Origin of the sequence: Fibrobacter sp. UBA2449 (assembly GCF_002342555.1) — a bacterium.
In the GTDB taxonomy this organism is placed as follows: domain Bacteria; phylum Fibrobacterota; class Fibrobacteria; order Fibrobacterales; family Fibrobacteraceae; genus Fibrobacter.
Genome location: NZ_DDQF01000012.1, coordinates 58,875 through 288,991, shown reverse-complemented (window position 1 = coordinate 288,991; position 230,117 = coordinate 58,875). Strand labels below are relative to the sequence as shown.

The following is a 230,117-nucleotide window of genomic DNA, read 5'->3' as shown; positions in this document are numbered from 1 at the left end:
TCACCGACCTCTGCAGCCGTCACTTGTACGAACTCGCTGCCAACTGCGTGATGAGCCAGCTGCTCCTCCGCGATGCCACCAAGGCACCCGAACTGTTTGAAAAGAGCATGAAGGTGTACCTGAACCTCGCCGAAGCCGAAGTCGCGAAGCACTACAACTTCGTGAAGAGCTTGGATGTGGAAGCGATGGAGAACTACAAGCAGGCGTAAGCTGTTAACATGTCATTGCGAGGGACTCCAGTCCTGAAGCAATCCATAAAATTAAAGAACCTCGGTGATGAACCGAGGTTCTTGTTTATAAAAAACGCCAGCAACGAGTTTATTTTTTTGAGTAGATCACATCTTTTGATAAACCGTTTTTAACACCAAAAAACAGGAAGGCTCGGATATACATCTTTACCTTTTTTATATTTCCATTGTAAATGGCATAATATACAGGAACGATAATATGAAAAAAAAGTTACTTTTAATCGTCCTCTCCACATCACTTTTTTGTGGATGTGGATTCGTTGAATCTGGAGATTTCAAGAACCAGATTAGTTGCAAGAGCGATTCCATTGTAAACAATCCAACGGAATTTGAATTAGACTGTGACAGAAAATTTTTTCGGATATATTCACCGGATTCAAAAACAGAAATTATGAAGTACTTTGTATCCGATTGCAATGAAGACGGCAATTTCACATCCGCCCAATTGTACATTAATTCAAGCGACAAAAACATAAACCTGCTAATTGACGATGACAATTTTCTTCTTGTGAATGGCAACGTATTCTGTGATGAGGTGGATGATTGTGAAAAAGCCTGCAAAGCCAATGATGTTCTAAAAAAAGTAAAAAATGTCAATGAAAATCTTGATTTCATTCGTAATTCCATTTAATCCTTTTTTACAGGGTGTGAGAAATGATGTCTAGGGCATTTTTTGTATTTCTAACAGCTAGCGTTCTAGCGTTTGCTCAATACAACCAAGAAAAAGACATTCAGATGTTGAACTATGTTGGCTCTCTATCAGAAAGAATAAAAGATAGCCGCAAAAATCCTTATGAGCTCCACCTGCTTCGAGACGAAATTATGAACGACGTCGATGTTCTTGGTATCAAGCCAATAACAAAACATCTTCTTGAAAAATATCAAAAAAACATTGTAGAATTTACGCTTCTATCTAGACAAGAAGAGCGCATGCAATTTATTATTGACAACAAAAAAGCGGAGGCCATAAATCAATCTATTCCTGATCCCCAGGCATTGATTGGACTCGCTTTATCAAATCCGAACCCGTACCTTCTAGTTGCCAATGTCGGAACAATGATAGCACGCTCCATTTCTAGTTACAAGTCTGCCATGGCAAGTGCAGAAATGGAAGAGTTAAAGATGAAATGGGAGCTTGAAGACAAACGCTACAAAGTCTTTGAAAAGCAAAGTCTAGAAGCCTGGGCCTACAGAGTCGATGTAACCAATGAGTCAGACATTTCAAAATCCCTTAATGAAAAGGTTATTCAAAATTTTTTCAAGATTACAAAAGACGACAAGAAAGGACGCCTTTTGGAAGAGCTTGAGAATTCCGAAACAGCCGCTCTTTACACAGGCGCACACTATCAGCCCTATTATTTAGCCTTAGCAGAGGCTTACTATTCAAATGGCAATTGGGAGAAATGTGTTCAGGCTTATAAAGAATACGAAAAAAATCCTGTACGACTTTTTACAATTGATCACAGCGCGGCAAAAGTACTACTTAAAGTTATAGATGCAGGCACAAAATACCTGCCGGACGAGGAAAAAATCGCTTTTATTAAAGACTACAACAATAAACTAATAAAAGAATCTTCAAAAGACGAATGGGAACTCCGATATTTTGCAGGATTAAATTACATGAACCTAGTAAGTCTTGATGTTACAAATCGAAAAATTCATTTAAAAGAAGCGTTTAAAATTTTTAGAAGTAACATCGCGGAACTTTCTTCTCGCCAAGACAGTTTACTTGCAAAATTTATTTTGCCCATTGACAAAAACATTCCTAATGACCTATCAGACGAAAAGAAAAAAATCCAAAAAAAATTATTTAAAATCGAAGAAAAAGAACGTAAATACAAGACTCTTCCCTTGGACAAGGCTTTGTTAACTAATATGGAAATGGCTTTTGCCATTGCCAAGCTGGACAAATCTTTAATGAACGAATGGAACGAGTATATACTTAAACGTTTATTAGAAACATCATTAACCAATATGCATTTGAGGAAAAAATATGGTCTGAAGATAGCTAATTTTAACGAAGTAACTTTTAACGGGAAAGAACTTGAACTTCCTATTTCATTTGTTTCCGACAGCATAAAAATTGATTTAATAGTAACATATGATAGTGGGAAAAAATATACGTTCTCTAATGTAAAGCGCAAATCAATTACGGTAAATCGCCCTGATGACGACGATCTCTTTTATGATCAAAGCAAAAATGAATTCATTGATCAATTGCGAGATTTTAAAGTCATTTTAAATTTGGACATAAATCCCTATGGTATTGATTTTGACAAAGTTCCATCAGTTGAATTTTCTATGACTGCACATGATGAAGAAATTAGAATTCTCTTGGTTAAGAAAAAAGGAGAATTTAAAATTCCTTTAATAGGAAAAAACATCTATGTCGTCAATACGAAGCAATAAAATCATTCTTGTAATTTTACTTATTGCGCTGAACGCATTTTCATATAGTAGAAAAGAGCACGACCAAAATGTCGCTCGATTTTTATTAGGCAGTAAAGAAGCCGTAAGTAATGATGTTATAAAGAAATTAAATATCGCTTCCTATCTTTGTCTAGATTATTTCATTGACGATGAAGATGAAAATGCCAATGACAAAAGCAAGCGCGCCTCAGCCGAAAAAATGCTACGAGACATAGGGGCATCCGTCAATATTGATGACATAAAAATGCCTTCTGGCCAGCATCAAAAATACACGCACCTTGGATGGGATGACGATATCGGGGAGATGAAGTTTTACAAAGGACAAGAAAAATATGATAGAACCCGTCAACTAAGACGCGAAATATTAACAGAAACTGTTCAAGACGTTTTCTCAATCGACAATAATCACGGAGCTCTAGATTTTTCTAAACTCATTTATTACATCCACATCATCGGCGACCACGAAGGAGACAAGCCCTCCTCATCCTATGATAGAATCCCCCTTGTCCCTTGGGAAGACACTCCAAACGAGACTTTCACAATTTTTTCAGAACTTGAAGAAATTTTGAAACACCTGTATGAACTCCAGGAAAACCCTTCCCAGGAATTAACCCTACATTATAACGCTTTAAACAATTTTTTAGCGAAAAACGGCACAGAAAAACTATGCCGTAAAAATTGCAATAAAACCTATCTAGACCATTCCTGCGATGTCCATTTTTACCCATGGCAAGATGACAACATTCGCGTCAACATTTATTGTTTTTCCGCAGAACTTTCTGATATGCTTGCAGAACATCTTCCCAAATTTTTGAGAAATATTGATTTTTTCAAGAGAATCTTGTACAACAATTAGCTTAAAATTTTCAAAAAACCGGGAGGTATTTTTACCCCAACTGTCATAATATGACACCCAAAGAATATATATTTGAACTACAGAAAAAAGACCCGCAATTTCAAGCATGTTTGCGGGCAGGAGCATAAGATGAGTAAAGATGTGCAGCCTGTTGCAGGCAAAAATGAGATTGTCGTGTACCAGCCGGAGGGCGGAGAATTTCATATCGAAGTCCGTGTTGAAAATGAGACCGTATGGCTCACGCAGGCGCAGATGGCAGAATTGTTCAACAGCACGCGAAACAATATCACCCTCCATATCAAGAATATTTTCCAAGAACACGAATTGGACGCCAATTCAGTATGTAAGGAATCCTTACTAACTGCAAATGACGGGAAAAAGTACAAAACGAAGATTTACAATCTTGATGTTATCATTTCAGTCGGCTATCGCGTAAAGTCTATTCAAGGAACACGTTTCCGTCAATGGGCAAATCAAGTACTTAAAGAGCATTTGCTAAGGGGTTGCAGCATCAACCAACGGCTGATATCTCACGAAAACAAGCTGGAGAACCATGATTCCCGCATAATCAATCTCGAAAAGCAAGTGGATTTTTTCGTGAAGACGAACTTGCCGCCAAGCGAAGGTTTGTTGCCTGCACATGCGCACTGGAGCGGCTACGAATTCGCAGTGCAGTTGGTGCGTTCCGCAAAAAAGGAAATCGTCATCATTGACCCGTATGCCAACGACATGGTTCTTTCGCTTATGGCAAAACGCGCCAAGGGTGTGAATGCGACGATCTATTCCGCTAGAATCACTCACGCTATGAGAGAGGAAGAGGCACGGCTGAATCGGCAATTTCCGACGGTCCACTTGGAGAACATGCGCGAAGTCCACGACCGTTTCGTCATCGTCGATGACGTAGTTTATCATGTAGGGGCGTCGTTCAAGGATTTAGGTAATCAAATGACGGCATTTTCAGTACTGAACTTCGTCACCAAGGAGCAGGTACTTGCGATGGTGAAATAGAAAGCTGCATTTTACCACTTCGGGGTCTTAGGGGTTTGACCCCTAGGAGAGAGGGTAGCGGAAGACCCGGCCCTTCGGCGGTTCGGCAGGCTCACTGACCTTTGGGATTTTGGCCGGGGCTGAAGCGAGGGGGACACTTCCCCCATTCAAGCACTATTTAAAATCAGTCCGGTTTTTCTTGATCCAGAATGCACCAGACTTTCCAGCTTGCATACACGTCCTTTTGCGGGCGGCACAGCCTGACAAAGGACGCAGTGCCCAGATTGCGTTTGATGCACGCTTTCGATTCGTTGTGGTATTTGATATACCCGCTGCAGGATTCACTTGCGCTCAGGTCGGAGGCAGGAGAATATCCCCGTTCCGTGCATGTATCGTTTTCAAAGATCCATGTATTTTCGCCGTCTGTAATTTTCACATTGTACTTCTCGATGTACAGTGTATCGGCGTAGTCGGAATTGGGATCGTCGCCGACAAATGTTACCAGGGCATCGTCCGCAAACATGCTCTTCGGCCAGCCGCTATGGGATTCGACAACCGGCGCAACATAGCTTGGATTCTTGACAGTCCATTCGGACACCGTAGAATCCGTCAGCTGCACAAGCTTTAGCTCATCTTCAAATTCCCTGTAATAATAGACGTCATCGCCGACCTTGATTTTTGCCAGGTAGGCATCCTTGGAGTTACGGCAACCGTCCCAGACATAGTCGGAGCATTCGTACAAATCGGCATATAGCAGCGAATCATCCTGAACAATGACGACCCTTTCCAAATAGGCCGACGTAGACATGAATCCGCCACCGTACTCCCCGTTCGGTTCATCTATGATATAGCAGTATCCTTCATAGTCTCTCGGATATACCCAGCGGATATTTTTCGCGTTTTCACCATACGATGCATAGTACGATTCATCAATCGGTTCATACTTGTACGTTTCTTGCTTTGCGCCCGTATCAACAGGTACAAAGTCGTACACGTCCGGTTTTACGCCCGTGGTATCGAAAGGCAGCTTGTCGTAGCGCGGCACCTTGGAACTTTCGGAAGAGGAACTTTCAGGGGCGGCCGTTGCAGAACTGGTCGCCTGTTCCTGCGATGCGGAACTCGTCTGTGCCTCCTGGGACGAAGAACTTGCAGCGGGATCCGTCGCCGAGGAGCCAGCCACATTTTCCGACGAAGAGCTTTCTGTTCCCGATGACGAAACGATCGAGTCATCCCCCGACGAACTTTCCACCGCAACAACTTCTTCCTGTTCCGGAGCCTGTGACGAAGTTGATTCATCGCAAGCGGCAAACAGGCACGCCGCAATGCCCGCCATCAAAAATTTTTTCACCATTCTATCCTCCTATTTCAGTTTACATACAAAATATACAAAAGGTTGCCCTTTCGCGGGCAACCCATTATAAATTGACGGTTCATTTTTCAGAGCAAGCGGCATGTTCCCATCAGCTTTTGGAGGTCTTGACGCTGTCGTTTTGTAGCTTAAGAATGATGTCGCCGGAATCCGGGTCCATCATCATGTCGAAGCTAGAACGAATGGTAAACTTGTAGCCCGCGACGTCATAGCATATGTCCAGCGAATGCACTCCACTCGCCAAGGGCATGAACTCCGAATACGCCAACCTGAACGCCTACGACAGCATCCAGGTTCACGGCGGTTCCGGCTACATGCTCGAATACGCTTGCCAGCGCCTCTACCGCGATGCACGCATCACCTCCATTTACGAAGGCACGACGCAGTTGCAGACGGTTGCCGCCCTCCCGCACATCAACACCGGCACCTACAGCCAGATGCTCGAGGAACTGGAAGCGGGCGAAGTGGCCGCCGAATACGAGAGCCTCAAGGCCCGCGCTAAGGCTATGGACGCGAAGTTCAACGAAGCCATCGAAACTGTGAAGGCAGCGAACAACAACGAGTTCACCGACCTCTGCAGCCGCCACCTCTACGAACTCGCCGCCAACTGCGTGATGAGCCAGCTCCTCCTCCGCGACGCCACCAAGTCGCCTGAACTGTTCGACAAGAGCGTGAAGGTGTACCTGAACCTCGCCGAAGCCGAAGTCGCGAAGCACTACAACTTCGTGAAGAGCTTGAGCGTGGAAGCGATGGAGAGCTATAAGCAGGCATAAGCTGCTTCTTCGTCATTGCGAGGGGCGCCAGTCCCGAAGCAATCCATAAAGAAATTGCCCCGGCTCTAACGAGTCGGGGTTTTCTTTTTTCAAAAAACAGCCTATGTCATATTATGACATCCCCTCGTTTATATATTTATAGGGAGCGAGGTTCTATGCTGGTAACTTTCCTTATCGTGCTAGGCCTCCAGCTACTTGCAGCTTTGCTGTTTAGTAGCTATGGTCCCCTTTGGGGACATATCGGCTCTTTTCGGGGCTGGTGACGCAGGGGACGCCTGCGCCATTACCTTGCTGCTGAAAGTGCTGCCAATACTCATTTTCGTGGGGATTTTCGCGTCTTTAATGTTCTGTAGCGGGTAAAAACGGATAAAACTTAATACACTGTATTACTCTTTTACTAACTTTTATATAAATTTTAGTAAAAAGGAGCATTTTATGGGAACCACAATGAATACAATCAGCGCAAGAATCGATTCAAAGCTCAAAACGCAAGCCGAAACCCTGTTCGACCAGCTCGGGATGAACATGTCCACGGCAATTACCGTTTTCTTGAAGCAGGTCGTCCGTCTCCGCAAGATCCCTTTCGAGATTGCCCTTGACACTCCCAACGACGAGACTATCGCCGCCATAGCCGAAGCAAACGAAATCGCGTCAGGAAAACGCAAGGCCAAATCCTACAAGAACGCAAACGCAATGATTAAGGACATTCTCGACAAGTAAAGAATTTCGGGCAATGCGCTCATATTGACGCTGACGCGAACAGGTTCGCACAGCGATTTGTTCAAGAAATAGGAAGAAGGCGCAGGAGACGCCTGCGCCATTACCCTGTTGTTGAAGGTTCTTCCGTTCCTGATTTTCGTGGGGATTGCTGAGTCGCTTATGTTTTGCGGAGGGTGAAAAAAAAGACCGCAGCGGTTAGGCTACGGTCTGAATTTTTATGGATCCTATCGCGTCCTCACGGACGCTCCAGGATGACATTCGGGTCTGGATCCTTCGACTTCGCCCTTACGGGCTCCGCTCAGGATGACGCGACCCTTGGTCGCGTCACTTGACCACGATATTCACGAGCTTGCCCGGCACCACGATAGATTTCACGACGGTCTTGCCAGCCATAAACTCCTTCACGCGGTCGTTGTCCATGGCGAGCTTTTCGAGGGCGGCCTTGTCCATGTCCTTCGCGACAGATGCCTTCGCGCGGACCTTGCCGTTCACCTGGAACACGACTTCCACGGTGTTTTCCACAGCCTTGGAGTGGTCGGCGACCGGCCAGGCGACGTTCGTGAGGGATTCGTTGTGGCCGAGGATGCTCCACATTTCTTCGGCGATATGCGGGGCAAACGGGTGCAAGAGCTTGACGAAGGTTTCACACGGTTCGCGGTAGCGCTTGTCCATCTTCATCATTTCGTTGTTGAAGATCATCAGCTGGCTAATCGCGGTGTTGAAGCTCATGTTCTCGATGTCGCTCGTGACCTTGATGACGGCCTGGTGCATCACCTTCTCGATGGCTTCCGGAGCGGTTTCATCCACAAAGACCGGAGCTTCATCGCTGTCACCCACCACGGAGCGCCAGGCGCGGCCGAGGAAGCGGTTCATGCCTTCGATGCCCTTGGTCTGCCACGGCTTCACGGCGTCGAGCGGGCCCATGAACATTTCGTACAAACGAAGGCTGTCGGCACCGTAATCACGGACAACGTCATCCGGGTTCACCACGTTCTTGAGGGACTTACTCATCTTCGCCACGATCTGCTTGAGCTCGATGTCAGTGCCCTTCTTGAAGAACTTGCCGTTCTTTTCTTCGACTTCGTCAGTCGGGACCTTGGAGCCCGCGGCATCTTCGTAAGCGAAGGCGAGAATCATGCCCTGGTTGAAGAGTTTCTGGAACGGTTCGTCGGTAGAGACGAGGCCGAGATCGAACAAAACCTTGTGCCAGAAGCGGCTGTAGAGCAGGTGGAGCACGGCGTGTTCGGCACCGCCCACGTAGAGGTCGACCGGCATCCAGTACTTTTCAAGTTCCTTAGCGACGAAGGCGTCACCGTTGCAGGCGTCGATGTAGCGCAGGTAATACCAGCAGCTGCCTGCCCACTGCGGCATGGTGTTCGTCTCGCGGATACCCTTGCGACCGTTCTTGTCGGTCACCCGGAGCCATTCGGTGGCGTTTGCGAGCGGGGACTGTCCGCCGTCACCCGGCTTGTAGTCCTTGAGTTCCGGCAACAGCACCGGAAGTTCGGCATCGTCCACAGTAGAGATTTCGCCATCTTCCCAGTGGATAATCGGGAACGGTTCGCCCCAGTAGCGCTGGCGGCTGAAGAGCCAGTCGCGGAGCTTGTAGTTCACGGTGGCCTTACCAATCTTGTTCGCTTCGAGCCATTCGATGACCTTCGCGATGCCCTGCTTCTTGTTGAGGCCGTTCAGGCAAAGCGTGTCGTTCTGGCTGTTGATGTAGGTGCCGTCGGCAGCCCAGCAGGCGTCCCCTGCGAGAACCTTCGGGCGTACGTCTTCGGGGCAGCTTGCATCGGGTTCCATGATGCAGATAACCGGCAGGTTAAACTTCTTCGCGAAATCGAAGTCGCGGGTATCGTGAGCGGGCACGGCCATGATAGCGCCGGTGCCGTAGCCAGTCAAAACGTAGTCAGCGACCCACACCGGAATCTTCGTGCCGGTGAGCGGGTTCACGGCGTAGCTACCGGTAAACACGCCGGTCTTTTCCTTGGCGAGTTCCGTACGGTCGAGGTCGCTCTTCAAGGCGGCGGCGTGCACGTATTCTTCCACGGCGGCCTTCTGTTCGGCGGTCGTGAGTTCCGGCACCATCGCATGTTCCGGAGCCACAACCATGTAGGTTGCACCGAACAGCGTATCGCAACGGGTGGTATAGACGCGGAGCTTCTTTTCAGTCGGCTTGCCTTCAGCATCGGCGATGGCAAAGTCCACTTCGGCACCGTAGCTCTTGCCGATCCAGTTCTTCTGCATGTCCTTCACGCCCTGCGGCCAGTCGAGCTTGTCGAGGCCCTTCAGCAGGCGGTCGCCATACAGCGGGATGCGCATGAGCCACTGCTTGAGGTTACGGCGTTCGACTTCCTTGGTGCCGCACTTTTCGTGAGAACCGTCGTTCAAGACTTCTTCGTTCGCGCAAACAATCTTGCAGTGCTTGCACCACCACACCTGAGCGTCGGCGTAGTAAGCGAGGCGCTTGGAATCCTTGTATTTGCGGACTTCAGCAACACCCTTGGCTTCGACATCGGCAGGAATCGGGAGTTCTTCGATGGGGCGGCCCTTCTGCTGGTCTTCATCGAACCAGGTGCCGTAAAGGCGCTTGAAAATCCACTGCGTCCACTTGTAATACTTCGGGTCGGTGGTGTTGACTTCCTTGTTCCAGTCGTAAGAGAGACCGAGGCGCTTGATCTGGCGGCGGAAATTGTCACAGTTCTTCTTGGTGGTAATGGCCGGGTGCGTACCGGTCTGGATGGCGTACTGTTCGGCAGGGAGGCCGAAAGCGTCCCAACCCATCGGGTGCAACACATTGAAACCGCGGCTGCGCTTGTAGCGGCAGATGATGTCTGTTGCGGTGTAGCCTTCGGGGTGGCCCACATGGAGACCTGCGCCACTCGGGTACGGGAACATGTCCAGGCAGTAATACTTGGGCTTGGACTTATCGGTGCCCGTCTTGAAAGTCTGATGTTCTTCCCAGTAGGCTTGCCACTTGGTTTCGATCTCTTGCGGATTATACTTTGCCATGATTTATGTCCTTAATTTTTTCAGCGGGAAATCTAGAAAAAAAACAATCTTTTACAACAGAGAATTTTCAGGAAGCCCTTTCATACCGGCACCTATTTTTTTAAATTTGGGGCCATGAAGTTGTTCAGGGCATCCATCGTCATCGTTTTTCTGGGATTTTTCTGTTCCTTTGCCGCCGCTCAGGAATATGAAGCCGAGGTCGATTCCGCGTGGATTGCCTCGCAGAATGGTGGCAGCACCGAAATGAACGACGGGAACGACGAGCAAGCGCCTTCCTGCATCGGGGACGGATGCGGTGAAGCGGTCAGCGAAGCACCCGTTACGGACGCCAACGCAGAACCCAGCACAGAACCCGAGCCTCAGCAGCCAAAGGCCGTCGCCCAAAACGACGACGAGGAAGAAGACTGCACCCCCGCCGATTCCCTGCTTCCCGAATGCAAGGACAACACCACCACAAGCGACGATGACGACGAGGACGACGACACCTACGACCGCTACATCAACGAGAATTCCGACATCTCCCGCGCAAGCCGCGAAGGCTTCACCAAGGCTATCGAACTGGGATTCCGCCTTGGAGCGGGCATCAACAAGTCCTTCGGTCACAACGCCGAAGACTGGAACCTGGGTATCGAAGTGACCGGCGGCCTGATTGCGCAGATGAACATCGGCAACGGCGGTCTATCCTCCGTCGTAGAACTGGATTTCAGCTACCGCCGCTACAACTACGAAGCCGAATTCGTCTACGACGACTACAGCGAAAGCGACGAAGCCACCATCAGCATCGCACTCTTCGAAATACCCGTCATCCTGCGCTACGCCATCAACGAGGGCAACTTCTTCGTGGGGCTCGGCTTCGACCTCGGGCTCAAGCTCACCGACGTCTCCACGTTCAAGCAAACAATCGATACCAAGAAGGGCATCGAGGAAGAGGATCCCCACGACAACACGCTTCCCGCCGCCCTTCTCGAACTTGGCGGTATCGTGGACCTGGGCTACTTCATCGCAAGAAACGTCACCGTCGACGTGAGGTTCCTGCAGAACTTCACGAACCTCCTGAACGAAGACGTCATCGCCGAAACGAGCATGCTGAAGACCACGCTTTACGGCCTGCACGTGACCGTCGGCGTCTCCTTCCTCCTCTAGCAAAACTTGAAACAAAAAGCCCCAAAAAGGAGCCATTTTCATGGTTTCTACGGGCCTTTCCTAGTAAAAAAAAGTTTGCCAGAGTCTTTTTCGCGAAAACATTTTTATTTTACACGAAAGATTTATCAGGTTAACCTAGGTTCAACTTCGTATTTATTATTATTCTAGCATGCAATCGAAAGTCCTCCCCTTCCTGGTTTCCGCCCTGCTGCTCTCTTCGGCATCTGCATTTGCAGTCGATTTCGACGAATTCGACGACTCCTCCGAATCAACATCCAGCAGCGGTTCCGGAAACGAGACCTACGACGGTTCCACTGCAAGCGAATTCGCGGGCGACGAAGATTACGCCGCCGAATATGCGCAATACCGCAAGGAGAAGACTTCCAAGGCCGAAATCAACCGCCAGCGTACCGAAGGCTTTGCGCGCGCCATCCTGTTGGGTGTCCGCGGAAGCGCCGGCATCAACACGTTCTTCGGCGGCGAGACCGAAGGCTGGACTATCGGCTACCAGGGTGCAGCAGGCCTCATGGTCCAGATGCCGCTCGGGGTCAAGAACCTGAGCATGGTGCCCGAACTGGTCTTCAACTACCGGCATTACAAATACGCCATCGACACCGATTTCGGCGACAACGATGCAAGCCTCGACATCATGCTCTTCGAAATCCCGCTCATCGTGCGCTACACCTTTGTCGACTACAACATTTTCGTCGGCCTCGGCCTGAACCTCGGCCTTGCGCTCACCTCCTCTTCCGAATTCAACCAGAACATGGATTCGGGCGATGACACCAGGCGCGATAACACCATCAAGACCAACAGCTTTGAAATTGGCGGGACCGCAGATTTCGGATACATGCTTACGCGCTGGGTCCACCTCAACCTCCGCGTGACGCAAGGGTTCACGAACCTTCTCAACGCAACCATCAACGCCGAGCGCACCTTCGAAAACTCGAACTTCCTCACGTTCTACGTGACCGCGGGCGCAAGCTTCATGTTCTAGCGGCTGACCTGCCGTTTCAGCGCCGCACGGCGCAGCTTCACGATTTCACGTTCGATCAGGAACTTTTCCACCGGGAAGAAGCTTTCATGTTCCTTGATGGCATCGACGTAGATGGCGTTCGCAAGTTCAGACTCTCCCGCAAGCATCGCGATGAGCAGCGCATTGCGCAGGAAGAACTCGTCCATCGCCTTCATCTCGTACTTCTCGTAGAAGTCCGCAACGAGGCGGGCCGCAGTCTGGTAATCCTTGGTGCGGGCGCATTCCATGATGTTGAACTCGTCGACAAACGATGACGGGAAGGCACCCTCGTTCACGAGCGTGCGGACCTTCACGTAGACCTCGTTCGTATCGCGGGCTTCCAGCGGGACCCCACGGATCCACTCGATATAGTCGACACGGAACTTGACCCACAGAGGTGAAGATTCCGCAGCGGCCGGCAGTGCAGGCATGGCCGAGAGCGTCGAGACGGAATCGGGCTCGCTGTGCGTAAATCCCCTCGCGGAATCGAGTTTCGCCTGCACGTCGTCGAGGTAGGCGTTCAGCGCGAGCTGCTTGTAAGGGTCAACCGCATTCTGCATCATCTGCTTCACGCGGGCGGGGCGGCGTAGCGCGTTCTCCGCGGAATCGAGGTATTCGGGCCAGCACACTTCGCAGCTGTCGAACACCTGCACGATATGCGCCTGCGAATGTACGAAGCGGGCTTCCTCCGCCTTGTTGTCGACCATCGGCGTAAAGATGCTGTTCGGCGCGACGCCGTCCATGAGCGACTGCACCATCTTGGAAGTGAACAGGAAGTTCTGTTCGCCGAAGAATTCCGGGTCGCGGTGGATGCGCTCGAATTCCTTCACGAGCGTGGAGTCGGTGCTGAAGCGCGAAATCGCCTTCTGGTAAACGGGCTCGTCGCTTGCGATAATGATGATGTCGGGTTCTTCCGGCGCCTTGTACAGGCTCACGTACGGGAACGCGACATCGAGCGCCTTCAATATGTTCAGGAACAGCTGGTCGTTGAACTCGTAGGTCTGTATCCACTGCACCCACAGGCCACCCGGCTTGATGTAACGGCGCATCTTGGTGTAGAACTCGTGACTGAAGAGGCTAGCCACGCCGGAGACCCACGGGTTGGAGGGCACGCTGATCATGAGGTCGTACTTGCGGCGGTTCGTGAGGAAGAACGTCTGCGCATCGTCGATGTAGATATGGATGCGCGGGTCATCGTAACCGCGGGAGTTCCACGGGTAGAATCCCTTCGCGAGGTCCATCATCTCCTGCTCGATTTCCACGCAGTCGAAATCCTTCAGGAGCGGGTCGGCAAGCAGGTAGTGTGCGCCCATGCCGCTTCCGAAGCCGACCATCGCGGCATCGTAGGGCTTATCCTTCACGGCCATGGGCATGAACGCGGTCGCGGCCTGGGTCAGTTCGTCACCCTCGATGGGGCGCGAGCGGTCCTTGCCGAGGCTCGCATCCGCCTTGCCGTTCGTCTTGATGTAGTAGTGCACGTTGGATTCGTGAAAACTGATGGTCGCCGTCTTGCCGTCGCGTACGATAATCTTCTCGTCCGGATGGAGGTTCTTGTAGGCACGGAACGCGCCCGAGGTAATCAGGTGCGGGTCGAAATTCACAAAGATGGAGGGCAACACCATGAAGGCGCAAATCACGTAGAACGCGACGCTGTAGCGGAAGCGCTTGCGATAAACGACAAGCAACGCGAAGCCTATCGCGAAGTCGAGAACCGCGGCGAGCACGAGAGCGCCCTTGAGCTGCAGCAGCGGAAGCAGCAGGAGACCGCCACCCGCAGAACCGAGAATCGAGCCGACCGTATTCCAGCCGTAGACCTTCCCGATGGGAGCTTCGCTCTTGAAGGCGCGCGTGAGGATAATCGTAATGAGCGGGAGCGTCATGCCCGCAAAGAAGCTCGTGGGAACCATCCACAGCACGGAGAGCGCATACTTGAAGAGGCTCCAGCAAACGTAACCGTCATTCGTGGGGTTGAATATCTGGTTTGCCTCGTTCATCATCTCCCAGAACGGCTTGTGGAAGTAGAGCGTGCAGAGCGCAAAGAAGGCCATCAGGATTTGCGCCATCGAGAGCACGACGAGGGAATCCTTCTTCAGGAGCTTGCCCGAGACGGCACTGCCTATGGCAAGCCCGAGAATGAACGCCGAAAGCATCTGGTCGAAGCTGTGGCTCGACGACCCCATCAGGAGGCTCAGCAGGCGAATCCACACGATTTCATAGACAAACGAAGTGAGGCCGGTGATGCCCGCAATCCAGAACCACGTGGATTTCGGGGGCATCGCAAGCTTGTGTTCTGCCGCGTAGTCCTCGTTCAGGGGCTCGCGGGCAACACTTACCCCCTCGGCGGCATCGCCTGGAAGTTCATCCTCGTCATCCTCGTGGTTCGGCGACGTGGTAAACCCAATATACCCGAAAATAGCGGCAAGCAGGAAGTTTATGGACGCGGCTACACACAAGGTAACGTGATTCCCGAGAACCGGGATGAGCATGTAGCTCGTGAAAAGGATGCCAATAGCGGAACCGAAACTGTTCGTGAAGTAGAGCATCGGGAGCGAAACCTCCGCGCCGCTCTTGCGCATGAGACCCGCCGCAATGAACGGGAAGGTCATACCCACCGCAATCGCAATCGGGAGGGTCGAACCCGTGGCAAGCACAATCTTTGCTATTTCCGCGCCCGTGAACCCGAGGCCCGCCACCCATTCGCTATCGAAGAAAAACCCCGTGAGCAGGTTGTAGAGCGGGTGGTAGGCCACACCGCCAATCCCGATGGCAAGTTCCACCGCGGCATACCCGAGCAGCGGGCGCCTCACCTTCTCGACCATCTTGCCCGCGACAAAGCTGCCTATGGCAAGCCCGCCCATGTAGATGCAGAGCGTGAGCACCTGGCCGTAACTGGAATGCCCGAGAAAGAGTTTGAGGTACCGCGCCCATGAACCTTCGTATATGAGGCCAGCGAACCCGGAAAGGGCAAACAGGAAATAGATGAGGACGTTCATGGGCTCCCCCTAGAATCAGTTTTTCTCAAACGAAATTGACTTCATCGCACGCACGACGTAAGTTTCGAGGTCGGCGCCAGCAAACGAACTAGCCATGACTACAAACAGGTTGTTGTTCGCCGTGAGCATGGCTCCCACGCTCTCCCTGTAGCCTTTCACTCCAACCATGTTGATAACGCCAAATTGTTTTTCGGTGTCATAGCGAGCGGAAACGACCTTCCCGCCCTTCAGCGGATCGAACGTGTTGAACGAATAGTCGCTGTCCCATTGCAGGAAGTATTTCACGAAGGCTTCCGCATTCGCCATCGGGGGCGGGTTGAACGTGGAATCCTTGTCCAAGAAAGATGCAGGCATGCCGCGGTAGTTCAGCGTGACGCCGTGCTGCTGCAGGGACACCTTGAACACCCTCTGTTCCATGGAAAAGGCCTCGAAGCGATAGCCCCACTCCTGATAATAGCCGAAGTTGAACGGGATGTCGATTTCCACGGCTTCGGGCACCGGCGATTTCACGTAGTAATCTCCCAGCCAGAAATGCTTGCGGATGGAAACCGCATTCGGATTCGCACAGCCGAGCATCATGAGGGACGCAAAGGCAAGCAGGCCCAAGACAAACTTTTTATACAACTTCATAATGTACTCCTCGCCAATCCGGCATAAAAAACTTCTACGGACAAATAATAACTAATCCGCTTTCTTTTCCGCGGCCTTGTCGCCTTCCTTCGGTTCCGTTTTCCACGGCGTAAGACCGACGACATTTTCCACGGGTATCGAAAAAGCAATACCCTGCCCCATCGTGTCGAGGCCCGCCTTCTGGTAGAGGGCGTGGAGCACGGCATCCTTGATTTTTGCATCCACGAGAATCATCACGATTTCCTTTTCGGGCTGGATGGCGATGTGGAAAAACGATTCCGCCTCCTTGTTCGCCGTACCGCGCGCATTCAGGATTGTGCCTCCGCGCGCGCCGGCATCCTTCGCCGCTTCCATCACGGTCTCCGAGAAACCGTTATTCACAATGCACAGGATAACTTCGTGGTTGAATCCGCTCATTTTTCGTTCCTCCGTACCGCATCGCGGTTGTCGCTCAGGAAGTTGAAGATGGACTTGCCGATGATGCTCGACATCGGGATGGTGTAGGCAATCCCCTTGCCCCCCGCAATCGTTTTGAATTTTTCGGCGAGGCTGTCGAGGGCCGCGCGCAGGTGGTTTTCGCCGATAACGCTGAAAATGACAGCGCGTTCGGAATCCGCGAGGCCCATCGCCGTCGCAATTTCGCGCGGGGCGGTACCATGGCCGAACACGACCATCTGCATGTTCACCCCGAAGGACTGGATATGGTCCATGTAGAAGTCCGCCTTCGCACGGTTCACGATGGTAACGAGAATCTTGAGACGATTCATGGATACACGCGAACGTCCATCCGCCTTCCCGTAAAACCTTCTCGCGATTCCTGTTCTCTTGGATTCTGCCATATTCCAACCTACACAAAATCTATAATCTGCTCGTCGTCGGCGTCCTGGATGCGGCGCATCATCATGCGGTTCTTCAGCTTGTTTGTCGCGATAGCCTTGAAACCAAGCACCTGGATTGTGATGAGCGGGGTCATCGCGACCATGGCCACAATGCCAAACGCATAGCTCAACACGGACTGTCCGCCATCGTGAATCACGGAGCACGCTCCGATAGAAAGCGGAAGGATAAAGCTCGACGTAAGCGGACCGCTCGCGACGCCGCCCGAGTCAAAGGCAATGGCCGTATAAAGCTTGGGCACAAAGAACGAAAGCGCAAGCGAGATAAAGTAACCGGGAATGAGGTAGTAGATTATCGGGAAGCCTACAATGATGCGGATCATCGAAAGTCCGATGGAAAGTCCGACACCTACCGAAAGCGCGACGAGCATGGAACGCTTGCTCACGAGGCCACCGGTAATATCCTCGACCTGCTTGTTGAGCACGTGGACAGCGGGTTCCGCAAGCACGACCACCATGCCGATTACAAATCCGGATGCGACCAGCGCACGAGGCAACTTCGCAAGCTCCATTCCGAGTTCAAAACCGATGGGCATGAACCCGACCGTCACCGCCGTAAGGAAGACGACGAGACCGACAAACGTGTAACCGATGCCGAAAGCGATTTGCATGAGTTTCGATTTCGAAAGCCTAAGCGCCACGGACTGCAGAACCATGAAGAATCCGACAATGAGTCCAAGCGCCACGAGAACTTCCTTGGCGACTGCCGCAAGCGCCGGGACAAAGTTTTCGCCGAGGTTCGCATCGATGGAATAGCTTGCCGGAGAGAGCTGGTACGTGAGGTCGCCCTTCGAAAAAAGCACAAGGCCCATGAGTGCGATGATGGGGCCGATGGAGCAGAGGGCGATTAGGCCGAAGCTGTTCTCGTTCGCATTCTTGCCGCCGATGGCGCCGGCGACGCCCACGCCGAGCGCCATGATGAACGGCACCGTGATGGGGCCGGTCGTCACGCCGCCGGAATCGAAGGCGAGCGGCACGAACTGCTCCTTGCCGAAGGTAAGCATCAGCATTCCGAGCATGAACAGCACCATATAGAAAAAGATGATGATAGAAGAAAGGTCCTTGCGCCACACAATCTTCACGATGGCAAGGAGCAGGAAGAGCCCAACACCCACGCCGACCGTCACGATCAGGAGCACAGGTTCCACGGCGTTCTTCACCTGCTCGGCAAGCACGGAGAGGTCAGGTTCCGCAACCGTAATCAGCACTCCCATCACGAAGCAGACCGAAAGGAGCAGCAAAAGCTTGCGCGACTTGGTAAGGCCCGAACCCACATGTTCGCCCATCGGCGTCATGGCGAGGTCGGCGCCCAGGTTGAAAAGGCCGATTCCCACTACCAGGAACACAGCGCTCACACAAAAGACGACAAGCTCCTTGAGCGAAAAATCAACGAGCGGCGTGAACGAAAGCACAAGGACAATCAGCGTCACAGGCAATACGGACGCGAACGCTTCCTTCAGCTTTTCGAACAGGATTTTGAACATTACTCGCCCAGGTACTCCACCGCGAAAATGAGGGTCGCGCCGCCTGGAATCGGACCTGCGCCACGGCTTCCGTAACCGAGTCCGGGCGGAATCATGAGGATTCGCTTTTCACCCGGGAGCATGCCCGCCACGCCAAGGTCCCATCCGCGAATAACGCGTCCACCGCCAAGCGGGAAGGAGAAAGGCTGTTCGCGGTCGCGGGAACTATCGAACTTGTATCCGTTCGTGAGCCAGCCCGTGTAATGCACCTTCACGTTCGCACCGGCCTTGGCAGGTTCGCCTTCGCCCTGCTGGATGACCGCATAGCGGAGACCCTCGGAGCCGTTCTCGAAAGAGAGCGTCGTCGTATCGGGGAAGAAATCCATCTTGGCGGCAATCTCGGGATCGACCATCGATTCAACAAGTTCGACACGGAACACGAGCGTGGAGTTCGGCGGAATCATCGTAAACGCGGTGGCTCCATAGCCCATGGACGGACTCACACGCAGCCAGCGCACGCCGCCTTCGCGCATGCCGTCGAGGCCTATTTCCCAGCCCTTGATCATCTTGCCCGCGCCAAGCACCACCTCGAAAGGCTTGCCGAGATCCTTGGAACTTCCGAACTTGCGGCCACTCAGGAGCCAGCCCGTGTAATGCACCTTCAGGTTCGAGCCGGCCATCGCAGGCTTGCCCGTTCCGGCCTTCTCCTCAAAAATCTTGAGGCCCTTGTCCTTGTCCTGCCACTTCATCTTGTTCACGTCGGCAGGGAACACGTCGGGTTCCATGGGCTTTTCGGCAGCCACCAGTTCCACTTCGAAGTAGAGGTCGGAATAGGGAGGAATTCCTTCGAGGGAATTTTCGCCATACGCCATGGTGTAAGGAACCGTAAGCTTGCGGACTTCGCCCACCTTCATGCCGAGGAGGCCCTTGTCCCACCCAGAAATCACCTGGCCCACGCCAATCGTGAATTCGAGAGGTTCGCCGCTGGCGTATGTATCGGCAAACGGAACAGGGCCCGTCGCGGTCGGCTTTTCCGAAGCGGAATCCGCAACGGACGTGTCCTTCGGCGCCGCCTTTACCGCAGAATCCAGCTTGACCGTATCTGCCGCCACGTCTGCATAGAGAAAACCCTTGTAGTGCACCTTGATCAGTTGGCCCGCACGAATCTCGTCGCCATCGCCGGTTTTGACCACTTCCACATTGTACGGAACCGCCCAAGCCATGCACGCCAAGCCAAGAATCAGAAAAATCTTCAATTTTGACATAAAATCTCCTACCCCACAAGATAGAAAAATGCTAGTTTTTTGAAAAAAGAGAAATTGCAATATAGAACGGGAAGATTATGCTATCAGTCATCATCGTCATCGTTATCATTATCCTGTCCATCATCCTGGCAGGAATCGGCGCCTACGTGGTCATCCACAGCTCCGACGAAAAGGAAGAAGTGAAGCCGGTCATCGACGTTTCCGGCAAGTACGCCGTCGTAGTCCGTCCCGCCCGCGAATCGATTACCGCCGTGAAGCCCTCGGACAATTCCATCCGTGCCTGGCTCGAAACGCAGGAACAGCTCACCCCGGAACAGCGAGAGCAGTATCTGGAACAATGGAAGGCGAGCATCGAGGAAACTATCAAGACTATCGACGAAGGCGACCAGAACGGCACCGTCACCTACCGAATCGAACTTGGCCCCAAGGGCAAGAAATACGTGAAATTCGTCCACGAGGAGAATTTCATCACCCGCGAACAAATCCGCAACCACGCAGAAATCCTACCCCCCTACGTCCTCGGATGCGACTGCAGGCTCCTGCCCAAGCAGCCCTGGGAAAACCCCAGCAAGTCCGGATGGAAGGCGGTGGTCCCCACCCACGGAAGCACCTACGATGTCCCGGACTGGAGGCAACTTGTTTAATTCCCTAAGACCCGCACTATTCGTCTTTTTCGTAGCGCCCGCAATAGCCCTTGCGGCCGGTTCTGCCATCATCACGCTCGAAATGCCCGTCGGCGCACGCCAGCTGGGCATGGGCGAAGTGGGAGCAGCCCTCGCCGACGACGCGTCGGCCATGTACTACAACCCCGCAGGACTTGCGTTCGGCCCCCTTTCCGACGAATGGAAGGTCTCGTATCCGGCAGATGCCAAGACGACCCCGCACTTCACCAACATGGCCAGCCGTTCCAAGAACGGGTTCTTCTCCAAGAGCGAACTCTGGGCCGGCACCGTGAACGGGATTCTCAAGTTCGACGGCGAACAGTGGATCAACTACCACACCGTCACGCTCCAGGGCAACGCGAAGGTGAAAGACGCCGTGCGCGTATTCGCGGGCACCGAACGCGGACTCGACGAATACACCCGCCAGGTCAAGAAATTCAACGACATCAAGAACGCCGACGACGAATCGCACGTCGTGGAAGTGAAGATTCCCTGGGACCTCGTCGTGAAGGATACGATTACTGCCATCCTCTACGAGAGCCGCACCGAAAAGCTCTGGGTGGGCACCCCGAAGGCGCTCTACCGCTTCGACGGCAAGGCCTGGAAGAGCTACGAGAGCGAACTCGGTTCCCACCGCATCACTGCGCTCGAAAACCAGGGAGCCTCGCTCTGGATTGGCACCGACAACGGACTTTTCCTCTACCGTAACGGCCAGTTCGAACAGAAGGGCAAGGTGCTCCCGAGCCAAAAGATCAACGACCTCGTGTGGTCGGAAAGCCGCAAGGAACTTTTCGTCGCAGTCGACGGAGCGGGCATCGCAAGGCTCGTTCCCAAGAAGAGCGTAAACGACAAGGACCGCTGGAGCCTCTTCAACGAAGAGGACGGCATCATGGACTTGCACCCGACCGCACTCGCCGTCGACAGTTCCGCCCATGTATGGGCTGCGCATAACGGGGGGCTAAGCCACTTCAACCTGCGCAAGTGGGAACAGGTGAAATTCGAAGGGAACGTGGTGAACGACATCTCCGTCGACCAGAAGGGACACATCTGGATTGCTACCGACAAGGGCGTGTGGCGCCACCTGCCGGACTACGCGACCGCAAGCGGACGCAAGGCCGAACTTGAACGCGGAGTCGCCGAACAGGAAGGCAGCGTCAAGAAGGACGACGAGTGGCTCCACTTCCATTCCGGCAACGGCCTTTCCACGAACAAGGTCTGGAAGGTCCTGCCGCAGGGCGGAGACGTCTGGTTCAGCACAGCAAACGGCATGGAACTCTACAAGGACGCCGACTACCAGCTTGTCGCCTTCTACGAAAAGCTTTTGCCCGTCCTCAACATTCCCGACCTCTACCACCTCTTCGGGGGCATGACCATTCCCATTGCGGAATGGGGAACGCTCGGGTTCTTCGTGAATTTCGTGAGCTTCGGTTCGACAGTCGTTTCCGGCGATGTCGACATGGACGACCTCGTAGCCTACAACAGTTCCGAAATCGTCGGCGGCGTAAGCTATGGCACGCGATTCCCGAACAACTGGGGCCTGGGCCTCAGCATCAAGTTATTCTATTCCGACCTGAGTTCCGGAGCGGGCGCTGGCGAAGAAGAAGCGACCACCTTCGGCTATGCATTCGACATCGGCGTACTCAAGAAAGACTTATTCATAGACAAACTAAATTTCGCGCTTGTCCTTGCGAATATCGGTCCGAGCGTCTACTATGTGGACAAGACCATCGAAGACCCGATTCCCCTGACTTGGCGCCTCGGCCTTTCGTACGAAATCCTTTCGCTTGCCGACTACAAGCTCACTATCGCGGCGGACTACAACCGCGAAGTCGTCTACGACGACGACAAGGGAAACCCGGAACCGTTCTACATCAGCTGCTGGAAATCCATCGGGCATCCCGAACGCGGAGGCCACGGATTCGAAGCGTTCAAGAACTCGCTCATGCAGGGCGTCTTCAACGTCGGTTCCGAATTCATCTACTCGAACACCATCGCACTCCGCCTCGGCTATCTCTACGACCAGACCGGTAAGCGTAACGAGATGGACTTCGGTTTCGGCCTCATGATTTCGGACATGCTGCAGTTCGACTTCGCGACCATCATGGACGTGGGCGACAACGACGGCGTGCGCGACGGACAGATGCGCTTCGGCATGCTGTTCAAGTTCTAGGCAGATATTTACGCTTTATTCCACGCGCTCGAGAATCACGAGTGCGCGGTCCTGCGTGCTGTTCGGGATAGTGTAGAAGTGCTTCGCAATTAGCTTGTAGCCGAAATCTTCGGGGTGGAAAACCTTCAGCTCGTCGGCGACACCCGGACCCTTCATAAAATACACGCGGCCACCGACCTTGAGCGAATTCGCGAGGCGAGGCAGCGTCTTTTCCATCCATTCGAATGCGCGGCTGATGACTCCGTCGACCGGGATAGTCATGCTCCGGCTCGTCACCTTGTGGCCGAACACGTCGATACCCCTGAGGCCCATCTTCTCGATGACCATGTTGAGGAAGTTGATGCGGTTCGGACGCGGCTCGCAGAGCGTAAGACGGATATGCGGATTCACGAGCTTGAGCGGGATTCCGGGGAATCCGGCTCCGCTGCCGACATCGATCATGCGGGCGGGCCACTCGGGAACATAGGCGTTGATGAGCGTGCAGTCGGCGTAGTGGCGCTCCACCATCGTCTCGAACGCGTTGAGGCGCGTCAAATCCTGGTCGTCGTTGTTTGCACGCAGCAGCTGATGGAACTCCCAAAATTGCGCAAGCGTCCCGGGTTCGAGTTCAACGCCGTAGTAATGCAACAGCTTGTCGAGGCCTTCCAGCGAAGGCTTTACGCGCTTCCCGTTAAACAGCGGAAAGTCGGTGCGCGGGGCCTTGAGGTGCGGGACGAAATCGCGCCCGGCGGAGCTCCCTGCACGGGCGGGAGTGCGGCCGGACCACTTCTTTGGATTCTTATGCCAGGAATCGCTTGCCATGGCCCAAATTTAAAAACATAAACGCAGCCTCTAAAAAAAAACGGGCAAAACGGCACATTTTGGCCGCGAAATCGTTTTTATAGGTAGAGGCAAACATGAAAGCAAAAAAAGAGCGGTGCGGAACCGCAAACAGAACCCTGGCAAAGGCCATCGCGATGCTTTGGGCCATTCTCCCGCCCGCGCCCCATTCCGCAGGGCTGTCCGAAGCGCAAATATTCGAATGGTGGGACGACGGGACCATCGAGGCGGAGGAGGCGAACGAGATGCTTTCTCTGCTCGACGAGGGCAACGCACAGGAGGCATGCGCACTCGCCGAAATCTATGTGAGCGAGCCCTGCGAGATGAAGGCCGCCAGCAGGAAGCGCACCCCGAAGGCGCAAAAAAAATACGGAGGGCACCTTGCGGCAAAAATGAGGTTCGATTCCGCAGGCCACGTCGATACCCACCGCGAGGAATTCCTCTTCAACCTCCACAGGCTAACGCTGCGGCTCGGCACGCAGGAGCTGCTCACTTACAAAAACAAGCATGGAGAGGCGCACTTCGGGCAGATTTCCACACGAGAACTCAAGAGCGCCATACCCACCGACACACTCTGGGGAACCGCACTCGCCTACTCCTTCGGCACGCCGAGCCGCGGCACATTTGACCTCGGCGGGCTCATCGACACTTCCGGAACCTCGCGGGCACATGTCGGATACACACACGGCAAGGCGTTCGCGGCAGGGGCGTCGCTATGGAAAACCGCAGACACGTATTCCGTCATGGCGCAGGCCGGCTTCCCCTTCGGGCAAGTCGCATACTGGCAGCTATTCGGAGCAGGCGCCCCGCTCATAAAATACCAGCTACACAGCAGGGATTCATCGTCCGTCTCCTGGCGCACCACCGGCTACATCCACGGTGACAGCGTTCCCGCGTCCACTCGCCTGAGCGCAAGCATCCTCAAGAACCAATTCTGGACAACGCAGAACCTCACGTTCCGCGCCAAGGAATTTTTCGACACGCGGGTCTCGGCGAGCGTCCGCATCCTATCGCCGCTTCACTCCGACAGCATTTCGGGAAGGCTCGCGCTGGATATCGAAAGCGGGCCGCCAACTATCCGCGGCGGCGCCAAGATTACCTGCCGCGAAGCCTCGGAAGATTGCAGACAAACTATTTATCAAGGAACATTACAGTCCGCATTCGACTTCGGCACGTTCAGGGCTACATTCACAGGCAGCGCACGAACGCAGCACGACCGCGCAGAAGCGACATGGAAACGGCCGCGCCTCGAAATCGGCGCCACCGTTTCCGAAAACCTCCCCGGCAAGCGTGAAAACCTGTTCAGACTCTCGCTCGTGGCCCCCGACTCGCACCCTCTCGACAACACGCAAATCCGGAGCGAGACGCGCCTGTCCGGCGACTTCCTGGAGTTCACCCTCATCGCCACCTTCAAGAAAACCGGCGGAGGGGAAATCCGACCCACGCATGCGCAAATTTCTTCAAAAATCCTGTTCTAACCCGCCCGTAACCAGCCCGTAGCCACCGTGTACACCCCGAAATTCGGCGATTTTCGCCTAAAAAAGCCACTTTTGGGGATTTGCCATGTTCACGGCCGTAAACAAGAAACCTACGTTTTTTATCGACACGGGGCCCGAAAATAGGTATCTTATAAGTACCCAAACACTCCCTGACCCCTTTAGGTTACCTCCTTTACCTGAAGGGGTCGTTTTTTTATCTTTACGGCATGATTATCGCGACCATCATCGGGGCAGTTTTCTTTCTGCCGTCCATCGCACTGAACGTGGCACTCGCGTTCGGCGCACCGCTCGGCATGTACGCCATGAACGGCCGCAACAAGGTGGTGCCCAAGGAAGTGCGCAAGGCGTTCATCGTCCCCATCTGCATGCAGCTTGTCGCGATGTTCGTGCTGCTCAGCGCGGGCCGCATCATTCCCGAAATTATCCCGTTCATGATTACGCGCATCCTTGCGTTCTTCTTCGCGGTCTACCTCACGTTCTATGCCGCCACGGTGCTCTTCAGCACGAGCCACAAGGAAAAGACCGTCATGGGGCTTTTCGCCATCGTCGCGACAGTCTGCTTCTGGATAACCGCGTTCGGGACGCTCAACTGGGACTAGCAAGAGGTTCACGGAATGCCCGAAGCGTATCACAACTACCAGCGCGACCTCGGCTACATCATCCGCTGGAACCAGCGCAAGGGCATTGTCCCTACGCTTTTGATGCACGCCTGCTGCGGGCCCTGCAGCACCTACTGCATCGAGTACCTCTCACAGTTCTTCAAGATAACGATTTTCTACTACAACCCGAATATCGCCCCTTCCGAGGAATACGCCCACCGCGTCGCCGAAATCAGGCGGTTCGTAAGCGAATTCAAGACAAAGTATCCGGTGGAATTTATCGAAGGCGAATACGACCCAAAAAAATTCTACGATATCGCACGCGGGCTCGAAGACGAGAAAGAGGGCGGCAAGCGCTGCCGCAAGTGTTTTGAGCTGCGTCTCGGCGAAACGGCAAAGCTCGCGAAGGAGATGGGATTCGACTATTTTACCACAACACTCACCATCAGCCCCAAGAAGGACGAACAGGTGCTGAACGTGGTCGCGAAGGAACAGGGCGAAATCTACGGCGTCAAGGCGCTCCCCAGCGACTTCAAGCGCAAGGGCGGCAATAAGCGTTCCATCGAGCTCTCCGCCGAATACAACCTCTACCGTCAAAACTACTGCGGCTGCGCCTATTCAAAACGCGAGGCCGAAGAGCGCGAAGCCAAGAAAAGCGAAGGCGCTACACCCTAGAACCAGTAGCCGATACCAATCTGGTATTTCAGCAGCTTGTAGTAGCTACCGCCCATATACTCGTCGGATTCCCAGAGAACCCTAGTTGTCGTCTCTTCCGTCTCGGAGTCAAAGCGCATCTCAACTTCCTCGGAATGCATCGTGAGACATTTCTTGTCCCCCTCGACCAAGTCGGTAAACTGGAACGACACACGCGCATCTATCGAAAGCCCGAAATCGAACATGTGGCCGACTCCCGCGACGACACCCGCACCGAAGCGTTTGTCCTCATAGCACCTGTCGTTCCGATACTTTTCGGGCAAAATGTAGTCATCGTTCATGCGAAGCAGAATGTCGACGACCGGTCCCGCTTCCAAGAACAGCGCTGACGTGCGCCACTGCGCCATTACCGGGATTTCCAGATAAAAAAACGAATTTACGTCGTAGCCTTCCCAGTAGCCGCCACACGATTCCTCGCCTTCGAGAGCAGCACAAGGGATGCCGATTTCGCCATAAGCATAGAAGGTGCGGTAATCCAGCCCAAGTGCCGTATGCAGGTAAAAGTTATCCGTAAACCCATGCGAGAAATCAACCGAAAGCACTCCGCCCGGCCCCGAGATATCGGGATACGGTCCCCAATTCGCATCCGTCATAAGATTCGAAATCTGCGCCCCCAGACGGACACCGACATCAAGCGGTTTGCCATCCGACTTTCCGGCAGCATGCACAAGCAGAGGCAAGCAAAGGGTCAACGCCGCCATGCCTCCTGCAATTTTTCTCCAAACCATCCGTATTCCTCCTAACTTTTTCCTTTGCGCCTAGCGTGCGCAGAGCGTCATTCGTTCTGCTCGCGGCCGAGAATGCCGTCGATGCAGGCCTCGAACTCGCGGGAATTCATCCGCCTGTACGTAAACGCGCCCGAACTCGACTTATATAAGTAATCCGCATTGCCGTCCGAACACATTTCGGGCAAGGTCGTTTCGCGGACCGTCCCCACGCAGCTCACGTCGCCCGACTTGAGCGTTACGTGCAGGCTGTCGCCATAGCGGGCGTAATCCACGGTCAAATCGAACGTCATGTCGGCATAGGCAAACTTCATCGCAGTGTTCGTCTTTTCCAGGATTTCGACACCAGAGCGTTCCTGTCCGTATTTCGTATCCGAATAGTAATAGGGCGTTTCCAGCTGGATGGAGCCGCCGTCCCCGAGGAACTCGAACAGCTGGTCCACAAAGACCGTCTGCATGTAGTCGTAACCTTCGCGGTCCGCGATGCGGTATTCCACCCTGTCGCCATCGAACTTGAAATACTGATCGTAACCATCATTCATGCAGGCCATTTTTTCTTCACGGTAGCGGCACTGCGTATTTTTCCAGATTCCATCAAGCTTACCCGACGTACCGCCCACGAAGATAAACGATTCCTCGTATCTTTCCTGGTTCACTTCATACGGGTCAGGTTCATAGATTCTCGAGAGCAAGAGCGTATCATCCCGGAAACCGTAGGCATACGTCTTCGAATCCGCGAAATAGAAGTCCCAGTCCCAGTCAAAAGCATCGCCTTCCTTGATGCAACCGCCGAGCGTTTCCAGCACTATCGTGACCGAATCCTTCTTCTTATCCACATCCACTTTGCCAGATGCAACAAAGCGAGCCGCATTATAATAAGGGGACAAAGCCTGCTCCACCCCAGGCGAGGCAGATTCACTGGCATCCCCACAGACAAACCAGTCCTCGGTAAAACCGACGCAACCGGAAAGTACCAAGCTCAGAGAAACTAGAATCCCGGACAGGGATTGTTTATTGCAAATAAACTTTATATCAAGCATCTTTTTCTCCAAGTGGTGAACTGAGAGGGAACAACTGTAAATTTAATCTATAAACGCGATCGTAAGATTCGACTTTCGAAAGAATGCCCTTGACTTTCTCGCGAAAGCGGTCCACTTCTTCGGAAAGGTGCCACAGGGTCTTTTCGTCCACGCCGAAGGTAAGGCCCGAGATGTTGCGGTCTTCGCGGGATGTGTAATCGATTGCATCGGCGGCAAGCATCGCGAGCTGTTTCTGCAGCGCAAGGATTGCGCTCGAAATCAACTGAGGGTTGCCCGACAGGCCCTTGTTGGTCTGCACGTAGGATCCATCGGGTTTCAACTGCAGCAGACCCGCCTGCACCATAAGCGTAAGCGCATTGCGGACCTCGCCCGCCGTCACCTCGGGCACGCACATCTTGGCAATTTCGGAAGGCTTGGCACCCGGCATAATCGGAGCCAGTTCGCGCACCACCGGATTCACCCATGACTTGAAATAGTCGAACGCCTCGGCTCCCAGGATACGCACCCCATTCTCCTCCACCAGGGCGCGCATCCGGGAATAGATTTCGAGACGAACTTTCTCGTCGGACTCATCGCAGTATTCCACCAGCAGGCAAAAATACTGCGAACTGAATCCCGCAAGGCCCATGGCACCGGCCACCTTCACCGCCCCAACCCGGCTCAGGCGCGTCTTGCCGTCACAGACAAGCTTCAGGTATCCCGACGACGTGAACCCGGCGAGTTTCGCGAACTCACGCCACGAAAAATACGAGACCCTCTTGCGTTCCCCGTAATAGTCCCGCATGTATTCGCGGTAATCCACATATTCCGTTATCGGTTTCATGGTTCCTCGTCTATAATTTACCTAATCTATGAAACAAAATCAACAAAATTTTAAAATTTTCAATCGTTTTTTATGATTTTTGCGTTTTTTCGCGCTTTTTATGAAACACCCCGTTTCATAAAGGGCAAAGGCAAGAGCCAAACGGCGAATTAAATTGTATATTTCGCCCGACGATTTGTGTATCAAACCGCCACGTTCGAATCGAGGCAAAAAGATGGAAATCAAGATTCTCCCTCAGCCAGACGATGTCACGTGCGGACCGACCAGCCTTCACGCGGTGTATTCGCACCTTGGCTACAAGATACCACTCGAAAAGCTCATCTCCGAAATCGAGTTCCTTGAGGAAGGCGGCACGTTGGGCGTCTTTCTCGGAATCGACGCTCTCAAGCGCGGGTTCAAGGCGACCATTTATTCGTACAACCTCAAGATTTTTGACCCCACCTGGAGCAAGCTGAAGATGCCCGAGCTCCGCGAAAAGCTGGAAAAGCTCCACAAGGCAAAGCACGCGCCCAAGCTACGCAAGGCCATCGAAGCCTATATCCGCTTCCTGGATTTGGGCGGGACCGTCGCGACAGCCGATCTGCGCGCGAGCATGTTCGAGCACTACTTCAAGCGCGACATTCCCGTCCTCTGCGGGCTCAGCGCCACCTACCTCTACCGCAGTCCCCGCGAGTATACCAACGACAAGGACCAGTCCGTTTTCGACGACATCCATGGCGACCCCATGGGGCATTTCGTGGTCCTCTACGGGCTCGACCAAAAGAAGCAATTCCTCGTTGCCGACCCCGACTGTACCAACCCCATGGCAAACGGCCCCTACTACAAGGTCGACAAGTTCAGGCTCATCCATAGCATCCTCCTCGGAGTCATGACCTACGACGGGAACATCCTCGTCGTAGAAAAGAAATAGCGCATGAAACAGAAATTCCCGGCACTCGTCATTACCTGCGAGCACGCAAGCAACGCCGTGCCGAGATTCTTGCACATCCCGAAAGAGGTCCTCGAATCCCACCGAGGATACGACATCGGCGCTTATGGAGTCTATCGCAGGCTCGTCCGCAGGCTGCATCCCGATTTCTACATCGCAGGCAAATTTTCGAGACTCGTCATCGACCTGAACCGCAGCGAAAATCATCCGGACATCCTTTCGGAATATTCTCGCGAGCTAAAAGGGTTTACCCGCGACAGGATTTTCAAAATCTGGAAGCGGCACCACGATGCCGTCGAGTCTTTCGTTGCCAAGGCGGTCGCTAATGCGGAGGCCCAAGGAGAAGGCCTGGGCGCTCCTTGCGTCATCCACCTCGGCATTCATAGTTTCACTCCGGTACTAAACAACGTTGTAAGAAACGCGGATATCGGAATACTCTACGACCCCGCACGCGCATGGGAAACGCAGGTCGCAACCTCCATCATCAAGGAAATCCAGGCGCGCGCCCCCGGACTTAAGATCCGGCGGAACTATCCCTACCTCGGCAAGTCGGACGGACTTACCACCTCGCTTCGCAAGAAGTTCGGCACCGCCTATGTCGGCATCGAAATAGAAATCAACCAAAAGCTTTTCCTCGGCTAGCGATAGCCGCTTCAAAAATTTCTATTTTCATCCTCATGTACGACCCGCGATTCCTCCCCATCTGCAAGGAAGACCTAGACGAACTCGGCTGGGATTACGTGGACGTGATTATCATCAGCGCAGATGCCTACGTGGACCACCCGTGCTTCGGGCATGCCGTGGTGGCAAGGCTCTTCGAGCACGAGGGCTTGCGGGTCGCGATTCTGCCGCAACCCAACTGGCGCGATGACCTGCGCGACTTCAAGAAGCTTGGCAAGCCGCGAATGTTCTTCGCAATCAGTAGCGGCATGGACAGCATGGTGAACCACTACACCGCCGCAAAACGCCTGAGAAGCGACGACGCGTTCACTCCCGGCAACAAGGCGGGTTTCCGTCCGGATTACGCGACGTACACCTACGCAAAGATTTTGAAGAAGCTCTATCCCGACGTGCCGCTGATGATTGGCGGGCTGGAATCGAGCCTGCGCCGCGTGACGCATTACGACTACTGGAGCGACAGGCTCAAACCGAGCATCCTGTTCGATACGCAGGCGGACCTTCTCGTTTACGGCATGGGCGAAAAGCCCCTGAAGGAGATGGTGCGACTCTTGAAAAAAGGCGTGCCGTTCTCGAGCCTGCATTCCATACCGCAAACCGCATACTTGGCGCCCAAGGGGAATGTGCCGAAGAGCAACCAGTGGGAAGACCTGCGGCTCGCCAGCTACGAGGAATGCCTCGAGAGCAAGCGGAACCAGATAGAGAACTGCCGCAAGGTGGATATCGAATGCAACAAGTGGTTCCAGCGCCGCATATTGCAGGATGTCGCGGAACAGACTGTCGTGATTAACCCCGCGTACCCGCCGCTCGAATACGGCGAGTTAGACGAGAGCTTTGAATACCCGTACGCGCGCGAACCGCATCCGCGTTACAAGAAGCGCGGCAACGTGCCCGCGTTCGACATGATAAAGTTCAGTATCAACACGCACCGCGGTTGTTTCGGCGGTTGCAGTTTTTGCGCCATCAACGCACACCAGGGCAAATTTATCGCAAGCCGTAGCCGCGAAAGCATTCTGCGCGAAGTGGATTTGATAACGAAGATGGACGGCTTTGCCGGAACCATCACTGATTTGGGCGGCCCGAGCGCGAACATGTACAACATGCGCGGACGCGACCAGAGCCGATGCCAAAAATGCGCACGACCGAGCTGCCTCACGCCCAAGATTTGCGACAACATGGACACGCACCATGCCGAGATTCTGAGTCTCTACCGCGAAGTGCGCAACCACCCGAAGGTAAAGCACCTGTTTATCGGGAGCGGCGTGCGTTACGACATGCTGTTGCAAGAAACGGATGACGAAGAACTGCGCCGCGACCACGAGGAATACGCCCGCGAGCTCATCGACTACCACGTGAGCGGACGCCTGAAGGTGGCGCCGGAACATACAAGCGACGAAGTGCTCAAGCTCATGCGCAAGCCGAGCTTTACGCTGTTCCACAAGTTCAAGGAATTCTTCGACGACGAATGCAAGCGCATCGGCAAGCGTCAGCAGATTATACCTTACTTTATCAGCAGTCACCCCGGATGTACCGAGGCCGACATGGCGGAACTCGCCCTCGAGACAAAGCAGCTCGGGTTCCAGCTGGAACAGGTGCAGGACTTTACCCCCACGCCGATGACAATCGCGACCGAGATGTTCTATTCCGAAATGACGCCGGACGGCAAGCCGCTTTACGTGGCAAAGACACCCGAGCAGAAGAAGAGCCAGAGACAGTTCTTCTTCTGGTACATTCCAGAGAACCGCCCGCAAATCCGCGCGACGCTTGAACGTTTAAAACTCGGGAAGATCGGGCGACTGCTATTGAGCCGCAGCGCGAAGGCAGAAGGCAAGGAGTTTTTCCCGAGCAAGGAACGCGAAAGCAATGCGGAATACCGCGAGCGCGAACAGCAGAAGCGGGAAGCGCGCTCCACCACAATCGTGCCGAAAAAGTCAGGCGAGAAAGGCCGCTGGGAAAATTCCGCCCGCAAGGAAAGGCGCGCCACGCAGTTTGGCAACAACGGAAATAGCGAATCACGCGACAAACGCGGAAATAATTTCAAGAGCGGAGAACGCAGGAGTTTCCACAGCGACCGCAAACCTGGCGGGAAAAAAGACAATTCCCCGGTACAGTTCAGTTCGTTCAAACGGGGAAGATAATACGCTACCTTTTATTCAGGAGTGTGCAAGCACACTCCACCATTGTAAAATCACTTCGTGATTTTACCAAATGCTAGGCTCGGTCATGCCCGTGCAAGCACGGTCGCGACTCTCGCCTTACGCATTTGTCTCCGCTGCGCGGCTCATTCAGGAGTGTGCAAGCACACTCCACCATTCGCCGCTTTCGCGTTCGACTTTCACCTTGAAGCCGGCTTCGTCAAACCACTTGAAAATGTAATCCTTTTCGGTCAGGAGCTGGCCCGAGATAATCAGCTCGCCACCGGGGGCAAGCAAGTCTTCGATGTCGTCACGAAGCGGCCAGAGTTCGCTACGGATCATGTTGCAGAGGATAACGTCGAACTTCGCGCCATCCTTGAACGCATCCAGGAATCCGAGGATGCAGTCACTTTCGCCAAAGCCGTTGCGTTCAAAGTTTTCGGCAATGCAGGGAATCGTGAGCGGGTCGATTTCGGTACCGACAGCAAGCTTTGCCCCCAGGCGGCGGGCGAACATCGCGAGAATGCCCGTACCCGTACCGATATCGAGAACCGACTTGCCGTTGAAATCGATATTTTCCATGAGCGTAGCGCAGCTGCTCGTGGTATCGTGTTCGCCCGTCCCGAATGCGGTTTTCGCTTCAAGTTCCAGCACCACGGCCTTCGGGTCGTCGGGCGTGAATTCCACCCAGGGAGGTCGCACCCACAAACGCGGAGAAACAGACACCGGCTGCGCGCGGTCGCGCCACCACTTGTCCCAATCCTTTGCAGGCTCTTCGCTCAGCGTCCAGCCATACTGCGGGAACTCCGCCACGATGCGGTCGCGTTCCGCCTTATCCCCGGAATAAAAACAAAAATCCGAGCGGCCTTCCGCCTTCGGGTCCAGTTCCTCGAGAGTCGCCACTCCCGCCTCGAAAAGCAGGTAGCTCGCGAGTTCAAAATCTTCTACAGGGCAAAAGCCCTCAGCCTTGTACCATGTTTCAACTTTCTGCATAATAAACTACAGTTACAACTGTTCCCATGCGTGACTTTGTTCGAACCAGCCGAGGATTTCGCCATCGACCTCGCCGTGCTTTTCCATGTCGTGCAACACGAAGAACGCCTTTTCGATAGGCATCGGTTTCTTGTACGGACGATCTTTTGCGGTAAGCGCCTCGAAAATATCGAGAATCGTCAGCAAGCGGACTTCCCTCGGGATTTTCTCGTTTACGAGATGGTCGGGGTAGCCCCTGCCGTTCAAGAGTTCGTGATGTTCGGAAGCCCAAGCGGCAACATCCATATACTTTTCTGGGAAATCGATTTGTTTCAAGATCCTGCGCGTCACGGTGACGTGGCTCTGGATGATGTTCCTTTCCGCGTCGTTCAGCGTTCCCTTGCGGATGGAAATATCCTGGATTTCTTCGGGGGTAAGCAGCGGATGTTCCGTCCCGTCCGTATCGCGGTATGTCACCATTCTGGCATTCTCCAGGAACGCGAGAGCTTCGTCGGGAACGAAGCCCGCGTTATTGATGCGCCTGATTTCGGCGAGGAAAAAATCCCTGTCCTGCTTGCGCTTTTCCATGTCGCATGCAGGCATCCGGTTCTTGAATACGGCGAGTTCCTCAAGCAGGTCGATCTTTTCGAAGCGACTCTCGATGTCCTTGAGCTTCGGGCCGAGGCGGCTCGCCTTATCCATGATTTCGAGCGGCACGGCGAGCTTGCCCACATCGTGCAGCCATACGCTCATGAGAAAATTCCTGCGGCGGTCCTCGTCGAATTTCCAGGAATGGTCCGTCGTTTCGAGCCATGTCAGGAAAGCCTCGGCGATATGCACCATATTGCGCGTATGGTTCGCCGTATAGGAGGATCGCTCGTCGATGGCCTGCGAAAGTGTCTTGACGATGGAATCGAGCAGGCGCTTCGTCTGTTCTGCCGAGCGAATCTTGAGTTCCGCAAGCTCGGTAACGTCGCCGATGACGGTAACCACGCCCACCTTCTCGCCCATGTTCCGCAACACGGAAGTGATAACGTGCAGCTGGGCCATCTTGTCGCCCTTGAAATAGGGAACCAGTTTCTCGTGGACGGTATCGGAATCGTAGATGGCATCGAGGACGGTCTGGTTGAATTCGTCGTTTTCTTCGTCCCCAAAAAAGAGGCTCGCGAATTTTTTCCCTTCCATCTCCGTGCGGTCGCGGCCCAGGATTTTTTCGGCAGCGTTGTTCACGTAGCTGATGGTGCCGTCAAAACGGATGGCGAGAACGCCTTCCATCATATCCTGCACGATATTCCTGCTTATGAGGTCGCGATAGTCATTTTCCATGCAAAAAAGATAACAAGAAATTACCGGTTTTTGCAAATCGGGAACTTGTAGTAGTCGCAAAGGGCATCCACTTCGCGCTTCAGGATAGGCGAATTCTGCTCTTCCAGATAGTAGCGGCTGACAAGCGCGCTGCTACACGTGGAATCATCGATGGCAATCCGATTTGGCCAGCCGCGGTCGGCGCACCAGTTCCACAGGTATTCCTTGCAGTTGTTCCTTTCGGGGCTTTCCAGGCACTGTTCCTTGAGTTCGCTGCAGTCCGCGATGGAATTGCTCTTGAAGCCGCTTGCAATGCAGTAGCGCTTCAACCCGTCGGCATAGGCATCGGACTTGTCCTCATCGCTAATGGTGTCGGGCAGGTACACGGACCATTTGTCTTCACCATTCATCATCGCCGCTTTCACCAGCGAAGGATAGCAGGTCTTTTCGCTCCGGTATTCGTCGTACTTGTAATACAGATGGGCAGCGTAGTTCGCCTCCACAAGGCCATAACCATGAGATTCCATTTCCGCGGGAGTCATTCCCGAGCAATAGACATCCTGGTAGAGCCTGCACCCGCGCGAATCCCAGCTGTCGGAATTGTCGCCCGAAGTCTCGTCGCAGTTACGGAAGGCGATGTGTTCCATCGAGACTCCGTCGTCGCCTTCGACATAGAACGAGAATGTCGACTTTGCCATCCCGCTGAATACGCCCATGCCGTTTTCGATGTTGGATTCCGGGACGACGCGCGAATCCGAGACGGAGCCCTTTACTTTGCTCTCATAGTCGATGTAGTGTTCGTCCGTCGTGTAGAACACGACCGACACAGGCCCGAGCGGCATCATCATGTTCGGCAGGAACAGCGTATCGAGCGCCTGGATTCCGGCGATGCTCTGCTTTGCCGTGTAGCCGAGATTCGCCATCTTTTCCAGCGGGTCATGCATGGAAATCCCGGTATAGCCTTCCGAATCCGGTTCCACGAGACCGCTCAACATCTTGTTGACGGTCGTGTTCATCGATTCCTCGTTCTCCATGCCGTATTGCAATATGGAAATCACGCCCTTGATGGACTTGTCGTAGTCAAGAGCGCACTTGACAGTTTCCATGTCCAGCGGGAATTCCAGGAACTTGACGCTAATGGTGTCGCCTTCCTTGTAGTCCACCCATTCGTAGCTTCCATCCTGCTTCGGCACGTTCAACCCCTTGACCTTCACGGGCGGCGGAATCGTCGCCTTCGCGCTATATGTCGATTTTACCGTTTGGCCCGCGCTGTCCCACTTGAAAAACGCTTCCATCGTGTATGTTTCACCGACGATACCGCGATATTCGCCCTTGGCCTGCGGCCTGGAAAAGCAGTTCGGATTTTCCAGCATCTCGGCACCGATTTCTACCACGGTGTCAATTTCGTTTCCGTTCCCGTCGCGGAATTTTCCCGTCACCGTCACGTAGGCACTGTCGTAGAACGCGAATCCTTCAGCAGAAGTTTCGTCGAGTTCATAGACCTTCGAGAAGCAGACCCTGGATTCGCCCCCGTCGAGGATATAACCGTAGGTGTAGATACCCGTATACACGTCGCGTTCCTCGGGATAGTACTCCCACGGGCCGTGGAAATCACAGGCGACCAGCAGCGCGACCGCAAATGCGCAGAGGAGTCTAGAAATAGTATTCATAGTTCAGCATAATCGGCAAAAAGGGGAACTGCGTAATTTCTGTCTTCTCGGGCGGATTCTTGCTCGTATCGTAGAAACTATAGAACATATTGTCGTGATCGGTCAGGTTGATGATGGTCCAGCTGAAATTCCACTTGCCTTCGCGACCGACATCGATGGCCTTCACGTCGATGCGGAAGTAATCCGTCTGGCGGCCCGCATTGCGGCTTCCGGGCAGGACCGTTATTCTATCCGTATATGCCTGGTCGCCGAGTTCATGCCTGTGATAGTAGCCCTTGTATTCGCTGATGGGCATGCCGGCGGAATACTTGAGGGCAAGCGAAGAACGGAGGTAGCGGCCCTTCTTTTCGTGTTTCCAGATGGCATCCTCGTCACCCTTCCAGTTGATTCCCAGATCCATCTTCAGCGCGTAAGGCTGGTGCCAGCTCGGGAAATACGGTTTCGTCCCGTCGTTTGTCCTGAGGACGCTTATGCCCTGGCTCCAATTGACACCGCCGAACCACCAGCCCTTATTCTTGCGCAGCGAGAGCTCGTAACCGAAGGAGTACCCTTCCGCCGTCCCGAAACCGTCGGCCACCACAAAATCCTTGGACGCAGTTTCCTCGTTGCTGTCGAGTACCGCCTGGAACGTATTCAGGTTGTTCTGCGTCTTGTAATACACGCCCACGGTCGCGTCGTAGTCCTTGAACAGATCGCGCTGGGTATATTCCGCAGCAATGAGCCATGACGATGCGGGTTCGATATGCTTGCCCTTCGTGGTCGTGGTCGCCGGGTAGTAGAATTCGTTGAGCGTCTCCTGGTCGGTATAGACAATCGAGTTCAGGTATTGCAGGTAGTAGCCGCCATAGACTTCGAGCGTCTTGGTTTCATCGAGATTCACCGTGAGCGACGCACGCGGTTCCACCCCAAAGTGTTCTGCGGCCGTCTGGTAATTGAAACGCAAACCGTATTGCAGCAACCAGTCGGGATTCATCTTCCAGGAATCCTGCACGTAGGCTACATGATGGAAAGGCTTCTGGATGTCGGCAATCTTCATGGAGGACATCTGCTCCTGGTAACGCTCGTAATCGTATTCCAGCTCGTAGCCCGCAGTGAAGGTGTGGTTGTCTATACCGCGGTAATTCACCCATTGCTTGCCCGCGAATGTGTACAGGTACATGTCGATAGACATGAGGTCGCCCACCTTCATGGTCTGGTAGAACTGGCTATAGGCAAGCGTCGCGTTGTAATCCCAGTCGCCGTTGATGCGGTGCGAGATATTCACCGGGATGGCGACGTTGCCCCAGTCCATGTAGAGCGGGTCGAAACTCAGGCGGTCCTTGCCCACGTAGAAGCTGAACTTGAGGCGGGTATCCTCGGTGAAGTTGTACATGAACGTGCCCTGCAGGTCGGTAAACTCGTAATCCAGCGCAAGGTCCAGAAGCCCTATGGTATTCATCAGGTCGAGCATGAACCCGATGTAGGTTGTGCGGCCTGCAATCACCCAGCGGGCGTCACCCTTGTGGCCTTCGGTATGGAGCTGTGCAGCAAACGTACTTATCTTGACGCTCGACTTGCTGAACCATTCCTCCACGGTATCCTGGCCGCCCGCGCGCCCGTCCATCTTCAAGACGGAACTCAGGCGGTTGCCGTACTGCGCCGGGAACCCGCTCTTGTAGAACTGCACATCGTCGATGCCTTCCACGAGGAACGTGCTGAAAAGCCCGAAGAAATGCACCGGGGAATAGACGACTGCGTTGTCGAACAGGAACAGGTTCTGGTCGGCCGCACCGCCGCGCACGTAAATCTTGGAACTGAAATCGGAACTCGCGACTACGCCCGGGAGCGCCTGGATACTCTTGATGACGTCGGCCTCGGCGAGGCCCGGCATGCGCTTGATGGACTTCGTGGAAACCACCGATTCGCCCGGCTTGCGCTTGGGGCGCTTGCGCAACTGCACCACGACCTTCTTGAGTTCGGTCACCTTCTCGTTGCCGCCTGCGGCGAGGAGGGCGTCTACATCGACATCCTTTTCGGGAGCAGCCTGGTTCCCGCTGGAATCGAGAGCCGCTGTGGCAGCAGAATCACCTGCATCGTCACTCCGCAGCCCCGTAGGGGCAAGAGAGTCCACCTGAACACCAGCATCCTCCGCAAACCCGTCGCCGAGTGCCTGCGAGAAGCTGCGCTCCTTACCAGTATAGACAAGTTCGTAGCACTTTTCCTTCTCGGCGCCTGCAGTATCGGAATTGGTGACACAAACGTTCCAGAGCGTATCTTCCGGGAGGATTGCGCGGAAGGGCTCGCCCACGACAGTCTGGATAGCCTCGCCCGATTCGAGAATTTCCACGTTCAGCTTTTCGCCCGCGGCGAAGGAGGAATCCTGCACCACGCCGTTAAAGGTGATCCCCTGGACCTGCGCGGAATCTGCCGTCTCCTGCGCGAAGGCGGCGGTCGTGAGCAACAAGGCGATGATACTAATACAAAATTTCAAAAAAGTTCCCGCGTTTCATGCAAAAATAGCAAATGGAAAAGCCCATTTGCCATTTAAACACCCGAAGGCACGAAAAGTGTCACTTTAAAGTTCTCATTAGGCATAGCGCGGCCTGTGGGCCTAATCACAGGCGTTTCTTATTATATTCCGGGAATAAACACTTCCTATTTTCTGCCGTCCAGATCATTTCTTCAAGAGTTTGGTAAAGGTGGTCCGGATTGATGGGTTTGGAAAGGTGCGCATTCATGCCCACCTGCAGGCTCCGCTGCACGTCTTCGTCAAAGGCGTTTGCCGTGAGCGCGATAATCGGAACCTTCTTGGCGTCATCGCGATCCAGCTTGCGGATGGCGGCTGTCGCTTCCAGACCGTCCATTTCGGGCATGCGCACGTCCATGAGGATGGCATCGTAATAATTTTCGGGATGGTCGCGGAACATTTCCAGGGCCTTGCGACCGTTTACGGCCAGTTCCACCTGCAAGTCCCGCATCTTCAGCACTTCCATCATGATCTGCGCGTTGACATCCATGTCTTCGGCAAGGAGAACCCGCTTTCCGGCAAGTTCCGCCTTGTTCTTCGCAAGCGAGGTGTGTTCCTTCTTGCGCCGGAGGGCGTTCTTGAATTCGTCCAGCAGGATTCCCGAGAACAAGGGCTTAGAAATGAAGCAGTCCACGCCGGCTGCCAGGGCCTCGTCCAGGATGTCGTCCCAGTTGTAGGCCGTCAATATGATAATGGCGGACTCGTCGCCGGTCACCTTGCGGATTTCGCGCGCCGTCTCGATGCCGTTCATCTCGGGCATCTGCCAGTCAATCACAATCAGGTTGTAGGGCTCGCGTCTCGCGTGGCGGAGTTTCGCCATCTCCACCGCTTCCTTGCCCGTAAGCACCGTGTCGGTGAGGATTCCCGCCTTGTCGAGCACGAGTTTCGCGTGCCCCAGGGCAATCTCGTCGTCGTCCACCACCAGCACGCTCATTTCGCTCGGGTGAATTTCGATTTCGTCGTCGGTCGCCTGCTTGCGCATGCTATCGTTGAGGGTGAGCGTCACGCAGAACGTGGTCCCCTTGCCCTTTTCGCTTTCCACATCGATCTTACCGTTCATCATGTCGACGATACCCTTGGTAATCGCCATGCCGAGGCCACTGCTGCCGTACTTGAAAGCCGTGGTGGCGTTTTCCTGGGTGAACGTGTCGAAAATCTTGGGCAGGAATTCCTTGCTGATGCCGATACCGGTATCGCTAATCTTGAAGACGAGCGTGGACTTGTTGTCGAACGCAGCAATCTTTTCCACGTTGAGGTCGATGTTTCCGCCCTTCGGGGTGAACTTGACCGCATTGCCCAGGATGTTGATGAGAATCTGGCGAATCTTGGTGACGTCGCCGACGTAGTAGTCGTCCAGGCTGCCCGCCACATGGCACGAATAGTTCAGGCCCTTGGTGCGGCTCTGGTCGTCGATGATGGTGTTCACCTGCTCCAAAAGCTTGGGGAACGAGAATTCTTCGCTATTGATCTTCGTGCGGCCGCTCTCGATACGGCTCATGTCCAGAATCTCGTTGATGAGGCTCAGCAGGTGTTCTGCGGAGGAGCCGATCTTTTCCAGGTAGCCGCGCGTCTTCGACGAAATCTCGGGTTCGTGCAGTGCAAGGCTGTCGAGGCCGATAATCGCGTTCATGGGCGTGCGGATTTCGTGGCTCATGTTGGAGAGGAATATGGTCTTCGCCTTGCTCGCCTCTTCCGCCGTCTTGAGCGCATCGGAAAGCGCCTGGTTCTTGGCAAGAGAATCGCGCATTTCCTCGTCGATATCGGAAAATCCGAAACCTACAATGCGGAGCGGTGCATCCGGGGCGTCGCCGGCATTGTGCACGCCCGCCATGCGCAGCATTTCGTAACTTTCCTTGCCGCCATGGTTTGCCAGGTAGCGCAAGGTATAGATCTTGTTCTTCGCGACACCCGCGCGCACGTTTTCGGGCTGTATAAAGGCGAGGAACTTTTCGCGAGATTCCGGTGCGACAAACTTTTCGGCATAGGTTTTGAAACTTTCCAGGTAGCCGATTTTGTCCCCTTCCTTGAAAGGTACCGGAACGGAGCCGTCCTTGCGGTAGCATATCGCCATTCCGGTATCCAGGTTCAGGTAGTAGACGCTACGGTAATCTGACGCAAGCGCGGTAATCATGTTACGCTGTTCGTTCCTCTTGCGTTCTTCTTCAACTAACTTCTGCTGGAGCGCAAGCTGTTCTTCCAGTTTTTCCTGCTTGATGCGGCTTTCGGCATCGGCCACCTCTTTTTCCAGCTTGAGTTGTGTTGCACGCCTGATTTGCATGAAGAGGAACAGGAACACGGTCAAGAGCACTAGCGCGATAATTCCGGATAGCAAAAGGCTGCGTTCCAAAATGTCTTCCGAAATGGAACCGATTTGCTCGGAGATGACGCTTTCGCGGATAAGGTAGGTCAGCATCCAGTCCGTAGAATGGATGGGAACATAGTACATGGTTTCACGGATGCCGTTGTACTCGAAGGAAACGACGCCCGCCTCGTGGTTCGCGAAGTCGGAACGCATCTTTTCCATGGAGAACCCCTTTTCGAAGCTGGCTTTTTCCATGGCGGCAAGCAGATTGTCGCCGCTCGCGAGCCCGCCTAGCACCAGATTCGTAAGCGAATTGCCAGCCTTCGAGTAGATGTTGCAAAATGTAATTCCCTGCCGGTCGGATTCCAGCGAAATACCTTCCAGCATGCGGTTCATGTCGATTTCCATGAAGCACACGACCAAAACCCGACCATTAAAGGCAAGACGGTCCACAGGCACGGCAATGACAACAGTCTTCTTTTCTTCACTGTTTTTCTTTAATGAAATTTCGGATTTTGCCAGGGTCCTGTAATCGAAATTATAGAGATCAATGTCGGTACGCGTACCGCGGGATGTGTAGATGAGACCCGTAGTGTCCACGAAGGCGAACTTTTCTAGACCGTACAGTTGCTTCATGCGGAGCTGGTAGCTCTGTAAGCTTGCAGTACTTGCGAGGTCTTCTTTTGAAAGCAGGCCCACCGCCACATCCAGGTCGTTGATGTAGCCGTTCAATTTCGACGCCACCACCTGTTCGCGGCGGTTCGCGAGTTCGTTCATAAAGAGGAGCGTTACGTTGCGCACGGCCTTTTCCGTATCTCCGCTCGCATGGCGCCCCGTGAAGATTGTCCCCAGCACAAGGATGATAACGATGATGGGGGCCACGATAGTGGCGATACTTACAATCCCGATTCTTTTTTTCGTTTCCATAACATTGTCCTGTTAAAACTTTACCGTACCCATTGCGCAAGTGTTTCCGTGAGCATGCCGACATCGATGGGCTTTGCCAGGTGAGCGTTCATGCCGGCTTCTTTCGACTTCTTGAGGTCATCGCCAAAGGCGTTCGCAGTCATGGCGATAATGGGAACTTCCGCCTTCTTCTTGTCGGAGAGCGCTCGAATCTGGCGACTCGCTTCGCAGCCGTCCATCACGGGCATCTGGATATCCATGACAATCCCGTTGTAGTAACCGGCGGGGTTCTTCTCCACCATATCGACCGCCTGCTTGCCGTTTACCGCCATCTCAACCTTGAACCCGAGACTTTCGAGAATGATTTTTGCAAGCTCGCGGTTCACTTCCATGTCTTCTACCAGCAACAGCCGCATGTTCGTGAAATCCGCCTTGGCTGCGATGGAGGTATTGCGTTCGCCGCTTTCGGGAACCTCCGTGCCTGTAGCTTTCTTCAGTTCCACGTTCATGAAGAATTCCGTCCCTTCACCGACCTTCGAATCAAACCTGATGGTCCCGCCCATCAGTGTCACGACGTTCTTTGCAATGGCAAGCCCGAGGCCCGTTCCCTGCACGCCGCTGATGGTAGAGACGCGTTCCCGCTCGAAGGCGTCAAACACGCGGTCTGCAAACTCGGGCGAAATGCCGATACCGTCATCCTTCACGCGGATTTCGAATGCGGCCTTGCCCTCTTCGATGCATTCCTTTTCGGCGAGAGTCACGGAAACGTGCCCGCCTTCCGAAGTAAACTTGAATGCGTTGCTGACCAGGTTCAGAATCACGCGGTTCATGCGGTTCCTGTCGCAGAGCACCACCGGGTTCCTGAGGCCGTCGTATTTCACGGCAAAGGCGATGTTCTTGCCCACCATCTGCGCCTCGAACATGTCGCGGATTTCATCCATCATTTTCCGCAGGTCGGTGGGCCGCTCTTCCAGTTCCATCTTCCCGATTTCGATGCGGCTCATTTCGAGCATGTCGTTGATGAGGGCCATCAGGTACATGTTAGAGGAGTCAATCTTGGTCAGGTATTTCTGGATTTGCTCGGGGGTCGCCTCCGGTTTGCGCGCCAGGTTGGTGTAGCCGATAATGGCATTCATGGGCGTGCGCAGGTCGTGACTCATGTTCGAAAGGAAAATGGTCTTTGCCCTGTTGGATTCCTCGGCGATATGCTTTTCGTGGTCCAACTTCTGTTCGCGCTGCTGCTGCGTGCGGTAAATGTTCACCACGATGAAAATGCACAGGACGATGAAGAGCGTTTCTACCAGATTGTTCTTCAGCTGGGAATCGCGGACAAGGTCCATCTGCTCTTCCATGAAGTCCTTTTCCTGGACTATCTGGCCTTCGGTCATGGGAATATGCATCTTTTTATGCAGATCCGTATGGAACTCGCTGATATGCGCGATGACATCCTCGGTTTCGTCGTTGGTGACCTGGCGTTCCCACATCACCGCCGAGAACAGCAATATGAACAGCATAGTCACCCACATAATGGCCGACTTACCAAATCGATTCTCCTGGTCGCGCATGAACACGGCCCTGTAAACGACGAACCCCACAATGCTCCACGCCATCAGAATCATGAAGGATTCCGTGGCAATTGTGTTCATGTTCCAAAGCGTCGGCGTAAGCGGGAAGAAAAAGAAGAAGGCGGATATTACGACACCCAGGATTCCGGTAAAGTTCAGCACTGTCTTTTGTCGGCCGGTTTCACTGCGGGCAATTTTCACTATCCCCGCAGAAACATACAGATAAATGATAGATGCACTGATGGAGGTGATGTCCACAATCCAGCCGATGGCCGTTCTCCCGAAGAACGGAATAATGCAGGAAAGGAGCATCACGTAGATAATGCCGTAGTTGGTGGCGCCGTGACGGTTGACATGCCCGAACCAGGACGGCATCACGGAATCTTCGGCGAGGCTCAGGAACATGCGCCCGATTGTTCGGTAAAGCCCAAGAAGGCTCGTGGAAATGGCCGCCGTGATGGTTATGGCGAGCACAATAAGGCCGCCGTTGCCGAGGGTCCTGAAAACGGCGTGGAATACCGGGACGGCATCGATTCCCTTGAAGTTTTGCAGGTTGGCAAAATAGGTTTCCCAATTGCCGGATCCTGCAGGGTTTGCCGAAGCCGAAAGAAGAGCTATGAGGGCGTAGACAATCGCTCCGGTTGCAAGAGCCGCCACCATGATGGCGAAACCATATTTCGGCTTGAAGTCATAGGTGGAAGAGGCAAAGCTCACCACGCCAAAGCCTACAAATGCCCAGGGGGCAAGCACCAGCACGTTCACGATCTGCATCAGGGGGGAATGGTCCTTCGCGACTCCCGCCGTCGCAAAGGCCGGGCCCATATCCGAGAAATCAATCCCGCCCTTGCAGGCAATAATTGCAAACAGGCTGACCACACCGCCAAAGAATATGAGGGCAAGCACCGTATTCACCAGGCGCAGCACGTTGGTGTTCCTGCAACTGATGAACCCGAACAGAAGTATAATTGCAAGCGTGGTAAACAGCTCGCCTGCCCAGACCTCGTAGCCCATGATGGTATAACTGAAGCCCCTTTGCAGTACGGGTCCGAACAAGAAACGGATAAACAGCACAAAAGCCGACATATTGGCCCACAATACCGCCAGGTACGCAAGGGCCGTGGCCCAGGTGCAAAGGAAGGAATGGTCGTAGCCGAAAAGCTGCTTGGTAAAGGAGAATACGCTCCCCGTGCCGGGAATGCGGTTCATCATGATGTGGAAATTGTAGGCGATGACACCCATCAGCACGGCGCCAAGCACAAGGGCGATAACTGTTCCCAGGGGGCCCGCAATCGGCAGGAGCGTTGTCGCGGGCATCACGAATGCACCCCAGCCTACGGCACAACCGAAGGAGAGCGCCCACGCACTCAAAACGGACAATTTTTTGCGTTTTTCAGACAACATAACGCTACACCCTTATCCACTTCTGCAAAATTTTCGCAAGTTCCTTGAAATCTATCGGCTTGGAGATATGGTCGTTCATGCCGACTTCCTTCGCCTTGCGGATATCGTCGGCAAAGGCGTTCGCGGTCATCGCCACGATGGGGATTCTCCTTGCATAGGTCGTCATGGCCCTGATGGCCGCAGTCGCCTGGTAGCCATCCATGTTGGGCATCTGGATGTCCATGAACACCAGGTCGAATTCACCCTCGCTACTGTCCGCCATCCGTTCCACGGCCGCTGCGCCATCCATGACCCATTCTATTTCGAGCCCCGTCATCTGCAATACGTTCTTCGCAATTTCCGCATTGACCGGGTGGTCTTCCACCAGCAAGATGCGCTTGCCCTCGAACTTGAGGTCTTCCAGATTCTTGAGCGGGTCTTCCTTGCGGGCTTCCGCATTCTGCACGTCCAAAAACTTGAGGTAGATGGTGACGGCAAACCGCGAGCCCTCTCCGGGCTTGCTTTTCACCTGGATGTCGCCACCCATCATGCGCACAAGGCTCTGCGTGATGGTCATGCCCAGACCCGTTCCCTGGATTGCTGCCGTCTTCTTGTCGTTTGCACGCGTGAACGGTTCGAACAGGTGCTTCTGGAAATCCTCCGTCATGCCGATGCCGTTGTCTTCAAAGACAAATTCGTAGCAGGCGACACCATGGGCGTTGGTAGGCCTTTCCGCCACCGTGAGCGAGATGGTCCCGCCATCGGGAGTGTACTTGATGGCATTGCTCATCAAGTTCACGAACACCTGCTGGATGCGGTGGCTGTCGCCGATGACGTTTTCGTGAACCACGTCCGCAACGTCAAGCTTCAGGGTGTGGTGGTGGCTTTCGAGCTGCACCTTGGTCATCGCAAGCAGCGTATCCACGAGTTCCGAGAGGTTGAAGTTCTCCTCGTTCAGTTCCACCTTGCCCGACTCGATCTTGTTCATGTCGAGCACCTCGTTGATGAGCGAAAGCAGGTGGCTCGAGGCTTCCGAAATTTTCTTGAGGCAGTCTTCCACGCGTTCCCGGTCGTCCAGGTGGGCAGTCGCGATTGCCGTCATGCCGATAATCCCGTTCATGGGCGTACGGATGTCGTGGCTCATGCTCGAAAGGAAGTCGCTTTTCGCCTTGCTGGAGGCATTTGCCGAATCGATGGCGTCGCGCAGCACCTGCTGTATTTCCTGGTCCTTGCGCACATCCTCGTCTACATCCTTGAAACCCGCCACGATGCCGGTCTTGCCATTGGGGAGCTGCACCTGCGCAAACTCGATGCGGTAGTACCGTTCTTCGCCCCCGACGATGCGCTTGAACCCTACGCCGAAAACCTTCTTGCTCGTGGTGTTCGCCACAATGTTTTCAAGCGTCAGTTCCTTTTCCAGGCGCTCCCTATCCGACGGGGCAACATAGTTGTTGATGTAGTTCGCCTTGGCGTCTTCGTAGGTGAGCAGTTCCAGGGCCTCGTTGGTGGGCCTCGCGTGGATGCTGCCATCGGAGGTGTCGGCACGGAACAGCGAGAAACTCCCGGTCGCTATGTCGTTGATGAGCCATACGGCGTAGTACGCGCGGCTCAACGCATCGATGACCGCAGTAAATACAGCCTTGTCCGCCTCCATCTGCACGCGCTTTTCGGTAATGTCCGAAATAAACACGTAGAAAAGCCCGCCGTACACATCGGAGTTCACATAATGGCCGTAGTCGTCGAGCCAGCGGATTTTACCGTCCTTGCGGACAATTCGGTATTCCACGTAGTCCAGGTTGCCTTGGCTCTTTTCGATCTGGTCCACAATGGAGCCGGAGACCTTCTCGTAGTCGTCTGGGTAGAGCATCCCCTTGAAGGTATAGCCCGTAAGTTCCTTGAATTCCTCGAGCGTCTCGCAGCCGAAAATCTTGAACACGGCCTTGTTTGCGTATAGCAGTTCCTCGTTGCCAGTCGCCTTGTAAATGAAAAAGCCGCCCGGCATGTCTTCGCCGATCTGCTCGATAACTTGCAAAGCCTGTTCGCTCAGGGGAAGGTGTCGACCGAACATGGGGACCTCGTATTCTAGTAATTCTGTTTTAAAGATATCTAAAAAAAATGCTTTGTCGCACAATCCGATACCTTTTTATTTCTTTTTACATATATTTATTCACGGATAAAAGGAGTTTTCTCCAATGAAAAAACTACGCCAGATCACTACCGTCAAGAGACACGTCCTAATCGTAGACGACGAGGTGGTAAACCGAGAAATCCTGGGTAATATCCTTTCCGTGAACTACGACGTCGAATATGCCGACAACGCCAAGGAAGCCCTCGCAGCACTCTCCAGGCAAGACAAGCGGTTCTCGCTTATCCTGCTGGACCTGCTCATGCCCGTGATGGACGGGTTTGAATTCCTGAAAAAAAGAGAAACCACCGAAACACTCAAGCGCATTCCGGTCATCGTGATGACCTCCGAAAAGGAATCCGAAGTCCGCAGTCTCAAACTGGGCGCCGCCGACTTTATCGCCAAACCCTTCGACATGCCCGAAGTGGTGCTCGCCCGCTGCGAAAGAATCATCGAACTCTTCGAAGACCAGGACATTATCCGCCAGACGGAGCGCGACCATGTTTCGGGTCTCTACACCAAGGACTACTTCTTTGAATACATCCGCCAGATAGAACTGTGGAGCAGGGACATCCCGCGCGACGCAATAGTATTTGACATCGAACAGTTCCACCTGGTGAACGAGTTCTGCGGAAGGGACTTTGGCGACCGCCTGCTTGCAGAAATCGGTAGCGCGCTCAAGAATGAACTCGCCCCCATGAACGCCATCGCCTGCCGCGCAGACGCGGACACATTCTACATCTTCGCGACGCACCAGGAAAGCTACGACAACATCCGCAACATCGTCCAGGGAATCCTTACCGAATTCTTCGAGGTAAACCACATCCGCGTGCGCTTTGGCCTGTGGGAAAACGTGGACCGCAACGTGGAAATCGAGGCATGGTTTGACCGCGCAAAGGCTGCCTGCGACAGGAACCGCGGCGACCTGACGCAGGCGTTCACCCGCTATAACAACGAGATGCATTCCCGCTACATGTTCGAGGAAACTCTCATCCGCGACTTGCAGAGCGCCATAGACAACAAGAACCTGATTGTCTATTACCAGCCCAAGTACAACATCGAAGGAGATACCCCGCGGCTCACCAGTGCAGAAGCCCTCATCCGCTGGATACACCCGACACTCGGATTCATAAGCCCGGGCGACTTTATCCCGCTGTTCGAAGGGAACGGCCTTATACAAAAAGTAGACAACTTTGTCTGGAACGAGGTCGCAAAACAGATCCGCAAATGGAAGGACGAATTCGGCGTGACGGTGCCCGTTTCCGTGAACGTGTCCCGCATCGACATCATGGACCCGGAACTGGAAACGAAACTCATGCGGCTCCTCGAAGAAAACGGCCTTTCTCCGGAAGAATATATGCTCGAAGTGACTGAGAGCGCCTACTGCGAGAACATGGAGCGCCTTATCGAGGTCATCGAGAACCTGCGCAAGAAGGGATTCCGCATCGAGATGGACGATTTCGGTTCCGGATACTCCTCGTTGAACATGATTACCACGCTGCCCATCGACATCCTGAAAATCGACATGTCGTTCGTGCGCAACATGGAAAAGGACGAACGCAACCTGAAGCTCGTGGAACTTGTGGCGGGCATTGCGAAATTCCTCAAGATTCCTGCCGTAGCGGAAGGCGTAGAAACGCAGTCGCAGCTCGATACCCTCAAGGGAATGGGCTGCCAGATTATCCAGGGATACTTCTTCTCGAAGCCGGTCCCGCCGAAGGACTTTGTACCCTTCATCGAAAAGGAACTTGAACACCAGAGGGGCGCATGATTACCATCGAAAAACTGAACACTTTTGGGGCAAATACCGCCGAGGGGCTTGCACGCTGCTTCGGGAACGAGGCGCTGTACCTGAAACTCGTGGCGACCATTCCCGGCGAGGCCAATTTCGGCAAGCTCAAGGATTCCATTGCCGCGAAAGATCTGAAAGCCGCCTTCGAGGCGGCCCATGCGCTGAAGGGTGTTCTCGGGAACCTCTCGCTCACGCCGCTCTACACGCCGGCCGTAGAAATTACCGAATTGCTCCGCAGCAATACCGACATGGATTACAAAAGCCTGCTCGATACCATCCTCGAAAAGAAGGACGAACTCGGCAGGCTTTGCGCGGATTAGACTTTATTTTTAGAACCTTCCCACGGTGAGGCCAGCGTAGAAGCCGGGCCACCAGCGGGCCTTGTGCCCATTGACGCTGAAATCGTCGTGGTATTCACTGCGGGGCTTGACAATTACTTTATCTGCATTCCCTTCGCTCACTATATTGAGCGTGCCGCCGACAGTCATGCCGAAGCCCGGGAATAGCTTGTGCACGAAGCCCAGGCGCAGGCGGTGATGGAAGTTGATATCATCCTCGTCCGTGTCCATGCCGAAACCTTCGCGTGCATTGAGGAACATGTACTCGAGTTCAAAGTGGTTGCCGTACTTGCCGAACTGCGTACCGATACCGAGACCCGTTTCGTACATGTCGCTGAAATGCTTGAAGTTCGAGCCCTTCTCGAATTCGCGAGTTCCTTCAAAGGCAGTAAACAGGTAGGCCGTGCCCAAGTGGAGCGAAAGCCCGAGCGCACCCATCTCGTTCACGGCAGAAGTCACGCTCCACACGCCGTTACCCACGATGTTGATGAGCCCTATCGGGGTGGATTCGCAAGTACCGCAGATGTTGATTATACCGACCTGCCTTCCGTTCGCCCTGCCCGCGATGTTCATGGTACTCACCTGCGCGCCTTCGACAGTGCCTGCGATGTTCATGGCTGCGGTCACCTGCACGTCGGATTCCCCGGCGATGTTCATGGCTGCAGAAACCTGCACACCGGCTTCGCCCGCAATGTTCATGGCAGCCGTCACCTGCACGTCGGCCTGGCCGGCATAGTTTAATGCCGGAGAAACCTGGGCGCCATTGAGGGAGTCTGCGATAAAGTTCGCCGTACTCGAAATCTGCGCGCCCGAGGAATTCTTGCCCGCAATATTGAGCGTCGACGCAATCTGCGCACCGTCAAAGGACTGCGCGTAGTTGATCATGCCGCTAATCTGCGCACCCTCGAAATGAGCATTCGCGCCGTTGTAGATGTCGGTCACCTGCAGACCGTGCATCTCTTTTCTCGCGACGTTCGCGATAAGGCTCAGCTGCGTTCCGAGCATGTAGTCATCGGCCTCTGCGACAAAGAAACCAATCTGGATTCCCTTGCGCGGGTCCTTGTCGCTGTCCACCGCGTTGAAGGTCACACGGTATTTGCCATTGTGATCGAGAGAGTCGAGCGAGCATGCGATGGTATCACCGTCAGCACAAACCCTATTCCCGCCGATTTCGCCACGCAGCGTCGTCTTTTCGGCGCTTACGGCGGCAAACTGCCTGTGCGAAAGCTTTTCGCGGCGGTTGTTCTGGAGCGTCACCACCGCCTCGCTGAATTCCGCAGGGCGTTCCAGGCGCACGCTGTACTTGCCGGCAGGGAACCCGAGGCTCATCGCGCGTCCCGCCTTCTTGTAGAGTTCTGCGACGAGTTCTCCGTTTGCATCGCGAATGAACAGGCGACCGTCCACATCCTCGTCGAGTTCGAGGCCCGCGCTTGTGCTGCGCAGGTCGGTCATCACCACATCGCCTGTTCCCGCGAGGTTCATGTCGCGGCTCGGGTGCTGGGCGCCGCCCATCGTCTTCTCGGTGCGCTGGAGAGTTTCGTTAAAGGCAAACTGATAGGCCTCGGACAAAGTGACCTTGCCGTCACCGCTCAGGTCACCGGCGCCGCGGAGCCCGCTCACCAGCGAGTGCGTGAAGAACGAGCCCTTCAGCTTGTCGCTTTCCTGGCTAGATTCATCCTGCGTGCTGCTGGTAATGAACGCGTAGCCCTTCATGTCGCTGCTCTGGTCCACCATGAACGCGGGCACCGCCACGCCGCCCTTCAGGCGCGTGATAGCACCCGAGCCGCAGGCATCGATAACCGCAATCTTCACGTCGGCGTTCATCGCGTCGATGCGCTTGCGCAGCTCCTTCCAGGCATAGACTTCGTTACCCAGACGCAGGCCCTTCTCGTCGGCATGCCCGCTGTAGTAAAACAGCACCTCGTTGCGGCCCGCAGCGTTCTTGCCCTGCGCGATTTTCGCGTCAAGACCGTCGAGTTGCTTCTGGAGGGCGGCCACGCCCGGCTCCTTCACGAGCACCACGTTACCCGCCTGCACGCCGCCCATCTCACCGAGCACCTTCGCGAACGACTTCGCGTCACTTTCCGCATAGCGAAGCACCGGCCGGCCCTGCCCGCCATAGTTCGCGCTCACCGCCACCACGTAGCGGTTGATGCGCGCGTTATCGCCCTGCTGGGCCGCATTCGCATTAGAAGCCGCAGCGAAAAAAAGAATTGCAATCAGTGAAATTATATGGAGCGTAATCGACGCGTCCAACTTTTCGATAATGTTCTTCATCCTACTATTCCCCAACCTTGCGTAATGTGATAGATACGGAGCGCACGCCCTTGCTCTTGAGCAGCGCATCAATGTTGTTCGCGTCCAGCTCGAACGCCGCACGCGACGTGAGCAAGAAGAACTTCTCGAATTTCGGCGCGTTGTCGAGCTTGTAGGCGAACGGGAGCGTCGTCATCTTGCCGGGTTCGAGAGCAATCGCCTGCGAGCCATCGGCCATGTGCATCGTGACGGTCCCGTTTCCATCCATGCTGAAGAGCATTCCGTAGCACTTTTCGGGCACCGCGTAGCGCAACTGGATTTCGTCACCCTCGCGTGCCTCGCCCAGGTTCGACATCTGTACCGCGCTGTCGCCTGTCTTCTTCCAGACTTCCATGCGGGCATCCAGACCCTTGATGCGCGCGCCGTCATCCGGGACATCGGCCAAGGCAACATCCATCGCCCGTGCACCACCGTCCGTAGCCGGGCCGATTTCGCGCTGGCTAAAGAGCGCCACCGACACCACCGCAAGCACCAGGGCCGCGGCGGCCGCGAACTTCACAAAACCGAAATGCACCACGTTGTCCTTGCGTTCCGCACCACTGTCGCGGGCATCCATCTTCTCCGCGAGCCTCTCGAAAGGCATCTTGCGGAGAATTGCCGCGTTGTCCTCGCGCAGCAGCTTCACACGATGGGCGAGCATCTCGTCCGTCTTCTCGAGTTCGCGAATCTCGCGCATCTCGCCTTCGGGCAGGTCGCCCGTAAGGTATCGTTCCAGTTTCCAATCGGGGATCATCACTTTACCTCCAGATTCTTTACCTTGGCCTGCAGACCACGCAAACGCTTGCGCACGCCACTCACCGAGAGCCCAACCTCGCGGGCAGTCTCCTCGAGCGTCATGCCGTCCACAAAATGCAGCACGGCCATCGTGCGGCTAGACTCCGGCTCGTGCGAGAACAGTTTCGCGAGGATTCCCTTCGCCTCCTGTTCTTCATGGTCTTCGTCCGCGCAGGCAATAGTCAACAACAGTTCGTTCGAATCCACATCGAGGCCACGGCGGTGCTTGTCTCGGATGCGGTTCAGGCAGAGCCTGGTCGCCGTATTCCACAAGAGGCTGCTCGGCTGCGTCGCGTCGAGGCGGTCCCAATGCTCAAAAACGCGTAAAAACACGTTCTGCATCATGTCCTGGGCCTCGGATTCGTCCCTGAGCATATAGAGGCAGCGCCTGAAAACCATCGGGGCGTAGGTCTCGTACAGCCCGGACATTTTCTCGCGATTTGCCTGATTATTGCCCTTCATGCTAGTATAACACCTATGGAGGTAAAAAGTGTCACCGCAAATTTAGAAAAAAAACTCAAAAACCCCGCTAGCGCGCTAGCGAGGTCATTTCTTTCTAACAAACGGCTTGCCAGGGGACTTCTACGAAGTCCCTCGCTAATCGGCTCGGCAATGCAAAAACGCAAGCATTTCTGCGCTGCTCTCGCCTCATTGCTAGTCTTTCACGCAGCGGACAGAGAACCCGGAGTTCTTGTGGAAGCCATACTCACTCACCCCTTTGCTGTTGTAGTTCATGGTCTTAGCATCCGCATAGTAGTCGTCGTCGCCATCAGAAGTCCAAAAGGTTGTGCAGAAGCCCTCTCCTACGTACCCTTCAATTGGATTCTTGATGCCAACAGGCAATACGGCAAAGGAATAGATATCGGAGCCATTTCCATTATCGGCCCAACCACTTGCCGATTTGAGTCTCTCTGCCGCCGTCGATGTATACCCGTCTAATATAAATAGCCTACCCCATTCTAATTCCGTTGGCAAATGCCAGCCCTCAGGGCATACGCCACGCACCGGGTATGTCGGCGAGCACACCGTTTCATCGCCGCAACCTTTGCCATTCGTACTCCACCTGCCCACGCTATCCATCGCGGCGGACCACGTGTAAAGGCGGCCATACTTGGTGCAGTTGGCAGGATCGTTGTCATAGCACCAGCTAGTGGAATCGAAGGTGATTAGACCATTTTCAAAGGGAACACCTGTGTATGCGTAGTTGAGATTCTCCGCCATCCAGATTTGTCTGCCGATTTTTACAATCTTGTATGTTTGCCCGTCACGCCCATCAGTCATAGTTCCTGTAACTCCATCTTCAAAGAAACTGATACTCGACGCATCACTTGACAACGATTCCGCAGAACTACTACTTGACTTGGCATCGCCGTTTTTACTGCTACTCGATTTCGCAGAAGAACTGCTGGACACACTTGTCTCGCTTTCGCTCGACTGCGGTGTGACGCTAGAGGAACTACTTGAACCGTCGCAGTCCTCGCAAACAGACGAAGAAGAATCCTCGTCGGGGCGGGTTGTGAAACTGCCGCTCTCGTCATCGCCGCAAGCCGCAAACAAGAATGCAGACACGGCACATATTGCCAAAACTCTTTTCATTGTCCTAACCTCTCTACCCTAAAATTAATCCTTCACACAGCGGACAGAGTACCCGTAGTCCTTGCCGCTGCCGTACAAGTCAGCTTTGTCGAATTCGTCGTCCAAGCCCACGATATATGTGCGGGAACTATTGTACTCAGAGGAACTCCAGAAGTACGCATGGTAGCCAACGTTGTTGTAACCAGTGGCGTCCCTGAGGCCAGCAGGCAACGCCGAGAAGGAATAGGCATCCGTGCCGTATCCGTCGCGGACCCAGCCGCCAGGAACGCTGGACCAGCTGATAGTGGAGCTGAGCATCTTGCCCGCCGTTGACGCTCCACCGATAGCAGTAAACAATGTATTCCACTCCGCCTTATCCGGCAGATGCCAGCCCTCGGGGCATATGCCTCGCACCGGGTAAATCGGAGTACATTGCACGCCATAGCCGCAGTCCTTGCCATTCGTAGACCACGTTCCCACACTGTCCATCGCTGCAGCCCAGGTGTAAAGGCGACCATATTTGATGCAGTTGGCAGAGTCGTTACTAAAGCACCAACTAGTGGAATCGGAGGTGTAGCCACTATTATTATAGAGAACGCCAGTGTATGCGTAGTTCAAATTCTCCGCCATCCATACCTGATTGCCGATTTTTACGGTCTTGTACGTCTGACCATCGCGGGAGTCCGTCATGGTTCCCGTAACTACTGTAGAAGGATCTACATACCCTTCAGGGACACTGCTGTTTGACACGCTTGTCACGCTGCTACTGGACTTCGTTTCATCAACGCTAGAACTTGAAGAAGGTCTTACCGGTGCAATCGAAGGATCCCCTTTGACGCAACGGACACTTTGTCCATAAGACTTGCTATTCTGATACGTATAAGAATTGGTATAAACGTTGTTTATATTGAAATACCGGCCATCATTGGCACTGTATTCAGTAGCGCTCCAGTAATAAACATCCGAGCCCACCTTTTCCCATTTAGTAGCAGAAATTCTTCTTCCGGTCGGGAGTGCGGCAAAGCCGTAAAGATCCGTACCGTTGTTGTCAGGCGTTCCGGCGTAGTTCCATCCAGTCAACGCCTTGAGTGGTTCACCAGATACAGGGGCATTTCCTAATGCCACGCTCAATAGGCCCCATTCATAGATTGACGGCAAATGCCAGCCGTCAGGGCAAATTCCCTGCACAGCTCGATCAAGTCCGCACTTTTTGCCATAGCCGCAATCCAACGGAGCCTCGGCATCGTTCGCTAGTGCTACCGAGTCAATCGCAGCGGCCCAGCTGTAATAACGGCCACTCACCTTGCATTTTTTTTCATCACCCTGATAGCACCAGTTGTTGCCCTTCAAGCTCGGAGTCTTGACGCTATCGGCATAGTTCAAGTTCTCCGCCATCCACACCTGCGAATAATTTGAGTCTGGCACTTCAATTTTCACGACCTTGTAAACCTGCTTGTCACGCGGGTCGATTATCGAGTCGTACTTGATATTCGGATTCAGGCGAGTTTCCTTGGGCACATCCCAGCTCCACCCATCAGAATAACTGCTACTCGATTTCGCCAGGCTACTGCTAGAGCCAGCCACTGGGGATTCGCCTTTCAAGCAACGGACCGAACTCCCGATATACTTGTTACTGTAGAACTTGCGTACAATGGTATCCGTGTACAATCTTATACCATACGCATAATCATCGTACCCTTCGTACCATTCAGAAGTCCAGAAGACAGCAGCCTCGCCCACAAAGTCCTTGCTCCCCCAGCCACCAGCGGGCAACACAGTGAAGCCGAAATCATCCGTACCATTGCCGTCACTATTCCAGCCACTCGTAGACTTGAGCATCTTTCCCGCCGTTGACTTTCCACCGACAGCGGTGATTAGAGTCACCCACTCCGTCGTATCCGGCAGATGCCAACCCTCGGGGCAAGCACTTATCGCCGCATCCCATATATAAAGGCGGCCATACTTTGCACAATATTCGGCAGAATCATTATAGCAGAAACTACTGTCTGTTTTGTAGTTCAAGTTCTCCGCCATCCAGATTTGATTGCCGATTGTTACGGTCCTGTAAACCTTGCCGTCGCGAGTATCCGTCAGAGTATTCTTTTCGGCATTGTACGTCGTGTCTTGGGAAGAACTGCTGGATGTCATGCCGGCCGATGTGCCGGCATCACCGTTTTTACTACTGCTCGACTTCGGTGTGACGATTAAGACAACGCTGTCGCCGTCCGCGTAGGCTTCGATGAACTTCTCGAATGCGGGCACGGTATCCCCGAGGTCCCAGGCTTCCACATTCTTGCGGATGGAATCGAGCCCGCCATTTGCCGTAGCCTCGACCGCCCATTCCGAAATCGTTTTTTTCGTGCCGGAATCTTTCCACTTGCCGGTTTCCGCGAACGATTCTACGAACTTTTCCATACGCGTAACAAGTCCCGCGTCATCCGTTTCCGCCTGCATCATCACGCTCACGGCAAGCAGCGCCGCGTTCTCGTCGCCCGCCTCGAAGATATTCAGGTTTTCGAACTCCACGAAGTCGCCCTTGATGTCGAATGCCGCAAGCACTTCCTTTTCGGCCCGCGCCTTCGCGTCTGCAAATTTCTTGCCCTTTTCCGTCACGAGGAACATCAGGCGTTCGTATTCCAGTTCCGTAAGCACGTTGATGTTCACGTTCTTGCGATCCTTGAGATCGGTCAGCGCATGCAGCGTCAACTCATCCGAAGACTTATTTCCGGTAATTTCGCTGCGGTATTCACCCGTCACCTCGAACAGCGCACACGTCGACTTGAGCGACACATCCGCGACAGTAAAGTCGCCCTTGTCGCTCTTGACCTTGCCCTCGAACACCTCGTCCGTGAACTTGAGCGTCTTGCAGTCGATTCCCTGCACCGTCACCGTAGCGCCCTTCACAAACGGGCCCTTCTGCGAAACGCCCGCCACGTCCAGGTTGGCGACAATGCCGGTATCCTCCGTAGAGCCACCCGCAAAACCGCTGTCATCGTCAGAACACGCCGTTGCGACAATCGACGCCATTGCCAGCGGCATTATCCAAACAACGCCACTGCGAAACATATCACTCAGGTTACTTTTCATCTCGTCCTACTCCCTTGTTTTTAAATTTTTTTTTCCAGGCGTTCGCTCAACGGGAACAACTGCAAGTTCATACGGTAAACCTGTTCGGTCTCGTCGTCTTCTGTTGCAATCGCCACGATGCGGCGGCGGAATTCCGCGATCTCCTTCCTGATTTTTTCATACGCCTGGCGCGTAAGCCCGATCGTAACTCCCGACATGTCGCGTTCCGAAAGCGGCAGGTCCAAGGCCTTCACCGCAAGCTCCCCCATCTGCCGCTGCATATCGCGGGCAGCCACCGGCACCGCATCCACGGAGACCATCGACACGGACTTTTCCGTCTGGTGGTAAACGCCGTTTTTGCCCTTCTTCAAAAGCTCCGCCTTCACCAGAAAGTCGAGCGTCTCGGAAACCTCCGTCGCCGAAATCTTCGGCTTGCAGGCATGCGCAATCTCGAGCGGTTTCGCTCCTGGCATCTGCACCGCCAGCTCGCGGATAACCGGATTTTTCCACGACTTGAAATAATCGAATTCCTCGCTCCCGAGCACGCGCACCTTGTGCGCCCGCGCCAGTGCGCAGCGTTCCTCGAAAGCAGCCCGTTTCGCTACATCGCTCTTGGCATGCGCATACGAGACCATCAGTACAAAGTAAGTGCTCTCGAAACCCGCAAGCCCCATGGCGTTCGCGACCGAGCCCGCCACGCCGATGCTCAGGTTCTTCTTGCCTTCGCACACATATTTCAGGTAAACCGGCGACGTGAACCCGGCATCGCGCGCAAACTCGCGCCACGTAAAGGCCGAGCTGCGCTTGCGTTCATCGTAGTAGTCCTGGATGAACTTGCGGTAGTCCGTATATTCGACGATATCCTTCATGGGTATAAATATAGGTTTCATTTCCCCTTATGGAATACAAAATTAGCGTTTTTGAGCAAATTTTACCATTTTTTGTCATTTTAACAAATTTTAGCATTTTGGAATACAAGCAACGTATCCCCAGAATACAGGAAAGTCCCGCCATCGCTGGCGGGGTTTCTTCCTCCTCTTGACAAACGGCTTGCCAATCTTGGCACTACTTCGTAGTGCAGACTGCTGCGCACGGCTTATTCATCCTTCACGCAGCGGACGGAGAAACCGTCGGCCTTGATATCACTGGTAAAATTCACAACATTGTTACGGTACAAATACACTCGGTACGCATCGTTTTTATCCACCTGCGTAGAAGTATAGAACCCCGTGCTAACACCCTCATAGTAGGTAAAGGCAGACCCATAACGATCCATGTAGCCGGCAGGCAACGCCGAGAATCCATAGGCGTCCGTGCCGTTGCAGTTTTCTTCTTCACAATCTTGCCAGCCACTCGTAGACTTGAGCATTTTAGCCGCCACATCGAGGCCGCCAACCGCGGTCAATAGTTTTCCCCACTCTGTTGAATCAGGCAAATGCCAGCCCTCGGGACATGCTCCACGCACAGGATATGTCGGAGAGCACTCCCCAGTGTAACGGCAGTTCACACTGTTCGTAGACCATTTGCCTTCAGCATCCATCGCTCCTGCCCAGTTATAAAGACGTCCGTACTTGGAGCAATATTCAGCGGAATCGTGATAGCAATAACTATTCGGCGCAGCGATATTTAGGTTTTCCGCCATCCACACCTGTGAATAATCTTTTCCTGGCGGAGCAATCGTCACGATTTTAATTCCCGATTATCACGAGGGTCAATCATGGAGCCATATTCAATGCTCAAATTAAAACGTTTTTCCTTGGGCACATCCCAGCTCCAACCATCTGAAGTCCCCGAACTGCTAGAACCCGAATTTGACGATGATGGTACAACAACCTCCCCCTTAACGCAGCGAACACTTCTACCAAATTTTTTACTGTGAGTTCCCACGGGAGCATTACTATGTGCATTATCCAATTTCATAAAATAGACTTCACCATACGAGTTTTCTGTAGAGCTCCAAAAATACGCTTCTGAACCAAGAAACCTAAAGCTACCATCACTAAACATTCGCCCTAACGGCAATGCAGAAAAACCATAAGCATCAACGCCATTGTTCAGGTCTGTCCCCTCATAATTTTGGTCCCATCCCCTCAATGTCTTAAGTTGCCGGCCCGCATCATTTTTTCCCAAAGCATCAACTAAACGTTCCCATTCCTCTTTTAACGGAAGATGCCAACCATCAGGACAAACCCCCTGAACCATGCGATTAAGCCCACATTTAGCATCGGAACTACAAACAATCGGGTTATCCCTGTCCGTTGCAAGAGCAAGCGAATCTATAGCGGCCGTCCAAATATAAAAGCGTCCACCCAAAGCACATTTGTCAGGCTCAAAATTATAGCACCAACTTTTTCCCTTTGTCTGTGGACCGTCATAATTCAGGTTCTCGGCCATCCACACTTCTGAATAGTTTTTTTCTGGCAAACTGATCGTCACCGTTCTATACCTTTGCAAGTCACGCGGATCTATCAAAGTACCGTACTCGATATTCGGATTAAAGAGTTCTTCCTTGGACACAGTCCAGTTCCACCCTTCGGGATCCACCGAACTGCTAGACGATTCTTGGATAAGCGACGAGCTAGATGACACCTTTAAAGTCCAACTATAATCCTGAACACAACGGACACTAAATCCCATATTCCGATCACCCGCATTGCTTAAGGACACGTCATCAACGTGATCCCCCAAGAACACGCCATACGCTTCTCTAATTTTAAACGGCGTAGAACTCCAGAAGTACCCACACGTACCCTCATAAAGATATTGCCCGCCACTTTCCCTAAGGCCACCAGCAAGTGCCGAAAAACCATACGTATCATACCCAGGCTTTTTCCAACTCTTTTTCGCCTTGAGCACCATACCGCCCAAAGGCGCCTGTCCGCCAATAGCCTCAAACAGGTAATTCCATTCATTTCTATTCGGCAAATGCCAGCCACTAGGGCAAATCCCCTGCACCTTTTCAGGAAGGTCGCAAATTTCCCCATAACCACAATCTATTGGATTTTTCTTGTCCGTTGCAAGCGCAACAGAATCAATCGCCGCAAACCATGAATAAAGACGACCAAAAGTTTCACAATCTTTAGGTCTATCGCCATAACACCAAATTCGACCTTTCAAGATTGGTGTTTTTACGCTATCGACATAATTGAGGTTCTCGGCCATCCATACCATGTCACCAATTTTTACGGTTTTGTAAACTTGTCCGTCACGGGTATCGACAATGGAATCGTATTTGATTTCAGGATTCAAGTAGAAGTCTCTAGAATCACTGGATTCTATCGCTTCGCTCCAGGATGACGACGGCACAAGAATCGAGGACGACGAACTGCTTACGTCATTGCGGGGAGTCGAAGATGACGATGCGGTTTTCGCCGAAGATGAAGATTTGTCATTCTGGAGGCTCGAAGAGCTGATAGAAACCACGCGACTGCTAGAAGAGTTTTTCTTACTACCACTGGATCCTTCGCGGCTGTTGTTACTCAGGATGACGGTATCGCCGAAGACTTCGATGTACTTTTCGAATGCGGGCACCACGTCGGCATAGCCCCAACCCTCGACATTCTTGCGGATTGAATCGAGCGTGCCGTCGGCCGTAGCGACCACCTGCCATTCCTCAATTGCAGACTTCGTCTTGTCATCGCTCCACTCGCCGGTTTCCGCGAAAGAGTCCGCGAACTTTTCGATGCGCTTTGCAAGGTCCGCATCGTCCGTTTCCGCCTGCATCAAGACGCTCACAGCAAGCAGCGCCGCATTTCCGTCGCCACTTTCAAAGATGGTCAAGTCTTCGGAATTGTCAAAGTCACCCGCTATGCCGAACGCAGCAAACACTTCCTTTTCGGCCCGCGCCTTCGCGTCCGCGAACTTCTTGCCCTTCTCGGTCACGAGGAACATCAGGCGTTCGTATTCCAGTTCGGTGAGCACGTTGATGTTCACGTTCTTGCGGTCCTTTAGGTCGGTCAACGCATGGAGCGTCAACTCCTCGGAAGACTTCTTGCCGGTAAGTTCATTGCGGTATTTACCCGACACCTCGAACAGCGCACACGTAGAGGAAAGCGTGACATCGTCAAACGCGAAGTCGCCCTTGTCGCTCTTGATTTCGCCCTCGAAAATCTCATCCGTCAGTTCAAGCGTCTTGCAGTCGATGCCGCGAATAGTCACGGCGGAACCCTTCACGAACGGGCCCTTCTGCGCCAAGCCCGCGATATCCTTCGTGACAATGCCCATGTCGTCTCCCGAGGCACCGCCCGCGAAATCTGAATCATCGTCGAAACATGCCAAGAACATGGCGCTCACCGCGAGCATCCCGAGAGCAGCACCCCACTTCAGCATCGATTCCTTCATCGTGAACATATCTTGTTCTGCCTTTCCCTAAATTTAATCCTTTACCCAGCGAACGTTCTACAACCTAAAAACCGTACTGCGAATAGCAACTCTCAAATTCACTGAAGTTGCTGTATTCGAACTTGTCATCACGATTATATACATCAGGGTCAAGTTCTTCGCACAGTTCCTTGGACTTCACCACCTCTATCATCTTCGAGTTGTAGGAACATTCAATGCCGTTATAGATCGTCGTCCGGTATAGCTCTTCATTGTAAGTATCCGGATCGAACGCATAGCTGAAGTGCGATTCGATAATCTTGCCGTTGATAGATGTCACTACGCCGTCAACGCCCTTTTTGGCAATCCAGATATCATCCGTAACATGAACCGTATCGGCAATATCCGTATTCGGATAATTTGCATTTTTGAAAATCGCTAGGCACTTTGTATTGAAATCATTATCACCCGTGATATAGTAAATGAGGGTGCAGTGTTCCGAGGTATAATAGAACGGAGGAACCGTATAGGAGACCTGGAAGGTGAAACTTTCTGGAGAAACGGTCAACTCGACATCCCTATTCGTGACCGAACGCAAAAGTCCGCTCGGCAACTGGCTAACCGATTTCCAAGTTCCCAGGAAGGACCCTGAATTGCCGACATAGACATTCGCATAGTTCGGTTCATCGCAGGAGTTCGTATAAACATGGCATTTATAAAGAGTATCGTTAGAAATTTTATATCCGAGGAAATATATCCCTCCGGGTTGGCCACCTACCGCATAATCATCCAGATCATAGGAAACAATTCCCTTAGGGGCATCACCCTGAACCCATTTATACTTGTCATTATCGCGGTCATAGGCACAGTGGTCATCGACATAGTAGTAGCGACGGTTCACGGTATCGAGAAAGGCGATTGGCCGAGTCATCTTGTACGACACAGTCCTGTTATCCGACCGCGACGAGGAAGACGTAATAGAGCTGCTACTGGATTCCGGAACAGTTCCATCATCCTTGACACAACGGACCGAGTTCCCCATGTCCTTAATGTCAACGCTCTGATGCACACTATCGCCATTGAAGGTCAAATACATGTTGAACACGTTGTTGTCATTGATTTCCGTAGAACTCCAGAAGAACGCGAGGAAGTAGGCGCCACTGTAACCCCCGTCGTGGCCCCTATCGCCGGCAGGGAGCGCCGCAAAGCCGAAATCGTCCGAGCCATTTCCACCACTAGACCATCCGGACGCAGACTTAAGCACCTTGCCTGCTGTTGAATCTTCGCCAACAGTCGCAATCAAAGATTCAAATTCTGCCTTGCTCGGCAAATGCCAGCCACTCGGGCAAGCGTCTACTGCAGCAGTCCACTTGTAAAGGCGGCCATGCATCGCACAGAAATAAGCAGAATCTCTATAACAGAAGCTACTGTCTGTTTCAAAGTTCAGGTTTTCTGCCATCCACACCTGATCGCCGATTTTCACGGTCTTGTAAACCTGACCGTCGCGCAGGTCCTTCAGCGTATTTGCGGTCGCGTCGTATTCACTGCCAGAATTGTCATTGCGAGAACTCGAAGAGTTCGTGGCAATCTCATTGCTACTAGAAGATTTACTATCGCTGCTCAGGATGACGGTATCACCAAAGACTTCGATGTACTTCTCAAATGCGGGCACGGTATCCCCGAGGCCCCAGCCTTCGACGTTCTTGCGGATTGAATCGAGCGTTCCATCGGCCGTAGCGGCAACCTGCCATTCTTCAATCGCAGCCTTCGTCTTGTCATCGTTCCACTTGCCCGTTTCCGCGAAAGAGTCGGCAAACTTCTCGATGCGCTTCGCAAGACCCGCATCGTCCGTTTCCGCATGCATCAACACGCTCACGGCAAGCAACGCAGCATTGCCATCACCGCTTTCATAGATGGTCAAGTCTTCAGAATTGTCGAAGTCACCCGCAATGCCGAATGCAGCGAGCACTTCCTTCTCGGCCTGATCCTTCGCATCCGCGAACGTCTTCCCCTTCTCGGTCACGAGATACATCACGCGCTCGTATTCCAGCTCGGTGAGCAAGTTGATATTCACATTCTTGCGGTCCTTCAAATCGGTTAGCGCATGGAGCGTAATCTCACCCGCCGACTCCTTGCCGGTAATTTCGCTGCGGTACTTGCCCGTCGCTTCGAACACTGCGCACGTAGAAGAAAGCGTCACGTCGTCAAACGCAAAGTCACCCTTGTCGCTCTTGACCTTGCCTTCAAAGACCTCGTCCGAGAACTTCATCGTCTTGCAGTCGATTCCCTGCACGGTCACGGCGGAACCCTTCACAAACGGGCCCTTCAGCGCTTCGCCCACGATATCCTTCGCGACAATGCCCATGTCTCCCGAGGCGCCGCCCGCGACATCCTGCTTGTCGGAACACGCCGTCAAGACAGCCATGGCGGCAAGCGCACAGGCCGGAATAAACCGAGTCCCAAAATTCCTGTTCATCGCTCCTTTCATTTCCTTTACCCCTTTTTATTTTTCAAATCTTTTTTGGTTTCAATCCGCTTGCTCAGCGGGAAAAGTTGCATGTTCATGCGGTACACGCGCTCCGTCTCGTCCTCTTCGGTCGCAATCGCCACGACGCGGCGGTAAAAGTCCGCCATCTCCTTGCGGATGCGTTCGTAGGTGCGTTCCGTAAGGCCGAGCACGAACCCGGACATGGTGCGTTCGGAAAGCGGCAGGTCGATAGCCTTTATCGCGAATTCCCCCATCTGGCGCTGCAATTCGCGGGCCGCCACGGGTACCACGTCCATGTCGCCCATCGTAATCGTCTTGTCCGTCTGGTGGTAGTTTCCGTCCCTGTCTCTCTTCAGGAGCTTCATCCTTACCAAAAAATTCAGCGTCTCGGTCACCTCGGCCGCGGTAATCGAGGGACTGCAGGCGCGCGCCATCTCAAGAGGCTTGGCTCCCGGCATGTGCGGGGCGAGCTCGCGCAGCACCGGATTCTTCCACGACTTGAAATAGTCGAACTCGTCATTGCCCAGCACGCGCATCTTGTGCGCCTTCGCGAGCGCACAGCGTTCCTCGAACGCGGCACGCTTGGCCTTGTCGCTTTTCGCATGCGCATACGAGACCATCAGCACAAAGTAGGTCTGTTCGTAGCCGGCGAGCCCCATGGCGCTCGCGACAGAACCCGCGGATCCGACGCTCAGGTTCTTTTTCCCCTCGCAGACATACTTCAGGAACACCGCCGACGAGAATCCGGCATCCTGGGCGAACTTCTGCCACGAAAAGACGGAGCTGCGCTTGCGCTCTTCGTAGTAGTCCAGGATATACTTGCGGTAATCCGTATATTCAACGATTTCCTTCATAGGTACAAATATACCCTCTTTTCGTGCATTTAGAACATAAATATAGCGATTTTAGTCAAATTTTACCACTTTTGGCTTAATTCTAAAAAATTTGGCATTTTGGAACATGAAGGCATGTTCTGAGAACATAGCCCCGGAACATGACAAAAGCAAAAAGCCCCGCCGGATTGGCGGGGCGACCTGTATTACGACTTTGGCTTATAGTAAGTATGGACTTCTATGGAGTAGCCATACCTGAACACCGTCAAACTTTCTCCTGCCGAGACATTCGCCCCGACAAGGACCACGATTACGTATTTCGCCTTGGCGGTTTCCTTTTCATAATAATCGCGACGGACCTTCGAATCGCTTGTCGCCACCTCATGCATAAAGTAAATGCCGTCCCTCCCGTTATACGTCGCCTGGCCGATAGAATCCGACTTCACGTAGACAAACCCGTTTTCCTCGAGCACGCCCTTGAACTGATCCAGGCTATCCCTGGCATCATCCTCCAGAGAAACGGACACATACTGCGAATAATTCTTGCCGCTCGTATGCACGCTTTCCGTACCCGTTATATGGCGGACATACCAGAATGTCATGAGCGAGTCGTCATCCCATGCCCTGCGATCCTTATCCGAAACATAATCCTGGATAAAGCCTACTTCTTCCGGCAAGTCCTCCTCGTATCGCGGGGCATCAAAATCATAGCCGTTCCTTTTCCCGCCCAGTCCCTTGACGCAGCGGACAGAAACGGCATGGCTGATATGCGTCATATACACATTGGATCCGGAACCCCTGACGAAATGGATAGTCGAGGGAGTAATCGAAATGTAGCTCAGCCAATCCGTCGTTTCTATCGAGGCCGTCCAGAATTCCGACGACGTTCCAAGCCCCGAAAATTCCTTGCCATTAAACACGCCCGCAGGAACTACATTGAAGCCGAAGCGATCCGAGGAATACGTCTTTTCGAGATAATCATCCCGGTAATACGCCTGCAAGGCATCCCCGGCACTTTCGCCTTCGCCATGGGCATCGGCATACGCAAACAGCGTGTCCCATTCCGCGTGTTCCGGCACATGCCAGCCATCGGGGCATATCCCTTCGCGGGGATGGAAATCGCTACGGAGCCTGCACCCGGAGAAGTTGTCGCCACATCCCCTGTTCGATGTATCCAGGGCAATTTCCCAGTTATAGAGGCGGCCATACTTCTCGCAATTCTTCTCGTCATCTTCGTAGCAGAGGCTGCCTTCGGCGGCATAGTTCAGGTTCTCCGCCATCCACTCCTGCGACCCGAGCTTCACTGTCTTGTAGACACGGCCATCGCGGGCATCCGTCAGTTCTCCGAAAACAGGTTCACCCGAATCGACGGACGAGCTGCCAGGCTCGTTTCCGGAACTGGAAGAGGCCGGTTCTTCGCCCGGAATATGCCAGCGGCCGCTTTCACAGATAAAGTACTCGTTGTACATCTTGCTGAGCTTATTCACGTTGCGCTTGGTATCGCCCTCGCGCTTTTGGGTGCACTGGCCGAGCCCGTAGTTGTCCCACCAGAAGTTCGTCACGTATTTCTCGAAGGCGGGCACGGAATCCGCATACTTCCAGCCTTCGACATTATCGCGCACGTTCGCGAGTGAGCCCTTGAGGTCGGCATCGCACGCCCAGTCCGCAATCACGGCCTTCGTGTCGGCATCTTCCCAATCGCCGCCTTCCGCAATCGCGATGCTGAACTCGCCCATGCGCTCGGTGAGGCCCGCCACATCGGCATCCGCATGCATCAGCACGCTGATGGCGAGCAGCGCCGCGTTGCCGTCGCCCGACTCGAAAATATTCAGGTCTTCGGATTTGCCGAAGTCGACATCGATGCCGAACGCCGCGAGTATTTCTTCGTCCGCCTGCGCCTTCGCCTTTGCAATGGACATCTTCTTCTCGGTCACGAGGTACATCACGCGTTCGTATTCCAGGTGCGTGAGCAGGTTGATGTTCACCGTCTTGCGTTTGGTGAGATCGGTCAGCGCGCGGAGCGTCACCGTGCCCGTAGACTTCTTGCCCGTAATCTCGTCGCGGTAGTAGCCCGAGGCCTCGAGGATGGCGTACTGCGACTGCAGATTGATATCCTTGATGGCGAAGTCGCCCTTGTCGCTCTTGATGGTTCCCTTGAAGCTCTTGCCCGTCTGCTTGAGCGTGATGCCGTCGAGTTCCTGCACCGTCACGGAGGAACCCGTCACGAACGGGCCCTTCTGCGACACGCCCGCCACTTCCCAGTCCTTGACCGCGGTGATGCCCTCGGATTCCTCGCTCGTACCGGTGGTTTGCCGACCGTCGGAACAGGCGGTCACAAGAATCGACCCGAGCATAAGCGTCGGCAGAATCCATTTCTTCATATTCATATCCTTTTTCTTAAACATACTTTATTCTCCTTTGCCCGGCGCTACCTGGACACGATTTAAATTCTCCGTCAGCGGGAAAAGTTGGAAATTGAGCCTGCACACCTTATCCGGATGCTGCTCGTCGGCGACTATCGACACGATTCTCTTGCGGCACCACGCAAGTTCTTCCACGACCTTCTTGTAAGTCTCGTCCGTCACGCCCATCGTAATCCCGCTAAAGTGGCGTTCCGAAATGGGCAACTTGTCGAGGGCGTCGAGCGCGAACTCGCCCATCTGGCGCAACAGCGAATGCACCGCGACGGCAACCACGTTCAGGCGGCCCGTAGTCAGCGAGCGGTTCGTCTGGTGGTAATTGCCCTTGATGTCGCGCGTGAGTAACCCCGCTTTCATAAGGAAACTCAGGCTCGCGCTCACATCCGCCGCAGAAATTGCGGGTCTGCAGGCCTTCGCAATCTCGTGTGGTTTCGCTCCCGGCATGGCAACCGCCAGCTCGCGCACCACGGAATGCTTCCAGGTTTCGTAGAAGGTGTACAGGTCGCTGCCCAGGATTTTCACATGGTGGGCTTCGCTCAGCGCCTGCATCTCCTCAAAACATTTCTTCTTTTCGCGCTCCGTCTTCGCGCCTTCGTAGCGCACCATCAAAATAAAGTAGTCGTACTCGAAGCCGAGCAACCCCATAGCAAGCGCAGTTTTCTTCGCTCCTTCTTCCCGAAGACGCGTCTTGCCGTCGCAAACCAGCTTCAAGTACGACCCCGATGCGAACCCGGCAATCTTCGCGAACTCGCGCCACGTGAAAGCCGAGGTGCGCTTGCGTTCGCGGTAGTAGTCCAGTACGTACTCGCGGTAGTCTTTATATTCAACGACCGATTTCATCACGACTATAAGATAGATTTATGCGGGCACGCGTGCAACATTTTTGTTAAAACAAAAATGGCGATTTTAAACAAATTTCGCCACTTCTGATTATAGTAGAAAGATTTTTGTTAAAGTAAAAAACAAAAGTGAGGTCTCTATAGAACAAAAAAGGAGCCCCCGGCGCATTGCCGAGGGCTTTCCTTATATTGCCGGTCTAGCGACTAGCTCAGACGGCTAATCATGTAACCAGCGCAGACTGCAGTACCGATCACGCCAGCCACGTTCGGGCCCATGGCGTGCATCAAGAGGAAGTTCTGCGGGTCATACTTGGCACCTTCCACCTGGGAAACACGGGCGGCCATCGGCACAGCGGACACGCCTGCAGAACCGATGAGCGGGTTCACGGGGTTCTTGGGGGAGCACCAGTTCATGATCTTCGCGAGGAAGAGGCCGGCCGCGGTCGAGAAACCGAAGGCGACAACGCCCATGGCGATAATCATGAGGGTCTGGGGCTTCAGGAAGATGTCGGCAGACATCGTGAGGCCCACGGAAGTACCGAGGAAGATTGTCACGATGTTCATGAGTTCGTTGGAAGAGGTCTTCACGAGACGTTCCACGACGCCGGCTTCCTTGAAGATGTTGCCGAGCATGAGCATGATGATAAGTGCAGAAGCATCGGGCACCACGAGGATGCAGACGATCATCACCATCACGGCGAACACGATGCGTTCGGCCTTGCTCACCTGACGGAGAGCCTTCATGCGGATCTTACGTTCCTTGTCGTTGGTCATCAGGCGCATGATAGGCGGCTGGATGAGCGGAACGAGAGCCATGTAGGTGTAGGCCGCCACGGCGATAGGTCCGATGAGGTGCTTTGCAAGTTTGTTCGCAGTGAAGATGGAGGTCGGACCGTCGGCGCCGCCGATGATACCAATGGAGGCCGCTTCACCGAGAGTAAAGCCACCGAGGGCCACGGCGCAGAACATGGTCGCGAACACGCCGAACTGGGCGCCACCGCCGAGAAGCAGCGTACGCGGGTTGGCGATAAGCGGTCCGAAGTCCGTCATGGCACCCACACCCAAGAAGATGATGGGCGGGAAGAGTTCCAGGTGGATACCCTGGCTGATGTAGTAGTAGAGGCCGGCAGTCGGCGTGAACATACCTTCGATGCTCCAGCCGCCATCGTAGAACCCGGCGCTCGGGATATTCACCGCCAGTGCGCCGAGGGAAATCGGCAAGAGCAGCAGCGGCTCATACTTTTTGACAATCGCCAAGTACATCAGTACGAAACTCACGATCCACATAATCACCATGGGTCCGGTGACATATGCGAATCCGGTATCGCACGCGAACTCGACGACCGAATTTAAGAGTGAACTCATTTATCTGTACCTCTTAGGCGATGGTCATGAGGGTCTGGCCGTCGACGACGGTATCGGTTTCCTTGACGGAGATGGAGTTGACGGTGCCGGCGCACGGAGCGACGACCGGGTTTTCCATCTTGAGGGCTTCGATGATGGCCACTTCCTGGTTGGCTTCGACCTTGTCACCGACCTTGACCTTCAGCTTGAACACGGAACCGGCGAGCGGGCACTTTACTTCGGTACCACCGGCTGCGGCGGGAGCTGCGGCAGGAGCGGCAGCGGGGGCAGCGGCGACCGGGGCTGCCGGAGCGGCGGCGACGGCGGAATCAAGAACTTCTACTTCGACGTCGTAGGTCTTGCCTTCGAAACTGATACGGACTGTTTTCTTCATTTTGATTTTTCCTGGCTTATAAGCCTGTTAAGTTTTAAAAGTTGACCTTACTTGACAATCGTCCAAGCAGGGGAGTTAATGTTCTTGTAGGCGGTCACGCGGCAGGGCTGACCGATGGCCTGGGTCGCAGCGGCGGTCACCAGGGCAAGGAACGTATCGTTGCTCATGCCGGGGTGTTCTTCCAGGGCGGCCACGGCGGCAATGCCGAGGAAGGCCTGGAGCTGCTTGTTGGTGAAGCCCGGGTGGACGCTCTTCGCGTTCGGGTCCCAGTCGCAGTGGGCCGGGGCGATCGTCTTCGGAGCGGCGGCGGCAGCAGGAGCAGCCTTGACCGCGGGTGCCGGAGCCTTGATCTTGTTGAGGCCGAGCTTCGCCATGATGAAGTTCATAAGGTAGCAGAGCACCGTGAGGCCGATAATCACCACCATCACCACTATGAGGCCGGTAGCCTGGAATTCAACCAGGGAACCGATGCCGAAGGTGTCGGAATCGCCCTTGCAGCCCTGTTCGGTGGAGTATTCGCCCTTGCAGTAGGTGGACCCGAGCTTCGCCTTCGCGATGGGGAGGACCTTGTGGCCGGCGGCGTTCTCGATGGAATCGCGCACGTCGCGGGCAAGCACTGCCTGGTCGTAAGTCTTGTAGAGAACCGCATGGTTACCGCCGTGGGTTTCCACGATCTTGTAAACCATGTCATCGCTCATGCCCGGCATGGAAAGCTGCGCCTGGACCTGGGCTGCGTCGGAGGGGAGCATGAGCCCGAGCTGTTCGTCGAACTTGCCCTTCACCTTGGCAGCCGGTTCGCTTGCAACGATAGCCGGTTGCTGCACAGCTTCTTCGGCGACAGGGGCCGCGGCGGGGGCCGGGGCTACTGCGGAATCGGCTGCATTCTGTACTGTTTCATTCATATAGGAATGTGTCCATTTAATTAAGTGAACTGTTTGATAAAAATCAACGCGGGAAAAGATAGTTTTTTTAGAGAAACAAGAGTGGGCAGATTCTGAAAAACTACGGTTTCAGCAGCAGCTTGTTGTTTTTCTGGAGGCCCTCGTTATCGAAACGGACGGTCGGGTCCTTTCCGCCCCTGAAGGCATCCTCGCTCTCGTAGAGCGAAAGCGCCACGGAAACGCCCGGCAGGGTCGCAACGTTTTCCTCCCCCGCTGCAACTTTATATGTAAAGGAGAATTCCTGCGAACTTTCGTCCTTGAACGTCCCTTTGGGGATGCGGGAATACGCGCAGGGCGTAGCCCATGTTGTGCGCAGTGAGCGCATCCAGCAGTTCTTCAAGCCCGCTCCAGTCGTAGACATCCTTTGCCGGGTTCAGCTTGTTCCACTGCTGGTAGCCGGAACCGTAGGTAACGAGACCCATAACCACGGGAAGCAGCATAGCGGGCAATGCAAATCGTTTCATTTCAGCCTCTTGATGTCTAGCAGGTTTAGCCGGGGCAACCCATATATAAACATAAATATAACTTCGGCAAACACAGTTTGCCTCTATATTTTTTCAGGACTTGCCACCAGACCCCTTGCCACGATGCAAAATTTTTCTATAATTGAGCCCGTCGAAAGACCTTCGGATGATTAGCTCAGTTGGTAGAGCAGCTGACTCTTAATCAGCGGGTCGCAGGTTCGACCCCTGCATCATCCACGAAAACCTCTCCCCAGCGGAGAGGTTTTTCTTTTAGGCTTATTACCGAGCGGCACCCTTGTAGCGGATGGCGAGCATGGTGAGGTCATCGCTCTGTTCGGCACCGCACACAAAGTCCGCGACCGATTGCGACATGTTGTCGAGCAGTTGCTGCGGAGATTCCCCTCTAATTACACGGGCGACTCGCTCCCTGCCAAACAATGCATTTTCCGAATTCATCGCCTCGGTCAGCCCGTCGGTAAAGAGCATCACCATGTCGCCCGGAACAAGTTGAGTTTCCTGCTCCACATAGCGGGTTTCTTCCATCGCGCCGATAGGCAGGCTGGATTTCGCATTGAGTGTCCGGACAGATTTTCCCGCCACAACCAGCGGGTGTTCATGCCCCGCGTTGCAGTAGCGCAACATTCCTGTCGCAAGGTCGATAACGCCTACAAAGAGCGTGACGAACATGCCCGTCTCGTTCCCGCGACTTGCCTGCTTGTTCATGCTGTGCACGATACGCGACGGATCGTTCAGATGCGATGCGGCGGAACGGAATACCGCCTGCGTCATGGACATGAAGATAGCAGCCGGAATACCCTTGCCGCACACGTCACCGATACTGAAGAACAGCTTGCCGTCGCGTATAACGTAGTCATAAAGGTCGCCGCCCACCTGCTTTGCAGGCACGAGGCTCCCCGCAATTTCGAGACAATCGTCGACATAGGTCTTCCCGGGCAACATCGCCAGTTGGATGCGGCTCGCAATGTCCAGCTCCCTGTTCATGAATTCCTTTTCGGCGTTTGCGTCGTTCAGGCGGCGCGCACTCCGGATGCTCCTGTAAACGATGATCCCGAGAAGCAACAGTCCAAACAGCTGGAAGGCGACAACAGGCAACAGGGCGCGCTGCTGGTTTTCATAGAGTTGCACGGAGAGCGACGAAAGCTCGTGCATGGGGATATCCGCGCCGATGACGGCAACCGCATTCCCCTTGTCATCGCGCACGGCACGCGAGTACGTGGACATGAGGATAACGTAATAGCGGCTCATGTAGGGCTCGCTCCAGAATCCGTCACTGACGATGCCGTCGCGGTACCAGGAACGTTCCGTGTAGTCGAAACCTATGACGGTATCCGCGATGTTCCCGGTCGATTCGTCTACGAAGGTGAAGTACCCGTTGCGCACGCCGTCTTCGCCCACGCGGTGGGCAAAGTCGACACCCACGATTTCGGGATGTTCGCTCACGACTCTACGCAGGGCACGATGCAGGGAATCCTCCTGCCCCAGGGAAAGCAGGCGCTCCACCTCGGGCAATACGCCGGCAATGGCATCTTCCGCAATGCGCTTCACCTCGACGATATGGTTGGTGGCCTTCAGGTCGCGCTGCGCCATCTCTTCCACCTGCGAGGAGATGGCGTTCCTCATGGAAACATACTGCACGACAGCAGCAAGTTCCAGCACGACTGCAGCCGCGACAATCACTCCGATTCCCTGTAGCCTAGTTATCCGCGAAAAATTCATATGGCGCCGTTTTTTTTAATATATCTTTTTTACTGTCGCAGTTACATTATTCCCGTTTCGAGGCCCTTGACAGGGACATAGCGCACGGAACCGTCGGCAGAAATAATCATCGCGACACCCGCCATGTAGTTGACCCAGTGGTATTTTTCGTAGTAGCGCACGTTCGCATGCCCGTCGCTCGTGTACGCAAGGAGCGGGACCACCAGGTAGTCGTGCGTGCACATCACGTTCACGCGCTTCATGCTCCCGATGTTCGCAAGAATCTCGTCCTTGAGCAATTGCTCGCTGCGTGTTTCCAGGTCGTAGAATGCATCGGGATAGGCGCCCGTGAACCCGTACTTGGAATACACCACCCAGCCACCGCCATCGGATTTCACGTAGGCGTCCGCCTTGTCGGCATCCTTCACGTACCAGTCGCCATTCATGTAACTGAGCTGTTCGATGCTGTAGTTTGCCTGTCCCTTGCCCTGCGCAATGCCTTCGCAAGTCTCGTAGGTGCGCGTATAGCCCGAATACCCGAAGTAGAAATCCTCCGCCCCGGCTTTCGCGAGGCGCGCGCCCAGGTCGCGGGCATACTTTTTCCCGTTGTCAGTCAGGTGGCCACCCGGTCCCGTGTCGTTCGTGCGTTCGCTGTGCCGGATGATGAACACCACCTTCTCATCCGACTTGAGGTTCGCGTAAACCTGCACGAGGTCGGTAAAGCCGTCAGCCTCCTGCGGGGTCGCGACGCGCCACTTGCCCCCGTCGAATATGTAGTAGTTGTCGTGGTTCACGCGGCCTTCGCGAATTTCGCGGTCGTATTCGCCGGCACCGAATTCCGCGGTATCCTTCTCGATGGCATTCGCGACGCGCCACTGGAATCCGTTCGCATCGCAAATGAAGCGCACCTTCGAATGGTCCGCATGCTCGTAGTTGTTCGCAAAATAAACGCTCTGGCCCTGGTTCACGTACGTGACCTTCCCCGCATTCGAGGCGTCACACGGCTCAAAACCGTAGGCTATCGGAAAAAACTCGCGCATGTATCTTTCGAAGTAAGGGACGTTCCCGCCATAGAACGGGGCCGCGTTGTTGCGGACATCGTTATACTTCCAGCTGGAATCAAGCCCCACGACCCAGTCCGCAATCCTGATTTTCCAGTTCGGGTCGTTCCATACGCCATCCCCCTTCAGGTCCTCCCCCAGATTGCGGATAAAGTTCTGCGTCTCTTCTTTGCTAGCACGGTTCTGCACCATCGCCGAGATGGCAAGCATCACCGCGCCGGAATCGCTTGCAAGCTGCACGGAATCAATCCCGAAGGCGGCCGCCGCTTCGCGCTTCGCCTGCACATGCACCAGTTCCTCGGGAACATGGTTCATCAGGAGCTGTTCCACGCGCGGTTCAGACAACATGTCCAGAATGTCGACAGAGGTCGAGTCCTCCGCAGCCCGTTCCGCGAGAATTTCATAGACAAAGAGCGGGGCGTCAATTTTTTCGACAGTTTCATGGGAACCATTCTCACCGCCGGGCATAAAGCCGTTGCCGTCGCTACAGCCTACGGCAAGCACAACAGCCATTACGGCCGCCAAACATCCAACATACCACCTTTTCATATCCATCCGCACCTATTCTTTCTTCATTGTCCCCGCATCGAGCCCCTTCACCGCATAAATCCGGCGCTTCCCGTCGGGTTTTAGAACTATAGCAAAACCCGCAAGATAATTCAGCCACTTTTTCGACGTGTAATAATTCATGTCTATGCTGTTGTCCGAAACCAAGGCGACAACCGGAATAATAAGCAAGTCATGCGAAATAAATATCCCCACTCTTTTTCCGGATCGCTCGAATGCGGGAACAATGTTATCGTCCAGGTACTCGGCAACGCGCGGGGAGAGTTCGTAGAACGCGTCGGCATAGCGGCCATCGTAGAGCCACCTGGATGTCACCTTCCAGCTTCCGCCATGGTCATCCTTGTACTGATTGTAGAGGACCGTATCTTTCACGAACCACGAGCCGCCCAAAAATTCGAGCGTGTCGGCAAGCGTATCGGCCTGGCCTCGGCCCTTCGCGATGTTGTTGCAGGTCTGGTGCGTCCGCGTGGCGGGAGATGCCGCAAAATAAATATCAAAGTCGCCCTTGAGCTTTTCGCCAAACGACAGCGCCTGCTGCACCCCTTCGTCATTCAGGGGCCCTGTCGAAGAATAATCGCTGCCCCGTTCGGCATGGCGCAATACGGCAACAATCTTCTCGCCCTCGGCGAGGCTGTCCAGCACATTCCTGAGCGGGACAAAGGCGGTGACATGCGGTTCGACAACCTGAACGCTATCGACCACGCGAACACTATCCACAATGTTCACGCTGTCCTTGACATTGAGACTATCCACCACGTGCACGCTATCCCTGACCCGTACGCTATCGATCACGCGCACGCTATCGCGCAAGACAACGGAATCGCGGATGACAACCGAATCACGGATGACGACGGAGTCGCGCACCACGACAGAATCGCGAACAGTTTCTTTTACCTTGTCCGAAGAGACCTCCGACGCGCCGGTCGCATCGTCCTCGCACGAAACCAGGAACGGCGCAACGCATGCGACGGCGAGAGCTGCAAGCAGGTTCCTGAATTTCACGCACCACCCCCTTCGATGTTTACATCGTCATTGTCCCGGAAGAAAGCCCCTTGACCGGAACATAGCGCATCTTGCCGTCGGTGCCCATGATGATGGCGACACCCGCAAGGTAGTTGATCCAGCTCTTGGTATCGAAATAGCGCAAGTTCACCTTCTTGTCCGTGCAGTAGGCGGTAATCGGGGCGACAAACATGTCATGCGAAATCCAGACTCCCACGCGATTCACGCTTGCAAACCTCGGCTTCACGACGCCCGTGAGGAATTCCTCGCTACGCTTGTCGAAGTCGTAGAACGCATCGGCATAGGCGCCCTTGTAGGCGTATGCGGACGCCACAACCCAGCCGCCGCCATCGGAATTCTTGTAGCTGTCATACTTGGATTCGTCCTTCACGTACCATTCGCCATCCAGATCCTTGATGGTATCGGAAACAAACGGCGACACTCCCGCGCCAGACGCCACATTCTCGCAAGTCTCGTAGCTGCGCGTGTAGGTAGAATTCGCGAACACGATGGCATCGCCCTTGAGCTTCTCGCCCACGGTCTTCGCCTGTTTCTTGCCGTTATCCGTCAGGTGGCCCTTCTTGCCCGTATCGTCAGTACGTTCCGCATGGCGCAAGATAAAGATGACCTTTTCTCCCGGAGCAAGCGACGCGTACACATTCCCGATATCCTCGAATTCCATGATATCGTCACCGGTCGCCGCACGCCACTTGCCCTTACTTTGCTCATAAACGTAAAACTTATCCGCATTGATCTTTCCGGCCTTGATCTGTCCGTCGTAATCGCCCTTGCCAAAACCCACCGTATCCTTCTCGATATCGGTCGCCGCACGCCACCGGTGCGTCTCGGCATCGCAAATAAACCGGATGCGCGGGCCTTCGGGCTGTTCGTAATACGAAATGAAGTACTTGCTCAGGCTGTTGTTCACGTGTTTCACGGTCCCTGCCGTCATAGAGTTGCAGGCGCCGAACTGGTAGATGCCGGTCCAGAAATTGCGCAGGTGTTTCTCGAAGTCGGGGACATCGCCACGCTTCCAGCTAGCGATATTATTCCGGATAGTCGCATACGAGCCGCTCGTATCGAGCACCATGAGCCAGTCGGCGAGGTCCGCCTTCGCATTGTTGTCGTCCCAGTTGCCGTTGCCCTTGATGCGTTCGGCAATGCCCGAAGTGTACTGGAGCATGTCGTTGCCGGAGCCGTTCCTTTGCATCATGATGGAAACTGCAAGGAGCGCCGCGCTGTATTCATCGCCATCGAACAGGCTGATATCTTCGGCAAAGCGTCCGTCGGTCGTAACCGTAGACTGTTGCTGCTGCCCGTAGCCCCACGGGAACCCGTTGTTGCCACCGCCCGAAGAACCGCCAAGGTTTATCTCGAACGAAGAGAGGATTTCCTTCAGGGCCTGGGCCTTCACCGCACGGATCGGCTGGTTGTTGCCGCTATTCTCTACAAGCTTCAATACGCGCGGGGCTTCCATGTGAGTAAGCATGTTCACGTTCACCGTATCGCGGTCCGTCACGTCGACCACCGCCTTGAGCGTCACCATCTGCGACGAAAGCCCGCCGGTCAGTTCGTTATGGAAGTAGCCGTTCGCCTCCACGCGCAGGTACGGCGACACCAGGTCGACGCTGTCGAAACTGAAGTTGCCGCCAGCCTCGGTAATGCAGGTCTTGTGAATCTTCTTGGAATCGGCAAGCCTCTGCGTGCTGTCGAGTTCGATAATCTTGACCGACGCCCCGTAGCGGAACGGGCCCTTCTCCGCAAAGCCAACGATATGCGCTCCCGGCAAACGCACCGGCATCGTATCGAGCGCAGAGGTTCCACTACCGCCGCCATTGAAGAATCCCCACGGGTTCGACTGGCCCTGGCCGGAAGATTCCTCTTCTTCCTCTTCCGCACCCGGAGCCTCCAAGGTCAACACGCCATTGTGACAACCAATCTTGAAAAGCGACTCGACCGTCTCGGAGGGGAACCATTCCTTCTCAAGGCAGAAATAAAGGACATGTTCGCTCTCGACATAGAAGGACTCCCCTTCCTTATCGGGCGTGCAGGCGGGCAGGTCGTTCTTGCTCAGGACCGCAGTCGTATCTTCAATCAGGGAATCGCCCACCGCGGAGATGGGTTCAGCCTTCACGGAACTCGAGCTGGAACTGCCATGGTGGCCGCCATGCGAATGGCCACCGCTAGAAAGCGCAGCGGACCCGCTGGAAGGATCGTCCACAGAAGAACCTTCGGATGCCGGGTTGTCGGATCCACAAGATGCCAAAAAAAAGGCGATCAGTACAATAGGCCATATCGTCTTCATAATAATGAACAATAGTAATTTACAACCGGATTTCAACTACATGAAGGCAGAATCCAGGCCCTTGACGGGCACATAGCGCCTATTTCCGAGCTCGTCGACAATAATGGCTACTCCCGCGAGATAATTGAGCCACTTTCCGCCGTCGTACTTGCGGAGGTTCACCTTGAAATTCGTGCAGTAGGCGACCAGGGGAACCATCACCTTGTCATGCGAGCTGAGCATCACGAACCGCTGCGACGGGTCGTTGTACTTCGCGAGGAGCACATCCACAATCAGTTCCACGGAGCGTTCGTCCAGCTTGTAGAACGCGGCATTCTCGCCCGTCGTATAGGCTCCCGTGTAGGCATACTTGGAGGTCAGCTCCCAGCCGCCGCCACATTCGGATTTCGCCTTCTCGCTCGCCTCGTGGTTTTTCTCGTACCAGTTGTCGTTTAGTTCGGGGAAAGTATCACGTACGTCGGACTGCTGGCCCCGTCCCTTCGCTATGTATTCCACAGTCTGGTGGGCGCGCAGGAACTCGGAAGCCCCCAACAGGAAATCTTGCCTATGCTTCGTGAGCCGCTTGCCCAAATCGCGCGCCTGCTCCTTGCCGTCAGAAGTCAAAGTCCCGGAGATGCTCGTGTCGTCGCCACGCTTGCCGTGCCGAATCACGAAGATAACGCGCTCGTTGTCCTTGAGCCCGTCATAGACATCCTGGATGTCGACAAAGGTACTCGTCGCCGACATCTGGACAAAGTAAGAATCCTTTTCGAGTTCTGTCGAATGGCGCCATGCCTTTGTCGAAGCATCGTAGGTATAGAAGATGTTGCCGCTAAACGCTCCCGGGCGCACTTCGCCATCCGAGCCCGAACCGAGGGCAGACACGTCCTTCAAGGAATCGGAAGCAAGCCCTACGCCGCCCGCAATCTCGCAGACAAACCGGTCCGGAACTTTCGAGAAGTCCGATTCGTCCGCGACAAAGTAGCGGCTCGCGACATTCCCCACGTGGAGCATCGTCCCCGCATTTTCGCTACTGCACTCGGGAAGCCCGAGTTCCTTCTGGTAGAACAGGCGCAGGTACTTTTCGAAATCGGGAACAGACGGCGCCTGGGCAGAGAGCCACTTGCGGACACCGGCAAAGGCATCTTCCGCATCCGCACGCAAAGCCCAGTCGGCAGCTGCCGCACGTGCAGCCGAATCATTCCAGAGTCCGTCATCCGCGATGTCGTCCACGATATCCGCAAACGAAAACCCATCACCCACCACCACGCGCGAAGAAGCAAGCAGGTGGATGGCGAGGAAACGTGCAGCCACTTCCTCTTCCGGCAAGTCGGTAAAATCGTCCATGCGGAACGCGCGCAAGACCTCTGTTGACGCCTGCTCCATCGCCGTGGCCAGCGTCTGCCCCGCAGCGACAAGGGTTTCGGCACGCGAAAGTTCGGCCGTCGAAATAAAGTCTACGTTCACCGTATCGCTCGAAGACAAGTCACCCAACGCCGAAAGCGAAAGCCCTGCGACCTGCGCTCCCTGGAAATCGAGAGCGATACCATCGACCGTCACCCTGACATAGGGCTTCCAGTAAGTGATCGGTAAAAAAGCCTCGATAACGGAAGCACTTCCAGAATCCACCCCGTTCGAGGAGATGCCGCTTTGGGTATCCAGATATTCAATTCTCATCGAGGAGTTCGGAGTCAGGCCGAATAACGCGGACAAGCGCCCGTCAACAGCAAGACGGCTGAGATGATAGATAGAATCCGGATTCCTGACCCAATCCGTATCATGGGAAATGGAATCGGCCAGCTCAAGGGTATCGCCCGGCTTTAGGGAATCACCCGGCTGCGTGCCGATTACAGCACCCGAGGAAAATCCCCAATAATAGTACGACGAAGAAGAAAATGCTGTAGAAAAATCCCCTCCCTCCGGCGCGGCAGAAGAGGAGTCCGGAGTTTCGGCTCCAGTAGGCGACGCCTCGTCGCCACACGCGACAACCCCAAAAGTGAGCGCACATACGAGCGCCCACAAAAACGCAGAACTCTTTTCCTTTCGTGTACCCATCAAGACGCCCCATGAACGTATAAACGCGGAGTCACACACCCATCTTAAAGATATAATAATTTTCTTACATGCGGAAGATTTTTCCCGCAAATCGGGCATTCCAAGTGCGAATGATGCGGAAACGGAGCGTTTCCTAGAGCATTTTCCCGGTTTCGAGGAAGCGGTTGTGCATCTCGAAGGCGCGTTCGAGCGCGAGCGGCAGGTGCCTGCCCTTCGCATGCTTGAGGCCGTATTCCAGGAAATCGGTCAGCGGTTCGCGGAAGTCGGGGTGGGCGCAGTTCTTGATAATGAGCCGCGCGCGGTCTTCCGAGGCGAGTCCGCGGAGGTCGGCAAGTCCCTGCTCCGTCACGAAAATCTGCGTGTCGTGTTCCGTGTGGTCCACGTGGCTCACGTAGGGCACGATGCTACTGATGGCGCCGCCCTTCGCGACAGACGGCGTGAGGAAAAATCCGAGGGCGCAGTTGCGGGCAAAGTCCGCCGAGCCGCCGATGCCGTTCATCATCGCCGAGCCGCACACCAGGCTGCTGTTCACGTTCCCGAAGATATCGGCCTCGAGGGCGGTGTTCATCGAGATGACGCCCACGCGACGGATGATGTCGGGGCTGTTGCTCACTTCCTGCTGGCGGAGCACGAAATGCTTTTTCCAGTCGGCGGCGTTCTGCACGAACTCCTGCTGTGCGGCCTGCGAAAGCGTGAGCGCCGTGCCGGAAGCGACACCGAGCTTACCCTTCTTGAGTAGCGGAAGCACAGCCTCCTGGATGACTTCGGTAAACAGGTCGATGCGCCCGAGACGCTCGTCGTTCGCCATCGCGCACAGGACCGCATTCGCGACCTTCCCGACTCCACTCTGGTAGGCCATTCCCTTCGGGAGCCTGCCGTGCGATTCCTCGAACCGGATAAAATCGAGAATGCGTTCGCCGATATTGCGGGAAACGTCGTCGGGTTCTACAAACGGGGTCACCTCGTCGTAGGCATCGTTCTCGACGACTGCGATTACTTTATTTACATCAATCTTGACAAATTCACTACCCACGCGGTCGCCTGCGGAATAGACCGGCAGGGGTTTCGCATGCGGGGGCAGTTCCGGGAGGGCGTCGTCGTGCATGCCGACGCAGCTCTCGCCCAGGCGCGTGTTTAACTCCAGGATAATCTTCGGCGCCATGTCGAGGTAGCAGACCGAATTCCCCCCCGAGGTAGAAAGGCACACGCGGCCGTCGGGCAGTATAGCGCTCACCTCTATCACGGCGACAGTGGGCGCAGGAACTGCGCCCGTGCGCACAAGGTAGCCCATCTTGCCGAGGTGCGCGTCGATATAGCGGATGCTCCCGTCGTTGATGCCCTTGCGGAGGCTCGGGTTGCTCTGGTAGGGCATGCGCAGCTTGAGCGCACCTGCGCGGGAGAGCGCCCCGTCGCAGCTGTCGCCGGTCGAGGCGCCCGCATAGAGCGTCACCTGAAAGCTCTCGCCGGCGGCATGCAATTTTTCGGCGCGGGCCGCAAGCGCGAGGGGTACCGCCTTCGGGTAACCCGCGAGCGTAAAGCCCGAAACCCCGAGGATATCGCCATCCTGAATCATCGCCGCGGCATCTTCCGCGGAACACTTCTTGCCTTCAATCCAATTCATATTATCAACCATTTTGCATTCTAAAATCAAGTCTGAATCCTTCGCGCCCTTCGGCAAGCTCACTTCGGCCATGCTCAGTGCAGGCAGGGACCTCACAAGGTTGGTGAACCTGTCGAACCACGTATCACTTTCTAAAAACCCACTTCTTGTACAGCATAAAGCTAGCTAACACGTAGACCACGTTCGCGACAATGTTCGCGAAATACGTGGGCTTCATGAACTGCGAAATCCACACGGTAAACGACCTGCACCACTCAGCATTCTCGAGCAGGTACGAAGTTCCTTCGAGCGCCGCGAGATTGAGCGCGTAACTCAGCAAAAAGACAACGAGGAACCGCACGACTTCCGTTCGCTTGCGGTTGTTGCTCCTGAAATTCCAAATGCGGTTCATGAGGTAGCTGTTGATGCCGCCCGCGACAAACCCCAAAAAATTCGAGATTTCCTTGCCCCAGTCCAGCCACTGGTGCAGCACCCACACCACGGCAAGCGTGATGAGCGTGTTGACGATGCCAATGGCATTGTACTTGATGAAATGGAGCACAATTAAAATTTAACATTTTTAAGACACCCACCTAATTTTCAATTAGATGCATGCGCACACCTTCGGTGTGCATTAACGAAAAAAAGGCGTCCGCGGTTGCGGGCACCTTTTTTGAACTTATGTCAGCTGTCGATTACTCGAACGGAACAAGTTCCACGCGGCGGTTCTTGGCGCGATTCTTCTTGCTGTTGTTGTCAGCAATCGGCTTCTCGGAACCGTAACCCACAGCGCGGACGCGTTCGGCAGCGATACCCTTCTTGATGAAGTAGTTCGCAACCATGTCGGCGCGATCCTGAGAAATCTTCTTGTTGGTCTGTTCAGAACCGGTGTTGTCCGTGTGGCCCTGGACTTCGAGCTTCGCGGATTCGACCTTCTTCAAGAGCTTGACGATATCGTCGAGGATCTTGTAGCTCGCCTTGGTCAGCTTGGAGGAACCGGTCTTGAACTGGATACCCTTCTTGAGGAGTTCGAGGTCTTCCTTCTTGTTGACCGGGCAGCCCTTAGCGTCGATCTTCACGCCTTCGAGGGTGTTCGGGCACTTATCCTGGAAGTCGGCCACACCGTCCTTGTCGGAATCGAGCGGGCAACCCACGGAGTCGACCTGGGCGCCAGACGGAGTGTTTTCGCACTGGTCAATGCCATCGGCCACGCCATCCTTGTCGGTGTCGCTGCTGCAGCCCGTGGAGTCAACAGGCACGCCGGGCTTGGTGTTCGGGCACTTGTCGAGAGCATCCGGGATGCCGTCCTTGTCGTAGTCAAGCGGGCAGCCGGTGTTGTCGACCGTGTAGTTTTCCGGAGTTTCGGCACACTTGTCGAGGTAGTCAGGCACGCCATCCTTGTCAGCGTCGGCCGGGCAGCCAACGGTATCGACAGGCACGCCCTGCTTGGTGTTCGGGCACTTGTCCATAGCATCGGGGATACCGTCGTTGTCGAAGTCGCCTTCGCAGCCTTCGGAGTTCACCTGGGCACCCTGCTTGGTGTTCGGGCACTTGTCGAGGGCATCGGGCACGCCATCCTTGTCAGCGTCAGCCGGGCAGCCCACGGAGTCAACCGGGAGACCAGCCGGAGTGTTGAGGCACTTGTCGAGAGCATCCGGGATGCCGTCCTTGTCGTTGTCGACCGGGCAACCGGTAGAATCGACAGTGAAGCCAGCCGGAGTATCGGCACACTTGTCCATGTCGTCGGTCACGCCGTCCTTGTCGCTATCCTTCGGGCAACCCGTAGAATCGACAGGCACGCCCTGCTTGGTGTTCGGGCAGCGGTCGAAGGAATCTTCCACGCCGTCGCCGTCGAAGTCGCCTTCGCAGCCGTTGATGCCGACGTTAGCGCCTTCCTTGGTTTCGGGGCACTTGTCAAGACCGTCGTAAACGCCATCCTTGTCCGTATCGATCGGGCAGCCGACAGAGTCGATCGTTGCGCCTTCCGGAGTGCCGGGGCACTTGTCGAAGCCATCGAGAACGCCGTCCTTGTCGCCATCGAGCGGGCAACCAGTAGAATCAACAACAGCGCCAGAAGGTGTATGCGGGCACTTGTCGTTATTGTCGTTGATGCCGTCGCTGTCTTCATCCTTGTCCTTGCCGCCAAAGCGCCAGGTAAGGGCAGCAGTACCGGCAAAGCGCGGAGTCGGAACGTAGCCGTAGGTGACCTTGTTGCCGCGTTCATCGATGTAGCGGACCGTGAACTTCTCAACATCTTCCATCTCTTCCTTCCAATCGTAGCCGATGTTGGTAAGGGCGCGGACGGACATATCGAGACCCATGGCGAAGTCGATGTTCCAGGGCAGGTGGAAGCGGAGACCCGGAGTAACGATCATCGGGTCGGCCATCATGTCACGCGGGTAACCCGTCTTCTGCACGCGGTATTCGCCAGAGTATTCGACGAAGGCGTCCATCCAGGAGAGCGGGAGCCAGTTGATACCCGTACCGTAGACAAGCGTATTGGCCTGTCCGTCACCGGTCGCAAGCACGAAGCCCGCATGAGTGTTCCAACGGATGGGGATATTCTTCTTGGTGAGGTCCAAGGTGAATTCGAGAGTCGCGGCCATCGCAAACGCGTCGGCAGAGAACGGATGGGTGTAGCCTTCATCGTTCAGGTACCAGGCGTGACGCGGACGCGTACCCACGGAGTTTTCGCCAGTCGGGATGTAGAAGTCGAACATGGCGGCAAGGCCGAAGATGCTCTCGTCACTGAACGGGACGCCAGCCTTGAACCAGAGGTCAAGGTCGCCACGGCTCGTGGTCCACATGTCATAGTAACCGGACGGGCCTTCGTCGTCGTTGGCGTGGTCGTAGTAGAGCGGGAGGCTCACACCGACATCCAAGAAGTCGAGAAGACCGATTGCCGCATTGAAGTTACCGGCGAGAGTCCAGTCCCAGCGATTTAAGGTATAGGTCTTGCCCTTGGAGGTGTACTGACCACCGCGAGTAAGGGACCAGTTATCCAGAGTAATGTCACCACCCGTGCCAATGACAAAATTCCACTGGCCGAGGGTTCTGGCATTATGCTGGTGGATACCGTCAGACCCACCCATCAACCCGCTTTGGGCGAAGGCGAGACTACCGGCTAGTAGTGAAAGAGCGATTGCTTTTTTCATCTATTCTCCTTATTGTGTTGTTAATACTTCTTGTAGCCATAGTAGCCGTAGTAGCCACCATAACCGTAACCCGAATGACGTTCGCACTTGTTGAACACGAAGGCCTTGGGCAAAGGTGTTTCGGTACTGCGGTCGAAGGTAGAGAGCGCTTCCTGGATGTTATCCATGCTATGCGCCGACTGCTTCAGCACGCACAAAAGGTAATCCGCATATTTTTCGACCAGGAGCGCATCGCTGCACTGGAATATAGGCGGGGTATCAAGAATAATCAGGTCGTACTTTTTACGGAACGTGTCGAGGAACGTACCGAAGCGGTTCTTGTTCAAGAGGTCGCCCGGGTTCACCACGCGCTTGCCCGAACCGATGATGTGGTAGTTCTCGCTAACCATCTCGATGTACTCGTCATCGAACTTTTCGGCACGGAGCATTTCGCAGAGGCCCTTGTGGCCCTTCTTGAACATGCGGCCACGGCGCAGGTCCATATCCACAAGCAAAACCTTCTTGCCCGACATAGCAAAGGAGCATGCGAGGTTCGTCGAGACGAACGACTTGCCCACGCCCTCTATGAGGCCCGATACCATAAGGACCTTCTTGCCGTCGGCAAAGAGCGAGAACTCGAGCGCCGTCCTGAGTGCGCGGACCGCCTCAGCAAACGGTTCGTCGGGCTTTTCGTGCACGACCGGATCGAGCACGTTGTTCTCGGTGCCCTTGCCGAGCATCGGAAGCTTTCCGTACACGCCGATACCCGTAGCCTGCTCGACCTCGGTACTGCTCGCGACACCGTTATGCGACATGCGGCGCACGAGCACGATGGCACAGCCAAGGAGGAGGAACGCCAAGGCGACACCGCCAAAAATCAGCTTGCGGTTCGGCTTCGCGGGCTTTATGGGCACGTAGGCCTGGTCCACGATACGCACGTTTCCGACTTCACCCGCCTGCACCACGCGGAGCTGCTGGATATTGTTCAGGAGGTTCGTGTAAAGCTTGTTGTTGACTTCCACTTCCTCTTGCAGGGAGAGGAATTCCTGCTGGGTCTTGGGGAGCTTGTCCGCCGCCTTCTTCTGCTTCGCAAGTTCGCCGTAGAGCCTAGCCTGCTGCTGCTCGATGGTACGGACCGTCGGGTGTTCCGCCTGGAACAGGCGCAGGGCTTCCTGCTTCTTCTGTTCAAGTTCGAGCAGGCGCTGCTGGAGGCTCACGTCCTTTTCGAGGTGTACGCGCGTTTCACCCGAAAGGTCGATAGTCCCGTTCGCATTGCGGAACGAGGTAAGCTTCTGTTCGGAAGAATCGAGCTTTGCCTTAACGCTGGGGAGCTGTTCCTCGAGGAAGTCGAGGGTTTTCTTCGCCTCGGCGCTACGCATTTCGATATTCTGCTTGAGGTAGGTATTCGCGATGGAATTCAGGATATCCGCCACGCGGTCCGGGTAGGCGTGCTGCATCGAGACGCGGATAATCCCGGAATTCTTGCCCTCTTCCGAGACGCTCAGGCCACCCAGGAGACCGGCAACCGCCATCTGAGGATGGGTCGCACCCAGGAGGAAGGTCTGGCCCGGACGGGCCTTCATGGACCGCACGCAAATGGCAAGCGTATCGCCCGCATAGGGCTGACGATAGGTTTCCCCGACCTCGCCCTTCAGTAACACGGCATCGTCCTCGCCCAGGAGTTCGAACTTGGTGGAATCGGGCAGCACACGGGCCTTGATCTTGATTTTCGCCTCGGATACGGCACGCGGGATGCTCAGGAACTCGAGGTCCATGCGGCCTTCCCTGTGCAAAAGGCGGTCCACCTTGTCGAGCGGCACTGCCGAATAGCACAGGCGCTGCTCATCGACAACCGTAGAGAGCACCATGCGGCTCTTGATGAGTTGCATTTCTGCTTCGGAGGGGGTAGATACATCCAGGAGGGCACCCATTTCGCCAAGCGCCTTGGACGACTTGTTGCCCTTAACATCCACCTGCAGAAGGATATCGCTCTTGTACGCGGGACGCATCCACATGGAAGCAACGCCACCTGCAAAAAGCCCCAAAACAAGGAAAATCGTCAAGAACTTCCACTTGCTCTTCAAGAACACCAGAATTTCGAGAATGTCGATCTCGTCATCTTCCGGTTTCGCAGTAGCGCCTTGCGGTACCTTATTATCCATCAAAAAATCTCCAAGTCATTATCAAACGTCAAGATACGTTCAACGAGGGAAAAATACATTATTATTACAAAAGCTAGCAAAAAAAGAAATAGTGACGAAAATCACCCCGGCTTTTGGGCCAGTTTTTCGCCACACATCAACCATAAATATATTATCTTCTACCCCCCGTGCAACGGAAATATGCGTCAAGACATCTAAAATGACGAAAATGAGTGAAAAAAGCCCCATACTTTCGATACAGGACATCCGTCGCGACTTCAAGATGGGCGACGAGACCGTACATGCGCTGCGCGGTGTAAACTTTAATATACATCCAGGCGAGTTCGTGACCATCATGGGGACCAGCGGATCGGGCAAGTCGACGATGCTCAACATACTCGGGTGCATGGACCGTCCCACCTCCGGGCACTACATACTGGACGGCGAGCATACCGAAAAGCTCAAGCGCGACGCGCTCGCACGCATAAGGAGCAAGAAAATCGGGTTCGTGTTCCAGAGCTACAACCTGCTGAACCGCACGACCGCCATCGAGAACGTGGAACTGCCGCTCCTGTACAATTCGGGAGTGAGCGCATCCGAAAGAAGGCGCCGCGCCATCGAGGCCCTGGAAAGGGTCGGGCTTGCCGAACGCATGAACCATGTGCCGAACCAGCTTTCGGGCGGCCAACAGCAGCGTGTCGCCATCGCGCGCGCACTCGTGAACGACCCGGTCATCATCCTCGCCGACGAGGCCACCGGGAACCTCGACACGCGCACGAGCTACGAAATCATGATGATTTTCCAGGAACTCAACCGCCAGGGGAAAACCATCGCCTTCGTAACGCACGAGCCCGACATCGCGACCTTCAGCGGGCGCACCATCACGCTCCGTGACGGACTCATCAAGAAGGACGTAATCAACGAGAACGTGCAGGACGCGAAAGCCGCCTTCGAGGCCCTGCCGCCACCGGAAATGATTGATGATTGATGATGGATGATGGATGATTGATGGTTGATGATGGATAATTGAAGATGGCTCCACTTACCTTGGCAAAAATCGCTCTCCGCGCACTGTTGCGCAACCGCATGCGCACCTTCCTCTCGGTGCTCGGCATCGTCATCGGTGTCGCGGCCGTCATCACCATGGTCGCGATGGGCGAAGGTTCGCGCATTTCCATCAAGGAACAGATGACAGCAATGGGTTCGAACGCCGTCATCATCATGCCGAACCGTGACAGGCGCGGCGGCGTGCAGATGGAATCTTCCGAAATGCTCGAGGAAGCCGACCTAATCGCCATCCGCGAGCAGGCGACCTACATCGACGGGGTATCCCCGATGGTCACGGTCGGCGGGCAGGCGATTGTAGGCAACAACAACTCCCCCACCACCCTGAGCGGCGTATCGGCAGACTACCTCAAGATACGCAACTACGAAATCGAGGACGGGGTCATGTTCGACGACGAGGCCGACCGCATGGCAAAGGTATGCGTCATCGGGCAGTCCGTCGTAAAGAACCTCTTCCCCGACGAGGACCCCATCGGAAAGACAATCCGCTACAAGAGCATCCCGCTAAAGGTCATCGGCACCCTGAAATCAAAGGGCTCCGGCGATTTTGGACAAGATAATGACGACGTGATATTCACTCCGTACCAGACCGTGATGCGAAGGTTTTCGGCGACAACAAATATCCGGCAAATCTACGCGAACTCCATCGGCGAAGGCTACGCCGACAAGGCGACCGAAGAAATCATGGGCATATTGAAAGAGCGTCGCGGCTGGACCAGGCCCACGGACCCGTTCCGGATCTTCACGCAGGAGGAAATGATACAGACCATCACGAGCACCTCCGACCTGATTTCGCTCGTGCTCACCATCATCGCGGGAATCAGCTTGTTCGTAGGCGGCATCGGGATCATGAACATCATGTATGTTTCCGTGACCGAACGCACCAAGGAAATCGGGCTACGCATGGCTATCGGCGCGCGCGGCCGCGACATCATGTTCCAGTTCCTGTTTGAATCCGTCATCATCAGCCTCCTGGGGGGCATCATCGGGATTGCGCTCGGCATCGCCGCCTCCGAAGTCGTGAAGAACTTTTTCAACATGCCCATGAGCGTCTCCATCACGAGCGTCATCGTGAGCTTCGGCGTATGCTTTGTCACCGGGGTATTCTTCGGCTGGTACCCTGCAAGGAAGGCGAGCAGGCTCGACCCCATCGAAGCCTTGAGATTCGAATAGGCCCCTGTCCTTTTTCCGTTTTTTCTTGTATATTTAGGGCATGGACCTGCTTGAATTCTTAAAACCGATGCCGGTCGTGGGCATTCTCCGCGACATTCCCAAGGGTGCCGAAGAGGCATGTGCAAAGACAGCCGCAAATTGCGGGCTCAAGGCCATCGAAGTGACAATGAACACGGAAGGCGCCACGGACATCATCGCAAAGCTGAAGGCATGCGCAAAGCCCTACGGCATCACCGTCGGAGCGGGCACCGTCCGGCACGGGAGCGACCTCGAGAAGGCGCTTGCCGCAGGAGCAGAATTCATCGTCACGCCCAACACCCGAAACGAAATCATCCGTCTCTCGTGCACGGCGGGCGTCCCCATCATTCCAGGTGCGCTCACGCCGACCGAAGTGCAAAAGGCATTTGACCTCGGTGCTTCCGCCGTCAAGATTTTTCCCGTAAACTGCGTCGGCGGGCCCGAATACATCAAGGCCCTGCGCGGCCCCTTCCGCGACATCCCGCTCATGGCATGCGGCGGAGTAAACGCGGATAACGTCCAAAATTACTTCAAGGCGGGAAGCAACCTCGTATCGTTCGGGGCCAGCATCTTCAATGTCCAGCTGATGCAACAGGGCGACTGGGCTACGATTGCAGACAAGCTAAGGAAACTGCTTGATGCCGCCAGCACCCGCGGCTAGTCACTTCCGCATTTTCTTCTTGCATTCATACATCGCGGAATCCGCGCTGTGGAGCATTTCGTCCATTTCGCGGTAGTCGTCGCTGGAATGTGCAACACCGTAGGCAAAGGATGCGCTCTTGTCCACAATCGTCACCGCCTTCACGGCTTCCTGCATACGTTCGGCGCAGATGAAGGCCCCGCGCTTGTCGGTATCGGGGCAAAGCACCATGAATTCATCTCCGCCCATGCGGAACAGCATGTCCGATTCGCGCAGGAGCTTCTTGCATGCGCTCACCACGGCACGGAGCAAGAGGTCGCCCGCCTGGTGGCCATAGTCGTCGTTGATCTGCTTCAAGCCGTTCAGGTCGAAATAGATCAGCGAAAAATGAGTCCCATAGCGCTTGCTGCGTGCGAACCATTCGCGCAGGGAATACATCCCGTGGCGGCGGTTGTAGGCGCCCGTCAAGTCGTCGGTCAGGGAAATATCGCGCAGGTAGCGCAGGGAACGCGAAAGCCGGATATGCACATTTACGCGCGCAAGCAGGATATCGGTAATCGACGTCTTGGAAACAAAGTCCGATGCACCCGCATGGAACCCCTTGGTAATGCTATCGCTGTCTTCCCGGCTCGTGAGGAAGATGATGGGGAGGTCGTCGAGCGCATAGCGCTGGCGAATGCGCAAACACACCTCGTAGCCGTTGAGACTCGGCATGTTGATATCGAGCAGCACGAGGTCCACCCTCTCCTTGTCGAGGTAATCCAGGGCCTCCTCGCCGGAGTTGCACGTCGCCACGTTATAACCCACCTGCGTCAAAAGCTCCTGCATCTGCTGGAGCGTCTCCGCACTGTCATCCACTATGAGAATCTTTTCTTCGAGCATAATCCTGGACTCCTTTTCCCCTAATCTATATTCTTGAGCCGACAAACGCCACTGCGACAACTCCGATTGGCCAAGAAGATGCCCTTTAGGGCCATTAAAACTAGAGGAATTCGAGTTTCGGGGCGCTCTCGACGATTCCCTTTCGGGCGGCGAGGTCAAAAAACAGGGAAAGCGATTCCTTGCGCTCGTCGGTAAAACGGTAGTCGAGCACCCTGTAATAATCTTCCAGGACCCCGCGCGGGAGGTCGACCGGGTACCTGGCAAGCCAGCGATCGAGCGCGCCCGAGACATCGGCCCGGAAGCTCTCGATTCCCGCTTCCGTCTGCCGCAGGTAGCTTTCGAGCAGCGGTCTCAACTGCGGCGCGAGCGCAGCCTTCGAGATGACCCATGCGCCAAACACGAACGGGAGTCCCTGCCATTCCTGCCAGAGCGTTCCGAGGTCGTAGCTGTAGGGGAAACGGCCGCGGGCGTTCTCTTCGAGCGCGAGGTCGCCAATCAAAAGGCAGGCATCGTCCGAGGCCTCTGCCGAAAGGCCTTCGCAGTAGAACGGCGAAACCCCATAGCGCATTTCGAGGAGAATCCGCAGGAGCGCGACAGAGGTCCTGCTCTGCGATGTAAGACGGACGTTACGGCCACCGAGATTCTCTATCGGGAAATGCGAAAAGAGCTTGACCGAGCGGACCTCGAAGGAGCACGACGTGCAAAGCGACGACGAAAGCACGAACGCCCCGGGTTTCTGCGCAAACGTAATCGACGATGCGGGAGAAAGATGGATCGTCCCTTCCTTGAGTGCCGCGCTATGGGCACTCGGCGGGCCGTCCACGAACTTCACTCCGGCACATTCATCTTCGCGTCCGAGAAATTCATGGAAAAACGGTGCACATACCAAAAAAGGGATTCGTCCAACCTGAAGGGGCATGTAAAAAAATTAACTTTTATGCGGGGCCTCCTGCAAGGCCGCAAATACAAATCAACCGACAATAAGAGATGGCTAAGGTATAATGGCTGTATTTCGCGTGAAGAAAACATCTGTGGGTGCAGACGAGAAAAGCATCGTGTTCAAAGGCAAGATTCTCGAGGGGCCCATCAGCAAAGGCATGACCATTGAAATCCCGATTACCCCGGATATCAAGATTCCGGTGAAGATTTACGACGTAGTCCAGTTCGAAAACCAGAAGGACGAAGACAAGAAGGTCGGCCTCGTCGCCGATTTCTACGACCTTCCCGAAGACATGGAAGTCATCCTCGGGCTGAACATCGCGAACGAAGATTTGAACATCATCAACTAACCCTCAACTCATAGGACGACAAAACCATGAAAAAGGAAAGACTGCGCGGAGTGAATTTGGGTGGCTGGTTCAGTCAGGTCGACTGCATCCAGGAAAAAGACCCCGTCGGTTTCCCCGGGGTCGTCCAGCACATCAGAACCTTCCTCGACAAGAGCGATTTCAAGCGCATCCGCGAGGCGGGGTTCAACCACGTGCGACTGCCCGTGGACTACTTTAACTTGTTCAAAGGCGAGAACGACACGCCCGACGAGGAGGTCTTCGGGCTACTCGACAAGGCGCTCAAGGAAATCCAGGAATCGGACCTCGACGTCATTCTCGACCTGCACAAGTGCCCGGGTCACGATTTCCACTTGGGCTGCTCGACGGAACAGGCGTTCTTCGCCGACCCCGCCGCACGCAAGCGCGCCTGCAACATCTGGGCGTTCATGGGCGAACGCTACAGCGGCGAGCCCCGCGTGATGATGGAACTTCTGAACGAACCTGCCGGCAGCGACTCGAAGGTTTGGGACAAGGTAAAGGACGAACTCTTCTGGGCTATCCGCAAGCACGCCCCGAAAAACACGATTGTCGTGGGCAGCAACAAATGGAACAGCGCGAAGGAATTCGAGTTCCTTACGCCGCTCGACGACGACAACGCCATCTACAGTTTCCATACCTACACGCCCGTGACGTTCACGCACCAGGGCGCCGCATGGATCAGCGACCCGTTCTTCCACATCGAACGCCCGTGGCCCGGCGACTATGCCGCCCCGACGGGAGATGCAGAAACGCGCCTAAACGTGGAGTACGGCAAGTGGGACAAGGCGAGACTCCAGGCAAGCATCCAGAACGCGCTCGACTTCCGCGCGAAATATGACCTGCCGGTAAGCTGCAACGAGTTCGGCGTGTACGTGCAGGTGCCACGCCAGTACCAGATCGCATGGATGCGCGACTTCCTCGACATCCTGCGAGCAGCCGACGTGGGGTTCAGCTACTGGAACTACAAGAATCTCGACTTCGGGCTCGTATCGAAGGGCGAATCGCTGCACGAGAGCCTCCCGCAGTACAACAACCCCGAAAGGCTCGACCGCGAACTGATGGACATGCTCGCGAAGGGCTAGTTCCGGCCGATCGAACTGCAGACGAAGGCAACCCGCATGACAACAGGATTCATCAACAAGCTGGAATCGTTCGGCTCGGTCGACGGGCCGGGCATCCGCTTCGTTGTGTTCTTGCAGGGTTGCCCGATGCGCTGCAAGTTCTGCCACAACCCCGAAACGTGGGGCTTCGGCAAAGTAAACGGCGCCATTGAAATGACCGCCCAGGAACTGTTCGAAAAAGCGCTCCGCTACAGGACATACTGGGGCAAGGACGGCGGCATTACCGTCAGCGGCGGCGAACCACTCGCACAACTTGATTTCATGGTGGAGTTCTTCGAGCTTGCGAAAGCATCCGGAGTCCACACATGCATCGACACGAGCGGAGTCACGTTCAGGCGTTCCGGCGAAGCGTTCGCAAAAATCGAGCGCCTGATGCAGGTGACCGACCTGCTTCTCGTGGACATCAAGCACATAGACAACGTTGTCCATAAAGAACTCACCGGACACGGAAACGAAAACATCATCGACTTTTTCCGCTACCTGGACGAAATCCACAAGCCCATCTGGATTAGGCACGTGCTTGTACCCGGAATAAGCGACGACGACGGCGCATTGACCCGCACCCGCGAATTCATTGGCACGCTCCATAACGTGGAACGCATCGACGTGCTACCCTACCACGCCCTCGCACTGGGCAAATACGCCGAACTCGGCATCGACTATGCACTCAAGGACACGCAGTCGCCCACGGCAGAGCGAGTCGCCAACGCCAACGCCCTCCTCGAAACCGAAAAGTACACCCGCTGGAAAAAGCAGTAATTTAGCGCCAGTGAAGCCATTTCGTCAAAGGAATGGCAACAATAAAATTGAAAATAAAATAAATTACGAAAACCCGAGGAAGTTCGCTTTCCGGAAGCGGCATCGTTGCACCGCCTCTCAATCCATACCCCACACCCTCTTGATCCATAATCACAAACATCACACTCATGAAAAGTGCGAACACAAAGCACTTGATAAAATTTTTTATAAAGTCTTTTGATTTCTGTGTCATCGTGGCGATCTAAAACTAATATTTCGTCTTAATACAACAAACAAAATATCGCACAAAACCGAGCGAGACAAAACCATTATCCATAGCCGAGATTTCGTCTAAAGCCTAGCAAGAGCAGGAACAACTCCGCGTAGCGTACTAAAATGTACGTGAGCGGAGTTGTGACGAACTATTGCGACGGCTTCTTAGCCTTTAATCGCGTCGCCCATCGAGAACATCGGCATATACATAGCAATGAGGAGGCCACCGACCGCGCCACCGAGGAACACGATAATCAAGGGTTCGATCATGCTCACGACGGCATCCACTGCGGCATCCACTTCTTCGTCATAGAAGTCAGCTAGCTTCAAAAGCATGCCGCCCAGGTTACCGGTCTTCTCGCCCACGCCAGTCATCTGGATCACCATGGGAGGGAAAATGCCCACTTCGGCCATCGGGTCCGCGATGCTCTTACCGCCGGCGATACCTATCGAAATCCTTCCGATTGCCTTTTCGACGACCTTGTTGCCAGCCGTGGACGCAACCACCTTCAAGGCATCCATCACGCTCACACCCGCATTCAAAAGCGTACCGAGCGTTCTGGAGAAACTCGCCGTAGACGACTTTATCTGCAAGTCACCTATCTTCGGAACCTTCAAAAGGAACTTGTCAAATGCGAACTGCGCGGCAGGAATCTTCATCACGAGTTTCCAGCCGATAATCAGTGCGATGAGCCCGAGGAAGAGGAAGCCACCGTTGTTGAGCAAGAAGTCGGAAATGTTCATCACGACCTGCGTCGGGGCAGGGAGTTCGGCATCCAAGGCAGCGAACTGTTCGGCAAACGTCGGCACCACGAAAGTCATAAGCGCGATCACCACGACGATACCCACGATGATAACCATCACCGGGTAAGTAAGCGCCTTCTTCACCTTGCGCTTCAGTCGCATGCTGTTTTCCATCGTCTCAGCCAGACGCGCAAGAATCCCTTCAAGGATACCGCCCGCTTCGCCAGCCGCCACCATGTTGCAGTAGAGGGAGTCAAACACCTTCGGGTGCTGAGCCAAGGCATCGGCCAAGGACGAACCGCCGTTGATGGACTGGGTCACCTTGTGAATCACATCCTTCAATGCGGGGTTCTCGCACTGCTCTTCCAGAATGTTCAAGCACTGCAGCATCGGAAGACCGGCAGAGCACATGGAAGAGAACATACGCGTAAAGCGGGTCAAGTCCTCATGCTTGATTCCGTTGCCGATGTTAATCTTGATTTCCATCGGCTTTTTCTTCAGCTTCACAATCGTGAGGCGGCGGCGCATGAGGAGCGCTTCGGCCTCGGCCTTGTCCTTCGCTTCGAGAGTTCCCTCAAAGTTGTTGCCCTGTGCGTTTTGCGCCTTGTACAGGAATTCTGCCATAAGTTAGACTCCTTCCTTCACGAACAACTGTTCCAGCTGGTCCGGGCTCGGAGAACGGGCGAGCGCCTCGAAACGGTCAACCTTGCGGTTTTTCACCAGTTCGCAAAGGCACATGTTCATCGTATTCATGCCGAACTTCTGGCCAATTTCGATCATGGATTCAATCTGGTGCACCTTGTCGTCGCGAATAAGCGCACGGATACCCGGAGTCACGTTCATGACTTCGTAGGCCATCACGCGGCCGCCGCCAATTTTCGGGATAAGCGTCTGGCATATCACGCCCTGAAGCACGAACGAGAGCTGCGTACGCACGGTCTGCTGTTCACCCTTCGGGAAGGCGTCAATGATACGGTTGATCGTCTGCACGCAGGAGTTGGTATGCAATGTCGCGAAGGCCAAGTGACCGGTTTCCGCAATCGTCAAGGCGCAGCGCATGGTCTCGTTATCGCGCATTTCGCCGATGAGCACCACGTCCGGGTCCTGACGGAGGGCCATCTTCAGGGCCATCGCGAAGCTGTTCGTGTCGCTACCGACTTCGCGCTGGTTGATCATGCATCCCTGGTGCTTGTGCAAGAATTCAATCGGGTCTTCTACGGTCAGGATATGGTCGTGACGTTCCTTGTTGATCTTGTCAATCATGGCAGCGAGCGTCGTCGACTTACCGGAACCGGTAGCACCCGTCACCAGCACGAGGCCGGAGGGTCGGGTCGTGAATTCGGCCATGATCTTCGGGAGGCCAAGTTCCTTGAAAGTCTTGATTTCAAGCGGAATGATACGGAGGGCAAGCGCCACGCAACCGCGCTGCAGGTAAGCGTTCGCACGGAAACGCGCCAGGTTCGCGATACCGAAAGAGAAGTCGCATTCCTTGTTCTGTTCGAACGACTTTTTCTGGAGTTCGTTCATCAGGCTATACGTCATGCGCATGGTCTCGTCCGGTTTCAGCTTGTCCTCGCCGATGGGGGTAAGCTTGCCGGAAAGACGGACGAGCGGAGGGGAACCTGCGGTTATATGCAAGTCAGAAGCCCCGCGTTTAACCATTTCAGAAAGAAGATCTTGAATATTATACGCCATATCAAAGAATATAACTTAAAACTGCGCCAAAAAAAAATAAATTCTTTATGGATATGCAGATTAAATCCTATAAAACTGCCGGAATTCTGGCCTTGATCGCCATTTTGTGCGCCATTTTCCTTGCCTACAGGGAAAACGTGAAGCCTTTCCAGCAGATGCCCGATTCCATCGAGAACTTCGACGCAATCAGCATCGACGGCGGGAAAACCACGTTCCAGGCAGAAAAGGGCAAGGCGACACTCATCGTGCTCAGCGCTAGCTGGTGCCCCGCATGCATCGCCGAGCTGCCGACGCTGAAAAAACTGCATGACGAATTTTTCGACGACGGCTTCCGCATCCTCATGGTAAACGAAGACGACAACATAAAAATTGCCTCCCGGTTCAAGAAGAAGTACGACATGCCATGGGTCATGGTGCACTGGAACTACGACCTCATGAACATGCTCGGCAACCCGCGGGTCATCCCGGTAAGCTACCTTCTGGATGAAAAAGGCGGCATCGACTACATCGAAGCGGGAATCATCGAAGAACACCGCATGAGGCGCGCGATAAAGGCGCTTGTCAAATAAGACGCATCAGGCAATCGGGCTCGGGAACAGGATCACATCCTTGATTTCTTTTTTGCCGAGGGCAAGCATAAACAAGCGGTCAAGCCCGAGCGCCACGCCCGAGCAGGCCGGCATCCCGGATTCCAGGGCGGACAAGAAATTTTCATCGACAGGCGGAAGCGGTTTCCCCATCTGGCGGCGGATGTCGAGATCCGACTCAAAACGTCGACGCTGTTCGGCAGCATCGGTAAGTTCCGTATAGCCGTTGCAGAGTTCCACGTTATCCATGAAGAGTTCGAAACGGCGCGCCCAGGTGTGGCCATCTTCCCCGACAAACGTCTGCGCAAGCGCGGCCTGCGACTGCGGGTAGTCGAGGATGAATTCGGGGCCGTTTTTCGCAAGGGCAGGTTCCACCATGAAGACCATCATGTAATCCCACCAGTCTTCGCGGGCCATCCGTTCCGGGCCTTCGGGAACGGGCACGCCGCCGGATTCGCACGCCCGAACAAAGTTGTCCAAATCCTCGCAGAACGGGTCCACGCCCGCATAATTCTTGAACGCGTCTATCCAGCGCGTACGGCGTGCGTTAATGGGCTTGCCAATAATTTCGGACACAAGCGCTTCCACCTCGTCCATCAGTTTCTCCTGCGGCATGCCGACGCGATACCACTCCACCATGCTGAACTCGTTGTTGTGGTGGCTTCCGAATTCATCCTTGCGGAAGGACTTGGTTATCTGGAATATGTCCCCGAAACCGGACGCCAGCAGGCGCTTCATGTGGAATTCGGGACTCGTCATGAGGAAGCGCGCCGGCCGACCGTTCACCTCGAAATAATCGAGCTGGGGGTCGGTACCGCCCGCATTCGAGAGCACGGGAGTCTCGACTTCAAGCACGCCGCGGCTTTCAAAGAAGGCGCGCACCTTGCCCATCAAGGCTTGGCGCCTTATCCAGGAATCACGATTGCAAGTAGGAGCGAAGGACATGGAGAGCTCCTTCATCATCCATCAATCATCATTTATTCATCACGCAACGCACGGAAAGCCAGAAGTCCTTGTCGGCAGGCATCGACGTCACGTTCTTATCGGAGCTGAACATCGACTTCGCAAGGCCGCGGCCGTCCGCAAGCTGCTTCTCGGTCCAGAAGTAGGCCCCTTCACCCTGGATAACGAAGTTCATGTTCTTGTTAGCATAGCCGCCGAACAGCGCGGTAAACGCATAATCGTCGCTGCCGTTGCTGCGGAGCTTCTCGGCAGCCACGTCCGTGCCGCCAGCGAACGCTTCGAGGGACTTCCAGTCTTCTTCCGTCGAGAGATGGGTACCTTCGGGACAAGCGACCTTGGCGGCTCCCTGCGTATAGAGCTTGCCATAGGCCTTGCAGTTGTCTTCCTCGCGTTCATAGCAAACGGAGCTGCCTTCCATGGCGAAATTCAGGTTCTGGACAAACCACTTGGTTCCACCAATATCCTTGACCCTATATTTCTGATTGTCGCGAGGGTCTACAAATTCTTCGAACACCGGGCAGCGGGAACCATGTCCCTTCGTCGCAAGGATTGTTTCCACTTCGGACGGCCAAACCGCACAGAAGCGGAAAAGTTCGCTGCCAGGAAGCGGAGTCCCTGCAGCCTTGTGGCTTTCAACCCAGCGGCTCACGTAACCAAGACCGATAACAGCCGTATCCGGAATCGAGAGCGCCTTTGCGCTATTCTGCATAATCGTCGCAAAGCGGCCCGCTACAGATTTCGGAGATTTCCAGAAGGCCTCCGGCAATCCCTTGCGGAGCTTTTCGAACAAGGGAGACGGACGCGGAGCGTTGATAGTCGTGTCGGAAACAAAGCGTTCCGGCTTGGTTTCGCACAGGGCCTCGCGTGCGGCATCGAGCGTATTGTGAGCCTGTTCAAAACATTCTTCCATGCATTCGTTGCGGGCGCGGCCCTTCTTCGGGCACGGGACCCAGAGGGACGTATCGACAAGCATCTTGATAGGCTTCGCAAAAGCCTTGACCTTGACAGCCGCTTTTACAGCCGCTTCAAGCAGGTCAATCGCCCTGGCGTTTCCATTTTCGCCATCCAGGAGCAAGAGCGAGATGACCTCGTTACAGGCTTCCATCGCATTCGGATTGGAGCAAGTGTGCGTCCCGTAACCATAGGCAAACTGAGTCGGGCAGTTGGCAAAAGACTCATCGGGATTCTTCTTGAAAATTTTTTCGTAGACCTGGACAGCCTCGTTCGGAGTGAGCTTTCCACAGTACACGTCCTCGACTTGGCCTTTTTTCACCATTTTCTGGGCGGTCGCCAAATCACCGGCATCGATGGCGGCATGCAATTCATCCTGGGCAAACGCACCCGTCGCAAAAACGGATGCCACAGCAAGGGCCAATATCTTACGCATATTTTTCATACTGTCCTCTCTTTCGTTTCGTTCCAATATAGCAAATCAACCTTTCGCAACCGAGTCCACCCCTAAAAAAAGCGCCGAAGAGCCGAACTTTTCTACATTTGGGCGCATGATTGATGCAAATTTTAATGCCGAAAAAATCCGTAGCGAATTCCCGATGCTTGTCGCAGGCGATAAGGACGCAAAGCCCCTGGCCTTCTTGGACAGCACGGCCACCACGCAAAAGCCCGCGTGCGTCATCGACGCGATGGACGATTTTTACCGCGAGCACTACAGTTCCGTAAAGCGCGGCGTGTACCGTCTGAGCGCCCGCACCACCGAAGCGTTCGAAGCAACGCGCAAGAATGTCGCAAAATTCATTAACGCGAAGACCGAAGACGAAATCGTGTTCACCCGCGGCACCACCGAAAGCATCAATCTGGTGGCGTGGAGTTACGGTCGCAAGTTCTTCGAGGCGGGCGACGAGATTTTGATTAGCGGTCTGGAGCACCATGCAAACATCGTGAGCTGGCAGCTGGTTGCCGAAATGAAGGGCGCCAAGATCAAGGTGATTCCTGTTTTGGACAACGGCGATCTGGATTTGGCAGCACTTCCCGGGTTGTTGAATGCGCGAACCAAGATGGTGGCCATCGCCCACGTGAGCAATTCCGTGGGCACCGTGAACCCGATTGCCGAAATTATCGCGACCGTCCGCAAGCTCACCCCGCAGGCAAAGATTCTGATTGACGCCGCCCAGAGTTCGAGCCACATCAAGATTGACGTGCAAAAACTCGACTGCGACTTTCTCGCCTTCAGCGGTCACAAGATGTACGGCCCCACAGGCGTGGGCGTACTCTACGGCAAGTACGAAGTTCTGGATTCCATGCCCCCCTGGCACGGCGGCGGCGAGATGATCAAGAACGTGACCTTCGAAAAGACGACATACGCCGACGTTCCCGCACGTTTCGAGGCAGGCACGCCCATGATTGCCGAAGTCATCGGGCTCGGCAAGGCCATTGAATGGATTAATGAAGTCGGCATCGAAAACATCCGCAAGCACGAAGAAGAAATTACGAACTACGCGCTGGAACAGCTTGCGCAAATCCCGCAGGTAAAAATCTTCGGGAACCCGAAGGAACGCGGGGCCCTCATCAGCGTAACGCTCGGCGGCATCGCCGTAAGCGACGCCGCCATGATTCTCGACGAAGAGAACGTTGCAGTGCGTAGCGGACACCACTGCGCCCAACCCGTGATGGACCGCTTCGGTGTCGACGCCACGCTTCGTTTGAGTTTCGGTGTGTACACCCTGAAGCGCGACATTGACCGCTTTATCACAGGCATCAAGCGCGTTCTCCGACTCTTCGGCTAACCGGGACTCGTATGGGAATCGAGAAAGGCATCTTCAACCGCACATCGCTCCTGCTCGGGGACGACGTGATGGGCGACATCTACCAGAAGCGCGTCATCATCTTCGGTCTCGGCGGAGTCGGCAGCTGGTGCGCCGAAAGCCTGGTGCGTTCCGGCATCAAGGAACTCGTACTCGTTGATTCTGACCGCGTGTGCGTCACCAACGTGAACCGCCAACTGATGGCCACTACGAAAACCGTGGGGCAAGTCAAGGTGGACGTGCTGAAAAATCGCCTACTCGAAATCAACCCGCACGCCAACATCGTAGCTCTCCAGGATATCTACGAAGAAGCGAATACGGACAAATTCCAACTGGACACATTCGACTACATCATCGATGCCATCGACAGCCTCGAAAACAAGATGCAGCTGTTGTGGCACGCCACACGCACAAAGGCCACAGTCTTCTCTTCGATGGGCGCAGCCCTCAAGATGGACCCCACGCGAATCAAGGTCGCCGAATTTTGGAAGGTTGCCGGTTGCCCGCTCGCCCGCGCCCTGCGCGACAAGTTCAAGAAAAAGAAAATGGCGCTCAAGAAAAAAGTGCTGTGCGTCTACAGCGACGAACTCCTGAAAAACCGCGGCAAGAATTCCTCTTGCGGAACGGACGCCTGCATGTGCCCCAAGGTGCGCCACGAAAGGAGCGAAGCCGAACTCCAGAATGCAAACCTGGTCGATCACGAATGGTGCAGCAGCAAGGCGCAAATCAACGGCACTATGGCACACTCCACCGCTATTTTTGGATTCATGATTGCGGGCCTCGTGATGCAGGACATCTACAAGAAGGCATTGGCCAGCGCGGAGTAATATGAAATTCCTAATTCAACGAGTATTGAACGCCCAGGTGGATATCGAAGGCGAAACTGTCGGCAAAATCGGCAAGGGCTACATGATTTTAATCGGCGTGGGCGAAGACGATACCCGCAAAATCGCCGACAGGCTCATCCGCAAGATGCTAGCGCTCCGCATCTTCGCCGACGAAAACGGCAAGACGAACCTTTCCATCAAGGACGTTAGCGGTGAACTCCTGCTCGTCTCGCAGTTTACGCTGTACGCGAACTGCAACAAGGGCAACCGTCCCACATTCAACGGCGCCGGCAACCCGACACTCGCAAACGAGCTCTACGAATACATCGTTGCCGAGTGCAAAAAAGAAATCCTCGTCGTACAAACAGGGAAATTCGGCGCCGACATGCAGGTGAGCCTCACCAACGACGGCCCCTTCACGATAATGTTGGAATAAAAGCCCCTACACAATCCCCAAAAATGGCGTTTACACGTGAGTCCATTTATATGGTCGCAAGCGGTGTTTTATTTTCAGAAATAAGTTTATATTAGTATAACAATGAAAACGGTTATAAAATTTGCAATTCTCGGATGTGGCCATATCGCCACGAAGATGGCCACTGCGGTCAAGACACTTGAAAAGAACGGCATGGGCGTGGAATGCTACGCGGTAGCGTCACGCACGCTCGAGAAAGCGAAAAAATTCGCCGACGATTACGGATTCGTCCGCGCCTACGGCAGTTACGAGGAACTGGCGCGTGACCCTGCCGTGGATTTGATTTACATCGCGACCCCGCATTCCGAACACTACAGCAATATTTTACTTTGTCTGGAACATGACAGGAACCTGCTCGTGGAGAAGGCCTTTACCGCAAATGCGCTAATGGCATCGGAAGTACTAGCCCTTGCCGAAGAGAAAGGCGTATTTATATGCGAGGCCATGTGGACGCGATTCCTGCCTGCGGTGCGGATGGTAAAGGACTGGATTCTTGCAGGGAAGATTGGCAAGGTCGAAAGCATGGAGGCCGACTTCTCGATGCCGCTTTCGCATATCGGGCGCCTGCACAAGCCCGAACTTGCGGGCGGTGCACTGCTGGACCTGGGCATTTATAGCCTTACGTTTGCGGACATCTTCTTGACTGACCCGAAAATTTGCAGGGAGATCCCCGCCTCCGCGGGGATGACATCGGACGAGGAACGCGCGGGGATGACACCGGGTGGGGAATACGTTGCAAATCACATCGTAGAGACGAAGACGAAATGCGTCAAGTTCCATACGGGCGTGGATGCGACCGACTGGATTGACCTCGTATATGCGGGCGGGCAAGTCGCACACCTCAAGACCTCGATGGTGGCCCCTCTCAAGAACGAGGGCGTCATTTACGGTTCCGAAGGCTTTATCCGCGTGCAGAACCTCAACGACATGGAAGAAATCCAGCTGTTCGATGTCGCCGGGACGCTCGTGGAATCGGTAAAGCCGCCCCGCATCGAAAACTGCTACGAATATGAGGTTCTGGGCTGCAAGGCGGCCCTCGAGAAGGGCCTTAAGGAATGCCCCGAGATGCCCCACAGCAAGACCATGCAGATGATGACGCAGATGGATAGCCTCCGCGCCGCATGGGGAGTAAGCTACCCGTTCGAGCTCAGTCCGGGCGAAGTCTGGGATCGCAGCGGCGACAAGTCCTTCCTCGAAATTTTTGACGTCGAGACCGGCGAATCTAGACTGCTCAAGGAATTCGACAAGGTCATCGAAGCGCCGAACTGGAGCGCCGACGGCAGGTTCCTCACGTTCAACAGCGAAGGCCGCATCTACAAGATTGAAATCGAAAGCGGCAAGGTGACCGAAGTCCCGAGTTACTTTGTCAACAACTGCAACAACGACCACGTGCTCTCTCCCGATGGCGAGGGGCTCTACGTGAGCCACCACACCAAGGAAGACGGGCTTTCGCGCATCTACAAGATTTTCTTCGACGGACGCATGCCGGAACTCGTGACCCCGCTTGCCCCGAGCTACCTGCACGGCGTTACCACCGACGGCAAGATGCTCGCCTACTGCGCCGAACGCAACGGAGAATACGACATCTACACGATTCCTGCTGCAGGCGGGAACGAGACGCAGCTCACGACCGCATTCGGACTGAACGACGGCCCCGAATATGACTGCGACGGTGAATACATCTGGTTCAATTCAGTGCGCAGCGGCCGCATGCAGGCATGGCGCATGAAGGCCGACGGTTCCGAGCAGACGCAGATGACATTCGACGCACACTTGAACACCTGGTTTCCGCACATTTCGCCAGACCGCACGAAAGTCGTGATGCTAGCCTACCATGAGCGCGACGTGCGCCCCGGCGAACACGTTCCCAACAAGAACGTGGAAATCCGCCTGATGACAGGGTGTGACGAGACAGGCTGGAGTGAGCCCCGCACGGTTCTGCAGCTGTTCGGCGGCCAGGGAACCATCAACGTGAATTCATGGTCCCCCGATAGCCGCAGTTTCGCCTACGTGCGCTACGAGAAAAAATAGACGCCCGCAGATTACTTCTGCAAGTTGAGGCTCGCGTTCGCGGCGCCGTACAGGCTGATGCTGTAATCCTTGATGATGTACACCGGAATCTTGTTCAAGAGCGGACGGATGTTCGGGTTGTAGTTTTTCTCGAAATACTTCATGAACAGGTTGTCGCGCTCGAGCCAGCGCAGGTCCTTCTGTACCGTGCCGCCAGCCAGGTAGAGGCCACCCAGCGGCAAGAACAGCGTAGAAGCGTCGCTTGCGAAGCGGGCGAGCATCTTCACGAACAAGCGCATCATCTCGGCAGCCACCGGGTCGGTATCGCTCGCGCGGCTGATGTACTTGGGGCGATCGTTGGGTTCCGTTTCTTCAATCTTCTTGAAAGCCTCGTTGTCGGGAACGCCGCGGGTTTCCTTCCACCATTCGTACATGTTACGGAGCCCCATGCCCGAGACGAGCGGTTCCACGCCGGGCACGGTGCCAATCTTCTTTTCCATGTAGTCGTGGAATTCCTGCGAATCCTTGTCGAAGGGGGCGAAGGTAGAATGCCCGCCTTCCGAAGAAGCGGGGATGTACTTCTCGCCATCGAACGCGAGGAAGCCGACACCCATGCCGGTACCCGGACCAATAACCGCCTTGGTTGCCTTCTGCGGGGCGGGTTCACTGCCGTCGGTATGCGTGAGCTTGAAAATCTGCTTCGGGTCGTCCACGTCAAGCGTCGGGATGCCGTAGCTGATGGCCATGAAGTCGTTGATGACAAGCGTCGGGATGCCGGTCGCCGCAGTGAGGGTGTCGCCATCCACGCTCCACGGGAGGTTCGTCATGACGCACTTGTTGTTCGCCACCGGACCCGCGGCACTGATGCACACATGGCTGGGCTTGAGGTCGGCACGGTTTTCCACGGCGAGCTTGAGCGTCTCGCGGATAGGAGCGTCGAGCCCATCGATATCCTTGGAGGGGCACACCGTCTCGAGAATCAGCGTGAACTTGCCATCCTTGTAGCCCACAAGGCCAAGGTTCGTGTTGGTGCCGCCAATGTCGCCTGCAAGGACGAGGCGGTCAAACTTTGCATCGGGATTAAGCCATTTGATTTCCATAATAAAAACTCCGGTAATTACGGAATGAATATAGGAAAAACGGCAGCGCTAAACCGACGAATCCAACATTTTAGGTATATTTTATGCAGGATGTTAAAGGAGGATGAATGAAACATTCTGTGTTTAGACACTTGCCCGGCCTGTGCGTTCTAGCCACGACAACGATATTTTTTACCGCCTGCAGTGACGACGACAATTTCTCCCCGGTTTCGAAGAACCGCGGGTACGACTATGCGTTCAAGTCAAACAATGGATTTGCGGATTACCCGTGCAACGAGATGCGCGAGGGCCGCGAGGCGATTGTCGGACGCGACAAGGAAAGCTACTTCTGCGAGTTCGACGAGATTGACTCCGTGTATATCTGGGCTGGATTCAACGATACACTCACGGCCAAGGGCAAGGAGTTTGTCCGCAAGAATGTTTCAAGCAGTTCACGCGAGTCGAGTAGTTCCGGAGACGATGACTCCAGCAGCTCGCAGTATTCGTCGAGCTACAGTTCTTCAAGCTACAGTTCGTCGAGTTCGTCGGCAAGGTCGAGTAGTTCCTCGCTGAGTTGGGATGAACTCAAGCCACGCCTCACAGAAAAGGGCGAACAGTTCAATCCGGACATCGATTACGGCACCATGACCGACCCGCGCGACGGCAAGACGTACAGGACCGTGGATATCGAGGGAACAATCTGGATGGCGGAAAACCTCAACTTTGTCGATAACGAAATAGGCATGTCCTATTGTTTTAGTGATGATGAAGAAATTTGCAAACTGTATGGCCGCCTTTATAGTCGCGACGCCGCGATGAACAGTTCGGAATGCAAATACAAATCTTCCTGCAATTTGGGATCTGGACCTATTCAAGGCATCTGCCCGGACGGCTGGCATATCCCGACATATACCGAGACGCAGGCATTGGTAAACCTCGCCAGCAAAAAGGCAAGACCGCTAATGTCTACGATAGGATGGGGAACCGAAGACTCGTTGTACATCGATCCAGGGGTCGATACATACGGGCTCTCCTTTGTGGGAACAGGGGAATATGACACCAAGGACGATTTCAACGACATTGGTGAATATGCGTTCATGTGGGTCTATTACCAGTCGAGCAAAATGTATTACCTTCTCATAAGAGGCGAAGACAACGATGCGTTCATCAATGATTTCGACGGCTACGAGTCGAACTTCTCCGTCCGTTGCGTGAAGGGTGACGGCGTAGTGCCGAGCTCGTCGAGCAGCAGTTCCTACTCAAGTTCATCCAGCGCCAAATCCTCGAGCAGCGTTTCGTCCAGTTCCGTGAGCAGTTCATCGAGAACCAAGCAGGCAGGCGCCGAGCCTCTCCTGGAAGCCGCTGGCGAGCAGTTCAACCCGGACATCGAATATGGCACCATGACGGACCCGCGCGACGGCAAGACATACAAGACCGTAAAAGTCGGTAGTGCAACATGGATGGCGGAGAACCTGAACTACGCCGACAACGAAATTGGAGTATCTACCTGTTTCAACGACGACGACCGTTTCTGCGAACTATACGGTCACTTTTATAGCCGCAGCGCGGCGATGAATTCCTCCAGTTGTGCCTATAAATCTTCGTGCGACCTGGGTACCGGCCACATCCAGGGAATCTGCCCTGACGGGTGGCATATCCCGACAAATAAGGAGGCGCAAGACCTTGTAAATCTTGCTAGCGGACACGCACTCCCGTTGATGTCGGCAAAGGGATGGAAAACAGGAATTACACCCGGGACTGATACATACGGGCTCTCCTTTGTGGGCGCTGGATGCTATTGCAGCGATGATGGATTCCATTCTTTGGGTGAATATGGACGTCTATGGGTATATTATGCATCCTCGACCCAATACTACATTGTAATAAGGGGATTAGAAAATGAAGCGGAAGTATGGGACTATAACGACGAAGAGTGCTATAACCCAGTCCGCTGCGTGAAGGATTAAAATTTGTCCGGCTCACTCGCCGGACTTTTTAGTTCTTCTCGAATTCCAGGATGTCCGCCTGCACGGTAATATCGTCGGGGAAGTACTTCTGTGCGACTTTCAGCAGGCGGAGCGCCTCGTCGTCACGCTTTTCGGCATGGGCGTCGTAGGCCATGTTCTTGAACCCGTAGACAGATTCCGCGTTGCCCTGTTTTGCCGCAAGTTCGTATGCGGATTCGGCGCGGTCAAGGAACTTCGCGTCGTAAGCGAGATTCCCGAGGAATATGGCGGCATCGCTGAAATCCGGCTTGATTTGTACCAGGTTGTTGAGCACGTCCATCGCGATAAACGGCTTGTTGTCTTCGGCGAGGACGTCTGCTAGTTTGTACATGGTAGCGGTATCGTCAGGGCGGACGCCCAGTGCTTCGCGATAAGCGGCGGCACTTTCTTCGAACTGCTTGTTCAGGCGGTACACGTCGCCGAGATACACGAGAAAATCGACTTCGTCGGGGTGCGCGGCGTAGCCCTCGCGGATAACGGCTACGGCGCGCTCGAAATCGTTCAGCGCGATGTTCGCCTCTGAAAGCTGGTAGACGATGCTTATGTCTTCCTTGTCGAGCTGGTAGGCCTTCTCGATGGCACGCAGCGCGCCGACCGCGTCGCCGGTTTTACCGTAGGCTTCGCCGAGGTAAAGCCAGCCCGAAACGTTTTCGGGCTCCAGTTTCAACGCCCTGTGGTACGCCGCCACGCATTCCGGGTACTGCTTGAGCCTAAAGTACACGCTCGCCATGTTGAAAAGCGCAGGGGAAAACGCCCCGTTCGAGAAGTCGATAGCCTTGCGGTACGTGGCGGCGGCATTCGGCAGGTCGTTTTGCTGGTAGTAGCTGTTCGCAATGTTGAAACTGGTGGCGACGGGGTCCGCACCTCGGGATTCCGCCTTGCGGTAGAGCATGATGGCCTGCTTGAATTTGCCATCGCGGTAGAGGGCGTTCGCGCGTTCCATCAGGTCGTATGCGGATTGCGCCGCGAAGGAGGACGTCGCGATAAACGCGGATGCAACCAGGGAGAAAACTGCGCAAGTTAATTTATTCATAGTACGCTTCTCCCTAGTCCCTAAATTTCACTTCGAAAGGCTGTTCCATGCCGCAGAAGGGTACCGCCTTGCCCGCCTTTTCGGCAGGCGCGAACGTCATACGCGATAGCGCCTCTCGGCCGGCGGCGGCGAGCCCGGAACCTGAGGGAGATTCCTCCAGCACCTTGATATCGTAAGCCTTGCCGTTCACGTCCACACAGAAACTGAGCCGCAGCATCGCATCGATTTCGCGGTCACGGATCTGCGGGGGCACCTGAAAGTTCGGATACGCCCTGCTTTCGGGTTTCTTGTCCACGTCGCCCTTTTCGGTCGAAAGCGCCCCGCCGCGGAAATCGGCCACCATGTCCTCGCTCACGGCGGCGCCGGCGTTACCCGATGCCGTCCCGAGATTCATCGCGAAACGCGGCCCCGCCTTCGGGGAACGCGAATTGGACTTCTGGCGGTCGGGCTTGCGCGCGGGCTTTTTCTTCTCGACCTTCTTCTCGACTTCTTCCACCTTCTTCACGGCAATTTCTGTCTTGTTGTACTTCTTCTCGTGAAACACCTTGCCCGTCAAGAAGAGGTTCGCCATCGTCACAGAGAACACGAGCGCACAGCTCGCGAGGATTGCCGCGATGAGGATAGCAAAACGCTTCAACAATTTCTTAAAGAACTTCAACATCACAAATTCCTAGATACAGCTCCTGCAACTTCGTGCCACGCAATGCGCTCAGGATGACGCTTTGCGTCACTCCGCCTGCGCCGCGATGGAGACCTTCTTCACTCCGGCCAGGTTGCACATGTCGATTACCTGCACGAGCACGCCCGTCTCGGCACCCTTATCCGCAATCACTACGGCCTCGCGGTCGGGCGCCTTCGCGAGCGACTGCTTCAAGATATCCTGCAGGCTCGCGAGATCCACCTGCCGCTCGTTCATGTGGATTGTCCCTTCGCGCGTAATCGCAATCAAGAGGTTTTCCTTCTCGAGCTGGCTTGCAGACTGTGCCTGAGGCTTCGTCACGTCCACGCCCGTCTCGCGGGTAAACGAGGAAGTGACCACGAAAAAGATGAGGAGGATGAACACGATGTCCATCAGCGGGCCCATCTCGATGCCCATATCCTTCTGCTTTCTTCTCGGCAAGTTGAATTCCATAATAAATCCTTCATTCCTAGATTGCCACGGCTTCTTTCGAAGCCTCGCAATGACGAATCACGGGCACTTCCTCTCTACAAAATAATTCTCAATAACGGTCGCGCCGAGTTCCATCTTCTGGCACAGCATTTCTACGCGCTCGTCCAGGCGCTGTTTCAGGAGCGTGAGCGGGAACGCCACCAGGAGCCCGCTCTGCGTAGATATCAGAGCCTCCGAGATACCGTCGGCCATGAGCACCGGGTTCTGGTTCCCGTACAACGTAATCACCTCGAAGGTAGAAACCATTCCCGTCACCGTACCGAGCAGGCCCAGCAACGGCGCCGCAGACGCCATCACGGATATGATGTGGTTTCCCTGCTCCATGTAGCGCACCGTCTTCATCATGCGCACCTGCATGTAGTCGCGGAAGCCCTCGGGATTGGTGCTCGCGACGTCAATCGCATAGCAGAGTTCCCGCGAGAGGAGCCCGCCACGCTTGCGCAGCCTGCGGAGGGCCTTCTTCACGCTGGGCGGTTCCGCATTCTTCTCGTCTTCCTCGATTCCGCCGTTCAGGTCCACGCGCATGCGCTTGATGACCTTGTGGATGTCGGTGCGGAAAAAGTCGCTTCCGATGCGGAACCAGCTCGAAAACAGGTAGTAGAAACCCACGACACCCGCCAGGAGAATCGGGAGCATCACCACGCCACCAGCATGGTACGTATTCTCGAGCGACTCGATGAGTATGTAGTGGGTGTTAGTCATGGCGCGGAACTTATTCTTTCTTCCCGAAAATGCGGTTCAGGAGTGCGGTGCTCTGCACGTACATCTCGCTTGTGACCTTCTCGATTTTTTCGCTCAGGAGGCCATGCAATATCATCACGGGGATTGCAATCACGAGGCCCGTTTCCGTAGTCACGAGAGCCTCCGAAATGCCACCCGCAAGCACGCGCGCGTCGTTCGTGCCCACCTCGGTAATCACCGTGAACAGCGTGATGATACCCGTAACCGTACCGAGCAGGCCGAGCAGCGGGGCAATCGAGCCCATCGCGGCAAGGAGCCCCATGCGGCGTTCCAGTTTCGGCTGCTCCCGGAGCAATGCCTCCTGCAGGGCGCGTTCCGCATCCTCGCGTTTGTCGCGGGCGCGGTTTAACACCGCAAATAGCACCATCGAGAGGCTCGTTTCCTTCTTGAGGCAGAGACCAGCCGCATCCTCGTAGCGGTTCTCCTTCACGAGGGCGTCGAGCTTGCGGTTGAACCTGCGGCTCAGATGCCCGCGGTAGCTGAGCACCAGGAAGCGTTCCAGGCAAAGCAGCAACGCGAAAATCGCCACCAGCATGAGCGGGTACATCACGATGCCGCCCTTCCTGAAGAACGCCTGGAATTCCTCGCGCCAGGAAAGTTCCTTCGTGTCGGTAATCGCGTTCTTGACCGCCTTGTTCTGCAATACATCCAGCGGGATCGTGACAACTTCGGAAGCCCCCGAGGCCTGCGATACGGCCTGCTTTATATTCGCGGCCATCTCCGGAGGGAGCGTCGCGTTCCATTCGAATATCTTGCCCTGCAGCGCACCCGAGCGGAGCAGCGCCTGCACCTCGCCGTTATCCTGCGCGACCTCGCCCAAAAAGACCGTACCCAGGCGCAAGCGGTTCACGTTCACGTCGGGGCGGTTGCCCACCTGCGAAGTCTCGCGCCCGTAGAACTGCGTGTAGGTCAGTTCGTGACGCAGCAGCAGGTCGTTCATAAAATTCTGCACCGCGCCGACCGTATTCGGCACCTTCTTGTCGGCCTCGTCAGATGCCTGGCGCAACCTGAGCAGACGGCCGTTCATGCCCACCGGGTAATCGCCCATCACGTCACCGAGCGTCTTGTCAATCGAAAGCTTCACCTGCGTGTTGAGCGCATCGTACGCCGACTCGTCGGCCTGCGCCTTCTCCTCGGCATCTCCCGTCATGTTCCTGCTCGCCATGACCTCCTCGTTCACGCGGCCAAGATCCGTCGAGAGCTTGGAATAACGGCCGTCAAGTTCACGCGATGCCGCCTGGTGCTCCTCGGTCAACTGAGATTCGGCATAGCGCTTGCGCCAGTGTTCCGCCTCGAGTTTCTCGAGCGAGTCCGCCTTCTGCAGGCGAATGCGGGTAAGCGCCTCCACCTCGCGCTGCAAGCTGCGCACCTCTTCCATCTGCAGGGAATCCTTGATGCGCGCCTGGTCCTCGGCGGTAGACTTCTTTTCGCCCGAAGACCACGGCCAAGCGAATGCAGATGTGGCACACAGGAGGACTGCGATTATCTTCTTCATTTTTCACCTCCCACGATAGAGAGGCTTACGGGCAACTTCACAATCTGGGGAGGCTTCTTCGCCTGCTTCACGTCGAGCGCGAGCTTCACCGCCGCGCGTTCTTCCAGGTTCAATTCCTCGTTCCATTCGTATGCGACTTTCCCGTCCACGACCTTACGCACCAGCGCACCGAAAACCGTGCCGTTGTCATCGCTGTAGACCATCCACTGGTTCCCGATACGCAGAATCGAGGCGTTGATGAGTTCGCCGTTCTTGCGGGTGAGCGGACTGTTGATAATCGCCACCTCGTCACCGAACTTCGTCTCTTCGGCAATGAGCGACTTGAGACGCGAAAAGCCTTCCTCCTCGCTCGCGTTCCCGCTCTCGATATCGCGGGTAAGGGATTTTACGCGGTCGAGCCTGCTTTCGAGTTCCCAGGGCACCGTCTGCGCCACCTGTGACTCGAGCCTCTTGCTGATGCCCGCAAGTTCAGCGCGTAGCGCCTTGCGTTTTGCGGCCACGTTGTCCGTGCGATTCTTCGCGCGGGCCTGCTTGTTGCGTTCCGTCTGGAGTTCGCCCGCAACCGCCTTTATCTTCACGTTCAGGCTGTCGATTTCGGCACGGCGGCGTTCCGTATCGGCCTTGTAGCGCTGTTGCAGTGTCCTGTAGCGGGAATCGTCCGCCTTGAGCATCGAATCCGTCGCCGAGATCTGGCGATTCAGCTTCTGGATTTCGGAATTCAGTTTTTCCTTCTCGAGCTTCAGGTCCTGAATTTCGGAAGCGCGGTCGGCAAGGGCCGGGCCCGAAACAAGCAGCACCATGAGCACCAAATGCACGAGGGGCAAGAATTTCAATCTTTTCATAACTTTCCAAATGAATTAGATATCAAAATTACATTATTATAACACTTGAACCCGCCAAAAGTGTCACCGCAATAGAAAAAATACCCCACAGGACAGCCTGCAGGGTTATTGACCGATTTGCCGGACTTAATTTTTTTACAAATTACTCCACGACTTCGACTTTCTTGGCGCTGAATTCCTTCGTGTCGATGCTCGAAATGGTGGAACCGTCACCAAGAGAAATCTTGCGGATTTCGCCAACGTCATACATGGCAACCCATGCAGTGCTGTTGTCGATAGCCACGATATCATAGGGATTGTCCTTGTTAAGAGCGGCCTGCCAGGCAACCGTCTTGGCGCTAGCGTTCACTTCAGCAATGCTACCCTTGTCGCCACGGTCCAGCACTATCAGCTTGCCATTCACATTTCTAATGACAGCGTCGGCAGAGAACTGAATGCGATCTTCATCATTGAATTCACCTTCTTCAAACCAGTACAGGGCACCAGAGCTATAGTCCGAAACATAGACGAACAGTTCTCCACCTGCGACGGCAATACTGTAAGGCTGATAGAGGAACTCATAGGGTTCTTCAGATGTCAACGAGGTAAACGTCGTTCCATCATAGGCGCGAACACCCATGTCACTCGCGTCAAGGGTTGTCCAATTCACGACGCCACGGTCACCAATGTAAAGGAGGTTTTTATCGGCATCAAAGAACAATCCGCCAGTCGCATCAACCTCCTTACCAACGCTCTTCACAGACTTGCTCGCCAAATCAACTTCTACAACAAAGACATCACCATAAGCCCTGTAAACAGCGACATAGGCCTTGCCTTCCTTAGCATTCACTTCCATGAGATTCACGCCACCACCGAGTTCCGCGCCGCTTACCCAAAGTTCAGACTTTTTGTTCTTCAGGTCGATTTTTTCGATACCGCGGTTATCATCGGCATCAATACCCCATGTAACAGGATTGTATTCTCCCTGAGTACCCACGTACACATTACCCTTCACGACCTTGACAGCCATCGGGTTCTTGGTCAGAAGCGGAATCGTATCAAGAAGGGTTCCATCGCTCAACTTATACATGGCGAGAAGGCCCGGTTCCTTGAAATCTGCACCGCCAGTAACCGGAACATAGCGCTGGAACACGGCGAACAGCGTGTCACCGGAAACTTCGAGGTCAGCGGCGTTCGGCGTTTCAGAAAGGAAGGTCACCTTCAGTTCCACGGAGCTACTAGATTCCGGTTCTTCGGAAGAACTGCTTTCAGCTTCGGAGGAGCTAGATTCAACCTTTTCGCTGGAACTGGACTTGTCGTCCTTCGTGCTGGAGCTAGACTTATCGTCCTTCTTCGCGGAACTGCTGGACTTTTCATCCTTCTTGCTGGAGCTGGACTTGGCGTCCTTTTCGCTCGAGCTAGACTTTTCGTCTTTCTTGACAGAGCTGCTCGACTTGGCCTTCGAAGAACTGGAAGACTTCCCCTTCACGGAGCTGGAGCTCTCGTCGTCGGAAGCGCTGCTGAGATCATCGTCCAGACAGTTTTCGTTCTCGAGGCAATCCACGCCGGTGCTCGAGCTGTTGTCGTCACCGCAAGCGCTCATGAAGAACGCAAGCGACATTGAAGCAAGTAATGTGAGTATTTTCTTGTTCATGGTTTGTCCTTTCTGGCTTTACGCAATTACTTTGTCATAACCCTATGTACTCGGTAATGCGCGGGGGCTAGAACCCCTGTATGAGTGTAAACCTGTATTCTCGACCGGGCGCCGGGAAGGGCGTATAAATATTGCGATACGTCTCATCCGAAATGTTGTCTACCACGAATATAACCTGCGTCTTTTCCCACGGTTGCCATGCGAGCGAAGCGTTGTAGCGGGCAACCGGGGGCTGCCTCGTGAAATTCATGCGGTCACTGAAAATTCGCGTCCTGTAAGTCGTCTGGAAAATGGCCCTCAAATTGAGCGGCAAGAAGAACGTACCCTCGACAAAGTAACTGTGCACGGGTTCACCCGGCAGCAATTTTCCATTGTAGGCCCTGTTCGCGCCGTCATCGCGCGGGTCCTGGATAGTCCCGCGCAGCACGGTCTGGAAAAATTTCGCCGGACGGCTTTCCAGTTCGAGTTCCACCCCGCGGATAAGCGACTTGTCGACATTGAAAGCCTTCATCAAGTTGGTACTCGTAATCCAGTATATACCGTTCTCGACATGGTTCTCGAAATAGGTGGCACGCAATACCGAACGGTTCTTCGGGGTAGCAAACGAAAGGCCTGCCGCAAAACGCAAGGCCGATTCATCCTTGAGCGTGGGGCTAGAAAGGGTTCCCGGATACACGCCGTAGAGTTCCATCAGCTGCGGCTGCCTGTAGAAGCGCCCGAACGAGACGTTGCCGCCGATCCAGGAATCCTTCTTCCCGAGTTTCGCCTGCACCATTCCCGCAAGGCTCAGGTCACGATCCGTCGCCTCGTCCACCACCGCAGAGCCCGTAGTCATCAGCACCTGGCCACCACCGATATTGTCGTACGTCTTCAGGATGTTGCCTTCGGCAAACAGCGAGAACCAGTCCGTAAAGTTGTATTCCGCATTGCCCGCAATCGAACCCGCGAGGCGTTCCAGTTCAAACTTCTTGAGCGTACCGCGCGATTCCCAGAGTTCCGCGCTACCCGCAAGGCGCAGGTAAGCCTCGAACTTGTCCAGCAAGAGGTTCGCCGACATCTCGGGAATAGCCCTGTAACCCGCGAGCCCGTATTCCCTGAAATCGTTCGAGAGGAACCCTATCTTGTCGAGCGGGTAATACGACGAGGACATGTTCTTCTCGAACTTGCCGGTAAGACCCGCCGTCAGGAGCAAGATGTCGGCAACCGTCGGAAATTCCAGGCGGTAAGCCACCTGCATCATGTCGCCCGTAAATTCCGCCACGTAGGTCTGCAGATCCTCCAAGCCCGGGTTCCCCGCCTGCGTGTGCAACGCGCTTGCAGACAGAATAGAGAAGAACCCGTTCCCGTGGAGCATGCGGTACTGGAAACTGCCGGAATATTCCGTGAACTCCGCGTTCCTGCGCCTGTCCTTAAAGTCGTCCTCATCGTTATAGAGCGTACCGTTACGGTTGTCAAACTCGTAGTCGTTGTCGCTGTGGCGCATGGATGCCGTCGCGGAGAACTGCACGCTGTCCTTGACGCTCGCTGAAACCTGCACGGAACCCTCGAACGTGTTGTGCGAACCGTAACTCGCGATGACGCGCCCCTTCGGGTTCTTGCCGCTATGCAGCGCATCCTTCGTGACAAAGTTTATCGCGCCACCGAGACCCGCACCGCCGAACTTCGCCGGGACCCTGTCCTTGTAGACCTCAATCCTCTCGATATTGTTGAGGTCGATCGCCCCCAGATCGGCAGCACCGCCACCCGCATCGTTCAGGGGAATGCCGTCGATGCAAATCAGCACGTTACGCGCAGCAATCCCGCGGATGGATACCGTCTGGAAGCTGCCCATGCCGCCCTGCTTGTAACCCTGGATACCCGAAAGCGAAGAAATGACTTCGGAAGCCGAAAGGCCGAGGCCCTCCCATGCGGAAGGCGTAATCTCCATGTAGTCCGTTCCCGGATTTTCCGTCTCGGCGATAGCGTAGGATTCGACCTCCGAAACGCCCAGATCCTGCACGGGCGCGGACTCATCGACAGTGGTTTCCTTGGAAGACACGGAAACTTGCGCATGGGCACTAGCCCAAGCACAGCACAAAAACACCGCATACATCGCGGCTTTGCAGAAAGATGTCGTTCGCATCGTTCCTCAACATCACGTTTCCCGCAGTTCTTCTGGCTCGGGGATCACCCTACTCCCGGCTCCTTCACATGCGATTTCTCGCACATTGGTTCATACCGGTTTCGTCCTCCCTTACAGCGGCGCGACCGCCCCCGGCTTTCACGGGGTTCTCTCCTTGCGGGCAACCGGGGCCACCTGCAAGAGCTTTTCAGGGCACAGGAAACTTTTTCGCCAAATATAAAAAAAGGGCATCGCCTTTTCAACGAATACGCATACCGAGCAACTTCCGACGCACAATTTGCGTAAAATAGACTATATTATTTGCATGCTGTTCATCCACCAATTTCCCGACTGGACGCGCTTCAGGTTCGACTCCGCGCGGGTGCTCGACGCACTCGGCAGGGCACGCTTCAGCGAGGGCAGACTCGCGGGCCTCCTCTCCTTCGCAGGCACCAAGGACCTGGAGACGGACCTCATCACCGAGGACATCGTCGCGAATTTTGCCATCGACGGGACCGAACTCGACGCCGACACCATCCGGACCGAAGTTTCGCTCCGCGCCCAGGGAAGCAGCGCCCATGTACAGAACTACATCGGCGCCATCGAAAACTACACGGTCCCCCTCTCTCAGGATCGCCTCTCCAACTGGTACGGCTCCCTGGTCGGGAACCGGGTGGCGGCATGGCGCAGCAACGTAAGCGAAATCTCGTCCGACACGGAAGGCCTGCACTTTACGGGACCGGGTCCCGAACGCCTGCCTGTCGAAATGGAAAACTTCCTGCGGTGGTTCGAAAATTCTTCCACGGACGGCACCATCAAGGCCGCCATCGCGCACTTCTGGTTCCTGACGCTGCGTCCCTTCGACAGGGCGAACGGGCGCATCGCGCGCGCCATTACGGCACTGCAGTTGAGCCGCGCACAAAAATCCGCACGCATGCACTATTCCCTGAACCGCCAAATCCTCAAGAACCGCGAAGAATACTTCCGCACGCTGAACAGGGCCCAATGCGGCAACGGGGACCTCACGGAATGGATCCTGTGGTTCTTGAGACAAATAGAGGAATCGGTACAGACAAGCGAATCGGCAATAGAATTCGAGACCAAGCGCTTTCGATTCCTGGCAAGACATTCGGGAGTGCAGACAACCGAAAGGGAGCAGCTGCTCCTGAATTCGGCCCTCACGGAAAAACTTCCCAGGAACTTCACCGCAAAGGACGTCGCCGCCCTCTTCGGCACAAGCCACGACACCGCATTACGCGAAATACAGAGCCTCATCGAGAAGGGGCTTGTTTCTGCAAACAAGAAGGGCGGACGCAGCCAGACCTACAGCGTCGTGGAATAGCCGCCGTTTTCGCGCATGCGCTTGCGGGCACGGCTGCCCGGGCGGTTGCGACGGCGATGCCTGCGGGAATTTTCTCCGGTACGTTCCGTTTCCTTAGGCTGCGCGGGCTTCTCGTGAGCAGGCTTCTGCACAGGCTTTTCGCGAGCGGGCTTCGGAGATTGATGCGGTTTCTCGCGGGACTTCTCGGCGCGGGCCTGCGCTTCCCCGCGGTTCATGCGGCCGCGCGCATTGCGCATCTCGCTCTCGGCGGTCTCCTTCTGCGGGGGCGGCAGTTTCTCGTAAATCGACAAGTCGCCTTCCGGGATACGGATGCGCGTCAATTTTTCGATGGCGCGCAAGTCCTGTTCCTCGTCGGGAGCGCAGAACGAAATCGCGATGCCGTCCTTGCCCGCACGGGCCGTACGTCCGATGCGGTGAACGAACGTCTCGGGCACATCGGGCAAGTCGTAGTTGAACACGTGCGAAACGTCGTCCACGTCGATACCGCGGGCGGCAATGTCAGTCGCCACGAGCACGCGGATCTTTTCGTTCTTGAAGTTCCCCAGGGCTTCCTGCCTGCGGTTCTGACTCTTGTTCCCGTGAATCGCCGCGCACTTGACACCCGCCTTTTCAAGGACTCGCGTTATCTTGTCCGCACCGTGCTTGGTGCGGCTGAACACGAGCACCTTCGTCATCTCGGGATGGGCAAGTAAAAGTTCCTTCAGCAGGGCCCCCTTGCGGCGCTTGTCGATGCGGTAAAGTTCCTGGCGGATGCGTTCGATGGGCGTGCTCTGCGGAGCCACTTCCACACGCACCGGATCCGGGCGCAGGATTGTCGCCGCAAGCTTCGTGATGTCATCGGGCATTGTCGCGCTGAAGAACAGGTTCTGGCGCACAGGCGGGAGCAGCGCCACCACCTTGCGGATATCATGGATAAATCCCATGTCGAGCATGCGGTCGGCCTCATCGAGCACAAAGAACTCGAGTGCCTTCAGCGACACCGCCTTCTGGCCAATCAGATCGAGCAGGCGGCCCGGAGTCGCCACAAGCACGTCTACACCGCGGACAAGGTTTCGCTTCTGGGAAGCATCGCTCACGCCGCCAAAGATGCACGCCGTCGAAATCGCGGTAAACTGCGCATATTGCTTAAAGCAATCCTCCACCTGAATGGCAAGCTCGCGGGTCGGCAGTAAAACCAACGCGCGGCAGGTCTTAGGCGCACGGAACTTTCCGGAATCGAGCAGGCGCTGCAGAATCGGGAGCGCGAACGCCGCCGTCTTCCCCGTCCCCGTCTGGGCAATACCCAGCAGGTCGCGTCCTTCGAGCAGGCTCGGGATGGAACGCTCCTGAATCGGAGTGGGTTGTTCGTAACCGACAGCGCGCACCGCGCGCTGCAGGGAATTTGCAAGGGGAAGTTCCGAAAATAGCATAGCGCGCCCAAAGATAGAAATTTACGACGCTCGGCCATGCTTTTCATTAGTAAATGAAAAGCATCTCGCGGTATTTAGGCAGGGGCCACATCTCGTCGGGCACAATCTTCTCGAGGCCGTCCACCACCTTGCGGAGGCCAGCGACGGCAGCGATGATTCCCTCGTGTTCGCCTTCGAGAGATGCTTCAAGTGCAGCAATCGATTCGGTGAGCGAGCGGCAGCCTTCGCCAATGGACTTCACGTAGGTATCGAGCCCCGGGAAGCCCTGGTTCAAGGCCATTTCGTTTGTACGTAACGACTTCTCGTAGGCTTCCACCACCTTCGGGAGAATCACGTTCTTCGCGAGGTCGCGGGCGACTTCGCCCTCGATGTGGATTCGCTTGTGGAAGTCTTCCACGTTGATCTCGTAACGCGAAAGCATCTCGCGGCGGTTCATCACGCCGTACTTTTCGAACAGTTCCACATTCTCGTCCTTCGTGAGCGCCTTGAGGGCCTCGAGCGAAGTGCGGATGTTCGGGAGTCCGCGGCGTTCCGCTTCCTTCACCCATTCGTCGGTGTAGCCGTTGCCGTTGTAGAGCACGCGCTTGTGTTCCTTCACGATCTTCTGCAGAATCTTCTGCAGGCCCGTGTGGAAGTTCTTGTCGTCGAGCTTTTCGAGCTGTTCGGCAATCATGTCAAACGCCTCGGCCACAATCGTGTTGAGCACCACGTTCGGTTCGGAGCAGCTCTGGCTACTACCCGGCGCGCGGAACTCGAACTTGTTGCCGGTGAACGCGAAAGGCGATGTACGGTTACGGTCGGTAGCGTCGCGCGGGAGCGGCGGCAGCATGTCGGACCCGAGCTTCATCGCGCCCGCCTGCTTGCTGGACTTCGCGGAGCCCTGCTCGATCTGGTCGATAACGTCCATCAGCTGATCGCCCAGGTAGATGGAGATGATCGCCGGAGGAGCCTCGTGCGCACCGAGACGGTGGTCGTTGCCCGCACCCGCGCAGGTCATGCGGAGCAGGTCGGCGTGCGTATCCACTGCGTAGATAATGGCACAGATCGCGGTGAGGAACACGGCGTTCTGGTGCGGGTCCTTGCCCGGGTTCAGGAGGTTTCCCTTGCCGTAAGAAAGACTCCAGTTGTTGTGCTTGCCCGAACCGTTCACGCCAGCGAACGGCTTCTCGTGCAACAGACAAACTAACCCGTAGCGGTCGGCCACATTGCGGAGCGTTTCCATGATGAGCATGTTGTGGTCGCACGCAAGGTTCACTTCCTCGAAAATCGGGGCGAGTTCAAACTGCGCGGGAGCGACTTCGTTGTGGCGAGTCTTCGCCGGAATGCCGAGCCTCCAGAGTTCCTTCTCCACGTCGTTCATGAAGTTCAGGATACGGCTCGGGATGCTCCCGAAGTAGTGGTCGTTCATCTGCTGGTGCTTCGCGGGAGTGGCGCCGAAGATGGTGCGGCCGGACTGGTAGAGGTCGGGGCGCTGCAGGTAGAAGCGCTTGTCGATGAGGAAGTATTCCTGTTCGGCACCGAGCGTGACGGTCGTCTTCTTGGGGCCCGCCTTGAAGCAGGTCATGAGGCGGCGGGTGGACTTGGAAAGCGCCTGGAGGCTACGGAGAAGCGGGGTCTTCTTGTCGAGCGCCTCGCCGGTGTAGCTACAGAACGCAGTCGGGATGCAGAGCGTGGCACCGTTGCCGTGGCGCTTGATGAACGCGGGGCTGGTCGGGTCCCAGGCGGTGTAGCCGCGGGCCTCGAACGTAGAGCGAAGGCCGCCGCTCGGGAAACTCGAAGCATCCGGTTCGCCGACGATGAGGTTCTTGCCGCTCAGTACCATGATGGCCTTGCAGCCGCTCGGTTCCAGGAAGGAATCGTGTTTTTCGGCGGTGGAGCCGGTGAGCGGCTGGAACCAGTGCGTAAAGTGCGTGGCACCGCGGTCCATCGCCCACTTCTTCATGGCGTGCGCGACATCGCCCGCGATATTCGGATCGAGGGGGGCTCCCTCGTCGATGGTCGCCAGGAGCTTTTCGCAGATATCCTTCGGGAGGTAGCTGCGCATGGCTTCGGCATTGAACACGTCCTCGCCGTAAAAATCGACATTGACGGGTTCGGCGGGTTTCACGGGTGCCGGGGTGGCGGTCGCGATATCGTAGATGGTTTTTGTACGCGTAGTGGACATTTTCACGTTCCTTTTCTTTATTACGCGGCAAAATTAGAAAGAGCGGGCACGCATTGCACGGAATTTTTCGCCTTTTTCAGCCCCGTTTTATTACACTTTTGTAAAATTAGACAATTTTATTACGTTTTTGTAAAGCACAAACAAGAAAACCGGCGACAAACCCGTGGAAACAACGTATATTTTAGGCATGGAAACCGAACGCATCGAAAAGGAAGCCCTCGAAAAAATCAAGCGTGAACTGCACGGACGCTCCGCGCGGGCCCTTTCCGCGCACATCCACGACGTTCTCGACAAGGCATTCGCCGACCTGCGCGCCGCACACGAGGCGGAATGCGAAAAAATCCGCGGCATCGTGGAAGGCCGCGCGGGCGACATCATCGGCAACACCCGCGAAATGCAGGAGGTCGCGCGGCAGGCAAGGCACATCGCCCACACCGAAGGCGTCGTTCTCGTCCGCGGCGGCGCGGGCACCGGCAAGGAACACGTGGCCCGCTATATCCACGAACTTTCCGACCGCAAGGCAAGGCCGTTCACCATCCTCAACTGCGACACGCTCGAAGGCAACACCACCAGCGCGTTCGAGGCGGAACTGTTCGGCTACGAGCGCGGCGCGTTCACCGGCGCCACCAGCAGGCACATCGGCAAGGCCGAGCAGGCAAGCGGTGGCACGCTATTCCTAGATGAAGTCGCGGAACTCTCCCCCGCAAGCCAGGCGCGGCTCCTGGAATTCATGCAGGGGCGAACCTTCAAGAGGCTCGGGAGCAACATCGAGCAGCGTTCCGACATCCGCATCGTCGCAAGCACCGGCAAGAACCTCGAGACCCTCGTGCAGCAGGGGCTTTTCCGCGAAGACCTCTACTACCGCCTCAACATATTCCAGATAAACTTGCCCGACCTCTCGCAGAGAAAGACCGACATCCTCTTGCTCGCCGACCACTTTATCGAGAAGATGAACCTCAAGTACGGCAAGAACATCGCGCGACTCAGCACCCCCGCCATCGACATGCTCATGAGCTACCACTGGCCGGGCAACGTGCGCGAACTCGAGAACTGCATCGAGCACGCCTGCCTCGCCACGACCGACGTCGCCATCAACGCCTACGACCTGCCGCCCACGCTCCAGACCGACATCACGAGCGGCACGGCGCTTATCCCCGAAGGCACCGCGTCGCTTACGGCACTGCTCGAAAGCTACGAGAAGGAAATCCTCACCGAGGCGCTCCGCCGCAACAACGGGAACCTGAGCGCCGCCGGCCGCGACATTTCCGTGAGCCCCCGCATGATGCACTACAAGGTGAAGAAGTTCGGACTATAGAATCCGCAAAGACATCAGGTCGAAGTGCATCAAGAATCGGCATCCTGTCTTTTTTTGATAACGTGCATGGAAAAGCGTTGCATTCCTCGAAAAAAGTAATTTTTGGGAACTTTGACAAAAAATTCACTCGAATGAAAAAAAAAATATACATCCCGTCCGTTTTATATTATTTTTCTAAAAGGTCTTTTTCTACAAAAGCAACATTCAGCCAACCAATGGTGGAACTATGTTTTGTCAAAAATGCGGGAAAAAAATAAAAAACAAAGCTAAATTTTGCGAACATTGCGGAACCGCAGTGCATTTCGATATGGATTCAAAGGAAGACATTTCCGTCCAAGAAGAATCTGATGACGAATCCTGGTTAAAGGAGGTGCCGACCCAAACAAGAATTCTATTCCGATTAAGGGGCGTGATCTTTCTTTTAGCACTGCCAGTTATTTACTGTTTGCCTTTTATTGCGCTTGGAGATCATTTAAGTTTTTCGCTAAATGATTTAATGGAATCCGTAAAAAACGCTAGCAGAGATGTAAACGACTTTTCCATGCTCAACAAAGCAATGATTGCATTCGCCTATATAATAGGAGGAGCAGCAGCGCTAAGCTATTGCAACACAGAGCTTGCTGCTCTAGCTGGAATAATTTGCACGGCGGATCTAATATTTATTATTCACGGAAGCATCAATTTTATGTTTTTTCTAACGCGTTCTCCCGATGCGACTCCAGCATCTGGAGCCATAATCTTGTTGGTTTTGTTTGTTCTCGGCACCCTTCTAAACGCCTTAGAGATAATTCTACTGATAAAAAAAATATTCAAAAAGTAACAATGAGTTCCAGCAAGAAAAAATGAAGAAATTTTTATTCGCAATTCTATTAGGAGCGCTGAATATCTTCGCTGCTCATGTCGCAGTACTAGAAACCATCGGTGCTCCAAATACACTTGATCAAAACGAGCGCATGGTCTTGACCGACATTTTGCGACAAATTGCAGTTACAACGTTACCCAATTATATGGGCTATACAATTATGACCCGCGAGAACATCAATGTCATGCTTCCACCGGGAAAGGCGATAGAAGATTGCGAGGGGGAGTGCCTTGTTGAAACAGGGAAGAACATTTCGGCCGATTATGTTGCACAAGCAAGAGCCGGAAAATTCGGGACAAATCTGACCGTGACGGTAGAACTGTATGAGACCGCGTCCGGGAAATTGATGTCGAGCTATGTCTGTCAGGGGGCTGACGCCATGGAACTCATGTCAGAAATAAAAAAAAGAACGCCATCTCTTTTTTCTATCATCAAAGGTCAACAAACATATTCTGGTGAAGGAAACGAAGGCTTCTCGCAAATACAGCAGGGTTCGTCTTTTACTATAACAGGAACCAAGCAATTTTTGATAAAGGTTGAATCGAAACCTCCTGGAGCAATGCTGAGTGTTGATGGCAAACCAAAATGCAAATCAACACCTTGCATAATACAAATTGCTGAAGGCAGTCACACTTTTTCATTTGCGTTGGATGCTTATTTTGACAAGGACACCTTATTAGATGTTTACGAAAACGAGCAGAACCTGAGAATTGAGTTATTTCCAAATTTTGGCAAACTTGAAATAAGCCCCAAATTACAAGATGGCTATGCAAAAATTTCCGAATTAGATATACTTGTTGATGGAGAAAAACAAAAAAAACGAATATTGCATCTTGCAGCAGGTACTCATCACATAAAATTATCGCATCATTGCTACGAGCCATTATCTTTTGACGTAACCGTAAAACAAGGGAGCGATTTAAAATTTGATGGACCAATGGAACCCGCCATGGGAGGTCTTTCGTTAACCGCAGAAGATGAAAATGGTCCTATATCCATTCCTTTGTATATCAATGGTAAACAAAAAGGAAAAACTCCTCTTTATGAACCGATCCCCATTTGCGCACAACTCAGCATCGGAAAGGCAAAAGAACCTATTTCGGTAAAATTAAAATATCACGAGACAGTCAATTTTGTGTATAAAAAAGGGACCGAATTATTAAAAGACAAGGACGGAAATGTATACAAAACAATAAAAATAGGCAATCAAGTTTGGATGGCAGAAAATCTTAAAGTTGTCACTAAAAAAGGTTGGTTTTTTTCCGATGAAACTAGCGTAAACCCGTCCAAAGACTGGAAAAAATACGGAAAACAGTACACCTGGGAAGATGCAAAAAAAGCATGTCCCACAGGATGGCACCTACCAAGCAAAAGGGATTTCGAAACCTTATTCGCTGCTGTCGGGGGCATAGGCAAAGCAGGGTATGCTCTTAAATCGACACAAGAGTGGGTTCAGATCTATCGCGAGCGTCCGGATGCCAATGGCTCAGACGAATTTGGCTTTTCCGCTTTTCCTGTTGGATACCGTACAAACGGCAGTTCTTCCGATGGCACAAGCAATTCTGCTTACTTTTGGAGTTCAGACTCCCTCAATGTAACCAGAGGTTCGAAAAAAGCACTATGCATGTGCCTATCCAGCAATTACAGAGAAGCCGACTTCTGTTCTCATTTTGTTGATTTCAGACTTTCAGTGCGTTGCGTTAAAGACTAAGGAGTAAATTTCGGTCCGCATGCGTTCAAACGGAGCCGCGACATATCCGTGAGCCCCCGCATGATGCACTACAAGGTGAAAAAGTTCGGATTATAAAAATCCCTTCCCGAAGGAAGGGACCCTCTCAACCAACCCCGGAAGAATCACCCATTAACTTTCGTTAACTCCGACAGAGACTTCGCTAGTTTTATCCTCTCCCACAATTCATCTTTGTGGCTTTTTATTGTAGCTAGAGCCCTCTCATTTTTTACAATATCCTCGCAGAGGGCACAAACACATGTATATTTATTCTTGAACTCGATATCAGGATCAATAGACGCCAAACAATCTTTCAACTGCAATGGGCCAAGGTATTTGATCGCTTGTATTACAATGTTCTTTTCGGCTTTTTTCACTATCGAGCTCATCGTCGCCTTAGACAAATCCCCTATATCCAAAGCGCTTCCGTCTCCACATTCGAATCCACAACAGGCCCACACGTGATTAGACGGAGAAACAATCACCGAACTCATGATTGTCGGGCACTTTCCGAGGAAAAAGTTTGTATTGCGCTTAAACTTGAACGACTTGTCACTAAGTTCCTCTGCAGCACGCCCTGATTTGGTAACCCATGTATTTGAAATCGCGTAAATCGTCCCGTCCTTATCCCTTTTGTCAAGAGGAAGTTCTCTCTCCTTGCTATTGAATCTGCGCTGCAACTTTTCATTAAATTGCGCTTCAACAAATTCAGGAGTTATTTTAGATTCCTTGGAGTAGGACACTCCCACAATTACGGCATGAAACCCTTTACCATGGCAAGCCTTCCAAGCGTTTTTCACATTTGAAAAAGGAACATATTTCACGTGATAATCATCAGTACTTATGTTGATTTCACTCAACCCACATTCAGCCAGGGTCTGGACCATCCTTTCCGCATCTTGGCGGGTTTTTGCCCAATGCGCATTTGTGACGATTCGAGAAGGAATTCCCAAACTGTCAGCATACGCAATAGACTCAAACAAATCCTCACCTAGAAGGGTCGGCTCGCCACCCGTAAAAATAAGCATGAAGGGGCCCCTCGAAACTTTTTTCATTTGATCAATGTTGTTCTTGATTTGGTCAAATGTCAAAATTTCTTTCCGGCCTTTCCCGGAACACATGATGCAATGAGAACACGCCGCATTGCACCTGTTTGTCGTTATTATGGTTAATTGAGCAGGTCTTGCTATCGATTGCTCCATCCTATTTCACCTCGACAGACGAAATCGTACATACGCGATCCTTGAGCCGTATCGTTGCACGAATCCGTATCCCTTCCCTTACATACTCGACCTTGCGGGTTATAACTTCGTTTGTTTTTTTCTCTTCAAGAATCGAAGTGGGATTAAGCACAGCTCTTCTAAGCATGGCCTCGGTTCTTAATTGAGTAAGGTCCAAATCCTTCATTCTTTTCAAGTCTTCATGGAACTGCGCATATATCGCAGTCGAGACATTGAATTGCACCCTCGAACTGAGATCTCTTGGCGCGGATATACTCGTTGTTTTTGTCCAAAAATGTACATACGTCCACAAAAAAGTCGTATTATACAAGAACGCATTGATCGAGGCAGAAGCATAATTCGACAAGAAGCTGTTGACAAACTGTTTTGCCTTAGCCTTTGTTAAAGGAGAAGCAAAATCTTCCACGCTCAAGTAGACACCCTTCTTCTCCGTAGGGAATTTCAAGAATCCCATATATTTGGAAATGAATTTATGCGGGTCAGAATCAATCAGGGCAGCGACCTTCGCATTCTTTTTAACGGTCGCTATGAGCGACGTGATATTGTCCTGCAAGGACGCCAACTCTTTCTTGGTATAGAAGGAAACTGCATTTTGCAGACAGGCTTCTTCTTTTTGCCTACTTGCAGATTTAGTCAGCTTTACATCTCGAGCCGTAGCAGTCCGCGAATTTTTAAAAGTTGCAGTTGTTCTTGTTGCCATAGTAATCCTTTTTTTTGAGTGGTTTTTGAGATAACTTATTTCCAGAATTCCTTTTCATCTTTACAACATTGGCATTTTGTCGAGATGCGTTTTGCAAAATTGGCCTTAGTCAGATCGCCAAATTTTTCTGCCTGTTCAGGGTATTTCACCTTAATGATTCTACTCAACAGCGAACCATTCTCCTTGAAAAAGATTCTGTAATTGTCACTATTTTCTATTTTCGACACAACTCCAGCAAGCTTAGGACGTTTTTTCGTTTTTGCCAATTTCTTTAACTTCGCAATCGAATTTAGGGCCATTTGCGTAAACGACTTTCCAGAATCATTCGCAAAGAGTTTATCAATATTCGTCTCGAAAATTTCATCTGCATTTAATGTAATCTCAACTTTGTTATTGATGCTAATATTCCTTTTTCGAGCAAAATGCCCACAGCATTTGCGCTGCTTATTTTGTAAATGAAGTGTTGAATCTTCGAAATTCAAATACAGCGTTACAGGCGGCTTGTAACGACCAAAACTGTGGCTCCGTTTACTGATGAATTCTTTTCTGTCCTTGTATTTTTTTCGCCATGCGTCATTAACATAGATAACCTTCTTCACCTTTTGCACTTTTTTACAGAAGTCTATATCAACATCGTAATAATGCGGTTTTTTGGAGCTACACGTAACCGTATAATGCGTATCACTAGGAATATCTTTTGTATTGATTGTATAATTTATAGTCCCCAAGGATTCAGAATCCCTTATTTTTGTAAGCCAAAGGTCAACATCATCATTGTCCGAGGCATGAGACCAGTAATTTAAATTGATATTTTCGCCGGCGCGAAGGAAAGAATTCCAACATATTCCCTTTGTAGCCAAGGAGACAGTCTCCCCTGTATCCGCCTTTATTCGGCCTGTCGGAGGCGCCTTACGACCATTAATTGAATTTTCCATATAAATTTCACCAGCACCACACGGATCGGTATCATCTAGGACGTGCATCTGCTTTACCTTTACTTCCAAATCGGCAGCTCCCGGTTCCGTGGTCTCGATTTTCTCATCTACTTTATCGAAGAAATGCATAATCAAACCAGCAGTGTGCGAAATCGTCTCTGGAATCAAGTCGCTTGCAATTTCCACACAGGCGGAGTTTCTCAAATCTCCATTCCATTCCCTTTCTAACTTATATGTATACGGATCAAGCGGATTAAAATGTTCCCAATGATACGGGTGTCCCTTGCTTTTTCCATCTACATCATCACTGTCATAACATCTAGATTTTTTCCCGAGATTCTTGAAGTAATCTATCATTTCCCATTCTCGCTTGTATGTTGCGAGATCAGTCGACGCCACGTTCCAACGAACAGGCAAAGCTTTTTCATACGCCGTATCATTCTCTTTGGCCAACACTTTAAGATTATCTTCAATAACAAGACCGGTATAATACTCATATTGGTCATCATCAATACCGGTTCCATCCTTCGTATCTATCAAGCCACCCAGCCCTATCTTTTCTAGAATCATCGCAACCGGATAAAATCCAGCATGCGGATCACCATGCATATGGCAAGGCGTACCAACATCGGCCAGCAAGTGACAAACTCTTCCAAGGTTCAAATACGCCCTTTCTTTTTCCCCTTCTTTATATTGTTTTACCAAAAGCTTCCAATATTCCCTCGCACGTACCGGTGCAGAGCGGAATTCATCCAACGTGAGCGTTCCAGCCTTACACAAGGCAGTAATTGGAGCGGCGATAAGCTCAATTATTTCTGAATTTATCTCGGACAGCAATTCGCCCCAAAGATGACCTCCCAAACATTCTGCAATAACATCACATATGTAATCAATATCCAACACCAGCCCACGACTTTCGTCCATACGATCATTCCAAAAATGTTCCATCCAATGTTGGTATTTGCCTGGTGCAGCCTTTTCGAAAGCAGCCTTAACAAGAGGATCACGTATTGTCGGCTCACTAATTTCTGATGGAATTTTGGGTTTGTCTTCTAAATACGCGCCCAGCATGACAAGATCAAAATAAGTTTCTTGTTTCAATCCACCGACATCATCCACACCATTTATACCGAGTTCACTTTTTATTTGATTCCATTTCGTTTGCCGGATCTTTTCACCCAGCAATTTCAATGACATATCACCAAGGAGTTGGGCTGCAGCCTTTACAATCACGTAATGAACTTTGGTATTCATTTCAACCTCTTTTTTAATTTATATTAATAATACATTCTACTACCACGTCATAGTCGTCTACAACGAGTAAAAATTGAATTACAGGAAATTGTTTACAAAATAAGCAGGATGTTTCTTTTTTCAAGCAAGTTAATCTAAAACAACATAACATTCACACACGCCATAACAAACTCATCAACAATGTAGTACTTAAGCCATACAACAAAAGAAAGCGATTTGTTAGCAATCCTGCACTACGTCAGAAGGAAGCCAGAGTAAAATTTTACATTTCGAATGAAGCCTAAGAGAACGAGTTACTATGGGAATAGATTGTATTCATCCGTCCACTCAGCGCTTCCTATTTTTTAAAATGTATCTCTAGCAACAAATCACGCACAATACTTTGTATGGCGATTGTAATACAACAAGTATATAAAGTACAATTTAATCGAAGCCCAAGCTTCCTTACTGCTTCGGGAACCGTTTCACATCGAACGGCAGACGGTTTTCTTGAATGGTCATGCGAGCAAACATGTTGACCGCGGCAGAAACGGTAATACCCACCGATTTGCAGAAATCCGTGAACTTTTCCTTTGTTTCCTTGTCCATTCTTACGGAAATTATGCCCATATTCATCTTATAAATCAATTCCACAGTTTGTTTTTTTCGTATAAATTCAACCTCATCAAACAAACCCGATTCAAATAATAAAAAATTTCAGACAAAAAATAGCTTGTCCATAGTAAAAAATGTGGATTTTTACTTCTTTCGTTTTCATCCGATTTAAAAAAATATTCTTAATTTATATATATTTTTACATATGTATGAAAGACCAGAGCAAACTCCTCACCTCTCGCCAAAAAGAAATTCTTTCCCTGCTCCGCAAAGGCCTCACAAACAGTGAAATCTGCAGGGCACTGAATATCTCGGCCAATACCGTCAAAGTCCATCTCGCCAACATCTACAAGGCGCTCGAAGTCACAAACAGGACTGAAGCGGTTTCAACGGATATCACCAAAAGCGCAAGAAGGCAAACAACGGACGACGACATCCACATCACCATTACGGGATGCGACGGCTTAACCGCCACGCCTCTGGCGAAGGGGCTCTCCCTCGCCATCGTCGAAGCCCTGCATCACTACCACCTATTCCGAATCAACGGCAGTATCGCGCCGCAATCCCCACCGACCTACCAGATCCAGGTAACGGGAACCCCCGAGAAAGACGAGAACCTGTTCGTCACGCTATACAGGGGCGACACATCCGAAATCCTGTGGTCCGTCTCGCAAAAAATCGGGGACGGGGACGACATCCAGTTCCTTGCCTCGCAGATTACCATCCAGCTGTTCACCCACATGGTCTCTTCCGCCGCGCGCACCTACGAAACCGACAAGGAAAAGTTCCCGCGATGGTGGTTCGCCTCCTGCTACGCCAATATCCAGACCGATAGCGGCAACAGGGATGCCTTTGACGAAATCGTTTCGACTCTGGAAGCACTGCACGGTGAAGAAAACCACCACACCTACGTGGCCTACTCGCTCGTTTCGGCCTACTACGTGGCAATCAACGAATCCTGGGTAGATGCCGAATGCTACGGCGCCAAGATAGGGGAAATCGCATGTTCCGAAATGCGCAAGAACCCCTACTCCATCTATTCGCAGTTCATGATGGCGCTCTACAACATCGTCATCGGAAACAAGAGCGAGGCCATCGCCTATTTCCTGCAGATCCTGGATGCAAACCCGAACGATTTCAGGGTCAGGCGCATGTTGGCGCAAATCTACATGCTCGTCGGGAAAGAGGACAAGGCCCTGGCCCTCCTCAACGAGAACGAGCGGTTCTTCCCGGAATCGTCCGGTCAACCGTTCCAGTCCACGCCAAGGGCGTTCATCTACTTTTTGCAAGGGAGATTCGCCGAGAGCGAGGAAGCCGCAAGGCAGGTCCTGCTATTCCACCCCGAGACGCCCCTCGCACGCCTAATCCTCATCGCCTGCAACAACAAGAAGGGCGACTTCGAACAAAGCGACAAGCACATCCGGAAATTTTTCGAATACCACCCGCACTTTAAAAAATCGGACCTGGAGCACCTTCTCTCAGGGATTGCCCCCTCAAAGAAGGACATCATTCTTGACAGCGTCAAGAATGTCTTTCCGTAAAGATTAGCCTCAAAAATAGTCCATTCGGGTTATGGACAAATAGTACTTTTGCAGTTTATCTTTAAAACCACAAACAAAGGAAACTGCAAAATGAAAACAGAACCCAAGAATCCGGACGATTTTTACAAACAGAAACTCACCCTTTTGAATCTGAAGGCAGGGGATATCCTCACCTTCGAAGGCGAAGACAACGACCTCATTTCGAGCCTCATCATGAAGCTCACGAATTCCAAGGTGACGCACGGGGCGCTCTACTTCCAGGACAGTCCCGTCCAGGCCCTTGCCGACGCGGGCACGACCGGCCTGCACGCCCATGAAATCGCAGACAAGGAAACCTCCAGACGCGCCTACGTCTGCCGGCTCACGCAACCCGGAAGCAGCGATTTCTTCTCCGATGCCGAAATCCTGCCCGTGATGCAGGCCGCCAAGATTTACCTCGACGAAAACCTGCCCTACCCCTATTCCGACCTCCTGTTGCTCGCCATGATTCTCGTCTACAAGGACATTTCCGGCGTAAGCATCAAGCAGCACGTCATTATTGGGATACTCAAGATTGTCTCCGCCGAAATCAAGAAGCTGATCGACGAGAAGGTGCACGAAGGCAAGCATACGATGGTCTGTTCCTCGTTTGTCTACCAGTGCTATCTGGACGCATCGAAAAAAGACGACCGCCTGAAGATCGCCCTCGACAATGCAGACATCCGGGGCATCCGGCAGGCGAACAATGTAAAGACGCTCTTCGACCTTTACGCCGAACACGCCGCGGAATACAACTTCAGCGAGAACGCCTTCTCGGTCCAGGAGAACTCCGGCAAGGAAGAAAAGCTGGAAGACCTTCTTAAGGAAGCGCTGCAGGACACCGACAGCGAACACGTGATGCTGCTGAAGAACAACTTCCTCAGCAACGCAATCGAGGATTTCCTCAAGACCCTCCTGAAATTTTTCGGATACACGTTCTCTTCCATCAAGGAACTCATCGAGAACGCCCGCGAGCTGCAGTCGATGTTTGTCACGCCGAACGACCTGTGCTTCAACATCGAAAACGCGCAGAAGATCGGTTTTGTCAACCTGGACCGCACCAGCGAAAATCTCCCCAGCGACAAGATTACAACCAAATACAACATCAACCTCTAACTATCAAAAAAGGAGCATTATCATGGCTGAAGAAATCAAGACAGTCAAGGCCTTCACCCTTCACAACGACGGAGCGTTCGTCGCCCGCATCAGGGTCCACTGGATCAACCCGATGGACGGTTCGAGCGGCGATTACGAGTCCTCCGGCTACCACGACATCTGCGCCGCCGCCGAACGGACCCTCAACCTGAGCGAAGCGGGATTCGCCGAAGGCACCCTCGTCCGCCTGCACGCGGTGGTCGTGCTCGGCAAGGACCAGGACGCCGACCGTTACTACGTCTACAGCGCAAACGGTGGCATCGCCGACTACACCATCTCGGGAACGACGCTCATCAATTCCCTCAAATTCAACGGCCTGAACTGATTTCCGGCACGCGAAAAGCTCTCCCTATGGCGATTTTGAATCAAAATCGCCATTTTTGGCGTTGAAGAAAGAGCAACGGAAACTTGATCCGACACGCCCTCCCCCGGGACGCTCGCGCCCTTATTTAGGTAAATTTTGGATATGGTTGACGTACTCGAATACCTTGAATACCGCGATTTCTTGAAGGACTGGTTTGCCGAAAGCAAGAAGGACAACCCGTTCACCAGCTATCGCTACCTGAGCCAGAAGACCGGCGTGGACCCGGCGTGGCTCGTGCGAGTATTCCAGAAGGGCGGGCACCTGAACGAGGACTCGCTCCCGGTATTCATTCGCCTCTGCAAGCTCGACGACCGCAGGGCGGAATACTTCAAGACGCTCTACCGCTTCAACAAGACAAAAGCCAAGCAGGCGCTCAGCGAACTTTACTACAAGCTCATGGAACTGCGCGAGATGGAAACGCGCGTGCTCACCGAGCCCGAACTCGCCTATTTCGGGAGCTGGAGCTGTTCTGCGCTCCGCGCCCTCATCGGCATCACGAAGGACACGAGCGACATTCCGGAACTCGCGACCCACCTGAACCCGCCCATCTCGCACGACGAGGCACGCAGCGCTCTCGAGATTCTGAAAAAACTCGGGCTTGTCGCTCCCGACGGCAACGGCGGCTGGAACATCACCGACCAGATCCTTTCTACCGGCGGCGAGGTCAAGAGCCAGGCCGTACGAAATTTCCACAGGCATACCATCGAACTTGCCCAGGAATCCATCGACCGCCACAAGCCCGAAGAACGCGACATTTCGAGCGTGGTGTTCACCGCGGCAGAGGACGACCTGCCCGAAATCAAGCACCGCATCGAGGAATTCCGCCGCGGACTCCTGCAGTTTGCCCGCAAGAGCGAGCGCGCCGACCGCGTGTACGCCATGAATATCGCGATGTTCCCGCTCTCCGACAGGGTCGAAGACCCGGCTACCGCAGACGACGGCAACCCCAGCCCGAAAAAGGAGGGCTAGGCGATGCGCGGACTTTTCAAAAAAATGTATTTTTCCAAGGTGCAGCGGAACATTTCGACATTCGGCCTGGGACTGATCGCGCTTTCGACGGCGGCGGTCCTTTCGGCATGTTCCGACACCGACAAGACGGCAGGCGGCGGCCCGAGCGGCACCGATGCCGGCAACGCCATCATGGCACAGCTTACGGTCGACGGGCAGCCCGCCGCTTTCGCGAGGGTCAAGCTCAGCGAGAGCGAAAGCCTTGACGCGGCCGACAACGAATTTACCAAGGCCGACAAGAACGGCAAGGTCGTATTCGAAAACGTGGCCGAAGGTACATACACCCTTGAAGCTAGACTCGACGGCAAGGCCCTCCAGAAGGAAGTCTCCGTCGAAGGTTCCGATGTCGACCTGGGCAAGGAAGCGCTCGAAGAGACGGTCTCCATCGCGGGTTCCGTAGGCGATGGCGCCGAAGGCACGGTGAAAGTCCGCGGCATGGCGCATTCGGCCAAGGTAAAGGACGGCAAGTTCTCCATGGACTCCCTCCCGGCAGGGCCGATTAGCCTGGTGTTCATCCCGAACAAGAAAGGCGCCGACACGAGCAGCACCTACATGAAGGTCATCGCAGGCGAAAGTTCCACCGCGAGCACGTTCGCCGAAGAGAGCCGCGCGCTTCTGCTCGACGACTTCCAGGACTCCAACTACCAGAACCGATTCATGCCCGCACGCACTTACGACGGCGGCTGGTGGTATTTCGACTACAACGAAGAAACGGTAACGCCCAAATTTACCGACAACGGGTCCAGCCACAGGTTCAGCCTCGAAAGCGAGGATGGCAATATCGTCGCGCATGTGGCGGCGACATTCGGTGAAGCGGTCAAGGATTCCTCCGGCGAGACGCAGTGGCCCTGGGCGACGGTCGGCATCGAGCTCGGTAAGAGCGACAAGAGCCTCTGCAACGACATATCCTCCGTGGATTCCATCGCGTTCCGCGCTAAAGGCGAGGGCGCCATCGTATTCGGACTCATCGACGAGACGCAAAGCAGCCAGATTATCGCGCAATCCGAATTCACGCTCGGCGATAAGTGGGAACGCATTTCCATACCGCTGGCCGACATCCTGGATCCGCAATTCTCCTACACCTGCGTGAACCAGCTCGTGTGGAGCTTCAAGCCCAACAACGAAGAAAAGACCGTCAACTTCTGGCTCGACGACATCGAGCTTACCGGCGGCAAGCGCCTGAGCATCTGGAAGCGGTAATGTCCGGAGCCCGCGCGGTCACCACCAACCAGACCGATATATACGACAAGCTCGAAGAAGCCGTACGCAAGTACGCCTCTACGGAGTATTTGCGCCCGATTGCGGACCATACGCGCACGGCATTCGCGGAAGCGGAGAAGTTTGTTTTAAACTTTTATGAGAGCGCGAGCCACACCACACATAAAGTAATTCTCGATTCGGGTTGCGGCACCGGCGAAAGCACGTTAAACATCGCATTAACAAATCCGGGCATTCCCGTCATAGGCATCGACAAGTCCGCGGCCCGGCTCACGAAGGCCGGCGGTGCAGGGAACGGGACGGCAACCTTCCCGCAGAACGCATTCTTCGTGCGCGCGGAACTGCTCGACTTCTGGCGGCTCGCCCTCGGGAAGGTCAAGGCAGGCCAGTGGCACATCCCCTACCATGCGCTCTACTACCCGAACCCATGGCCCAAGCAGAGCGAAGCCACGAGGCGTTTCCACCTGCACCCGATTTTCCCGACGCTCCTCCAGCTCGGCGATGCCATCGAGCTGCGCACCAACTGGGAAATATACGCGCGGGAATTTGCGGAGGCGGCACGGATTGCCGCTCCCGAGCGGACCATCGCCCGCGAGCCTTTTGATTCCGAGCATCCCGTCACCGCGTTCGAGCGCAAGTACAAAGAAGCCCGCCAGCAGCTGTGGCGGGTCATCGTCTCACGCGATTGAAGCTACCCTAGTCGCGGTCGGCAAGCCACTTCAGGTAAGCCTTGAATTCCCTCGTCGACTGCACATGCACCTCGGTTCCATTCATAATCATGAATTCCGAAAGGCCATACCTGTCGCCCTTCGAGCCCCAGTCATAAGTGTATCCCAGACGCGTCCACGGATAGCCATGGGCCTTGTAGTTCTTCGCCCAAGCATCGTCGAACCAGTTCCTGAGCCACATGCCGAGGCTATCCAGCTGCGAATCGTCTTCTTCGTTGAACCGGCAGGTCATCTCGGCGCTCGCGATGTCGGGAATGTAGGCGGGACGGATCATGTCCTTGGGATTCACCCAGACCGTCGTGAAGTGCGTCAGTTTCTCCCCGCGCGGGAGTCCAAGGAGCTGACGGATGCGAAGCGGCCAGTTACGGACCGACTTGCGGTTCGTCTTGAACCATTCCAGCATTTCCTTGTCCGAGAACACGCGCACTTCGTTGTCGAACGTGACCTTCTGGACATCCTTGAACATATCGGGATTGGCATGCGCCACCACCATCAGCACCATGTTCCTGTCACCGTTCCACGTTACTTTGTTTGAATTTTCGTCAATGGAGATCAACGGGCGGATATCCTCGCACGAACCGTCGCGGGCAGATTCGATTGCTGCCTCGTATTGGACATCCAGCAGGGAATCCTTGTTCGCGAAGCTCTGTACGGAACCGTCGGTACTTACGACTTCGCAATAGGGTATATCCGACGCAGCCACTGCGACCTTTTCCTTCTTGAAAAGCTCATCGATCAGGGCGTCATTGTGGTCGAACAGTTTGTCTCCCTGGACAAAAGAAATCACGATCTTGCAGAATCCGCTATCGGGGATAACGATTCCCGAAGAGCCCTTGTTCGCAGAAGTCGTGTCCAGGACGAACTTATTGTCGTTATCGCCACAGCTGTAGCTATAGCTATAGAGGGTCGCGCGGCCCGGCTTAAGGTGGGTATAGAACAGGTTATCCTGCTCCTCGCTCCACGCGGGCTTCACGACAACCGTGGAGTCTCCAATCTTTGCATAGTGGGGATTCGCCTCGCTGCAATAAAAGGCCGGCTGGCGGAACACACCAATGACCCCGGATTTCCCCTTGAAGGTAGCGCCATCGCGGACGAGCAACCCGTGGGTACATGCGGAAACAAGGACCAAGCCCAAAAGGGCGGCAAAGAGCCTGAGAAGACCCAATCTTTTCATCTTTTTACCTTCCTAAACGCCTAAAAGGCATTTTACCGATAAATTCCCTATAAATATAACTCCCTTTTGCAAAAAAACAATGTAAATTTCATGAGGGGATTCTTGGAAGGAGTTTCCAAAGAAGGTGTCCGGATTTATGAAAAACTTTCTTTTGGCCAAATCACACAGTCCAGCGGCCTACTGGGCCTGCGCCATAGCGCTTATCGCATTCGGGCTGCTGCTCAACATTGTCCCTGCCAAGCTAGCCCTATACTTCGAACTCCCCGTATTCCTTGATTCTATCGGCACAATCCTTGTCGCCATGCTGGGCGGCACGCTTCCCGCCGTCATCGTCGGCTTTTTCTCCAACGCCTTCAACGGCATCTCCGACATCACGACCCTCTACTACGGCATCATCAGCATCCTGATCGGCGTCGCGGCGGCCCTTTTCCAGCAACGGAAATTTTTCCTCCATGTCCCGAAAATCATCGCAAGCGTCCTCGTTTTCTCGCTTATCGGCGGCGGGCTCGGTTCGATTCTCACCTACTTCCTCTATGGCTACGACTTCGGCGAAGGCATCTCGGCCCCGTTCGCAAACGCCATCTACAGTACCCTCGGTTTTTCCAAGTTCTTCTCGCAGCTCTCGGCAGACATCGTCATCGACATTTTCGACAAGGCTATCGTCGTCGCGGCGGCCATCATCGGCTACAGGTTCATCAACGACCACTTCAAGCACCTCTTTGCAAAGGTGTTCCTCTTCGAGCCCTACATCAACCACCAGCACAAGCTTTTCAAGCATTCCCTGCTCAGCAAGGTCGTCATCATCGTCATCGCGGCCGAAATCCTGCTCGGCGCGCTAGCAAGTATCACCGGATTTATCCTCTACAGGCAAGTTTCCATCGGCAAGTTTACCGATATCGCCAATGGCCTCTCCGAGGCGGCATCCGTCGTCATCGACGCCGACCGTGTCGACGAATTCATCGAACAGGGGCACAACGCCGAAGGCTACGACGCGATAGAGAAGCTCCTGTACAGGATCCGTGACGGGTTCCCCCAGGCACAGTACCTCTACGTCTACAAGATTCTCGAGGACGGCTGCCACGTCGTATTCGACCTCGTGTCCAGGGACGGCGAAGCGGGAAGCAGCCCCGGAGATCTCGTCGCATTCGACCCGAGTTTCAAGCCATACCTTTCCAACCTACTCAAAGGCGAACCCATCGAGCCCATCATTTCCGACGACCAGTACGGATGGCTGCTTACCGTCTACAGGCCCCTGAAGAACAGCGCCGGCAAGACGGTCGCTTATGTCGCGGCAGACATTTCCATGGGCGAAATCGTCTATGACCAGGCAAAGTTCTTCATCAAGCTGCTCTCGATGTTCTTCGGGCTTTCCATTATCATCATGAGCATCGTGCTGGAATTCGCAAAGCGCGGAATCGTGCATCCGGTGAACAGGATCGCCTCGGCGGCCATCCACTTCGCCTACAACTTGGAACAGGGTCGCGAAAACAGCCTCAGCGAACTCAACACCCTGAATATCGGCACCTCCGACGAAATAGAGCACCTCTACAAGGCCATCAACAAGATGGGCATCGACTCCGTCGAATTCATCCACCGGTTCGAGGCGGCAGCCGATCGCATCGCGAAGATGCAGGACGAAATTATTATCAACTTCGCAGAAATGGTCGAAGCGCGCGACACAAGTACCGGAAGCCACATCAAGAAGACAGCCTTCTACGTGGAGGCCATCGCGAAGGAACTGCAGCGCGAAGGCAAGCTCCCGGACATCATCGACGACGCCTACATCGCAAAGCTCAAGCGCTCGGCGCCGCTCCACGACATCGGGAAAATCGCTGTGTCGGACCTCATCCTGAACAAGCCGGGAAAACTCACCGACGAAGAATTCGCCATCATGAAGAGCCACACGATTGAAGGGTTCCATATTCTCGCGAAGATTGTCGACAATACCAACGATTCGCTGGACGACGACTATCTAAAGGAAGCCATCGAGATGGCGCATTACCACCACGAAAAATGGGACGGCACCGGCTACCCCACGGGAATCAAGGGAGATGCGATTCCGCTTTCGGCAAGAATCATGGCTGTCGCGGACGTGTTCGACGCCCTCGTGGCCGAACGCATCTACAAGAAGCCCTTCACCTACGAAAAGGCCATGTCCATCATTACCGAAGGTTCCGGCAAGCATTTCGACCCCATGGTCGTCGATGCCTTCTGCAAGATTTCGGAAAAGCTCTACAACGAGCGCACCAAGCTTAACGAGGACGGCAAGCCCGCATAGCACCACACAGCAGGGTTATTCCCTGTGCTCATGCAGATATAGGTTCGCCTCGGGAACAGCGAGGTCGGAGCCCTTTATTTTCCATTCGTCGTCGGTACCGGTGCGGTACTTCACCACCACGCGGTAGCGGCTGTCCGTCTGCAATACGGCCTGCGGGACCGTCCAGAAGTTTTCCGTACCCACGACCATCTCGAGCTCGTAGAAGTCGCGGGTATCTATACCGTAAATGGCGATACCCTTGACCATGTCCTTCGGGTTGCGCACCTGGATAATGCTCCAGAATTCGCTCGCGCCTTCCTTGATCCAGAGCGACGTTGAATCGCCCCACACGCCGTTGACGCCTTCGCAGCTCACGAATTCCCATTCACCGTAGTAGCGGCCCACGCGATTGCCCATGATGTCAGCGGCAGGGGCGCCGCCCAGATCCACCCCGCAGTTCGCGTCAGGACAGCGGTCGGTAATGCGCACGGTCACCTCTTTCCAGCCTTCGGGCGTCCTCGCCCTCACATGCACGCAACCGCCACAGGCTGCACCGCCATCCCACGGACCCTTGTCATCGCCCGGAGAAACATTCACGTGAATCGCCGCGTAATACTGTATGTTCGTTTGTCCGTAATTGCAGGCACCACCCAGGCTCGTTTCTTTTGCCGTGATGCTCCCGTAGGTAGTGACAGAACCCTTACCGCCGTTTTCGGTGAGTTCGGGGTCTGCCGCAGTGTAGCTATCGCAATCGGTACACTTGCCGTCGTCGCCGGAGGAAGAAGATGCCGGAGCAGTTTCGCTGCTGCTGGATGCAGGCTCCGTTTCGCAGGAACTGGATTCAGGAGTATCGCTAGACGCGGGCGCCTCCGAGCTCGAGGACACAACCTCGGCAGAACTCGATACCGGCGTAAAACTCGACAAAGCCTGCTCCGAAGAACTTTCCGGCACCAAGGTATCTGCACCGGAACTAGAATCGTCACCGCAGGCGACGAGAAACGCAGAAATGGCAAAAAATGCAAGCGAGATGAGCTTCATATGGATTAACCTATGAATTAATGCTTTTATTACCCCACTCCGCCTCTTGCCCAGCCGTAGCCTTGCACGGCCATATCAATGAAGTGGTTCAGGAGCAGGTTGCTTTTGACGTTGAATAAATCAATGTCATAGCAATCGGGCAAATGCGGCGGGTTCTGAGCATCTAGAACTTCTTCGATCGTGCTCTTGACTTTAGCGCGGGTCTGTTCGTCTTTGTACCAGTCCACCACGAGAATTTTCTGTCGGTTTTCCTGCAATTTCTGGAACAAGGCCTTGGAAGTTAGCAGGACTTCCTGTTCCTGCGCCTTCGTCAGCTTTTTCCCCATCACGAGAAGGTCGAATATTTCGAGTTCTTCGTCACTCAGGCCCATTGTCGCCGAGCGGGAATCTTCCTTTTTCAATTCTTCAACGAGTTTTACCAGCTGCTCGTAATAGTCTTCATTCTCGGTGCCGCCCGCATTGTAGCGGTTGATGATGTTGCGGAACCGTTCCGAGAACTTGATGCGCGTGACGTTGCGATTTATCATTTGCCGTAAGGCCTTCTCGATAAACTCTTTCAAGTCGTTAATTTCGATGGCCTTGTATTTTGTCTGCTTGATTTCCTTACGCAATCCTTCAGCATCAATTTTCGAAAGGTCAATCAGTTTGGAGCCGCGCATATACGAACCAGCGGCCGACACGTCACGAATTTCGGTTGCGTCATCAATCTTCACGCTTTCCGACGAGACGCTACTATCCAGCAAATCGCCCATGCGTTTGCGGGCCTTTTCAATCTTTTCATCGTCAATAAGCCTGAAGAATAGTCCGTGCAAATAAACAAGCGGGCTGAACTTTGGGTTGTTCCAGTTGCGTTCGAAAATTTCCGGCTTGGATGCTTCGTAAAGATTCATCAGCGTGTTCAGAATGACCTTAAACTTGTTGACATCCTCATCAACAGAAATGATGGTGTCGTAAGCGTTGCGGAATTCATCCAGCTTATCGAATGTGGACGCTCCGTCCAGAATTTTCTCGATATTGATATTCCGTTCCAACAGGAATTTATCGGCTTCGTCAATGCAAGCGTCAATATAGCCGATCAATTCGTCAATGTCCTTGGCCGGGAATTCAGTGCCGTCATCGCCAATGGCGTATGCGGCCAATGCCTGCTTCATAAACTTAAATACGTTCACGTAATCAACGATGATGCCGCACGGTTTTCCCGGATACACGCGGTTCGCACGAGCAATTGCCTGCATGAGCGTGTGGTTTTTCATCGGCTTGTCAAGGTAGAGCGTCGAGAGATTTGGGACGTCAAAACCCGTAAGCCACATGGCGCATACAAAAACCAATTGCAAGTTATCATCGGGATCCTTGTAGCGGTCTTCGATATCCTTGCCCTCGGGCGTAATTTCGTTCATCTTCTTGCGATGAGCAGTGATGTCAAGCCCCTGCGCCTTGAACTTTTCGTTTTCATCCGCTTCTTCCGAGACAATGACCGCCATCTCTACTTTATCCATGTAGTTCAATATGGCGGTCAGGCGGTTGTAATCCTCACTATCCTTGACAACGTTATTCCGTTCGATGGTCAGCGCGGTCTTTTCTTTTTTCCAGTAATGCTGAACCTTGTCAAACATCTTTACTGCGGTGAACTTGTCCACCGAAACGACCATACCCTTGCCGAGGAACCCACGACGTGGGAAATGATGTGCAATATCCCTAGCAATTTTATCCAGGCGGTCTTCGCGCTTAATGACTTCTAAAATGCGGGAGCTGGAATTTTCAAGCAACCTGGCTTCGGCATCGTTCAGATTTTCGTCTTCGATAATCGTCACGACATCGTCATCGAGGAAGTTGTTTTGCAAACCCACTTCAGGAACGCGGCGGCTATAGAACAGCGGCACCGTCGAGCCATCTTCCACAGACTGTGCGAAGTTGTATTCCGAAACATAGTCGCCGAACCACTGGTTAGTCAGGCGTTTGCTCCCTAATAGCGGAGTTCCCGTAAACGCAACGAAGTTCGCATTCGGCAACGCCGTGCGCATATTTTCGGCAAGAGTCTTGTATTGCGTGCGGTGCGCCTCATCCACCAACACGAAAATATCATCGCGGGTCGAAAGGACGGGGTACTTTTTGCCTTTGTCATAACCGAACTTATGAATCAGCGTGAATATAAAAGGTTTGTTCCCTTGCAAGTATTCGCGAAGCTGTTCGCCGTTCTTGGGCTGGCATTCATCTTGCGGGCCGATGATTTCTGTCCGCAAGAAGTTCTTGTATATCTGCGTATCAAGGTCTTCGCGGTCGGTGATAATAAGGAACGTGAAGTTGCCACTGAACTTACGCTTGACCTTACGGGCAAACATCGCCATCGAGTAACTCTTGCCGCTCCCTTGCGTATGCCAGAATACGCCCAACTTGCCGTCCAGTTCTTTGCGATTCTCTACGGCGCGGCACAAGTTATTCACACCCATAAACTGGTGGTTCTTGGCGATAATTTTTATAGAGCCGTTCTGGAACAGGATAAAGTTTTCAATGTAGTCAATAAGCGTTGCCTTGTCGAGCAAACTCCTGACCATATACTGCGCGCTTACGCCCTCGCCACGGATATGCTTGCGGTCAATCTTGTCGTCTTCGCTTTTCTTGAGCCATTCAAAGAAATAGTCGTAGCTTGCGTTGAATGCGCCCAACTTGGTTTCAAAACCATTCGAAAGAACGCACACCTGGTTCAGGGCGAACAGATTCGGGATTTCTTTCCGGTAATCCTGGAGGTTCTTGTTGTAGGCCTCTTCAATTTTGACGGTGCTGTTCTTGAGTTCGACAAAGACTAACGGCAACCCGTTGATAAACACCAGAACATCGGGGCGGCGAAAGTGATAGTGCCCCTGAATCCACATTTGCGAAACGGCAGTAAACGTGTTGTTCTCGGGGTTGGCGAAATCAATAAGCAACACATCGCCAAAATCCGGCTTGCCGTCCTTGACAAATGGAACGCGCACACCGTCGCGGATTTTCTTGTAGAGCGTGTAGTTAGTCGCCGTCATGTCGGTGCCGGAATAGTCGCGGACCAAATCTTGCGCAATCTCGTCTAGCTTGTTTGCGGGAATTTCGGGATTGAGCCTCGCGAGCGACTCGCGCAAAATATCAGGCAAAACGCACTGCTTTTTGCTAGAACGCCCCGTGCCATCGGGCAACACATCCATCTTTTCCGGAGACGGGTCGCAATGGACCACATCATAACCGAACTCCGGCGATTCCAGCATCTGGAGAATCGCCTGCTCGATATCGTCTTCGGAAATAAAGGACTTCATAGCGCTTACGCCGTTTTAAGCAAGTCGGGATTTTTTGAAATGTCTTCTTCCAAAAGTCCAAACAAATACTGCGCGCTTTGCCCGAACAGACCCAAGGAATCATCGTCTAGGCATTTGCCTGTCGGGGACATATAGACAATCCTGATGGCATCGTCTTCGGAGACCGCGTACTTTTCAATCAGTAGGCTTGCGACCTGCGGTATGAGGATTGTCTTTATCAGGTGATGCGAACTTTTAGACATATCAAACCTACAAGGTGTACGACTTCACAAAACGCAGAGTTTGCAAAGCCTTCTCCGTATTGAAGCACATTTGATCGTTAATCTTTTCGAATTTCAGGCGTTCAACGGCGTCTTCCTTACGCATCACCCCGGCCAGAACGTATTCAACCGTTTCGCCGACATTGTCGTTTGCAATTTTCCCAAAGACGATGTCGAAACCGTGACTATAGCGAATGTCGGAACGGCACTTGATGACCAGTTCCAGCCAATCTAGAGTCGCCCCTTCGAAAAACTTGGTATTGAGGCTTTTGGCAGCGGCTTCGTCAAATTCAAATACGCTCACAACAGGCTTGTGTTCGGCGGAATCCTGGCGCGTGTGCAAATTCGCAATTCGGGTCGCCCAGCGTTCAGCCTGCTTCTGGATTGTCGTCGTGTAAAAGCCAAAACCAAAATCGCGCCCCTTTTCGGAGGTGATAATCTTAGGGCAATTGATTTCGACATCCGAGCCGTGATAAAGAATCATTTTGCACCTCCGGACAACCATTTGTCAAAATAATCCATCAAGAATTCTTTGCCCATGCCGTGCAAATCGCCATAATCGTCCTGCAAGTGTTTCAGCAGGCCCGACGAAGCAAAAAGCTCATACACGTCACTGGAACTCTTATCGCAGTGCTCGGCATAGTTCTCAATACAAAATGTTTTAAACGACAAAACGGACATAACAAATCAACTTTTCAATAAATATATACAATAAAAGATTGGAGTTTACGGCGATTATCCCAAAATTGAGGCGATTTGGGCGATTATCCCTGCGGCAACCACGTTCCCGGCGATGTTTTGGCAAATTCCGTCGATCTTTTGCAAGACCTTTCGTATACCAGATTCGTCTTTTTGAGCAATCATATTCTTAATTTCAGAAATGTCGGAACTTAACCCATTCTCTTGAACTTCCGGCAAATGAAGAGCTTTGATATTCTGTGAAATTTGGTTTGTTAATTCGGTAACTTTTGCAAAATCAAGACCATTATTTATTGTCGCAGACGAGTTCATCATATTTCCGGCTATATTTGAATTAGATACATTTCCGTTAATGATGATTTGAATTGAAGGGATGTTTTTCACTCGATCTTGCTCTTCGATAGAAAAAGTAAGGTCTTCGCCTAAAATGCCTTCTTTTTCCAATTTCAAAGCCCAATCTAAAACAAGTTTACGGACTAAATGAAGTATCGATGTAACTTGTCCTGCCATAAAAATTTGGCGAACATGCAGAGGCTTTGGCATGTCAATAATTTCGTAAATGGCTAGTTGGTCATCGTAATTGAGTCGAGATTCTAACAAATTTTCTTTGGATTCATCAAGTTTTTCGATTTCTGCGATAGATTCGAAAACAAAGCGCATAGACCGTGGGTGACCGGCAGGAAAAGCAACGGGTTCCCACCGTTTAGAAGTATCTTTATACGCTTCTGTATTTACAGGAATATGGCGATATGAGGGGATAAGCGAATTGTCAACTCCTGCATAACCATTTATTTCCCTATTACAAAAATCTGCCATATCTGTGATAGACAGTTTCTGGGCTATGGCGTATGCTTTCAGAAGAAGGAAGTTGCAAGATATCTTATCATCTAAACACGCTTGCTGTAAATCTAAAACCATCTTTGCCATAAGAGTCTCTTTTACTATACCGCGAGTTTGCCGCTCATGAGGCGGGGCAAGAGCAGGTCGCGCTGTTTGATGAGGTTCTGGTTTTGGGTTTGCAAACAATTTATTTTTGAAAAAACAGGGGATAAAATTTTATGGAATGAGCAAATCTGCTCGTGATTTGGTCTTATTACTTTTAATTTTTCAAATTTTCCCTTGCTAAGATTTGTCATCGTGGCGCCAGTAGCTCCGAATAGATTTATCGTTTCTTTTAAAGATTTACAGGTAAAAAAAAGCCATTCTAACAATTGATGATCTTTGATTATAATTGAATTTATCTGCTGATTTGTATGAGCTGGTTTTGTATTTATTGCAACAACACCAGCAGTTCCAATACAAGAAACCATAATTGAATTTGCGGGCAGCAATTTTTTTGATTGAGAAAGATGCCCAATATTGGAGAGTTTTTCGTCTGTATTTGACACAAATATCTTGTTGTGCATATCAGGCGTCTTAACAAACAGGAAATCATTTCCATAGTTATCTGTTTTTTCCATAGACGGCGTTTTTCCTGTTTCTATACGTCCAAAATCTCCTAACACTGCTATTTTCCAGCCTTTAGGGATTCCGTTTTCGAGGGGGGTGGTTTCGTGGCCGGGGAAGCGGAAGCGAACGAACCATTCTTTGTAAAGGTTCTCCGCCATCTGTTCCAAAATCTTGATTCGCTTGTTGTTGTTTTCTATCAGGTTGTCGTAAGCGGAGAGAATGGAGGCGATGCGGCGTTGAGTTGAAATTGATGGTAGCTTTATTTTTATTCCATAATAACATTTTGATGTCATACTTGGAATACTAGCACCAGAATCTAAACCACTCAAATCAAGATATCTTAACATTCTATATAAATAATACGGAACGACTTTTTCTTGATTAATTATCGTATAATAACACGTGTCAACAGTCCAAAATTTGCCCTTAATATACTGAATGTTATTAAGCGTGCCTTTTCGTGGCAAAAGAACACTTTCACCATCATACAAATACTGATTTGCGTAGCGCATTACTCCGCCACTGCCTAAAACAGGATATTCGCCATCATCCAAGGAAGAATGGTCTTTCCCATTCCCAATTTTCAAGATATCACTCAATTTATACGTAGTATATTCCATAACATGATTCCTTGAATCTTTCGACTTCGCTCAGGATGACACTTCCTACTGTCTACCGTCTACTTTCTACTATTTAAACAATCCCTTCAAATTCTCGGCTATTTCCTTTTCCAACTTCTTCGCTTCGGCGCTTAACTTCGTGAAATCATCGTTCAGCCCGAGCATGGTCTGCTTGAATTCATCTTCGGTCATGCCGTCGTCTTCAATCACCACGCCCACGTAGCGGCCGGCATTCAGTGAGTAATCTTGGTCCTTGATTCCGTCTTCGCCGTCGATTTTCGCGACCTTGCAGAGTCCGATTACGTCCTGGTATTTGCCGTCGGGGAACCGTTCGGTGAGCCAGTCGATTTGTGCCTGCCAGTAATCCTTGGTTTTGACTTCCTTGTCGTCGCTGCTTGCGGGGGCGTTCTTGAGACTTTCCTTGTATTCCTTGAGCAGGTCCTTGAACGATTGCGTATCGCCTTCGTAGAGTCGGCTGATGACGGCAAGGTTCTTTATCTGCTCATCGCTGAACTTGCGGTGCGCCCTGTCCACCTGCGTAAACACGTTGCGCGCGTCAATGAAGAGGATTTCGTCTTTCTTTTTGCTGTTTGCCTTTTGCTTGTCGAAGAACCAGAGCGTTGCCGGGAGCGTCACCGAGTTGAACATGTTCGAGGGTAGCGTCACCATCTGGCTGATGATTCCTTCTTCGACCATCTTCTTGCGGATTTCGTATTCGCTCTTGCCCGCATCGCTTGCGGAATTCGCCATGACGAGAGCCGCCTTGCCGTTTTCGTTCAGCGCGGTCGCAAAGTAGCCAATCCAAAGGTAGTTCGCATTGGGCACGGTTTCCTTTTTGTCGGAGCCCTTCTTTGCGGACTTTGTCGCGTTGCGCGGCACGCCGTAAGTGCTGAAGCGTTCGTCCTTCTGGACTTTTTCGACGACAACTTCATCTACGTTAAATGGCGGATTTGCCATCACGTAATCGAACTGTCTCACCGCATTATAGGGGTCGCTATAGAAGGAGTTCGCTTCGGTGATTTCGCCACGCACGTTGTTCAAGAGCAGGTTCATCTTCGCGAGCTTTACGGTGTCGGGTTCCTTTTCTACGCCGTAGCAGCGGAAATTCATCGCCGTGTCGTTTTCGGCGCTGGCATTGTGGCGGTGCATGTAGCGAGCCGCCTGCACGAACATGCCGCCCGAACCACAAGCGGGGTCCAGGAATTTTTTGTTGATGCCGTGGGGCTGCAACACGTTCACCATGTAGCGCACAACCGTTGCGGGCGTATAGAATGTTCCGCCGTCCTTGCCTTCAGCGAGTGCAAAGTTGCCCAGGAAGTATTCGTAGATTTCGCCAAACAGGTCGATGCTGATGTCTTCGGGAATGTCCTTGAACACGCGCACGATTTTCGAGAGTAATTCCGGTTCTTCTTCAGGAACGAGCTGCGCATAGACATCCTTGGGGAGAACGCCGTCCATCTTCTCGTTTTCTTCTTCGATGGCCTTCATCGCCTTCTTTACGAGGGTCGCCTTCTTGGCATCGTCCGGGGCATCGTTGATTGTATCGAAGTAGGCGCATTCCGGCAGGTAGAAACCGCATTTTTCGATGGAAATGTCTTTCAGTGTGCGAGCGCGACGCGTGCCCTTGAGCTTTTCGAACTCGGCGTTGATTTCATCCTTGTGCTGTTTGTACAAAATATCGGCATAGCGCAAAAAGATGAGGCCAAGAATCGGCTGCCCGTACTTGTTTGCGGCAAGGTGCGCACCCGCGCGGAGCATGTCGGCAGAATGCCAAAGACGGTCTTTCAAGTTCTTCAATTCAACGTCGGTCATGGAAACTCCTATATCGGGAGGAAATATATATAAATAGGGGGTGAGGGTTGCTAAATCCTAAAAAAGATCCCCGACCAGGTCGGGGATGACATACTGAGGTTGATTTCGGTTGACCTTACCAGTCCTTCACAGGTCTTGCCTGCCCGCGGATAGGTTTCCAGGGTTTGCGTTCGCCGTTCTGTTCGTCGAAATCCTTCAGGAGCTGTGCAGCCTCTTCGGGGCTCATCTCGCCCATCTGCACGGGCTGTTCCTGGGGTTCTTCGCCACCCTGGCTGTCGCTGGAATTTTCCTGCGGCTGCTCGGGTTGCTGTTCAGGCTGTTGCCCACCATTGCTGTCGGAACTTTCACCGCCCTGGCTGCTGCTGGACTGGCCACCGCCATTCTGATTCTGGTTCTGGTCATCGCCCTGGCTCGAAGAACTCTCAGACCCGCTGGAATTGCCATCGCCGTTCTGGTCCTGGTTCTGCTGGTCCTTATTCTGGTCCTGATTCTGATCTTGGTTCTGATCCTGATTCTGGTCCTGGTTGTTATCCTGGTTCTTGTCGTTCTTCTTGTTCTCGTTCTTCTGCTCGTCCTTGGCTTCCTTGATGCGGTCAAGGAGCATTTGCAACTTCTGGTCGTTCGGATAGTATTGCAGGCCCTCGTTGCAGGTGATTTCGGCAGAGGGCAGGCGGTTTTCGATGTACTGGAAGGCGGCATCGCTGTAGTAGGCGCTCGCCGACTTCGGGGCGGCAAAGGCCGCAACGGCGAGGAACAGGACCGCGACTGAAAGCATAATCTTTTTCATCAGATCACCTCCAGGTCGTTGTCGGTGTTGCTCGCGTCAATCTTCGCCTTGGGCTTGCGGCCGGCCTTGATTTCGATGACGTCGTCGATGCGCTGCACGTGGCCGCTCAGCTGGCCCGCAGTCTCGTCCTCGGCAATCAGGTTCTCGAGCATCTCCTTGGCTTCGGCGTACTTGCCGTCTTTGCAGAGCTGGAGCGCACGCGCCAGGACTTCCTTCGCCTTGTCGGAAAGCGGCGGCTGTTTCTGGTCGTTGTTCTGGTCCTGATTCTGGTCCTTGTTCTCTTTCTGCTTGTCGAGTTCTTCCTTCAGCTTGCGCTGGACAATTTCCACGTTCTTCTTCGCATTCTCGAAATTGTTGTCGAGGTCGATTGCCTTCTTGAGGTAGGCGACGGATTCGCGCCAGGCGGCGATGCGTTCGCTGCCTTCGGCAGCCTTCTCGCCCATGCGGAAGTGCGTGTTCGCGAGGTTGTACGCCGCCTTCGCTGCCATCTTCTTGTCGGGCATGCGCACGGCGCTCTCGAGTTCCTTCTTGGCCTCTTCGTAATTGCCGAGTCTGTACTGGCACGTTCCGATATTGTAGAACAGAAGCGGGTTCGCGGGTTCGGCCTCGCGGGCCTTCATGTACTTTTCCAAGGCACCGGCATAGTCGCCGTTCTTGAACAGTTTATTGCCGTCGTTTATAGGCCGCGCCCAGAGGGCAACCGACAGCACACATACTAAAATCAAAAAAATTCGCATTTTCAAGCCTTCGTATTCTCTACATGGCAAGAATATACAAAATCGCCGTGCTCAAGACAAACAACGAAACAAGTGCATAACCAAGCACTTTCCACTTGGTCGACGCCCCTTCTAGAGAAACTCCCCAGCCGACAAACGGGACGAAACTCAAGATGACCGGCGCGATGTACCTGAAATCGTTGCTGCAAGAATACGGCACCTTGATCCGCAGGAACATGAGCGCAGCGAAGAAGGCCGCGCCCTGCAAAAGGAGAATCCAATGAATCGCGCCAAGTCTCGCCTTCCAGAATCCGCGGGCAGCATACACGAGCATCCCGAGGAAAGACACGCTCATCAGGGTCGCAAGCGTCCTTCCGGTCTCGTTGCGCACCAGTTCGAATTCACCGAACATCGACGACTTGAACGCATAATTCCAGAAGAACTCGCGTCCCCATTCCTCGTTCCAGGCACTCGTGTAAGGATGCGTCACGAAGGACTTCAGGTCAAAGAAAATGTAGTTGAACGCCTCGTTGCCAACCTTCAACCGCCCGTTCAGGCCGCTCGAATTGCCCACCAGGTCGGCATCGCCCAGCAACTTCTGCAGGAGGATTCCGGCAATCAGGGCGACAAACATTCCCCAGGCCACCCACTCGGACCTGGACGCGGTAAGCCGGCGGAAATTGTGGACATAGCCGCACACGGCAAACAGGAACGTCGTCCCGAGCGTCACCACGGCAGTCGTCTTGGTCCACATCGCAAGCGCCGTAGCGACAACGGACACAATCAAGTACTTGCCCTTTCCCTTATTCAGATAGTTGATACCTCCCCAAAGGCAAAGGACATGCATCAGATAGAACATCTGGTCGTTGCCAATGCGGGGCGCGACAAGAATCATCAACGGCCAGAAAGTCCACAAGAGCGAAGAAAGCCCGAGCGCCGCACCGCCCATGAAGCCCTTGAGGAAGAACAAGCCTAGCAAGAGCGTCGCCACCGAGAGCAGCAGGCTAAACACCTGCAATCCCGTAGTGCCGCCCACGCCTATCCCGTTGCCAAACACGAACGAGGGCACCGACGACACATAATAAACAGGCGGGTGGTAGCAGGTCCAGCAGTCATCGACTCCCGGAACGGCATGCTTTTCGAGAACGTACTGCACGTAAGCGACGTGGCCGTCGACATCGTTCGAATAAGTCGTGTAGGGAACGTTCGCAAAGAAAACCGTCCTGATAGCCACGCCAAGGAAGAAAACAAAGAGAAGCCCTCCGCGGAGTCCGAGCCTGCGCCCTATTAGGAGGCACAGGACCGCAAAGAACAGGACCGCCCCCACATTCGAAGCGGTGGCAGCCGCCGAACTCTGGTAGACAAACAGGTTCAGGCCCGCATCGCCCCCGTTGTTCTTCAGGCTGAACGCAAAGTGCGCCTTGTCCCCGACCCTGTGGGGTGCAAGCACGCTATCCTTCAGGAGGAAGCCCTTCGAAAAATTGCAGCGGTCGTGGAAGCCCGACACGTCAACTTCTTCCCCGTTCACGACAATGCTTTCTGCGCAGTCATCCGGAACGACGCGCAGGTCGTAAGAGGCGTTAAAGGGATTGTGGATATCCAGTTCCACCTGGAACAGTTCGCCGTCCGCCATCTTTTGCGCCACCGGGAAGCTCACCTTTTCGGGATCGCCGTCCCTAGTCAACACGACATTGTCAATGGAGACGCGCATGGCAACGCCCGTGACGACACAGGCCACGAGCAGCAGGGCGCAATAGAGTTCAGGGAGCTTGAAAAAAGCTACGACGCGTTTCATGGTCTACGACTTCTTGCCTTCGTGGTATTCTTCTTCGCTGTTCACGTTCCAGAGCGCGGTCTTGTCAGCGGAGTTCTCGCGGATGCACTTCACGACTTCCATGGCGCTGAGCATGCTGTGGTCCATGTTGTTGTACTTGTGCATGCCGTTTCGGCCCATGAGGAACAGGTTCTCGATCGGGTCCACGTATTCACGGATCTTGTCGAACTCGCCGTAGGTGCCGAAGTAGGCGGGATACGCCTTCTTGATGTGGAACACCACGGAATCGCGAACATCTTCGGGACGGGCGACATCTATCTTGTCGAGTTCGGCGATGGCAAACTTGATGAAGTCCTTGTCGGGCATGCGCCACATCTCGTCGCCCTCGGTGGCGAAGTATTCGAGGCCGATCCACACCTTCTCGGGGTCGGCCACCAGGTAAGGGCTCCAGTTGTTGAAAATCTGGATGCGGCCGAGTTTCACGTCGGATTCCTGCACGTAGATCCAGTTGTCGGCCACGAACTTGAGCTTGCTTTCGGGAGAGCCGGGCTTTGCCGGATTCTTGATGAGCAGCTTGTCGAGCAGGAGTCCCACGGTAATGAAGTCGCGGTACACGAGGCCATCGGCGACGCGCCTAACATCGGCAGGCACAGGAGTCTTTTCGCTATCCATCGCGGAGACGAGTTCCTTCACCGGCATCGTGCTGAGGAAATAGTCGCAGGCAACCGTTTCGTGCATGACGACGCCCGTGCCGTCCATACTTTCCACGACAACGCTTTCGACGCGCTTGCCGTCGGCGGTGCGGTTCACGCCCACCACCTTCTCGTTCATGCGGATTTCGCCACCCGCTTCCTTCACCTTCTCGGCAACTGTTTCCCACAGCTGGCCGGGCCCGAATTTCGGATAAAGGAACTGCCCGATGAGGCTCGTCTCGGTATCCTTCTGGCGGATGTCCGCTCCGTTCGCGGCCCCCGCGGCCGGCTTTTTCTTGCCGGCGAAAATCTGCTTCACGGCGTGCACCACGGTCTTCGTGATGGAAAGTCCCTTGATGCGCTGGCCACCCCAGTCGGGGCTGATCTTGCTGCACGGCACGCCCCACACCTTCTCGGTGTAGTCGCGGAAGAACGTGCGGTAGAGTTCCACGCCGAAGCGGTTGATCATGAAATCTTCGAGGCTCTTCTCCTTGCGGGCGGGCAAAAGCTGCACCTTGATGTAGCTCATGCCAATCTTGAACATGCGCCACAGCCCGAGGTTGCGGATGGTATCGCCGTTCAGGCTCACCGGATAATCGAAAAGCTTGCGGAGGAAAAGGATTCGGCTGAGGCGGCTGCGGCAGAGCATCACGTAGTCCGTCTTCTCGGGATCGGGGCCTCCGGCAACCAGAGGCACGCTGCGCCCGATGGCGATATCGTCCTTCGAGGCGACACCCTGCAGCGGCAGAATTCCCTGCCACCAGTCCATCACGGTATCGCTCTTGCTGAAGAAGCGGTGGCCACCGATGTCCATGCGGTTGCCATTGTAACGTGCCGTCCGCGAGATGCCGCCGATGACATCCTCGGATTCAAATATCACGGGCTTCACGTCCGTGGTACGCAACAACTCCAGTGCCGCCGTAAGTCCCGCAGGACCGGCGCCCGCAATTACAGCAACTTTCTTCGATTCGTTCTCCTGAGCCATTTTACACATCCTTCTTCTTTTTAAAAAGCAAAAGCTTTCGCGCCCCAAAATTCCACATCAGCACGAGAACCGCGGCGACCATCTTGGACACCATCTCGTTCAGCGAAAGCCCATCGACCATCAGGTACATGAGCAGCTGGTTGATGCCGACTCCCGCGATTCCCACCAGGGCAAACAGGACAAACTCGGCAACCTTCTGCTTTTCGAGCGTCCGCTCGCATGCGGTAAACACCCACACGATGCTCATGGTATAGTTGAGTACAAGCCCCGCCACAAGTCCCACGAGGTTCGCGAGCAGGTAATGCCATCCGCAGACATAAAGGCAAAGCGCGAACAGCCCGAAATCCACTACAAAGGCAAGCCCTCCCGTCACCAGGTAACGGAGGAACTGTCCCAGCAAGGACTTGCGAGGGAACCGGTCTCGTAGCGATTTTATCTTATCAGCAATCACGCGTCTGCAAATATAATTAAGCCAAAAAGACTAGGCCAAGATTTCGCAGCCATACAAGGCAGAAACCAGGCCAATCATGCTCTCGTGATCCTTTACCGCAGTCATTTCGCGGATACTGTGCATGCTGAGCATGGGCTCCCCGACATCGACCGTCGGGATTCCGAGCGCAGAAGAAACGGTGGGCCCGACGGTGGAGCCGCAGGGCATGTCGTTACGCATCACGAATGTCTGGTACGGGACTTCCGCCTCCTTGCAGAGCATCTTGAACCGCGCATTCGAAAAAACATCGCTCGCATAACGTTTTTGCGAATTTGTCTTCAATACAATTCCCTCTCCTAGAATCGGGGCGTGGTTCTGCTCGTGCTTCTGCGTAAAGTTCGGATGTTCGGCATGCGCCATGTCGATCGAAAGGGCAAGGCTAGACGCAAGCGCCCTATTCAAGGAGACATCCGGCGCAACCTCTTCCAGGACGCTCCTGAGGAAATTCCCGCCAGCTCCTTCGCGCGTCTCGGAGCCGACCTCCTCATTGTTGAAGAACGCGGCCACTAGATAATCCTTCCTTGGCACGGGGGCGTTCGCCATCGCAAGTGCAACCGCATGGCAACTACTTAGGTTGTCGAGCCTGCCGGAGTATATCCATTCATTATCGAGCCCGCCCAGCCGTGCAGGCTGCGCATCGAAGAACTGCACGTCAAAATCGAGCAGCTCCGCACCTTCGGGCAGTTCCCCTTTCAGCGCGTCCACAAACTTCGCCCCCTCGCGGCTTGTCCACAGCGCATTCAGGTCCGTCTGCGGATTCACCTTCAGGCCGTCCTGGTTCACGCCTCGGTTCAGGTGGACCGCCAGTTGAGGAATGCGGACAAGTTTGTCTGAACGGAACACCTTCGTCTCGATTTTTCCGCGAACCCCGTACGCCAGAATTCCGGCGTATCCCAGATCGCGGTCGAGCCAGCTCGTATAAATCGGGCTCCCGTAGATTTCGGGATGGAGTGTCTGGATACCCGCCGAGCGCACATCCGGGTTCGGGGTCACCTTGAGCGCCGGGAAATCGGTATGGGCAAGCGCAACCCTGAACTTCGAGTCCGCACAGGCTTCTTGGGGTTCCCGGACAGCGACGAGCGCACCGCCACGTTCCCAAATTTTCAGTTTTCCAGCCTTGGATTGCGACAAAAGCGCCCTGATTCCCTCGACCGTATGGTAAGGGGTGACCGATCCGTCCAGAAAATCCAGAAATTCCATAAAAACCTCTCTTTTCCCTGCAAAATAAAAAACACGAAACCGCCTTTGCACACTGAAAATAAATATTTATATATTTCGCACTATGATATTCAAGCCCGTCAAACAAATCAACTGGATGGAACTCTCCGGCCTCCTGGTCGGCGTGTTCTTTACCGTTGCAGTTACGATTTTCGGGATTGTCCTCTATACGAAGCTCTTTGCCAGCGGCATGATCGGCGTCGAAGAATACAGCCTCCACAGCACTTTCGAAAAGGCGCTCGGCCTCCGACCCGGCACCCGCGTCCAGATCAACGGCGTCGACGTCGGCCAGATTTCGGATATGGAAATCGAAGGCGACGGCGTCCATATGGAATTCGTCATCCGCAAGCAGTTCCAGAGCTGGATTACCGACAGCGCGACAGTTTACGCCATCCGCGACCAGAACCTGATCTCGGCGCGCGTCATCAACATCGACGTCAAGAAGGGCAGGGGCCGAATTCTCGACGACGGCGACTACATCACCCCGGGCAAGGCTCAGGATATCGAGACCGTACTCGAAACCACGAACGAACTCCTGGGTCGCGTCAACGAACTTATCGATGCGGCGGACACGCTTGTCGCCATGGCCATGGACACGGGAACAACCGTCGGCGCGCTCTTCGGTTCGCGCACCCTCTACGACAACCTGAACATGCAGTTGCACCGCCTCAACGACATTACGCTTGCCGGAAAATCCGCCCTCTTCAAGACTTCCAGCCTGCTCGACACGCTGCACAGCAATATCCCCGGACTCATGCACAAGGTCGACGGGATTACGGACGACGTATCCGGGATGATGAACGAACTCAAGCCCCTGCCCGGCAAGGTCGACCAGCTCATGGGCAACGTCGACGGCCTGATGGGCAACATCGACAACACGATGGGCAAGGTGGACGGCCTGCTTAAGGAAGTGGGCCAAGTGACCACCGGGCTTTCGGATTTCATGGAATCGACCGAACAGACCTTGCAGAACGCCGATGACCTCATGACCGGCATTTCGAACATGTGGATCATCCGCAGGAACATGCCTAGCAAGGATTCCGTACCGTTCATGGTGGAGACGCTATGGTAATTCGCAAGTTCGGCATCGCAGCGCTACTTTCGCTCGCAACGCTTGCAAGCGCATCGGAATCGGGCATTCTCTCGTCCCGCGCGCAGCGTTCCCTCGATGCAGGCAAGATAGCCAAGAGCTACGGCCAGCTCGAACGCGCATTGCTCGCCAGCCGCAAGGAATCGGACCTCCGGGCCGAAGCCCGCGTGCTGATGGCCATGGCACAAATCCGCACCATGAGCCTCGACTTCGCGTTTGCCGATTCGCTGCTCGCCCAGGTGCGCGAGGAAGTTCTCGACAAGACCTCGAAAATCCTGTTCCTCCAAGGGAAAGCGGCACTCGCAAATGCGCAGGGCAAGTTCGACGAAGCCCTCGGACTCTGCAGGTCCGCAGACCCCAACTCGTTAAAGAAGGTGGACGACCCGCTGCAGGCGGCGTTCTATTCCGAATGCGCCATCGCGCAGGCAGCAGAACGCAGGAGCGAAGACGCAGAGGAATCGCTCAAGATGGTCGGGAAGCGTTCCGACAAGAAGGGCGGATTCTACGCCTGGACCGCGGCGCGCATGGCAGACCTTTCGGGCAAGGGAACCGCGGATTCGCTCTACAGGGAAGCCGAGAAGAAATCCATCCGCGGCAACATCCCCTACATGACCGCGACTATCCTCTACCACCGTTCGCAGCTCAAGAGCACTCCGGCAAAGGAAGCCGAGGACCTCAAGCTCCGTTGCAAGAACGCGTTCGAACTGATGGGCCTCCCGAACAACGCAAAGCGCTGCGGGGAATGATTGCAACCCCCGGGATGCTTATTTCGGGGTGTTTAGTATCGTAGAAAACCGCACAACGGCTTTTTCGTGGAAGCTCGCGCGGGCAATACAGTTCCAGGAGACATAATATATATTCCTCATTACGGGGCTTTCCGTCCCGGTTATGTGAGGTGATTATGGGTAACTTTTTCAAACCCGCGGATGCAATTCTCGCCATCGCGGGAGCATCTCTCGCCGTCCACGCAGCGACCGGCGAGGGCGATTTCAACTGGAGCAACGTGAGTATGGGCGGCGGCGGGTTCGTAAGCGCCGTCATCGCCTCGCCTGTCGAAAGGAATGTGTTCTACGCGCGCACCGACGTGGGCGGCGCATACCGCTGGAACGAGGAAACCAAGCGCTGGGAATCCATGATGGACTGGGTCGACGTGAGCGAACTCGGCCTGCTCGGGATCGAGGCCATCGCAGTAGACCCGAAGGACGAAGGCAAGGTGTACATGATGGCGGGCACGAGCTACTTCAGCAACGCCCGCAGCGCCCTCCTGCGTTCTACGGACTACGGCAAGAGCTGGGAAGTGCACTACACCTGGGATTCCACGGGCGCGAAGGGCGGCGTGGTGATGGATTTCGGCGTTCACGGCAACGGCATGGGCCGCGGGAACGGCGAAGCGCTCGCCATCGACCCGAACAATACCGACATCATGTTCTACGGTTCGAGAAGGTCCGGGCTCTGGAAATCGAGCGACAACGGTTCCACCTGGAGCCACGTTGATTCCTGGACCGCGGCCGCCGGGAGCGATACCACCTGGAACGGCTCCGGGTTCAGTTTCGTGCAGTTCGCGCCGGGCAGTTCCAGCACGCTCTACGCCGGATTCCTGCGCGAAGGGAGCACGGCAAAATCCACGTTCGAAAACGTGTTCACCTCGACCGACGCGGGCAAGACCTGGAAACCGCTCCCGATTCCCGACGCGCTCCGCACTACCGCAGGTGGCGCGAAGGTACGCCTGATGCCGCAGCGCGCGGTAGTCTCGAAGGACGGCAGCACGCTCACCGTCACGTTCGCCGACGGCGCGGGCCCGCATTCCATGGGCTGGGACGAGGGCTGGGGCATGATATACGACGGGTTCGGCCGCGGTGCGGTGCTGCAGTGCGACATCGCGACGCTCACCTGGACCGACGTATCGCCGGAAGACTACATCGATGACGGCAACACGGGCGCATCGGAATACGACAACGCCGACTACGCCGACATGGAAAACTACACCTACATTGCACCCTACGGCGGCATATCCATCAATCCGGAAGACCCGAACGAGATGGTCGTCACCACGGAAGGTTACCGCGGCCCGCAATTCTGGTACATCGCCACCGACGGCGAAGACGGCAAGTGGAGCGACCAGTGGGGTTCCAACATCTTCCGCACCACGGACGGCGGCAAGACATGGGTCGCAAGCTTCAAGTACTACTGGATGGAAGGCGGCTACTACCCCACCGTCAAGCAGATGGACGAGAACGGAATCGGCTGGATGCAGGGAGGATCCATCCACTGGTCGGGCAGCGCGGCAATCGACCCGTTCAACCCCAAGCGCGTATTCGTGAGTTCCGGCAACGGCATCTTCCGCTGCGACAACATGGACGACTACGAGGTGATACCTGCGGGAACGTTCGATTCCACGACAAACTACTACTATTCGAGCGACGAGGCGGTCCAGGGCCAGGTATGGCACTTCAACGCGCACGGCATCGAGGAGACCGTCCCCTACGAGGTGGTGAGCATTCCCGGAGGCCCACTAGTTTCCGTCATCGCCGACTATGACGGATTCAGGCACGAAGACATCTCGAAGTTCCCCGCCCACAGGCACCTCACCTCCGTCTCGGGCACCAACACCTCCCTCGGTTCCACGTGGGCACTCGCCTACGCCCCGAAATCGGGAACGCTCGTGAAGGTGAGCGCCACCCGCGCCTACGAAGGGCAGTACAACGACGTGCCCATCGACCCGGTGCAGGTCTCGAAGGATTCCGGGCGCACCTGGAGCGTAGCCACCTACGGGAGCCTCGACAAGAACTACAAGGAAGGCACGGTCGCAATTTCTACCGACGGGAGCACCATCGTCTGGGTACCGGGTAACGGAACCACCACCGTCTACCGCCAGGTAAATTCCGGATGGGAAACCGTATCGGGAATCGACAACGCGTCATTCGTCGTGGGCGACCCCGAAAACGCAAGCGTGTTCTATGCATACAACCGAACAACGGGAGAATTCTTCAGGAGCGAGGACAAGGGCGGCACGTTCACGAAGGTGAGCGAACCCGGCAAGAGCAACGACAAGAAGTTCCGCGCCATCCCGGGATACGAAGGCGACCTCTGGCTCCCTATCGCCGAAAGGAACGAGACCGGCGACCCCGTGACAGGCAAGCTGCTCCACTCCACCGACGGCGGCAAGAGCTGGACACCCGCAGAGGGCATCGGCTACTGCGAGGCCGTAGGCTACGGGAAGCCTAAGGCTGCAGGCGGCTACCCCGCGATTTATGCATTCGGCAAGGTGGGTGAAACCGTAGGCGTGTTCGGAAGCGACGATGCCGGCAAGACATGGACCCGCGTGAACGACGACGGGCACGAATACGGCGGGCTCGCGAACGGCGAGTTCGTGATGGGCGACATGAACACCTACGGAGTCGTCTACATGAGCACGGCGGGCAGGGGAATCGCGGCACGCGTCCCGAGCGACTGGAACATGGGCTCGAGCGAATCCGACGGAAAGACTGCAATTGCCCGGAAGGCAAAGCCCGAAGGATTCGGGAGCGTGAACTACAGAAACGGCAACCTGGAATTCGTGCTGGACAATGCAAGCATGCGCCTGACCGTATTCGACATGCGCGGGAAAAACGTGTACGACAAAACCTTCGCAAAGTCGGGTAGCGTACCCGTAAGGAGCCTCGCGAAATCGAAGGGCACGTACTACGTGAGGGCGACAAGCAACGGCAAGATGCTGTTCAGCACCCGCATTGCAATAACACGATAAGGATTAATTGGCGGGTGTTTCCGCTGCATCACCCGTGGCACCGTCCACGGGTTTTTCTTTTGCATTTTCTTCGGCGGGTTCTACTGCGGCAGTTTCCTCTTCCTTCTTCTCGACCTTCTTCAGCGAAAGCAGGTGGTGGAACGCATACGGCGGAGGCAACTTTCCATCGGCAAACGCATCGATAGTATTCTTCACGTCGTTGTACTTGGTGGAATCAGCCCCTGTCTTCGAGCCGATGCCACGGTATCCCAGTACACGGAAAGTCTTGTTGTAGAAGCTTTCGCGGAACTTCTTGAACCGGGGCTGCATCACGTCGTTCAGGATCATTTCGAGCGCGGTCTCCGTCTGTTCCGCATCGAGTTCGAACGTGCGGTACATGAGGCGGATATGCTGGGGAATCGTCGTATCGGGACTGTCGAAGTAAGGGCGCATCACGTCGGCCGCGGCACGCGGGTTAGGGAAGGGCCCCTTCGAGAGGCGAAGCGAGAACCCGACCGCAAGGCGCCACTGTTCCGGAAAGTTCTTGATCGCACGGCGCATCACGATAAAGTCCGTGGTGTCCTGCGTATCGATCGGAGTGATGCTACCGACAAAGTAATACGGCGTGTAGAAGAGGCTGTCGAGTTCGGTGCAGAGGTTCGCCACATGGCTCAGGTGGTTGTATTCCTTGCCAGAGAGAAAGCTTTCGCCCAGGTCCGTAAGTCCCTTGATCCAGAGAAGCCCCGCGACGGAGGCGTCATTCCCTGCGGCAACATACTTCACATACGAAGCCTTCGGCAAGAAGGATTCATCGAAATGCGCGTTCGGGAGCGGCTTCGCCAGGTTGAAGGCGAGCGCGATAACCGCTACGGCAAGAACGATGCATGCAACGAACCGCATAGGCCTTCCCTACAGTGCGCAGGCCTCTGCCAGTTTTTCGAGAGCGTCGATACAGTCGTTCGCGAAATTCGCCGGCGTGTTGTTGCGCTGCCATGCGAAATTGAGACCGCTAGAACTGTTGAGCACGTGGAACTTGCGCTTGCCGCCGCCGTTCGCGATTGCGGTAAGCACGGTCTTCGCGTCGCCGCCCTGTCCTCCCGGCACTCCCGGAATCGAGACGCCCGGAATCAGGAACGGGATTTCGTGCTTCTTCGCGACCGTGTAGGCGGTAATCTGTTCGAGTTCCTCGGGATGCGTCGCACCGACGACTGCACCCAGGTACCCGAGACTTCCGTCCCATTCCATAATCTTGTCAGCAACGGAGTAGAACGCCTGCGCATTGTCGCGCGGGTCATCGCTGCGGACGACCGTCATGTCCTGGAAATCGTGAGCACCCTTGTTGCTCGTGCGGAGCAGCACGTAGGCGCCGTTCTCGGAGTTCTCGCGGATGAACGGGCCGACAGAATCGGCACCCATCCACGGCGAAACCGTCACGGCATCTGCCTTGTACACGTCGTAGGCGGCAGTCGCATACGCGGCACTCGACTTGCCGATGTCGCCGCGCTTTGCATCCAGAATAACGGGAATGCCCGCGCTCCTGTAGTCGGCAATCAGCTGCTGCAGCACAAGCATCGCCTGCACGCTCACGCATTCGTAGTAGGCGCTGTTGGGTTTCACCACGGCGGGCTGCACGTTACGGCGCAATGCGCATTCCAGAATGTCGGAATAGAAGCGCTTGATTTTCTCTTCGGCGCTGCCTTCGAGCGGGATAAGCTTCAAGACCGGGTCCATGCCAAGGCATACCGGGTTCCCGCACTTCGCGATTCTCTGTTCGAGAAGTTCGTGGAAATTCGCCATTACTTGAGTTCCTCCTGAATCTGCGCGGCTTCGTAGCTGAGGATTCCGTGCGCCACGGAAACATTCAAGGATTCAAGTTCGCTGCTCATCGGGATCTTCACCGTCTCGTCGGCAAGCTCGATGAAATACGGATTGGTGCCTGCGCCCTCGTTCCCCACGAGGAAGGCCATCTTGCGGAGCTTGTGCTTCGGAATTTCCTTCAGGCTCTGCTTTGCGTGCAGGTCCGTCGCAATGATGGTATAGCCCTTGCTGCGCAGAAAGTTGATGTGGTCCACGAGGTCGATATCGAATTCGAAGGGAACACGCAGGAACGTGCCCGAGGAGCCGCGGACCACCTTCGGGTTGAACGGGCTCACCGTACCGCGGCCGAGCACCATGCCGTTGGAACCGAAACCGAGACTCGTACGGAAAAGCGTCCCGAGGTTGCCCGGATCCTGCACGGCGTCAACGAGCGTGAGCACGCTGCGGCTCGCCTCGTAGACGGGCTTGGTGTTCGCGATGCGGCAATGGGCGATAATCCCCTGCGGAGTAACCGTCGAGGAAAGCTGTTTCATCTGTTCCGGCGTGAGCACGTGGAGCGTGACTTCGGCGTCGTTGATTTTTTCGATGAGGTTCTCGTCCTCGAATCCTTCGACGACATACACGGCAATCACAATTTCGCGATGACGGGAGACAAGTTCATCAACGACATGCACGCCTTCGCCAAGGAAGCGGCCTTCGCGTTCGCGGCCCTTCTCGGTCGTAATGGCCAGGAGCTTGCGGAACCAGGGCGGATTCGCCTCGGAAGACGCAGTCTGTTCCGCCTGGGTGGCGCGAGTCTCCAATACGGATTCGTCGATATTCTCGTCGACAAGTTCGGCCTTCTGTTCGGGACGCTGACGGTACACGGGAGCACCCATGTCGCCAGAAGCGCGGAACGGACGGGAGTCGCGGTCGAAGCGCTTCTTGAAGGGGCGATCCCCGAAGCTGCGGGGACGGCGTTCGCGGCTGAAGCGGCCTTCGCCATCTTCACGGCGGCGTCCGTCTTCGCGCAAACCGCGCGGGCGGTCGCCTCGGAATCCCGGACGGTCGGAGCCCTTGAATACAGGGCGGTCTTCCCTGCGGAACGGGCGGTCGCCGGCATCCGTGCGGGAATCGTCGTCGCGGCGGGGGCGACGTTCGTCTCTTTTTTCGCTAACTCCGAACTTGCGGTTCAAAGTCGTTCTCACTGTGCGCTTGTTTTCTTCGCTCATAATTTTTCCATCAGCTGTCTGGCGACAGATTCGCCATCGATTTTAAGTAGTTTATACAATTCCTTGATTTCGCCCTGTTCCACAAAACGATCCGGCAAGCCAAAGCGGAACACCTTCTTGTCCGTATAGCCGAGATCCTCGAGCAGGTCCGACACGGCAGAACCGTAGCCGCCGATTCGGGTATTGTCCTCGAGCGTGACGATGACCTTGTGGTTTTCGAACAGGCCCCGATAAGATTGCGTATCGAGCGGCTTTATAAGGCGTGCATCCACGAGCGTCGGGCTGTATCCGTTCTGCTTCAGGATTTCTGCCGTCTTCTTGAGTTCGTTTGTCATGAATCCCGCACCGAGCAGCAAGATATCCTTCCCCTGCTCGATGACCTTCGGGAGTTTCGCGTCAAAAGGCTTGTCGCTTACCGGGGCAAGGGATTCGGCAAGCGCCGTGCCACGCGGATAGCGGATGGCAACCGGGCCTTCCATGTCGATGGAGGCCGTTATCATGTCGCGGAGCTCGTTCTCGTCGCTCGGAGCCATGATGGTAAGGCCAGGAACGGTACGCAGGAACGAAAGGTCGAATGCGCCATGGTGCGTGGGGCCGTCGGCTCCGACAAGCCCTGCGCGGTCAAGGACGAAAACGACATGCAGATTCTGGAGCGCCACGTCGTGCATAATCTGGTCGTAGGCGCGCTGCATGAAGCTCGAATAAATTGCCACGACGGGAACAACGCCATCGCAGGCGAGCCCCGCGGCAAAAGTAACCGCATGCTCTTCGGCGATGCCCACATCGATGACACGGTCGGGCAGTTCCTTCGCGACAATATCCATGCCGCAGCCGGTCGGCATCGCGGCCGTAATGCCCATGATGCGGTCGTCCTTCTTCGCAAGTTCCAAAAGCGTCTTGCCGAACACGCTTGTCAGCGAGGGATTCGGGCTGCCCGGCGAAAGCGGAAGTCCGCTCTCGGGATCGAACGGGCCCGTACCGTGGAACTTCGTCGGATTCTTCTCGGCAGCGTTGAGGCCGCGGCCCTTCTCGGTAAGCACGTGCACAATGCAGGGACCGGGCTGGTTCTTGACCCTCTGAAGGATCATGATAAGTTCGTTAATGTCGTGGCCGTCGATCGGGCCAAAGTAGCGGACGCCCAGGTCCTCGAAGAACGTTCCGGGCTTCACCGCATTCTTCGCGGCCGTTTCCACCTGCAGGAACAAATCACGGAAACGGCTGCCGAGCACACCCGGAAGCCTCTTCATCAGGCGGTCCAGGTCCGAACGCATCTTGTTGTAGACCGGGTCCGATATAACGCGGTTCAGGTACTTGCTGAACCCGCCCACGTTCGGCGCGATGCTCATCTTGTTGTCGTTCAAGATGATGGTCATGTTCTGCTTCGAGACGCCCGCATTGTTCAGGGCCTCGTAGGCCATACCGCCAGTCATGGAGCCGTCACCAATGACCGCCACCACGTTGTTCTTGCGGTTGAAATGGTTACGGGCAACCGCAAAACCGAGCGCCGCAGAAATCGAGGTGGTAGCATGCCCCGCGCCAAAGCAGTCGTATTCGCTTTCGCAGCGCTTCAAGAACCCGGAGATGCCGCCCTGTTGACGGAGCGTGTCGAACCGGTCGTAGCGACCCGTCAGAAGCTTGTGCACGTAAGCCTGGTGTCCCACGTCCCAGATAATCTTGTCGTCCGGGGCGTTGAACACGTAATGGAGCGCAAGCGTGAGTTCCACGACGCCAAGGCTAGACGCAAGATGCCCGCCATGCTTCGAGACCTGCCCGATGATGGTTTCGCGGACCTGCGATGCAAGCCGGTTCAATTCGTCCAAGGAGCAGTGCTTGATGTCCTCGGGAGACTTTACGTCTTTCAATTCCATTACTTAACCCGTGTAATGATGAAGGCGGCAATCGCGCGGAGGATGGAAGTGTCGCAGTCCAACCTATCCAAGGCAAGGAGAGATTCTTCGTAGAGTTCGTGCGCACGCTCGCGGGACTTTTCGAGTCCGACCAGCGAAGGATAAGTCGCCTTGCCCTTCTCGATGTCGGAACCGGCATCCTTGCCCAGTTCCTCGGTCGTAGAAACAATGTCCAGGATGTCGTCCACAATCTGGAAGGCAAGCCCGATGGAGCGTCCGTAATCGCGGATAGCTTCGATAGATTTCTTGTCGGCGCCAGCCAGCATCGCGCCCACCTGGAGCGAAGCCTCGATAAGGGCTGCCGTCTTGTGGTAATGGATGTAGTCCACAATTTCGAGGTCGACCGTCTTGCCTTCGCATTCGATATCGGTCATCTCGCCGCCGATCATGCCGTAGGTGCCAAGCAGGTGGGCCAGCAGCTCTATCGCCTGGGCATCGCCCGTCTTGCCCATCAGTTCGAAAGCCTGCACGCACAGGGCGTCACCCGCCATTACGGCAGTCGCCTCCCCGAACTTCTTGTGGTTCGTAAGCTTGCCACGGCGGTAGTCGTCGTTATCAATGCAAGGGAGGTCGTCGTGGATAAGACTGAACGTGTGGAGCATCTCGAGCGCAGATGTCGCAAGCCAGATCTTGTCGCCCTTGCCGCCGAACATGTCGAACGTCGCCTTTGCAAGGCCCGGACGCAAGCGTTTCCCACCAGCAAACATGGAATAACGCATAGCCTCGTGCAGGCGGCACGGGCGGTCACTTACGGGGGGAAGGTGTTCGTCAAATTTCGCTTCCGCTTCCTTGGCAATACGGGCAAGATAGTCCTGCGCTATAGCAGATTCTTTTTCAAGATTTTCCATAATCCAAAGATACTTAAATTCGCGTTTACAAACAATGGCGGCAGTGTTCAAATATCAATTAAAAAAGCCCCCAGCAGGGGCTTTTCGGACATTTTCATGTGCGTTAGAACAGTGCGCCGTAGAGAATCACGTCGTCGATGTAGAACTCGGAACCGTCCTGCACGAAGATGTGGAACTGCTTGACCCAGCTCTTGACGCCGCTCCACGAGGTGAAGCAAGTTTCCGTTGCCGCGGCACCCACGCAGAGTTCCGCCGGGTTCACGCTGATGCGCTTCCAGTCCTTGGAGAGCGGGATCCATTCAGTCGCGGCCTTCAGGTTCTTGCTATCATCGATATAGTTCTCGAGCGAAAGCCTGATGTTGCCGTTGCCCTTCGCGTAGAACACCACGGAATCGATTTCGGAGAGATTCATGTAGTGTTCGAAAGACGTTCCGACAAGGGCCCATGCGTAATCGTCGTTGGCAAGCTTGTATGTACCGTGGAACACCTTCGACTTGCGGGTCGAATCGTAGACGATACCTTCCGCCACATTGTTGGCCGGCTTGATTTCGGTACCCTTCTTGAGGAGGTCGATATTCAGGTACCAGCCTTCGCCATCCTTCTCGAAATCCTGCAGCACCTTCACCGGGTTCAGGAACTGCGTACTGCTGGGTTCGACGGAGGTCTTCCATTCCGTGTAGAGGCTGTTCAGGCTGTCGGATGCGACGAAGTAGATGGAAAGCGAATCGTCGGCAGGCACGTTCGGGAGTACGTAGGCACCCACATCGTTAGTCTTCACAAGCATGTCGAGGCCACGCACGCCCACCCACAGGAAATCAGTCGTAGAGCGGAGCGTTACCTTGCTCGAAATGGAAGCGGTTGCAGAAAGCCTGATAGTGTCGAGATCGGGAAGATCTTCCGCATCGAAGACTTTCGAGAACGCGAAGCCATCCGAAACGACCGTCAGTCGGAAATCACCCTTCTTGGGCCATTCCATAGTGAACTTGCCGTTCGCATCGGTGCGGACATCCGAATCCACCACCATGCTCTGGACGGCGAATTCTTCGGCCATCGCATCCGCGGCACGGAGGGCGACCGTCGCATAGGCAGCGGGAGTACCGTCCTTCAGGAGCGCGACGATTTTCCCTTCATCGGGATCGGGAGCGCGATAATCCTTCAGCACGGATTCGCGGGGCTTCAGGTACAAGGTCTTTTCGTCCAGGGTCTTGTCGTAGTCCCCGTCAACGAAATAGAGGTGCAGCGAATCGTTCGCCGGGAGCGCGGACAACGCGAACCAGCCGTTCGAATCGGTCTTCACGAGCACGTCGGTACCGAGCACGCCCACCCAGACATTGGAACTGCCTTCGGGAACATCCACGACTCCAGCCATCAGGGCGGTCGCGAGGAGGTTCACCGTGTCGGGGGAAGCCTTGTCGTTCGATTCACTGAAATCGGCGCGGGTCACGACCTTGGAGAACGCGACTCCATCCGGATGGACCACCGTCAAGCGGTACTCGCCTTCCTCGGGAATCTTCACCTCGAAGGCGCCCTTCTCGTCTGCATAGCCGTCGGCCACCACGAGGGCGTTCTCCTCGACTGCCTGCGAAGCGCGGAAGTTGACCTTCCGGAGCGCGACAGACGCATAGGAAGCAGGCTTGCCGTCGATAAGCGCAAGTCCGTTCGTCGTCTCGCTGCCGGGACCTTTCGTAAATTCATCGGGCGCGGAAGAACAGAACCACCCCATAAGGGCGATCGGCATTAGAAGAAGCAACTTTTTCATTTTTCCTTCTCCTGTAGTTTCTTCGCAAATCCAATCGGGAACAGCTGGACATTCAGCTGGAAGACCGTATCGTCGCCATCGCCTTCCTGCGACATGCGCAGAAGCTCGCTGCGGAACTCCTTGATCTTTTCGCGGATGAGCGCGATGTCGTCCATGTTGAACGTCATCGTCACCGTGCTAATGTCCCTGAGGGGAGGCGCATGGCGTTCGAGGGATTCGCCGCCAAGGCGGATGGTTTCCTTCTGGAAAGTACGCACGGCTTCGGAGCGCCAGTTCCCACCGGTACTCACGAAGGTGTCGTTCACCTTCCAGTATCCATCCCTATCCCTCGAAATCATGTTTAAATCATACAAAAGTTTTACGGCACTCTTGGCTTCTTCCACCGTAATCGGGGGCGTACAGCTCTCCGCCAGGCCCTCGAAGTCGTCCTTGAACTTGCAGATGCCGATAATCGAGCGGATGGCGTTGCAATACCAGTTGCGGTAGAACTCAAGCTCCTTCTTCGCAAGCCTCTTGAGGGGGATCCCCTTCAGGATCTGCATCTTCTCGTAATGGTTCAGCGCCTCGGCATCCGTCTTCGCGCGGCCGAAGCAAACAAGTTCGGTCCAGTAGGCGGTCTCCTTCTCGTCGAGCCCGAAGAATTCGGCCATGGGCTTCACGAGAGAGAGCGTGAGGTGGATCTTTCCCTGGGACACGCGTAAAAGGTTGCCCGGGTCCGCCCCGAGCTTCATCGCCATGTAACGCCAGGAGATGACGCTCTTGCGCTGCTTGAAGTCGTCAAATGCGTCACGGATCCATTCGCGGTAGTCTGTATATTCAAAAATCGGCTTCACAAAAATATCCTCTGGAATCACCCCTCGGGGTGGCCCGCAAAGTCTTGTGGGCTAACAGATTAAAAATAAAACAGCGCAAGCCAAAAAGGTAGTATTAGGGGCTAGTCTCCGTTGTGAAATTTTACAACGACATTTTCGGCGCTAGGACATGAGGCCGTCCAGCGGCACTCCGGGGATTCACGGGAAGCCGAAACCCCGCAAAAACCCTCAAATTCGAGGATACCGCCCTTAAGATCGTAGTTCACCAGGTAGTCCAGCACCTCGGACTTCGAGTCCAGGACCGCCCTCTCGCGCATCATTTTTGCGGTGACGGCAATCACACAGGCGTCCTTTTCCGGGTGGTTCTCGGCCTCCTCGGAGAGGGCGTTCCACGACAGCTGGATAGGCTTGAAATCGACCTCCGGCTCCTTGTGTGCGCACGAGGCGAGCAGAAGCGACAACGCCGCAAGGGCAAAGGAAAGACGCGTGCGCATAGGCTATCGGTTCTGGCGCTTGTAGGTCGCGCTCGTCACGCGGTTGCGGCCGCCTTCCTTGGAGGCATAGAGGGCCTTGTCGGCGCGTTCGAACAGTTTCTTGGGATCTTCGCCCGGAATCATCTCCGCAATGCCGAACGAGCACGTAATGGTCTGCTGCTTGATGAGCTGGGCCTTCTCGATGGCGATACGGAGCTTCTCGGCCAGGAACTGCGCGTTCTGGATGGGAGTGTCGCCACAGAGGATGACGAATTCCTCGCCTCCCCAGCGCACCAGGCTGTCGCTGTTGCGGATCTTGCCCTGGATGAGCTTCGAGAGGTTCACGAGCACCTCGTCGCCCACGCTGTGGCCGTAGGTGTCGTTCACTTCCTTGAAATGGTCGATATCGAGCATCACGAACGAGACGGAGGAACCGTTCTTGTTGAGGTTTTCCTGTTCGCGCAGGAGCACACTGCCGAAACCGGCGCGGTTGAGGCAGCCAGTAAGCGGGTCGGTGCGGCTGGACTTCTCGTATTCGCTCTTCTCGATTTCGAGAGCCTCGAGGTAGCGCTCCAGTTCTTCCTGGCGCTTCTTGTTCGCGGCGCGCTCGCGGTTGTAGTCGAAGAAGCGGATGACGAGGATGATAAGGAAGGTGACGAACCAGACCGCGACGATGATGGTCACGAGGTCGGCCCACGGGATCTTCTTGCCCTTGAAGCAGAGTCCGCGGATTTCGAGCGTGCCGTAGCCGAGCGGGGCGTTCGTGCCCGTCTGGATTTCGATAAGCGGGATGTTCGAGAGGTCGACGCGCGCCTTGTGGACGTTGATTTCGTTCTGGGCGACCCACCAGGACGCCACGCGGAATTCCTGCGGGACGAACACGGCGGGATAAGTCTCTTCGAGCGGGAAGAACTCGATTTCGTTGAACTTGAGCGAGCCTTCGTCGCCCTCGCGGTAGAAGTCGGCATCGTAGCCGCGCAGGTAGAGGCGGACCGTTCCCTCGCCACGGGGCTTGATCCACACGAAGATGCTGTCGTATTTGGAGAAGTCGCGGCCCTTGGTCTTGCCGTCGCCCAGGAGGATCTTCACGCCCGCATACGGGTAGGCGTAGCCTTCCTTGAGTTCGTAGTCGACAATGATGGAAGAATCCGTACGGGTAAGGGCGACCGCGGAAGCACCCCCGTCCGCGCTGTCCGTCTCGGGAATCACGTAGGCGTAATCAGAAAGGTTCAGGAACGTAATATCGTCCAAACCGTTCTTGTATGCGAACAGCGCAATGACCGTCGCAGCCAATAGGACGAAAATCAGGATGTTCATCCTGAATAGGGCGTATATTTTCTCCATGATTCTCGACATGTTCCTTCCTACCGATATACCTCCAAAAATAACATATTACGGATTCCTAAACCAGCCCGCTACCGCGAAAGCCACCCGCCAAGGCGCCCGACAAGGGGTCTGAGAGTGTTCGCGAGCTCCTTTTGCGACATTTCGCTCGGGTGACCGTGCAAGGCGGTATTCTCGGTGTAAACAAACTTATACACAATATCGTTCTTCCCCGCGGCCACCTGGTCATTGTAGATGCTCTCGACAACGCCGCCCAGGTCGTCATTCGGCCACGTCTTCGTCGCGACGAGCAGGAACTTCACGCCGGGATGCAGGGCGCGGAGCTTATCCAGCAGTTTCGCATACGCTTCCTTGAACTTGCCCACGTCCGCATACGGGGGCTCGCCCTGGAAATCGTTGATGCCCACGAACACGACCACGACCTGCGGATGGAACCGGCCAAAATCCCAGCGCTCGGCATCCTTTTCCTGCTCGGGGGTGCCCATCATCGTGTATTCGTACAAATTCTCGAGCGTCCACTCGGGGACGATATTCGCATAGTTGCGCACGAGCCCGCGACCGCTCACGGCGTTTACCTGGTAATCGGCCTTGTAGCCTTCGGCAAGCAGGAAGGCGTAGCTCTTGCTCGCGTTCGTCTTCTCGAAGGGCGTGCCGTCTTCCGGCCCCTTGCCCTCGACCCCGTAGCCGACCGTAAAGGAATCGCCGATAAATTCGATGCGTCGGTTCCAGGACTTCGGTTTCGGCCCGAAGGAACCGCCCTTCCCGAGTTCGATGCCGCGGATGCAGATCTTGCCCGGATTGGATTCACTGACCTTGACGAGGCGGTAGGTGTGGGAAGCCTTGTCTTTCGGGGCCTTGAAGGAAAGTTTCCTGCGGTCGTTCACCGTCTCGTATTTCACCGCCTTGCCGTCGATTTCGAAAAGGAACCGGGCCTCGCCCTCGATGTCGAACGAAACTTCGGATGCCGTCGCGTTGAAGGAGACCGATGCCGCGGGGGCACTCGCACAAAGGCATTCTTCACTGACACTCCACCGCCCCTGCAAAAGCAGGGACTCTTCTTTGGGCATGGACATGGATTGCCCTCCATAGGCAAGGACGGACACAAAAAGGGCCGTCGGCAAAAACAACTTCACATTCATGGGGGACAAAGTAGCAAGTTCAGCCCCAGAGCCTGGGCGTTTTATATATTCTCTACATGCAAAAGCGCAGAAATGCATATGTTTTCATCGCGGCGGCCACCTTCTACGGGCTGCTCTCGGGCCTTGCCGCCGCGGGCGAGGCTGCGCCGGAAGGCGCCGGCGCCCCCCAGGTGGAGGCGCCCGCCCCCGGGTCCCCCGGGGACACCCTCACCCGCGAGGATGCGCGCATGGCGTACCTCGTGTACAAGCTGCTCGACAAGAACGGCAAGATAAAGGGAGCAAACCTCAAGCGCGGCGCAAAGCTCTTTTACCAGAACTGCAGGCCATGCCACGGCGAAGACGGCAGGCGCGTAAACGTGAATCCCTCCGGGAAGCCCACCTACATAGGGGAGCGCGCACGCGAGGACATGCCCACGTTCTGGTACCAGATGAACTTCGGCGACGAAGAGCGCAACATGGAAGCCTACTACGACGAGATTTCGCTCGACGAGATGAAGGACATCGCGGGCTACGCGCAGACGCTTCCCTAGCGCAGGAGGCGCCGCGGGGGCCTAGATATTCTTCTGCAGGACCTTGATTTCCTGGATAAACGAAAGCGGAAGCGGAAGCATGGATTCGACTCCGCGCTCCTGGATGTCGACATTGAGCGGCGCCCTTGCAAGGTGCAGCGCATGGACGGAGAAGACAATCTCGCGTTCCTTTTCCGCACGCTTGGCAGGATCCTTGACCTTTGCGGCCAGGAACGTCCCCGCCATCTTCGCATAGCGGAGCACCTTCACCAGGTCGAACGTATCCAGTTTCTGGTAGACGCTTCCGTACTTGGTCGAATTGAGCGCGGACTGGATAGACGCCTCGTCGATATCGTCCTTGAGTTCGTAGTCGGGCTTGCCCGCCTCGGGCCAGGCGATGGTGAAATCCTTGCGCCATTCTTCCGTAGGCGCGCGGTCGCGAACCTTCGCGGACAGATCCACGAACGGACAGTAACCGAAACTCTCGAGGATTTCAAAAGCCTTGTGTTCGAGTTTCGGGTTCAAGATAAAACCGTAGCCCGGGATGTATTCTTCCGTACATTCCATGAAATGTGGGAACCTGGCCAGTTCCGACAGGATCTTCAGGTCGTCAATCTTCAGCAGCCGGACCGTACTCACACGGGCGCCATAGAACGAGGAGTTCCATTCCCGGAAAGTCGAGAGCACGTTCTCGGGCGGCTTGATCCAGTTGAAGAACTGCTCCATCTCGGATTCGTATATGCCGCTCTTCAGCCCCGCGAGGTAGCCTTCCTTGTCGATGTTGAAGCAGAGGAAGGATTCGTCGTTCTTTACGCGGGAGAGGCACGAGACAAGGAACAGCAGGTAGGGCGAAGTGTCCGTAGATACGACCATGTCGAAGTTCGGCAACATCGAGACATTCCCTTCGGGCTGCGGGACGACGGACGTTTCCATCCATTCCTTCCCCGCACCGCTTACCACAACGGCCGAGACCTTGCCCGACTGGAACTGGAACTTCACGAGCCCGAGAAGCCAGAGTTCACGGAGCGGACGCGGCAAGAAATCCCAGGCCAGGTGCTTGCTCGACTCGAGGACCCGGTAGGAGGGGTCCATGACCCAGAAGAGGTACGCCGCCTCGGACACGCTCCTTCCCTTGGCAAGCTCGTTCAGCAGCTGCCTGCAATGCACGGCATCGCCGCGGAAGCGCACGTTCAGCCACCACGACAGGACATACTGACGGAGGCGGAATCCACTCGTCTTCAGGAACTCGGTCGCCTTCTCGGAGGGGTACAGGAGGGAGTTCTCCTGTTCGAGCCAGTCGTTCTGCGTGAGGAAATTGAAGATGAGCGAAAGCTCGTTCTCGGCGGCCTTTTCCGAAATCTTGGATGCAGCCGTAAACGCGCTCGTGCAAATCTGGAAGCTCCTCCTGTGGAGCGTACCGTTGGTGTTCACCCGCAGCTCACCCTTTTTGGCAAGCGAGAGCACCATGCAAATGTGCCAGTTCAGCAGGTTCCCGTAATCGACAAGATTGCGGTCGAGCCCGGCCGGTTCGTCCGCCTTTATCTCGAAGCACCTCGAAAAATCGCTGAAGCCCTGGTATACGGCCGCACCCGTAGAATTCGACCTCCAAATCAGGAAGTCCCTGCACATCGCAAGCAGGAACTTTCTCAGTTCCTTCTCCTTGCTCACGTGGACCGTCAGGCGGAGCTCATTGTAGGTAAGGCCCCTAGAGACGCTGTGGTAAATCAGGTTCAGTACGCGACGCTGCCACGGTTCCATCGCGGCAAATTTTTCGACAGCGCGGTTCTTGTCGCTAAAGAACGACATCACCTCGGACTGGATGAGCGCATTGTTCAGAAGCCCCTTTTTCCCATACGCCTTCGCATGGACATCGCGGAGCAGCGACTTGGACATGCCATCGAAATAACTAAAGAGATCTAGCATCAAAAAACCTAAACATCAAAGGAACACCCCTTCCCAAACACAACATTCAGGGGGACGCAAATTTAGAAAATATGGCGAGGGGTGTCAAGAAACGAACTTCTTCACGTCGTCGACAGTATTCGCGGTAGCGTGCTTCATGTTCCAAATGCGAGCGAACGTCTTGCCGTAAGCCTCGGTCACTACACGGTTGTCGAGAACAAGCACCTTGCCCGAATCGTTTTCCGTGCGCAAAAGCCTGCCCAGGCCCTGACGCAGTTCCATGTACGCCTCGGGAATGTAGTAGCTCTTGAACACGTTCTCGCCCTTCGCCTTCAGGTCGGCGGAGATTCCCGCGACCAGCGGTTCCGACGGATTCGGGAACGGAAGTTTCGTAATGACCAAAAGCTTGAGCGCATCGCCCGGGAAGTCGACACCTTCCCACAGGCTCTGGCAGCCGAGAAGGCACGCGCCGCGCGACTTGCGGAACATCGCCACGAGACCGTCGAGAGCGCCATCCACGTGCTGGCACAACAGGAGTTTGCCCTTCGCCGCAAAAACGGGAGCGAGCGCCGCCTGCGCCTTCATCATCGCGGAAATGCTCGTGAACAGCACCATCGTGTTCTCTTCCACTTCGGGGAGCACCTGCACGAGAGTCTCGTTCAGCGCATCGCCGAATTCGGGAGTCGAGGGCTTCGGCAAGTAGCGCGCAACCATCACGGAGCGTCTGGAATCGCTATTGAACGGTTCGTTGAACACCTTGAGGAACGGACGCTTGGGCTGGTCCGCGCCGACAAGGCCCATGCGCTGCGAGAAATACATGAGATCCCCCTGCACGGCAAGCGTCGCCGACGTGAACGTTGCAGACTTTACCCACGGATAGAATTTGGACTTCCAGACATCGCCGGAATCGAGCGGATAGGCATGCATCTTGAGCGTATGCGGATTGAACGGTTCTTCCAGGTAGAACACCCAGTCGCCACGGCCAGCCTTCACAAGGAATTCGAAATCGGCCATGAAACGCTTGAGCTCTTCCATTCGGCCGGAGGCATCTTTCACAAGGCCTTCCATACGCGGATTTCCGGAAACGAGTCCGAACAGGGAATCGGCACGGCTCTTCGCAATTTCGTACTGGTCCAGCACGGATTTCGGGTCCGCCTCGTATTCGGCAAGGATCCCGTTCGCAAAGACAAAGCCTCCCCTTCCGGCTTTCTGCTTCTGGAGCTTTTTCCCGATCTTCATGAAGAAGCGATGCAGGCACTTTTCCGTCTCGGCAATATCGGCGGTAAGCTGGTCGCACTCGCTACGGGCCGCGGCATCCTCTTCGGGAATACGCGAGCGGATTTCCGAGAGCAGCCCGTCCTGGCCATCCTTCGTCGGCAAAAGCGTCTTGGCCACATTCCTGAATCCAAAGAAGGAGACCGTCCTCCCAAAGCACTGGTTGCTAGCATCGGGAAGCTTGTGCGCCTCGTCGAACACCACATGTTCATACGAAGGCAGCAGCGCGAAATCGAGAGAAAGGTCCGCAAGGAACAGCGAGTGGTTCACCAGGAGAAGGTTCGCCGCCATGGCACGGCGCTTGGCGGCAAGCGCGGGGCACTTCGAATAGTAGGGGCACTTTTCGCCGCTACACGAAGAGGCGCTGCTCGAAATCTTAGACCACAGCACGCGATTGCGGGAATGGCTGAACGACGAACATTCGCCCACGTCGCCGCTCCGGGTCGAAACGGCCCACGGCAAGATCGCCATGAAGGAATCGCGTTCATCGGGAGCCAGAAGCGTTTCCGGTGCAGAAAGGATTTCCGAAAGCTTGCGGAGACAGAGGTAATTGTCGCGGCCCTTGAGGATCGCGGGCACGAGATTGCCTTCGTAGAGAGGCATGATCGAGGGAATGTCCTTGTTCCACAGCTGGCTCTGCAGCGCATGTGTCGCCGTGCTGATAACCACGCGTTCGCCCGTGACCGCCTTGTTCGCGGCAGAAACGAGATAGGCAAGCGACTTGCCCGAGCCCGTCGGGGCTTCGAGCACGCAGAGGCCGCCCTTGTGCATATTGCGTTCCACGCACGATGCGTAGTCCTGCTGGTTCAGCCTCGGCTTGAATCCTTCGACAACGCGAGAAAGCAGACCGTCTTCCTTCAAGAATTCGCTCACGCGAGGAGCTTTCCAGGTCGGAAGCGAGCCCGCCTGCGACGGGACCTCCGCCATGGCGAACTTGGCTTCGGGCAATTCTCCCGTCTTCTTTTCGAATAAAATCTCCCAGTCGGAACCTTCGGCAATGCGCCCGAACGCATCGAGCAGCCACGGGTCCATCCCCTTGATTTTTTCGTAGGCCATCACGAACAGCTTTCCGCAGGCATCCGCATCGGGAAGCGCACGGTGGGCTCGGCTACGTTCGATTCCCAGTTCCTGAGTAAGCGTGTCGAGCCTATGGTTGGGCACATCCTGGTAGGCGATTCTGGACAAGGTAAGCGAATCCCAAACGCGGACGTTGTCGAAGGCGATTCCCACCTTCTTCATGGATTGCTTCAGGAATTTGGAATCGAAATTCGCATTGTGCGCAACGAGCGGCAGGTCGCCGACAAACGAGCAGATTTTCCCGGCGAGGCTTGCAAAATCTTCCGCCGATTCCAGGTCCGCACGCGAAATACCCGTCAAGGATTCGATGAAGGGCCGAAGTTCGGCAGATGCCGGCTTGACCAGGCAATCCAGGGAGTCCACGGGTTCCCCGTTCTCGAAGCGGACGAGAGCCACCTCGATAATTTCGTCCTTGTCAAATTCCAGACCGGTCGTTTCCAAATCGACCGCGACAAATGCGGGAATCTTGTCCATTATTTACCTCTTTCTTTCCGGAAGCACCGGCAAATTCGGCAACAGCTTGTTGATATCGTTTTCACCATTGGCCACATGCACCGTATCGTTCGGGGCGCGCCACGGCAAGCCATACCGGAATGGCGCCAGAGTCCCGCCGTCGGGAGTCAGCCTGCCACTTTCGGCATAGTAGTAGTCAATAAAATACTTGCCTTCCACAAGATTTTCAAAGGCAAAGGTCCCATCGCGGTTGCAACGGACATAGTAGGGATTCTTGTTTTCGGTCGCAATCAGTCGAACTGTCACGTCCGTGTTCCCGTTCGGGATGCGCCCCTTGAGTTTCGCAAGCTTCAGCTTGGATACCGTCTCGAACTTAAGAAGCTGCTGATACTTGGTCTCGATTACCGTATCGCGCACGCCGTTGCTGTCGGCTTTTGCAAGCGTCGTATCCTTGTAGCCCTTCAAGAAGCCGACCGTCACGTCCGTAGGCCACGGTTCCTTGGGAACGGCCATGTAGCGGACCGGGTCTATGCGTTGCATTTTCACTTCGGACGTATCCTTATTTATCACGATATGGAACGTTTCCAAAAGTGAATCGACCGGCTTGCTGTAAGCGACGACAAGCGTATCGCCCGGGAACGCGGACCTCGTTTTCGAAAGCAGCTTAGTCTTCGCAATCGATGGGGCAAGCGTGTCGGCGGGCTTCTCGACCCATTCGAGTTCCACTTCCGCATGGAGGGAATCGAGTTCGCGGAAAAGGGAATCCTTCGCCACCTTGCATGCAAACTTGTATGTAAGTTCAGGAGCAGGAACCGAATCGAAATAGAACTGCGGCTTTTCGGAGGATGCCCCCAGGTAAACCGCCGAGGGGTGTACGGAACGCCCGTCGGGATAAGTCAGCGTGCAGTTCGAAAGTTCCGCGAATGCGGAATCGAAATAGAGCGGACGGGAAAACGAGGCTTCCAGGACATTCGCAAACGGCTGTGAAACCGACACGAGTTCCAGCTTGGAGGAATCCTGGTCCGCGAGGGGAACCCACAGCGTATCCGCAGTCTCGGGAGTCAGCACAAGGTCGTCCGTCCACACGCCGGCAAGTTCCATCGAAGGCTCAATTTTCTGGTTCCCGTTCACATCCACAAAGGCAACAACGCGGTAGCGTCCGGGCTTGAGCCCCGTGAGCTTGAAGTTGCCCGCGCTGTCCGCACGCGTAAGGAACAGCGGGGGTTCCTTCGTGAGCATCGGGAGGGAATCAAGCGCATGCGTCACCGTATCGCGGTACTTCTCGAGATAGCGGTGCCCTTCGCGGGATTCTCCCATCAAAAAGAGGCCGATGCTCGGGAACATCTTCTTCCTCGCCATGGAATCGTTCACCAGCACGCGCCCCGCAAGCGAAAGCGAATCGATATGGTCGCCCGTCGAGAACACTATCTGGAACGGTTGCGCAAGGGCGTTGCCGTGCAAGTCCTTGATGCCGCCCGCGAAGGTGACCGTATAGGTCGTTCCCGTGTCGAGAACCGCCCTGGACGTAAGCTCCAGCGTCTTCCCGCTGACCTCGAACTTCATCTTCTTTTCGATGGGGGGCGAAATGGACACGGCACTGCGCGGAATCGAGGCGTTAATCCACTCGTCGAACTCGAGTTTCACATAGAGTTCCTCGGGATGGTTCGTCGTATTCAGGGCCGGGTAGACCGCAGCCACCCGCGGAGGCAACTTGTCCGCAGGGCCTCCCGAGGGCGCCACCTGGGTTGCGCACGCCCATAGCCCGATGCAGGCAAGCAACGAGACAAAGGCGGAAACGTATGCGGAACGGCCAAACTTCATCAGTCTATCAGTGAAATAATCTTTCCGATGCGGGACCAGCGGATCCTGAACGGGATGCGCCACCAGGTAAAGGGGTTCCCCAGGCTGAACGCCTGGTCGTCGTTCTCGAAGGAGAAGTAGATTACGAATGCCTTCGCACGGATATTGCGGAGCGTCACGAATCCCCAGTAGCGACTATCCGCAGAGTTGTCGCGGTTGTCTCCCATCATGAAGAAGAGCGGCGTCTGGACAACATAGCGGTCGATCGGCTTTCCGTCCACCAGCAGGCGGCGGCGAATCTCGAAGCGCGGCTGCGTAGACGGTTCCATGAAGGCGCTTTCTGCAGCAGCGGAATCGGAAGCGGCACTGTCGGCCACCGTGGAATCCACGGTAACGGCAGGCGCATTGAGCATCGCCACGTTGCCTTCCAAATCACGCAACAGCGAACCCTCGAAGCCGACATAGCTGACAAGGCGCGACATCGAGCCCTGCGCTTCCGGCGGAATCGGGACGGGGATAAAACCGATCCCTGCGTTCCTGCGGAAGAACTCAAAATTCACAGACCCCGTCACCGTATCGCCCCAAACCGGCCTGCTGTCCGTCTTGGACCTGAGTCCGGAAAGCGCCTGCAGGAGCATCCCGCGATCCGTTTCCACGGGCAGATTGAAATCCTCGAATATGTAGTTGTTCGCCTCTACGCCATCTTTCCACAGCGCAAGTTCCAAATTCACACGGCTGTCCGGATTTTCCTGCAGCACGATGGAACGGAGCCACCACAATTTTTCGAGCGACAGCGAATCCACGAACAAGGTATCGCCCACGGAAGGAATCACGAAGCTTTCTCGTTCGTCGCGCGGAGAATGGCTCCTGAACGACATCGTGAGCTTGCCGCGTCCCGGGAGTTCCGTCTGTTCCTTGCCATTGATCGAAAGGCGCCCCTGATGGACAGCCACAGTATCGCCGCTCACGGCCACACAGCGCTTGATGTAGTCCTTCGGACCGTCCGCATAGTGCACCAGGTGAGGCTTCCCCTTCTCCGGCTCGTGATCCCAGTAATAGTTGCCGAACATGAGCGCGTTGAACAGGTGCGTGTAGCGCGCGGGATTGTTGTCGGGATACTCCGGTTCGCCGGGATAGCGGAAAATCACCACGTCGCCGGGTTTGGGTTCGGCATAGCCCGGAAAATGCCGGTTCGTAAAAGGAATCGGCGAACCGTACGTAAACTTGAGGCCCAGCAAAAAATCGCCCGTATGGAGCGTATCTTCCATCGAGCCGCTCGGGATCTGGAACGCCTGGATAACGTACTGGATAACCACGAGCGCAAGCACGATGGGAACTATGATTTCGCGCAGGAACGATTTCAGGAATTTCTTTATCGAAAAATTCTTAGGAGGCTCTTCCATATCTTTCCATTCTTAGAGGTTGCGGACACTCTTCACGAAATTCCTGCTCACGAGGATCTGCGTCCTGTCCTTGTCGCGCAGCTGCACGACCAGACGGCCCATGTCCGACTTGCGGATTTCGGAGATGTAGTCGATGGCTACGAGGTGCGCACGATGCACACGCACGAACTGGCGCGGGTCGAGTTTCTTTTCGAGATCCACCAGCGGCGTGTCGATAATATACTGGTTCGTGGGCGTGTAGACCGTCGTGTACTTTTCCTCGCTGTGGAAGCGGATAATCTCGTCCACGTTCACGAGCAAAATCCTATCGCCGATCTTCACCTGGATGCGCTGCAGGTAGGCGTCTCCCTGCGCCATGAGCGAACGGAACTTCTCCCACGAAAAATCCGCAGGCATCTGCGAATTTTCCGCGACCGCAGAGAACCGCTTGCGCAATTTTTCCATCGTGGCTTCGAGACGCTCGGGATCGACCGGCTTAAGCAGGTAATCCACCGTATTTTCCTCGTAGGCACGGAGCGCAAAATTTTCGTAGGCCGTCGTGAAGACAATCAGCGGCATGTCGTCGTCCTCGATCTTTTTCAGGACCTCGAACGCGTCCATGTCAGGCATCTGGATATCCAGAAACACCACATCGGGCATCAGTTCGCGGATTTTCGATATCGCCTGCGCACCGGATCCGGCCTCGTCCAATATTTCCAAATCCTCGGGATATTTTTCCAGGAGCGAACGCATACGCACACGCGCCAAGGGTTCATCATCCACAATCAAAGTTTTTGCACGCATATTACTTCTCCGTTACTGTTCCGTTTTTTTTCTGAGACGGGAGGTTGAGTATCCTGATGAGATCGACCCGCACGCCATTTTCATCCTCGTAAACGGTACCCGCGCCCGTCAAGAGCGAAAGCGATCCCGACTTTTCCACCTGGAAATTCCAACGGGTTCCTTCCGACAGCGCCACGGCAACCTTTCCCGAATCGATGGAGAACCTGCCGGCAAGCGTGTCCGTCTTCATGGAATCCGTCATGATGTTCTGTATCACCGTCACGCTGCTATCTTCGGCAAGCGTCATGCGAACCATGCGCACCTTGCAGTTTTCGCACGGCAGGCGGCCGGTATAGAAGCCCACGATGGTTTCCGGAAGCTCGACCTTGGGCAAATCCGGCAACGGAGCCGGTTCTTCCTTATTGCAACCGGCAAGAAAAAGACCCATACAAAGGGTCGCAAGCACAATCCTTTTCATGGGCTATAATCTAACAAAATTAGAGCAGTCCGCGGGAATAAACCACACGGAACCCAAGCGTCGGAGCCGTATAGAGCGGGTCCTTTTTCGCACGCACGTCCGGAGCGCAGTCCTTGATGGGGTCGCTCCAGCCGCCACCGCGCACCACGCGGGCCGTACCCGAAGTGGCACCCGTGTAATTGTCCATGGCCTTCGTCGGGAATGCGCCGTACCAGTCGTTTACCCATTCGGCGACGTTACCCGCCATATCGAACAGGCCATAAGGATTCGGTGGATAACTCCCTACCCTCGTGGGGCCAGAAGTTTGTCCGTAATACACAAAGTCCGACGCCTTGTCCGTACCCCAGTAGAACATCGTGTTCGTACCGCCATGCGCAGCGATTTCCCACTCGATTTCTGTGGCAAGACGGAACGATTCCACCCCGTAATTGATTTCGAGATTCTGCAGGTAGTTCTTGTCACCTACGGAAGAATAGACGTAGGCCGTATCGAGCCCCATGCTCTTGGAAAGTTCATTGCAAAAGAGTACCGCATCGAACCAGGAAACATTCACTACGGGGTTCTCGGGGGCATCCTTTGGCTGGTCAGGCATGCCGCCCATCGCCTCCGCATATGCCGCCTGCGTCACTTCCGTCGCCGAAACGGAATACGCACTGAAAGAGAACTCGACAGAATTGACCTTCGCCTTCCCGCCCTGGAATTCAACCCAACGCAGAAGATTGTAGATAGAAGAATCACGTTCCCCGCCATTCCCGGATTCACTACTAGAAGGATCCCCGGCAGATGACTTTCCATCGCCAGAGGAAGGCTGCTTCGCGGAAGAATACCAGTCGGAGTCATGCTCGATGGGCTTGACATCGACGGGATCGCCGCCGGCAGTACAGGCGGAAAGGAAAGCGGCAAACAAACCCGCGAGTGCTAGTTTATACACAACCTTCATTGTTTTCCGCCTCCAAAGACTACTTAATCACGCCCACGCGGTAAAGCTTCTGTTTCGTCTTGCCGCTCTTGAATTTTACCTTGAGCCGCGCCGTATAGACATCGGAACCGAGTTGCTTCAGGTCGAGATTCTCGAACTGGTTACGGCCCTGCGCAGGTTCTTCCATCTTCTGCTTGAACACGCAAAGGCCCGTGATGTCGTAAAGTTCAAGGGTTGCATTCTTTGCGGCCGCACCGATTTCAAAACGCGCCTTCGCATTGCCACCGCGGACCGGATTCGGGAATACGAAGAACTCGCTTATCTCGTCCTTCTCTTCCGCCTTCTCCACGTCGCCAAGTTTGCTTGCATCAAAGTAACCCGTGCGCTCGTTGCCACCCGCGGGGAGCGTCCACGCCGCAGGCGATTCCGCGGCCGACCCGTTCGCCTTGCGCAGGCGGAAAGCGGAGAGGCTGTTGCGATGCAGTGCGTAAAGTTCGGGACCCGCAGACTTCTTGCCCGGAACAGCGTCCGCTACGAATATGCTCATCGGGTAGATTGTCCCAAGCGTATCCTGGTATTCAAAGCTGCCGGCCGCAAGCGGGAACTGGTCCTTCACTTCCGTGCCCTTGCCCGTATAGGCGTACACGAGGCCGTCGCTGCTCGGGACAAGAATCTCGGGAATATCGTCGCCCGTCACATCCACAAGGAGCGGGTCGCTCATGAATCCCGCAACCGGGGTGCCGCGGGAAATCTTCACCGGGAAGCCCGCAATCGGGAGGCCCGAACGGTCGAGCGCATACACGAGGTTATCGCCCAGGAATACGACTTCAGGATAACCGTCGCCGTTTATGTCGCCGATGGCAATGCCGGAAGTCTCGTCCTTGAGGCCGCTCGTACCGCTGGCGCCACGCTTGTAGCTCTTGGTCCAGAGGGCTCTCAATTCATTTTTACCCTGCCCGTATGCAGTCACCGTACCGCGGCTACCGACCACAATCACATCGTCTGTCCCGTCACGGTCCAAATCGGTGCATGCAATTTTCCACTTTTCACCGGATGCGCCACCCAGATTTTTTCCATGTCCTTTCGCATAAACAAAATTGCCGGCTGTTACAAAAGCAAAGGCGAAAGCACCATCTGTTCTTGAGCACTTTGCCATATCGACAACGGGCGCAGGAATTTCACGTATAGGAGCGGACTTCCCGTCAAACGACGCCCCGCTAAAGGTCCACACAAAGCTCCTTCCTTCCGTTTTATCTGCAACCATAATTTTTCCATCATAAACCAGAGGCCCCGCCGTCGCGGAATCGATGTCAATTTCCTGCTGCACCGGGAATCCGCCCGCAAAACTCGTCTTCACGAGTTTCTTGGTATGCAGGCTGTAAACATCCTTGCCGTCGCTCGCCATGCCCACCAGCGGGCCGTAGCTTGCGCCCACGCGGTACAGCGGCACTTCGCACTCCGCTCCGTCGCGGCTCAGCGACTTCTGCACAATCGCGGTATCGGCAACGAACAGCGTATCGCCCAAAGCATTAAAGGCCTGCAGCGTTCCGTCCTCGGCACCCACCACGATAATCTTTTGCCCTTCGTTTTCGGGGTCGTCCACGAACACCGCGCCGCGCACCGCCGAATTCAGGCCAATCTCACGCGGGAACTTGCCGCCCTCGATACTCCCGTCGTCAATACTTATTGTCACGCGCAGGCTCAATGCCGCATAGTTCACTACGCTGTCGCCCATGAATGCGTTCGCAGTCTTTTCCTCGCGCGCATCCTTCGGAATATCCACCTTAATCTTGATTCCGGTATAGCCACCCATGGAGGTCATCGTGTTCGCATAGCCCGTAGGGCCAATCTCCGTGACCGCCTTGAATTTCTGTTTGGAATCCTCGGCAGCTTCACGCTTGTGCGGCAGCAAGTCCGTACCGGATCCGTAATCGTACATGTCCTCACCGAGCGCGTTCTTGAACGTCTTGCCGATGGAAAGCATGCCGTCGGCCTCCACCATCGCAACCCCGAACTGGTGGTCGCGCAGGGTATCGCCGCCCCAGAAGTTCGCAATGCCGTACGGCAACGTCTCGCGCAGGTACCAGTCGTTCACGCGCCACACCACGATACCGCTCGCCGGCAGCCCCGCATCGTAGGAATCGAGCCCGACAATCAGGCCCTTCGCCTTCTTCTTGTTCTCGTTGCACTTGCCCTTCACGCAAACGCTGTCCTCGAACACGAGATTCAGGCTATCCACGGGAACCGTACGAACGCTCGACTCCGCATTCGGAGTCAGCCTGTCCACCGCCACGTCAATCGTTCCTTCCTTGTTCCAACTGCGCTGACGGTTTTCAATCAGCAGGTATTCGCTCGCGCTGAGAGGAACCTTCACAATCTCGGTTCCCTTGCCCGTACCCGCGGCTGCAATATCCACCGTCACGGGTTTCCCAGCCACCGGGCGCACTTCCTTCACCTGCGACCAGCCCATGTAGGCACGTTCCCACGCGGCAGGCAGCGAAGGCAGGAACCCGTTGCCGGCATTGTAGCCCGCAAAATCCATCACGTCGTAATAACCGAGGCGGCTGATTCCCTTCACTACGTCGTAGGTGTTCGGGAGCCCGATTTCGCGCGCAATCTGGTTCACGATGATTCCGTTTACGCCCCAGTTGAGGCCATCCTGCGAGGCAGTCTCGCTCACCACCATTACCGAACGGAGCGTATCGACAGCACCGCCCGGAATGCGGATTCCCGTCGTCGCGGTATCGCCGGCGCTCGTAAGCCCGATTACCGGTTTTGCGGCCTTGCTCCTCGCGGAATCTGCCTGCAGGTATTGCCAGTCGTCGCCGGCAATGTAGATGTCCATGAAGTCGCCCGGAGTGTCCGCACCCTTCGTGCCCATGCTTCCGCCATCCACAAGGCGGCTTGCGCCCGCGTGTATAATCATGTACGCGCGCTTCACATTCGGATTCTTCGAAACCGGAATGCGGAACGGTCCCTCCTCCGAGGAATCGGCGGCGGCAGCGGCAATGGCGTCGTAAATAAACGTGAGGTAGTCGCGGCTGCGGGCCTCGTCATATTCGGCCGTCTTTTCGCCCTTCTTCTTACTCGTGCGGTTGTAGTCGATAATCGGCTTGGCCAGCGTATAGACGGAAGAACCCGTGGAGGGGTCCGGGAACACGCGCGCCTTCACGACCAGGTTCCCGCCGCTCACCGCATTGAAATAATTGTTGGCGAATTCAAAATGCTTGAGCCAGTACAAGGGCGTGCCGCGGTTTTCGGGAGGATCCAGGCTATAGGCATCCTTGTTCTTCTTGTCGGAATCGAAAGTGCCGTCGCCCGTAGTGAGCGAGTTATCCGGGTTTTCCTTCTGGAACTGGATGCGCAGCGCAAATACTTCAAGCGTATCTACAGCAAAAGACTTCGGAACAAGACCGAATACACCCAAAAACAATGCAAGTAGGGTCGCATTAAACTTCATGATTACAATTTACAAAAATAGTCCCCGACGGATTATTCCCCGACGGCCTTGTAGCTTCTAGGGACATTCAGCCGCCAGGTTCCGAGGCTGAAGGCCTTCCCGTGGGTCACCTTCTTCAGGCGTATTTCAAGATATTTGGCACCGTCGCGCTCGAACACGATTCTTTCGGCCAGCGTACGGCCTTCGAAGGGCCTATAGTCCAGGAATTTCAGCACCTCGGGCTTGCCGCCACTCCCCTTCTTCGAGATCCATTCCACCTGCCCGTCACGCACCGCATACGTCAGGCGAATTCCCATGGCGTCATCCGCCTCTACAAGTTTCAGGCCCGCGGAATCCCGCTCCGACACCGGTTTCGCACCCGCGGGTACATATTGCCCGTCAAAGAAACCGGCAATCTGGTGAATGTTCACCGTCGGGATAGAGGGTTCACCGAAAAGCCCCACCATGTAGCCCGCGCCCTTCATGTAGAGTTTCTCCGTCGGGAAGGTCATCGTCCAGCCTTCTTCCTGCCACAGGAGCGAGGCAACGCCAATCCCCATCGCGCCCGTGAGTTCCATGCGGTAGCGCTTCCCAGGTACCGAGAACAGTACCGCGTCCAGATTCTGTTCCTTGCCGTTCTGGTCCACGAGGGTTATCGCCATCTTCGCGCGAAGGCTATCAAGTTTCGGCGCTTCGGGTGCGCACGCCGCACTCGCCGCACCAGCATTTGCCGCGTCGGCATCTGTTGCACCGGCCACGCATTTCGCCGCAGACGGTTCCACTGCGGGTTTCGACGACGCACACCCCGCAAGCCACACAGTCACGGCACAAAGCACAGCGAGCGCAATGCGGTTCACGAAAGCAGTGCGATTTAAGACAAACAAACGCATGAATACTACTTCTTGCCCTTCAAGAATTCAAGCGCAGCCGGGTTCTTGGGCTTGAGTTTCAGGAGCTTGCGGTAGGTTTCAGCCGCCTCGGTCTTCTTGCCGGCGGCCGCCTGTATCGCGCCCAGGTGTTCCAGGTACTCTTCATCGTCCTTGAACTTTTCGGGATTGACCTGCATGATCACCTCGAGCGCTTCCTGGAAGCGGCCCAAGCGGTAGAGCCCCCATGCCTTGGAATCTATAATCGCATCGGGTTTGTCGCCCTTTATCGCGTCGAGCGCCTTGAGTACGAGCGAATAGCCGTATTCCACCTCGGCCTTGTTGCGGTTCAGGTTAATGAGCGTATAGCCGTAGTAGTTTGCCACCTCGGGGTAGTCGAGCTTTTGCAGCTGCGGCGACTTGAGGATTGCCTCGAACATTGCAAGCATCTCGTCTATGCGGCCAAGACGTTCGAGGTTCCGAGCCATCGTAAAGCGGAGCTCGACATTGTCGGGTTCCTCGGCCAGAATACTTTCCCAGAAAAGTTCCGCCTTCGTGCGCGCCTCGCGTGCAGCGGCACGGTTCAGGGAATCCTTCAGGGATTCCTTCGGCTTGCCCGCAGTGAGATTTTTGAAGAAATCCGTAAACACGGTCTTGCGTTCGAGGTCGCGCGCCTGAATCATGAGCACGTCGGCATAGGCACGCTGGAACCTGCGGTGTTTCGCCTTCGCGGCAGCCATCAGTTTGTTCAGTTGTGCGGAATCCACGACCGCTTCCATCGGGCGCCAGTTGCTCCACACGCCGAGCATCGAATCTAGCAGTGCATACGCCTTGTTGAATTCCTTCGCCGTCCCCAAAGCAAGCGCAAGGAACACCTTCCCTTCGCCCTGCAGCAGGGAATCCGCCTGTTCCGCATAACGCACACCTTCCTTGTTCTGCCCGCGGCCAAAAGCGATTGCCGAAAGGGTCCTGCAAGCCTGCGCACCCGCCTCCTTGTCGTTCACGAGTTTCAGGTGTGCGCTCTCGAGGTGCACCTTCGCGCTGTCAACCTCGTGCAGCATATACTCGTTGAGCCCGAGGTGATACACCAGCTCCGGCACGCGCACGCCATCGTTGTAATACTTCTTCTTGAGGAACTCGAGCACTGGTTCGCGCGGGCCGTTGACAAACGTAAGGAGGGCAAGTTCGATCATCATCGCATCATGCTCTGTCGAACCCGTAATGGTATCGGCAATTGCGCGCGCCTCCACATACCGTTTCTGCAACACTAGGGCATGCATGCTCTTCGCCAGGTATTCCCGTTCGCCCGTGGCCTCGTACGCCTTGTAGAAGAGGTCCACCACCAAGGAATCCTTCCCCGTTTCCACAAGAAGGCCCATCTGCCGATTCAAAAGCGACTTTATGTAGTTGGTCTGCGGCAAGAGAATTTCATACACGCGGACCAGTTCTTCCTTGTCCTGCACCGCTTCCAGGAACAGGCTATAGTCATAGAGGAGCGTCATGTCCTGGCTCTTCGAAGAATCCAAAGCGAGGACAAAGTATTTGCGCGCCGAATCGGCAATGCCTTCGCGCACGTAGACTTTAGCCATGAACTCGTACTGGCTCGCAAGGTGCTTTCCGGGGAGCTGGTTCGCACGCTGCGCCATCGCAACCGCGGCGGAATCCATTCCGGCATCGAAAAAACGCTGGGCGACGGCAAAGGCCAGGAACCGGCTTTTCGGATCCGCCTGGGATGCCACATACCACAAGGAATCCGCTTCGGCACGCAAACCGCGACGGTCCATATCCAATGCATTGATAAAGGCAAAATGTGCCAGATCCAGGTCCTGTTTCTGGGTCATGGAATCTGCGGCCACGGAAGATTCTCCAGCCGGAGCCGGCGATGCCGGGAGAGCCTCAGCCTTCTTCGCAGGAGCAGAACTGCACGCTGCCAGGGCGGCGCACATTACTGCAACAAGGAATTTGGCGACGGACTTCATAGGCGCTAATCAACGATGACAAAGTCAATCTTCGAATCGGGTTTCAGGTAATCCCCTTCCTTCGGGGCCGTTTCAAGGACCGTTCCCGGACGCTCTCCGTTTTCGCCCTTCACGCGCTTAATCCTGCCGACCTGGAAACCGAGTTTTTCAAGTTTCGGATAGACATCGTCCATGATTTCGCCCTCGAACGAAGGAAGCATGACCTTCCCCGTGGTGGCCCCCGCCGAAATAACCACCTTGATGGTGTCGCCCATACGGACCTTGTTGCCCGCCATGGGCTCGGTACGGATGACAACTCCGCGGGGAATGCTCGCATGCGCGCCCTTTACGATTTCGCCCTGCACGAGGCCGGCACGGGTAAGCGAGATTTCGGCCTGCTTCTGGCTCTTGCCTCGCAGGTCGGGAATTTCCACTTCGCGGACACCGAGACTCTTCGTGAGCTTCACCGTGCGTCCGAGTTTTGCAGTCCGACCGGCGGCCGGCAGTTGCACGAGCACCATGCCCGCAGGCACCTGGGCGCTATAGCGGCCCTCTTCCAGCCATTCGCACTTGAAACCGGCGGAATCGAGCGTTTTCTCCACGGCGATAGAATCGAGCCCTTCGAGATTGGGAACAACACCGGTACTCGCGAAGTGTCCGGAAAATACGGGCAACACAATCTTATCTACCGAGAAAGCGAGGACAACAATCAAGACAATCCAGAACAAGAACGCCTTCACGATAGAAGACTTCTTGATCCAGGAAACTAGCTTATTCAAAATCGATTTTAGTTTGCTCATAATAGAACTGGAACGCCATGCCAGACAGGCCTCCCCTCGGCCGCCGGAATGGCACTAGCAACTAAGCATTACCCTTTGGTCGCCTTCTCTTGCAAAGCGCTCTCGTCGAAAATGACGATGTCCTTGCCGGTCATGGCAATCGCGTTCGTCTTCACCAAAAGCGAGCAGATGCGGCTCACGGTTTCGCGGGTCGTGCCCGACATGTCGGCCAGCTGCTGCTGGGTCGGGCGGTTGTGGATGACCGTCACCATGTTGCCGTTGTCGGTGTGGATGCGGACGCCGCGTTCTTCCATGAGGTTGAGGAGGGTGCCGGCCACGCGCCCGCTAACAGACATCGTGGAAAGGGACCCGATCTGGCGGTTCGCCTTGCGGAGGCGCTTGCTGAGTTCGCTCAGGAGGCCCATGGCAATCTCGGGAGACTGGCGGATGAGCTGCAGGAAGGATTCACGGTGGATGATGAGCATCTGCGCGTCGGTCACGGTGCGCACCGAGGCAGACCTCGGTTCGCCGTCGATGAGCGACATTTCGCCGAAGAAATCACCGCGTTCCAAGAAGCTGAGGATCGTCTCACGCCCATCGACGCCGGTCATGTAGACCTGCACCGAGCCCGACGCGATGAGGTACAAGGCCTGCACCGAGTCGTCGCCTTCGAGCACCACCGTCTCGTCGCGATTGAACTTCTGAGACACCACCAAGTTGGCGAGCATCCCAATCTGCTCTTCACTTAGTTCTGAGAAAAGCTCTACGCCTTTCAGCAATCCGAGAATAGTAGCATCCACCATCTTAATTCTCCTGTCTTAAGTTAAGTCACGTTATAGCCCCAACCCCTTTGCGAGGCCAGAATCGATTACAATACTTTGATCGCGCTTGGCGCCAATAGAAATCATACCAATTTTCACGTCAACAAGTTCTGCCAATTTCTGCAAATATTTTTTTGCGTTCTCCGGGAGCTCGTCGTAACTGCGGCACTTGGTCGTATCGCACTTCCAGCCGGGCATTTCCTCGTACACCGGAGTGCAGCGGCCCACCTTCGAGAGCTGGTTCGGGATAAAGTCGAGCTTTTCGCCGTCGCATTCGTAGTGGGTGCAGATCTTGACCGTGTCGAAGGTGTCGAGCACGTCGAGCTTGGTGATGGCGAGGTGCGTAAGGCCGTTCACCACGGCCGCCTTGCGGACAACCGGGGCGTCGAACCAGCCGCAACGGCGGTTGCGGCCCGTGGTGGCGCCATATTCGTTACCGATCTTGCGGAGCGTGTCACCCGTCTCATCCAAAAGTTCCGTCGGGAAGGGGCCGTTACCCACGCGGGTCGTGTACGCCTTCACCACGCCCCAGACTTCGTCCAGGGCCGTAGGTCCGACGCCCGCGCCGCAGCTCGCGTAGCCCGCGACCGTGTTGCTCGAGGTGACGAACGGGTAGGTACCCTGGTCCACGTCGAGGATAGTGCCCTGGGCGCCCTCGAACACGAGGCGCTTGCCGGCCTTCACGGCCTTGTAGAGCATCTCGCTCACGTCGGTCACGAACGGCTTGATCTTCTGGCCGAGCTCGAGGTAGTCCTTGATGACCACTTCGGGGTCGATCGCCGGGACGTCGTACATCACGGTAAATTCTTCGTTGTGGACCTTCGCCATCGCCTCGACGCGGGGGCGCAGTTCGCGCTCGTCCATGAGGTCACCCACGCGCACGCCAATGCGGTTCACCTTGTCACTGTAGCAGGGGCCAATACCGCGGCCCGTCGTGCCGATGGCAGCCTTGCCCGCCTTTTTCTCTTTCGCCTTGTCGAGCGTGGAGTGGTACGGAAGCACCACGTGGGCGTTGTTCGCAATAAAGAGGCGGCCTTCCGGGTTGATTCCCTTCGTGTGGAGGTCGGCAATCTCGGCGAGCGTCTGGATGGGGTCGAGCACGACACCGTTACCGATGACGCAAATCTTGTCCTGGTGCATGATGCCCGAGGGTATCAGGTGGAACACGAACTTCTGGTCGCCCACCTCGACGGTGTGGCCCGCATTCGCGCCACCCTGGAAGCGCACGATGATATCCGCATCGAGCGTCAAGAAATCAACAACCTTCGCCTTACCTTCATCGCCCCACTGGGAGCCGATTACAACACGATTTGCCATATATCCTTCGTTTTTGTGACCCGGAGCAAAGCCTTGGCGGGCAGCCCGCGGGTCGATTGCTTGTTTAAAACGCGAAATTGCAACGCGGGGGATTTCCCTGCGCCCTTTTTCGCTTTAAAGATAAAAAAGTGGTTTTGAATTCGGCTCCACAACCGAATGAAAATGAAGCCCGAGAGGGCCACAAAGGGAGTTTTGCACCTAAAAACACCCAAAAACAGCCCACTTATAGGCACATTTTTATAAAATTTTATACAAACTAACATTCTCGACAAGCCCCCGTCGCAACATTCGAAAGCGGCGCCAACCCGCTCTCCGCAAGACAGGCGCAAGGCTACATCAAGGCGTTTTTTGGGTAATTCCAACCACATGAAAAAAGAGTGCACCCCTCCTGTAAATTTTTATGTATATTATAATTAGATACATACTTTAAGAGATTGCTCTTATTCTCGAATCTGAAATCTGGTAAATTTCTACAACTCGAGAGAATAGGACAAGCACTCGCACCCCATGGGTGTGGGACGTGTTTGTACTTTTCCACGAGTAAGGTTTACCAGAACCGCAGATTCGGTAAGTGCAAAGGCGATTCCACACTTTTTTCGTCTTTACACCGAATATGGCCATCTCTTACATCAAGGAGATGGATATGAAACAGCATGTCTACATTCTGACCCTGTCAGTTGCAGCGGCACTCGCCACACTGAGCGCCTGCGGCGACGATTCCTCGACAGGCAACCATGCGGAAGAACCCGAAAACGCCGTTCCCATGGATTCGGTCGCGACAGACGATGACCTGCCGAGCTGCACCGAGAAGCGCCAGGAGTCAGTCGCATTCGTCGAAGACGATTCCTCTATCTGCATCTGCCTCGACGAAAAATGGGAAGAGGCCGAAAGCGTCGCCGCGACACGGGAAGACCTACCCAACTGCTCCGACAAGCGCAAAGGCGTCTCAGCCTACGTTCTCGACGAGCACGGGTTCCTGACATGCACCGATGGCCGCTGGAAATCCGATTCAAAGGAACCGGAATCATCCGAAGCAAAATCCAGCTCTTCCAAAAAGACAGACAAGTCCAGTTCGTCCGGCGAAAAGAACAGCTCCGGAAGCGAGAAGGTTTCTTCGGCAAAGGACGAATCCTCCAGTTCCGCCGAAGCGAAGAGCTCTTCTTCTGATAAAGAAGCGAAATCCAGCAGTTCCTCGAAAGGAACGTCCGCAAAGAATTCGCTGACAGCGACAATCTACGATACCGACGCAACGTTGCACCCTGCTTTCTCGTGTTATCAATCGAATCCTGGGGCAGCAGCCAGCGAAGGTTGCCAAACTGGCGCCCAGGGAACAGATTCCAAGATTGCCATAAAAGCCGCTACTGACTGTTCCGGCATAATTCAAGGAATAGTCGAAACGACTCTTGGTTCCGACAAGAAGCCCGTACTCACCGAAGCTGGCGAAAAGTGCTTTATTGAAGACAAGTTCTTCAACCAGTTGTTCAACTATACAGAAGGAGTCAACGAAGCGGTCGCCTGGGAAATGCCATTCCCAAAGAATGACAACGGGATATGGATGTTCAATTCGGACTCCACCATTGACGGAACCAAAATCGGAGGGTTCTTCCCCATCGAAAACACAACGGACGATGACATCTTGACTGTCGGAGGCAAGAAGCTGGGGCCGTTGGCAGATGCCAGGACAAAGAGGGATAGCGAAGGGAATTATCCCCTCAAGGATTCCGTTGATTTTTACCACTATTGCAACACTTTCGGTTGGACAAGCGGAACGGATTGCAACGGCGGATTTTACGCGTTGGACTACGTTCAAGAATTTTGGGACTGGAGCATATACCCTCAAGGACATTGGGAAGCCCCCCGCAACCATCACTTCTGCATGGAAATCCACGGGACGTTCACCTATTCCGACACGCTGGAAGCAGGCTTCTCCGCCTCGGGCGACCAGTGGGTCTTTATCGGGAAAAAACTCGCGGTGGATAACGGCGGCACGCACGTGAACGCTCCGGGATTTGTCCAGATGAAAGCGCTGAACAAGACCTACAGTTCGTTCATGAAAGAGGGCGAGAAATACCCGATTGACGTATTCTTCTGCGCACGTCGCACAAGCCTGAGCGACTTCAGCATGTGGACAAACTTCCCGATAACGCAGGAATAACGACAGCCTACTTCGCGAGCGCCTCGATTTCGGCGCGGCTCAGGTAGGTGCGCTCGTTCAGGGCCTGCGCAATCTTGCAGAGCTGCGCCTGGCAGGCCATCAGGATGTTGTAATCCTGCTCGACCACGTTCGTCTCGGCCAGCTGAAAATAGTAGCACGCCGCCTGGAACTTCTGGTAATCCGGATCGCTCTTGTAGAGCTCCATAGGCAGTTCCTTCATGACGGTATCGAGGTCGCACTTGAAATCCTTGCGCATCAGGAATTCCGCGATATGGCCCGCCATCGCGATATGAGCATCGCCCTCGAGTTCCGATCCCGCGATGTGCGTGGTGCCCGGCTGCTCCCTGGAATTGTTCATCTTCACGTAATCCAGCGGACGCTTGAACAGGAACGCGACGAGCGCGTGGCCCGCCTCGTGATTGCACAACTTCTTGAATTCTTCTTCCCCGAAAAACTGCACCAGCGATTCACGCGTCAAGACTTGTTCCGGCATTGCGAAACTCCTTTTTTAGCCGGATAAAATATATGAAAATTACAGGCGTTCCCCATTCAGCGTGTTATTGACAAGGCGCGTCCTTTCCTTGTTATTCGCATCAAAGTATATCGGAAGCGCAGGTAATCCCGCCGCAGCGTCACCCGAGCAACGGAAGGAACAATTTTCAAAGTCTCCCGAAGCTTCTGGCATAATGGCTGCGGCACACTTTATGTAATCTATCTTGCAGTTATTGAACGTTCCATGCGCCCCGATATCTATACGGAGCGTAATGCATTTTTCGGAAAACATCAGGCAATCGACAAACGAGCACTGCGCGAAATGCCACAGCGACACGCTCGGTTCATTTTCTCCATGGAACGAACAGGCCTTAAAAGAGGCCGATGGAAATTCACCCGATAAAAAAATACTCTTAGAATTTCCTTTAACCAGCACGCCTTTTTCAAAGACGCAGTTTTCAAAAGTTGATTCACCTTCATAGATTTCGACTTTTCCCGTGAAGACCTGACCTATGTAATTTCCTGGAGCCATATTCCCTCACCGCATTGTGGTTCAATCATAAATATATATTATATTTATGTCATAAAATGACATAAATAATTTTCTTTCGTTCCTACCTACCTAAAAAATATTGAGTAGATAAACAGGAACGCCAAGAATATCCCTGTAAGGCATCCGCCGCACAGGGCTATTTCCCGTTGTGCCCACCGCGCCTTGCGTAGTCGGCATCGACGTTTGCCTTCCACTGGCGGGCGTTCTTGCGATTGTTACGGATGTCGCTCATCAGGCAGCATTCCGCCTCGTACATGACTCCGATTCCGGGTTTGTCGTTCACGAAGTTTGCGGCGCGATCCTCGTCGATGCCGAAGTTCCTTGCGGTCTCGATGGCGTCGATGTTTGCACCGAGGAAGATAAATTCCCAGCCGTACTTCTGCTTCTGGCGTTCAATCATCTGCTTCACGCGTTCGGCGGTGTACTTGCGGCTCGAATTCTCGTAGCCGTCGGTGGTGATGACAAAGATGGTCTTTTCGGGGCGGTCTTCGTCGCGGGCGTACTTGTGCACGTTGCCGATGTGGTGAATTGCCCCGCCGATGGCGTCGAGGAGCGCGGTGCAGCCACGGGCGTAGTATTCCTTTTCGGTGAGCGGCGCAATGTTTGCAAGCGGGGTGCGGTCGTGGAGCACTTCCATTTCGGTATCGAAGAGCACGGTAGAGACATACGCCTCGCCCGTCTCCTGTTTCTGCTTGTCGATGGTGCTGTTAAAGCCCCCGATAGTATCCTTTTCGAGCCCGCTCATGGAACCACTGCGGTCCAAGATAAATACGATTTCGGTGAGTCCCTGTTTCATGATTGCCTCCGTGCCGCTATGAATGCGGCTTAGGTAGTGGTCGCTGGCTTGGTGCGTTCGCACCTTCACATTTGCGACCGGTTAACGATGGCAATAATAGATGCTAGGTGAGGCGTTTTGGTCGCCTGGCAGGCGACATTTTAAGCGCCTAGAGTCGGCAGCCCGAACTTGAAAAGCATGTTATTGATTTCCCAGATATCGTACATTCCGCGCTCGATAAAGTACGAAACGACCAGGTCGCCCCTGTTGGAGGGCGAAAGCGCGAGTTCCGCGCGGGCGAGCAAGTCCTTTGTCTCGTCCATGTTCAGGTGGAGCGCGATGGCAAGCGCGAGGGCCGTCTTCTTGGTGGGCTTGTACTTCACGTTGCTGCGTATCTTGGAAAAATGCTTGCGGTCGAGATTCGCCTTCTTGTAGACTTCCACGTCGTCCAGGTTCTTTTCGTGAATGAGATTGAAAAGCTTGTCGCAGAAGGTTTCGCCAGGTTTCGCGAGAATGTCATCGAGGCTTGCCGAGCTTTTTTCTGCCAGTTTCATCGCGCAATAGAGAGGTTCCTCGGCAGGAATCTGCGGCGATTGCAGGGCCATGTCTTCGCATTCCTCGTCGGGAACGTTGCGACCTTGCCAGCGCCGCCTTGCATACCTGCGCACACCCTCGTATTTATCTTGTACGTAATTGTCGTCGATAAACGCCTGGATATCGCTGTACAAATCCTCGGAAACTTCGAACGCCTTGCGGTCAAAAACCACGAGGGTCACCAGCATTTCGTTTATCTGCAAGAACTCGCCGATAGTTTGCGTTGCAATCCTTACGGCGTAATCCTTCGGAAACCGGAACACCCCGCTGGAAATAAGCGGGAAGGCGATGGACTGGCAGCCCAGTTCCTTTGCCTTCTCGAGGGCATTACGGTAGCAATTTGCGAGCGCGAGCATTTCGCCGGACTTGCCGTCATTCCACTTTGGCCCCACGGTATGGATGATATACTTCGCGTCTAGCGCGAACGCGGGCGTCACCGCCACCTCGGCAACATCCAGCGGGCCAACCTGCTCGCGGGCCTTCAGCAGATCTTCGCGGCCTGCGGCCTCGTAAATCTGGTATTCGGTACCGCCCCCGCAAATAGGGTGCCTATTCGCGGAATTTACGATGGCATCAGCCTTGACCTTGGTAATGTCGTTGCGTACAATCTCGAAGGGCATTACTTACTTTTCTTGTAGCGCTCGATGCATTCCTGGTAAAAGTCGTACGTCTGCTTGGCGATGGACTTCCAGCTGAACACATCCACGGCACGCTTGCGGCTCACCTCGCCCATCTTCTTCGCAAGTTCCGGGTCTGCGAGAACCTTGTTTAACTTGTTCGCAAAGTCGGTCTGGAAGGCCTTCGGGTCGGCAGGCTCGAAATCCGTCTCGGACACGTGCTTGAGCGGCACCAGGAATCCGGTTTCGCCGTCCACGATAATCTCGGGAATCCCGCCCACCGCAGAACCCACCACCGGCGTCCCGCAACTCATCGCCTCGAGGTTGATTATCCCGAACGGCTCGTAGAGCGAGGGCGTGGCAAACACGGTCGCATGGCTGTAGAGCACGCGGAGTTCCTCGTGCGGGACGGCTTCCTGAATCCACACCACGCCGTCGCGGGTGGCCTGGACCTTTTCGATAAGCGACTTGCATTCCTCGGCGAGTTCCACCGTATCGGGAGCACCCGCGCAGAGCACCACCTGCGCCTTCTTGTCGATTTGCGGAATGGCCTGGATAAGCTGGCTAATGCCCTTCTGGCGCGTAATGCGGCCCACGAACAGCACGTAGGGGCGGTTCGGGTCCACGCCCCACTTCTCGAGGATGCCCGCATTGAACGTCGGCGCGTAGAATTCCGGGTCGATGCCGTTGTAGATAACCTTCACGCGGTCCTCGGGCACGCCATAGAGTTTCATCACGTCGCGCTTCATGCCCTCGCTCACCGCAATCACGCCGTCGGCAGCCTCGTAGGCCGTGCGTTCAATCCAGCAGCTCATGGCATAACCGCCGTCACCGAGCTGTTCCGCCTTCCACGGGCGGTGCGGTTCCAGCGAGTGCGTGGTGAGGATTAGCGGGCACTGCAAAAGGCGGCTCGCAAGCACGCCGCCAAAGTGGCTGTACCAGGTATGGCAATGGATTACGTCGATATCCTTGAGGGTAGCGGCCCACTGCAGGTTGATATCGAGCGGCTTGAAAATTTTCTGGAAACGGTCATCTTCCGGATTCAGCCCGATCTTGCGCGAAAAGCCCAATGCACGGATATTGTCCTCGTCGACATCCTGGTCTCCGAAGCAGCGCGCCTCGATGTGACAAAGCTTTGCGAGTTCCTGCGTGAGGAACTTGACATGGATACCTGCACCACCGTAAATCTCCGGCGGGAACTCATTGGTCAGAATTGCTGCGTTCATGCGATAAACTCCGGTTTGACGTTCCTAGACTTCATTAAAATAGTAATTATATCATAGAAAAAGAGCCTATTATTAAATTACATCTTTTTTCAAAATATCTATTTTTCAAGGAAAAACGGGATAACGCGAATGTACAAGAAATTACTGACAAGCCTGTTCTTCGCCTCGTGCGTCACGGCCCTCCATGCAGAACCGAACTGCACCAGCGGTGATCCGGTCAACGGGTGGGGCAATGCCACCCCGGAAGACGAAGCTCAGTGCGCCAAGGAATACTACGAGAACCTCCTGAAGAACGATCCCGACAAGTTCTTCGAGGTCTGCAAGCTGGACGGATGCCCGGTCAAGTGGAACGACGTGATGCTCTACGCCGCCGCATCGAATGTTCTCGCCGGAGGCCACGACCCCAACAGCAGGCTGCGCGACGACAATACCGCGACCGCCTGGGCCGCCAAATGGGAAGGCCAGAAGAACCTGACCATCGCCATCAAGGTGAAGGCCAAGGTCATCGCAGGATTCAGCATCGCGAACGGCTACCAGAAAACCGACGAGGATTTTGAAAAGCACGGCGCCATCAAGAAAATTTCCATCTACCATGACGCCGTCACCGAAGCGAACAAGGTCGGCACCTTCGAAATCAACAAGCAGAAGGAAATCCAATACTTCCCCTTCGACAAGCTCCTGAGAGGCGCCGGCAAGCTTTTCTGCCGCATCGAGGAAGTTCACGAAGGCGAAGCCGCGTCCGTAAGCGCATCCGAATTCAGGGTCTGGGGCAACTAGCCACCACCCCCAAGACAAGCCTCTATAAAAAGTGCCCCGCCGGTATGGCGAGGCACTTTTTTGGAGTGAGTGTGGAGATTCTTAGAAGTTCTTGCACTGGCCTTTCCACTTGCCATCGTGGCCGGCGATGTTTCCGTCGATGTACTTGCCGCTGGTGCCTACGAAGTCTGCCTTACGCCATTCTTCGCCACCGAGATGCCAGCGCATCCAGGCAACCGTAGCGGCCATGCCGTCCCACGAGCCGGAACCGTGACCGTAACCGCATTCCCTGCGGCCGGGAGCGACTTCGTAGCATTCGGTACCCTTGCCACCCGTCATCTGGATAAGGCATGCAGGTGCCTTGACGTTCGCGTTGTTGTAATCGTTCTCGGCGTTGCCGCGTTCCATGCCGCCTTCACCGTAGAGGATAGCGATAGTCCGGTCGGTCGCCACCTTCATGGCACCGGCTCCGCCCCAGTCACCGCTGTTGTTGAGGAATGCGGTAAGCACGCGCCTGTCCTTGATGAGGGCCTGTTCGGATTCAAGACCGCCCATGGAGTGGCCCGAGCAACCGACCGTATTCATGTCGAGCTTGCCAAACAGCGGGCTGTTCGAATCCTTGTTCAGCCCATCCAGCCAGTCGAGAGCCTTGATGGCCTGGGTCGCGTTGCCCGGAGATTCCTTGAGGGCAATCACCACGAAACCGTGAGAGGCAAGACGACGAATCATGCCCTCGTAAGCACTCGGTTTAGTACCACCACCGGGGCCCCATACCACAACGGCATGCTTTTGGTCCGGATTGTCGGTCAAGCGCTTGGGGTACGCAAGGATTCCTTCCCCATCCCAGCCGGTATTCGTCTTGTACTCGACTTCCATATAGTTCTTTTCTTCTTCCTTGTCGTTCGCAAGGAAAATTTTCGGCACGGCGGGCTTCGCTTCTTCGCTGGAAGAAGAAACGACCGGAGCCGCCTCGCTAGAAGAAGATTCAGCCGAAACCGATTCGCTGGAAGCGGGCGCGACCATTTCGGAACTTGTCGGGTTTACATCGGCACTACTCGTCGGATTTACGACCGGATTTGTCCCAGGGCCGCAAGCATCGGGCAGGCTAGAGGCCAAGCAGGCATCGTCGCCGCCCGGAGTCACCGTCCCGTCCCCCATTTGGGAGGGATCGACCATGCCCGAAGAACTAAGCGCGGCAAGCGGATCGTTCGGATCGTATTGCGGGGCATTGGTCAACGCGGAATCATCGCAGTTGACAACGGCGAAAGCAGCACTAGCAACCACGAGGCCCTTCGCCAGATTCCTGAAGAATCGAGATTTCATTGTATTACTCCTTGTTCTGCTCCGTAACCGCATATAAAGATACCTCGCAAAAAAAGGAAAAACTCGCGGCTTACGCGAGTTTCCATGGACAATAAATCCAAAAGCGGCAATTTAACGGGGCGCGTAGATGCGCGACATAAACTCGGCGCGGGTCTTCTCGTCGGTCTTGAAACGGCCCAGAAGCTGGGTCGTGACCATCGTGGCACCGGGCTTCTTTACCCCGCGCATGGTCATGCACATGTGGGATGCCTCGAGCACCACCGCGACTCCCTTCGGGTTCAGTTCCTTCTGGATGAGTTCGGCAATCTGGCGGGTCATGCGTTCCTGGATTTGCGGAAAGCGCGCATAGAATTCCACCACGCGGGGAATCTTGGAAAGGCCCACCACGCAGTCGCCCGGAATGTAGGCTACGTGCGCCTTGCCCGTAAACGGCAGAAAATGATGTTCACACATGCTCGCGAACTCGATATCCGGCACGATAATCATCTCGTCGTACTTCTCGTGAAAGCGCGTCTTGAGGATATCCTCGGCACGCATCTCGCCCGAAAGGCCGGTCATGAGTTCGGCATACATCTTCGCGACACGCTTCGGCGTATCGAGCAAGCCTTCACGGTTCGGATTCTCGCCCATGCCGGCGAGAATCATCCGGAAGCCATCTTCCATCATCTTCAAGTTCATGCGGGCAAAGATAGAAAAATTACTTCCGTGTCATCGGAGCGCTAGTCCTTCAAGCAACGGACACTATGACGAACACCAGGGTCATCGGGGTATCCACTTGGCATCGTAGCCATCTCCACACGAACATACCGGACATCTACATCTTGCGGGCGGTTCGATTCGTTATACCAGCCACATTCCTCTTCGAAACCGGTATAATCGGGAGAGACTTGGGCAACATTTTTGTCTTTGCACTTTTTAAAGAGCTCGGATAATCCCGTACCGGATAATTCATCATCGTCCCAGCGAAGGGTCCAATCCGAAACCCAGAATGTAGCCGAATTGCCAAAGGTGTAATCACCACATGAAATTTCCCCCGCCTTGCATTGTGAATAAGCCGTATCGCAGTCGGTATAATAGCAATACATTCCTTCGTGGTCACTTTCTGCGGGAGTGGGTATCTCGGAGAAGCCGTAAGTATCGAAATATTCGGAATCTTCGCCCCAGCCGGTTTTGGACCTGAGCAAAACATCTGCTATCTGCAAGCCATCCATTTCGTGCAATTCCGTAAGACTATCTACGACTCCAGAGGGATCATATCTCGTAACGAATGCGGCCAGTGTATCCCAATCTTCTACAGAGGGCAGGCGCCAGCCCTCAGGGCACGCTTCCTGGGCGGTTTTCCAGTTGTAAACGCTTCCATATTTCAAACAGTCCTCATCGTCGTCAAAACAGATGCGTTTACCCTTTTCCGCCTCAAAGCGTAAGTTCTCTTTCATCCACACCTGGTTCCCAATAGTGATGGTCTTGTATTCTTCCTTGTCGCGGGAATCCTTCAACGTACCAGTGTTCTTCTCCACATCTACGGCCCAGCCCGTATCTTCGCACTTGTAGTAAGAAAGGACGCCTTCCGGCTTCGCAGAATCACCGCGATTGTAGCTGGTGCAGCCCTTATTCAAGAAATTCTTTTCGAAACTGGTCGTCTCACGGAATGTTCCGTCATCGCAAACCCAATTGTCATTTTGAACAAGTTTCCCATCCTTGGTACAATCGCCAAGATCGAGAGCCTTATTCCAGAACATTTTTACAAAGCGTTCAAAATCTGGGACAGTCTCGCCCCAGGCCTCCATGTTCTTGCGAATCGAATCCAGGTCGGCCCTAGATGCCCATTCCGCCATTTCGTCCATCAGCCCCTTGTCCTTGAAAACTCCTTCTTCGAGATCCCTAGTCAAGCGGGCCATGCGCTCCGTAAATTCACTTTCGCTTAGGTCTCCCAGCACAATGACGCTGAGCGCAAGCAATGCCGCCGCACCATCACCTTTACCGAAAATATCAATATCTTCGGAAGCTTCGATATCGCCTATAAACCCAAACGAAGCAAGCAATTCACGATGCGCCTGGCGTTTTGCCGCAATGAAATGCGGGTTTTCCGATGGCACATCCTTATAGACTTCAAGCGAATCAGCCTGGGAAGCCGAATCAAGTACCGCCAATACGGAATCGCGATAGGCCTTTTCTTGAGCAACGGCTTGGAGAGCCAGTTTCGTGACGCGGGCGACTTCTAGATGAGTAAACAGGTTGACATTCGCATTATCTCGGTCAGATAGATCCACGAGCGCAGTCATTACGATAGGACTCTGCGAATTCTTGCCGGTCACTTCGTTACGGTAGTAGCCGTTCACTTCGACAAGCGCATATTGCGATGCAAGATCCACGCTTGCAATGGAATATTCTCCTTTGTCATTCCGTGTGAATCCCTTGAAACTCTTGCCCGTCTGCAAAAGCGATCCGCCGTCCAGTTCCTGCACCGTGACAGAAGAGCCCGCAATGAATGGCCCCTTCTGCGATATTCCAGAAATGGTTTTGTCCTTAATTGAATGCGCTTCTGTGGAGCTTTCGGAATCTCCGCAACCTGCAAGCAATAAAGAACCGCTCAAAAGAGCTACTGATGCAAACCCGGTTTTTGACAAAAAGCTATTCATAGGGCCTCCCTATTTTGAAACACGTTCAACCTCTTAATATAAACTATTCGGAAGAAAAAGGTCCAAAAACCTCTGCACCAGTGAGATTAGTCACATCGCCTACTGGATATTGACTTTCACCAAGGCGCCAGCGCCCTTGGCAATATATATACCGTGCGGAATGTTTTCGAGCGACATGCCGTTTATCGCGGTGCGGACAAGCGTTCCGTTCAGGTTGAACAGCCTGATTTCGCCCGCAGATTCCAGGCGGTTGCCCATGCGGACAATCCCGGAGGTCACGCGCGCCAAGCCCTCACCCAACTGCGCGCCGTTCACGATTCCCGTCGTTTCGCCGCTGTTCACGTAATCGCCGAGCCCGTAGGCACTGCGCATAATCTTCAGCACGTCCATATCGAACACGGAGCCGTCCGGCGCGGACTGCCTGCGGATAATGGTCATGTTGTTTTCGCCCTCGTGGCCCGTATCCCAGGCGATGGGCACCACCTTGTTCTGTTTCGCGAGCTTCATCACGGCGTCGTAATAGGCAAGGCGGCCCTTGCGGTGCTTCGCGTAGTTGTCGCCCGTCAGCACGCCCACGCGGTCGTTCGCGCCGAACTCGCCGATAATCACGGGCACGCCCTTGTCCACAAAGTTCGTCTTCATCTTGGCAAACTGACTTTCAATCTGTGCGCTCGTACACTTGTCGCCCATTGCGCCCGCCCAGGCGTTGTAACCGCAGTTATGCACGATGTCATTCCCTGTCGCGAGGTCATCGCCCCAATAGTATTGCGGATAAACTTGCGCGCCCCAGTCGGCAATGTCGTTCATGAGCGTGTAGGTGTACGGGTCATAAAAATGCACCTCGACCATCAGGCGGTTTTCAATCACGTCCTTCGGGAGTTTCGAAACCGGCATCACCTCGGTCGTGCGGTCGATACTTGTGGAAGGTCCCTGGATTACAAGAGTACGGCTCGCATTGTTGCCGCCCGTCGCACGCACCGCATCCACGAATGTCTGGTGGTACACCATCAGGATTTCCGTCTCGTGCCTGTAGTTGTCGTCGGTAGTCGCGGGCTCGTTCGCGCTCGCAAAGAGCAGGTTCTCGTTATAGTCCTTGAAACGCGTCGCAATCTGCGTCCAGTAGGCCTTCTGCTTCGCGTTCACCTCGTCCTTCTTTTCATCCTTCAGGTTCTCCTCGAGCCAGCCGCCGTCCCAGTGGATGTTCAGGACCGTCACGAGGCCTGCGCGCATGCACATGTCCACCACCGTCTGCACCGAGTCCATCCAGCTTTCGTTAATGACGCCGTTACTCGCGTGGCTGTCCCAAGCGCAGGGAATGCGGATGGTGTTGAACCCCGCCGCCTTCACCGAATCGATGTAGGCTTCTGTCGGGAACTTGTTGCCCCAGCCCGTGGGGTTGCCCGGAACTTCCATCGTGTTGCCGATGTTAATCCCGAAACCCATCTTGTTGAACATTTCGCCCGCCGTCGGGAGCGTTTCGGCATTCGCGAGCACAGCAAGCGACGCCACGGAGAAGGAAGCGGCCAGCGCCGCAGTCCTGAGTCTGCTTTTAAGCATAACATCCCTTTAAGGCGCGAAGGCGCCTTCACTTCAAACAACACTTGAAATATATATGGATTTACGGCCCGCAGGCACCGCCAGGCCGTTTTTCCCATTGACAAAATGTCCTTGAACTGGATTTCTTTGCAAAAAAGTCGGGTTTTAGCCGAATTTACACAAATACGACTTCATTCCCGGTGCGTTCGGTGACGTTCCGGTTCGGGAGGCCACTCTCCGTATCGGCGTAGCCGATGGCAACGGAGGCGTACACGCGCTCGTCTTCCTTAAGGCCGAGGCCGCGCAGGTATTCGAGGAGCGTCGGGTCTTCGTTCAGCCACTTGAGCTGGTTGATGTAGCAACTGCCGAGGTCGAGTTCGTTCGCCGCAAGCATCATGTTCTCCACGGCGCAGGCCACGTCGGCCATGTTGTTGCCGTATTCCTTCCTGTTCGCGACCACAATCAGCACGGGCGCCGTATAGCAGAAGGAGTAGTTCCCCTTGCGGGCGAGCGTGATGGAATTCTTGAGGCTCTTGTACAGGTCTTCGCGGAGTTCCATCTTCGCGAACGCAGCCTGCACGAGTTCCTTGAGCTTTGCAATCACCGAAGCATCCGAAATCACGAAGAAGTGATTCGTCTGAGCGTTGCCGCCGGTAGGGCCAAACTGACCCGCCTCGACAATCTGCTTCAACTTCTCGAGTTCCACAGGCTGTGCCTTGAACTTGCGGGTACTGCGACGTGTGCGTATTGCTTCGAGTGTGTTCATACTACTTGTCTAGCGGGAGCACGAGGATACGCGAGTTGCGCTTCTGGTTGTAGTGGTCGCGCTTGCTCTTGGGCAAATCCTCGACCGTACCATCCTCGAATCCGAAGTGGTAGAACCAGTCAAGCGCCTGCGTGGTCAGCAAGAACAGCTTACTGTAGCCTTTCATGCGCCCAACAGAAATCAGGTGCCGCACGATGGCATCGCCAATGCCCGACTTGCGGTAGTTCGCGCCAACCGCGATACCCGCGACCTCGGCCATCCCGTCTTCGAACTCGTGCAAGGCGCCGCAACCGTGAATGCTGTTGTCGATGCTGTACACCACGTAATCCTTGAGCTTCTCGGAAATGCTTTCCTGCGTACGCGGCACCAGGTAGCCCTTCGCGATGTAGTCCTGCATGATGCGCAGGATATCGGGGATGTCCTCGATGTTCGCGGGCCGGATACTCGAGTACTGGTTCGCGTACACCATGGTACCGTCGCCCCGCGCGCTGAAGACTTCCTGCAGCACGCTGCCCTGGAATTCACCGCTCAGCAAATGCACGCGGTTCGCACCCGCCTCGCACGCCCGGATGGCGTTCATCAGGTAGTCCATCTGCGCAAAGTCGAGCACGTCGGAATTGAGTTCCAGCAGTTCCTTCGCCTGGTCCACGTCCAGTGCCGAAATCACGCCCGAGTCCGTCGGCTCCAGGTACTTCGTGTTCTTGCCGGTCACGAGCCCCTTGAGCTTGATGCCGTTCTCGTTACCGATAAAGAAGAGTTTGCCCACCTGCATGTACTTGCAGATTTCGGTCGCAAGTTCCGTAGAACTGATATTGTAGGCATGCCCGATCTTGTTCCAGCCGATAGGCGGAATGATAGGCACGAAATTTTCGTCAAGCAGCTGCTCCAGAATATCGCGCTGAATCCGCTCAATCTTTCCGGTGCGCATGTAGTCCACGCCGCCAATCACGCCAAGGCTCCGGGCCAGCACCCAGTTGCCCTGGATACCGCTCAGGCCGCTCGCCGTGAGGTGGCTCATGATGCGCTGGGCAACCCCGAGGCTCGCCTGCTCAATGAGGGGCAGGGCCTCCTCGCTCGTAAGCCGAACGCCACCCTCGAACTTGCTTTCAAGTTCCCAGGCCTTCAACTGTGCGTCGATACTGTTTCGCGTACCCGGCACGATAATGATGCGGATACCCGCCTTGTGCAGCAGGGCGATATCCCGCATGAGCACGGGGAACAGCGGATGGTCCATCAGGCCGTCGTCAATCTTCAACACGAACAGCTGGCCCTTGAACCGGTCCATATAGCCGAACACTTCCCGGATGAATCCGGCAACTTCGAAGTGCTGGGAATAGAAATCGGACGCAGTGTTGTTCATATTTCTTACTTCTTCTTGCCCTTCGCAGGCTTCTTGCTATCCTTCGCGGGCTTTGCAGGTTCGGCAGCCTTCGGCGCTTCGGCGGCAGGCTTCTCCTCGGCCTTCGGGGCCTCTTCGGCAGCGGGGGCGGCCTCGGCCGGAGCGGCAGGGGCAGCGGCGGCATCGGTTGGCGAGCCCGTCGAGCCATCCACGGCCGGAGTCTCGGCATACACCTTCAGGAGTTCCACCTCGAACACGAGGAGCGCATTCGCGGGAATCATCGGCGGCACGCCGGCCTCTCCGTAAGCAAGCGCGCTCGGAATCCAGGCCTTCACCTTCATGCCTTCCTTCATCACCTGGAGCAGGTCCTGCCAGCCCTCGATCACGGCATTCACCGGGAATTCCAGCGGCTCGCCGCGCTTCACGCTGTTGTCGAACTCGGTACCGTCAAGGAGCGAACCCACATAGTGCACCTGCACCTTGTCGGAAGCCTTGGGGGTAATGCCCGCGCCTTCCTTAATTACCTTGTACTGCACTCCTTTGGTCGTCACCTTCACCGTGGAATCCAACACGTTCTTCGCGAGGAACTGAGCCTGCTCCTCGAGAGCCTTCTGGGCGGCGGCCTTCGCGTCGGCTTCCTTCTTCTGCTGCATCTGCAAGAGCAGGCCCTGGAGCGCCTGCTCGGAAGCGGAATCCGTCATGAGCACCTTGCGGCTCGTGTCCACCTCGTCCTTGATGGCGGCGATAATCACGTCGAGCTTGAGGGGAACTTTTATTTCGGCAATCGCCCTGCCAAGATCCATACCCAGGGCGTAACTGTAGCGGTCGACCGTGCTGTCGAGGGAAATCTTCGTTTCGGGGGCAACCGCGGGAGCGGGAGCCGGAGTCGGGTCTGTCGCGGGAGCAGCGTTCTTGTTTCCGCCACAGGCGACAAAAACCAGGCAAGAGGCAGCAATCGGGGCTAAAACAGAAAATTTCATACAGGAAAACCTTTTTTGGATGTTAACATAAGAAAAATAGGTAATTTCGCTCACACCCGCCTCCGAAAAGGGGCAAGATTGCGTGAATCACCTCACAAAAAACCTGCTTTGTAAACTTCTATAAACATTTTCTATTGCGGAAGGGCGCTGCATGTACTATTTTTTATAAGCAGGAAGAGAAAGGTACAGCTTATGACCAGCAACTTTATGAATATCGTAGCGAAAGCAAGCGAGAACAAAAGTCGCTTCGACACGTCTATGCTCGGCCTCAAGGACGAACTTGAGAAATCGGTGAGCCGCGACGCCAGCATGGTGCGCGCACACGTGAGACATTCCAAAGGCACAACCGGCTGGCTCCCGGGAGCCCTCTCCTACCCCTGGATTTTCGTCTGCATCGTAATTCCTGCCGTCATGGACATGTTCGTCTAGGCGCCACTTTTCTATCTTTGTTGCCGTAAAACAGCGCACCCGCGCACCGGAGACATTATGGCAGCACTCATCCTCGACGGCAAGGCCCTCGCCAAGACCACTGAAGAAGAACTCAGCGCCCGCGTGGCGAAACTCAAGGAAAAGACGGGCAAGACCCCCATCCTCGCCACCATCCTGGTGGGCGACGACCCGGCGAGCGCCACCTACGTGAAGATGAAGGGCAACGCCTGCGCCCGCGTGGGCATGGAAAGCATCCGCGTGGTGCTCCCGAAGAACACCACCACCGAGGAACTCCTGAACAAAATCCAGGAACTCAACGACAACCGCGACGTGCACGGCATTTTGCTGCAGCACCCGGTTCCGCGCCACATCGACGAGCGTGCCGCCTTCGAGGCCATCGACGCCCGCAAGGACGTGGACGGCGTGACCTGCCTCGGCTTTGGCCGCATGGCAATGGGCGAACCCGCCTACGGTTGCGCGACTCCCGCAGGCATCATGCGACTCCTGAAGGCATACAACATCCCGCTCGCGGGCAAGCACGCCGTCGTGGTGGGCCGTAGCGCGATCCTCGGCAAGCCCATGGCCATGATGCTTTTGAACGCAGACTGCACCGTGACCATCTGCCACAGCAAGACGCAGAACCTCCCCGAATTTGTGGGTCAAGCCGACATCCTCGTGGGTGCGGTCGGCAAACCCGAGTTCATCAAGAAGGAATGGATCAAGCAGGGCGCGGTCGTGGTCGACGCCGGCTACCATCCGGGTGGCGTGGGCGATATCGAGAAGGGCCTCGACGACGTGGCGAGCGCATACACTCCGGTTCCGGGCGGCGTGGGCCCCATGACCATCAACACGCTCATCTACCAGAGCGTAGAAAGCGGCGAAAAATATTTGGGATAATTCGGGAGCGAAGGGCGCGGGCTAGCGTCTTTGGCGTTCGAGCTCGACGGCATCCGCTTCGGCGGAATTCGGCGAGAGGATGTTCTTGACGGTCTGTCCCACGAATTCGGCGCCTATCCCGATCAGCGTCCCCGTGAGGGAATCGTTCGAGTATTCAAGGTTCATCGCGGCCTTCGCATCGGATGTCGCACGTTCGTTACGCAGCGTCGCACTGTCCGAATAAACTAACGGACGTTTGCCGGTGAGGTTCACGCTATCGGTCTGCGAGGCATCCTTCTTCTGCACGAGCTGTGCATTTGCAGTCGTAGCGCAGGCAAATAATGCAGCAAGCACGGCAAGACGGGAAACAAGCCTCTTCGCCAAAATCATGCCGTTTTTTCCTTCTTATCGTGCCGCGCAAAGAACTCCGCGACAATCGTGCCACTTATGGAATGGTACGCGCAGCTGATGGCACACGGAACCACGCAAATCGCAGCCTCCGGGTGTGCCGCCACGTTCTCGGGGTTAGCGAAGAAGGCCGCGGCAAGCACGGTCGCCATGCCCGCATTCTGCACGCCCACCTCGATAGCGATGGTGCGCTTCTTTGCGGTATTGAACTTGAAGATGCGCCCGACGGTATAGCCCAGCACGTAGCCGAGCCCGTTGTGGAAAAATACCACCGCAAGCACGAGGAACAACAGCGAAAGCCCGTTCGTAAGCAGGTGCGGGCGCACCGTCACGATGACACCGCCCACAATCAGCGCAAGGCCAATCACGCTAACCGCAGGCATATTCGCACGCACTTCCTTGAACACCGGGTTCTTGCCCAGGAAATAGTTGCAAATAAAGCCAACCAGAATCGGCGCAACCGTCACGTACAGGATATTCAGGAACATTCCCTTCGCGTTCACGTCGATGCTCGTATCGGCAAGCCAGAGCACGAGCAGCGGGGTCATGAGCGGGGCAAGCAAGGTCGAGACCATCGTCATGCTCACGGAATACGTCACGTCCCCCTTGGCGAGGAAGCTCATCACGTTGCTCGAGACGCCACCCGGGCAGCAACCCACGAGAATGATGCCCACGGCCAGGTACGGGTCGAGCCTGAAAACCTTGGTGAGGGTGAAGGCCACCAGCGGCATGATGGTGTACTGCGCGCAGGCCCCGAGCAGAATGTGGAGCGGCTGCTTCATGAGGTTCTTCACGTCGTCGACGGTGATGGTAAGGCCCATGCTGAGCATGATAACGCCGAGGATTATGGAACTCGTGTTACCGTGCACCCAACCGAAAGTTACAGGGGCAAAAAAAGCCACAACGGCGGCACCGATGACGAAAAGCGATGTGTATGAAGAAAGCAGACGGCTAGCAGCCTTGATTATTTTCAACATGCGCAAAATATAGGAAATCGCCTACACTGCAACACGTCTACCGTCTAGAACATCACCCTGTAGGGAATCTGTTTTTCGAAGCGGCGTCCCTTCAGGTCGCGGTATTCCTTATGCGTAGCCCCGCGCATGTCGGCAGGGCGTGCACGACGGATATCCCGTATCACGGTTGTCGAATCCGTCGCCGTAGAATCACCCGCGACAACAGATGACGAGTCCTGCGGCTGCACAGTCGAAGTATCTGCGCCGGCGGATTTTTCCACCAGCACCTCGACGCGGCCCGTATATTCGGTATTGTCGTTGCCCTTCACGGTGTACTTGAACGAAGCAAGCCCGCTGAAATTCGCCTTGGGCGCAAACCTTGCCGTATAGCCGTCACCCGCAAGTTCCACGGTTCCATTCTCCGCAGCAGAGACGCTGTAGGTCGGCGAGACATCCTTGAACCCGCGCGTAATCGTGCGCAGGTCAAAATCGAGGGACTTCCCGCCCGCAGCCGTCGCGTGCATGGCACCCAGCCAGTTGATATACTTCTCGATACGCACGTAGCCATCACTTTCCTTGGTCATCGCGTCATCTTTTGACTTGTCATAACCAAGAGCCTCTTCGAAGTAATCCGGCATGCCATCCTTGTCGGAATCGGTCGCGGCCTTCCCCGCAATCACCTCGCCCCAGCCGTTGTTGGTCTTGAGCCCCATCGCGCCCACGCTCTTCACGAGCGCACCGGCCGTTCCAAGCGTATTCACCTGGTACCACACCAGCGAATCGATGTCGTCGTACGGGAGCACGCCGCTCTGCGACGTCACGTAGCGCCACGCACTTGCGGCAGAGAGCATCGGGCCCGATGTCGTAAGTTCGCTCCAGGGTTTCGCAAGTTCCTCGCCCACGCCCTGATAGTAGTAAATGCTCGAAGGCCCGCCGTTCAGTTTTCCGTCGCGGTCCGTATCGATCATGTTGCCGCTCGCGTAGATGCTCTGGTTCTTGTCTACCTGGAACCACGGGTTACTCCCCTTCGGGCCATAGACAAAGTAATTATTCACGATGTCGTGATTGAAGTGCGTGCTCGTATGTGTCGTGTAGCCCGCTTCGAAGTTGTAGAGGATGTTGTTCACGAACACATCGTTAATCTTGTCGAGCGGGTTTCGGTTGTGCGTATTCACAAAGGCGTTGTAGTACCAAGCCCAAGTGCCATCCACCGATTCGATATGCGCTCCGAACTGCTGCCCGATGGGGTTGGCAATCAGCGAGTTCTGCACCGTAATGCCTGTAACGCGGTAGCTTGCATTGTCCGAAGAACCGCCGAAGTTGTTCCACGGCGCAAGTTCCACCGAGCAGTGGTCCACAATTACGTTCTTGGAATCGTAAAGGTTGAGCGCATCATCCTTCTCGGACGCGGTATTTTCGCCCGGACGGATTCGCAGATAGCGGATGATGATATTGCTCTGCTTGCCGGTACTGAGCTTGCCGCCGTGAATGGCGATCCCCTCGCCCGGCGCCGTCTGCCCCGCGATGGTAATGTTACTCTTGATAGAAACCGCCGTCTTGATGTTGATGATGCCACCCACATCAAAGACCACGATTCGGTTACCCTGGCTCACCGCATCACGGAAGGAACCCGCACCGTCATCGTTCAGGTTCGTCACGTGATAAACGCTGCCGCCACGACCACCCGTGACCTGCGCCCCGAAACCGAGCGCCTCCGGAAAAGCCAGCGGTTCGGCACCCGCCCCGATAAAACCAAACACTGTCAGGCAAAGCGCCGAAACTGCCGTTTTTGTACCAAACATTCCCATAATCGACCATCCTTTACGGGTCCGCACCACCGAACCCGACAAGTACAATATATTTTTTTTTACGTCAAAAGAAAGATTCTTCCCTAATAACGGTTGTCTATGGACAACACACATTTATCTTGCCGTTTCATCAAGATTCTGCATCAACTTGTGAGTTTCGATAAGGATGGCGATGATTTTGCGGTAATGCGAGATGTCGTCGAAGGTAAGGGTACGGTTTTTGCGGTCCTTGAGCCACTTTTGGGCGGGTTGATAGCCGCCGATGTAGAAATTCCAAGCTAATTCAGGAACATTCGCAAAATACTGCGTCTTGTTGATGTAGACTTTCCCGCCAATGTCTTCCCCGACTTGGTCGGGGATCTCCTTTTCAAAACGAATATCGCTTACAACATTGTTGCCTTCGATGTCGAAGGAGGTTGCCTGCGGTGGAATTTCTTCCATCAGGTGCAATTTGCGGAGTTTGTTGCCGATGGAAACGATGCGTTCGAATTCTTCTTTGTTTTCTGGGTAAGGAATACGAGGAAAATCAATTTTCAGAAATTCCTTGTATTTTTCACGATAGGACGGTGTATGGAGAACGCCATAGATGTAATCAAAGACTTGTTCCGGAGTCGTTTTGAGTTTAGTGCACTTGTCTATTTTGCGCCAGATTTTTTCGTCTAGATTGGGCTTACGAGTCTCGCCGAGTTTTTCTTCACCATCTGTTGGATAAAGGTAGAGAGGGAAAACGTTTCCACCTCCTAATTTCCCAGCGCTAGCAATGAGATTTATGTCTGATATCCGATTTGTGCAGAAAACGTATTTCCAATCATCAATACATTGTCGAGAAACGCTCAAAGACAAATTATCCCTAATAATATGCCGCATTAAGGCGAAGCGATGTCTTTCAACCTTTTGCAAATCATAATCAAGGAAACGATTGTCAAGAACTCTATATGAATAGATTTGATTATATAATGAATTAATTGCGTCAAAAGAAACTAATTCCGCATCATGATGCGTTTTGATGCCGGCGGCATTCATTTTCATTAGTTCGTCAATCCTGAAACCTTTTTCGTATTCTTCTTGTATTGAAAAATCTTTTGGAACAAAGAAAAACTGAGGTCCTTTGGGAATTAATTCTTCCCAAGGCACATCACTGAAAGATGTGTTTGCTAAAAATGCATATTTTTCAAAACGTTTACCAAAGAGCTCATAATGGTAAACGCGGGCTAGAGATCCTTCGACTTCGCCCTTACGGGCTTCGCTCAGGATGACACTCTGTTTTTTCTTAATAAAAATGTTAATGCTTACGCCTTGCATGATATCAAAGACATTCTCGTCTTTGTCGCCATCAAATGCAGTTTCCTTTTTACGAGTGTCGCCATGCAAATCAAGAATGTAGATTTCATCAAAAGTTTCCATCAATGCTTTTCGCATTTGTCGATGGATGATTCCATCTATGAAACTATTGTTTGAAATATACGCGAGAATTCCTTCGCCATTCTTTTCTACATAGTAATGGCCTAATCGAATGAATTTAATGTAATCATCCGAAAGCGGCTGGATATTTTTCTCGTTTAAATTTTTCTTATAGGTTTCCGATAATTCCTGAATCCAAGCGCTTTTATTACTACTGCTCACGCTATACGGCGGGTTGCCAATCATTACCATTACGGGTGTATCGCGCTTGACAAGGTTCGCCTCGTTTGCTTCTTGCGCAAGCCATTGTGCAAACAGCGTTCCCGTGTCGTGGTCACATTCTTCAAGGGAATTGGTAAGGAATATGCGGAGTCGCTTGTCCTGTTTTGCCTTGTAACCCGTCTGCGCCAGCACCATGTCCAATTTCAAGTGGGCAACGGCGTATGGAGCCATCATGAATTCAAAACCGTTCAGGCGCGGGAGCAGATGTTCTTCCACATAGTTTTGCCAAGCACCTTTCTGGTTCTCCATTCCAGAATATATCTTGCGGACCACTTCGGCAAGGAATGTTCCCGTTCCAGTTGCAGGGTCGAGGATTTGGACTTTATGGTATTCCCGCGTTTCGTATTTCTTGTGGTCTTTGGTGCGATTGTCCGTGTATAGGTTCGAAGTTTGACGAATCGTCACCTTGCTCGTGTCGGCAAGCCCATCACTCAAATTGAAGCGGGATTTCAGAATTTCGTCAACGGCACTGACGATAAAGTGGACAACGGGTTCGGGCGTGTAATAAACACCACAGGCCTTTTTCTGCTTGGGGTCGTAATAGCGTAGAAAATCTTCGTAGAAGTGAATCATCGGATCGGCTTGCCCCGTAGCCTTTCCAAAATTCTTCATAACCTTCGGCATGTCCGTCACTCGGAATGTTTCTGCCAGGTCATCTACAATCCATGCGATGCTGGTATCTACATCGAATGCGGCAACATTCTGGAAAACCTTGCGCAAGAACGGATTTGTCTTGGGAATGAGCGTGGCCGCTTCTTCTCGACTGAACGTGTCAGGAGTGTCGTCATGGAGCCTTGCGGCAAACATTCCATAGCAGATTGTCTGTGCGTAAATATCGGCAAATTGACGTTCCGTCAAATCGTGAATCAACACCTTCTGGAAAGATTTCCATTGCCCCGCCAGTTCGCCTGCCTTTTCGCTATCGGTTTCGAGAGTCTTTTCAATCACTTCGGCAAGGAGGCGCGCCTTGGCAGCCATCATCTGCGCCAGTTTTGTAGAACTCGTAATTTTTTGCGGTGTTGATTCCGCAATGTGCGCCACCATCTCCAAAAACATCGGGACATTAGCGTCTATCAGCGCAATTTTATTCCCTTTGATTTCGGCAATGCGGATATTTTGAGTCGGCATTCCGTTTTCATAAGAATGGAAATCAAGGTAATCCGTGAAAAGGATATGGTCTAGCGAGTTCTTGTAGCGGTTGAACTGTTCCTTGTGCTGGCGGTTTCCATCCAAGTCGCTATCGCCGATGTCCTTTGCCTCTACGAACGCAACAGGAATGGATGTTGCTCCTTTCCCTTTCGCGATAATGTAGTCCGGCGCTCCGCATTGGATTCGGCTGGGTTCGTTTGTGATGGTGAATTTGGGGAGCAAGTCGCCAAGCAGTTTTGCGAGTGCTGGGCGGTAACTGTGTTCGGTCGCCTTGCCCGTAGAAAATTGCTTGGAAACCTCGTCGATGTACTGTGCGACGGATTGAATCTTGCTCTTGTCCAAATCGGCCATGGCGGCTCCAGCGTTGCGAGAGCCGTTCCTTGTTTCACCGCGATTTCCACAAATAAAAAAGGCGTGGAGTCGCAGTGCCTATCATTGCTGCGGGCTACCACACCCTTGACTCAATAAGCACAAACGACCCACGCCCCAGATGGGACGTGAGCGTTCGTCTTATTCTCGAGTCATTTGAAAGTGGTAGTTTCAGCAATGAGAATAAGAGACGAATCTCGAATTTCTGTTCGCTCCGAACCATTCGGTACGGGGCTATTTATCGTGCAATATAGATTATTGGAATGGCAAATATTGCAAAAACCGACCCTAAGGGGCCGGTTAACGCAAATATAAGGCTTAGCCGAAACAGCCCTACGGGCTACAAGAGACTTTTTATTTCTTCGACAACCTGATTGGGTTCAGAATCGATGTTCACAAACCGGATATTCCGTCTTTGGATCTCGGCCGCATCGCATTTAGATTCCACACCGGCACGGCAAATCGCTATATCCCTATAAGGAATGTAGATGGGAATAACTTCACCATTCGCAAACAGCGGCCTTGCTTCTAGGAACATCTTTAACTGAGGAAGATATCCCTTTAAGTACTCAAATATCCGCTCGTGACGCTCTATTTCCCATGAGTCACCGTTTGATTTCATTTCAATAGCCATCTTTTCGGCATCTTGGCAAACAGAAACTATTGTTTTACAGACAGGCTCCGCCGAAGCGTCAAACAGATTGTAAACTTTCGACTCGCATACGACACCAGGCAAGCCCAAATAGCACTGAACCGCATTTATATGTCCTGCCGTCGGAAGTTTCTTGAGTAGATTATACCAGCCCTTCGCATTGTCATATTCAGAGAACTTTTGATAAAGGCAGAACTTGTATAGGGCATAGTTATCGCGAATGAACTTGGAATAATAACCACCCGTAGCCATTATGATATCCATCGGATGGAGCGGAATATTTTCGCGCATGGCGACACCCACCCGCGATTCACTTTCTAATGAACAATGTCCATAGACACGTTGCATTTCTGACCAGTCCAAATAGCACTTGACATCACCACGTTCAAGGGCCAAATCCTCAATATAAGGCCCACACGATATGAAGAACGTTTCCTCCGTATAGTAGCGTTCACAAAGACGCATGAGAATCCCTTTTAAGGACTCGAATGTCACCGATTGTCTTTTGGCAAGAAGTTCCTGAACATAAACCCACAGGTAGTTTACATTTTCTTCGATATCAATGTATTCTTCCTTATCCCAAATCGCCTTGGCCTGGTGGTAAAAAGCCTTTTCTTCGGGCAACATGGCACTTTCAGGCGTGTGAGGCAAGGATATAGGGACTTTGTCTTTTACAAGACTTTTCCTTATCTTGTATACCCGGTCATCCATTATCGCGAGCAAATCACGATAGGCCTTATGGGCTTTTTTGAATTTTGGGGTTGCCTTTTTCCAAAAAGTATTTTCAAATTCTACTTGTTCTTCTGCGGAGAGTCTATCTGCATAAGGAATTCCGTGTAAATCTATAATTTCATATGTAAACCCTCTTACATTCCGCAAATATTCGTATAGCGCATCTGTTTTAACCTTAAGTTCAGAGTCATTTTGAACAAGTTCATCAACAACTTTTTGTCCATCATTAAAGTTTCGCTCCATATAATCGATGCGTTCTTCCATCGTCAAATCGAATCGACACAAATCAATGATACAATCTGATATTCGAAATGAAATGACAGACCAAAGATTTCTAGGAACGCTAAGCAATTCCTTTTTTTTCTCAAAGCAATATGCCAAAGAGCCCATGTACCAAACTAGGGAAGCCCTACTGCTATAGAAACTTTCAAATCTATTAATGTATCGTTTGTCCATATAGACCTACCTTGTTTAGTATTCATCAATGTTAGTATTTTTTCGTTTTTCTTTGCGTCTTTCATTCCGCATGAGCATAAAGACCATAAACAACAAGAAGAAACAGTAGCAAAAGAAAAAGAGCGTTCCAAAGTTTTTATCAAATTTACAGTCGAAAATCGAATTGATGGCGATAGATATTATTATAGCTTCTGCGAACGCGCCTACCGAAGCCGCCAACAAACCAGCAAACATGTCTGTAAAAATATCAGAGAAGAAACGGAGAACATAAGATATTCCGACAAACACAAAGATTGAGACTCCCATATACACGCAATCGAAATCAAGGCAGAAACTTTCTACAAACAGCACTGCAATGAGCAGAACTGCCACCACCATGGCTATAATTCTGCTCTTTTGACTTGCCCGCATCGGCAATTTAAGATTTATGATGTTCCGATCCGACATAAGACACCCTTACTGCAATAATAGGAAAGAACGCAAATTCAGTAATATACTAATCCAAATACCAGACTGTTTCAACATTGACTTTCTATAAAAAAAGTGGTATATTAGGGAGGAAAGGTGTTATTTTATGAAACTCATCAGTACAGATTTCTCTAATTTGGGAGAAAAGACCATATACGATTTTGGCGATGACGAAGCCATTGATGAACTTTTGAAGGAGCATAAATCGACTAGAGAACATATTACACGCGATTTTTTCGACACCGCAGATTCGATGGTGCGCTTTAATTGGATGCGTGATTTAGCTAGTATGCTACTGCATGTAGACCCGAATGCGAAAAAATTTTTCAAAGCAGTCGAAAAAGAACTTGACAAATACTTCAAGCATCGCGACAAAATGTTTGCAAAAGGCATTATCATAGATTGAATATTGTTGCCTTATTGATTTTATCAACAATAAAATCAATCCTCTATTTTGTCTAATCCAAATACCAGACTGTTTCAACAGTATCTCCTGCTTCAATATCATCAGGGGTATAATCAACAGATTGCGAGCCGGAACTTTCTGCTAAATCAGCCACCATGTTATAATCTTCCCGACCAACATAAACGTCAATGCTACGTCTGGAGTAATCGACACTTACGATACCGCCTAGTTTATGTCCGAGCGTCATGGCGATCACCTCGGCTTTTTCGCGGGCATCCTTGACTGCCGATTCGAGAATTTGAAGCTTGACATCGTGAGAATCTTTCCTGATAAAAGATATGTTCACTTCGAGTTCAGGCCACGCGGCTCCCAAAGTCGACATAACCTTTGATGTAAGAACACTATCCAAAGGCAACTCAATAGAGAGACTTTGATTCAAATGATATTCGACAAGCCACCGGACTTCCTTGCTAATCCATTCCCGATGTTTACTTATCGAGAAATCTGATGTCTTAAGAGATTCCTTCGGAATATTCAGCTTTTCAAGAGCATCCCTCAAACCTTTGTTACCTAGGGAGGCCTCGTTATATGCCTTTTCATAGGAATCGTGCTTGGAATCTATAGAAAAAGTGAGTCTCGTGGTGTCCGGAGAGATTTTGACAAAGCCCGTCCCCATAACTCTAATAGTTTTCTGATTCTGTTCCATAATAGCCTCCATTTGGTTATACCACAAATATATATTCATAAACTGTCATAAAATGACAATTTATATTTTTTCAAATCTAGTTTCAAAAAAAACGAAAATCTCTTGACATTCACCCCTTGTGGAGTTATATTTATTAGTGCACAAACGTTCTAGTGCTCAAAATTTCAAACACGACGGTTTTACGCTTGTCCGTAGTAAAAAAGGAGTAAAAGATGAAACGAATAAACGTCATGAACCGTGAAATCAAAACAATGCTCGTTAACGGCGTCGATTATGTCTGCATTACTGATATTGCTCGGCAAAAGAATCCTGTGGAGCCTAAGGATGTTGTGAAAAATTGGATGAGGTCAAAAAATACAATAGAATACTTAGGTTTATGGGAAATGTTGAACAATCCCGACTTCAAAGGGGTCGAATTCGACCCCTTTTTAAAAGAAGCTGGTAGCCATTCGTTCACTATGAGCCCTTCTCGATGGATTGAAGAAACTGGTGCAATTGGACTCATTTCTAAAAATGGTGCTAACGGCGGAACTTTCGTGAGCTCTCAAAAATCAACTACCATATCCATACGGACGCCATCAAGCAGAATTTGATTCCGGCAACACTTACAAAGCAACAGATGAGCATGGTTTACGCAAACGAAGCCGATGTTCTAAATGTTGCTTTATTCGGATTTACGGCTAAGGAATGGCGCGATGCACACGCCGATTTGCAGGGCAATGTCCGCGACTATGCGACGGTAAACCAGCTCATATGCCTTTCGAACATGGAATCGTTGAATTCCGTACTGATTAAGGAAGGCTTGCCGCAGCCAGAACGATTGCAAAAGCTGAACCAGATTGCGATTTCGCAGATGACAGTACTGGAATCTATCGGAGAGAACAAGCTTTTGAAATAAGAAAGCCTAGGCTCGTTTGAGCCTAGGCTTTGAGGGGATACGGTATTTCTTTTGTAGTTTACTTGCGCATGACCTTGATGGTCTTGTTCAGGCGAGAGCCGTCGCGGGCCATTCCGCGGACGTTCACTATATAGACGCCCCTACCGAAGGGCTGCAGATCCACCGAAGCGGAACCGTCTGCGGTCAGCACATTCTTGCTGAGCATCGGATTTCTGCCGCTCAAGTCCGTTACACGAATTTGTGCATTTGCGGGAATGCCGTAGAGGCGCACGATGTTATCCGCAACGGTGTAGTGGAAAATTTTCACAGGAGAGAACGTCGCAATCGAAGTCGTCGAAGAATCCGTTGCCGTCGAATCGTCCGCGGCAACAGATGTCGTGTCGTTTTCGTCTTGTCCGCCCTGCGAAACATTCACGGCAAGTCCTTGCGTCACGCCGATGTAGCGACTAAAGGTATCGCCCGCATTGTCCTTCAGCGTAAACTGCACGTAGCCCGCACCTGCAAAGCTGTCGGCGAGTTTCACCGTCAACCTGGAACCGCTCACGGTCGCCGTCACGCCGCTCGGGGCCGACACGGTGTAGGTTCCGCCGTCGTAACCGCGGGTAAACTGCGAAAGGTCTATCACCTGGGTTTCGCCCTTCGCGAAGGTGTAGTGCGCGCGGGCCATCCATTCCAGGTAGCGTTCCAGTTCCGTCCAGCCATCGCCCAGGCGGTCCCTGTTCGCTTCGCTAAAGTCACCGCTCTTCGATTTCGGATTATAGCCATACATGTTTTCCCACCAGTCCGGAAGCCCGTCCAAATCGCTGTCGTAGTCGTCGGCCCGGATTTCGCTCGGGTAAGGTTCCCAGCCCTTGATGTTCGCCGTATCCTTCACATCGGTTTCGCGGTCGGGAATGCCCGCCATGCCACCCACGGACCCCTTCATGCTGTAGGTTCCGTTCTTGGTCTCGTTTATCACGCGGGTGTCGTGATTGTCAAGTACCGGCATGCGCTGGCCCACATCGCTCAGCACATCCTTGTAGGCGGCCTTCGCGCTCTGGACTGTCGCATACGAGGCAAAGAAGGGCTTGCTGTTCCAGGGTTCCCAATCCAGCACCTGCCCGCCGGAAAGCGAATACTCGCGACCGCAATTGTCGTTGGTGCCGTCGCAGGTGAACTTGCCGCCCGCAGCCTCGAGAATATTGTTGTGGTAGTAATACGCCTGCGAGCCTTTGCCCGTACCTTCGAACTGCGCGCGCAATGTATAGCCGTGCAAGGTAGTGGCGGCGCCCTCCTTGTAGTAATTGCCCACGAAGTTCACCTCGTGCGCACCGCCATCGGTCACGCGGCTCACCCAGTTATAGACAACGTTGTTGAATATGTCGAGGCGACCCGCATAGTAGCCGTTCCCGTCGAGGCCACCGCCCAGGCTCCAGTTGCGGCCCGCATTGTGCGCAAGCAGGTTGTGGTGGAAACTGCCGATATCGCCGCCGATAGTCGCCGCATACCCGTGTCCCGTCCCGACAGGGTAATTCTGGTGGTCCGCAATGTTCAGCGCTTCCGAAATCAGCGTGCGCTGCAGCGTGAGATTCTTGCCGCCTCGGCTACTGAAGGCTTCGTCAATCGTCCAGCTGATACTCGCATGGTCCAATATGCTGTGGTCGCCGCCGGTGAGCCCCATACCGTCGTAGGTGGCGCCGTAACCCAGGCGCACGCGCATGAAGCGGATGACCATGTCCTTGCCCGTGAACCCGATGGGGGCACTCTTGATGGTAATACCCTTGCCAGGAGCTGTCTGCCCCGCAATCGTCACGTAATCCTGATTGCAGACCAGGCGCGATTTCAGCTGGATCATTCCCGACACCTTGAACACGATGGTACGCGGGCCAATTTCTGCCGTGCACGCCTCGCGCAAGGAGCCTGCACCGTCATCGTTCAGGTTCGTCACGTACACCACCTTGCCGCCGCGGCCACCCAGGGCGTTGCGGCCATAACCTTCGGCACCCTCGAACGCGACGCGGCCCGGCTTGAACGACCATACATTCCCTGCCGTGACCGTTCCGTTCGCATCGACTTCATCGATGCGCCAGTAGTATGTCTGGAGCGGAGTCGTACCGCTCACCTTATACGAACTGCCGGATTGTTCACCCTTGTAAACCGCAGTGTTCGAAGGCGTTGCCGCAAGCACAGTCGCCGAATCCGTCCCGAAATAGACGCGATGCTTTACGGCCGACTTCGCCGCCGTCCACGAAAGCGTCAGCGCCCCGCTTTCGTGCGGAGCGTGATAATCTAAATCCGCAGGCGAAGGCCCTGTCGCCTGTGCCGCCGCATTGGGCACATTCAGTTCAAAGCCGTTCAGGGTAACCGTTCCCGTATTCAGCTTTATCGCGGTCGAAGCGCCCGTACCGCTTACATTAAAAGTCACGTAGGCAATCGCCGCCTCGCCTGTCGAGAGCGCACGATTCGTGGGCTTGACCGACGTCTGCTTCGAGTTGTTCACGTAGACATCGATGCTGTTGCTTGCCGCCGTTCCATCGACATTGTTCAGGTACAAAAGGAGGCTGTGCGTCCCTGCCGCAAGATTTGAGAAGGTGAGCGTAATCGCCCCACCGCCTTCGACCATCACGCCGTCGCACACAAGGCGCGCATAGCTCGGGGACTGCACCCCGGCCTTGTACCAGTTGGCCTTGAGGTTCGCGCTTCCGGCGACATTCACCTTCACGCCCGAAAGCGTCGTGTCCTTCGAAGCGACACCCGAAACCACCCAGGGCACGTAATTCGGTTCCGTAACCTCGCTCGAATTGCGGCCGCTCATGTCAAAATCGACCTTGATGACGGGCGATGCGGCAAAGGCAAGCGCCGCCGAGAGGCCCAATACGCGAATAGAATTCAAACATCCCATACAAAACTCCTTTCTGCCCTCAAAAATACCCTCGGATTTGCTCCGGGGGTAGGGTAAAAGAAATTTCCAGTTGTCCGCGGACTACGGCGGGCACCAGCGGTGCAAAAAAAACGCCCCGGCTTCCGCCGGGACGTATCGTTTAGTTAGGAAACTACCGTTCTACTCTTACCTGCACCGCATTCTGCATCGTGCGACCTTTGAACTTGACACGGACCATGTAGACGCCCTCGGGGAGAGCCCTGATTTCGCGGGACAAGTCAGACGCTCCTGCCGGAACATTTCTTGCAAGGCGCGCCACCTGGTGGCCAGTCATGTCAAAGAAATCCACCTGGGCATACCCCGATTCGCGGGCAATCAGCGTACCATCTGCAAGATTCAGGTGTATTCCGGCAGCAACGCGAATGTTACCTGCAAAGTCGTCTTCTGCAGTGTAATCGCCACGGGTAAGCCCCGTCGTTTCCGAAGAGTCTCCCGCTACTTCAGCGCTCAAGGTGTCTATCGCCGAGAGTTGCGTCGAATCCTCAAAAAGCACCACGCCTTCGACATCAAAACCGATCTGATCGATGTTCGGTGCACCCGCCTCTTCCAGCGATTTCAGATAAAGCACATTCAACCCCTTCTGGAGCGAAACACCCACCGAGACGCTATCCCAGGTATCCCAATCGGCAGTGGGCTTGAACGTCAGCGAACCGACCAGGTCTTCATTCATCTTCACCATAATGCGACGCGTATCCGTTTTGCCGTGGGCGTAGCGCAGCACCATCGTTGCATTCTTGTATTCCTTCGGCGAAACCAGGTGGTAAATGCCGTAGCTATCGAGACTGTTTTCGAAATCGTAGAATCCCGTTCCGCGGAAATTCTCGTGGTTGTCGGCAAAGGCTCCCTTTGCATCGGTCGGTACCGCCGCCTCGATATCGCTCCGAACCATAAGAGGAGCAGGTCCCGATTCCACGACACTCAGGATGGTGAATTTTCCGTTGCGAGTCGCTTCGCCAAAGTCAGCATTCCCGCCTTTCGTCGTAATCGTATAGGTAAACTCGCCCTCGACAACGGGAGTCCCGCTAAAATAGAGCGATGATGTCGTCGCATTCCACACGGCCGTCACGCCTGCCGGGAGCCCGTCAACATTCGCCCCATCCGCATGCTGGATCGCGAAGGTGAACGGGACAATCGAATCACCCTTCACAATCACCTGGCTCGAACTACCTGCGCCCTGCTTGACAATCGCGGCCGCCTTCGGCGTGTTGTCGCCTATCAGCACGATGTCCGGCTTCGGGAACTTGCCCTTGTTGCCATGCAGCCAAAAACCCAGATGCGGCGGCTGGTTGTAGGCGGTATTCTGCCAGCTCATGCCATTGCGATAAACCGGGTCGTGCGCAAGCGTGTACATGCGATGTTCGGTAGGCGTGGTTGTCGTGTAAATGTAAAGCTTGGAGGCTCCATCGTGCAAGATGACTTCCTCGCGCCAGTCGCCCAGAATGTCACCGCTGAAATTCGGTGTCGCCTTGGTGGTATTGCAGCTGTTGCCCTGCATCTGGAAAAGCGTATTGCTCTGTTGCTTTGCATGGTCCCACTTGCTGATGGTCGTATTGTCCAACAATTCGTCAAGCAGGTCACCATCCCAGTAGATACGGAAGTTGTAGGCGGGACGCTTGTCGGCCTTCCAGATTTTTCCCTTAGCCGTATAGGTGTTCCAGTTTGCAGCAGACCAGAGCTCATGTCCGCGGCTGTTGGAATCGACGTCGCCCGCGACACCGCGCCCGTTATCGCCCGAACTGGTTTCGTAGAAAAGCACCTTGCCAGTACGTGCGTCGTGCAAGTTGTAGCCGTAGGGCTTTTCCTCGTGGACCTGCCAAACCTCGAGGCCGTCGTTATCGGGGTCCAAATCGCCAAAGTGGATTGCATCACCGTGACCGTAACCTACACGGTACATGAACTTGCCATCGTGATCGATAGCGCAGTTACCCTGCATGATTTCATCAAATCCGTCGCCATCCACGTCACCCGCCGAAAGGTTATGGTTTCCCTGCCCGTAGCATTCCTTGCCGCTCGTCGCCGAATTGTGGTACCAGCGTTGCGTCAGCGATTTTCCGTCCCAGTCGTAGGCCGTGAGCGCCATGCGCGTGTAATAGCCGCGCTGGAAAACCATGCTCGGTTTCTTGCCATCGAGATAGGCATTTGTCGCAAGGAAGCGGTCGACGCGGTTCCCGTAACTGTCGCCCCAGTTCTTTACCGTACCGCGCCCTGGATTATAGGCGACGGTCGCCATTTCAAGTCCCGTTTCGCCGTTGAAAACCGTGAGGTATTCGTCACCGGTCAGAATGTATCCACTCGAATTGCGGTAATCGCTGGTATGTGCCGCATTGGCCGCTGCGCCCTTGCTCAGGTACTTTCCGCTGGCATCCTTCGTTCCCGGCGCAGTCTTTACGGCAAGTTCCGCCTTGCCGTCGCCATCGTAGTCACCCACGAGCATCTGCGTGTAGTGCGCCCCCGCACGGATGTTTACGCCTAGGTCGATGCGCCAAAGTTTTTTGCCGCTCATCTTGTAACAGTCAATGATGACGTTGCCCGTCTTTCCCTTCTGGGAATTGTCCTTGGAATTGCTCGGATCCCACTTGAGAACCAACTCGAACTCGCCATCACCATCCACATCACCCACGGCAATATCGTTGGGACTGTAGGTGTAGTCGCTACCGCCTGCAGGCCTGTCCAGGTTCACTGTCAAGAACTGCTCGCCCCACACGGGTACGGCATCGTCAGATGCAAGTTCCTTGCCGTTTATGACAGCCTTTACGGAATACCTGCTCGAGGTTGTCCCTTTCGCGTCGGTATAGTTGCTCGCCTGTGTCCCGCTGAGGCTCGCGATTTTCTCGCCATCGCGGTACAGGTTAAAGCCCGTCTCGGAGCCCTCGGTCCCAAGGACGCGCCAGCTGAGGAACACGCCACCGCCGGTCTTAACCGCCACAAGCCCGCGGTTCAGCCATTCCATCTGGCGAGCCGCCTGCGACATGCCCACTCCAAGCGCGAGCGAAAGCCCAAACATCCACAACTTTTTCATCATCCAATCCTTTCTTTGAATTACAGGCCCCGCACCACCGGGAACCTGCACCTATAATATATCTCCGGCACTCCAAATAGTACCTTCACCACCACACTTCCGGTTGTCCATAGACAACGGAGGGAAATAATTTTCCATAATCTTTATAAAAAAAAACGCCCCGACATTCGTCGGGACGCCTTGTTTGGTATTGAAAACTACTTTGCGAATGTCGGTTGAATTGCCTTGCGGTTACCTGCACGTAGCGCATTCACCGAGCGACCGTTCACGTAGAACAGGCGTCCCGGCTGCTGCATATTCGGCCTGCGTTGCGGAAGCGGGCACACAAACGTCGTCGAATCGCCCGCAGAAATTTCCGTAGAATCCGCAATCGAATCGACCGGCGCAACCGATGTATCGACCGGAACGACAATCGGCGTTACAGCGGTATCCTTCAGCGTGGTATCGACCGGCACTATAACAGGCGGCACATAGCCGTATTCGTACGCACCCAAATCCGGAGCCTTGCCCTCGTACTTGAGCCCCACATTCACGCCCTTGTCAATCATCTGGCTGTTCTTTGCGAGCTTCAGGAAGTCGATATCCGGAAGGCTACCGTCGGCCTGGCGCGGGCCGAAAGCACCACCGAGAGGCCCGAGTTCCTTGCCCGTCACGGTCATGCTCGGGTCAGAGACACTCACGAAATCCGATTCCTTCGGGGTGATGTTCAGGTTCCAGGTATTGTATTCGCCCGCCGCATATTCGCCGCCAATGTAGGCCGTCTTGTTCGGGAAGGCGATATTATTCTTCATCACGTGAGCCTTGCTGCCCTTGAGCACGACGCCATCGGTGCGGTTGTCGTTTGCATCCCAGGTGCTCGCCCACATGTTGAACGCCGTGCCGTTCATATAGGCCGTATTGTTGAACCAGTCGTTACCGCCGCTGCTGTGGTTCGCGTAAAAGCCCGACGCCTTGTTTTTCCAAGCAACGCAGTTGCGGATGGTATGGCGCACACCCGTCTTGCTGCTCCCCGCCTTGAAACCGTTTCCGTTGCCATCCTTCGGCTTGCCGGTTCCATAGTTGCTGTAGCCGTGGCCCATCGCCCAGCTGTTCTCGATAACCACCGGGAACTCCTGGCTAATAAAATCCCAGCCGTCGTCGCTGTTCCACCAGGCACGGCACCCGATGAACTTTGTCGTATCGCCGCTAGTCTGGTAATGTACGCCGAAGCCATCGGCATTCTGTCCGTCGCCCTGGCGCCCGTTGGGGTCGTAATTGTCGTGACTGTCGCAGTTCAAGAACAGGTGGCCGCCCGCACTCCCCGTGCCGCGTTCGTTCACGAAGAATCCCGAACCGCCGTTATGGTGGCTATCCATCAGTTCCAAGAAGATATGCTTGCTGCGTGAAATGTACACGCCCACATTAGATTCACCCTTCATGGGCACGTTCTTGACTTCGAGCCCTTTCAGGTGCAGGTACTGCGCCTGGATAAGGATACCCGAAGTGTACCTTACGTTGTTCGAACCGTTGGCAATCGGCATCTTGCTGAAGTCAATGACCGGTTTTTCGCCCGGGTACGCGAGGTAATGAATGCGCTTGTTATCACTTGAACCGCTCTTGGTCAGGTGAATGCCCGCGAACATGTTGTCGTTTTTCACATAGTTCGTGTCCGTATGCAGGTAGGTTCCGCCGCGAATCCAGACGGTATCGCCCGCGTTCACCACGGAATTCGCCTTGTTGAGGGTTGCAAAGGGGCTGTCCTTCGTTCCTTTATTCGTATTTTTTCCGTCGGGGGCCACATAGTAGGTCGCCCCGAAAGTTTCCGCAGCAGCCAAGGCAATCACGGCCGCACACAACACGCGCTTCATTTTCATACCTCGCCTCGTCCTGTTACTTTGTATATACCCTGATTCTTGACGCGCGGTTCTTCAATGCACCCGCAGAACGCCCGTTCACTAGGAAGTTCCGGCCACCGTTACGGAGCGTATTGCTGCGCACAGGGATCCGCTGGAGCACCGTCGTGCCGCTGTCGCCCACCACCGAGTCGCCGGGATTGACAGGGACCACCGCATTCTTATTCACGAACTCGATGCGGTCGATATTCGGGCCGCCATCCTTCGTGAGCGAGGCGATAGTGATGGCACTTGCTCCCGCAGGCAACCTGAGCGTCACCACGCTCGAATCCCACGTTTCCCAGGCACCCGTCGATTCGAAGTCCACCGATTCCACCTGCACCTTGCCGTTCACCGCGACACTTACCGGACGATTTGCCGTAGAGCCGTTCGCAAAGACAATCTTCACGTCCTTATCGCCCTCGTCGGCAGCAACCACGGAAAGCGTCAGCGAAGAACCCACCTCGTTATCAAGATTCGCGTAGCCCTTGCCCGAAAAGCCCTCGTGCGTCGACTCGAGAACCGTCTTGTTGAACACGCCGTTTTCTGCCTCGTAGCGCAGGGAGTCCTTGCCCACGAACTTGAAGGTCGCACCCAGGTTCACATCCTTGCCGAGACTTGCCACCGTGTATTCCTTGCCGTTACCCGTGTTGTCGCCGGTCCACGCCACGAATTCCCAGCCCTCCTGCGGCACGGCGGTAAAGGTCACCTTGCTCCCTTCCGCAATTTCACTACCCTCGATGCTCTGCGCAATCGAGCCGCCGTAAGCGACCGTCGTCTTCACGTTGTACTTCTTTACGGCCTTGCCGACCTGCACCCAGTCCGGGAGCGTCGCGCTATACTTCTTCGCAATGTCGCGCAGTTCCCTAAGGCGCGCATTCGCCGTATATTTCTGGCCGTCGCGATCGAACATCGGCTTGTTGCTGTAGCGGGTCGGCTCCCACACGAAGGTTCCCCAGCCCAGGTCGCCAAATTCATAGAACACCGAGTTCACGAGGGCCGTGCGTTCGCCCGTATATTCGCAGCTCAGCACCGCCTTCTTGTTCTTGACTACGAGCCCGAACATGTCGCGCCAATCCTGCCCGTTGTTCGTGGTACCGTAGGTGGAACCGCAAATGGCATCGTAGTCGATGTTCGCGTGAATCTTGTTGTACCAATCAGCAAAACCCTTCTCGGGGCGCGGCTGGCCATGCTGCATCACAATCTTGATGGAAGGATCCGTCTCGCGCACCGCACGCACGCCCGAATTGATGATATTCGCGAAGTCCGCCGTCTTGCTCAGCGAAACGCCCGCCACCTTCGAGTTGATTTCGTTCCCCACCTGCACCATGTCGGGGCGCAGCCCCGCCTTCATGAGCGCATCCATGGTCGTCTTCACGTGGTTATAGGCGAGCTTGCCCATCTCGGCATTGCTCTTGCCCGCCCACGAGGCCGGAACATTCTGGTGGCCGATGGATGCCCACGTGTCGCTCATGTGGAAATCCAGGAAGAATCCCATGTTGTGCGCCTTGATGCGCTTGGCGAGCGCAATGGTATGTTCCAGGTCGCACCAGCACACGTTGGAATTTGCACCGGAGTAACTCTCCTTGGCGTAGCCGATGCACGAATTCACGAAGGTGCGCACGCGGATAAAGTTGATTCCATGATTCTGCAGGATATCAAAGAGGTCCTGCTGCTTGCCGTTATCGTAGTATTTCGCCCCCAAGGACTCGTCTTCGAGCACCCACGAGACATCGACACCCACGATATACGGGCGCGCAAGCGCCGCAACCGCCACGGCACCCAGAACCAGCGCCGTTTTCCTGATGATTTTTCCCAATCCAAACATCCTTCACTCCTTTGTTTTTTGTTAGCACCTTGTTGTACTATAAATTGTACTACAATTTTCTATAAATATAACTCTTTTTACTACAAAGCGTACTATATTTTTTGAAAAAATTTAAAATTGGCGATTTTAAACGAAAAATGAGGATTTTTCAATTCCCAATGCGAATAGGCTTACCCGTAAACAAGCCCTAGCGCGATGGCGAGCAGGCTGAGTACCGCAATCTGCTTGACGATGGCGAAATTTTCACGGTCGAACATGCTTTACCTCAGCTCGATTTTCTGGATGCGGCCGCCGAGCCTTACCACGTATGCGCCGGGAGCAAGGTTCTTGACCACGACTTGCGCGGCGTGCCCGCGGGCAACCACCATGCCGTGCAGGTTCATCAGGGCGTAATCCGCAGCCTGCGAGAACCGCAACCCATCTGCGCGAGAAACCCCGACAACCCGCGCTCTGAAATTCACGGGCGTTATGGCCAGTGACGTAGTTTCTGCGGAACTGCTCGACACGTCCTCGCTGGAGGAACTTGACATCAGTTCAGCGGTCCCTGAGCTCGACGCATCCTCGCTGGAAGAACTATATGCAGATTCGTCGCCCATATATTCAAACTTGAACGACTGATTCTGCGTCCCGGTCTGTTTCCACACGACAAGCGGCATTCCCGCCTCCGTAGAGATGTTCAGGACATCGCCCAGGTATTCACTTGCGGTATCCGCATACAGGCGGTAACCGTCATCCACATTAAAGTTCTCGATGACAATGCGGTTTTCGGTTTCGACGGTCCTTGCGGTATCAAGCAGGTTTCCCTTTCCGAACGAAAGGTACTTCCCCGTTTCGATGTTCCTGAGCGTGTAGGTGTAACCGACGATTCTTTTGAGCGCCCACAACTGCGATTCGCTTTCTTCAGAATCCATCTGGATTACCGCGGAAGCTGCATCTTCGAGACTCAGGCCGCTGTGCCGCGCCTTGATGCGGTAAACGCCATCCCTGATTGGCGCGTGGTCAACCTTCTTTACGCCCGCATCGGTCATGGTGATATTCGCGATGGTTGAGTCGTTTTCGTAGTAGGCATAGTCCACGCACAGCGCACGGCGGAAGCTGCCACCAATCGCGCCCGTATGGTATATGTAATACCACTGGTTATGGAATTCGACGAACGCCTGGTGGCTCGTATTGGAATTCTTGTTGTAGCCGACAATGACCTTGGAATTGGATACGGGCCCCGTCGGGCTTTTCATGGTCGCCTGGCCAATGCGTTCTTCCCAGCCGTAGGCATACGTCAAAAAGTAGTAGCCGTTCCTTTTATGAACGTACGGAGCCTCGGTAAAACTGGGCGGCGTCACGTTGAACATGCTGCCTTGCAGTTCGACCATGTTTTCCTTGAGCCTGTAGCCCATCACGGCGCCGTTGCCCCAATAAATGTAGGCCAGCCCGTCGTCATCGATAAAGACGGTCGGGTCGATATCGTAATTCACGCCGCTATTCGCAGCAGTCATGTCGCTGGTAATGAGCGCCTTGCCGATGGCATCCTTGTACGGGCCGGCCGGATGGTCCGCAACCGCGACACCAACTGCAAAGTCCCTGCCGTCGTGCACGGTCACGTACCAGTAGAACTTGCCGTTCCGTTCGATAGTCTGGCTCGCCCAGGCACTGCCGCGTGCCCACTTGAACGACTTGATAGAAAGCACGGCCCCGCGATCCACCCAGGTATCCATATCTCCCGAAGAGAATATGTGCCAGTCGTTCATTATGTAACCTTCGTGACCGGCGGGCGCCTCGTCATGTCCCGTGAAGATATACATGGTATCGTTGTAAACGAGCCCTGCGGGGTCTGCCGTGAACATATTCGTGACAA

The 230,117-nt window shown here is 54.3% G+C and carries 180 protein-coding genes, 1 tRNA gene, 1 pseudogene and 1 riboswitch; of the genes and pseudogenes, 53 read left to right on the top strand and 129 right to left on the bottom strand.

The features are described from left to right. The 5 genes from B4B27_RS08880 to rhuM form a co-directional block, all read left to right on the top strand. The coding region (locus B4B27_RS08880; protein WP_290725765.1) for an Acyl-CoA dehydrogenase C-terminal domain-containing protein at nucleotides 1–209 on the top strand (209 nt) is incomplete at its 5' end. A 238-nt stretch (nucleotides 210–447) separates the two neighbouring features. Further along, on the top strand, nucleotides 448–879 hold the full coding sequence (locus B4B27_RS08875) for a hypothetical protein (RefSeq protein ID WP_290725763.1): 432 nt from the start codon (nucleotides 448–450) through the stop codon (nucleotides 877–879). 23 nt (nucleotides 880–902) lie between these two features. Next, nucleotides 903–2,657, top strand: coding sequence for a hypothetical protein (locus B4B27_RS08870; protein WP_290725761.1), 1,755 nt, complete (start codon nucleotides 903–905; stop codon nucleotides 2,655–2,657). Then, nucleotides 2,635–3,534 carry a hypothetical protein gene (locus B4B27_RS08865; RefSeq protein WP_290725759.1) on the top strand — a complete coding sequence of 300 codons (900 nt, stop codon included), beginning with the start codon at nucleotides 2,635–2,637 and terminating at the stop codon, nucleotides 3,532–3,534. Before B4B27_RS08870 ends, B4B27_RS08865 begins: the two co-directional genes overlap by 23 nt. A gap of 129 nt (nucleotides 3,535–3,663) precedes the next feature. Next, nucleotides 3,664–4,542, top strand: coding sequence for a virulence RhuM family protein (gene rhuM, locus B4B27_RS08860; protein WP_290725757.1), 879 nt, complete (start codon nucleotides 3,664–3,666; stop codon nucleotides 4,540–4,542). Nucleotides 4,543–4,705: 163 nt separating this feature from the next. Here the strand turns inward: rhuM and B4B27_RS08855 are convergent, their stop codons facing one another. Both B4B27_RS08855 and B4B27_RS08850 read right to left on the bottom strand, forming a co-directional pair. Beyond that, complete coding sequence (locus tag B4B27_RS08855; RefSeq protein WP_290725755.1) at nucleotides 4,706–5,872, bottom strand: hypothetical protein; 1,167 nt, start codon at nucleotides 5,870–5,872, stop codon at nucleotides 4,706–4,708. Nucleotides 5,873–5,981: 109 nt separating this feature from the next. After that, nucleotides 5,982–6,122, bottom strand: coding sequence for a hypothetical protein (locus tag B4B27_RS08850; RefSeq protein WP_290725753.1), 141 nt, complete (start codon nucleotides 6,120–6,122; stop codon nucleotides 5,982–5,984). 16 nt (nucleotides 6,123–6,138) lie between these two features. On the opposite strand from B4B27_RS08850, the gene B4B27_RS08845 reads away from it, so the two are divergent. Both B4B27_RS08845 and B4B27_RS08840 read left to right on the top strand, forming a co-directional pair. Next, nucleotides 6,139–6,663: an acyl-CoA dehydrogenase family protein gene (locus tag B4B27_RS08845; RefSeq protein ID WP_290725751.1), complete on the top strand. Its 525-nt coding sequence runs from the start codon at nucleotides 6,139–6,141 to the stop codon at nucleotides 6,661–6,663. 435 nt (nucleotides 6,664–7,098) lie between these two features. After that, nucleotides 7,099–7,383 (top strand): type II toxin-antitoxin system RelB/DinJ family antitoxin, encoded by a 285-nt coding sequence (locus B4B27_RS08840; RefSeq protein ID WP_173366288.1) that lies wholly within the window; start codon nucleotides 7,099–7,101, stop codon nucleotides 7,381–7,383. Between the two features lie 324 nt (nucleotides 7,384–7,707). Here B4B27_RS08840 and leuS read toward each other — a convergent pair whose 3' ends face one another. Then, the gene (gene leuS, locus B4B27_RS08835; RefSeq protein WP_290725749.1) at nucleotides 7,708–10,395 is read right to left on the bottom strand and encodes a leucine--tRNA ligase; all 2,688 of its coding nucleotides are present in this window, start codon (nucleotides 10,393–10,395) and stop codon (nucleotides 7,708–7,710) included. 114 nt (nucleotides 10,396–10,509) lie between these two features. Between leuS and B4B27_RS08830 the strand changes: the two genes are divergently transcribed. After that, a complete protein-coding gene (locus B4B27_RS08830; protein ID WP_290725747.1) occupies nucleotides 10,510–11,538 on the top strand; it encodes a porin family protein in 1,029 nt (342 codons plus the stop codon). A gap of 169 nt (nucleotides 11,539–11,707) precedes the next feature. Next, on the top strand, nucleotides 11,708–12,535 hold the full coding sequence (locus tag B4B27_RS08825) for an outer membrane beta-barrel protein (protein ID WP_173380959.1): 828 nt from the start codon (nucleotides 11,708–11,710) through the stop codon (nucleotides 12,533–12,535). Here B4B27_RS08825 and B4B27_RS08820 read toward each other — a convergent pair. From B4B27_RS08820 to B4B27_RS08795, 6 genes are read right to left on the bottom strand one after another with little or no spacing between them, the layout of a single operon-like run. Then, the gene (locus tag B4B27_RS08820) at nucleotides 12,532–15,546 is read right to left on the bottom strand and encodes a fused MFS/spermidine synthase (RefSeq protein ID WP_290725746.1); all 3,015 of its coding nucleotides are present in this window, start codon (nucleotides 15,544–15,546) and stop codon (nucleotides 12,532–12,534) included. The genes B4B27_RS08825 and B4B27_RS08820 overlap by 4 nt on opposite strands. Nucleotides 15,547–15,561: 15 nt before the next feature. Beyond that, the gene (locus B4B27_RS08815; protein WP_173380961.1) at nucleotides 15,562–16,176 is read right to left on the bottom strand and encodes a hypothetical protein; all 615 of its coding nucleotides are present in this window, start codon (nucleotides 16,174–16,176) and stop codon (nucleotides 15,562–15,564) included. Nucleotides 16,177–16,227: 51 nt separating this feature from the next. Next, complete coding sequence (locus tag B4B27_RS08810; protein ID WP_173366393.1) at nucleotides 16,228–16,593, bottom strand: P-II family nitrogen regulator; 366 nt, start codon at nucleotides 16,591–16,593, stop codon at nucleotides 16,228–16,230. Further along, entirely contained in the window at nucleotides 16,590–17,015 is a 426-nt protein-coding gene (locus B4B27_RS08805) for a hypothetical protein (RefSeq protein WP_290725743.1), read from the bottom strand. The genes B4B27_RS08810 and B4B27_RS08805 overlap by 4 nt, the downstream gene beginning before the upstream one ends. Nucleotides 17,016–17,023: 8 nt before the next feature. After that, nucleotides 17,024–18,556, bottom strand: coding sequence for a DUF1538 domain-containing protein (locus B4B27_RS08800; RefSeq protein ID WP_290725740.1), 1,533 nt, complete (start codon nucleotides 18,554–18,556; stop codon nucleotides 17,024–17,026). Continuing rightward, nucleotides 18,556–19,800 (bottom strand): FKBP-type peptidyl-prolyl cis-trans isomerase, encoded by a 1,245-nt coding sequence (locus B4B27_RS08795; RefSeq protein WP_290725737.1) that lies wholly within the window; start codon nucleotides 19,798–19,800, stop codon nucleotides 18,556–18,558. Before B4B27_RS08795 ends, B4B27_RS08800 begins: the two co-directional genes overlap by 1 nt. Before the next feature lie 77 nt (nucleotides 19,801–19,877). Here B4B27_RS08795 and B4B27_RS08790 point away from each other — a divergent pair, with 77 nt between their 5' ends. Further along, nucleotides 19,878–20,444, top strand: a complete 567-nt coding sequence (locus tag B4B27_RS08790) for a hypothetical protein (RefSeq protein ID WP_290725734.1) — start codon at nucleotides 19,878–19,880, stop codon at nucleotides 20,442–20,444. Then, the gene (locus tag B4B27_RS08785) at nucleotides 20,437–22,632 is read left to right on the top strand and encodes a PorV/PorQ family protein (protein WP_290725731.1); all 2,196 of its coding nucleotides are present in this window, start codon (nucleotides 20,437–20,439) and stop codon (nucleotides 22,630–22,632) included. Before B4B27_RS08790 ends, B4B27_RS08785 begins: the two co-directional genes overlap by 8 nt. A gap of 15 nt (nucleotides 22,633–22,647) precedes the next feature. Here the strand turns inward: B4B27_RS08785 and rsmG are convergent, their stop codons facing one another. Then, nucleotides 22,648–23,433 carry a 16S rRNA (guanine(527)-N(7))-methyltransferase RsmG gene (rsmG, locus tag B4B27_RS08780; protein ID WP_173380966.1) on the bottom strand — a complete coding sequence of 262 codons (786 nt, stop codon included), beginning with the start codon at nucleotides 23,431–23,433 and terminating at the stop codon, nucleotides 22,648–22,650. 95 nt (nucleotides 23,434–23,528) lie between these two features. On the opposite strand from rsmG, the gene B4B27_RS08775 reads away from it, so the two are divergent. The 3 genes from B4B27_RS08775 (at nucleotide 23,529) to B4B27_RS08765 (ending at nucleotide 26,224) form a co-directional block, all read left to right on the top strand. Next, nucleotides 23,529–24,929, top strand: a complete 1,401-nt coding sequence (locus B4B27_RS08775) for a hypothetical protein (protein WP_290725729.1) — start codon at nucleotides 23,529–23,531, stop codon at nucleotides 24,927–24,929. Nucleotides 24,930–25,156: 227 nt separating this feature from the next. Continuing rightward, entirely contained in the window at nucleotides 25,157–25,549 is a 393-nt protein-coding gene (locus tag B4B27_RS08770) for a hypothetical protein (RefSeq protein WP_290725727.1), read from the top strand. A 15-nt stretch (nucleotides 25,550–25,564) separates the two neighbouring features. Further along, complete coding sequence (locus tag B4B27_RS08765; protein WP_290725725.1) at nucleotides 25,565–26,224, top strand: epoxyqueuosine reductase QueH; 660 nt, start codon at nucleotides 25,565–25,567, stop codon at nucleotides 26,222–26,224. Here the strand turns inward: B4B27_RS08765 and B4B27_RS08760 are convergent. The 3 genes from B4B27_RS08760 to B4B27_RS08750 form a co-directional block, all read right to left on the bottom strand. After that, nucleotides 26,221–26,964, bottom strand: a complete 744-nt coding sequence (locus tag B4B27_RS08760) for an outer membrane beta-barrel protein (RefSeq protein WP_290725723.1) — start codon at nucleotides 26,962–26,964, stop codon at nucleotides 26,221–26,223. The genes B4B27_RS08765 and B4B27_RS08760 overlap by 4 nt on opposite strands. 74 nt (nucleotides 26,965–27,038) lie before the next feature. Beyond that, entirely contained in the window at nucleotides 27,039–28,028 is a 990-nt protein-coding gene (locus tag B4B27_RS08755; protein WP_290725721.1) for a hypothetical protein, read from the bottom strand. Next, nucleotides 28,021–28,851: a TIGR02147 family protein gene (locus B4B27_RS08750; RefSeq protein ID WP_173366729.1), complete on the bottom strand. Its 831-nt coding sequence runs from the start codon at nucleotides 28,849–28,851 to the stop codon at nucleotides 28,021–28,023. The genes B4B27_RS08755 and B4B27_RS08750 overlap by 8 nt, the downstream gene beginning before the upstream one ends. Before the next feature lie 214 nt (nucleotides 28,852–29,065). On the opposite strand from B4B27_RS08750, the gene B4B27_RS08745 reads away from it, so the two are divergent. The 3 genes from B4B27_RS08745 to B4B27_RS08735 are packed head-to-tail and all read left to right on the top strand — an operon-like array spanning nucleotide 29,066 to nucleotide 32,595. Then, on the top strand, nucleotides 29,066–29,761 hold the full coding sequence (locus B4B27_RS08745; RefSeq protein WP_290725718.1) for a peptidase-C39 like family protein: 696 nt from the start codon (nucleotides 29,066–29,068) through the stop codon (nucleotides 29,759–29,761). Nucleotides 29,762–29,764: 3 nt separating this feature from the next. After that, the gene (locus B4B27_RS08740) at nucleotides 29,765–30,421 is read left to right on the top strand and encodes an N-formylglutamate amidohydrolase (RefSeq protein WP_290725716.1); all 657 of its coding nucleotides are present in this window, start codon (nucleotides 29,765–29,767) and stop codon (nucleotides 30,419–30,421) included. Nucleotides 30,422–30,456: 35 nt separating this feature from the next. Next, nucleotides 30,457–32,595, top strand: coding sequence for a YgiQ family radical SAM protein (locus tag B4B27_RS08735; protein ID WP_290725714.1), 2,139 nt, complete (start codon nucleotides 30,457–30,459; stop codon nucleotides 32,593–32,595). Between the two features lie 147 nt (nucleotides 32,596–32,742). On the opposite strand, the gene B4B27_RS08730 is transcribed toward B4B27_RS08735, so the two are convergent. The 7 genes from B4B27_RS08730 to B4B27_RS08700 form a co-directional block, all read right to left on the bottom strand. Continuing rightward, nucleotides 32,743–33,585: a 50S ribosomal protein L11 methyltransferase gene (locus tag B4B27_RS08730; protein WP_290725712.1), complete on the bottom strand. Its 843-nt coding sequence runs from the start codon at nucleotides 33,583–33,585 to the stop codon at nucleotides 32,743–32,745. A gap of 12 nt (nucleotides 33,586–33,597) precedes the next feature. Beyond that, on the bottom strand, nucleotides 33,598–34,890 hold the full coding sequence (locus tag B4B27_RS08725; protein ID WP_290725710.1) for an HD domain-containing phosphohydrolase: 1,293 nt from the start codon (nucleotides 34,888–34,890) through the stop codon (nucleotides 33,598–33,600). Between the two features lie 20 nt (nucleotides 34,891–34,910). Then, entirely contained in the window at nucleotides 34,911–36,539 is a 1,629-nt protein-coding gene (locus tag B4B27_RS08720) for a hypothetical protein (RefSeq protein ID WP_290725708.1), read from the bottom strand. Beyond that, nucleotides 36,523–39,009 carry a TonB-dependent receptor plug domain-containing protein gene (locus tag B4B27_RS08715; protein ID WP_290725706.1) on the bottom strand — a complete coding sequence of 829 codons (2,487 nt, stop codon included), beginning with the start codon at nucleotides 39,007–39,009 and terminating at the stop codon, nucleotides 36,523–36,525. Before B4B27_RS08715 ends, B4B27_RS08720 begins: the two co-directional genes overlap by 17 nt. A gap of 124 nt (nucleotides 39,010–39,133) precedes the next feature. After that, a complete protein-coding gene (locus tag B4B27_RS08710) occupies nucleotides 39,134–42,274 on the bottom strand; it encodes a response regulator (RefSeq protein ID WP_290725704.1) in 3,141 nt (1,046 codons plus the stop codon). A 20-nt stretch (nucleotides 42,275–42,294) separates the two neighbouring features. Continuing rightward, on the bottom strand, nucleotides 42,295–45,186 hold the full coding sequence (locus B4B27_RS08705) for an amino acid permease (protein ID WP_290725702.1): 2,892 nt from the start codon (nucleotides 45,184–45,186) through the stop codon (nucleotides 42,295–42,297). A 37-nt stretch (nucleotides 45,187–45,223) separates the two neighbouring features. Beyond that, entirely contained in the window at nucleotides 45,224–47,266 is a 2,043-nt protein-coding gene (locus B4B27_RS08700) for a hybrid sensor histidine kinase/response regulator (protein WP_290725700.1), read from the bottom strand. Between the two features lie 124 nt (nucleotides 47,267–47,390). Here B4B27_RS08700 and B4B27_RS08695 point away from each other — a divergent pair, with 124 nt between their 5' ends. Further along, nucleotides 47,391–49,094, top strand: coding sequence for a putative bifunctional diguanylate cyclase/phosphodiesterase (locus tag B4B27_RS08695; RefSeq protein WP_290725698.1), 1,704 nt, complete (start codon nucleotides 47,391–47,393; stop codon nucleotides 49,092–49,094). Next, nucleotides 49,091–49,435 carry an Hpt domain-containing protein gene (locus B4B27_RS08690; protein ID WP_290725694.1) on the top strand — a complete coding sequence of 115 codons (345 nt, stop codon included), beginning with the start codon at nucleotides 49,091–49,093 and terminating at the stop codon, nucleotides 49,433–49,435. Before B4B27_RS08695 ends, B4B27_RS08690 begins: the two co-directional genes overlap by 4 nt. Before the next feature lie 9 nt (nucleotides 49,436–49,444). Here the strand turns inward: B4B27_RS08690 and B4B27_RS08685 are convergent, their stop codons facing one another. The 16 genes from B4B27_RS08685 to B4B27_RS08610 form a co-directional block, all read right to left on the bottom strand. Next, the gene (locus B4B27_RS08685) at nucleotides 49,445–51,730 is read right to left on the bottom strand and encodes a caspase family protein (protein WP_290725692.1); all 2,286 of its coding nucleotides are present in this window, start codon (nucleotides 51,728–51,730) and stop codon (nucleotides 49,445–49,447) included. 4 nt (nucleotides 51,731–51,734) lie between these two features. Beyond that, nucleotides 51,735–52,505: a hypothetical protein gene (locus B4B27_RS08680; protein ID WP_290725691.1), complete on the bottom strand. Its 771-nt coding sequence runs from the start codon at nucleotides 52,503–52,505 to the stop codon at nucleotides 51,735–51,737. Then, entirely contained in the window at nucleotides 52,502–53,005 is a 504-nt protein-coding gene (locus tag B4B27_RS08675; RefSeq protein ID WP_173366593.1) for an RNA polymerase sigma factor, read from the bottom strand. Before B4B27_RS08675 ends, B4B27_RS08680 begins: the two co-directional genes overlap by 4 nt. Before the next feature lie 192 nt (nucleotides 53,006–53,197). Continuing rightward, on the bottom strand, nucleotides 53,198–54,139 hold the full coding sequence (locus B4B27_RS08670; RefSeq protein WP_290725688.1) for a fibrobacter succinogenes major paralogous domain-containing protein: 942 nt from the start codon (nucleotides 54,137–54,139) through the stop codon (nucleotides 53,198–53,200). Between the two features lie 24 nt (nucleotides 54,140–54,163). Then, nucleotides 54,164–57,145: a fibrobacter succinogenes major paralogous domain-containing protein gene (locus B4B27_RS08665; protein WP_290725686.1), complete on the bottom strand. Its 2,982-nt coding sequence runs from the start codon at nucleotides 57,143–57,145 to the stop codon at nucleotides 54,164–54,166. A gap of 80 nt (nucleotides 57,146–57,225) precedes the next feature. After that, nucleotides 57,226–58,053 (bottom strand): TIGR02147 family protein, encoded by an 828-nt coding sequence (locus tag B4B27_RS08660; RefSeq protein ID WP_290725684.1) that lies wholly within the window; start codon nucleotides 58,051–58,053, stop codon nucleotides 57,226–57,228. 227 nt (nucleotides 58,054–58,280) lie between these two features. Next, entirely contained in the window at nucleotides 58,281–58,826 is a 546-nt protein-coding gene (locus tag B4B27_RS08655) for an FISUMP domain-containing protein (RefSeq protein WP_290725818.1), read from the bottom strand. A gap of 38 nt (nucleotides 58,827–58,864) precedes the next feature. Further along, nucleotides 58,865–61,534, bottom strand: a complete 2,670-nt coding sequence (locus B4B27_RS08650; RefSeq protein WP_290725682.1) for a fibrobacter succinogenes major paralogous domain-containing protein — start codon at nucleotides 61,532–61,534, stop codon at nucleotides 58,865–58,867. A gap of 55 nt (nucleotides 61,535–61,589) precedes the next feature. Further along, on the bottom strand, nucleotides 61,590–63,980 hold the full coding sequence (locus B4B27_RS08645; protein WP_290725679.1) for a fibrobacter succinogenes major paralogous domain-containing protein: 2,391 nt from the start codon (nucleotides 63,978–63,980) through the stop codon (nucleotides 61,590–61,592). A gap of 17 nt (nucleotides 63,981–63,997) precedes the next feature. After that, nucleotides 63,998–64,846, bottom strand: a complete 849-nt coding sequence (locus B4B27_RS08640) for a TIGR02147 family protein (protein ID WP_290725677.1) — start codon at nucleotides 64,844–64,846, stop codon at nucleotides 63,998–64,000. A 185-nt stretch (nucleotides 64,847–65,031) separates the two neighbouring features. Continuing rightward, on the bottom strand, nucleotides 65,032–67,230 hold the full coding sequence (locus B4B27_RS08635; protein ID WP_290725674.1) for a fibrobacter succinogenes major paralogous domain-containing protein: 2,199 nt from the start codon (nucleotides 67,228–67,230) through the stop codon (nucleotides 65,032–65,034). Nucleotides 67,231–67,233: 3 nt separating this feature from the next. After that, nucleotides 67,234–68,085 (bottom strand): TIGR02147 family protein, encoded by an 852-nt coding sequence (locus B4B27_RS08630; RefSeq protein WP_290725672.1) that lies wholly within the window; start codon nucleotides 68,083–68,085, stop codon nucleotides 67,234–67,236. A gap of 203 nt (nucleotides 68,086–68,288) precedes the next feature. Further along, a complete protein-coding gene (locus B4B27_RS08625; protein ID WP_072809289.1) occupies nucleotides 68,289–69,449 on the bottom strand; it encodes a sodium ion-translocating decarboxylase subunit beta in 1,161 nt (386 codons plus the stop codon). Between the two features lie 13 nt (nucleotides 69,450–69,462). Beyond that, nucleotides 69,463–69,822, bottom strand: coding sequence for an acetyl-CoA carboxylase biotin carboxyl carrier protein subunit (locus tag B4B27_RS08620; protein WP_073188184.1), 360 nt, complete (start codon nucleotides 69,820–69,822; stop codon nucleotides 69,463–69,465). A gap of 47 nt (nucleotides 69,823–69,869) precedes the next feature. Beyond that, on the bottom strand, nucleotides 69,870–70,724 hold the full coding sequence (locus tag B4B27_RS08615; protein WP_290725668.1) for a hypothetical protein: 855 nt from the start codon (nucleotides 70,722–70,724) through the stop codon (nucleotides 69,870–69,872). Between the two features lie 260 nt (nucleotides 70,725–70,984). Further along, nucleotides 70,985–71,227: a beta-galactosidase gene (locus tag B4B27_RS08610; RefSeq protein WP_290725666.1), complete on the bottom strand. Its 243-nt coding sequence runs from the start codon at nucleotides 71,225–71,227 to the stop codon at nucleotides 70,985–70,987. Between the two features lie 164 nt (nucleotides 71,228–71,391). Here B4B27_RS08610 and B4B27_RS08605 point away from each other — a divergent pair. Continuing rightward, a tRNA-Lys gene (locus B4B27_RS08605) sits at nucleotides 71,392–71,464 on the top strand. Nucleotides 71,465–71,506: 42 nt separating this feature from the next. On the opposite strand, the gene B4B27_RS08600 is transcribed toward B4B27_RS08605, so the two are convergent. The 9 genes from B4B27_RS08600 to B4B27_RS08560 all read right to left on the bottom strand — a co-directional run bounded on the left by B4B27_RS08600 (nucleotide 71,507) and on the right by B4B27_RS08560 (nucleotide 86,808). Then, nucleotides 71,507–72,925 carry a PP2C family protein-serine/threonine phosphatase gene (locus tag B4B27_RS08600; RefSeq protein ID WP_290725664.1) on the bottom strand — a complete coding sequence of 473 codons (1,419 nt, stop codon included), beginning with the start codon at nucleotides 72,923–72,925 and terminating at the stop codon, nucleotides 71,507–71,509. An 80-nt stretch (nucleotides 72,926–73,005) separates the two neighbouring features. Further along, a complete protein-coding gene (locus B4B27_RS08595) occupies nucleotides 73,006–74,517 on the bottom strand; it encodes a histidine phosphatase family protein (RefSeq protein WP_290725662.1) in 1,512 nt (503 codons plus the stop codon). A 48-nt stretch (nucleotides 74,518–74,565) separates the two neighbouring features. Continuing rightward, on the bottom strand, nucleotides 74,566–75,573 hold the full coding sequence (locus B4B27_RS08590; protein ID WP_173380997.1) for a histidine phosphatase family protein: 1,008 nt from the start codon (nucleotides 75,571–75,573) through the stop codon (nucleotides 74,566–74,568). Between the two features lie 19 nt (nucleotides 75,574–75,592). After that, nucleotides 75,593–77,839: a histidine phosphatase family protein gene (locus B4B27_RS08585; protein WP_290725659.1), complete on the bottom strand. Its 2,247-nt coding sequence runs from the start codon at nucleotides 77,837–77,839 to the stop codon at nucleotides 75,593–75,595. Between the two features lie 75 nt (nucleotides 77,840–77,914). Continuing rightward, complete coding sequence (locus B4B27_RS08580; protein ID WP_290725657.1) at nucleotides 77,915–79,912, bottom strand: histidine phosphatase family protein; 1,998 nt, start codon at nucleotides 79,910–79,912, stop codon at nucleotides 77,915–77,917. A 133-nt stretch (nucleotides 79,913–80,045) separates the two neighbouring features. Beyond that, nucleotides 80,046–81,533, bottom strand: coding sequence for an acetyl-CoA hydrolase/transferase C-terminal domain-containing protein (locus B4B27_RS08575; RefSeq protein WP_290725654.1), 1,488 nt, complete (start codon nucleotides 81,531–81,533; stop codon nucleotides 80,046–80,048). 124 nt (nucleotides 81,534–81,657) lie between these two features. Continuing rightward, nucleotides 81,658–82,074, bottom strand: coding sequence for a GtrA family protein (locus B4B27_RS08570; protein WP_290725652.1), 417 nt, complete (start codon nucleotides 82,072–82,074; stop codon nucleotides 81,658–81,660). 133 nt (nucleotides 82,075–82,207) lie between these two features. Continuing rightward, entirely contained in the window at nucleotides 82,208–84,667 is a 2,460-nt protein-coding gene (locus tag B4B27_RS08565; RefSeq protein WP_290725650.1) for an OmpA family protein, read from the bottom strand. A 20-nt stretch (nucleotides 84,668–84,687) separates the two neighbouring features. Beyond that, nucleotides 84,688–86,808, bottom strand: a complete 2,121-nt coding sequence (locus B4B27_RS08560) for a polysaccharide biosynthesis tyrosine autokinase (RefSeq protein ID WP_290725647.1) — start codon at nucleotides 86,806–86,808, stop codon at nucleotides 84,688–84,690. A 208-nt stretch (nucleotides 86,809–87,016) separates the two neighbouring features. Between B4B27_RS08560 and B4B27_RS08555 the strand changes: the two genes are divergently transcribed. Genes B4B27_RS08555 through B4B27_RS08545 form a run of 3 tightly spaced genes read left to right on the top strand, consistent with a single transcriptional unit; the run spans nucleotide 87,017 to nucleotide 89,704 of the window. Next, nucleotides 87,017–87,775, top strand: a complete 759-nt coding sequence (locus B4B27_RS08555) for an ABC transporter ATP-binding protein (protein WP_290725645.1) — start codon at nucleotides 87,017–87,019, stop codon at nucleotides 87,773–87,775. 44 nt (nucleotides 87,776–87,819) lie between these two features. Beyond that, entirely contained in the window at nucleotides 87,820–89,025 is a 1,206-nt protein-coding gene (locus tag B4B27_RS08550; protein WP_173381004.1) for an ABC transporter permease, read from the top strand. A 40-nt stretch (nucleotides 89,026–89,065) separates the two neighbouring features. Then, complete coding sequence (locus tag B4B27_RS08545) at nucleotides 89,066–89,704, top strand: bifunctional 4-hydroxy-2-oxoglutarate aldolase/2-dehydro-3-deoxy-phosphogluconate aldolase (protein WP_290725642.1); 639 nt, start codon at nucleotides 89,066–89,068, stop codon at nucleotides 89,702–89,704. Here the strand turns inward: B4B27_RS08545 and B4B27_RS08540 are convergent, their stop codons facing one another. Both B4B27_RS08540 and B4B27_RS08535 read right to left on the bottom strand, forming a co-directional pair. Beyond that, on the bottom strand, nucleotides 89,705–90,565 hold the full coding sequence (locus tag B4B27_RS08540) for a GGDEF domain-containing response regulator (RefSeq protein WP_290725640.1): 861 nt from the start codon (nucleotides 90,563–90,565) through the stop codon (nucleotides 89,705–89,707). 100 nt (nucleotides 90,566–90,665) lie between these two features. Next, complete coding sequence (locus B4B27_RS08535; protein ID WP_290725638.1) at nucleotides 90,666–91,484, bottom strand: menaquinone biosynthetic enzyme MqnA/MqnD family protein; 819 nt, start codon at nucleotides 91,482–91,484, stop codon at nucleotides 90,666–90,668. Nucleotides 91,485–91,566: 82 nt separating this feature from the next. On the opposite strand from B4B27_RS08535, the gene B4B27_RS08530 reads away from it, so the two are divergent. Genes B4B27_RS08530 through pflA form a run of 3 tightly spaced genes read left to right on the top strand, consistent with a single transcriptional unit; the run spans nucleotide 91,567 to nucleotide 93,752 of the window. Then, a complete protein-coding gene (locus B4B27_RS08530) occupies nucleotides 91,567–91,854 on the top strand; it encodes a hypothetical protein (RefSeq protein WP_173365044.1) in 288 nt (95 codons plus the stop codon). A 26-nt stretch (nucleotides 91,855–91,880) separates the two neighbouring features. Beyond that, nucleotides 91,881–92,954 (top strand): glycoside hydrolase family 5 protein, encoded by a 1,074-nt coding sequence (locus tag B4B27_RS08525; protein ID WP_290725634.1) that lies wholly within the window; start codon nucleotides 91,881–91,883, stop codon nucleotides 92,952–92,954. A gap of 36 nt (nucleotides 92,955–92,990) precedes the next feature. Then, entirely contained in the window at nucleotides 92,991–93,752 is a 762-nt protein-coding gene (gene pflA, locus B4B27_RS08520; RefSeq protein ID WP_290725632.1) for a pyruvate formate-lyase-activating protein, read from the top strand. A gap of 1 nt (nucleotide 93,753) precedes the next feature. On the opposite strand, the gene B4B27_RS08515 is transcribed toward pflA, so the two are convergent. The 3 genes from B4B27_RS08515 to B4B27_RS08505 form a co-directional block, all read right to left on the bottom strand. After that, nucleotides 93,754–93,984 carry a hypothetical protein gene (locus tag B4B27_RS08515; protein ID WP_290725630.1) on the bottom strand — a complete coding sequence of 77 codons (231 nt, stop codon included), beginning with the start codon at nucleotides 93,982–93,984 and terminating at the stop codon, nucleotides 93,754–93,756. A gap of 185 nt (nucleotides 93,985–94,169) precedes the next feature. Next, nucleotides 94,170–95,372: a type II secretion system F family protein gene (locus B4B27_RS08510; RefSeq protein ID WP_173381011.1), complete on the bottom strand. Its 1,203-nt coding sequence runs from the start codon at nucleotides 95,370–95,372 to the stop codon at nucleotides 94,170–94,172. 3 nt (nucleotides 95,373–95,375) lie between these two features. Beyond that, on the bottom strand, nucleotides 95,376–96,443 hold the full coding sequence (locus B4B27_RS08505; RefSeq protein ID WP_173365048.1) for a type IV pilus twitching motility protein PilT: 1,068 nt from the start codon (nucleotides 96,441–96,443) through the stop codon (nucleotides 95,376–95,378). Nucleotides 96,444–96,496: 53 nt separating this feature from the next. Between B4B27_RS08505 and B4B27_RS08500 the strand changes: the two genes are divergently transcribed. After that, a complete protein-coding gene (locus B4B27_RS08500) occupies nucleotides 96,497–97,012 on the top strand; it encodes a TlpA family protein disulfide reductase (protein ID WP_173365049.1) in 516 nt (171 codons plus the stop codon). Nucleotides 97,013–97,018: 6 nt separating this feature from the next. Here the strand turns inward: B4B27_RS08500 and epmA are convergent, their stop codons facing one another. Together epmA and B4B27_RS08490 are read right to left on the bottom strand one after the other, a co-directional pair. Beyond that, nucleotides 97,019–97,975 (bottom strand): EF-P lysine aminoacylase EpmA, encoded by a 957-nt coding sequence (epmA, locus tag B4B27_RS08495; protein WP_290725624.1) that lies wholly within the window; start codon nucleotides 97,973–97,975, stop codon nucleotides 97,019–97,021. A 28-nt stretch (nucleotides 97,976–98,003) separates the two neighbouring features. Further along, nucleotides 98,004–99,380, bottom strand: coding sequence for an FISUMP domain-containing protein (locus B4B27_RS08490; protein WP_290725622.1), 1,377 nt, complete (start codon nucleotides 99,378–99,380; stop codon nucleotides 98,004–98,006). A gap of 115 nt (nucleotides 99,381–99,495) precedes the next feature. Here B4B27_RS08490 and B4B27_RS08485 point away from each other — a divergent pair, with 115 nt between their 5' ends. From B4B27_RS08485 to B4B27_RS08470, 4 genes are all read left to right on the top strand, one after another. Then, nucleotides 99,496–100,734 (top strand): aminotransferase class V-fold PLP-dependent enzyme, encoded by a 1,239-nt coding sequence (locus B4B27_RS08485; protein WP_290725620.1) that lies wholly within the window; start codon nucleotides 99,496–99,498, stop codon nucleotides 100,732–100,734. Nucleotides 100,735–100,745: 11 nt separating this feature from the next. Continuing rightward, the gene (locus tag B4B27_RS08480; protein ID WP_072809449.1) at nucleotides 100,746–101,579 is read left to right on the top strand and encodes a tRNA threonylcarbamoyladenosine dehydratase; all 834 of its coding nucleotides are present in this window, start codon (nucleotides 100,746–100,748) and stop codon (nucleotides 101,577–101,579) included. A 1-nt stretch (nucleotide 101,580) separates the two neighbouring features. Further along, a complete protein-coding gene (gene dtd, locus B4B27_RS08475; RefSeq protein ID WP_290725617.1) occupies nucleotides 101,581–102,015 on the top strand; it encodes a D-aminoacyl-tRNA deacylase in 435 nt (144 codons plus the stop codon). Between the two features lie 102 nt (nucleotides 102,016–102,117). Then, entirely contained in the window at nucleotides 102,118–104,085 is a 1,968-nt protein-coding gene (locus B4B27_RS08470) for a Gfo/Idh/MocA family oxidoreductase (RefSeq protein WP_290725615.1), read from the top strand. 11 nt (nucleotides 104,086–104,096) lie between these two features. Here B4B27_RS08470 and B4B27_RS08465 read toward each other — a convergent pair whose 3' ends face one another. Beyond that, nucleotides 104,097–105,164, bottom strand: a complete 1,068-nt coding sequence (locus tag B4B27_RS08465) for a glucokinase (protein ID WP_290725612.1) — start codon at nucleotides 105,162–105,164, stop codon at nucleotides 104,097–104,099. A gap of 107 nt (nucleotides 105,165–105,271) precedes the next feature. Here B4B27_RS08465 and B4B27_RS08460 point away from each other — a divergent pair, with 107 nt between their 5' ends. After that, entirely contained in the window at nucleotides 105,272–107,110 is a 1,839-nt protein-coding gene (locus tag B4B27_RS08460; RefSeq protein WP_290725610.1) for an FISUMP domain-containing protein, read from the top strand. A gap of 28 nt (nucleotides 107,111–107,138) precedes the next feature. Here B4B27_RS08460 and B4B27_RS08455 read toward each other — a convergent pair whose 3' ends face one another. From B4B27_RS08455 to B4B27_RS08420, 8 genes are all read right to left on the bottom strand, one after another. After that, on the bottom strand, nucleotides 107,139–108,182 hold the full coding sequence (locus B4B27_RS08455; RefSeq protein WP_290725608.1) for a tetratricopeptide repeat protein: 1,044 nt from the start codon (nucleotides 108,180–108,182) through the stop codon (nucleotides 107,139–107,141). Between the two features lie 13 nt (nucleotides 108,183–108,195). Beyond that, on the bottom strand, nucleotides 108,196–108,843 hold the full coding sequence (locus B4B27_RS08450) for an energy transducer TonB (protein ID WP_290725605.1): 648 nt from the start codon (nucleotides 108,841–108,843) through the stop codon (nucleotides 108,196–108,198). Between the two features lie 66 nt (nucleotides 108,844–108,909). Next, on the bottom strand, nucleotides 108,910–109,314 hold the full coding sequence (locus tag B4B27_RS08445; protein ID WP_072798016.1) for an ExbD/TolR family protein: 405 nt from the start codon (nucleotides 109,312–109,314) through the stop codon (nucleotides 108,910–108,912). A 57-nt stretch (nucleotides 109,315–109,371) separates the two neighbouring features. After that, nucleotides 109,372–110,055 carry a MotA/TolQ/ExbB proton channel family protein gene (locus B4B27_RS08440; RefSeq protein WP_290725597.1) on the bottom strand — a complete coding sequence of 228 codons (684 nt, stop codon included), beginning with the start codon at nucleotides 110,053–110,055 and terminating at the stop codon, nucleotides 109,372–109,374. A gap of 10 nt (nucleotides 110,056–110,065) precedes the next feature. Continuing rightward, the gene (locus tag B4B27_RS08435) at nucleotides 110,066–111,589 is read right to left on the bottom strand and encodes a MotA/TolQ/ExbB proton channel family protein (RefSeq protein ID WP_290725595.1); all 1,524 of its coding nucleotides are present in this window, start codon (nucleotides 111,587–111,589) and stop codon (nucleotides 110,066–110,068) included. Beyond that, nucleotides 111,586–112,431 (bottom strand): DUF3450 family protein, encoded by an 846-nt coding sequence (locus B4B27_RS08430; protein WP_290725593.1) that lies wholly within the window; start codon nucleotides 112,429–112,431, stop codon nucleotides 111,586–111,588. Before B4B27_RS08430 ends, B4B27_RS08435 begins: the two co-directional genes overlap by 4 nt. 142 nt (nucleotides 112,432–112,573) lie before the next feature. Further along, nucleotides 112,574–114,064: a YncE family protein gene (locus B4B27_RS08425; RefSeq protein WP_290725589.1), complete on the bottom strand. Its 1,491-nt coding sequence runs from the start codon at nucleotides 114,062–114,064 to the stop codon at nucleotides 112,574–112,576. Nucleotides 114,065–114,131: 67 nt separating this feature from the next. Beyond that, nucleotides 114,132–116,186 (bottom strand): TonB-dependent receptor, encoded by a 2,055-nt coding sequence (locus B4B27_RS08420; RefSeq protein ID WP_290725587.1) that lies wholly within the window; start codon nucleotides 116,184–116,186, stop codon nucleotides 114,132–114,134. Nucleotides 116,187–116,191: 5 nt separating this feature from the next. Further along, a riboswitch (cobalamin riboswitch) is annotated at nucleotides 116,192–116,383 on the bottom strand. Nucleotides 116,384–116,490: 107 nt separating this feature from the next. Between B4B27_RS08420 and B4B27_RS08415 the strand changes: the two genes are divergently transcribed. Continuing rightward, nucleotides 116,491–117,507: a Fic family protein gene (locus B4B27_RS08415; protein ID WP_290725585.1), complete on the top strand. Its 1,017-nt coding sequence runs from the start codon at nucleotides 116,491–116,493 to the stop codon at nucleotides 117,505–117,507. On the opposite strand, the gene B4B27_RS08410 is transcribed toward B4B27_RS08415, so the two are convergent. Next, the gene (locus B4B27_RS08410) at nucleotides 117,489–118,916 is read right to left on the bottom strand and encodes a DEAD/DEAH box helicase (RefSeq protein WP_290725583.1); all 1,428 of its coding nucleotides are present in this window, start codon (nucleotides 118,914–118,916) and stop codon (nucleotides 117,489–117,491) included. The two genes, B4B27_RS08415 and B4B27_RS08410, sit on opposite strands and share 19 nt — an antisense overlap. Nucleotides 118,917–118,962: 46 nt before the next feature. Further along, the gene (locus B4B27_RS08405; protein ID WP_290725581.1) at nucleotides 118,963–121,080 is read right to left on the bottom strand and encodes a glutamine synthetase III; all 2,118 of its coding nucleotides are present in this window, start codon (nucleotides 121,078–121,080) and stop codon (nucleotides 118,963–118,965) included. Between the two features lie 187 nt (nucleotides 121,081–121,267). On the opposite strand from B4B27_RS08405, the gene B4B27_RS08400 reads away from it, so the two are divergent. From B4B27_RS08400 to B4B27_RS08390, 3 genes are all read left to right on the top strand, one after another. Then, nucleotides 121,268–122,395, top strand: coding sequence for a sigma-54 interaction domain-containing protein (locus B4B27_RS08400; protein ID WP_290725579.1), 1,128 nt, complete (start codon nucleotides 121,268–121,270; stop codon nucleotides 122,393–122,395). Nucleotides 122,396–122,621: 226 nt separating this feature from the next. Then, a complete protein-coding gene (locus B4B27_RS08395) occupies nucleotides 122,622–123,215 on the top strand; it encodes a zinc-ribbon domain-containing protein (RefSeq protein WP_290725577.1) in 594 nt (197 codons plus the stop codon). Between the two features lie 22 nt (nucleotides 123,216–123,237). Then, on the top strand, nucleotides 123,238–124,968 hold the full coding sequence (locus B4B27_RS08390) for an FISUMP domain-containing protein (RefSeq protein ID WP_290725575.1): 1,731 nt from the start codon (nucleotides 123,238–123,240) through the stop codon (nucleotides 124,966–124,968). A 143-nt stretch (nucleotides 124,969–125,111) separates the two neighbouring features. On the opposite strand, the gene B4B27_RS08385 is transcribed toward B4B27_RS08390, so the two are convergent. From B4B27_RS08385 to B4B27_RS08370, 4 genes are all read right to left on the bottom strand, one after another. Beyond that, complete coding sequence (locus B4B27_RS08385; RefSeq protein WP_290725573.1) at nucleotides 125,112–126,188, bottom strand: radical SAM protein; 1,077 nt, start codon at nucleotides 126,186–126,188, stop codon at nucleotides 125,112–125,114. Between the two features lies 1 nt (nucleotide 126,189). Further along, nucleotides 126,190–126,927 (bottom strand): hypothetical protein, encoded by a 738-nt coding sequence (locus B4B27_RS08380; protein WP_290725571.1) that lies wholly within the window; start codon nucleotides 126,925–126,927, stop codon nucleotides 126,190–126,192. A 35-nt stretch (nucleotides 126,928–126,962) separates the two neighbouring features. Next, nucleotides 126,963–129,116, bottom strand: coding sequence for a hypothetical protein (locus B4B27_RS08375; RefSeq protein ID WP_290725569.1), 2,154 nt, complete (start codon nucleotides 129,114–129,116; stop codon nucleotides 126,963–126,965). A gap of 444 nt (nucleotides 129,117–129,560) precedes the next feature. Further along, nucleotides 129,561–129,725: a type II toxin-antitoxin system RelB/DinJ family antitoxin gene (locus B4B27_RS08370; RefSeq protein WP_290725816.1), complete on the bottom strand. Its 165-nt coding sequence runs from the start codon at nucleotides 129,723–129,725 to the stop codon at nucleotides 129,561–129,563. Nucleotides 129,726–129,919: 194 nt separating this feature from the next. Between B4B27_RS08370 and B4B27_RS08365 the strand changes: the two genes are divergently transcribed. From B4B27_RS08365 to B4B27_RS08340, 6 genes are all read left to right on the top strand, one after another. Then, nucleotides 129,920–131,251, top strand: a complete 1,332-nt coding sequence (locus B4B27_RS08365; RefSeq protein WP_290725565.1) for a LuxR C-terminal-related transcriptional regulator — start codon at nucleotides 129,920–129,922, stop codon at nucleotides 131,249–131,251. 90 nt (nucleotides 131,252–131,341) lie between these two features. Next, nucleotides 131,342–132,385, top strand: coding sequence for a hypothetical protein (locus B4B27_RS08360; RefSeq protein ID WP_290725563.1), 1,044 nt, complete (start codon nucleotides 131,342–131,344; stop codon nucleotides 132,383–132,385). A gap of 22 nt (nucleotides 132,386–132,407) precedes the next feature. Continuing rightward, nucleotides 132,408–132,749, top strand: coding sequence for a hypothetical protein (locus B4B27_RS08355; RefSeq protein ID WP_290725561.1), 342 nt, complete (start codon nucleotides 132,408–132,410; stop codon nucleotides 132,747–132,749). Between the two features lie 141 nt (nucleotides 132,750–132,890). Then, the gene (locus B4B27_RS08350) at nucleotides 132,891–133,757 is read left to right on the top strand and encodes a TIGR02147 family protein (RefSeq protein ID WP_290725559.1); all 867 of its coding nucleotides are present in this window, start codon (nucleotides 132,891–132,893) and stop codon (nucleotides 133,755–133,757) included. Nucleotides 133,758–133,760: 3 nt separating this feature from the next. Beyond that, nucleotides 133,761–134,996, top strand: coding sequence for a hypothetical protein (locus tag B4B27_RS08345; RefSeq protein ID WP_290725558.1), 1,236 nt, complete (start codon nucleotides 133,761–133,763; stop codon nucleotides 134,994–134,996). Then, entirely contained in the window at nucleotides 134,996–135,703 is a 708-nt protein-coding gene (locus B4B27_RS08340; protein ID WP_290725556.1) for a methyltransferase domain-containing protein, read from the top strand. Before B4B27_RS08345 ends, B4B27_RS08340 begins: the two co-directional genes overlap by 1 nt. Before the next feature lie 7 nt (nucleotides 135,704–135,710). Here B4B27_RS08340 and B4B27_RS08335 read toward each other — a convergent pair whose 3' ends face one another. After that, complete coding sequence (locus B4B27_RS08335; protein WP_173381038.1) at nucleotides 135,711–136,916, bottom strand: hypothetical protein; 1,206 nt, start codon at nucleotides 136,914–136,916, stop codon at nucleotides 135,711–135,713. A gap of 136 nt (nucleotides 136,917–137,052) precedes the next feature. On the opposite strand from B4B27_RS08335, the gene B4B27_RS08330 reads away from it, so the two are divergent. After that, on the top strand, nucleotides 137,053–139,194 hold the full coding sequence (locus B4B27_RS08330; protein WP_290725553.1) for an HD domain-containing phosphohydrolase: 2,142 nt from the start codon (nucleotides 137,053–137,055) through the stop codon (nucleotides 139,192–139,194). A gap of 15 nt (nucleotides 139,195–139,209) precedes the next feature. Here the strand turns inward: B4B27_RS08330 and B4B27_RS08325 are convergent, their stop codons facing one another. The 14 genes from B4B27_RS08325 to B4B27_RS08260 all read right to left on the bottom strand — a co-directional run bounded on the left by B4B27_RS08325 (nucleotide 139,210) and on the right by B4B27_RS08260 (nucleotide 154,979). Continuing rightward, nucleotides 139,210–140,211, bottom strand: a complete 1,002-nt coding sequence (locus tag B4B27_RS08325; RefSeq protein ID WP_290725551.1) for a hypothetical protein — start codon at nucleotides 140,209–140,211, stop codon at nucleotides 139,210–139,212. A 29-nt stretch (nucleotides 140,212–140,240) separates the two neighbouring features. After that, on the bottom strand, nucleotides 140,241–143,495 hold the full coding sequence (locus B4B27_RS08320) for a type I restriction endonuclease subunit R (protein ID WP_290725549.1): 3,255 nt from the start codon (nucleotides 143,493–143,495) through the stop codon (nucleotides 140,241–140,243). A 5-nt stretch (nucleotides 143,496–143,500) separates the two neighbouring features. Continuing rightward, complete coding sequence (locus B4B27_RS08315) at nucleotides 143,501–143,737, bottom strand: hypothetical protein (RefSeq protein ID WP_072826795.1); 237 nt, start codon at nucleotides 143,735–143,737, stop codon at nucleotides 143,501–143,503. Between the two features lie 7 nt (nucleotides 143,738–143,744). After that, entirely contained in the window at nucleotides 143,745–144,239 is a 495-nt protein-coding gene (locus B4B27_RS08310) for a DUF3990 domain-containing protein (RefSeq protein WP_290725544.1), read from the bottom strand. Then, the gene (locus B4B27_RS08305; RefSeq protein ID WP_173565269.1) at nucleotides 144,236–144,436 is read right to left on the bottom strand and encodes a DUF3791 domain-containing protein; all 201 of its coding nucleotides are present in this window, start codon (nucleotides 144,434–144,436) and stop codon (nucleotides 144,236–144,238) included. Before B4B27_RS08305 ends, B4B27_RS08310 begins: the two co-directional genes overlap by 4 nt. Nucleotides 144,437–144,490: 54 nt before the next feature. Next, entirely contained in the window at nucleotides 144,491–145,381 is an 891-nt protein-coding gene (locus B4B27_RS08300) for a hypothetical protein (RefSeq protein WP_290725540.1), read from the bottom strand. Nucleotides 145,382–145,395: 14 nt separating this feature from the next. After that, on the bottom strand, nucleotides 145,396–146,523 hold the full coding sequence (locus B4B27_RS08295; RefSeq protein WP_290725536.1) for a restriction endonuclease subunit S: 1,128 nt from the start codon (nucleotides 146,521–146,523) through the stop codon (nucleotides 145,396–145,398). A gap of 69 nt (nucleotides 146,524–146,592) precedes the next feature. Continuing rightward, nucleotides 146,593–148,335 carry a type I restriction-modification system subunit M gene (locus B4B27_RS08290; RefSeq protein ID WP_290725534.1) on the bottom strand — a complete coding sequence of 581 codons (1,743 nt, stop codon included), beginning with the start codon at nucleotides 148,333–148,335 and terminating at the stop codon, nucleotides 146,593–146,595. A gap of 115 nt (nucleotides 148,336–148,450) precedes the next feature. Continuing rightward, nucleotides 148,451–149,122, bottom strand: coding sequence for a hypothetical protein (locus tag B4B27_RS08285; RefSeq protein WP_290725532.1), 672 nt, complete (start codon nucleotides 149,120–149,122; stop codon nucleotides 148,451–148,453). Next, complete coding sequence (locus B4B27_RS08280) at nucleotides 149,122–149,832, bottom strand: tetratricopeptide repeat protein (protein WP_290725530.1); 711 nt, start codon at nucleotides 149,830–149,832, stop codon at nucleotides 149,122–149,124. Before B4B27_RS08280 ends, B4B27_RS08285 begins: the two co-directional genes overlap by 1 nt. Nucleotides 149,833–149,878: 46 nt before the next feature. Continuing rightward, on the bottom strand, nucleotides 149,879–151,633 hold the full coding sequence (locus B4B27_RS08275; protein WP_290725528.1) for a glycosyltransferase family 39 protein: 1,755 nt from the start codon (nucleotides 151,631–151,633) through the stop codon (nucleotides 149,879–149,881). Nucleotides 151,634–151,636: 3 nt separating this feature from the next. Next, nucleotides 151,637–153,289, bottom strand: coding sequence for an NAD(P)/FAD-dependent oxidoreductase (locus B4B27_RS08270; protein ID WP_290725523.1), 1,653 nt, complete (start codon nucleotides 153,287–153,289; stop codon nucleotides 151,637–151,639). 1 nt (nucleotide 153,290) lies between these two features. Next, nucleotides 153,291–153,740: a GtrA family protein gene (locus B4B27_RS08265; RefSeq protein WP_290725520.1), complete on the bottom strand. Its 450-nt coding sequence runs from the start codon at nucleotides 153,738–153,740 to the stop codon at nucleotides 153,291–153,293. 30 nt (nucleotides 153,741–153,770) lie between these two features. Next, nucleotides 153,771–154,979, bottom strand: coding sequence for a M18 family aminopeptidase (locus tag B4B27_RS08260; RefSeq protein ID WP_290725518.1), 1,209 nt, complete (start codon nucleotides 154,977–154,979; stop codon nucleotides 153,771–153,773). 82 nt (nucleotides 154,980–155,061) lie between these two features. Here B4B27_RS08260 and B4B27_RS08255 point away from each other — a divergent pair, with 82 nt between their 5' ends. The 3 genes from B4B27_RS08255 (at nucleotide 155,062) to B4B27_RS08245 (ending at nucleotide 159,832) form a co-directional block, all read left to right on the top strand. After that, nucleotides 155,062–156,069: an MlaD family protein gene (locus B4B27_RS08255; protein WP_290725515.1), complete on the top strand. Its 1,008-nt coding sequence runs from the start codon at nucleotides 155,062–155,064 to the stop codon at nucleotides 156,067–156,069. Further along, a complete protein-coding gene (locus tag B4B27_RS08250; protein WP_290725513.1) occupies nucleotides 156,063–156,833 on the top strand; it encodes a hypothetical protein in 771 nt (256 codons plus the stop codon). The genes B4B27_RS08255 and B4B27_RS08250 overlap by 7 nt, the downstream gene beginning before the upstream one ends. 155 nt (nucleotides 156,834–156,988) lie before the next feature. Next, entirely contained in the window at nucleotides 156,989–159,832 is a 2,844-nt protein-coding gene (locus B4B27_RS08245; protein ID WP_290725510.1) for a T9SS type A sorting domain-containing protein, read from the top strand. Nucleotides 159,833–159,835: 3 nt separating this feature from the next. On the opposite strand, the gene B4B27_RS08240 is transcribed toward B4B27_RS08245, so the two are convergent. The 10 genes from B4B27_RS08240 to B4B27_RS08195 form a co-directional block, all read right to left on the bottom strand. Next, nucleotides 159,836–160,711, bottom strand: a complete 876-nt coding sequence (locus tag B4B27_RS08240; RefSeq protein ID WP_290725507.1) for a hypothetical protein — start codon at nucleotides 160,709–160,711, stop codon at nucleotides 159,836–159,838. A 9-nt stretch (nucleotides 160,712–160,720) separates the two neighbouring features. Continuing rightward, entirely contained in the window at nucleotides 160,721–161,608 is an 888-nt protein-coding gene (pyrF, locus tag B4B27_RS08235; protein WP_290725505.1) for an orotidine-5'-phosphate decarboxylase, read from the bottom strand. Then, complete coding sequence (locus B4B27_RS08230) at nucleotides 161,608–162,840, bottom strand: TrmH family RNA methyltransferase (RefSeq protein WP_290725503.1); 1,233 nt, start codon at nucleotides 162,838–162,840, stop codon at nucleotides 161,608–161,610. The genes pyrF and B4B27_RS08230 overlap by 1 nt, the downstream gene beginning before the upstream one ends. Further along, nucleotides 162,837–164,708 (bottom strand): 1-deoxy-D-xylulose-5-phosphate synthase, encoded by a 1,872-nt coding sequence (dxs, locus tag B4B27_RS08225; protein ID WP_290725500.1) that lies wholly within the window; start codon nucleotides 164,706–164,708, stop codon nucleotides 162,837–162,839. Before dxs ends, B4B27_RS08230 begins: the two co-directional genes overlap by 4 nt. Continuing rightward, nucleotides 164,708–165,595: a polyprenyl synthetase family protein gene (locus B4B27_RS08220; RefSeq protein ID WP_290725498.1), complete on the bottom strand. Its 888-nt coding sequence runs from the start codon at nucleotides 165,593–165,595 to the stop codon at nucleotides 164,708–164,710. Before B4B27_RS08220 ends, dxs begins: the two co-directional genes overlap by 1 nt. 103 nt (nucleotides 165,596–165,698) lie before the next feature. Then, a complete protein-coding gene (locus B4B27_RS08215) occupies nucleotides 165,699–167,354 on the bottom strand; it encodes a hypothetical protein (RefSeq protein WP_173381744.1) in 1,656 nt (551 codons plus the stop codon). Further along, a complete protein-coding gene (locus B4B27_RS08210) occupies nucleotides 167,351–168,187 on the bottom strand; it encodes a TIGR02147 family protein (RefSeq protein WP_173381745.1) in 837 nt (278 codons plus the stop codon). Before B4B27_RS08210 ends, B4B27_RS08215 begins: the two co-directional genes overlap by 4 nt. Before the next feature lie 101 nt (nucleotides 168,188–168,288). Then, nucleotides 168,289–168,660, bottom strand: coding sequence for a hypothetical protein (locus B4B27_RS08205; RefSeq protein ID WP_173381746.1), 372 nt, complete (start codon nucleotides 168,658–168,660; stop codon nucleotides 168,289–168,291). A 3-nt stretch (nucleotides 168,661–168,663) separates the two neighbouring features. After that, nucleotides 168,664–169,995 carry a GGDEF domain-containing protein gene (locus tag B4B27_RS08200; protein WP_173365610.1) on the bottom strand — a complete coding sequence of 444 codons (1,332 nt, stop codon included), beginning with the start codon at nucleotides 169,993–169,995 and terminating at the stop codon, nucleotides 168,664–168,666. A gap of 59 nt (nucleotides 169,996–170,054) precedes the next feature. Then, complete coding sequence (locus tag B4B27_RS08195; protein WP_290725494.1) at nucleotides 170,055–171,056, bottom strand: GDSL-type esterase/lipase family protein; 1,002 nt, start codon at nucleotides 171,054–171,056, stop codon at nucleotides 170,055–170,057. Between the two features lie 122 nt (nucleotides 171,057–171,178). Here B4B27_RS08195 and B4B27_RS08190 point away from each other — a divergent pair, with 122 nt between their 5' ends. Further along, complete coding sequence (locus tag B4B27_RS08190) at nucleotides 171,179–171,652, top strand: c-type cytochrome (RefSeq protein ID WP_173365612.1); 474 nt, start codon at nucleotides 171,179–171,181, stop codon at nucleotides 171,650–171,652. Nucleotides 171,653–171,673: 21 nt separating this feature from the next. Here B4B27_RS08190 and B4B27_RS08185 read toward each other — a convergent pair whose 3' ends face one another. The 13 genes from B4B27_RS08185 to B4B27_RS08125 form a co-directional block, all read right to left on the bottom strand. Continuing rightward, on the bottom strand, nucleotides 171,674–173,554 hold the full coding sequence (locus B4B27_RS08185; protein ID WP_290725489.1) for a hypothetical protein: 1,881 nt from the start codon (nucleotides 173,552–173,554) through the stop codon (nucleotides 171,674–171,676). 84 nt (nucleotides 173,555–173,638) lie between these two features. Beyond that, nucleotides 173,639–176,359: a helicase C-terminal domain-containing protein gene (locus tag B4B27_RS08180; RefSeq protein WP_290725487.1), complete on the bottom strand. Its 2,721-nt coding sequence runs from the start codon at nucleotides 176,357–176,359 to the stop codon at nucleotides 173,639–173,641. 3 nt (nucleotides 176,360–176,362) lie between these two features. Beyond that, complete coding sequence (locus tag B4B27_RS08175; RefSeq protein WP_290725485.1) at nucleotides 176,363–178,159, bottom strand: Ig-like domain-containing domain; 1,797 nt, start codon at nucleotides 178,157–178,159, stop codon at nucleotides 176,363–176,365. Further along, complete coding sequence (lepB, locus tag B4B27_RS08170; protein ID WP_290725482.1) at nucleotides 178,159–179,541, bottom strand: signal peptidase I; 1,383 nt, start codon at nucleotides 179,539–179,541, stop codon at nucleotides 178,159–178,161. Before lepB ends, B4B27_RS08175 begins: the two co-directional genes overlap by 1 nt. A 12-nt stretch (nucleotides 179,542–179,553) precedes the next feature. Then, on the bottom strand, nucleotides 179,554–180,324 hold the full coding sequence (locus B4B27_RS08165; protein ID WP_290725480.1) for a LytR/AlgR family response regulator transcription factor: 771 nt from the start codon (nucleotides 180,322–180,324) through the stop codon (nucleotides 179,554–179,556). Nucleotide 180,325: 1 nt separating this feature from the next. Next, a complete protein-coding gene (locus B4B27_RS08160; protein ID WP_290725477.1) occupies nucleotides 180,326–180,781 on the bottom strand; it encodes a copper resistance protein NlpE N-terminal domain-containing protein in 456 nt (151 codons plus the stop codon). A gap of 19 nt (nucleotides 180,782–180,800) precedes the next feature. Further along, complete coding sequence (locus B4B27_RS08155; protein ID WP_290725474.1) at nucleotides 180,801–181,721, bottom strand: formylglycine-generating enzyme family protein; 921 nt, start codon at nucleotides 181,719–181,721, stop codon at nucleotides 180,801–180,803. A gap of 19 nt (nucleotides 181,722–181,740) precedes the next feature. Then, the gene (locus B4B27_RS08150; protein WP_290725471.1) at nucleotides 181,741–185,160 is read right to left on the bottom strand and encodes an FG-GAP-like repeat-containing protein; all 3,420 of its coding nucleotides are present in this window, start codon (nucleotides 185,158–185,160) and stop codon (nucleotides 181,741–181,743) included. Nucleotides 185,161–185,192: 32 nt separating this feature from the next. Next, a complete protein-coding gene (locus B4B27_RS08145; protein ID WP_290725468.1) occupies nucleotides 185,193–186,029 on the bottom strand; it encodes a hypothetical protein in 837 nt (278 codons plus the stop codon). A 5-nt stretch (nucleotides 186,030–186,034) separates the two neighbouring features. After that, entirely contained in the window at nucleotides 186,035–187,984 is a 1,950-nt protein-coding gene (locus B4B27_RS08140) for a hypothetical protein (RefSeq protein WP_290725465.1), read from the bottom strand. 5 nt (nucleotides 187,985–187,989) lie between these two features. Further along, nucleotides 187,990–188,763, bottom strand: coding sequence for a PASTA domain-containing protein (locus tag B4B27_RS08135; protein ID WP_290725463.1), 774 nt, complete (start codon nucleotides 188,761–188,763; stop codon nucleotides 187,990–187,992). A gap of 68 nt (nucleotides 188,764–188,831) precedes the next feature. Beyond that, nucleotides 188,832–189,545, bottom strand: a complete 714-nt coding sequence (locus B4B27_RS08130; RefSeq protein WP_290725461.1) for a Crp/Fnr family transcriptional regulator — start codon at nucleotides 189,543–189,545, stop codon at nucleotides 188,832–188,834. A 30-nt stretch (nucleotides 189,546–189,575) separates the two neighbouring features. After that, nucleotides 189,576–190,880, bottom strand: coding sequence for an adenylosuccinate synthase (locus B4B27_RS08125; RefSeq protein WP_290725458.1), 1,305 nt, complete (start codon nucleotides 190,878–190,880; stop codon nucleotides 189,576–189,578). 643 nt (nucleotides 190,881–191,523) lie between these two features. Here B4B27_RS08125 and B4B27_RS08120 point away from each other — a divergent pair. Next, on the top strand, nucleotides 191,524–193,035 hold the full coding sequence (locus B4B27_RS08120; protein ID WP_290725455.1) for a fibro-slime domain-containing protein: 1,512 nt from the start codon (nucleotides 191,524–191,526) through the stop codon (nucleotides 193,033–193,035). 7 nt (nucleotides 193,036–193,042) lie between these two features. Here B4B27_RS08120 and B4B27_RS08115 read toward each other — a convergent pair whose 3' ends face one another. The 5 genes from B4B27_RS08115 to glgA all read right to left on the bottom strand — a co-directional run bounded on the left by B4B27_RS08115 (nucleotide 193,043) and on the right by glgA (nucleotide 197,292). Next, complete coding sequence (locus B4B27_RS08115; RefSeq protein ID WP_290725453.1) at nucleotides 193,043–193,528, bottom strand: hypothetical protein; 486 nt, start codon at nucleotides 193,526–193,528, stop codon at nucleotides 193,043–193,045. Nucleotides 193,529–193,567: 39 nt separating this feature from the next. Then, a complete protein-coding gene (locus B4B27_RS08110) occupies nucleotides 193,568–194,059 on the bottom strand; it encodes a right-handed parallel beta-helix repeat-containing protein (protein ID WP_290725451.1) in 492 nt (163 codons plus the stop codon). Nucleotides 194,060–194,216: 157 nt separating this feature from the next. Next, complete coding sequence (locus B4B27_RS08105) at nucleotides 194,217–194,876, bottom strand: vWA domain-containing protein (protein ID WP_290725449.1); 660 nt, start codon at nucleotides 194,874–194,876, stop codon at nucleotides 194,217–194,219. A gap of 140 nt (nucleotides 194,877–195,016) precedes the next feature. Beyond that, nucleotides 195,017–196,069 (bottom strand): macro domain-containing protein, encoded by a 1,053-nt coding sequence (locus B4B27_RS08100; protein WP_290725446.1) that lies wholly within the window; start codon nucleotides 196,067–196,069, stop codon nucleotides 195,017–195,019. Beyond that, a complete protein-coding gene (gene glgA / locus B4B27_RS08095) occupies nucleotides 196,069–197,292 on the bottom strand; it encodes a glycogen synthase (RefSeq protein ID WP_173366448.1) in 1,224 nt (407 codons plus the stop codon). Before glgA ends, B4B27_RS08100 begins: the two co-directional genes overlap by 1 nt. Nucleotides 197,293–197,421: 129 nt before the next feature. Here glgA and B4B27_RS08090 point away from each other — a divergent pair, with 129 nt between their 5' ends. Further along, on the top strand, nucleotides 197,422–198,069 hold the full coding sequence (locus B4B27_RS08090; protein WP_290725443.1) for an NADase-type glycan-binding domain-containing protein: 648 nt from the start codon (nucleotides 197,422–197,424) through the stop codon (nucleotides 198,067–198,069). Nucleotides 198,070–198,150: 81 nt separating this feature from the next. On the opposite strand, the gene B4B27_RS08085 is transcribed toward B4B27_RS08090, so the two are convergent. From B4B27_RS08085 to B4B27_RS08055, 7 genes are all read right to left on the bottom strand, one after another. Next, on the bottom strand, nucleotides 198,151–199,371 hold the full coding sequence (locus B4B27_RS08085) for an alpha/beta hydrolase (protein WP_290725441.1): 1,221 nt from the start codon (nucleotides 199,369–199,371) through the stop codon (nucleotides 198,151–198,153). A 111-nt stretch (nucleotides 199,372–199,482) separates the two neighbouring features. Further along, nucleotides 199,483–200,049 carry a GTP cyclohydrolase I FolE gene (gene folE, locus B4B27_RS08080; RefSeq protein WP_072813434.1) on the bottom strand — a complete coding sequence of 189 codons (567 nt, stop codon included), beginning with the start codon at nucleotides 200,047–200,049 and terminating at the stop codon, nucleotides 199,483–199,485. A 41-nt stretch (nucleotides 200,050–200,090) separates the two neighbouring features. Then, entirely contained in the window at nucleotides 200,091–202,010 is a 1,920-nt protein-coding gene (locus tag B4B27_RS08075; protein ID WP_290725439.1) for an FISUMP domain-containing protein, read from the bottom strand. A 99-nt stretch (nucleotides 202,011–202,109) separates the two neighbouring features. Continuing rightward, complete coding sequence (locus tag B4B27_RS08070) at nucleotides 202,110–203,567, bottom strand: glycoside hydrolase family 5 protein (protein ID WP_290725437.1); 1,458 nt, start codon at nucleotides 203,565–203,567, stop codon at nucleotides 202,110–202,112. Nucleotides 203,568–203,721: 154 nt separating this feature from the next. After that, nucleotides 203,722–204,312: a nitroreductase gene (locus tag B4B27_RS08065; protein ID WP_290725435.1), complete on the bottom strand. Its 591-nt coding sequence runs from the start codon at nucleotides 204,310–204,312 to the stop codon at nucleotides 203,722–203,724. A 1-nt stretch (nucleotide 204,313) separates the two neighbouring features. Then, nucleotides 204,314–205,672: an amino-acid N-acetyltransferase gene (gene argA, locus B4B27_RS08060; RefSeq protein ID WP_097036320.1), complete on the bottom strand. Its 1,359-nt coding sequence runs from the start codon at nucleotides 205,670–205,672 to the stop codon at nucleotides 204,314–204,316. A 5-nt stretch (nucleotides 205,673–205,677) separates the two neighbouring features. Continuing rightward, nucleotides 205,678–206,631 (bottom strand): FKBP-type peptidyl-prolyl cis-trans isomerase, encoded by a 954-nt coding sequence (locus B4B27_RS08055; RefSeq protein WP_290725431.1) that lies wholly within the window; start codon nucleotides 206,629–206,631, stop codon nucleotides 205,678–205,680. A 192-nt stretch (nucleotides 206,632–206,823) separates the two neighbouring features. Between B4B27_RS08055 and B4B27_RS08050 the strand changes: the two genes are divergently transcribed. Together B4B27_RS08050 and folD are read left to right on the top strand one after the other, a co-directional pair. Then, nucleotides 206,824–207,060 carry a hypothetical protein gene (locus B4B27_RS08050; protein WP_290725429.1) on the top strand — a complete coding sequence of 79 codons (237 nt, stop codon included), beginning with the start codon at nucleotides 206,824–206,826 and terminating at the stop codon, nucleotides 207,058–207,060. A 57-nt stretch (nucleotides 207,061–207,117) separates the two neighbouring features. After that, entirely contained in the window at nucleotides 207,118–207,957 is an 840-nt protein-coding gene (folD, locus tag B4B27_RS08045; RefSeq protein WP_173381687.1) for a bifunctional methylenetetrahydrofolate dehydrogenase/methenyltetrahydrofolate cyclohydrolase FolD, read from the top strand. 21 nt (nucleotides 207,958–207,978) lie between these two features. Here the strand turns inward: folD and B4B27_RS08040 are convergent, their stop codons facing one another. From B4B27_RS08040 to B4B27_RS08015, 6 genes are all read right to left on the bottom strand, one after another. Next, on the bottom strand, nucleotides 207,979–208,326 hold the full coding sequence (locus B4B27_RS08040; RefSeq protein ID WP_290725427.1) for a hypothetical protein: 348 nt from the start codon (nucleotides 208,324–208,326) through the stop codon (nucleotides 207,979–207,981). Beyond that, nucleotides 208,323–209,321, bottom strand: a complete 999-nt coding sequence (locus tag B4B27_RS08035; protein ID WP_290725424.1) for a bile acid:sodium symporter family protein — start codon at nucleotides 209,319–209,321, stop codon at nucleotides 208,323–208,325. The genes B4B27_RS08040 and B4B27_RS08035 overlap by 4 nt, the downstream gene beginning before the upstream one ends. A 44-nt stretch (nucleotides 209,322–209,365) precedes the next feature. Further along, the gene (locus tag B4B27_RS08030; RefSeq protein ID WP_290725422.1) at nucleotides 209,366–211,102 is read right to left on the bottom strand and encodes an Ig-like domain-containing protein; all 1,737 of its coding nucleotides are present in this window, start codon (nucleotides 211,100–211,102) and stop codon (nucleotides 209,366–209,368) included. A 120-nt stretch (nucleotides 211,103–211,222) separates the two neighbouring features. Then, nucleotides 211,223–214,291, bottom strand: a complete 3,069-nt coding sequence (locus tag B4B27_RS08025) for a type ISP restriction/modification enzyme (RefSeq protein ID WP_290725421.1) — start codon at nucleotides 214,289–214,291, stop codon at nucleotides 211,223–211,225. Between the two features lie 358 nt (nucleotides 214,292–214,649). Next, nucleotides 214,650–215,957: a hypothetical protein gene (locus B4B27_RS08020; protein ID WP_290725420.1), complete on the bottom strand. Its 1,308-nt coding sequence runs from the start codon at nucleotides 215,955–215,957 to the stop codon at nucleotides 214,650–214,652. A 207-nt stretch (nucleotides 215,958–216,164) separates the two neighbouring features. Beyond that, nucleotides 216,165–216,596, bottom strand: coding sequence for a hypothetical protein (locus B4B27_RS08015; protein ID WP_290725418.1), 432 nt, complete (start codon nucleotides 216,594–216,596; stop codon nucleotides 216,165–216,167). Between the two features lie 127 nt (nucleotides 216,597–216,723). On the opposite strand from B4B27_RS08015, the gene B4B27_RS08010 reads away from it, so the two are divergent. Beyond that, nucleotides 216,724–217,023 carry a hypothetical protein gene (locus B4B27_RS08010; RefSeq protein WP_073319689.1) on the top strand — a complete coding sequence of 100 codons (300 nt, stop codon included), beginning with the start codon at nucleotides 216,724–216,726 and terminating at the stop codon, nucleotides 217,021–217,023. A gap of 52 nt (nucleotides 217,024–217,075) precedes the next feature. On the opposite strand, the gene B4B27_RS08005 is transcribed toward B4B27_RS08010, so the two are convergent. Then, on the bottom strand, nucleotides 217,076–217,729 hold the full coding sequence (locus tag B4B27_RS08005) for an SIMPL domain-containing protein (RefSeq protein ID WP_175549808.1): 654 nt from the start codon (nucleotides 217,727–217,729) through the stop codon (nucleotides 217,076–217,078). A 212-nt stretch (nucleotides 217,730–217,941) separates the two neighbouring features. Here B4B27_RS08005 and B4B27_RS14650 point away from each other — a divergent pair. After that, a pseudogene (locus tag B4B27_RS14650) lies at nucleotides 217,942–218,627 on the top strand (KilA-N domain-containing protein). 58 nt (nucleotides 218,628–218,685) lie between these two features. Here B4B27_RS14650 and B4B27_RS07990 read toward each other — a convergent pair. The 5 genes from B4B27_RS07990 to B4B27_RS07970 all read right to left on the bottom strand — a co-directional run. Next, nucleotides 218,686–221,508 carry a T9SS type A sorting domain-containing protein gene (locus B4B27_RS07990; RefSeq protein ID WP_290725409.1) on the bottom strand — a complete coding sequence of 941 codons (2,823 nt, stop codon included), beginning with the start codon at nucleotides 221,506–221,508 and terminating at the stop codon, nucleotides 218,686–218,688. 151 nt (nucleotides 221,509–221,659) lie between these two features. After that, nucleotides 221,660–224,566, bottom strand: a complete 2,907-nt coding sequence (locus B4B27_RS07985; protein WP_414654304.1) for a hypothetical protein — start codon at nucleotides 224,564–224,566, stop codon at nucleotides 221,660–221,662. 197 nt (nucleotides 224,567–224,763) lie between these two features. Then, nucleotides 224,764–226,419 carry a right-handed parallel beta-helix repeat-containing protein gene (locus tag B4B27_RS07980; RefSeq protein WP_290725404.1) on the bottom strand — a complete coding sequence of 552 codons (1,656 nt, stop codon included), beginning with the start codon at nucleotides 226,417–226,419 and terminating at the stop codon, nucleotides 224,764–224,766. Nucleotides 226,420–226,435: 16 nt separating this feature from the next. After that, nucleotides 226,436–228,265, bottom strand: coding sequence for a glycosyl hydrolase 53 family protein (locus B4B27_RS07975; protein WP_290725401.1), 1,830 nt, complete (start codon nucleotides 228,263–228,265; stop codon nucleotides 226,436–226,438). Between the two features lie 260 nt (nucleotides 228,266–228,525). Further along, nucleotides 228,526–230,117, bottom strand: a 1,592-nt coding sequence (locus tag B4B27_RS07970; protein ID WP_290725399.1) for a family 43 glycosylhydrolase, incomplete at its 5' end; no start/stop codon positions are given.

Excerpts from the sequence above, each read along its gene's own strand:
- B4B27_RS08010 (WP_073319689.1), top strand. The coding sequence starts at position 216,724 with ATGAAACTCATCAGTACAGATTTCTCTAATTTGGGAGAAAAGACCATA.
- B4B27_RS08195 (WP_290725494.1), bottom strand. The coding sequence starts at position 171,056 with ATGTCCATGCCCAAAGAAGAGTCCCTGCTTTTGCAGGGGCGGTGGAGT.
- B4B27_RS08320 (WP_290725549.1), bottom strand. The coding sequence starts at position 143,495 with ATGAAGTCCTTTATTTCCGAAGACGATATCGAGCAGGCGATTCTCCAG.
- B4B27_RS08025 (WP_290725421.1), bottom strand. The coding sequence starts at position 214,291 with ATGGCCGATTTGGACAAGAGCAAGATTCAATCCGTCGCACAGTACATC.
- B4B27_RS08305 (WP_173565269.1), bottom strand. The coding sequence starts at position 144,436 with ATGTCCGTTTTGTCGTTTAAAACATTTTGTATTGAGAACTATGCCGAG.
- B4B27_RS08820 (WP_290725746.1), bottom strand. The coding sequence starts at position 15,546 with ATGAACGTCCTCATCTATTTCCTGTTTGCCCTTTCCGGGTTCGCTGGC.
- B4B27_RS08205 (WP_173381746.1), bottom strand. The coding sequence starts at position 168,660 with ATGCGCACGCGTCTTTCCTTTGCCCTTGCGGCGTTGTCGCTTCTGCTC.
- B4B27_RS08130 (WP_290725461.1), bottom strand. The coding sequence starts at position 189,545 with ATGGTGGATGCTACTATTCTCGGATTGCTGAAAGGCGTAGAGCTTTTC.
- B4B27_RS08760 (WP_290725723.1), bottom strand. The coding sequence starts at position 26,964 with ATGGCGGCGTTGACCCTTTGCTTGCCTCTGCTTGTGCATGCTGCCGGA.
- B4B27_RS08845 (WP_290725751.1), top strand. The coding sequence starts at position 6,139 with ATGAACTCCGAATACGCCAACCTGAACGCCTACGACAGCATCCAGGTT.
- B4B27_RS08395 (WP_290725577.1), top strand. The coding sequence starts at position 122,622 with ATGTTTTGTCAAAAATGCGGGAAAAAAATAAAAAACAAAGCTAAATTT.
- B4B27_RS08465 (WP_290725612.1), bottom strand. The coding sequence starts at position 105,164 with ATGGAAATCAAATGGCTTAATCCCGATGCAAAGTTTGACCGCCTCGTC.
- B4B27_RS08735 (WP_290725714.1), top strand. The coding sequence starts at position 30,457 with ATGTACGACCCGCGATTCCTCCCCATCTGCAAGGAAGACCTAGACGAA.
- B4B27_RS08240 (WP_290725507.1), bottom strand. The coding sequence starts at position 160,711 with ATGCGGTTCGTTGCATGCATCGTTCTTGCCGTAGCGGTTATCGCGCTC.
- B4B27_RS08650 (WP_290725682.1), bottom strand. The coding sequence starts at position 61,534 with ATGTTCACGATGAAGGAATCGATGCTGAAGTGGGGTGCTGCTCTCGGG.
- B4B27_RS08350 (WP_290725559.1), top strand. The coding sequence starts at position 132,891 with ATGGTTGACGTACTCGAATACCTTGAATACCGCGATTTCTTGAAGGAC.
- B4B27_RS08145 (WP_290725468.1), bottom strand. The coding sequence starts at position 186,029 with ATGCGTTTGTTTGTCTTAAATCGCACTGCTTTCGTGAACCGCATTGCG.
- B4B27_RS08530 (WP_173365044.1), top strand. The coding sequence starts at position 91,567 with ATGGCTGTATTTCGCGTGAAGAAAACATCTGTGGGTGCAGACGAGAAA.
- B4B27_RS08435 (WP_290725595.1), bottom strand. The coding sequence starts at position 111,589 with ATGAAGAAGATAATCGCAGTCCTCCTGTGTGCCACATCTGCATTCGCT.
- B4B27_RS08220 (WP_290725498.1), bottom strand. The coding sequence starts at position 165,595 with ATGGAAAATCTTGAAAAAGAATCTGCTATAGCGCAGGACTATCTTGCC.
- B4B27_RS08015 (WP_290725418.1), bottom strand. The coding sequence starts at position 216,596 with ATGTCGGATCGGAACATCATAAATCTTAAATTGCCGATGCGGGCAAGT.
- B4B27_RS08455 (WP_290725608.1), bottom strand. The coding sequence starts at position 108,182 with ATGAATAAATTAACTTGCGCAGTTTTCTCCCTGGTTGCATCCGCGTTT.
- B4B27_RS08430 (WP_290725593.1), bottom strand. The coding sequence starts at position 112,431 with ATGAAAAGATTGAAATTCTTGCCCCTCGTGCATTTGGTGCTCATGGTG.
- B4B27_RS08215 (WP_173381744.1), bottom strand. The coding sequence starts at position 167,354 with ATGAAAAAGTTGCTTCTTCTAATGCCGATCGCCCTTATGGGGTGGTTC.
- epmA (WP_290725624.1), bottom strand. The coding sequence starts at position 97,975 with ATGTCCTTCGCTCCTACTTGCAATCGTGATTCCTGGATAAGGCGCCAA.
- B4B27_RS08655 (WP_290725818.1), bottom strand. The coding sequence starts at position 58,826 with ATGGCGGAAAACCTAAATATCGCTGCGCCGAATAGTTATTGCTATCAC.
- B4B27_RS08550 (WP_173381004.1), top strand. The coding sequence starts at position 87,820 with ATGGCTCCACTTACCTTGGCAAAAATCGCTCTCCGCGCACTGTTGCGC.
- B4B27_RS08230 (WP_290725503.1), bottom strand. The coding sequence starts at position 162,840 with ATGAGCGAAGAAAACAAGCGCACAGTGAGAACGACTTTGAACCGCAAG.
- B4B27_RS08105 (WP_290725449.1), bottom strand. The coding sequence starts at position 194,876 with ATGAAACAGGGACTCACCGAAATCGTATTTATCTTGGACCGCAGTGGT.
- B4B27_RS08005 (WP_175549808.1), bottom strand. The coding sequence starts at position 217,729 with ATGGAACAGAATCAGAAAACTATTAGAGTTATGGGGACGGGCTTTGTC.
- B4B27_RS08100 (WP_290725446.1), bottom strand. The coding sequence starts at position 196,069 with ATGCCCTTCGAGATTGTACGCAACGACATTACCAAGGTCAAGGCTGAT.
- B4B27_RS08055 (WP_290725431.1), bottom strand. The coding sequence starts at position 206,631 with ATGAAATTTTCTGTTTTAGCCCCGATTGCTGCCTCTTGCCTGGTTTTT.
- B4B27_RS08160 (WP_290725477.1), bottom strand. The coding sequence starts at position 180,781 with ATGAAAAGGATTGTGCTTGCGACCCTTTGTATGGGTCTTTTTCTTGCC.
- B4B27_RS08300 (WP_290725540.1), bottom strand. The coding sequence starts at position 145,381 with ATGGCAAAGATGGTTTTAGATTTACAGCAAGCGTGTTTAGATGATAAG.
- B4B27_RS07975 (WP_290725401.1), bottom strand. The coding sequence starts at position 228,265 with ATGTTTGGATTGGGAAAAATCATCAGGAAAACGGCGCTGGTTCTGGGT.
- B4B27_RS08385 (WP_290725573.1), bottom strand. The coding sequence starts at position 126,188 with ATGGAGCAATCGATAGCAAGACCTGCTCAATTAACCATAATAACGACA.
- B4B27_RS08030 (WP_290725422.1), bottom strand. The coding sequence starts at position 211,102 with ATGTTTGGTACAAAAACGGCAGTTTCGGCGCTTTGCCTGACAGTGTTT.
- B4B27_RS08450 (WP_290725605.1), bottom strand. The coding sequence starts at position 108,843 with ATGTTGAAGTTCTTTAAGAAATTGTTGAAGCGTTTTGCTATCCTCATC.
- B4B27_RS08690 (WP_290725694.1), top strand. The coding sequence starts at position 49,091 with ATGATTACCATCGAAAAACTGAACACTTTTGGGGCAAATACCGCCGAG.
- B4B27_RS08870 (WP_290725761.1), top strand. The coding sequence starts at position 903 with ATGATGTCTAGGGCATTTTTTGTATTTCTAACAGCTAGCGTTCTAGCG.
- B4B27_RS08250 (WP_290725513.1), top strand. The coding sequence starts at position 156,063 with ATGGTAATTCGCAAGTTCGGCATCGCAGCGCTACTTTCGCTCGCAACG.
- B4B27_RS08390 (WP_290725575.1), top strand. The coding sequence starts at position 123,238 with ATGAAGAAATTTTTATTCGCAATTCTATTAGGAGCGCTGAATATCTTC.
- rhuM (WP_290725757.1), top strand. The coding sequence starts at position 3,664 with ATGAGTAAAGATGTGCAGCCTGTTGCAGGCAAAAATGAGATTGTCGTG.
- B4B27_RS08510 (WP_173381011.1), bottom strand. The coding sequence starts at position 95,372 with ATGGCAGAATTCCTGTACAAGGCGCAAAACGCACAGGGCAACAACTTT.
- B4B27_RS08540 (WP_290725640.1), bottom strand. The coding sequence starts at position 90,565 with ATGCTCGAAGAAAAGATTCTCATAGTGGATGACAGTGCGGAGACGCTC.
- B4B27_RS08525 (WP_290725634.1), top strand. The coding sequence starts at position 91,881 with ATGAAAAAGGAAAGACTGCGCGGAGTGAATTTGGGTGGCTGGTTCAGT.
- B4B27_RS08190 (WP_173365612.1), top strand. The coding sequence starts at position 171,179 with ATGCAAAAGCGCAGAAATGCATATGTTTTCATCGCGGCGGCCACCTTC.
- B4B27_RS08330 (WP_290725553.1), top strand. The coding sequence starts at position 137,053 with ATGAAAAACTTTCTTTTGGCCAAATCACACAGTCCAGCGGCCTACTGG.
- B4B27_RS08115 (WP_290725453.1), bottom strand. The coding sequence starts at position 193,528 with ATGCCGGAACAAGTCTTGACGCGTGAATCGCTGGTGCAGTTTTTCGGG.
- dtd (WP_290725617.1), top strand. The coding sequence starts at position 101,581 with ATGAAATTCCTAATTCAACGAGTATTGAACGCCCAGGTGGATATCGAA.
- B4B27_RS08310 (WP_290725544.1), bottom strand. The coding sequence starts at position 144,239 with ATGATTCTTTATCACGGCTCGGATGTCGAAATCAATTGCCCTAAGATT.
- B4B27_RS08730 (WP_290725712.1), bottom strand. The coding sequence starts at position 33,585 with ATGCAGAAAGTTGAAACATGGTACAAGGCTGAGGGCTTTTGCCCTGTA.
- B4B27_RS08325 (WP_290725551.1), bottom strand. The coding sequence starts at position 140,211 with ATGAAGCTCATCTCGCTTGCATTTTTTGCCATTTCTGCGTTTCTCGTC.
- B4B27_RS08500 (WP_173365049.1), top strand. The coding sequence starts at position 96,497 with ATGCAGATTAAATCCTATAAAACTGCCGGAATTCTGGCCTTGATCGCC.
- B4B27_RS08710 (WP_290725704.1), bottom strand. The coding sequence starts at position 42,274 with ATGGAAACGAAAAAAAGAATCGGGATTGTAAGTATCGCCACTATCGTG.
- rsmG (WP_173380966.1), bottom strand. The coding sequence starts at position 23,433 with ATGGCAAGCGATTCCTGGCATAAGAATCCAAAGAAGTGGTCCGGCCGC.
- B4B27_RS08370 (WP_290725816.1), bottom strand. The coding sequence starts at position 129,725 with ATGGGCATAATTTCCGTAAGAATGGACAAGGAAACAAAGGAAAAGTTC.
- B4B27_RS08610 (WP_290725666.1), bottom strand. The coding sequence starts at position 71,227 with ATGAAACGATTTGCATTGCCCGCTATGCTGCTTCCCGTGGTTATGGGT.
- B4B27_RS08740 (WP_290725716.1), top strand. The coding sequence starts at position 29,765 with ATGAAACAGAAATTCCCGGCACTCGTCATTACCTGCGAGCACGCAAGC.
- B4B27_RS08790 (WP_290725734.1), top strand. The coding sequence starts at position 19,878 with ATGCTATCAGTCATCATCGTCATCGTTATCATTATCCTGTCCATCATC.
- B4B27_RS08795 (WP_290725737.1), bottom strand. The coding sequence starts at position 19,800 with ATGTCAAAATTGAAGATTTTTCTGATTCTTGGCTTGGCGTGCATGGCT.
- B4B27_RS08285 (WP_290725532.1), bottom strand. The coding sequence starts at position 149,122 with ATGAAAAAGATTATGCTTTCAGTCGCGGTCCTGTTCCTCGCCGTTGCG.
- B4B27_RS08580 (WP_290725657.1), bottom strand. The coding sequence starts at position 79,912 with ATGGGTACACGAAAGGAAAAGAGTTCTGCGTTTTTGTGGGCGCTCGTA.
- B4B27_RS08295 (WP_290725536.1), bottom strand. The coding sequence starts at position 146,523 with ATGGAATATACTACGTATAAATTGAGTGATATCTTGAAAATTGGGAAT.
- B4B27_RS08640 (WP_290725677.1), bottom strand. The coding sequence starts at position 64,846 with ATGAAGGAAATCGTTGAATATACGGATTACCGCAAGTATATCCTGGAC.
- B4B27_RS08865 (WP_290725759.1), top strand. The coding sequence starts at position 2,635 with ATGTCGTCAATACGAAGCAATAAAATCATTCTTGTAATTTTACTTATT.
- B4B27_RS08480 (WP_072809449.1), top strand. The coding sequence starts at position 100,746 with ATGGGAATCGAGAAAGGCATCTTCAACCGCACATCGCTCCTGCTCGGG.
- B4B27_RS08415 (WP_290725585.1), top strand. The coding sequence starts at position 116,491 with ATGCTGTTCATCCACCAATTTCCCGACTGGACGCGCTTCAGGTTCGAC.
- B4B27_RS08180 (WP_290725487.1), bottom strand. The coding sequence starts at position 176,359 with ATGGACAAGATTCCCGCATTTGTCGCGGTCGATTTGGAAACGACCGGT.
- folD (WP_173381687.1), top strand. The coding sequence starts at position 207,118 with ATGGCAGCACTCATCCTCGACGGCAAGGCCCTCGCCAAGACCACTGAA.
- B4B27_RS08420 (WP_290725587.1), bottom strand. The coding sequence starts at position 116,186 with ATGCGAACGACATCTTTCTGCAAAGCCGCGATGTATGCGGTGTTTTTG.
- B4B27_RS08020 (WP_290725420.1), bottom strand. The coding sequence starts at position 215,957 with ATGGAAGAACGCATCGATTATATGGAGCGAAACTTTAATGATGGACAA.
- B4B27_RS08830 (WP_290725747.1), top strand. The coding sequence starts at position 10,510 with ATGAAGTTGTTCAGGGCATCCATCGTCATCGTTTTTCTGGGATTTTTC.
- B4B27_RS08485 (WP_290725620.1), top strand. The coding sequence starts at position 99,496 with ATGATTGATGCAAATTTTAATGCCGAAAAAATCCGTAGCGAATTCCCG.
- B4B27_RS08155 (WP_290725474.1), bottom strand. The coding sequence starts at position 181,721 with ATGAAGGTTGTGTATAAACTAGCACTCGCGGGTTTGTTTGCCGCTTTC.
- B4B27_RS08800 (WP_290725740.1), bottom strand. The coding sequence starts at position 18,556 with ATGTTCAAAATCCTGTTCGAAAAGCTGAAGGAAGCGTTCGCGTCCGTA.
- B4B27_RS08140 (WP_290725465.1), bottom strand. The coding sequence starts at position 187,984 with ATGAAGTCCGTCGCCAAATTCCTTGTTGCAGTAATGTGCGCCGCCCTG.
- B4B27_RS08290 (WP_290725534.1), bottom strand. The coding sequence starts at position 148,335 with ATGACCGACGTTGAATTGAAGAACTTGAAAGACCGTCTTTGGCATTCT.
- argA (WP_097036320.1), bottom strand. The coding sequence starts at position 205,672 with ATGAACAACACTGCGTCCGATTTCTATTCCCAGCACTTCGAAGTTGCC.
- B4B27_RS08315 (WP_072826795.1), bottom strand. The coding sequence starts at position 143,737 with ATGTCTAAAAGTTCGCATCACCTGATAAAGACAATCCTCATACCGCAG.
- B4B27_RS08825 (WP_173380959.1), top strand. The coding sequence starts at position 11,708 with ATGCAATCGAAAGTCCTCCCCTTCCTGGTTTCCGCCCTGCTGCTCTCT.
- B4B27_RS08135 (WP_290725463.1), bottom strand. The coding sequence starts at position 188,763 with ATGAGCAAACTAAAATCGATTTTGAATAAGCTAGTTTCCTGGATCAAG.
- B4B27_RS08345 (WP_290725558.1), top strand. The coding sequence starts at position 133,761 with ATGCGCGGACTTTTCAAAAAAATGTATTTTTCCAAGGTGCAGCGGAAC.
- B4B27_RS08075 (WP_290725439.1), bottom strand. The coding sequence starts at position 202,010 with ATGAATAGCTTTTTGTCAAAAACCGGGTTTGCATCAGTAGCTCTTTTG.
- B4B27_RS08150 (WP_290725471.1), bottom strand. The coding sequence starts at position 185,160 with ATGAAGTTTAATGCGACCCTACTTGCATTGTTTTTGGGTGTATTCGGT.
- B4B27_RS08645 (WP_290725679.1), bottom strand. The coding sequence starts at position 63,980 with ATGAACAGGAATTTTGGGACTCGGTTTATTCCGGCCTGTGCGCTTGCC.
- B4B27_RS08745 (WP_290725718.1), top strand. The coding sequence starts at position 29,066 with ATGGAAATCAAGATTCTCCCTCAGCCAGACGATGTCACGTGCGGACCG.
- B4B27_RS08260 (WP_290725518.1), bottom strand. The coding sequence starts at position 154,979 with ATGGAATTTCTGGATTTTCTGGACGGATCGGTCACCCCTTACCATACG.
- B4B27_RS08630 (WP_290725672.1), bottom strand. The coding sequence starts at position 68,085 with ATGAAATCGGTCGTTGAATATAAAGACTACCGCGAGTACGTACTGGAC.
- B4B27_RS08120 (WP_290725455.1), top strand. The coding sequence starts at position 191,524 with ATGAAACAGCATGTCTACATTCTGACCCTGTCAGTTGCAGCGGCACTC.
- B4B27_RS08340 (WP_290725556.1), top strand. The coding sequence starts at position 134,996 with ATGTCCGGAGCCCGCGCGGTCACCACCAACCAGACCGATATATACGAC.
- lepB (WP_290725482.1), bottom strand. The coding sequence starts at position 179,541 with ATGGAAGAGCCTCCTAAGAATTTTTCGATAAAGAAATTCCTGAAATCG.
- B4B27_RS08775 (WP_290725729.1), top strand. The coding sequence starts at position 23,529 with ATGAAAGCAAAAAAAGAGCGGTGCGGAACCGCAAACAGAACCCTGGCA.
- B4B27_RS08185 (WP_290725489.1), bottom strand. The coding sequence starts at position 173,554 with ATGCTAGATCTCTTTAGTTATTTCGATGGCATGTCCAAGTCGCTGCTC.
- pyrF (WP_290725505.1), bottom strand. The coding sequence starts at position 161,608 with ATGGCGAATTTCCACGAACTTCTCGAACAGAGAATCGCGAAGTGCGGG.
- B4B27_RS08675 (WP_173366593.1), bottom strand. The coding sequence starts at position 53,005 with ATGAAGGGCAATAATCAGGCAAATCGCGAGAAAATGTCCGGGCTGTAC.
- B4B27_RS08875 (WP_290725763.1), top strand. The coding sequence starts at position 448 with ATGAAAAAAAAGTTACTTTTAATCGTCCTCTCCACATCACTTTTTTGT.
- B4B27_RS08440 (WP_290725597.1), bottom strand. The coding sequence starts at position 110,055 with ATGACTAACACCCACTACATACTCATCGAGTCGCTCGAGAATACGTAC.
- B4B27_RS08085 (WP_290725441.1), bottom strand. The coding sequence starts at position 199,371 with ATGAAATCTCGATTCTTCAGGAATCTGGCGAAGGGCCTCGTGGTTGCT.
- B4B27_RS08620 (WP_073188184.1), bottom strand. The coding sequence starts at position 69,822 with ATGAAGAAAACAGTCCGTATCAGTTTCGAAGGCAAGACCTACGACGTC.
- B4B27_RS08490 (WP_290725622.1), bottom strand. The coding sequence starts at position 99,380 with ATGCGTAAGATATTGGCCCTTGCTGTGGCATCCGTTTTTGCGACGGGT.
- B4B27_RS08405 (WP_290725581.1), bottom strand. The coding sequence starts at position 121,080 with ATGTCCACTACGCGTACAAAAACCATCTACGATATCGCGACCGCCACC.
- B4B27_RS08700 (WP_290725700.1), bottom strand. The coding sequence starts at position 47,266 with ATGTTCGGTCGACACCTTCCCCTGAGCGAACAGGCTTTGCAAGTTATC.
- B4B27_RS08725 (WP_290725710.1), bottom strand. The coding sequence starts at position 34,890 with ATGGAAAATGACTATCGCGACCTCATAAGCAGGAATATCGTGCAGGAT.
- B4B27_RS08615 (WP_290725668.1), bottom strand. The coding sequence starts at position 70,724 with ATGAATGAAACAGTACAGAATGCAGCCGATTCCGCAGTAGCCCCGGCC.
- B4B27_RS08770 (WP_290725727.1), top strand. The coding sequence starts at position 25,157 with ATGATTATCGCGACCATCATCGGGGCAGTTTTCTTTCTGCCGTCCATC.
- B4B27_RS08810 (WP_173366393.1), bottom strand. The coding sequence starts at position 16,593 with ATGAGCGGATTCAACCACGAAGTTATCCTGTGCATTGTGAATAACGGT.
- B4B27_RS08065 (WP_290725435.1), bottom strand. The coding sequence starts at position 204,312 with ATGAACACACTCGAAGCAATACGCACACGTCGCAGTACCCGCAAGTTC.
- B4B27_RS08380 (WP_290725571.1), bottom strand. The coding sequence starts at position 126,927 with ATGGCAACAAGAACAACTGCAACTTTTAAAAATTCGCGGACTGCTACG.
- B4B27_RS08470 (WP_290725615.1), top strand. The coding sequence starts at position 102,118 with ATGAAAACGGTTATAAAATTTGCAATTCTCGGATGTGGCCATATCGCC.
- B4B27_RS08840 (WP_173366288.1), top strand. The coding sequence starts at position 7,099 with ATGGGAACCACAATGAATACAATCAGCGCAAGAATCGATTCAAAGCTC.
- folE (WP_072813434.1), bottom strand. The coding sequence starts at position 200,049 with ATGAACTTGAAGATGATGGAAGATGGCTTCCGGATGATTCTCGCCGGC.
- B4B27_RS08165 (WP_290725480.1), bottom strand. The coding sequence starts at position 180,324 with ATGCGTGCAAAAACTTTGATTGTGGATGATGAACCCTTGGCGCGTGTG.
- B4B27_RS08750 (WP_173366729.1), bottom strand. The coding sequence starts at position 28,851 with ATGAAACCGATAACGGAATATGTGGATTACCGCGAATACATGCGGGAC.
- B4B27_RS08545 (WP_290725642.1), top strand. The coding sequence starts at position 89,066 with ATGGACCTGCTTGAATTCTTAAAACCGATGCCGGTCGTGGGCATTCTC.
- B4B27_RS08565 (WP_290725650.1), bottom strand. The coding sequence starts at position 84,667 with ATGAAAAAAGCAATCGCTCTTTCACTACTAGCCGGTAGTCTCGCCTTC.
- B4B27_RS08410 (WP_290725583.1), bottom strand. The coding sequence starts at position 118,916 with ATGCTATTTTCGGAACTTCCCCTTGCAAATTCCCTGCAGCGCGCGGTG.
- B4B27_RS07990 (WP_290725409.1), bottom strand. The coding sequence starts at position 221,508 with ATGGGATGTTTGAATTCTATTCGCGTATTGGGCCTCTCGGCGGCGCTT.
- B4B27_RS08335 (WP_173381038.1), bottom strand. The coding sequence starts at position 136,916 with ATGAAAAGATTGGGTCTTCTCAGGCTCTTTGCCGCCCTTTTGGGCTTG.
- B4B27_RS08035 (WP_290725424.1), bottom strand. The coding sequence starts at position 209,321 with ATGTTGAAAATAATCAAGGCTGCTAGCCGTCTGCTTTCTTCATACACA.
- B4B27_RS08460 (WP_290725610.1), top strand. The coding sequence starts at position 105,272 with ATGAAACATTCTGTGTTTAGACACTTGCCCGGCCTGTGCGTTCTAGCC.
- B4B27_RS08375 (WP_290725569.1), bottom strand. The coding sequence starts at position 129,116 with ATGAATACCAAAGTTCATTACGTGATTGTAAAGGCTGCAGCCCAACTC.
- B4B27_RS08445 (WP_072798016.1), bottom strand. The coding sequence starts at position 109,314 with ATGGAATTCAACTTGCCGAGAAGAAAGCAGAAGGATATGGGCATCGAG.
- B4B27_RS08425 (WP_290725589.1), bottom strand. The coding sequence starts at position 114,064 with ATGAACAAGAAAATACTCACATTACTTGCTTCAATGTCGCTTGCGTTC.
- B4B27_RS08660 (WP_290725684.1), bottom strand. The coding sequence starts at position 58,053 with ATGAAGGATATCGTCGAATATACGGACTACCGCAAGTTCATCCAGGAC.
- B4B27_RS08090 (WP_290725443.1), top strand. The coding sequence starts at position 197,422 with ATGTACAAGAAATTACTGACAAGCCTGTTCTTCGCCTCGTGCGTCACG.
- B4B27_RS08670 (WP_290725688.1), bottom strand. The coding sequence starts at position 54,139 with ATGAAAAGAGTTTTGGCAATATGTGCCGTGTCTGCATTCTTGTTTGCG.
- B4B27_RS07980 (WP_290725404.1), bottom strand. The coding sequence starts at position 226,419 with ATGAAAATGAAGCGCGTGTTGTGTGCGGCCGTGATTGCCTTGGCTGCT.
- B4B27_RS08245 (WP_290725510.1), top strand. The coding sequence starts at position 156,989 with ATGGGTAACTTTTTCAAACCCGCGGATGCAATTCTCGCCATCGCGGGA.
- B4B27_RS08125 (WP_290725458.1), bottom strand. The coding sequence starts at position 190,880 with ATGGCAAATCGTGTTGTAATCGGCTCCCAGTGGGGCGATGAAGGTAAG.
- B4B27_RS08270 (WP_290725523.1), bottom strand. The coding sequence starts at position 153,289 with ATGGCTCAGGAGAACGAATCGAAGAAAGTTGCTGTAATTGCGGGCGCC.
- B4B27_RS08695 (WP_290725698.1), top strand. The coding sequence starts at position 47,391 with ATGAAAAAACTACGCCAGATCACTACCGTCAAGAGACACGTCCTAATC.
- B4B27_RS08535 (WP_290725638.1), bottom strand. The coding sequence starts at position 91,484 with ATGCCCCTTCAGGTTGGACGAATCCCTTTTTTGGTATGTGCACCGTTT.
- B4B27_RS08765 (WP_290725725.1), top strand. The coding sequence starts at position 25,565 with ATGCCCGAAGCGTATCACAACTACCAGCGCGACCTCGGCTACATCATC.
- B4B27_RS08805 (WP_290725743.1), bottom strand. The coding sequence starts at position 17,015 with ATGGCAGAATCCAAGAGAACAGGAATCGCGAGAAGGTTTTACGGGAAG.
- B4B27_RS08515 (WP_290725630.1), bottom strand. The coding sequence starts at position 93,984 with ATGACACAGAAATCAAAAGACTTTATAAAAAATTTTATCAAGTGCTTT.
- B4B27_RS08720 (WP_290725708.1), bottom strand. The coding sequence starts at position 36,539 with ATGAATACTATTTCTAGACTCCTCTGCGCATTTGCGGTCGCGCTGCTG.
- B4B27_RS08360 (WP_290725563.1), top strand. The coding sequence starts at position 131,342 with ATGAAAACAGAACCCAAGAATCCGGACGATTTTTACAAACAGAAACTC.
- B4B27_RS08040 (WP_290725427.1), bottom strand. The coding sequence starts at position 208,326 with ATGATTTTGGCGAAGAGGCTTGTTTCCCGTCTTGCCGTGCTTGCTGCA.
- B4B27_RS08275 (WP_290725528.1), bottom strand. The coding sequence starts at position 151,633 with ATGAAACGCGTCGTAGCTTTTTTCAAGCTCCCTGAACTCTATTGCGCC.
- B4B27_RS08505 (WP_173365048.1), bottom strand. The coding sequence starts at position 96,443 with ATGGCGTATAATATTCAAGATCTTCTTTCTGAAATGGTTAAACGCGGG.
- B4B27_RS08625 (WP_072809289.1), bottom strand. The coding sequence starts at position 69,449 with ATGAGTTCACTCTTAAATTCGGTCGTCGAGTTCGCGTGCGATACCGGA.
- B4B27_RS08560 (WP_290725647.1), bottom strand. The coding sequence starts at position 86,808 with ATGGATAATAAGGTACCGCAAGGCGCTACTGCGAAACCGGAAGATGAC.
- B4B27_RS08685 (WP_290725692.1), bottom strand. The coding sequence starts at position 51,730 with ATGAAGAACATTATCGAAAAGTTGGACGCGTCGATTACGCTCCATATA.
- glgA (WP_173366448.1), bottom strand. The coding sequence starts at position 197,292 with ATGAACGCAGCAATTCTGACCAATGAGTTCCCGCCGGAGATTTACGGT.
- B4B27_RS08110 (WP_290725451.1), bottom strand. The coding sequence starts at position 194,059 with ATGGCTCCAGGAAATTACATAGGTCAGGTCTTCACGGGAAAAGTCGAA.
- B4B27_RS08200 (WP_173365610.1), bottom strand. The coding sequence starts at position 169,995 with ATGTCGAGAATCATGGAGAAAATATACGCCCTATTCAGGATGAACATC.
- B4B27_RS08255 (WP_290725515.1), top strand. The coding sequence starts at position 155,062 with ATGATATTCAAGCCCGTCAAACAAATCAACTGGATGGAACTCTCCGGC.
- B4B27_RS08400 (WP_290725579.1), top strand. The coding sequence starts at position 121,268 with ATGGAAACCGAACGCATCGAAAAGGAAGCCCTCGAAAAAATCAAGCGT.
- B4B27_RS08595 (WP_290725662.1), bottom strand. The coding sequence starts at position 74,517 with ATGGCTGTTGTGCTTGCCGTAGGCTGTAGCGACGGCAACGGCTTTATG.
- B4B27_RS08070 (WP_290725437.1), bottom strand. The coding sequence starts at position 203,567 with ATGCTTAAAAGCAGACTCAGGACTGCGGCGCTGGCCGCTTCCTTCTCC.
- B4B27_RS08665 (WP_290725686.1), bottom strand. The coding sequence starts at position 57,145 with ATGGCGTCGATTGTCGCAACGGCGTGTTCTGACGATGACAGCGGTTTT.
- B4B27_RS08355 (WP_290725561.1), top strand. The coding sequence starts at position 132,408 with ATGGCTGAAGAAATCAAGACAGTCAAGGCCTTCACCCTTCACAACGAC.
- B4B27_RS08755 (WP_290725721.1), bottom strand. The coding sequence starts at position 28,028 with ATGCTTGATATAAAGTTTATTTGCAATAAACAATCCCTGTCCGGGATT.
- B4B27_RS08635 (WP_290725674.1), bottom strand. The coding sequence starts at position 67,230 with ATGTTTAAGAAAAAGGATATGAATATGAAGAAATGGATTCTGCCGACG.
- B4B27_RS08365 (WP_290725565.1), top strand. The coding sequence starts at position 129,920 with ATGAAAGACCAGAGCAAACTCCTCACCTCTCGCCAAAAAGAAATTCTT.
- leuS (WP_290725749.1), bottom strand. The coding sequence starts at position 10,395 with ATGGCAAAGTATAATCCGCAAGAGATCGAAACCAAGTGGCAAGCCTAC.
- B4B27_RS08050 (WP_290725429.1), top strand. The coding sequence starts at position 206,824 with ATGACCAGCAACTTTATGAATATCGTAGCGAAAGCAAGCGAGAACAAA.
- B4B27_RS08575 (WP_290725654.1), bottom strand. The coding sequence starts at position 81,533 with ATGAATTGGATTGAAGGCAAGAAGTGTTCCGCGGAAGATGCCGCGGCG.
- B4B27_RS08175 (WP_290725485.1), bottom strand. The coding sequence starts at position 178,159 with ATGAAGTTTGGCCGTTCCGCATACGTTTCCGCCTTTGTCTCGTTGCTT.
- B4B27_RS08555 (WP_290725645.1), top strand. The coding sequence starts at position 87,017 with ATGAGTGAAAAAAGCCCCATACTTTCGATACAGGACATCCGTCGCGAC.
- B4B27_RS08855 (WP_290725755.1), bottom strand. The coding sequence starts at position 5,872 with ATGGTGAAAAAATTTTTGATGGCGGGCATTGCGGCGTGCCTGTTTGCC.
- dxs (WP_290725500.1), bottom strand. The coding sequence starts at position 164,708 with ATGGAATTGAAAGACGTAAAGTCTCCCGAGGACATCAAGCACTGCTCC.
- B4B27_RS08815 (WP_173380961.1), bottom strand. The coding sequence starts at position 16,176 with ATGAAGTTGTATAAAAAGTTTGTCTTGGGCCTGCTTGCCTTTGCGTCC.
- pflA (WP_290725632.1), top strand. The coding sequence starts at position 92,991 with ATGACAACAGGATTCATCAACAAGCTGGAATCGTTCGGCTCGGTCGAC.
- B4B27_RS07985 (WP_414654304.1), bottom strand. The coding sequence starts at position 224,566 with ATGAAAAAGTTGTGGATGTTTGGGCTTTCGCTCGCGCTTGGAGTGGGC.